Below are 230,686 nucleotides of genomic sequence, written 5' to 3'. Positions count from 1 at the left end.
AAGCCGAAGAAACCCGGCGCCCGGCTCGATGACGTTGCAGCGGCAGGATCTTTAGACATGCTCGATCAAAATGGCGCTGATCTCGTCGGTGACGTCCTCGAAGCTGTCGACCACCTTCTCCAGTCGGCTGTAGACCTCGCTGCCGATGATGTAGGCCATCGGGTTCGAGCTGCCGTAGGTGCGGTAAAGCTGGCGCAGGCCTTCCTCGTGGAGTTCGTCCGAGCGGCCTTCCAGGCGCGTGACTGCCTCGGCCAGCGTGCCGAGCCGGCCGGCGTGCGGCCCGAGCTTGCGCAGCAGCGGCACCGCCTCGGCGGTAAGCTCGGCGGCCTTGATGATGATGTCGCCCATCTCCCGCATCAGCGGATCGAACTCGCGCACCTCGAACAGCATGATGGTGCGGCCGGCCTGGTTCATCTGGTCGATGGCATCGTCCATCGACTGGATCAGGTCCTTGATGTCGCCGCGGTCGAACGGGGTGATGAAGCTGCGCCGCACCGCCAGCATCACCTCGCGCGTCACCTCGTCGGCGGCGGCCTCGCGGGCCGCGATCTCGCGGCAGTGGTGCGCGACCTGATCGCCGCCGTCGAGGACCGCGCGCATGGCGATCGCCCCGGCGACGAGTTCGCGGGAATGCTTCTCGAACAGCGGAAAGAACCGCTCTTCCTTGGGCATCATCGCCCGAAACCAACCGAGCATCGTCTCAACCTGCGGCGCCGGCCATGGCGCGCTGCTCTATACGCGACGGCGCCGGCCATGGTCCATATGTGACGCTGCGATGACGGACGGCGTCCCCCGGAACGTGCGCCGATACCGGCCGCGCTTGAACCGGCGGCGCGATTTGGTCACTGTTGCTGCGGGCGGACGATCGGGGGGCAAAGCCGATCGGGTGCCGCATGGCGTGTGGCGGACGGACGTGGATCCTCGCCGGTGTCGTTGCCGCCGGGCTGGCAGGCGTGCCGCCGTGCCTTGCGGGCGAGGGCGAGACCGTCGACCAGGCGGTGTGCCGGCTGATCGAGGCGGCGGCGCGCACCCACGCGGTGCCGGTGGGCTTCTTCGCCCGGCTGATCTGGAAGGAAAGCACGTTCCGCGCCGACGCAGTCAGCCACAAGGGTGCGCAGGGCATCGCCCAGTTCATGCCGGGCACCGCGGCCGAGCGCGGCCTGGCCGATCCGTTCGACCCCGAAACCGCGCTGCCGGCGGCGGCCCGCCTGATCGCCGACCACGCCCGCCGCTTCGGCAATCTCGGCCTGGCCGCGGCGGCCTATAATGCCGGCCCGGCGCGGGTCGACGCCTTCCTTGCCGGCCGCTCCCGGCTGCCGGCCGAGACGCGCGGGTACATCCTCGCCATCACCGGCCGCAGCGCCGACGATTGGGCCGCGGCCGGGGCTCGCGGCGGTGAGCCGCCGGCTTCGGCGGAGGAACCGTGCCTGACGGTGGTGGCCTCTCTGCGCCGGGGCAGGCCGGGGCCGGCGGCGGCGCCCGACGCCGGGTTCGCTGCCGAACTGTCGCCGTGGGGCATCCAGGTTGCCGGTGCACCCTCCAAGGCGGTGGCGCTCGCGGCCTATCGCCGCCAGCTCGCGCGGATCGCCGCGGTGTTCGGCGACGCCAACCCGATGATCGTCGGCACCCGCCTGGCCGGGCGCGGCCGGGCGGCGTTCTACCGGGTGCGGATGCCGGCGCAAACCCGCGAGGAGGCCAACGCCGGCTGCGCGCGGCTGCGCAAATCCGGCGGCGCCTGCATCGTGCTGGCCAATTGAACGCCATGCGATTTGAATCGGCCGCCGATCCGCGCTATGGCGCAACCAAAGCGACAGGCGGGCTCCCGTGCCAGGGGGCCGGTGCGCGAGCGCGGAGGCGACATGCCGATCTATCGTTACCAATGCCAGGCGTGCGGCGCCGATTTCGAGACGCTGGTGCGGTCGTCGGACACGCCGGCGTGCCCGTCGTGCGGCAGCGCCGAGCTTGAGCAGCAGCTGTCGCTGATCGCCTCGCCCGCCAAGGGCGGGGCGGACGATGCCAAGCTGCCGCCCTGCGCCGGCGGCACTGGAAGCTGCGCGCAGTGCTGCCCGGGCGCCTCAGGCTAGGGCTGAACAGAAACCAGCGCGCTGCGCGCACGGTGCCGTGGCGTCCGACGCCCATGGCCGGACGCGGCCGAGATCTCGCGCCGTCGTTCATCCAGTCACGACGTGACCCGCGAGAATACCGTTGGCGGTGCCCGCATTGGCGAGTCGCGGCGGCACCGCCATAACAGTAACGACGCCGTAATTGACAGCGGCAACGCTGCCGTTGAACCGTCGTCCGCCCGCCGGAGCCGCGGTTTCGACCACCGGGTCCCGGCGCCGCCAGAGCACTCCGGTCGCCATGGATCGTTGGCTCAGGCAACACCGGACGTTTCGCCGCAGCCCGTCAAGTCGCTTGGGTGTGATTCCCCGAATGTCGTTCGCTGCGGCGACGGCGCGGGTGCGAGCTTTGCTGCACCGCAGCAACGACATCCTGAAGCTGAATCGCGATGATTTTGCCGGCGGGTCAGTGCATCTGCCGCAGTGCACCCGCGATCATCGCCGTATTTGGACGGGCGCGGTCGCGAACACCCAGCCAAGATCGCCGTGGGTCGGCATTGACCTCGCCGGGCGGCGTATCCGTGCGCCTTATCCCAATGCCTCCATTGGCGTCGCTTGTGGGTTGCGTTAAGATAGCGTAAGCGATTGGGTATTGACGTAAACGTCAATGAAAATGGCAAAATTGCGCGCGGCCCAGAGTTGCGGACGCCCAAGGGAGAACACGATGAGCGACGCTGAAGACCGCCTGCGCGAGGCCTTGCCGCGTCTCGGCCGGCTGGGGGCGGTGGTGCGATTCGATCTCGGCAGCGACGGGATGTGGGTTGTCGACGCCCGCTCGTCCGCGCCGGTGCTGGCCCAGGTCGACGGCGACGACGACGCGGCCTGCACCATCAAAATTTCAGCGGATAATTTGATCCGCCTTATGGACGGCAGCCTCGACCCGATGCTCGGCTACACGCTGGGCAAGATCAAGGTCAGCGGCTCCAAGGGCGTTGCGATGAAGCTGGTCAGCGCAATCGCCTGAGGCAACCGCGGCCGATGTCCGGTCCGGGGCCCGCAGCCGTTGCGAGCCGTCGGTCGCGGGTTTCGTAACGCCGAACGGCACCGGCCACGTCCGGGATAACAAAAAGGGGAGGGGCAGCGCTAAGTTAACGTTCACGTCAACGTAATCACGTTGACGTTCATGGGGAGAATCCGTAGATTGGCCAAAAATCGACGATGAGCGGAACGCCTCGTCGGGGGGAGGAAACGAATGGTCGGTAGCGCGTATCGCAAGGCATGTCTGGGGGTGCCAGCGGCGCTGGTGCTGCTGGGTGGGGTGGAGCAGGCCCTGGCGGCGGGTTTCCAGTTGCGCGAGCAGAGTTCGGAAGGGCTGGGCAACGCCTTCGCCGGATCGGCGGCCAAGGCCTACAATCTGTCGACGATCTTCTACAATCCGGCCGGCATGACCCGCCTGCAGGGCAACCAGGTCGGCGGCTCAACCACCTGGATCGCGCCGGTGGCGAAGTTCAGCGGCCAGGCCACCAGAAACGGCGCCACGATCAGCGGCGGGATGGGCGGCGACGGCATCGACGATGCCGCGGTTGGCGCCACCTACATGTTCTGGGATTACGCCCAGGACCTGAAATTCGGGCTGGCGTTCACCGCGCCGTTCGGCCTCCGCTCCAACTATGATCATGACTGGGTGGGGCGCTACATCAACCGCAAGAGCTCCATCACCAATCTCAACCTGTCGCCGTCGGTCGCCTACCGCATCAATGACAAGCTGTCGATCGGCGGTGCCGTTCAGATCGGCTACGCCTCGGCCACGCTGTCGCAGGCGATCGACTTCAGTGGCATCCCCGCCTTCCTCGGCGGGCCGCGCTCCGATGGTCTGGGCACCGTCAACGGCAATGACTGGGGGATCGGCGGCGACATCGGCTTCCTCTACGAGCTGAGTCCGACCACCCGCATTGGCGTCAACTGGCGCTCGCAAATCAGCTACAAGCTGTCGGGCACCGCAAAATTCGAGGTGCCGAGCGGTCTTCCGGCGGTGTTGGCGGCCTCACCCAGTCTTCGCTTCGCCAACGCCTCGGCCGAGTTCACCTCGCCGGATACGGTGGCGATCGGGCTCTATCACGAGTTGACGCCGCAGTGGGCGTTTGTGGCGGACGTCGACTGGACCAACTGGTCGACCTTCAAGGAAATCCGCATCCAGTATGCCGACGGCCGCGCCGACAAGGTGACGCCGATGAACTGGCACGACACTTGGTTCTTCTCGGCTGGCCTGATCTACAAGGTGGACGACAGGCAAAGCATCCAGATCGGCGCCGCCTACGACCAGAGCGCGACCGACGACGAGGACCGCACTGCCGGTATTCCGGAAACCAGCCGCCTGTGGCTGGCGGGCGGTTATTCCTACAATCTGGGTCCCAACCAGAGCCTTAGTCTCGGCTATGCCCATCTATTCGCCGAAAAGGCGCCGATCGACCAGACCGTTGTCTCAGGCACGACGACCTATACGCTGACCGGCGAGTACGAAGGTCACGTCGATATCTTCAGCGCCAGCTTCGTGATGAAGTTCTGACGCAAACGCAATGGGCCGGAGGTCGCCGCGATCTCCGGGCCTGGCACGCACTGTCCGCGAGGGTCGGCCTCGCGGCCGCCACTGCGGCGGGCTGCTCGGCACCCGGCGCGGCCGCGGGCCGGCTGCCTTGGATACGGGCAAATCGGCCGGGACAACCTCGGCGACAGAAAGGCAACTCTGGCCCTTGAAAGAAAGGATGTCTGCCCAAGCTCAAATTCAAGCCTGTCGTTGGCCGGTCCTGACGACCGCAACGCCGCCGTGGGCGTAACCGCCCGCACCTGGTGCCGGCCCGGCACCGGCTGGCCGCCGGCGGCATGACATAAGGACCGATCGCCGGACCCGGCATTGCCGCCCGGCGTCGGCGGTGGTCCGCGCCGGTGGTGCGGGCGCCCTGACAACTGACGCTTCCCGGCCAGTGCTGCGGGCGGCGTCCACGACCAAGAACATTTTCGCCGGGCGAGAGCCCGCGCAAGAAAATGCGAAAAAGCCAGTAAGGAGCCGGCAGACCGCGCAGGTTTGTTCGGTTCTTCAAAACAACAAATGCTGGTCGGGAAGATACGCTATGGACACCTTAAGCAAACCGGCTTCCTCAATATGTCTGCGTCCGGTGGCTGACATCCTCGATCGGACGGTGGAGGGGCACCCTGGTCAGAATGCGGTCGATTTCCTGGGAAAACGCTACACGTACCAGGAGATTGGCGATCTGGTCGACCGCGCCGCCCGCGGCTTCCAGCAACTGGGTGTGCGCAAGGGTGTGCGGGTCGGAATTTGCCTCCCGAACACGCCATATTACATCATCTGTTACTACGCAATATTGAAAATTGGCGGCGTTGTCGTCAATTATAACCCGCTTTATGTCGAGCGGGAGCTGAAATACCAGATCCAGGATTCCGGCACCACCTTGATGGTGACGCTGGATCTGCGCCAAATCTACCCGAAGGTCGCAGCTCTGCTGGAGGAGACCTGCCTGGAGCGGATCGTCGTCTGTCCGATGAGCGACATCCTGCCCAAGATGATGGGGCTGTTGTTCTCGGTGTTCAAGCGCTCGGAGATGGCGGACATCCCCAGCGACCTGCGCCACGTCACCTTCGAGCGGCTGATCGCCAATGACGGCCACCCGCGCCATGTCGACATCGATCCCCATACCGACGTCGCGGTGCTGCAATACACCGGCGGCACCACCGGCGTGCCCAAGGGCGCCATGCTGACCCACGGCAACCTGACCGCCAACGTCGAGCAGTTGCGGCGGTGGGTGCCCGACGCCGACGAAGGGCACGAGCGCATGCTCGGGGTGCTGCCGTTCTTCCATGTCTTCGCGATGACGGTGGTGCTGAACCTCGGGGTGCGGCTCGGCTGCGAGCTGATCTTGGTGCCGCGGTTCGACCTCGACCAGGTGCTGAAGCTGATCGCCAAGAAGCGGCCGACGCTGTTCCCCGGCGTGCCGACCCTCTACACCGCCCTCAACGCCGCGGCGGCGAAAACCGGCGTCGACATGTCGTCGCTGAAGGTTTGCATCTCCGGCGGCGCGGCGCTGCCGATGGAGGTGCGAACCCGGTTTGAAACCGTTACCGGGTGCCGGCTGGTCGAAGGCTACGGCTTGTCGGAGGCCTCGCCGGTGGTGACCTGCAACCCGCTCAACGAGGCGCCGCGCGCCGGCTCGATCGGCGTGCCGTTGCCGGAAACGGTGGTCGAGATCCGCGACCCGGCCGACCCCTCGCGCCTGCTCGGCGTGGGCGAGAAAGGCGAGCTGTGCGTGCGCGGCCCGCAGGTGATGGCGGGCTACTGGCAGCGGCCGGGCGACACCACCGACGTTTTCGTCGGCGGCGCGCTGCGCACCGGCGACATCGGCTATCGCGACTCCGACGGCTATTTGTTCCTGGTCGACCGCATCAAGGACGTCATCCTGTGCGGCGGCTACAACGTCTACCCCCGCGTCATCGAGGAGGCGCTCTACCGCCATTCCTCGGTGGCCGAGGCGGTGGTGATCGGCGTTGCCGACCCCTATCGCGGCCAGGCCCCCAAGGCCTTCGTCACCTTGCGCGAGGGCGAAACCACCACGCCCGCCGACCTCCGCGCCTTCCTGGCCGGCGAGGTGTCGCGGATCGAGATGCCAAAGGCGATCGAAATCCGCGCCAGCCTGCCGAAGACCATGGTCGGCAAGCTGTCGAAGAAGGAACTGGTGGCGGAGGAGGAGGCCGCCACCGCCCCCACGGCGAGCTGAGCTGCCTTGAGCGCGCTGGCAGCGCGCGCAGTCTTTAAACCAACCGGAGTTTGCCAACGATGGCTAGGTCGGCGGCCCTGTCTTGTGGTATCAAACTTACGTTTAGGGAAGTTTTCTCTCGTAGACGTAAGTTTCAGCCCCGCAGGAAAAAGCTCTGTCATGGACAAGATTTACTCAATAACCGAGATGGCGAAGGAGCTGGAAATCACGCCCCGCACGATTCGGTTTTACGAGGACCAGGGTCTGATTTCGCCGCAGCGCGTGGGCAATACCCGCATCTACTCGCACCGCGACCGCGCCCGCATGATCCTGATCCTGCGAGGCAAGCGGCTTGGCTTTTCGCTGAAGGATATCAAGGAATTTCTCGATCTGTATGTCGTCGACACCACGCAGGTCGAGCAGCTCAAGGTGCTGGTCGGCAAGGTGCGCGAGCGCATCGCCCAGCTCGAGGAGCAACTGGACACCGTTCAGATCAGCCTGAAGGAATTGCGCGACATCGAGCGGGTCAGCATCGGTGTGCTGCAAAGCAAAGGCATAGACACCATCGCCGTTTAGGGCTCGGGGGCGCCGCCAGTTCGACGCTCCCGCTCTGGACGGCGGCATCCTAAGACATCCAATTGCTGGAGACGCGTCGATGAAGAAGGTCGTCATCGCGGGCTATCTGCGCTCGCCATTTACCCAGGCCAAGAAGGGCGACCTCGCTTTGGTCCGCTCCGACGATCTCGCCGCCCAGGTGGTGCGGGCGCTGGTCGAGACTACGGGCGTCAAGCCCGCGGACGTCGAGGACGTGCTGCTCGGCTGCGCCTTTCCGGAGGGCGAGCAGGGCCTCAACGTCGCGCGCCTCGTCGGCCTGATGTCCGGCCTGCCCCAGTCGACCGGTGCCGCCACCCTCAACCGCTTCTGCGGCTCGTCGATGACCTCGGTGCACGTCGCCGCCGGCGCGATCGCGCTCGGTGCCGGCGAGGCGTTCGTGTGCGCCGGCGTCGAGAGCATGAGCCGGGTGCCGATGATGGGTTTCAACCCGCTGCCGAACCCCGCCTTCGCCAAGGAGATGCCCTCGGCCTACATGAGCATGGGCGACACCGCCGAGGCGGTGGCGTCGCGCTGGTCGATTCCGCGCGATCAGCAGGAGGCGTTTGCGGTGGCCTCGCACCGCAAGGCCGCGAGCGCGCGCGACGCCGGCCGCTTCAAGGACGAAATCGCGCCGATCGCCGTGCGCAACCGGACCGTCGACGCCGATGGCTGCATCCGCGCCGAAACCACGGCGGAGGGGCTGGCCGGCCTCAAGCCCGCCTTCAGCGAGCACGGCACGGTGACGGCGGGCACCTCCTCGCCGCTCACCGACGGCGCCAGCGCGGTGCTGGTGTGCTCGGAGGACTACGCCAAGGCCCACGATCTGCCGATCCTGGCCGCCATCAAGGCGGTGGCGGTGTGCGGCTGCGACCCCGAGATCATGGGCATCGGCCCGGTCGGCGCCACCCGCAAGGCGTTGGCGCGCGCCGGCATCACGGTCGAGCAGCTCGACGTCGTCGAGCTCAACGAGGCGTTCGCCAGCCAGGCCATCGCCTGCATACGCGAGTTGAAGCTGTCGGAGGCGCAGGTCAATCCGGACGGCGGCGCCATTGCCCTCGGCCACCCCCTTGGCGCCACCGGCGCGCGCATCGTCGGCAAGGCGGCGAGCCTGCTGAAACGCGAGAACGGCCGTTACGCGCTGGCAACCCAATGCATCGGCGGCGGCCAGGGCATCGCCACCATCCTGGAGGCGGTGTGATGGCCGAGATCAACAAGGTCGTGGTGATCGGCGCCGGCGTGATGGGTGCCGGCATCGCCGCCCACGTTGCCAATGCCGGCTTGCCGGTGGCGCTGCTCGACATCGTGCCCTCCGATGCGAAAAGCCGCAGCGCGCTGGCCGAAGGCGCAATCGAGCGCATGCTCAAGGCGGAACCCGCGCCGTTCATGAGCAAGGCGGCGGCGAAGCTGGTCACCCCCGGCAACATCGAGGACCATTTCGCCGTGGTCGGCGACGCCGACTGGATCGTCGAGGCGGTGACGGAACGGCTCGACGTCAAGCAGGCGCTCTACGCCCGCATCGAGGCGACGCGCAAAGATGGCAGCGTGGTGTCGTCCAACACCTCGACGCTGCCGCTGGCTAAGCTCACCGAAGGGCTGCCGCCGCGCTTTGCCGCCGACTTCCTGATCACCCACTTCTTCAATCCGCCGCGCTACATGCGGCTGCTGGAGGTGGTAGCCGGCCCGCAGACCAAGCCCGCCGCGGTGGACGATGTCGTGCGCTTCGCCGATCTCCGCCTCGGCAAGAGCGTGGTGCGCTGCAAGGATCGCCCCGGCTTCATCGCCAACCGCCTCGGCGTCTACTGGCTACAGGCGGCGGTGGTGGAGGCATTCGACCGCGGCCTCGCGGTCGAGGATGTCGACGCCATCATCGGCAAGCCGATGGGCATTCCGAAAACCGGCGTGTTCGGCCTGCTCGATCTGGTCGGGCTCGACCTGATGCCGCACGTCAATGCCTCGCTCGCCGCGGCGCTGCCGAAGGACGATCCGTTCCACGGCTACAACCGGCCGCTGCCGGTGGTGGAGAAGCTGATCGCCACCGGCTACACCGGGCGCAAGGGCAAGGGCGGCTTCTACCGCATCAATCGCGAGGCGGGAAAGCGCAAGGAAGCGCTCGACCTTTTGAGCGGCGAATATCGGCTCGCGCGCAAGGCCGACGTTGCGGCGATCGCTGACGGCGGGCGCTCGCTCAATAAGCTCATCACCCACGACAGCGCACACGGCGCCTATGCGTGGCGAGTGCTGAGCGCGACTCTCGCTTATGCCGCCAGCCTCGTAGGCGACGCCGCCGACGACATCGAATCCATCGATGAAGCAATGCGGCTCGGCTACAATTGGAAATTCGGCCCGTTCGAGCTGATCGACCGGCTTGGCGCCGGCTGGTTCTCCGATCGCCTCAAAGCGGAGGGCCGGGCGGTGCCGGACGCGCTGGCGCGCGCGGTCGGCCACGGTTTCTACCGCGTCGAGAATGGCCGCCGGCAGGCGTTGGGCCAGGACGGCCTCTATCACGACATCGTCCGGCCGGCAGGCGTGTTGCTGCTGGAGGACATCAAGCTGAACAGCCAGCCGGTGCTGAACAACGGCTCCGCCGCGCTGTGGGACATCGGCGACGGCGTCGCCTGCTTCGAGTTCACCTCGAAAATGAACTCGCTCGACGCCGACGTGATGGAGATGCTGGCCAAATCCATCCGCCGGGTGAAGAAGGACTTCAAGGCGCTGGTGATCTACAACGAGGGCTCCAACTTCTCGGTCGGCGCCAATCTGGGGCTCGCGCTGTTCGCCGGCAACATCGCAGCGTGGAGCGAGATCGAGTCTTTGGTGTCGGCCGGGCAGGACACCTACCGCGCCATGAAGTACGCGCCGTTTCCGGTGGTGGGTGCGCCGTCCGGCATGGCGCTCGGCGGCGGCTGCGAGATTCTGCTGCACTGCGACGCCGTGCAAGCCCACGCCGAGACCTATATGGGGCTGGTCGAAGTCGGCGTCGGGCTGGTGCCGGCGTGGGGCGGCTGCAAGGAGATGCTGCACCGCTGGCAGGCCAATCCCAAGCTGCCGAAGGGTCCGATGCCGGCGATCGCGAAAGTGTTCGAGACCGTCAGCGTCGCCACCGTCGCCAAGTCGGCGGCCGACGCCAAGGAGTTGCTCTATCTGCGCCCCGGTGACGGCATCACCATGAACCGCAACCGCCTGCTGGCCGACGCCAAGGCCCGCGCCCTCGCAATGGTCGAGAATTATAAGCCGCCCGAGCCGCCGACCTTCGCGCTGCCGGGCCCGGCCGCGCGAGTCGCCATGGACATGGCGGTCGCGGGCTTCCGCCGGCTCGGCAAGGCGACGCCATACGACGAGGTGGTGTCCGGCGCGCTCGCCGAGGTGCTGTCGGGCGGCGACACCGACATCCTCAAGACGCTCGACGAGGACGCCCTGCTCGAACTCGAACGCACCTCTTTCATGCGGCTGGTGCGCCAGCCTGGCACGCTGGCGCGGGTCGAATCCATGCTGCTCACCGGCAAGCCGCTGCGCAATTGAGGCGGCGCCAGAAGGAAACGGGCGGCGTGCGCCACGTCGTCATGGCCGGGCTTGTCCCGGCCATCCACGACTTGACACGGAGTGAAGACGTGGATGCCCGCGCCAAGCGCGGGCATGACGAATGGATCGGAACGACGAGATCAGGAACGCAACGATGGTCGACTACCGGGCTCCCCTGCGCGACATGCGCTTCGTGCTCTACGAGCTGATGGACGGCGCCGAGCTTTCCAAGCTGCCGGGCTATGAGGACTTCACTCCCGACCTCATCGACCCGGTGCTGGAGGAAGCCGCGAAAGTCTGCGAAGGCGTGCTGCATCCGCTCAACCGCTCCGGCGACGAGGAAGGCTGCACCTTCGAGAACGGCGTGGTGCGCACGCCGAACGGCTTCATCGAGGCCTACCAGACCTTCCGCGAAGGCGGCTGGACCTCGATCGCCTGCGATCCCGCCTATGGTGGCCAAGGCCTGCCGAAAATGGTCAATGTGCTGGTCGAGGAGATGATCTGCTCGGCCAATTTGTCGTTCGGCATGTATCCCGGCCTCAGCCACGGCGCCTATGTCGCGCTGCACGGCCACGGCAGCGACGAGCTGAAGCAGACGTACCTGCCCAAGTTGGTCGATGGCACCTGGGCCGGCACCATGTGCCTCACCGAGCCGCATTGCGGCACCGACCTCGGCCTGCTGCGCACCAAGGCGGTGCCGCGCGGCGACGGCTCCTATGCGCTCTCCGGCACCAAGATCTTCATCTCCGCCGGCGAGCACGACCTCACCGAAAATATCATTCATCTCGTGCTGGCGCGCCTGCCGGATGCGCCGAAGGGCACCAAGGGCATCAGCCTGTTCGTGGTGCCGAAATTCCTGGTGAAGGACGACGGCACGCTTGGGCCGCGCAACGGCGTCAGCTGCGGCGCCATCGAGCACAAGATGGGCATCAAGGCGTCGGCAACCTGCGTGCTCAATTTCGACGACGCCACCGGCTGGCTGGTCGGCGAGCCGCACAAGGGCATGCGCGCGATGTTCGCGATGATGAATGCCGAGCGGCTGTCGGTCGGCATTCAGGGCCTCGGCCTTGCCGCGGCGTCCTATCAGGGCGCGGTGGCCTATGCCCGCGACCGGTTGCAGGGCAGGGCGCTGACCGGCGCCAAATATCCCGACAAATCGGCCGATCCGATCATCGTCCACCCCGACGTGCGGCGCATGCTGTTGACGCATCGTGCCTATGTCGAGGGCTGCCGGGCGCTGGCGGCGTGGACGGCCAACCAGCTCGACGTGCAGACCCATCACCCCGACCCTGTGGTGCGCGAGGAGGCCGAGGAGTTCGTGGCGCTGATGACGCCGATCGTCAAGGCGCTGTTCACCGACCTCGGCTTTGACGCCACCAATCTCGGCATGCAGGTGTTCGGCGGCCACGGCTACATTCGCGAGCACGGCATGGAGCAGTACGTGCGCGACTGCCGCATCGCCCAGATTTACGAGGGCACCAACGGCATCCAGGCGCTCGACCTGGTCGGCCGCAAGCTGCCGGCCAATGCCGGCCGCTCGCTGCGGCGGTTCTTCCACCCGGTCGCGGCCTATATCGAGGCCAAGATCGAGGACGAGACGCTGGGCGAGTTCGTGCAGCCGCTCGCAAAGGCGTTCGTGCGGCTGCAGCAGGCGACGGCTCAAGTGGCGCGCACCGGGCTTGCCAATCCCGACGAGGCGGGCGCGGCGGCGACCGACTATCTCCGCCTGTTCGGCCTCACCGCGCTTGGCTTCATGTGGGCGCGCATGGCCGAGGCGGCGCTGGCCAAGCAGGGCGAGGATTCCGACGGCTTCTACAAGGCCAAGATCGCCACCGCGCGCTTCTTCGCCGACCGCGTGCTGCCCGAAACCGGAGCGCGGTTCTCGGCCATCATGGCGGGCGGAAAATCGATGATGGCATTCGACGATGCCGCATTCTGACGCGAGGTTTGGGCGGCTTGTTTGCCGCTCACCCGCTCGCGTTGCTCGCGACCTCTCGGCTGCGTCGCGGAAAAGGAAGACAGGCCATGCTCTGGCTGCGAATGATCCGGGTGCTGGTCGCGGCCTGTTTCCGCTCCCGGCTGGCGTTGGTCGACCGGTCGGTGCTGCGCTTTCGCGTGCTGCCGACCGATCTCGACCTCAACGTCCACATGAACAACGCGCGCTACCTCGCGCTGATGGACCTCGGGCGGCTCGACCTCATCATCCGCACCGGGATGTGGCGGCAGGTGCTGCACCAGCGCTGGCAGCCGGTGCTGGGCGGCTGCATGGTGCGGTTCCGCCGCTCGCTCAAGCCGTTTCAGCCGTTCACGCTCACCAGCAGGCTGCTCGCCTGGGACGACAAGTGGCTCTACATCGAACACGCCATCGAGGTGGGCGGCGTCCTGGCCTGCCAGGCGGTGGTGCGCGGTGCCTTCGTCGCCAGCGACGGCGTCGTTGCGCCGGCCGAGATCGCCGCCGCGGCGGGCTTTGCCGGCGAGGTGCCGGCGCTGCCGGCCTGGGTGGCGGCCTCGGTGTCGTCCTGGCGCGAGATGGAGGCGCGGTGAGGCGTATCTTCAACGTTCGATGCGGTCGTTCCCGACAAGCGCCGCAGGCGCGCGATCGGGAACCCATGATCCGCGACGTCAAAGGACGCGGATCGTGGCGGGGGACTGCGGATCATGGGTCCTTGGGTTGCGGCGAATGCCGCGCCCAAGGACGACGCGTAGATGAGGCATCAAGGTCATGCGCAGCTTGAGTGGAAAGACCCTGTTCATCACCGGCGCCAGCCGCGGCATCGGCAAGGCGATCGCGCTGCGCGCGGCGCGCGACGGTGCCAATGTCGTGATCGCCGCCAAGACCGCCGAGCCGCATCCCAGGCTGCCCGGCACCATCTTCAGCGCTGCCGCCGAGATCGAGGCGGCGGGCGGCAAGGCGCTGCCTCTGGCGGTCGACATTCGCGACGAGGTGTCGGTTGCTGACGCGGTCGACCGCGTCGACGAGGTGTTCGGCGTCATCGACATCGTCGTCAACAACGCCAGCGCCATCAGCCTGACCGGCACGCCGGACACGCCGATGAAGCGGTTCGACCTGATGATGTCGGTGAACCTGCGCGGCACCTTTGCGGTGACGCAGGCCTGTCTGCCGCTGCTGCGCAGGGCTCAGAACCCGCACATCCTGACGCTGTCGCCGCCGCCCTCGCTTGATCCGGAGTGGTACGGCGGCCACGTCGCCTACACCATCGCCAAGATGAGCATGAGCCTGTGCGTGCTGGGCTGGGCGGAAGAGTTCCGCGACAGCGGCATCGCGGCGAATGCGCTGTGGCCGCGCACCGTCATCGACACCGCGGCGCTGGCCATGCTGGGCGGCCTGATCGAGCCGGGGCGCTGCCGCACCCCCGCCATCGTGGCCGACGCCGCCCACGCCATCCTCACCCGTCCGGCGCGCGAGTGCTCTGGAAACTTCTTCCTCGACGAAGGGGTGCTGGCGCAGGAGGGCGTCACCGACTTCTCCGCCTATGCGGTCGATCCCGCCCAGTCGCTGCTGCCGGACCTGTTCGTGCGCTGACCGGTGCCCGCGGCGCGGGCCGGCCGGACGCGGCATATCAACGGCCGGCCCCGCTGCCGTTGGTTCAGTTTCCGCGAGCGATGCCGCAAAGCGAGGGGCGATGCGGACAACGGCGAGCCTCGCGGATCATGGCTCCGATTGCGCGGCTTGCCCGCTTGTCCGGGACGACGGCGCCAGGTCTCCGCCGCGGCCGGCCGGCCTTGGACGTCGGTCGGCGCGGCGCCGTGGACCGCAGTGCGCACGGTTTCTGTTCAGGCGACCGCGTCCTCGACCTTCGTCGGATGGCGGTATCGTGACGCCGGCAAAAAGTTGACGTGGCAATCGAATATTCGATGATGTGCGGGCAGGCCCGACGCCGCGGCGTGAAAACCGCGCCATTTGGCGGCGATTGCGACGACACTGCGAGCGCGCGGCTGAGCCGACGCCAAGAACAGGAACCGGAGGAAGGACCATGGCACTCGCCACCATTGTGGTGCATCTCGACTCGAGCCCGCGGACGGCCGTCCGCCTCGCGCTGGCGGTTCGCCTGGCGACGCGGTTCGGGGCGCGGCTGACCGGCCTGTTCGCCGAGATGTCGGAAGCCTATCGCGTCGGCCTCGTCGCCACCTGGCCGAGCGCCGAGCACGTTGCCGCCACCGCGGCGGCGCGGACGGTGTTCGAGGCGGCCACCGCTGAACTCGGCGACCGCGCGACGTTTCTTGAGATCAATCGCGGCGGCGAGCAGGAGATCCTCGCCCGCATCACCGACATCGCCCGCACCTTCGACCTTGTGGTGCTTGGCCAGTCGGAACACGGGGTGCGGGTGCCGATCGATCTGCCGGAGCAGGTCATCCTGGAAAGTGGCCGGCCGGTGCTCATGGTGCCTTTCGCCGGCGTTTACGACGATGTCGGCCAGCGGCCGCTGTTTGCCTGGCACCATTCGCGCGGCGCCACCCGCGCGCTGCACGATGCGCTGCCGCTGATCGCCCATGGCGCGGTCGCGCTGGTGGTCGGGGCGCGGCGCCCCAACGAGCCGGTCGACGAGTTCGCCGACATGGTTCTCGCCCAGCTGTCCGCCCGCGGCGTCGCCGCCCGCTTCCAGAGCGTCGTCGTCGACGAGATCAGGCTGATGGACACGCTGCTCAACCAGGCCGCCGACCACGCCGCCGACCTGCTGGTGATCGGCGCGTTCGACAACACCGGCTTCTCGTTCACCGGCCGCGGCTCGGGCACCCGTTACGTGCTGCGCCACATGACGTTGCCGGTGCTGTTCTCGCACTGATCGGTGGCGCCGGCGGTTCCGTATGCCGGAGCCGCCGGCGTCATCGGAAATCTGGCCGCTCAGGCCGGAGTTTCGTATTCCGGCCGCCGCATCACGGCAGCTCTTCGAGTGCCGAAATGCCGAAATAGAGGTGGTAGAGCGTGCTGGCCGGCATGATCGTGCTGATCGGCCGGTCGTCGGCGTCGACGTGGTCGATCCAGCCGCCTTTGAGATCCGGCCGGCAATGGACCGTCATCAGCCGATGGCCGATCGGAGCGATCAACTGGCGGTGGAACAGGTTGCCGCGGCCTGCCTCGGCGGCCAGCGCCTTGAGCGCCTCGGTGTGCGGCCACGAGCGGCTGGAGCGGGCGCGGAGTTCGCCGCTCTCGCCGATCTCGTCGACGATGCGGCCGCGGCCGGCGTCGAGCCCGGCCCGGATCGCGAAGTCGAGCATCGCCGTCACCGGCGCGGTCTGGTCCTCACCGCTGGCGTGCTCGTAGCGGCGCAGCAGCCACGCCCACTCAAACAGGTGGCCCGGCTCGACGGCGCCCTGGCCGGGGGCGGGGTGCACCGTCCAGCGATCGTCGAACTGCTCGCGCAGCGCGCCGCGGTCGGGGTCGAGGAAGCGCCGCAGCGCCAGCTGCTGCAGGCGGCGGCAGCGTGCCAGCATGTCGTCGCGCTGCGTGGTCTGCCACAACGCCAGGAACGCCTCGAACAGGTGCATGTGCGGGTTCTGGCGGCGCAGCCGGTCCTGCCGCGGCAGGCAGTCCCAGTAGCCGCTGGCGGCAGGATCGGCGAAGGCGCCGTCGACGATGTCGAGCGTGGCCGCCAGCGCGTCGTCGAACGCGCGGTCGCGCTGGAGCCGCATCACCAATGCCAGCGCGAACAGGGCGAAGGCATGGGCGTAGAGGTCGCGGCGGCCGTCGACCACGCCGCCGTCGCGGTCGACCGAGAACACCCACCCCGGCCGGCCGTCGCTGGCGAGATGGGCGCGCACCCAGCGCTGCGCCGCCCGCAGTGCGAGGTTGGCGCCAGGAAAGCGGCCGGACAGCGCGGCGGCGGCGAACACCGCGATCTGGCGGGCCTGCACCATGGTCCGCCGCGGCACGCCCGCAACTGGCTCGCCGGTGAAATGAAGCTGTTCTTCGAATGCGTCGCGGTGGGGGTCGAAGCCGCGGCTGGCCCACAGCGGCAGCGCCGCTTCGCGCAGCCAGCGGCCCGCCTGCCGCGTTGCCGCGGCGAGGGCGGGATCGGCAGGGCGGTCGTTGCGGACCGGTTGCGTCAAGGCCATCGCTCAGCGCTCGCGGTTGAAGGGAATCTGCGGTGGCTGGCTGCTGCCGCCGATGCTATCAGGCCGCCCGCCGGCGCGCGAAGTGGCCGATGGCGCGCTGCGCGGCGTCGAGGAAATCAGGCGCGGCCCCCGGCCCGATGCGGATGCCCTCGATGCCGGCGGCAGCCGCCGCAGCCATGTCGCCGCAGCTGTCGCCGATCATCACTGCCTCGTCCGGCGCAAAGCCGAGGTCGCGCATCGCTGCGGTCAGTAGGCCCGGCGCCGGCTTTCGGCAGGCGCAGCCATCGTCCGGGCCGTGCGGGCAGTGGTAGACCGCGCCGAGGTGCAGTCCCTCGGCCGCCAGCAGGGCTTCGAGGCGGCGGTGGATCGCCGCCAGCGTCGCCTCGTCGAAATAGCCGCGGGCGATGCCGGATTGGTTGGTGACCAGCGCCAGCGTGAAGCCGGCGTCGCGCAAAAGGCGGAGGCCGGCCAGCGCTCCGGGGGCGAACGCGATGCCGGAAGGGTCGGCGAGGTAGCCGCGGTCGATGATGATGGTGCCGTCGCGGTCGAGCAGCGCGAGGCGCGGTTGGGCTGGCGCGGTCATGCCGCCGCCCCGACGTTGGCGCGGCTGATGATCGAGGTGGTGCTGTGGCCATCCTCCAGCGGCACCAGCAGCACCTGGCCGCCGTAGGTGCGGACGAAATCGGCGCCCACCACATTGTCGATGGTGTAGTCGGCGCCTTTGATCAGGCAGTCCGGCTTCAGGCTCTGGATCAGCTCCAGCGGGGTGTCCTCGTCGAACAGCGTGACGAGGTCGACGTGGTTGATCGCGGCCATCACCACCGAGCGCGCCCACTCGCGCTGGACCGGGCGGCTGCTGCCCTTGAGGCGGCGCACCGAGGCGTCGGTGTTGAGCGCGACCACCAGCCGGTCGCAAGCCGCGCGGGCGCGCCACAGCAACTCGATGTGGCCGGGGTGGATCAGGTCGAAGCAGCCATTGGTGAAGCCGACCCGCAGGCCGTGCGCCTTCCAGTCGGCGACGGTGACGGCGGCCTCCGTGTTCGACACGATCTTCAGATCGCTGCCGCTGATGCCCTTGAGCGCCTTGGCCAACTCGCGTGCGCGCACCACCGCGGTGCCGCGCTTGCCGACGGCGATGCCGGCCGCGACATTGGCGATGCTAGCGCTGTCGGTCACCGAGGCGCCGTTGGCGAGCGCCAGTGCCAGCGCGGCGACCACGGTATCGCCGGCGCCGGACACGTCGAACACCTCCGAGGCGGCGGTGGCGATGGTGGTCGGCCCGGCCGGCCGGTTGGCGGGGTCCCAGATCGTCATGCCCTGGGCGCCGCGGGTGACGACCACGGTCTCGACCGCGGCCAGTTCGCACAGCCGCCGGGCGGCAATGCCGGCACTGTCGTCCTGTCGGCAGTCGAGTCCGGTGATCATGGCGGCCTCGGCGGCGTTCGGCGTCAGCACCGTGGCGCCGGCATAGCGGTCGATGTCGCGCACCTTGGGGTCGACCACGATCGGAACGCCCCGGCTGCGCGCCAGGCCGACGATGCGGCGGATCACCTCGCGCGACAGCACGCCCTTGTCGTAGTCGGACAGCACCACCGCGTCGGCATCGCCGACCACGGCGGCGAACCGGGCGCAGATGTCGTCGGCCGTCGCGATATCGAGCGCCAGCCGGCGCTCGACGTCGAGCCGCATGATCTGGTGGATGCCGGAGACGTAGCGGGTCTTGAGCGTGGTGGGGTGGCCGGCGATGCGCACGAAGCTGCCGTCGATGCCCTCCTGCACCGTGAGCTTGTTGGCGATCAGGTCGCCGCCGTCGTCCTGGCCGAGTGCGCCGATCAGCACCGCGCGGCCGCCCAGCGCGACGACATTGCGCGCGACGTTGGCGGCGCCGCCGAGCATCGCCTTCTCGGACTGGAAATGGAGGATCGGGATCGGCGCCTCGGGCGAAATCCGTTCGACCTGACCGTAGATGAACCGGTCGAGCATGACATCGCCCACAACGACGACGCGCAGCCCCTGCCATTTCTCAACGAACGATGCGTCCATCTTCCGGCTCATCTTTCATGTCTGTCATCCGGCTTCCGGCGTGTTGCCGCGCCGCGGCCGCTTGCGGCGTAGCGCGACGGATCGTCAGGCGGCGGATGCGACCTCCATGCCTGCGGGCGCGTCGGGCGGCGCGTAACGGACGAATGGCGGCACCGCGCCTTGACGCGCCGCCGCGTGCAGCGCCGCGCCGGCCTTCGCCAGCACATCCGACCAGTCGCCCGCCGCATGCTGGCGGAACAGCCGAACGGTGGGGTACCACGGGCTGTCGGCGCGCTCGCGCAGCCAGCGCCAGTCGAGCGCGTAGGGCAGCAGCACCCAGGTCGGCCGTGCCAGCGCGCCGGCGAGGTGCGCGACCGCGCTGTCGACCGAGATCACCAGGTCGAGTGCGGACACCGCCGCGGCGGTGTCGGAGAAGTCGCCCAGCAGCGGCGCCAGGTCGGTGACAGGGCCGCCGAAGGCGGCGAGCGCCGCCTCGTCGCCGGGCCGGCAGTCCTTCTGCAGGCTGAACAGCGACACGCCCGCGCGCGGCAGGTGCGGCAGCAGCGCGGCGGCGGCCAGCGAGCGCTGGCGGTCGTGCTTGGTCTTCGCGTTTCCCGCCCACACCAGCCCGACCTTGAGGCCGTCGGCGCCGCTCAGCCGTGCCTGCCACGCCGCGCGCTTGGCCGGATCGACGGCGAGGTAGGGCACCTCGGCCGGAACGGTGTCGAGCGTGGTGCCGAACCGCCAGGCCAGGCTCATCAGCGGGAAGTGGCAGTCGAACGGCGGCAGCGGCTCGCCATTGGCGACGACGACGGCGGCCGGGAAGGCGGCCGCAACCAGCGAAACCAGCCCGGCGTGAACCTGCAGCACGATGCGCGCTCCCAGCGCTTCGACCATCGGCACGTAGCGGCAGAACTGGATGGTGTCGCCGAGCCCCTGCTCGGCGTAAAGCAGGATGGTGCGGCCGGCGAGCGCTTCGCCCTGCCATTCCTGCGTCGCGAAGCTCCGTTTGACGAAGGCCGGCTGGCCGCCGTTGCGCCGCCATTCGTACTCGGCAAAGCCGCGCGCGAGGTCGCCGTCGAGCATGATCAGCAGGGCGCGGTTGAAGCGCGCCAGCGCATGCTTGGGGTGGTCCGGACGGCAGGAAATCGCCCTGTCCAGCAGCGCGCGGGCGTCGTCGATCCGTCCGAGCCCCTGCATGACATTGGCGAGATTGCCGTAGCCTTCCATCCCGTCCGGCGCGAGTTCGATGGCGCGGTGCAGCACGGCCATCGCCTCTTCGGGCCGCCCGGCCTCGCGAAGCGCGGAGCCGAGGTTGGAATGGGCGATGACGTGGCAAGGATCGAGCTCGATTGCGCGACGGTAGCAGCGGATCGCCTCGTCGAGGCGCTCGTCCGCCCGGTAGACGAGGCCGAGATTGCAGTGCGCGTCGGGCCAGTCCGGGCGCAGCGCCAGCGCCTGTTCGATGGCGGCGGCGGCGGCCTGGAATTGGCCGCGGCTGCGCAGCACCAGCGCCATCTCGTGATTGGCCTCGGCGAGCCATTCCACGGCGCGGGCCGGGGCGAGTGTCGCGGCGGTTCCGTAGGTCGCGATCGCCTCGTCCAGCTCGCCGTTCTTCATCAGCGCAAGGCCGAGGCCGGCATAAAGCTGCGGCGCTTGCGGCATACGCTGGAGCGCCGACCGGAACACCGCGACGGCGTCGCGGGCGTGCTCCTGGTAGATCGCCGCCAAGCCGAGCGACACGAACAGGTTGGGGTTGTCAGGCCACAGTGTGGCCACCGTGCCGACGGTCGCCGCCGCGAGTTCCGGCGTTGCCGCAGCGGCAACGTGCGCGGCCATACTAGCGAACGCTGCGGCGTCGGCCGGGTTCGCCACGCAGGCACGGGCGAGGGCGGCGAGGTCCGCGCCCGAGGCGGCAGACGGCTGGGGGAGGGTGCCTGTGCGATCGTTGTTCGGTGTCATTCCCAGCCGCCATCCGCGATTGCGGGGCGTCCCCCGACTTCAGCCGCCGTCGCTTCGAGCATCGAGCACACAGGCCCCGATCGGCCGGCCGGCTGCGCAGCTCGATGACTCCTGCTTCGGCGCACGTTTCTGATACGGAGCACCGGGCCAGTTCAGGCGCCAAAACACCGCCTCGCCTGGGCGGCGCGGCCAGGACCGCGCCAGTTTGAGCGGCCGGGAACGGCCAGTTTGAAACGAATTTTCTATCAAACCGCCTGAACCTGACCGGTTTCACGTATAACTTCCGCACGAGCGAACCGACCGGCCGCCGCCGCCCGAGCGTCTGCGAGGCGGTTCCGGCCGCAGACCTTTCACCGCAACACCGTCGGTTGTGCATCATGTCGCCGTTCCCGCAGCGCCCGATCGCCTTCGTGGCCGTCTCCACCAATCACGGCACCATGCTGGTGAACCGACACGACTATCGGATCACCAACGCCGGTGGTTACGGCGTCGGCTTTCAACTGCTCAATCGCTCGGCGTTCGATCCCGACGAGGTCGACCTCGCGCTGCAGCTGCTGCGCACCCGCCGCGAGAATTTCGGCGATGGCGTGGTGGCCATCGACTGCGGTGCCAATGTCGGCGTCCACACCATCGAGTGGGCCCGCGCCATGTACGGCTGGGGCGAGGTGATCGCGTTCGAGGCCCAGGAGCGTGTGTTCTACGCGCTGGCGGGCAATATTGCCCTCAACAATTGCTTCAACGCCCGCGCGCTGTGGGCGGCGGTGGGCGAGAACATCGGCACGATCCGCGTGCCCAAGCCCAACTATCTGGTGGCCTCGAGCTTCGGCAGCCTGGAAATCCGCAAGACCGACACCAACGAGTTCATCGGCCAGAACATCGACTATTCCGACAGTGGCACGATCGAGACGCGGATGATGCCGATCGATGCGCTGGGATTGCAGCGGCTCGACTTCATCAAAATCGACATCGAGGGCATGGAACTGGAGGCGCTGAAGGGCGCCCGCAAATCCCTCGAGGCGTTCAAGCCTCAACTCATCATCGAGAAGATCAAGGCCAACGAGGGCGAGCTTGCCGCGTTCGTCAGCGAGTTTGGCTACAACGTCTACCCGCTTGGGATCAACCTGCTCGCGCTTCACGCCTCCGATCCGGCCACCAAGCTGATCAAGTAATGCCAACGGCGCCGGCCGAGGCGTCCGCCCTTGGGCCGCGGCACCGCGCCGTTATGCGTCCGACCGGTGTTCCGGCTGATCGCGTCCGCAAGGCGGATGGCCGGCCATCCCGTGTCGCTCGATTTCCGCGCGGTCCCGCGGCTTGCCGGACATTGACCGAAACTCCGGCCTGGGCGGCCGGATTTCAGATGACCTCCGAATCCGTCGTTTTGAACTATTGTAAGATGTCGCTTCCGGTGTCGGAGGCGACGCGCCGGTCTCCGCCGAAATTTCTGCCGGCGTGACAGACATTCGCCGCCGCGGTGAGGCGTGACAACGGGCGCTTGCGTGCCGGAACGTTCCACGCTTGGCTGGGGCCGCTCGATCTACATTTGAAATATTATACAAAGAAAGTGCGTTGGACGAAATTTACTCAGGTCGCCGCTTTTTTGAAATTGAAACGCAATCGCAACAGCAATAGGGTTAGCCCGCTGCGGTTTCACCTGGGACACGGGCGGGCCAACCTCCGAGCGAGTCTCTTTTTCCTCCTCATGGACGATTGAAAACCTCGACAGATGAGCGTGAACGTAATTTTCGGCTCCGATGGCGGAGCAACCAAGGCGGTCGCCTCGCGGATCGCAAAGCACACGCATGGCCGGGCGATCGACATCAAGTCGGCGACGGCCGCTGACTTCGAGAATTGCACCCTGCTCATCCTCGGCGCGCCGACTTACGGCGCCGGCGATCTGCAGGTGGATTGGGAAGCCAATATCGACAAGTTGGCCAAAGCGAGCCTCGCCGGCAAGAAGGTGGCGCTGTTCGGTACCGGCGACCAGATCGGCTACCCCGAGAGCTTCGTCGACGCCATGGGCATTCTCTATGAGCACGTCGTCGAGCGCGGTGCGATCGTGGTCGGCTTCACCGACACCGCCGGCTACGACTATACCGCCTCCAAGGCCGAACGCGATGGCCGTTTCGTCGGCCTTGCCCTCGACCAGGACACCCAGTCCTCCAAGACCGAGAAGAGGATCACCGAATGGGTCAGCCGGCTGGTCTGAGCAGCGCGGCGCTGCAGATCTTCAATCACCACCTCTATGAGCTCTCGAAGGGGCTGCGGCCGCTGGCGATGATGACCATGACCGCCGACGCGGCGGGGGCGGTGATCGCGCGCCTTGCCGCGGCGGGCATCGCCCATCACGTTCATGAGGCGTGCCCGGACCGGGTCAATGTGGTGTTCGGCTGCCAGCCGGCGGTGATGGCGGTGCGGCGCTTTATGGCCGGGCCGCTATGCCAGTTGTCGGCCGAGCACGATTTCATGCTCGGCGTCCTGCTCGGCTATGACCGCGAGAGGCAGTGCGTGCGTTATCTGGCGCGCGCCGAGAACACGGCCGCCGCCGCCGAGCCGATGGTGCTGGCAGACGCCGCGACGTCGGTCGTCATGCACTGATACGATTTCCGGGAGATCGAGCGAAATCCAGCCGATCATACGGTTTCCGGCTGATCGGCTCGGAATGGCCGTTGGTCGGGGGCGCGTCTTTTCCCTCTCCCCTTGCGGGAGAGGGTGGCGAGGATGAGCGAAGCGAAATCCGAGCCGGGTGAGGGGTATGTCAGCCTTCTGCGCGCAGGCCCCCTCACCCGCCTCGCGATCTTTACGATCGCTCGGCACCCTCTCCCGCAAGGGGAGAGGGAAGGAAGAGCCGAGCTGATCAAACGGAAATCGTATCAGGCCGGAGAACCGTATTCCAGTCGCCGAAAATCCCCTTCTTTGCAAAGGGATTTTCGCGAACTTGTTTCCGGGATCCCGAAGGGATCTCCCGGAAACCGGATCATAGGTCCCGGATCGCGCGGCTTCGCCGCTTGTCCGGGACGACGGCGCGAGGTCTCCGCCGCGGCCTGCCTGCCTTGGACGTCGGACGGCCCGGCGCCGTGGCGCGCTGCGCGCGCGGCTTCTGTTTAGAGCCGGGCAAGCTGCCTTGCATCAGGCACCACCTTGTCGAGAATTTTCGCCGAGGCGAGCACCGCTGGCAGACCTGCGCCGGGATGAGTGCCGGCTCCGACGAGATAGAGGCCGTCAATATCTTCGCTGCAATTGTGCGGCCTGAAATACACACTTTGCGTCAGCACCGGCTCGAGCCCGAAACCGGCGCCGTGCGGCGACAGCAAGGTGTCGCGGAAATGCAGCGGCGTCACCACGCGCGAGGTTACCACCGACCCTTTCAGCCCGGGCAGCAGCATGGTGTCGAGCTTGTCCTCGATGGCGCGACGGTAGGGCTCGGCGACTTTTGTCCAATCGGCGTCGCCCTGCAGATTGGGCACCGGCGACAGGACATAGAAGCTGTCGCATCCGGCGGGCGCCATCGAGGGGTCAGTGGCGGTGGGCCGATGGAGATAGAGGCTGAAGTCGGGCGCTAGCACCTTCTTCACGAAAATGTCCCGGATCAGCTCGCGATAGCGCGGCCCCATCAGGATCGTATGATGCGGCACCTCGGGCCATTGGCGGCTCGTTCCGAAATACCAGAGGAACACGCTCATCGAGTAGCGCGCGCGGTCGAGCTTCCTGGCGTTCCAGCGCCGGCAGGCGTGGGAGGGCAAGAGGCGGCCATAGGTGAAGGCGGAATCGGCGTTGGACACCACGACGTCGGCGGCGATGGTCTCGCCCGAGGCGAGTTTGACGCCGGTGGCACGCCGGCCGTCCAGCGTGATCTCCGTGACGTCCTCGCTAAAGCGCAGCACTCCGCCCTGGGCCCGGATCAGGGCGGCGAGACCGTCGGCGAGGCTGCTGGTGCCGCCAATGGCGAAATGCACGCCCCACTTTTTCTCCAGGTGGGTGATGAGGCTGTAGAACGCGCTGGCCGCGAACGGGTTGCCGCCGATGAACAGCTGATGAAACGACAACACTTGGCGCAGCCGCTCGTCCTTCACGAAGCGCGACACCAGACCGTAGACCGTGTGGTAGGCCTCGAGCCGGACGAGGCCCCCCAAGACGATGGACATATCCCAGATCGAGCGAAACGGGGTGTCGTGGACGCGCTGATAGACGTCGCGAAGACTGGCCTCGCCACGCGCCATATAGCGGTCCCAGCCGGCGAGGTCGGCAGGCGCGAGCTTGGCGATCTGGGCACGCACCTTCTCGGTGTGCTGGCTGGCCTCGAATGTCGATCCGTCGGAAAAGATGACGCGATAGAACGGGTCCATCGCCACCATAGCTACGTGGTCGGACATCTTCTTGCCGCACAGCTCCCACAGTTCCTCGAACATGTGGGGGGCGGTGACGAGGGTGGGGCCGGCGTCGAAGGTGTAGCCATCCTGCTGGAAGCCGCGGCCCCGTCCGCCCGGTCCGCCGAGCCGGTCGACCACCGTGACGCGGTAGCCGCGGGCGCCGAGCCGCACGGCGGCGCCGAGGCCGCCGAACCCGGCGCCGATGATCACTGCGTGAGGGCGGTGATCGGGCTCAACGGCGAGCAAATGAAAATTGGGGACGACGGTCACAAAACGTCTCCTTCTGCGGAGCAGATCCGTTAGCGCGGCGGGCGCGCCGCAGCGAGCTGCCTCTCAGCAAAGACGTAATCCGGGATCAGCCGAAGGCGACCGGCCCGCCTCATTATTTTGCAGCTATTCCGTGACCTCGGCGCTCTTGGAACCGTGTCATTCAAAATGTAGCGAACCGATGGTCCAATCTGGCGGCGGCCGCGGTTCTCGCGGTGCGGGTGTTTTCGCGGTCTCAAGCAACTGCGCTGCTTCATGTCACCCATCCCGGGGACGGTTTTGCAGCAATCCACGACGCCAAAGTCCGAACTGCATCTCTCCTTGCGCGTTTGGATTTTTCGGGAGGGTTCTCAAATTGGCGATGCTGGGCGAGATCGGCTGTGCCAACCGATCGCCGGCCGCGGACATGCGGCCAGGCTCATCCCGGCTTGGCGACCATGACCCAAATCGCCGCGACGAGGGGTAAACACGCGATGATGCCCCAGGTCAGCCACAGGCGGCTGTCGCGCCAGTAGGAGTCCGGGATGGAGCCGCCGGCTGCGAAACATCGGGCGGCCTTGCTCAGGCGGATCTGGGCCGGGATCAGGATGCCAACCCAAATCGCGCCCGAGACCACGAATAAGACCTGTCCCCACAGCAGCCAGCCGGGCGCGAACGGGTCGAGGCCGCCCGCCCACGCCGCGCCAAAGCCGCCGGCAAGAAATATAACGCCCCCGCTTCCGGTGAATACGAAATCAGTGATCGTAACCAAGCGCTGACCAAAGGCGATCACCGCCGGATCGCCAGTCCGGTCCGCAAATGCTTTCCAGAATGCGGTGATGGTAACGTTACCGAGTAGAAGCACGACACCAACAATATGCAGAGATTTCAGAGCATCATAAAGCATGCGTTGAGCGACCGCTTCTGATGGATTATTCTAGAAAAGACAATTCTCAGATCATCTTGAATGATACGATTGTCGGCACACGTTCGCAATGCCAATCCGGGTCTTGCTGGACCGAGTGCGTGCCGTTTGAACGAGCCTCGCATCGCGGTGGCTGTGACCCGCCCCGGGTTTGCCGGAGGCAAGATGTCCGACCAATGCGGCGTGATCTTGCTCGGTCGTCGCGATGCTGAGCAGCCAATCTAATCCGATCGCAGGGATGCAGCGTATCACCCAGGAAAGCACCAGCTAAAGGCAACAGGGAAATGACTCTTCCGACCGAAGCCGGGGGCCCTGTTGACGAACTCCTGGCCGATTACGCGGCAGGGAAGTTGCGCGGCCCGATGTCCAACCTGATCGAGGCGCACCTCGAACTGTCGCCCCGTAATCATGGCTATTTGCGTGATCTCGATACGATGGGAGGGATTATGCTCGCCGAGGCGCAGCCGATCGCGTTGACCGGCCGCGACACGTGGCTGGCCACCATCATGGCCAAGGACACGTTGCCGCCATCGCCGATCCGGCTCGAAACGCGCCAGCCGGCAGACCCGGTGTTGCCGGCGGCGATCCGCCGGCTGGTCGGACGGCCGCTTGCCGACGTCGCCTGGAAGACGGTGTTGCCGGGCCTCAAGGAATGCCACCTCGGCGGCACCGACGGCGAGGCCAGCCTGCTCTGGATCCGCGCCGGCCGGGCGATGCCCTCGCATTCCCACTCCGGGCTGGAGGCGACCTTGGTGCTGAAAGGCGGCTTCAAAGACGTCAGCGGCCATTATGAGCGCGGCGACATCGCGGTGGCCGACGAAACGGTCGACCACAAGCCGGTGGCAGACGATGATGAGGACTGCATCTGTTTCGTGGTCAGCGAGGGGCACGTCAAGCTGACCGGCCCGATCGGGCGGATATTCTCGCGATTGAGCGGTCGCGGATGAGCGCCCCCCGCGTTTGGATCACCGGCGCCAGTTCCGGCATCGGCTACGCGCTGGCGCTCGAACTTGCGCGCCGCGGCCGGCGGGTGGTGGCGACCGCGCGCCGTGCCGACGCGCTGGCCGGACTGGTCGCCGCCGCCTCGGGGCTCGACGGCTCCATCCGCGCCGAGCCTGCCGACGTCACCAATGCCGATGCGCTCGAGGCGCTGGTCGCGCGCATCGAGGCGGAGGAAGGCCCGATCGACGTGGCGGTGCTCAATGCCGGCCTCTATATGCCGGTGCGCGCCGAAGACTTCGACCGCGCACTGTTCGAGACCACGTTCGCGGTCAATCTCGGCGGCACCGTGAATGCGCTGGCCCCGATCCTGCCGCGCATGCTGGCGCGGTCGCGCGGGCGCATCGCCGTGGTCGCTTCGGTCGCGGGCTATGGCGGCCTGCCGACCTCGGCCGCCTATGGCGCCACCAAGGCGGCGCTGATCAACCTGGCTGAGAGCCTCAAGTTCGACTGCGACCGCCACGGCGTGATGGTGCAGGTGATCAATCCGGGCTTCGTCGACACCCCGGCGACCGCGGTCAATCCGTTTCCGATGCCGTTCCTGCTGACGGTCGAGGAGGCCGCCCGGCGCATCGCCGACGGGCTGGATACCGATCGCTTCGAGATCACCTTTCCGCGCCGTCTGGCCTGGATTCTGAAGGCGATCAATCTTCTGCCCTACCGGCTCTATTTTCCGCTGGTGGCGCGGGCGACCGGTTGGAACAAGCCCGCCGAATAGCTCAGCTTCTTCGCCGCGCTTCGATCACCGCCCGCAGCCGGGCCTGCTCGGCGGCATCAAGCGGAAAGCGCCACATCAGCGCGATGGCGGCGAGCTTCAGCGCCACCGGCACCGCCGCGTAAAGCACCGCCAGCGTCAAAAGCCCAGTTTCGCTGGCCTGTCCGCTGGCCGGCTCAAAGCCCGCCCATGACAGCACCGGAAAGGCGATGCCGACCGCGGCGGCGAGCGCCAGCTTGGTGGCGAGGCCCCAGGCGGCGAGATAGAGCCCGGAGCGCTGCTCGCCCGACGCCGCGGTGTCGACGTCGATGACGTCGGCCTGCAGCGAGCCCGGCAGCATGATGTCGGCGCCGAGCGTCAAGCCGGTGATCACGCACACCGCCAGGAAAATGCCGAGGTCGCCCGGCCCGAGCAACGCTGCAACCAGGAACGCGGCGCAGGCGATCAGCATCGCCACCGACCAGGCGCGATGCTTGGAGCTGCGCCGCGCCAGCGCCAGCCACAGCGGCACGCCGGCCACCCCGCACAGGAAATAGACCAGCAGCAGCGGCCCGGCGAGATCGGCGGCGCCGAGCCGGTCGCCGACGTAGAACAAAAACAGCGTCGCCGGAAAGCCGTTGGCGAGGCCGTTGAGGAAGAACGCCGCCAGCAGCCGTCGGAACGGACGGTTGGCGAGAAGTTGCGCGACGCCGTCGCGCGCGCCGAGACGCTGCGTCGAGCGATCGACCGGTTCGGGCGCGGCCGCGACCGCGAGCCAAGCGGTGGCCGGCAGCGCCAGCCCGACCAGCACCGCCAGGCCCGCCAGCGCGCTCGCCGGCCCGCCGCCCCACCACGCCGGAATGACCGCCTGCGCCAGCAACGCCACCACCGTGCCGACGACGGCCAGCGTCTCGCGGGCGGCCACCACCCGGTTGCGGCCGGCATAGGAGGTCGAGAGCTCCGCCCCCCAGGCATAATAGGGCACCGACAGCGCCGTCCAGGCCAGCGACATCAGCCCGGCCCACACCAGCAGGTGCAGCGCGCCGGCGCCGGCCGGCGGCAGGAACACCATCGCCGCCGCCCCGGCGGTGATGGGCGCGGCGATCAAAACCCAGATCCGCCGCCGGCCGAAACCGGCGCGGGTGCGGTCGGCCAGAAGCCCGATCAAGGGATCGGTGATGGCGTCGAAGATGCGGACCGCCAGCAGCACCGCGCCGACGGTGGCGATCGGCAGGCCGACGCTGCGGGCATAGAATTCCGGCACCACCACGTAAAACGGCAAGGCCAGCGCCGCCAGCGGCAGCGCCGGCGCGGCATAGGCCAGGATCGCGCGGCGGCTGGGCTCGCGCGGATCAGCCGGCACGGGCGAAGATCATCTGCCGCACATCGATGTTGCGGGCCCGGAAGCCAGCCTCGCAATAGGCAAGATAGTACTCCCACAGCCGCCGGAAGCGCTCGTCGAACCCCAGCGGCACCAGCGTCGGCCACGCCGCGCGGAAACGGTCGCGCCAATGCACCAGCGTGGTGGCGTAGTCGAGCCCGAACTCGCGCTCTCCCACCAGCGCAAGACCGGTGCGGTCGCCGAGCGTCTTGAGGATCGACGGCGTCGGCAGCATGCCGCCGGGGAAGACGTAGCCTCGGATGAAATCGAGGTTGCGGTGATAGGCGTCAAAAAAGCGATCCTGGATGGTGATGGTCTGGATGCCGGCCAGCCCGCCCGGCGCGAGGCGGTCGCGCAGCTGGCGGAAATAGGTCGGCCAGAACGATTCGCCGACCGCCTCGATCATCTCGATCGAGACGATGCGGTCGTACGAGCCGCGCTCGTCGCGATAGTCCTGCAGGCGGATGCTGACCTTGTCCGAAAGGCCGGCCGCCGCCATGCGCTGCGTTGCATAGTCGAACTGCTCGCGCGAGATCGTCAGGCCGACGACGCGGCAGCCGCGCTCGGCGGCGGCGTATTCGGCAAAGCCGCCCCAGCCGCAGCCGATCTCCAGCACGCTTTGGCCGGGCGAAAGCGCCAGCTCGTCGGCGATGTGGCGGTATTTGGCGCGCTGCGCGCACTCCAGGCTGTTGATGCCGCCTTCGAACAGCGCCGACGAGTACGTCATGGAGGCATCGAGCCACGCCGAATAGAATGCGTTGCCGAGGTCGTAGTGGGCCTCGATATTCCGCCTCGCCTGTCGCCGCGTGTTGCGGTTCAGCCAGTGCTGGCAGTTCTGCCACAGCCGCATCAGCGGACGGCCATCGAGCATGGTCTCGGTCAGTTCGGAATTGGCGCAGAACAGGTGGAGGAACTGCGTCAGGTTGGGGCTCTCCCATTCGCCGCGCAGATAGGCTTCAGCGATGCCGAGATCGCCCGAGGTGATCACCCGCCGGGCAAAGCCAAGATCCTTGATGATCATGATGGCGTGCGGCCCGGGCTCGGCGCCGCCGAACAGCAACGACCGGCCATCCGGCAATTGCACGGTGAGCGTGCCGCGCGTCAGCTTGGCGGCGAAGCCGAGCGCCAGGCGCGCCATGCGCGGCAGGTCGCGCACCACCTTATCGATCATCTCCGGCGAAACGGTCATCGGCGGGGTCATCATCATGCTCGGTCATTCCGGTCACGGTGGGGCAGGCTGCGGAGCGGCAGAAACGTGCCGTCGAGGCTGGCGGGGGGCGGGGGCGGCGACGGGCGGGACGACAGGCGGAGCGGGACGCCCTTCAGCCACAGCCGCAGCGCCTGCCAATAGATGCCGGCCAGCACCTTTGCCGTCATCAGCGGCATGGCCAGGAATGTGCGCAGCAATGTCGCGGTGTCGAGCGGCCGGTGGCGGCCAAGGAAAGTCGCTGCGAACAGCGGCCCGTGGTCGTCGGTCTGCAGGATGCGAACCGAGACGTCATCGCCGGGCGGCCGCATGCGGAACTGATAGCGCTGATCCAGGTCGTTGAACGGCGATACGAAGAAGCGCTTGTCGGCGGATTGGCGGATTTCGGCCGGCGAGGCCTGGCCGGGCCGCACCGGGCAGACATAGGCGTGGCGCTCGCCGAACGTATTGCGCACCGCATAGATGATGGCGCCAAGCTGGCCGGAGGCCGCGTAGCAATAGAACACCGACAGCGGATCGAACACCAGGCCGAGCACCCGCGGATAGCACAGCAGCAACACCCGCGCCGGCACCGGCGTTCCGGACGCAATGAGAAGATCGTCGATCCACGGCCTGAGCGGGGAGCCGTCGCCGGGGCCGTGGTCGGCTTCGGAAAAGCCCCACAGATTGAAGCGCCTCATTCCGTTTCCGGATGATCCCTTCGGGATCCCGGAAACGACTTCGCCGGAAAACCCTTGATCAGAAGGGGTTTTTCGGCGACCGGAAGACGGTTCTCCGGCCGGATTGGCCGGAAACTGTATGACCGAGAACAGTGGCGACTGGCGGTCCGCCTCGTTCAACCGGTCGAGATCGATCAGCAGGCTCACCACGCGGTAGGAGAAGCGGTGCCCGACCGGGCGCAGCCGCGCATGCCTCACCACGCCCGCGTACAACGACGCCGCCGCCGCGGGCGGCGGGCGCAGGCTGGCGAGCGGGCGGTCTGGCGAGGGGCACATGCGTCCTCACTCGGCAGCAGTGGCGAAGGCGCGCGGCACGGTGCGCCACGGGATGTCGCCGCCCAGCGCCTCGGCGACATGGAGCCCCGACACCAGCCCGTCTTCGTGGAAGCCGAAGCCGGTCCAGGCGCCGGCGAACCAGACGCGCTGGCGGCCCTGGATGGACTCCAGCCGAGCCTGCGCCGCGACCGAGCCGGCATCGTATTGGGGATGGTCGTAGCTGAAGGTGCGGAACACCAGGTCAGGATCGGGCTCGCGCACCGGGTTGAGGCTGACGAACAGCGGCCGCGCCGGGTCGATGCCCTGCAGACGGTTCATCCAATATGTGACGGCGACCTCGCGCGCGCCGTCGGCCGCGGAAGGAGTGCCGCCGGTGACGTTCCACGCCGCCCAAACCTTCCGGCGCGCCGGCATCAGGCTGGTGTCGCGATGCAGGAACACCCGGTTTGGCCGGTAGGGGAACGCCGAGAGGATGCCGCGCTCCGCATCGGAGGCGTCCGCGAGCAGAGCCAGCGTGTCCGGGGCGTGGGTCGCCAGCACCACCTGATCGAACCGTTCCACGTTTCCGGTGCGGTCGACCACCTCGACCCCGGCCTTGGCACGGCGAACGGTGGCGACCGGCGTGTCAAGCCTCAGCGTGCCGCGGAAGGCTTTGAGCAGCGCTTCGACATAGGATCGGCTGCCGCCGGACACGGTGCGCCACGAGATCTGTTCGAGATTCACCAGGCGGTGGTTCTCGAAAAAGCTGACGAAGCTGGCCGCCGGGAAATCGAGCAGCCGGTCGAGCGGGGTCGACCAGATCGCCGAGCCCATCGGCACGATGTAGTGGTGGATGAAGCGCTGGGAGAAGCGGCGGCGGCCAAGCCAGGCGCCCAGCGTCAGCCCGTCGAGCTTGCCTTTGCGCCGCGCTGCCGGCGCCTCGCGGTTGAAGCGCCAGATCTCCTTCAGCATCCACAGAAAGCCCGGCGTGACGAGATTGCTTCGCTGCGCGAACACGGTGTCGAGCGACTGGCCCGACCATTCCAGGCGGCCGCCGTCGAGCGACAGCGCGAAGCTCATGTCGCTGGGGTGGCTTGGCACGCCAAGATGGGCGAGCAGCGCGGTGAAGTTGGGATAGTTCGGTTCGTTGAAGACGATGAAGCCAGTGTCGACCGCAACACGCGTGCCGTCATAGTCGACCTCGACGGTGTGGCTGTGGCCGCCCGGCCGTGCCTCGTGCTCATAGAGCACCACCGCGTGGCGGGCACCGAGCGCCCACGCCGCTGAGTTGCCGGCGATGCCGGACCCGATCACGGCGATGCGCATGCACGTCTCCCACGAAGCCAAGAATGATGGTAATATGATAGCATAATTGCGTGCACTGCGCGCGATCCGTTTTCATCCAGGGCAACGACGCGCCCATCGGCGTCGTCGATGATGGAGATAGTTCGCGGAAGGCGGATCAAGACGATGGCCGATCAACTGAGTGCCGGAAGCACGAAGATCGCCAGCGTCAACACCCAGCCGGCGCCCCACACCAGCGAGCGCAGGGTCGCGGCGTCGGCCACGTAGCACGCGGTGTACGCAACACGGGCGAGCACCACGGCAGCGGCCAGCGCATTGACCGTCGTCATCGGCGCGCCCTGGGTCGCGGCCACCAGCACGGCGGCGGCGAACAGCGGGAACGCCTCGAAATGATTGAGGTGGGCGGCGTAGGCGCGACGGCGGTAGCCGTCGATCGACTGCGCCCAGTCGCGCGGGGCGTGATTGTCCAATCCCCGCCACTTCGCGATCGCCACCGTCGCCACCGGCATCACGCCCATGGCCAGCACACACCAGAATGCCAGTTGCATCCGTTCCTCCAACCCCGTCGAGATTTGGTACGTGCGGCAAAGCTGGCTGGATCGGCGCCGGATGATACGGCTTTCGGGTGATGCCCGCGGCCTTCGAGCGACGGCGAGCCTCGCGGATCACGGCGCCGCAGAGCGCAGCGCTGTCCGGGGTTCGACCGCTATGATGCCGTGAGGTGGCGCCGCCCTAATTTCCGAACGTCCGCAACGCGACGTAGCCCGCGACAGATGCGGTTGCGGTGACCACCACGCCCCATGCGAGGTCGACCACGCTGACCATCACCGGCCAGCCCTTGAGGGTCGCAAGGTTGGTGACGTCGTAGGTGCCATAGGCGACCAAGCCCAGCAGCGCACCGAGCCCGAGCGCCGTCAGCCAGGATTTCGCCGCGTAGGCCGGCATGACCGCAAACACCACCACCCCGACCACATAGAAGAGGTAAAACAGGGCCGCCACCGTCAAATTGGGCCGTTCCAACAGGAGGTCGCCGAGCTGTGGCCGGTAGAACGTTGAGGTGGTGGCGCTCAGCCAGATGAAGTCAAGAATCAGAAAGGCTGCCACCGAGGCGATATAGGCTATTCCAAACTGCATGGCGCTTCCCTTCCGGTACAGCCGAGCTGGATGCTGCCTGCTGACAGATTGTTCGAATAATTTGGACAATCGATAGCGCCGAGCGGAGTTCCAGCACCCGCGGAGAGGACGCGAAGATTCGCTGCGGGATGTCGAACGCGGCGCGATAGCGCGTTATACTGATGGCTGACGGCCGCCGGCTGATGACCCTCCGCCTTCGGCTCCGCGCCATCGGCCGATCGCGCATCCAGCGCAGGCAAAAGGCGTCCCTTGGACGCCGATCCAGGGTCCCGCGCGGTAGCCTCGGCGGGCCGGGCAACGGCCGACGCGGCCGACGCTCAGCGCCGGAGCGCGCGTTTGGGCTGGCAGAAGATGTCGTATAGGGCGGCGAGGATCACGCGCACATTATCGGTGGCGAGGCTGTAGTAGATCATCTGGCCCTCGCGCCGGGTCGCCACCAGGCCGTCGAGACGCAGCCGCGCGAGCTGCTGGGACACCGTGGCCTGGCGCTGCGACAGCAGCCCCTCAAGTTCGCTGACCGACTTCTCGCCCTCGGCGAGCAGGCACAGGATGACGAGCCGCGATTCATGGGCCAGCGCTTTGAGAAGCGCGGTGGCATCGCGGGCATTCGCCTGCATCATGTCCGGGTTGAGCGGGGGGACGATCGGCTTCAGCTTGGGCGATGCCATGGCATCCTCGGAAAACGTGGAAATCGTTGGCCGGTGTCGCGGCGCCGTCCGACCGTGCCGGCGCGAACGAAACATCAAAATATTCGAACGCGCAACGCAACGCCCGCCAACGTCGTTTCGATTTCGCGCGCCGGCCGCCGCGCCTATTCCGAAGCCGCGCGTTTCAACTTGCCGATCCCGAGGATGTCGAGCATAGCCTTCTCGTAGAACGGCTCGCTTTCGCCGCGCCGCATCTTGCGGATGAAGTATTTTTCGAACGCGATTTTGGCGTTGTGGACCCACGCGCCGGACGACGACCAGTTCACGTTGCGCGGCGGAATCTGCGGCTGTGCGACGAAGGCGACGCCGGAATCGCCGAAGTCGGCGAGGCAGACGGCGTTCCACGTGCCCTGGTGGGTCGGCTGCTCGCCGCGGAGGATCTGGCCGATGTTGCAGGCGGTCGCGCTCACCATCGATTCGATCATGAACCCGGTCTTCGGGATGCCGCAGGGCACCGGGGTCTGGCCGACCGGCGGAATGGCGACGCAGACGCCGACCGCGAACACGTTCGGATATTTCGGGTTGCGCTGGTGCTCGTCGATCAGCACGAACCCGCGCGGATTGACCAGGCCGTCGAGCCCGCGCAGCGCCGAGATGCCGCGGAAGGACGGCAGCATCATCGAGAACGCGAACGGCAGCTCGGTCTCGCGCTTGACCGAGCCGTCATCGGCGATCTCCTCGATCGTCATCTTGCCGGGCTCGACCTTTTTGACCCGCGAGTTGGTGACGAACTTGATGTGATGCTGGCGCATCTCGCCTTCGAGCAGGCCCTTGGTGTCGCCGACGCCGTCGAGGCCGAGGTGGCCGATATAGGGCTCGGCGGTCACGAACGTCATCGGCACCTTGTCGCGGATGCGGCGGCGGCGCAGCTCGGTGTCGAGGATGAAGGTGAACTCGTAGGCCGGGCCGAAACACGAGGCGCCCTGCACCGCGCCGGTGATGATCGGGCCGGGGCTCTTGCAGAACTCCTCGAACTTGGCCGCCGCGTCGGTGGCGTGGTCGACGTGACAGATCGACGTGGTGTAGCCGTCCGGGCCGAGCCCGTCGATCTCGTCGAACGCCAGCTCCGGGCCAGTGGCGATGACCAGAAAGTCGTACGAGACCGAGCTGCCGTCGGCGAGCTCGACGCGATTGTCGTCGGGGTGCACCCGGCTCGCCGGCACCGGCCGGAACTCGATGCCGCGCCTGGCGAACACCGGCGCGAGATCGACTTCGACCGACTCCCGCGTGCGCCATTTGACGGCGACCCACGGATTCGACGGAACGAAATGATAGACCGGATCCTTGGTGATGACGGTCAGGCTGTCGCCCTTCCGCATCTGATCCTTCATTTCGTAGGCCATGATGACGCCGCCGAGGCCGGCGCCGAGGATGACGATTTTTGCCACCGCGTTTCTCCCAGTCTTCCCTTTAGGCACCGGGTCGGCGTTGTCGCCTTGTGTTGTGATCCCGGTCCGCAACGCTCCGGCTGGAGCATGTGTTCGATTATGGCGTGCAACAACTCCTGCCTCAAGCCATCGGGTGGCGCGAGACCACCTCATGCGGTTTCCGGGTGATCACGGCGTGATCGGTGGAAACCGCCTCGCCGAAAAACTCCTGATCGGAAGGGAATTTTTTGGCGACAGAACGACGAAATTCCGGCTCGATCGGTCGGGATGTCGTGCCACCCAACGCGATCAATTGAACTCCCAAGCGGCACCGATGCGCCGCTTGGCCGTACGTGTCACGGGCGGCCGGCCGATGATGTCGGCACCCAAGACACTATATTATTCACACATTCATATTTGACTATTATGCGCAAGGCGAAGTTTCGCAAAGTTCGGAAAATGCGCCGGTTCGGGATGGTGCGCTGCAAGATTCCGCGACCGGAAGACTGTCGCGTCCTCCAAGATCGGCGCTCGGACGATTCCCGGCGCGGTCACCGCGGCCGACCGGCGGTCGCCGGATCGGGGTGCGCCGCAGCGACGGGACCCGCGGCGGCCTCGTGGCTGACGCCCTGGCGCTCCAGAATGGCGAGCACGGTGTCGTTCTCGATACGCAGATCGTCGGTGAAGCCGGCGGCGAGGCACTGCATCGGCACGTTCGACTTCAGGCACGACAGCTCGATGCGGCGTATGTCGCTGCGTCGCGCCTCGTCGATCATCGCGACCATCAGGCGGGAGCCGATGCCGTGGCGCCGCCAGCAGCCCTCGACGCTGAACGCGCCTTCGCCCGAGCGGGTGACCTCGTCGCTCAGCATCAGTTCGCAGGCGCCGCGAACCTCGTCGTCGACGACGTAGCCGATGACGATCCGGCCGTCCGCCAGCGCGGCGCCGGCGTGGAGGGCGACGTGGAAATCCGACACCTCGGCGAAGAAGCGGAGCTCGCGCGCCGCCTGGTCGAGGCGCAGCAGGTGCTCGCAATAGCGGTCGGCGTCGGATGCCCCGAGGCGGACGATCGAGCCGCTGACGTCGGCGGATGAAACCATAGCCGGGAACTCCCGTTGGAGCATTCTCCGCAAAAGCGGTTGCCGGTTCTGCGAAGGAGAATGCGATAACTCGAAGGCTTGGCGCGGCCGCACGGTTCAATCGGATCGGCGGACGCGCCAGGGCGGTTGTGCGTTGCAGCGAACGGTGACGAGAGCGGGGCGGGCCAGTATCGGCCACCATATCAAGAAAATGCAATATAGGAACGTTCGGATATGCTAGCGGCTCGAAACCGCCCGCTAGCAGCGGTGAGCGTCGCGGCGATGGCGGCGGGCCGCTGGGCGCGTGCCAAGGCGCCGTCGCCGCGCTACACTGCCACCATGGGCACATCGATCCTCATCCGCCCGATGGAGCGGCCCGAGCTCGACCTCGCCGTCGACTGGGCGGCCGCCGAGGGCTGGAATCCCGGCCTTGCGGACGCCGAGGCGTTCTATCCGGCCGATCCCGGCGGCTTCCTGCTCGCGCAATACGCCGGGACGCCGGTCGCCTGCATGTCGGCGGTCAGGTACGGCGACGGTTTCGGCTTTGTCGGCTTCTACATTGCCCATCCCGCGATGCGGGGGCGGGGCTTTGGCAAAGCGGTGTGGCAGGCCGGCATGGCGCGGCTCGCGGGCCGCACCGTTGGCCTTGATGGCGTGGTGGCGCAGCAGGACAGCTACCGCAAGTCCGGCTTTCGGCTGGCGTGGCGGAACGTGCGGTTCGAAGGCGTGCTGCCGCCGCTGCCGCGTGCAGCGGGTGTCGCGATCGCCGACGCCGCAACAGTGCCGTTCGAGCGCATCGCGGCGTTCGACCGCCGCTTTTTTCCCGCCGCGCGGCACGTCTTCCTGGCGCGCTGGCTGACGCTGCCGGGCCACCGTGCGAAGGTGGCGTTGCGCGCTGGCGCGCTGGCGGGCCTCGCGGTGGCACGGCCTTGCCGGCGCGGCACCAAGGTCGGCCCGCTTTATGCGGAGGATGCCGGCTGCGCCCTGGCGCTGCTGGCGGGTCTCAACGGCCCGCCGCTGCCGGAGCCGGTGATCCTCGACGTGCCACAGATCAATCCAGCGGCGGTGGCGCTGGTGGAAAGCCTCGGTTTCGAGCCGGCGTTCGAGACCGCGCGCATGTATGCCGGCCGTGCGCCGGACACCGACCTCGGCGGGCTGTTCGGAGTGACGACGTTCGAGCTCGGTTGAGCGCGAGGCGCGACGGCTGGTCTAAACAGAAACCGTGCACGCTGCGCGCCACGGCGCCGTGCCGTCCGACGTCCCGGACAAGCGGCGAAGCCGCGCGATCGGACCCATGATCCGCGAGGCTTGCCGTCGCCCGCATCGCCGCTAGCTGCGCGGCATCGCTCGCGCTGCCGCTGCCGGAAACGTCGCGGATCATGGTTCGGAGTCTCAGCTTCGCTTCGCCCGGAACGACCGGCGGTTTCATCCCCGGCGGGTCGGTTCTTCCGGTGGCCAACCGATACGACATCTCGCCGATCAGTCCGGAGTTTCGCCGTCCGTCGCCGGAAAATCCCGGTCCGATCAGGAATTTTCCGGCGAGGTTGTTTCCGGGATCGACGTGATCATCCGGAGGCCGGATCAGTCGACCGCCGCGTGCCTGATTTCGTCGTCGGTGAACCGCTGCTGCTCCTCCATCACCATCCGCGACAGTTCTCGCTTCAGCTCGTTGAAATCGCCGAGGCTGGTGTCGCGCGGCCTGGGCAGGGTGACCGGCACAATGGTCTTGATGGTGCCGGGCCGGTACGTCATCACCACGATGCGGTCGGCGAGATAGATCGACTCCTCGATCGAATGGGTGACGAAGATGACGGTCTTGCGGTCCTCCTGCCAGATCCGCAGCAGCTCGTCCTGCAAGGTGCGGCGGGTGAGGGCGTCGAGCGCGCCGAACGGCTCGTCCATCAGCAGGATCGGCGAGTCGAGCGCCAGGATGCGGGCGATCGCCACGCGCTGGCGCATTCCGCCGGAGAGGTCCTTGGGGTAGCGGTCGCGGAAATCCGACAGCGACAGCTTCTCCATCAACAGGGCGGTGCGCCGCTCGATGTCCGCCCTGTCGGCGCCCTTGATCTCCAGGCCGAAGGCGATGTTCTTCGCCACCGTCATCCACGGGAACAGCGCGTATTCCTGGAACACCATGCCGCGATCCGGCCCCGGTTCACGAACCGGCACGCCGTCGACGGTGATGCGCCCGGCGCTGGGCGGGCTGAAGCCGGCGATGGCATTGAGCAGGGTGGATTTGCCGCAGCCCGACGGCCCGAGCAGGCAGATGAACTCGCCGGTTCGGATCGACAGGTCGATGCCGCGCAGCGCCACCACCTCCTGGCCGGAGGTGCTGAAGCGCTTGTCGACGCCGTCGATGACGATCTGCGTGGTCGGGAACTTGATGGTGGGAGCGAGGGTGGCGTGGGTCGTGGTCATCTCGTTCCTCCCGTCAGTGTTCAAGGCCGCGGTGCCAGCGCAGCAGCCGCGCATTGAGCTGGCTCATGCCGGTATCGATCGCCAGCCCGAGCAGGCCGATGGTGAGCATTCCGGCGATGATCTTGTCGGACCAGAAGTACTCGCGCGCCTCCAGGATGCGAAAGCCGAGGCCGCTGTTGACCGCGATCATTTCGGCGACGATCACCACGATGAAGGCGGTGCCGATGCCGATGCGGGCGCCGGTGAGAATGTACGGCGTCGCCGCCGGCAGCATCACCCGCCAGAACAGGGTGAAAGGACCGGCGCCGAGGTTGCGCGCGGCGCGGACATAGATGCCGTCGACATTGCGCACGCCGGCGATGGTGTTCATGAGAACGGGGAAGAACGCGCCGATGGTGATCAGAAACACCGCCGGCGGATTGCCGAGGCCGAACCACAGGATCGCCACCGGAATGTAGGCGATGGGCGGGATCGGCCGCAGCATCTGCACCGTCGGGTTGACCAGCCGGTAGATGCGGTCGGACGCTCCCATCAGCATGCCGAGCGGCAGCGCCAGCGCGCAGCCGATCAGGAAGCCCAGCAGCACGCGGTAGAGGCTGGCGACGGCGTCGGAGAGCAGTTCGCCCGACACCGCCCACGCCAGCCAGCTCGACTGGGCTGGGTCGTAGGGTTCGGCCGGGGCGAGATAGGCCCACCATCGCACCACCACGTCTAGCGGGCCGGCGAGCAGGTTGTGGTTGACGAGGCCGCTGGCGGCGATGATCTGCCACAGGGTCACGCCGATCACCGGCACGATCGCGCCGGTGGCCATGGCCTTCAGCGAGTTGCGGGTCATCGCCGGCCTCACTTCTTCAACGACGCTTTGGCTTTTTCGAGCAGGTCGACTTTCACCCACTCGGCGGCGACCGGCGGCTTGGCCATGCGGCCGACCCCGGTCTCCTGCATCATGCGGGTGACGGTATCGACCTGATCCACCGTGAGGTCGTAGGTGAAGGCGGCATTGTTCATGGCGTCGCGGAAGTCCTCGGCGCTGATCTGCCCCTTGAACATCGAGGTGCGGACGTAGGTTTCCGCAAGCGCGGGATCGGCGATGAAGGCGCTGGTAGCCTCGACGAACGCCATCAGCGTGCGCAGCGCGACGTCGGGTTTCTCGGTGTAGAATTTTTCCGACATCACCAGCGCGCGCATCGGCTCGCCCATCGGGGTATCGTAGGGCTTGATTACTTCGGTCGCGAGATTTCGGTTGAGCAACTGCGAGGCGTAGGGCTCGGATTGGGAGATGACGTCGAGGTTCCCCGCTGCCAGCGCCTGGTTGAGGTCGGGATAGACCATGTAAAGGACCTGGACGTCCTTGCCGGGCTTGTCCGACCATGTGAGGCCGTGCTGGCGCAACTCGGCGATCAGCAGCAGCTCCTGCGGGCCGCCGCGGGTCACGCCCACCTTCTTGCCCTTGAGGTCCGCGATCGACGTGATGCCGAGGCCCGGTCGGGCGACGATGCGCGCGCCGCCGCGAGCGAAGCCGGCCACCGCAAAGATCGGCACGCCGCCGGCGCGCCCGGCGATGGCAGCCTCCAACGCGCTGGCGCCGATGTCGATCTCGCCGGCGATGATCGCCGGCTGGATGTCGAGCCCTTTCGCGAACACCCGCTCTTCGATCTTGAGGCCGTATTTCGGGCCGATCTCCTTCATGTACGACACCGCGCCGTAGTGGGCGAACTTCAGGTTGCCCAATCGCACGACGTCCTCGGCCTTGGCCGGCACGCTGGCGAGCAGGCCGAGCGCGACCAGGAACGCATGACGAAACAGCTTCATCGCAGTGGTCCTCCCTCAAGATCGCAAGGTCGGCCGCCGGAGTCGGCGGTCGCCGGGCGTATTGTTGGCCGCGCGCGATGCGCGTAGCGTTCGCAAAAAATCTAGCAAAGGGTGTGCCAAGACAGATAAGTATGGCAACTATCCGAAATCACATGCTTGGCCTTCGCCATGCGGTCGCATATCGGCGGAAACTTGCCGATGCCGGGCCGTCAGATCAGCGGTTTTCCGCCGATCGCTGGTGGCGGTGGCGGTCGATGGCGTAGCGGGCCATCTTCTCGTTGAGGGTGCGGCGCGGCAGGCCGAGCAGGCGCATCACCTCCGCGACCTCGCCCTTGGCCCGGACGAAGGCGGCCTCGATCACCGCCTTCTCGAACGCGGCGACCTGGGCCTGCAGGCTGGCGTCGACGCCGGCGGCGGGCGGGGCGGCCGCCAGCGAGACGCCGAGCCCGAGTGCGAAGCGCTCGGCGGCGTTGCGCAGCTCGCGCACATTGCCCGGCCAGTCGTGCGCCATCAGGTCGTGCAGTTGGACCTCGGCGAGCGAGCGCGGCTCGCGGCCGTGCGCCAGCGCGGCGCGGTGGGCGTAGCTCTCGAACAGCAGCGGGATGTCCTCCTTGCGCTCGCGCAGCGGCGGCAGGCGGATTTCCGCGACGTTCAGGCGGTAATAGAGGTCCTCGCGGAAGCCGCCGTCGCGGGCGGCGTCGCGCAGATCGAGCTTGGCGGCGGTTACGGTGCGGACGTCGACCGGCACCACCCGGTTGGCGCCGAGCGGCTCGACGCAGCGCTCCTGCAGCGCGCGCAGCACCTTGGCCTGCAGGTGCAGCGCCATGCTCTCGATCTCGTCGAGGAACAGGGTGCCGCCATCGGCGAATTCGAACTTGCCGACCCGGCGCTGGATCGCGCCGGTGAAGGCGCCGGCCTCGTGCCCGAAGAACTCCGCCTCGAACATCGCCTCCGGAATGGCGGCGCAGTTGACGGCGACGAAGCGCTTCTCGCTGCGGCCGCTGACGTCGTGCAGGCAGCGCGCCACCAGCTCCTTGCCGCTGCCGGTTTCCCCGACGATCACCACGTTGAGGCCGGTGCCGGCGAGGTCGACGATGTCGGCGCGAATCTTCTCCATCGCCGCCGAGGTGCCGATCAGCCGCGTCGCCAGATCGTGGCGCGAGGAGGTGCGCAGGCGGCGGTTCTCGCCGACCAGACGGCGCTTCTCGCAGGCGCGGGCGACGCTTTCGGCCAGCCGCTCCGGCACGAACGGCTTTTCGAGGAAATCGTAGGCGCCAAGTCGCATCGCCTCGACCGCCAGCGGCACGTCGCCATGGCCGGTGACCAGGATCACCGGCAGGTCGGGGTCGCGCTGCGTCACCACGCCGAGCAGATCGAGCCCGTCGCGGCCGGGCATCTTGACGTCGGAGATGACGACGCCGTCGAACTCGCGGCTGATCTTCGCCAGCACCGCCTCGACGCTGGCGAACGTGCTCACCTGAAAGCCGGCGAGCGTCAGCCACTGGCTCACCGCCAGCCGCATCGCCCCCTCGTCGTCGACGAACAGCACCCGGCCGCGTTCGGTCATGTCGCCTCGCCCGGTTGGCCGGCGAGCGGCAGGCGGATGATGAAGGCCGCCCCGCCGCCGGCTGCGATGTTCTCGGCGTGGATCGTCCCGCCCATGTCGCGGATGATACCGTAGGAGAGCGACAGGCCGAGGCCCAGCCCTTCGCCGACCGACTTGGTGGTGAAGAACGGCTCGAACAGGCGGTCCATCACCGCCGGGTCGATGCCCGGCCCGGAATCGGCGATGCGGGTCACGCACCAGCCCGCCTCGGCGGCGAGGTGGATTGCCAGCCGGCGGCGCGGCGAGCCCTGCATGGCGTCGAGGGCGTTGCGGATCAGATTGACGAAGACCTGCTCCAGACGCAGCAGATCCCCAGCCAGCGGCGCCGGATCCAGCGCCAGCTCGACGTCGACCCCGGCCGCCCGGATCTGGCCGTCGAGCAGGAACAGGGCGCGCTGGAGCGCCTGGGAGAGATCGACCGTCTGGAACAGGATCGGGCTCTTGCGGGCGAACACCTTGAGATGCTGGGTGATTTTGGCGATCCGCTCCGCCAGTTCGTTCATCATGCAAAAATTGGCCGACAGGCTGGCCTGGTCGCCGCGCTCGGCGAAGATGCGGGTGCTCGCCAAAAAAGTGCGCAGCGCCGTCAGCGGCTGATTGATTTCGTGCGCCATGGCCGCCGACATCTGGCCGAGCGCCGCCATCTTGCCGGCGTGAATCAGCTCGTCCTGGGTGGCGCGCAGATGGCGCTCGGTCTTCTCGCGTTCGGCCACCTCTGCGCGCAGCGCGGCGGTGCGGATCTCGACCGTGCGCTCGAGATCGTCGCGGGCCTGCCGCAGCGCCGCTTCGACCGCGGCCTGGGCATCGGCACGTGCGCGGATGCCGAGCCGACGCTGGCGCAGATAGAGCAGGAACAGCACGGCCACCGCCCATCCAGACCCGGCCATTGCGGTGGTGGCGCGCGCCTTGTCGGAAATGGTGTCCCAGCCGGTGAGGTAATGGATCTGCCAGTTCTCGCCCGGCACCGGCTGGCGTTGGGCGAGGAAGGCGCGTTCGCCGAGCATGAGGCGCCGCGCCCCCTCGCCGAGCGCGCCGAGGTCGACGAGGCTCATTTCGCGGATCTGCCGGACACCGTAGCGCCGGGCGATCGCCAGCCGTGCCGCCGTGGCGTCGTCGATTCTTGCCTCGATAGTGTACTGCCACGCCGGCACGCTGGCGAGGATGGCGACGCCGTTGTGGTCGGTGACATAGACGTGTTCGCCGGCCAGCGCCCAATCGTGCTCCAGCCCTTCGAGGTCGACCTTGACCACCGCAGCGCCGAGGAAGGTGCCGGCGCCGTCGCGGATCGCTGCAGCTAGGAAATAGCCGGGCTGGCGGGTGGTCAGCCCCACCCCGAAGAAGCGACCGGCGCCGAGCGCGCGGGCGTCGGTGAAATAGGGGCGGAACCCGTAGTTCTGCCCGACATAGGACAGCGGCGAGTTCCAGTTGCTGGCGGCAATGGTCTCGCCGTCGGGCGCCATGACGTAAAGGTTCGCCGACCGGGCGGCGACGTTGATCTTCTCCAGCCGGACATTGGCGGTCGCAACCGCCTCGGGCGAGCGGTGGCTCAACACCCGGCGAAATTCCGGGTCCATCGCCAGGATGGTGGGCAGGTAGGAATAGCGGTCAATCGCGGTGCGGATGGTGGCAGAGTAGAGCCGGAGGCGTTGGGCGCCGCGGGTGCGGGCGTCCTCGATCGCTGCGGTGCGAGCCCAATCATAGGCGAACACCATCACCGCCACCCCGGCCAGGGCGCCAAGGCTGGCCCACAGCCAGGTCCGGCGCAGCGACGCGGGCAGAAGGGGACGACGCGGGGCAACCATGATCGCAGCCAGCCTTACACCCAGCGCCCGTCGCAGGTGTGGCGGGCGACGAGGTCGAGCAGGAGGTCGTTGACCGCTCGGGCGGCAATGGATAGCGGTCGGCTGGCGGCGTGCGCCAGCGAGATGGTGCGCTCGACGCTGGGGCGCACCACTGGCACGATGGCAAGCCGAGTGACGATTGCGCCGTGGCCGGCGTAGCGTGGCGACAACAGGGTGTAGCCGACGCCGTCGGCGACCAGCGTCTTGATCTGGTCGAGCGAGTCGAGCTCGACGATGACGTTGGGCGGGCGGCGGCGGCGCATGGCGACCCGCTCGACCTCCGCCCGCACCCCGTGCGGCAGGCCCGGCAGGATCAGCGGCAGGTCGAGTACACCGTCGAGGTCGATTTCGGTCCGGCCGCGCGTCAGTGCGTCGTCGCACGGGCCGACCAGGCACAGGCTTTCGCGGGCGAGGAACCGCACGCTGAGCCCGGGCGGCGGCGCCTCGCCAAACACTACCGCGAGATCGAGTTCCCCGCTCAGCACCCAGTCCTGCATATGGCCCGACAGTGCCTCGACCACCCGCAGCCGCACCTCGGGACAGCGCTCGCGCACCAGCTTGACCAGCGGCACGGTGAGGATTGGCCCGAGCGACGTCGGCACCCCGATCACTGCCGGGCCGGTCGGCACCGCCTCCAGCCCGCGCACCTCGTCAGCAAGGCGGTGGATGGTCTCCAGCACCTCCTGGGCACGCTGGGCGAGGCGCTGGCCGCTCTCGGTCGGCACCACGCCGCGGCTGGTCCGCAGCACCAGCTGGCAGCCGAACTCCTCCTCCATCCGCTTGAGATGGAGGCTGAGCGCTGGCTGGGCGACGTGCAGTGTCTCGGCGGCGCGCGACAGCGAGCCCTGCTCCACAATGCTGATGAAATAGCGCAGCTGGCGGGTGTCGACCATCGGGCCTCGGAATGTGCGATGCCGCGATATAAGGGAACGTTATCGCGCATATACACAAGATATTTTTTGCATGAGGGCCCGGCTCAGGCACTGTGCGCGAACACCCGCCGGCGGCGGGGCAACAATATCCGGGAGGCGACGCCGTGCAGACGTTCCGCTGGGACGATCCTTTCCTTCTCGACGAGCAACTGACCGAGGACGAGCGGCTGATCGCCGCCTCGGCGCGAGCCTATTGCCAGGACAAGCTGCAGCCGCGGGTGCTGACCGCCTATCGCGAGGAGCGGTTCGACCGCGAGATCATGTCTGAAATGGGTGCGCTCGGCATGCTGGGGCCGACCCTGCCGGAGGCCTATGGCGGCGCCGGGGTCAGCCACGTTGCCTATGGCCTGATCGCCCGCGAGGTCGAGCGGGTGGATTCCGGCTACCGCTCGGCGATGAGCGTGCAGTCCTCGCTGGTGATGCATCCGATCTATGCCTATGGCAGCGAGGAGCAGAAAATCCGCTGGCTGCCGCGGCTGGCGAAGGGCGAGATCGTCGGCTGTTTCGGCCTCACTGAGCCCGACTCCGGTTCCGATCCCGGCAGCATGCGCACCGTTGCGCGCAAGGTCGACGGCGGCTACCAGCTGAGCGGCCAGAAGATGTGGATCACCAACAGCCCGATAGCCGACATTGCTGTGGTCTGGGCCAAGTCGGAGGCCCACGACGGCAAGATCAAGGGCTTCGTGGTCGAGCGCGGCACGCGCGGTTTCTCCACCCCGAAGATCGAGGGCAAGCTCAGCCTGCGCGCTTCGGTCACCGGCGAGGTGGTGCTCGACGAGGCGTTCGTGCCCGAGGAAAATCTGCTGCCGGGCGCGACGGGGCTCGGCGGGCCGTTCGGCTGCCTCAACAAGGCGCGATTCGGCATTGCCTGGGGCGTGGTCGGCGCCGCCGAATTCTGCTGGCACGCCGCGCGCCAGTACACCCTCGACCGCAAGCAGTTCGGCCGGCCGCTGGCGGCGACACAACTGATCCAGCTGAAACTCGCCAACATGCAGACCGAGATCACGCTGGCGCTGCAGGCGGCGCTGCGGGTGGGCCGAATGATGGACGAAGGCACCTGGGCGCCGGAGGGGGTATCGCTGATCAAACGCAACAACTGCGTCAAGGCGCTCGATATTGCCCGCGTCGCCCGCGACATGCACGGCGGCAACGGCATCGCCGACGAGTTCCACGTCATCCGCCACATGGTCAATCTGGAGACGGTCAACACCTACGAGGGCACCCAGGACGTCCACGCCCTGATCCTCGGCCGGGCCCAGACCGGGCTACAGGCGTTCTCGGCATAAAGCGGAGGCGGGGATGACCGGGGCGCTGTCGCATCTTCGTGTTCTCGACCTCAGCCGGGTGCTGGCCGGTCCCTGGGCAAGCCAAATGCTGGCCGACCTCGGGGCCGAGGTCATCAAAATCGAGAGACCGGGCGAGGGCGACGACACCCGCCACTGGGGGCCACCGTTCCTGTGCGATGCCGCAGGCAACGACACCGGCGAGAGCGCCTATTTCATCGCCGCCAACCGCGGCAAGCAGTCGCTTGCCGTCGACTTCACCCATCCCGAGGGGCAGGCGCTGATCCGCAGGCTGGCGGCGCAGTGCGACGTGGTGCTGGAGAACTTCAAGGTCGGTGGCCTTGCCAAATATGGCCTCGACTATCCGTCCTTGCGCGCGGTGCGGCCGAACCTGGTCTATTGCTCGATCACTGGCTTCGGTCAGGACGGCCCGCTGGCGAGCCGTGCCGGCTACGACTTCCTGGTCCAGGGCATGGGCGGGCTGATGAGCCTGACCGGGGACGCCGACGGCGAACCGATGAAGGTGGGGGTGGCGCTCGCCGATGTGTTCACCGGGCTCTACGCCACGGTGGCGGTGCTGGCCGCGCTGGCCCATCGCGATCGCACCGGCCAGGGCCAGCACATCGACCTTGCGTTGCTCGACGTCCAGATCGCGGTGCTGGCCAACCAGGCCAGTAGCTATCTGGTGGGCGGCGTTGTGCCGAAGCGCATGGGCAATGCCCATCCCAGCATCGTACCCTACCAGGCGTTTGCCACCCGCGATGGCCATGTCATCCTCGCCGTCGGCAATGACGGCCAGTTCCGACGCTTCTGCGCCACCGCCGGCTGCATGGAACTCGCCGACGACTCGCGCTTCGCGACCAATGTCGAGCGGGTGCGCAACCGCGACGACCTGGTCGCGCGGCTGCGATTGGTGATGGCCACCCGCACCACCCCGGATTGGATCGCCGCGCTGGAAGCGGCCGGCGTACCGTGCGGCCCGATCAACCGCCTCGACCAGGTGTTCGAGAACGAGCAGGTGCGCCATCGCGGCCTTGCCGCCACCATCCCGCATCCGCTGGCGGGCGAGGTCAAGGTCGTGGCCAATCCCATCCGGCTGTCGGAAACGCCGGTGTCCTATCGCCGGTCGCCGCCGCTGCTCGGCGCCGACACTGAGGCGCTGTTGAGCGGACTGCTTGGTCTCGGCCCCGACGAGATCGCCGATCTCAAGGCCCGTGGCGTCATCGACGGCACAGTGTGCTCGGCAACGCCGGCGCGCTGACGCGCGGCTGACGGTGAAGGGCGGCTGACAGTGAAGGTGCGTGGGGCGATGCTCTCTCTTTTTCGCCGCCTTGAAGAATGAAATGGCTGCGCTGCGCCAGCTGGAAGCACGAGTCTCCCTCTGCGCACCAAAGCCCTCCGCGGCTACCGCCAAATGAGCCGTGGCGCAATGTCTTCCGAAATGGGCGGCACGGTCGTGACGTCTCGAATGTCTAGACTGCGCAATCTCGGCGACGCTGTGGACGCTGCTGAAGGTTGGCGACCATGTCGTCATCGACAAGGTGCGCTACGGCAACTCGCACAAGCTGTTCGCCGCCGGCCTCAGCCGCTTCGGCGTTGTCGCGCTGGGCTCTTTCTTCGCAGGCACGGTGCCGACGGCGTTGATCGCGGTGCTGGTGTCGCCGGAGAAGATCGGCCTCGGCCTCACCGTGTTCGTGTCGATCGAGAGCGGCGACCACTCCAAGGAATGGCTGGAGACCTTTGCCAGTGCCATCGTCGCGATCCCGGAGGTGATGGACGTCTACCGCATGGCCGGCGACGTCGATTACATGCTGCGGGTGGTGGTGGCGGACATGGCGGCCTATGACGAGTTCTACAAGCGCCTGATCAGCGTCGTGCCGCTGAAGAACGTCACCTCGCGGTTTGCGATGGAGCGCATCAAGGCCACCACCGCATTGCCGGTGCCGCCGGCGACGAAGAACCCACGCGACAGGAGCGCTCCCTGACATTTCGAAGCCATGCCTCGGCAGCGCTGCGGAGAGCGCGCTCGGCAGTGCCGGCGCGGCGAGGCGCCGCAGCGATCGTGGCGTCTGACGGCCGGAGAATTTCGTATCTGTGACTGCGACGTCCGGTAGAACGGAAACCTAAGCAGGCGCAGCAAAATGGCATGGCGTTTTCTTGACGAAACCAGTGCGCTGCGGCTCGATGGTGCAGTATTGCGGCCCGATCAGGTTCGCAACCGGAGTCTGCTTGCCGAACATCCCCGTTTCGAGCGAGGATTTTCGACAACGTCGTTTCCGGGAATTTGATGCGATTTTCCGCAAAGCGTGTGTACGAACTCGTTGCCGTGGGAGCGGTGTGATGCAAATGACGCCGAGACCGTTCGTCGCGACGGTGCGATCCTTGCCGACGGGCGACGATGTGCTGTGGCCCGCGGTACGGGAGGAAGCCGAAGCGGTGCTGCGTGCCTCGCCGGAGCTTGGCGGGCTGGTCGTTCCGACGGTCTTTCACGCCACCTCGGTCGAGGATGCGGCGGCGCGGCGGGTGTCGGGGCGGCTCGCCGGACCGTCCTTGCCCGATCGGCTGCTCTATGACGCCTTCAGCGAGGCGTTTGCTGCCGATCCGGCGATCGGTCAGGCGGTGCGCGCCGACCTCAGGGCCGTTTTGGATCGCGACCCGGCGACGACGCGGGCGATCGAGCCGCTGCTCTATTTCAAGGGCTTTCACGCCATCCAGACCCACCGTCTGGCGCATTGGCTGTGGCGTAGCGGCCGGCGCGACTTTGCGCTTTATCTGCAGAGCCGGTCGTCCGAGGTGTTCCAGACCGACATCCACCCGGCGGTGCCGATGGGCGAGGGCATCTTTCTCGACCACGCCACTGGCCTTGTGGTCGGCGCCACCGCGGTGATCGAGGATCACGTTTCGATTCTGCAGGGCGTCACGCTCGGCGGTACCGGTAAGCAGACCGGCGACCGCCACCCCAAGATCCGACGCGGCGTCTTGATCGGAGCCGGCGCCAAAATCCTCGGCAATATCGAGATCGGCCGCTGCGCCCGCGTCGCCGCCGGCTCGGTGGTGCTGCGCCCGGTGCCGGCCAACACCACGGTGGCGGGCGTGCCGGCGCGGCCGGTGGGGCCGGCTGGGTGTCCCGATCCGGCGTCGGCCATGGACCAGACCCTCGACCGCGACGCCTACGACGCCTTCGATTACGTGATTTAGAGCACCTTCCGCAAAGGCGAGCCGATTTTTCGGTCGATAATCTCGGCAGCGTAGGAGCTTACGGCTCCCACTCGGCTTTGCCGGATTGGCGGATGCCCGAGCCGGGCGCCGACATGGTAGTGCCCGTTCCGGCTGCAGGATGGTTGACTTGGGCTCGCGGCGGGGGGCACATTCCCGGCGTCGTGGTTCTGCGAGCCTGATGGCCCGGAGCTAAGAGGGAATCCGGCGCGCCGAATCTCCGGAAGGAATCGGCAAATCCGGGGCTGCCCCCGCAACTGTGAGCGGCGAGCCGACGTCCACGTCGAGTCACTGGGGTAACGAACCCTGGGAAGACCGGACGAAGGCTGAGACCCGCGAGCCAGGAGACCTGCCGCGACATCATATCGTCCCTGGGCGGGGTGTCCCGGTGGTGCGCTTGCGAGTCCCGCGCGTTCCGCCGGTGGTTTCTCCTGCATGCGCCCGCTCGGCCCAGTCCTGAATTCGAGGGGTTGCGCCGAAAATGACAGCTCGCGTTGCCCGATATCGGCTGGCCGGGAACGAATCGCGCCCAGCGCGCGGTGCTCCCGGTGAAGCGTGCGCATCGGCGCGGGTTCCGCGTGGCGGGCTTTCCGCCGATGGCGGCGGCGACAGCCGGCGCTGGTGCCCGAACCGGCCGTTCGGGCCGGCACGGCTCAGATCCCAACGCAGGAACTCAAGCGCTCCGTGGACGGGGCCGGGCACGGCCATTCGCGGCGCAGCGTGCGGCCGGCGGCCTGCGATCCGGCGGCCGCCGTAAAACGAGCGAAGGTTACGCGGCTGTTTTTTTGCTGTTTCCGTTCGGTACGTCCGTATTCAGGGCCGGCGGCACGTTGATCTGCGCCGCTGGGGTGTTGTTTTATTTTAATGTAGTTTGCCGGCGCGCTGAAAGGCGCGCTGAAAATTGTGGCGGCGCTGTCGACATCCTCGAGTTTATTGGCTACGTTGAGATGTGGTTCCCGCTCCGGCGACTCCGGACGGGATGAAAAGGGAACGCGGTGCGTCGCGCTTGCGCGGCAAATCCGAGGCTGCCCCCGCAACTGTAAGCGGTGAAGATCGCCGAGAACGACCACTGGCCCGGACGGGCTGGGAAGGTTCGGCGACCTGATGACCCGTGAGCCAGGAGACCTGCCACACCCGCTCATACGCGAGCGGACTGTCGTCGGACGCCGGGGTGAGCGTCGTGCAGCACCACGGGCGCTGATCGTCCGTGTGCGCCGCTGATCTCCCAAGCGTCTCCTTTCGGTGCAAGGGCCGCGACGCGGCCCGCGTTGGGGGACTTTTATCGTGAAGGTTTTGAAAGCCGCATTGGCGGCGACTGCGCTGGCGACATGCGCCGCGACTCCCGCCAAGGCCCATTTTCAGCTCGTCTATACGCCGGAGGTCAATCTCGAGAAGGCCGGCGAGATTCCGCTGCTGCTGGCATTCTGGCATCCGTTCGCCAACGGTCACGCCATGGACATGGGCAAGCCGCTGGAGTTCTTCGTCATCCACAAGGGTGAGAAGACGGACCTTCTTGCCAAGCTCTCCCCGATCAGCTTTCGCGGCGCCGAAAATGCTGCGGCTGGCTTCGAGGCCAAGGTGCCGGTGCGGCGGCTCGGCGACTACATCTTCGTGCTGGTGCCGGCGCCCTACCTGGAAAAGAGCGAAGGCAAGTTCATCCAGCAGATCACCAAATCGTTCGTGAACCAGGGCGGTGTGCCGGGCGGTTGGAACGAGCCGGTCGGACTCGCCACCGAAATCGTGCCGCTCAACAAGCCGACCAATATCCTCGCCGGCTCCACGTTTTCCGGCGTGGTGTTGTCAGAGGGCAAGCCGGTCGCCGGCGCGGAAATCGAGATCGAATACCTCGCGGCCGAGCCCGACATCGCCGCCCGCAAACCGGGCAAGGCGAAGGCATCGCCGCCCCCCGGCGGCGCGGTGGTCGCCATTACCGACGCCAACGGCGTGTTCACCTTCGGCCTCCCGAAGGCCGGCTTCTGGGGCTTCGCCGCGCTCGGCAGCGGCTCGGCCAAGCAGCACGACGGCAAGCCGCTGTCGCAAGACGCGGTGCTGTGGGTGCGTGCCTACGACGTGAAATGAGGCGGAGCGGGATGGCGCGGTCGGCCCCTGCCATCCCGCACGACTTAAAACGCTGACACGGTTTTCGCGCCGCCACGGGTGGGCGAGGCTCGATATTACGGCCTGAGAGGGTGGTCACATGCATATCGTCGATGGCGCATTGTCGATGCCCGTCGTGGCAGCCGGCACCGCGCTCGCAGTGGTCGGAGTAGGGATCGGTTTGCGGCAGATGCCGACCGACAAGATTCCGGCTGCCGGGGTGCTCAGCGCGACGTTCTTCGTCGCCTCGCTCGTCCACGTTCCGATCGGGCCATCGAGCGTCCACCTCATCCTCAACGGCCTTGCCGGGCTGGTGCTGGGCTGGGCGGCCTTTCCGGCTTTGTTCGTCGGGCTGTTGCTGCAGGCGGTGTTCTTCGGCTTCGGCGGTCTGACCGTGCTCGGCGTCAACACCCTCAACATCGCGCTGCCGGCGGTGCTGGTGTTCTACCTTTGCCGGCCGGGCATTGTCGCCGGCTCGCCGGCCGTGGCGGCGATCTGGGGCGCGGTCGGTGGCGCGCTGGCGATCGCGTTCACCACGCTCGCCGTCGGCATCGCGCTCGCCGCCTCTGGCGACGAGTTCATCCCGGCCGCCAAGCTCGTGTTCTTTGCGCACCTTCCGGTGATGGCCATCGAGGCGTTGCTGACCGGCGCGGCGGTGCTGCTGGCGCGGCGGGTCAAGCCGGAACTGTTCTCATCCCCGGCGACCGTCCGATAGGATCGCGATCATGCACAACATTGCAGCAACCCTCGTTCTGGCGCTGTCGCTGGCGCTCAGCAGCCACGCGCCGGCGCTGGCGCACAAGGTGGTGGCCGGCGTCTATGCCAGCGGCGAGCGCATCGAAGGCGAGATCGGCTTCTCCGATGGCGAGCCAGCCAGGAATGTGCTGGTCGAGGTGTTCGGCGAGGACGGCGCCAAGCTCGGCGAGGTTCGCACCAAGCAGGACGGCACGTTCGTGTTCGAGCCGCAGGCTGCGGTCACTCACATCTTCCGCGCCGACCTCGGCGCCGGCCATGTCGCCGAGATCCGGCTTGAGAAGGCCGAGTTGCCGGCGTCGCTGGCGAAGGGCGGAAGTCGCATATCCGAACCGACAGGCTCGCCGGCGGCTGTCGAAGCTCAGAATGCTGCGATCTCGAGCGCGGTCACGCCGGCGACGGCCGATGCTGCGGCGTTGAGCGAAGTCGAGCGCAGCGAGCTTGCCGAGTTGATCCGTAACGAAATCCGTCCGCTGCGGCGCGAACTCATCGCCTACAAGGAAAAGAACGATCTCCAGACCATTCTCGGCGGCATCGGCTACATCGTCGGGCTGTTCGGGCTATGGTTCTTCGTTGCGGCCCGCCGCCGCCCACGAGCGCCGTGATGGGGCGCGTCGTGAGGTCCGCCGCCACCGTGGGCTTGCTCGATCCTGCGATCGGCCATGGGCCGATCGCGCGTCGTGATGCGCGGCTGCGCATTGTCGCGGTGGCGGCGTTCGCCATCGTGGTTGTGGTGCTGGCGCGTCTTGACGTGCTGGCGCTCGCTCTGGCCGGCGCGGTCGTGGCGATGCTGCTGGCGCGGTTGCCGGTCGGTCGCACCCTTCGCCGTGTGGTGGCGATGGATAGCTTCATCGTGGTGATGATCGCGATGCTGCCGTTTACCGTGCCCGGCACGCCGGCGTTCGAGCTGGTCGGCTTTGCCGCATCATGGGAGGGTCTGGGCCGGGCTGCCACCATCGCGCTCAAGGCCAATGCCGTGGTGATGATGGCGATGGCGCTGTTGTCGACGTTGGAGCCGACCGTGCTGGCGCGTGCGCTGCGTGGCCTCAACATGCCGGAACGGCTGGTGCACCTGCTGTTGTTCACCGTGCGCTATGTCGATGTGCTCGATCAGGAGTACCAAAGGCTGCGCACCGCCATGCGCGCGCGCGGCTTTCGGCCGACCAATTCGCGGCACACCTATGTCAGCTTCGGCTATCTGATCGGCATGATGCTGGTGCGGGCGCTGGAGCGCTCCGAGCGGATCTTGAATGCCATGCGCTGCCGCGGCTTTTCCGGCCGGCTGTCGCTCGAAACGGGCGGGAATTTGACGGCGGGCGACGTTGCGTTCGCGGCCGTGTTTTCCGGTCTGACACTCGGTCTCATCGTGCTGGAGGCTTGCGGTGGCGTTGTTGCTTGAGGCGCGGAACCTCTCGTTCGCCTATCCCGGCCAGCCGGAGGTGCTGAGCGGCGCCGATCTTGCGCTCGCCACCGGTGAGCGTTTGTGCCTGGAAGGCGCCAATGGCGCCGGCAAGAGCACGCTGCTGCAGATCCTGGTCGGCCTCCTGCTGCCGCAGGTCGGAACCGTGGTCGCGTTCGGGCGCGAGCGCCGTGCCGAACGCGATTTCCACGAGGTTCGCTGCCGCGCCGGGCTGGTGTTTCAGGACCCCGACGACCAGTTGTTCTGTCCCACCGTGGCCGAGGACGTCGCCTTCGGTCCGCTGAACACTGGCCACAGCCGGGGTGAGGCCGCCGCCATCGTCGCGCGTGTCCTCGACGAGTTGCGGCTGTCACACCTTCGCGACCGTGTCACCCATAAGCTGTCCGGCGGCGAGAAGCGGCTGGTCACGCTTGCGGCAGTGCTCGCGATGGAGCCACAGGTGCTGCTGCTCGACGAGCCGACCAACGCCCTCGACGAGCCGACCCGCGAGCGCCTGATTGGCATCCTCCATGGGCTGCCGCAGGCCATGATCATCGTTTCCCATGACCCGCTGTTTCGCCGCAGCGTGGCAACCCGCAGCGTCCGCCTGATAGAGGGGCGCGTCCAGGCCGTCGATGACGGCCAAAGAGATATCGCGCACGGTCCGCGTATCGCCCGGCAAAGCTAGGAGCCCCCATGTCGATCGAGAAGATCCCCGTCACCATCATCACCGGCTTTCTCGGATCCGGAAAGACCAGCCTGATCCGCCATCTCATCACAGCGCCTCACGGGCGGCGGCTCGCCATCCTGGTCAACGAGTTCGGCGACGTAGGCGTCGACGGCGAGATCCTGAAGGGCTGCTCGGACGCCAACTGCCCCGAGGATGCCATCGTCGAGCTGACCAATGGCTGCCTGTGCTGCACGGTCGCCGACGAATTCGTGCCGACCATTTCGGCGCTGCTGGCGCGCCCGGAGCCGCCGCAGCACATCCTGATCGAAACCTCCGGCCTCGCGCTGCCCAAGCCGCTGCTCAAGGCGTTCGACTGGCCGGATTTGCGCACCCGCATCACCGTTGACGGCGTCATCGCCGTCACTGATGCGGAGGCGGTCGCCGACGGCCGATTTGCCCCCGATCTCAAGGCGGTCGAGGCGCAACGCCGGGCCGATGCCAGCGTCGACCACGACACCCCGCTCGGGGAGGTGTTCGAGGACCAGGTCGCCTGTGCGGACCTCGTCATCCTCAACAAGGTCGACCTCGTCGAGAGCAAGGCGCTGGCCAGGGCCCACCACATCATTCAGGCGGAGAGCCCGCGCCGCATCCCGGTGATCGAGGCAACCGAAGGCCGGGTCGACCCGCGCATCGTTCTCGGCATCAACGCTGCGGCGGAACAGGACCTCGACGCCCGCCCGAGCCACCACGAGCACCACGACGCCCACGACCACGACGATTTCGAGACCATCGACGTGACGCTGCCCGCGCATTCGAGCGTCGAGGCCGTCGTCGCCAAGGTCGAGGCCGTTGCCCGCGACCACGGCGTGCTGCGCGCGAAGGGCTATGTGGCGGTGGCGGGAAAGCCGATGCGGCTGCTGGTGCAAGGCGTCGGCACGCGGGTGCGGGCGCAGTTCGACCGCGCCTGGGCGCCGCACGAGGCTCGCGCCTCGCGCCTCGTCGTGATCGGCGAGAAGGGCTTCGACCACGCTGCGGTGACAAGGGTGCTGCAGGAGGCCTGATGCACATCCTGCTGCGCGAGACGCACGGGCTGGAAGAGGCGGCGGTTGCCGAGGACTTGAGGCAATCGCCGGCCGATCTTGTCGTGCTGTCGTTCGCCGACAGTGACCTCTGCGCCTTTGCCGCCGGCTGGCAGGCCGGCCGTGCGCGAGCTATTTCCGCAAAAGTGGATACCGGTTTTGCGAGAGAAAATGCGATAGAACAGACGCGTGGAGCATCCGACCCGCCCGATCAGGTGGGCGGATGCTCCACGCTGCCCTCGCTGAGGCTCGCCAATCTTGCTCGCCTCGCGCATCCGCTGTCGGTTGATCTCTATGTTGAGAACACGCTTGTTCACGCCCGCGCAATCCTGATCCGCCTGCTCGGCGGGCTCGATTACTGGCGCTATGGCGTCGAGCAGGTGCGGGCAGTGGCGGACGCCCGCGGCATCAAGCTCGCGATCGTGCCAGGCGACGGCCGCGCCGATCCTCGGCTGGACGACGCCTCCAACCTGCCCGTCGCGGTGCTGCGGCGGCTTCAGGCGCTGTGCGACATCGGCGGCGCGCGGGCGGCGGAGGCCGCACTCGCCGAACTGTCACGCGCCGCGGGCTTTTCCGCTGCGCCACTGCCGGCGGTGGCGGCGCTGCCGGCCCATGGCTATTTCCCCGGCGATCCTGATGCGCGTCCCGTCAAGCCGCCGGTGCCCGGCGAGGCGCCCCGCGCGCTTGTGGTGTTCTACCGCGCCTTCGTCCTTGCCGACGACCTTGAACCGGTCGATCGGCTGATGACGGAGTTCGCTGCGCGCGGCGTCCGGCCGGTCGGGGTGTTCGTCGACAGCCTCAAGGCGGCGGCCACCGACCGCTGGCTGCGTCGGGAGCTTCAGCACATCCGGCCGGAGGTGATCGTCAACGCCACCGCATTCTCGGCACGTGACGCCGATGGCTCGCCGTTCGAGGCGGTCGATGCCATTGTGCTGCAGGTGGCATTGGCGGGGTCCTCGCGCGCCGCCTGGGAGGGGTCGGAGCGTGGCCTGTCGCCGCCCGATCTCGCCATTCATGTTGTGCTGCCGGAAATCGACGGCCGGGTGTTCGCGGGCGTGGTCTCGTTCAAAGAGCCGCAGCCGCTCGATCCCGAGCTCGGCTTCGCCCGCGTCCGCCACGCCGCTCATGCCGAGCGGGTCACGGCGGTTGTCGCGCGTGCGCTTGCAGTCATCCGGCTGCGGCGCAAACTCGCCGCCGAGCGTGCGCTGGCGCTGGTGCTGTCGGCCTATCCGGGGCGGGACGATCAGATCGCCCACGCGGTCGGCCTCGACGCACCGGAAAGCGCCGTCGAGATTCTGCGGCTGCTGGCGGAGACAGGCTATCGGATTGGCGACCTGCCGCCCGACCACGGCACGCTGATCGACCGGCTCACCGCCGCGACGATGCACTGGCCGCTGGCCGAGTATCGCGCCGCGCTCGATTGCATCGATCCGGCGTTGGCGGCCGAGCTGGCTTCGCAATGGGGGCCGCCGGAGTCTGACCCCATTGTTGAGAATGGTGTCTTCCGGTTTCGCGCCACGCGGTGCGGCAACGCGATTGTCGCCGTGCAGCCCGATCGCGGCGCGCGGGCCGACCGCGCGGCCGAGTATCACGATCCGCGCCGATCGCCGCGTCATTCGTTCGTCGCGTTCTATCTGTGGCTTCGCCACATCGCCGCCATCGACGCGCTGGTCCACATCGGCGCCCACGGCACGCTGGAATGGCTGCCGGGCAAATCGGTGGCGCTGTCGGGGGGGTGTTGGCCGGACGTGCTGGTTGGCCCAACGCCGGTGATCTATCCGTTCATCGTCAACGATCCCGGCGAGGCCGCCACCGCCAAGCGTCGGCTCGGCGCGGTGACGATCGGCCACATGACGCCGCCGCAGCGGCGCGGCCCGCTGCCGCCGGGCCTCAGAACCGTCGAGCGCCTGCTTGACGAATACTCCAACGCCGACGGGCTCGACCCGCGGCGGCGCGAACGGCTGGCCGGTGACATCCTCAAGGCGGCGCAGGACACCGGGCTCGACCGCGATAGCGGCCTGAACGCCGATATGGCACCGCGCGAGGCGGTGGTGAAGCTCGACGCCTTCGTCTGCGACGTCAAGAATTCGCTGTTTCCCGACGGCCTTCACGTGTTCGGCCGCGTCCCGGCGCTGCCGGAGGACGACGACAGCTTCAACAGGCCGCTCGCGGCCATGCCGTTCGCGGCCTGTGCCGCAGGCGAGCGCACCGGGCTTCTCGCTGCGCTGGCGGGCAGGGCGGTGCCGCCCGGGCCGGCCGGCTCGCCGTGGCGCGGCCGGCATGACGTGTTGCCGACTGGCCGCAACCTCTTCACCAGCGACCCGCGCGCGGTGCCGAGCAGAGCCGCGGCGCTGCAGGGGGAGTGCCTCGCCACGGCGCTGCTGACGCGCCACCTGCAGGACCATGGCGAGCATCCCCGCAACGTTGTGGTCGATCTGTGGGGTTCAGCCACCATGCGCACCGCGGGCGAGGAATTTGCCATGGCGCTCAGCCTGATCGGGGTGGTGCCGGTTTGGGATTTTGCCTCCGACCGGGTGTCGGGCTTCGAGGTGCTGACGCTGGCCCAGATCGGGCGCCCGCGCGTCGACGTGACGTTGCGCATCTCCGGCCTGTTCCGCGACGTGTTTGCCAATCTGCCGGTGCTGTTCGAGCAGGCGGTGGCGGCGCTGGCGCGGCGCGAGGAACCGTCCTCCGAAAACCCGTTTCGGGATCGCGCCGGGCCGAGGGTGTTCGGCCCGGCGCCGGGCCGCTACGGTGTCGGGGTGGCGGAAACGCTCGAGGAACTGACGCCGGCCACCGCGGCCGCGGCTGCGGATGCTTGGCTGGCAGGCAGCGCCTACGCGTACGGCGGCAGCACTGATGGCGCCGCCGCTCGTGCTGCGCTGGAAGAGCGCGCCGCCAACGCCGACGCGTTCGTCCATACCCAGGACCTGCCGGAGACCGACCTGCTGATGGCGCCCGACTACGCCGCCCACGAGGCCGGCTTTGCCGCGGCGGCGCGCATGCTCGGCGGGGCGCCCGCGCTCTACCACGCCGATTCGGCGCGTGCCGAGGCACCGCGGATGCGCACCCTGCCGGAGGAGATCGCTCGCGAGATGCGCGCGCGCGCCACCAATCCACGCTGGATCGCAGGGCAGATGCGCCACGGTTTCCGCGGCGCCGCCGAAATCGCCTGGACGCTCGACCAGATGGCGCTGTTCGCCCATCTCGCCGATGTCGTCGAGAGCCATCACTTCGACGGATATTTTGAGGCGACGCTTGGAAACGAGGCGGTGCGGAATTTCCTGGAAACCGCCAATCCCGTTGCTGCCGAGGCGATGCGGCGGCGCTTCCGCCAGCTCATCGCGGCGGGCCACTGGGACATGCGGCGGAACAGCACCATCGATGCGCTTGCCTCGCCGAGCGATGGCGAGCCGCCGGTGGACGGTTCGCAGAATTGATTTTCCGCCCCGGCTTGACTCGATGTCGTGCCGGGGACCACAGTCCGCCCCGTCGTGGTTCTCTGGACCCCATCGGTCCGGAGCTAAGAGGGAATTCGGTGCGCCGCAGCTCATCTGAGCCGGCAAGACCGAAGCTGCCCCCGCAACTGTGAGCGGCGAGCCGACGTCCATGTGAAGTCACTGGAACTTGACTGTTCCGGGAAGACGGACGAAGGCGACGACCCGTGAGCCAGGAGACCTGCCGCGACAACATAACGTCCCTGGGCGGGGTGTCCCGGTGGTGCGCTTGCGAATCCGCGGCGGCCTGCCGGTGGATCGTCCGCATGCGACCGCTCGACCTTTGCCCCCAACATTTTGGGGTTCGAGCCAATGTCTGTTCTCTCTCTTCCTGTCGCCACGCTGGGTGTGCCGCGGATCGGTCCGCGCCGCGAGTTGAAATCGGCGCTGGAGCGCTATTGGTCCGGCAAGATCGACGCCACCGCTCTCCAGGAGGCGGCCACCGGGCTGCGCGCCGCCAGCTGGGCATGCCAGGCTGCTCGCGGTGTCAGCGTCATCCCGTCGAACGACTTCTCACTTTATGACCACGTGCTCGACACCGCGGTGATGGTCGGCGCGGTGCCGGCGATCTATGGCTGGTCGGGCGGCGCGGTGCCGCTCGATAGCTATTTCGCCATGGCGCGTGGCAGCCAGGGCGCCGAGACCAGCTGCAGCTGCGGGCACGACGCATCCGGCGTTCCGGCGCTCGAAATGACCAAATGGTTCGACACCAACTATCATTACATGGTGCCGGAGTTTCAGCCTGGGCAGAGCTTTTCGCTGGCCTCGACCAAGCCGATCGACGAATACCGCGAGGCGGCAGCGCTGGGCTTTGCCACGCGCCCGGTGCTGCTCGGGCCGGTGAGCTTCCTCAAGCTTGGCAAGAGTCACGACGCCAGCTTCGATCGCCTGACGCTGCTCGCCGGCCTGATGCCGACCTATATCGAGGTGCTGCGTCGGCTGGCCGCCAATGGTGCGGAATGGGTGCAGCTCGATGAGCCGTGCCTGGTGCTCGACCTCTCCGACGCCGAGCGGCGGGCGCTGCGCGAAGCCTATGGCATGATCGCCTACGCGCTGCCCAAGCTGAAGATTATGCTGACCTCCTATTTCGGCGGGCTCGGCGGCAATCTGGAAACCGCGCTGGCGCTGCCGGTGGCCGGGCTGCATCTCGATCTGGTGCGGGCGCCGGAGCAGTTGGGCGATGTGCTGGCCAAGGCGCCGCGCGGGTTGGTGCTGTCGCTTGGTGTGATCGACGGCCGTAATATTTGGCGCGCCGATCTCGACGCCATCCTGACGCGGCTGGAGCCGGTGGTCGGCCGCCGCGGTGCCGATCACCTGGAACTCGCACCGTCGTGCTCGCTGCTGCACGTGCCGGTCGATCTCGAACTTGAGACCGACATCGACCCCGACCTCAAGCGCTGGCTGGCATTCGCGCTGCAGAAGATGGGCGAGCTTTCCGTGCTCGGCAAGGCGCTGGCCCAGGGCCGCGGCGCGGTGCGTGGCGAGCTCGACGACGCGGCGGCGGCGATCGCCTCGCGGAGGTCTTCGACCAAGGTGCACGATGCGGCGGTGGCGGCGCGCACCGCGGCGGTCGAGCCGTGGATGTCGTGGCGGGCGAACCCTTACCCGGAGCGGCAAACGGTGCAGCGGGAGGCGCTGAAGCTGCCGCAGTTTCCGACCACCACCATCGGCTCGTTCCCGCAGACCGCGGAGGTGCGCAAGGCACGCGCGGCGTTCGCCAAGGGCGAGCTGGGCGAGGACGACTACAACGCCTTCCTGCGTCGGGAGACCGAGGCGGCAGTCAAATGGCAGGAGGACATCGGCATCGACGTGCTGGTCCATGGCGAGTTCGAGCGCAACGACATGGTGCAGTATTTCGGCGAGCAGCTCGCCGGCTACGCCTTCACCAAGCACGGCTGGGTGCAGAGCTATGGCTCGCGCTACGTGCGCCCGCCGATCATCTTCGGCGACGTCTCCCGTCCGGCACCGATGACGGTGGCGTGGTCGAGCTTTGCCCAATCGCTGACGTCGCGGCCGATGAAGGGCATGCTCACCGGCCCAGTGACCATGCTGCAATGGTCGTTTGTGCGTGACGACCTGCCGCGCGCCGAGGTCTGCCGGCAGATCGCGCTCGCGTTGCGCGACGAGGTGACCGACCTCGAGGCGGCGGGTCTTAAGGTCATCCAGATCGACGAGCCGGCGCTGCGCGAAGGGTTGCCGCTGCGCCGCGCCGAGTGGCGTGCCTATCTCGATTGGGCGGTGGATTGCTTCCGGCTTGCCGCGGCGGGCGTGCGCGACGGCACCCAGATCCACACCCACATGTGCTACGCCGAGTTCAACGACATCATCGACTCGATCGGGGCACTGGACGCCGACGTCATCTCGATCGAAACCTCGCGTTCGAAGATGGAACTGCTCGAGGCGTTCGCGCTCTACCACTATCCCAACGAGATCGGTCCCGGCGTCTACGACATCCATTCGCCCCGCGTGCCGACCACCGCCGAGATGATAGAACTGTTGACGAAGGCTGCGCGCCGGTTGTCGCCGGATCAGATCTGGGTCAATCCGGACTGCGGATTGAAGACGCGGCGCTGGGAGGAAGTTCGCCCGGCGTTGGTCAACATGATGGAGGCTGCGCGGCAGATGCGCGCCAACAGGGCGGAGGCAGCTGAATGAGGGGGCAGGTGGTGCGGGCCACGCGGCTGGTCGATATCGTCTTTCCCGGCGACACCAACCACCACGGCACGCTGTTCGGCGGCATTGGCCTCGCCCACATGGACAAGGTGGCGTTCATCACCGCGACGCGCCACGCTCCGGTCGATTTCGTCACCGCATCGTGCGACGGCATCGACTTCAAGGCGCCCGGCCGGCTCGGCGATATCATCGAGCTGACCGGACGGGTGGTCAAAGTCGGCCGCCGTTCGCTGGCGGCAGAGGTCGAGATGGTGGCGGAGGCGCCGCTGACCGGCGAGCGCCGCCGCTGCGGCGGTGGCGTGTTCAACATGGTCGCGGTCGGCGAACTCGCTGGCCTCGGCGGCCAATTGCCACAGCTCAAGCCGGCGCCGATGGTGGAGCCGGACGCTGAACTGCGCTCGGTGGAGCTGGTGTTTCCCGAGCACACCAGCCATTACGGCAGCCTCTATGGCGGCAACGCGCTTGCCGCCATGGGCAAGGCGGCATTCGTGGTGGCGACGCGCTATTGCCGCCGCTCGGTGGTGTTGGCCGCGGCAAAACGAGTCGATTTCACCGCCCACGTCCACGAAGGCGAGATCGTCGAATTGGTGTCGCGGGTCAGCGCGGTCGGCAACACGTCGATGACGGTTACGGTGGAGATGTGGGCCGAAACGCTGGGCACCGGTGCGCGGCGTTTATGCGGCCATGGCCAGTTCGTGATGGTGGCGGTCGATGATCGCCACCATCCGATCCCGGCTCGGCCGGTCGTGGCGGTGGATACCGCCGGCTGACGCCGTTCACAGCCGGCGGGGGACGCGTTCTTGACTCGACTCAGGCGACAAAGCTACAGCATATAGTGCCTCGGTCCCCGCGATGATCAACATCTGGGGCTAAGAGGGAAGCCGGTGCAAGTCCGGCGCTGCCCCCGCAACTGTGAGCGGCGAGCCGACGTCCATGTGAAGTCACTGGGGCTTGAGGGTTCCGGGAAGACGGACGAAGGCAACGACCCGCGAGCCAGGAGACCTGCCGCAGCACGGTACGAAGCCGGCCTGTTTGGGCCGGCGTTTCGTATTCCGATCGCCAACAGCCCTCGCTCGAGCAGGGGTTTTGGCGAAAGGACGAACTGGGATCGCCATGCGATTTCGGTTCCCGCATCGACGTCCTCGGGCGGGGTGTCCCGGCGGAGCGCGGACCGGCGCCTGCGGCTGTCGCCGCCTGCCGGCCACGGCCTCCGGTGTCCTCCGCCCGTTCTGCCGAGGAAACTCCGTGCCGAGGAGCGCCATGTCCCCCGCCGATCCCGTCGTTCTGCCGTCCAACGTCATCAAGCGAACCGGGCAGCCGGTGGTGTTCGACGGCGACAAGATCCGCGTCGCCATCGAGCGCGCCGGCAAGGCAACCGGCGAGTTCGACCGGCCGGACAGCGCCCGGCTGGCCGAGCAGGCGATCAAGGTGCTCGCCCACCGCTTCCAGGGTCAGGCACCGCACATCGAGCAGATCCAGGACGTGGTCGAGCAGGTGCTGATCTCGGCCGACCATTTTGCCACGGCGCGCGCGTACATCGTCTATCGCGAGCAGCGCGCCCGCCTGCGCCGCGACGCCAGGACGGCGGTCGACGTCGAAACCTCGGTCAATGAATATCTCGACCGGGCGGACTGGCGGGTGAGCGCCAACGCCAACCAGGGATATTCGCTGGGCGGGCTGATCCTCAACGTTTCCGGCAAGGTGGTGGCCAATTATTGGCTGTCGCACGTCTACCCGCCCGAGGTCGGCCGCGCCCACCGCGAGGGCGATCTTCATATCCACGACCTCGACATGCTGGCCGGCTATTGCGCCGGCTGGTCGCTGCGCACGCTGCTGATGGAGGGCCTGAACGGCGTGCCGGGCAAGGTCGAGGCGGCGCCGCCGAAGCACCTCTCCAGCGCGGTCGGCCAGATCGTCAACTTCCTCGGCACGCTGCAGAACGAGTGGGCCGGCGCCCAGGCATTTTCCTCGTTCGACACCTATCTCGCGCCGTTCGTGCGCAAGGACCAACTGTCCTACGCCGAGGTGCGCCAGTGCATTCAGGAACTGGTCTATAACCTCAACGTGCCCTCGCGCTGGGGCACCCAGACGCCGTTCACCAATCTCACCTTCGACTGGACCTGCCCCGACGACCTGCGCGACCAAGTTCCGGTGATTGCCGGCGAGGAGATGGATTTCACCTACGGCGATCTCCAGGTCGAGATGGACGGCATCAACCGCGCCTATATCGAGGTGATGACCAAAGGTGACGCCAAGGGCCGCGTCTTCACCTTCCCGATCCCGACCTACAACATCACCCCCGATTTTCCGTGGGAGAGTGAGAACGCCGGGCTTCTGTTCGAGATGACGGCGAAATACGGGCTGCCGTACTTCCAGAACTTCGTCAATTCCGAGCTGAAGCCGCACATGGTGCGCTCGATGTGCTGCCGGCTTCAACTCGACTTGCGCGAACTTCTCAAGCGCGGCAACGGCCTGTTCGGCTCCGCCGAGCAGACCGGGTCGGTCGGCGTCGTCACGCTCAACTGCGCCCGGCTCGGCTACACCAGCCGCGGTGACGACGCCAAGCTGTTCGCGCGCCTCGATGCGCTGTTGGAGATCGCGCGCACCAGCCTCGAGATCAAGCGCAAGGTGATCCAGCGCCACATCGACGCCGGGCTGTTTCCCTACACGCGGCGCTATCTCGGCACGCTGCGCAACCACTTCGCCACCATCGGCGTCAACGGCATCAACGAGATGATCCGCAACTTCACTGCGGACGCCGAGGACATCACCACGGAGTTCGGCCACGCCTTCGCGGTGCGGGTGCTCGACCATCTGCGCGCGCGCATCACCGCGTTCCAGGAGGAGACCGGCCACCTCTATAACCTTGAGGCGACGCCGGCCGAGGGCACCACCTACCGCTTCGCGCGGGAGGACAGGAAGCGCTTCCCCGGCATCCTGCAGGCCGGCACGCCCGACCAGCCCTACTACACCAATTCCAGCCAGCTGCCGGTCGGGTTCACCGACGATCCGTTCGAGGCCCTGGCGCGGCAGGACGAACTACAGCGCAAGTACACCGGCGGCACCGTGCTGCATCTCTATATGGGGGAGCGCATTTCCTCCGCCGCGGCGTGCAAGACACTGGTGCGGCGGGCGCTGGAAAACTTCCGACTGCCTTATCTCACCGTAACGCCGACGTTCTCGATCTGCCCCAAACACGGCTACATTAAAGGTGAGCACGCTTTCTGCCCGAAATGCGACGCCGAGCTGATCGCTCGCAAGCAGCACGCCGCAGCCCATTAACTGAACTGGAGCCCGCCATGACCCATATGCCGTCTCCCGCCGACCTCAAGCCCGTCATTGAGCTGAAGGATAGCGAACGCCAGCCTTGCGAAATCTGGACGCGGGTGATGGGCTATCACCGCCCGGTGGCGTCGTTCAATCGCGGCAAGCAAGGCGAGTTCGCCGAGCGGCGCTGCTTCAGCGAGGGGCGGGTGAAGCTTGAGACCGAGCTTGGCTGAGTTGCGCATCGGCGGGCTGGCGCGGCTGTCGTGCTGCGATTGGCCGGGCCAACTCGTCGCCACGGTGTTCTTGCAGGGTTGCCCGTGGCGTTGCCGCTACTGCCACAATCCGCATCTGCTGCCGCCGCGCGGCGCCGAGCAGGTCGCGTGGCCTGATGTGCTGGCGTTCCTTACGGCCCGCCGCGGCCTTCTCGACGGCGTGGTGTTCTCCGGCGGCGAGCCATCGGTTCAGGCGGCGCTGACGGAGGCGGCCGGGGAGGTGCGGGCGCTGGGGTTTCGCGTCGGCCTGCACACCGGCGGCCCGGCGCCGGAGCGGCTTGCCGCGCTGCTGCCGCTCGTCGACTGGGTCGGCTTCGATATCAAGGCGCCGTTCGACGACTACGCCCGCATCACCGGCGTCGCCGGCAGCGGCGAGGCGGCGCGCGCCAGCCTGAAGCTCCTGCTTGCCAGCGGCGTCGCCTGCGACCTGCGCACCACCGTCCACCCGGCACTGCTCGACGAGGTCGCGCTGGCGCGGCTCTGCAGCGAGCTCGCGGCGCTGGGCGTGACCTCCCGGCTGCAGCCGTTCCGCGTCGCCGGCTGCGCCGACGCGGAGCTGGTGGGGCAGGCGAGCACGGTGGCGTCGTCCTAAGCGTCTGATTCAACGACAAGAATTCCCGCGCGCTGGCGCCGCGCTCGGTGACGGCGCGCGTCGGCCGGCGCGCCCGGTCGCCATTGACGCGACCATCTGGCGCCATCTCCTTGATCAAAAACACAATTCCGATCCCGCCGCGCCCGCCGGCGCCTTGGCTGGCGTCAAATCGACGTCGGCAGACTTGTTTTCGATGGCGATTAGATGTATCGAAATCTCATCGAAACGTACGAGGATATATCATGCAGATCGAAATGGGGCGCCGCCGGCGACACCGCCACGGCGGCGGACACCAGCGAAACCGGGCGGGAGGCTGCGGTTCCGCGGGCCTTGCCGCCCTGCTGAGAGGGCTGGCGAGGGCGCTGGGGGAGGGCCGGGCCGACGCCCCGCCGGCGGCAGGCCGGCACAGGCGGCACGCGGCGGCCGGCGCCGAACGCCGCTCATCGGCGTCGGAAAGCGGGTCCGAGGCCGGGGCAGTGATCGCGGTCTGTGCCGGATCCGACTGCCGCTGTCGTTGGAACGACCGCTCTTTGGTCGACGACCTCAAGCGCGAGGTGGCGGCCAGCGGTCGAACCGACATCGAGGTGCGGCCGTGCGGCTGCATCGACCGTTGTGCGGAGGGACCGATCGTCGTGGTCCGGCAATCCGGCGATGTGTCCGGCGTGCCGGTCCGCGACACCACCCACGTTCGCGTCCAGGCCGGCGACGTTCGAGACATCGTCGCGGCGATCGGCCGCGGCGCCACCAACCAGGACTGACGGAGGATAAAATGTTCAAATCCCGATTCGACGGATTGGGCGGCGGCCATGGCCGCATGCGGCGCGGTTTCGCCGACGATCATGCGACATTGGGCGAGCCCGGCCACGGTCGCGGCCGCGGCGGCCGGCTGGGCCGGCTGTTCGCCCACGGCGATCTTCATCTCGTCGTGCTGCATCTGATCGCCGAGCGGCCGCGGCACGGCTACGAGCTGATCAAGTCGATCGAGGCCGCGGTCAACGGCGCCTACAGCCCGAGCCCCGGCACCATCTATCCCGCCCTGACGCTGCTTGAGGAGCAGGGCTTCGTCGATGTCGGCCACAGCGACGGCAGCAAGAAGCTCTACACCGTCACCGATGCCGGGCGAGCCTATCTCAACGCCAACCGCGCGACGGTGGAGGCGATGCTGGTCCGCATGGCCGAGGTCGGTGCGAGCCGGGCCGAAGTGCCGGCGCCGGTGATCCGCGCCATGGAGAATCTGAAGCTCGCGCTCCGGATGCGGATGGAGCGGGTGCCGCTCACCGACGAGGCGGCGCGCGCCATCGCCGACGCGCTCGATCGCGCGGTCGCCGACATCGAGCGGACCTGACGCCATGACGGGATGGGTCCGCGACCAGCTGCGAACCCTGGCCCGCGCCGGCCGGCTCGGCCGCCGCGCCAGCGCGGCGCCGGTGGTGGTGCCGCACCTTGGCAAGCGCGCCGGGACCGCGGGACCTGCGGCCGCCGGCGCGCCGCCACCTGCGCCCGCCGAGGCGGCCGCCCCGGCGCGCGCAAGGCCCGATCACTCCGCGGCGGCGGCGCCCGGCAGCACCGTCGACACGATCGAGGCGTCGAGCGCCTCGAACGCGGCGAGGCCGATCAGGTCGTAGAGCTCGGCGCGGGTCTGCATCTCGCCGAGCATCGCCTTGGTGCTGCCGTTGCGGGCGAGGGTGGCGTAGAGCTTCTCCTGCGCCTTGGCCGCGACCCGTAGCGAGGACACCGGCCAGATCACCATGCGATATCCCATCGCCTCGAACTCCGCCGCGGTGAAGGTCGGCGTGCGGCCGAACTCGGTCATGTTGGCGAGCAGCGGCACGCCGGGCAGGCGGGCGGCGAAGGCGCGGAACGTTTCGGCGTCGCCGAGCGCTTCGGGGAAGATGGCGTCGGCGCCGGCCTCGACATAGAGCTTCGCCCGCGCCACCGCGCCGTCGAGTCCTTCGGTTGCGGCGGCGTCGGTGCGGGCGATCAAATAGAGCTGACGCCGCGCCTTGGCGGCGGCGGCGACCTTGGCCGCCATGTCGCGGGCGTCGGCCAGCTTCTTGCCGTTGAGGTGGCCGCACTTCTTCGGCAGGATCTGGTCCTCGATATGGACCGCACCGGCACCGGCGTCTTCGAAGGTGCGCACCATGTGCATGACATTGAGCGCTTCGCCATAGCCGGTGTCGCCGTCGACCAGCACCGGCAACGCGCTGGCGCGGGCGATCTGGCGGACGAAGCCGGCGACCTCGTCGACGGTGATGATGCCGAGGTCGGGCAGGCCCATCGATGCCGTCATCGCGGCGCCGGACAGGTACAGCGCCTCGAAGCCGGCAGCCCGCGCCTGCAGCGCCGCCATGCCGTTGTGGGCGCCGGGAAGGCGGAGGATGCCGCCGCGCTCGACGAGGGCGCGAAAGCGTGCCCCCGCCGTCTCGTTCGGATAGTCAGATGCGATCAGATAGGGCACGGCGACCTCACGCGGCCCGGATCGAGGACACCGTGCGCCCCCGCGCTTCCAATGGCACGAAGGTGCGGCCTTCCGGTCCGACGTAATTGGCGGACGGCCGGATGATCTTGTTGTCGACCCGCTGCTCGATAACGTGCGCGCTCCAGCCGGAGGTGCGGCCGATCACGAACAGCGGCGTGAACAGCGCGGTCGGCACGCCGAGCATGTGGTAGGACACGGCGCTGAACCAATCGAGATTGGGAAACATGTTCTTGGTCTCGTGCATCACGGTTTCGATGCGCTCGGCGATCTGGAACATCCGCGTCGAATCCGCCTCGACGCAGAGATGGCGCGCCACCTCCTTGATGACGCGGCTGCGCGGGTCGGAGATGGTGTAGACCGGATGGCCGAAGCCGATCACCACCTCTTTCGCTTTGATGCGCCGGCGGATGTCGGCCTCCGCCTCGTCGGCGTCGACATAGCGCTTCTGGATCTCGAACGCAGCCTCGTTGGCGCCGCCGTGCTTGGGCCCCCGTAGCGCGCCGATGGCGCCGGCGATGGCGGAATAGAAGTCGGCGCCGGTGCCGGCGATCGAGCGTGCGGTGAAGGTCGAGGCGTTGAACTCGTGCTCGGCGTAGAGGATCAACGACGTGTGCATCGCCCGCACGTGTGAAAGCGCCGGCGGGCGGCCGTGCAGCAGGTGGAGGAAGTGCGCCGCGATGCTGTCGTCGTCGGTCTCGACCTCGATGCGCCGGCCGTTCTGGGCGAAGTGGTACCAGTAGAGCAGCATCGAGCCGAGCGAGGCGAGCAACCGGTCGGCGATGTCGCGCGTGCCGGGAAGGTTGTGGTCCTCCGGCTCAGGCAGCACGCACCCCAGCGCCGACACGCCCGAGCGCATCACGTCCATCGGGTTGGCGCTGGCGGGCAGCTCCTCCAGAATGCGCCGCACCGCCGAGGGCAGGCCGCGCAGGCGCTGCAGCTTGGTCTTGTACAGCGCAAGCTCCGCGGCGGTCGGCAGGGTGCCGTGCACCAGGAGAAAGGCGATCTCCTCGAACGTGCAGATCTCGGCGATGTCGAGAATGTCGTAGCCGCGATAATGCAGGTCGTTGCCGCTGCGCCCGACGCTGCACAGCGCGGTGTTGCCGGCGACGACGCCCGACAGCGCGACCGATTTCTTGGCCGGCCGGCCGGGCGCTGCGGTCGCATTCGACGGGTCGGTGGTCGATAGAGTCTGCGTCATGACAGTCCTCATCAAGCGGAGACGGCGGAAAGCGGGGCAGCGGCCGGCGCGGCATCAGTTGCGCGCCAGTCGAAGATGCCGGTGGTGTCGCTGGGGGCGAGCAGCGTCGGATCGGCGGCGACGGTGAGGCCGGACATGTGGTCGGCGCTCAGCGTCGGCAGCCGTTCGACCGTCGCCAGGAAGCGATCCTGCTCGCTGGGGGTGATGATGCCCTCGGCGAGGGTGCGGAACTTGGCGATGTAGTGCGCGCGCTCGAACGGCCGGGCGCCGAGCGGGTGGGCGTCGGCGACGGCGATGGAGTCCTCGATCACCCGGCCGTCGTTGAGTCTCACCACCACGCGGCCGCCGAACGCCTTCTCCTTGGGATTGTGGCTGTGGTAGCGCCGCGTCCACTCGGAGTCTTCGACCGTCGAGATCTTGTGCCACAGCGCCACGGTGGCGGGGCGCGCTGCCCGCTCCGGCGCGTAGGAGCGCTCGTGGTGCCAGCCGCCGTCCTCCAGCGCCACCGCGAAGATGTACATGATCGAGTGGTCGAGCGTTTCCCGGCTTGCCTTGGGGTCCATCTTCTGCGGATCGCCGGCGCCGGTGCCGATCACGTAATGGGTGTGGTGGCTGGTGTGGATGACGATGCTCTTCACCCGCGACAGATCGCCGATGCGCGGCCCCATGCGGCGGGCAAGGTCGATCAGCGCCTGGCTTTGGTATTCGGCCGAGTGCTCCTTGGTGTAGGTCTCCAGGATCGCGCGCTTGGGCTCGCCCTTCTCGGGCAGGCGCACCAGGTAGGACACCTCCGGGCCGCCCAGCATCCAGGCGATGAAGCCGTCCTCGCCCTCCCAGGCCGGGGAGGGCGCGCCTTCGCCGCGCATCACCCGGTCGACCGCCTCCACCGCCATCTTGCCGGCGAAGGCGGGGGCGTAGGCCTTCCAGCTCGAAATCTCGCCCTTGCGCGATTGGCGGGTGGTGGTGGTGACGTGCAGCGCCTGTTGCACCGCCTGATAGACCATTTCGGTCGGAAGCCCGAGCGCGGCGCCGATGCCGGCGGCGGCCGACGGGCCGAGATGGGCGATGTGGTCGATCTTGTGCTCGTGCAGGCAGATGCCTTTCACCAGATCGACCTGGATCTGGTAGGCGGCGGCAAGGCCGCGCACCAGCGCCGCGCCGTCGAGCCCGCAATGCTGCACCACCGCCAGCACCGGCGGAATGTTGTCGCCGGGGTGGGAATAATCGGCGGCAAGGAAGGTGTCGTGAAAGTCGAGTTCGCGCACCGCGACGCCGTTGGCCCACGCCGCCCATTCCGGCGACACCCGCCGGTGCAACGACATGCCGAACACGGTCGCGCCGGGGCGGAACGGATGGGCATTGGCCTGGAACCGCGCATTCACCACCGGTCGGCGGGTCAGCGAGGCGGCGGCCACCGCGGCGTTGTCGATGATGCGGTTGCCGATCATCAAGGCGACGTCGGGCTCGACCGCCACCGGGTCGGTCGCCACCTCGGCGATCTTCCAGGCGAATTGCTCGGCACGCGGCAGGTTGTCGGCGGATTTGTGGGTGCGGACGCAATGAAGCTTCACGGTCGAATATCCTTGAGTGAAAGCGGGCCTTGGCGTGCCGCCCGCGGACGGCAACCGCGCGGTTGGCACTTGCCTCGGCCGGTCATCTCGCAATATTCACAATCGGGGTTCGCCGGGTAACTCCTGAATTGGCAAACATATTCGCCGAATTTGCCGGCGCTTTGCGAAGTTTGCGAAGACGAGGTGACGATGAAGAAGGCGTTCGTCGGTGGACGGCTGAAGCGGCTGCGCGAAGAGCGCGGCCTCACCCAGATCGCGCTGGCGCAGGCGCTCGGGCTGTCGCCGAGCTACGTCAATCAGCTCGAAAAGAACCAGCGGCCGCTCACGGTGCCGGTGCTGCTGAAGGTCAACGCCGTGTTCGGCGTCGACGTGCAGCTGTTCTCCGAGGGCGACGAGGCGCGGCTGGTCGCCGACCTGCGCGAGGTGTTCGCCGATCCGGCCAATGGCGCGGTGGTGAGTCTTGGCGAGGTGAAGCAGCTCGCCGCCGAGATGCCGACGCTCGGCCGCGCGGTGGTGGCGCTGCATCGGCGCTATCGCACCGCGCTGGAGCGGGCCGACGCCATGGCCAATCAGCTGGGGCTCGGCTCGGGCGGCGTCGCCACGCTCACCGCGCCGATGCCCTACGAGCAGGTGCGCGATTTCTTCTACGCCCACCACAATCATTTCGCGGCGCTGGACGCCGCGGCGGAGCGGCTGGCCGGCGAGATTCGGCCGCTGGCGCCGACGCTGGCGGCCGGGCTTGCGCGCTATCTCGATCAGCGCCACGGTGTGCGCGTCAGCGTCGAGCGCTCGGATGACGCCGGCCAGCGCCGCTTCGACCCCGCTGCGCGGCTGCTCGGCGTTGCCGCCCGCCTCGACGACGGCCAGCGCGCCTTTCAGCTCGCCACCCAGCTCGCCTTCCTCGAAATGGACGAGGCGATTGCGCAGCTCGCCGCCGAGGCCGCGCGCGGCGCGGCCGAAACCCACGCGCTCGCCCGCATCGGCCTTGCCAATTATTTCGCGGCGGCGCTGCTGATGCCGTACGCCGGATTTCTCGCCGCGGCCGAGGCGCTGCGCTACGACATCGATCTATTGGGCCGGCGCTTCGGCGTCGGCTTCGAGACGGTGTGCCAGCGCCTCAGCTCGCTGCAGCGGCCGGGCGCGGCGGGGGTACCGTTCTTCTTCGTGCGGGTGGATCGCGCCGGCAACATCTCAAAGCGGCAGTCGGCGACCGACTTCCACTTCTCACGCTCCGGCGGCACCTGCCCGCTGTGGAACGTGTATGAGGCGTTCGCGCAGCCCGGCCGCATCGTCACCCAGGTCGCGCGCATGCCGGACGAGCGCACCTATCTGTGGATCGCCCGCACCGTGCACGACGCGCTCGGCGGCTATGGCGAGCCGGGCAAGACCTTCGCCATCGGGCTCGGCTGCGACATCCGCCACGCCGGCCGGCTGGTCTATTCAAAAGGGCTCGACCTCGACGATCCGGCGGCGCCGACCCCGATCGGCGCCGGCTGCAAGGTGTGCGAACGCCCGGCCTGCCCGCAGCGGGCGTTTCCGCTGATCGGCCGGGCGCTGTCGGTCGACGAGAACCGCAGCGCCTTCACGCCTTACGCCGCGCGGTGAGGCCCCGGTCAGGCCCCGGTCAGGTGCTCGGCCAGGATCATCACGCCGAGGCCGCACAGCACGACGCCGGCGATCAACTCCGCCGCCTTGCCGAAACGCTCGCCGATGGCGAAGCCGAGCAGCATGCCGCCGGACGACATCACGAACGTCGACACGCCGATGGCGATGGCGATGACGACGATGTCGACCTGGAGCAGCGCCAGCGAGACGCCGACCGCCATGGCGTCGAGGCTGGTGCCGATGGCGGTCGCGATCAGCGCGGTCAGCGAACTGCCGCGCGGCGCGTCGGCGTCCGACGTCCGGATCGCGGTGTAGAGCATGTGAACGCCGACGCCCGCCAGCAGCGCGAAGGCGATCCAGTGGTCGATGGCCTCGACGAACTGGCTGGCCGCCACGCCGGCGATCCACCCGATCACCGGCGCCAGCGCCTCGACCACGCCGAACACGATGCCGGTCCGCAGCGCTTCGCTGACCCGCGGCCGGCCGATGGCGGCGCCGCGCCCGACCGAGACAGCGAACGAATCGACGGACATGGTGATGGCGAGCAGCGCGATGGCGAGCGGGGACATCCGTTTGGTTCCGACGGACACAGACCGGGCGCCATCACCCCGTCCGTCCGTATGGAACAGGTGGCGCCACGGTCTTGTCGGGCCGACGAACCGGCTGGCCGCGCCATGCGCCATTGCGCAAGCATGTTGACGCGGCCCCGCTGACCAGCGGTGACTACTCCCCGATGGCCGCGGCGTAGGCGAAGCACCGGCAAAAGTCAAAAGACGGGCAATATTTGATCGCCTCTGACAATCATTTGCAGATGCCGCGCATCAACGTCGGCGTTGGCTTGGGTTCCGCAAGGCAGGGCGGCGGCGGTGCCTGGAAAACCCGCCGGCTCCGGCGAATCCGGGCCGGCCGGATTCGGAGAGGGGCGGGCGGCAGGCGAGGGGCCGCCGCCGCCGCGGCCCGGCCGCTGTCCACAGGCCGGCCGGATCAGCGGTACCGCGCGGCACGGCGTTGAAAACGCGCCGGAAAACAGCGCTCGGCCGTACCAGGTGGCGGCGTGGCCGGCGGTGCGCCGCCACCGCGCCACGGCGCTCGATGACAATCTTTCAACAGCGACGCACAAGAGTTGCTCGATCCCCCTTGCGTCCGGGGGGAAGCATTCGCTATATGCAGGCCATCGGCGCCGGGGACACCGCGGCGCCCTGGATGCGGGTGTAGCTCAGGGGTAGAGCACAACCTTGCCAAGGTTGGGGTCGAGGGTTCGAATCCCTTCGCCCGCTCCAAAATCTCTCAAGAAATTCAAACGGTTGCAGATGGCCCTTCGGGGCCGTTTTTGCTTAGAATTGGCCCGACCTGGACCATTCTGAGCGAAATCTAAGCATCCGGACGAAAGGCACCGGATGCCATGGCGAATTCTGGCGAGCGGTGTTTGAGCGCTCTTAAGGCGGCGGATGAGGCACTTCGTCCAGCAGCGCGAGCAGCTCCTTGAGCGCAGCGTCGAGGCGGGCCGGGTCGGCGCCGGCGCGGACCATCACCTGAAAGCCCGGAAAGGCCACGACGAGGAGCCGGGCGACGGCACGCCCGCCCGCTGGCCGGCATCGACTTCGGTCTTCCGGATCTACTCGTTCAGGGTCTGCGGCGTGCAGCCTATCTTGGTGGCGACCGACACCACCGCCGCCCACCGCGAGGGGTGCTCACGCTCGTGATCCAGCACCATCCGCACCGCCCGCTCGCGGACTTCAGGCGAAAATTTGTTCGTCGTCTTGCTCGTGCAGGCTCCACCTTCTCAGGAGTTGGAGCCTCCGGCAAACCCGGGGCGGTTCAACCCGATCCCACCGGAGACATTACCGACTGCCATGTAGCCCGCTCGCTTCGGCACCACCCAAGGGCGCGTTCGCGGGGGCTCGGACGGCGTCAAGCTACACCACCACAAGGAGCGCGATCGCTAACCCATTGAAAAACATATAAAAACGGCCATCGCCCAAAGGCTGGCGGAGTATGACACACCATTGTAAAGGATCCCGGGCACGATTAGACGACATTTTTCAAACGGGACATTGTTCATTGCTTGAATGCAGCGGCCCAGCCGAGGCTTTCTCTCGAGGGATGGCGGTTCAGATCAGCCGGGCAATCTGCCTCGCCTTAGCTGCCGTTCCACTCATCGCTCCGGCGATCGCCGCATCCGACGACATCGTCTTTGACATCCCCCCTCAGTCTCTGGATACCGCGTTGGAGTTCTACAGCGTCGCGGCCGGTCGGGAGGTGGTTTACGATGGCAGACTTGCGACCGGGCGCCAGTCCAGGAGTTTGAAAGGTGCCTACTCGGCAGAGGCCGCGCTGAGGGTGTTGCTTGAGGGAACGGGAATTTCGCCGCGCTTTATGAGCACCGATGCCTTTGTACTGGTTCCCGATGTCGCGATAAGCAAGCCAAGCCCTTCCGAGGACATGGTGCCGCCTGTCGCCATCTCGCGCTACTATGGCGACATCCAGGCCGCTCTCAAACGTGCCCTGTGTGGTAATGACTTGACGCAACCTGGGAATTATCGGGTTGTAGTGAGTTTTTGGATCGGGACGGGCGGCACGGTCTCCCGCGTTGAGTTGCTCGGCTCGTCCGACGATCGCTATCGAGACGGTGTCATTATCCAGACGATACGCGCTCTCAGCATAAACCGGCCGCCGCCCCCAGGATTTGCGCAGCCGGTTACTTTGATGGTTGTGCCGCGACTCCAGGGTGCCGCAATCGATTGTCCGGCCGCGGCATTGCAGCCGGTCAAGATGCAGCCATGACTGACACAAGCTTGCTTGCACTGCGGCGCTTGCTGTTGGCTCATTATGATCAGTTCATGGCGCGTTTGACGCGACGTCTGGGTTCCGCCGAACTCGCTGGCGAGGCGCTCCAGGATACGTGGATACGGCTGCAGACCGGCGATGGCATTGCGGCAGTCCGAAACCATGATGCCTACCTGTTTCGCATCGCCGTCAACATCGCACGCGATAGCCAACGCGCGGAAAACCGTCGTCTGACCACCGCGGAAGTCAAAACCCTGCTCAATGTCGCGGACAACGCGCCGGACCCGGCTCGGGTCGCCGAGGCCCGCTCGGACCTGGCAGCGCTTCGGGCGGTGATGGCGGAGCTTCCGCCCCGGCAGCGCGCCATCCTGCTGGCGGCGCGGCTTGACGAACTGCCGCGACGCGAGATCGCAAGGCGCTATCAAATTTCGCTGCGTCTCGTTCAACGGGAATTGCAGGAGGCGCAGGACTATTGCGCCGCACGGCTCAAGCGCTCGACGTCCGTATTGTTCACATCGCCCGCGCGAGAAGCGTCTCTTGGTGACGACCCTGTCGGAGCGGAGCGCGTCGAACGCTCGATGTCGGGTACTGAGGAATGACCACACGGAAAAGAAGCGAGCAGGCGGGCCCGCTGGACCGCGAGGCCCACGGCTGGGTGACGCAGCTCGTCTCGGGCGAGGCAACAGCGGCGGACGCCGATGCGCTCAAGCATTGGTGTAACCAGAGCCCCGCGCATCAGGCGGCCTTTGCCGCTGCGGCGCGGCGCTGGAAGGACTTTGGGCCTGCTGGTCGCGATCTGCTGGAACAAGGTCATTTGCCTGTTTGGATGCCGTCGCCGATCAGCCGTCGGGCCGCCCTTGGCGGAGCGGCTGCGTTCGCCGCGGGCGTGGCGGGATATGCTGTCGTTCAGCCGCCGCTTGGTCTGTGGCCCTCTCTTCATGAGTTGACGGCGGATTACCGCACCGCGACCGGCGAGCAGCGGCGCATCACTGTGTCGAATACTGTGTCGGTGCGGATGAACACTCAGACCAGCATCGTCATCGCGGCTCCGCCGGCTGTCGCCAGCAGCGATGAAGTCAAGCTGGTCAGCGGCGAGGCGTCGTTCGCCCTTGCGACGGATTCGCACAATTACTTGGTGGTCCATGCCGGCGAAGGCCGGACTGTCGCGAGCCGCGCTCGGTTCGACGTGCGCCACCTTGGTTCGACAGTGTGCGTCACGTGCTTCGAGGGTGCGGTTCGCGTCGAGCGAGGAGCCCACGTCGCGATGGTCGGCGCAACGCAGCAGGTTCGCTACGATGACCGCGGTTTTCATCCGGTCGTCTCGGTCGATCCGGTTGAAGCAGCCGCTTGGCAGGACGGTGTGTTGATCTTCCGCCTCACGCCGCTGTCCGATGTGGTGGCCGAAATCAATCGATATCGGCCCGGTAAAGTCATCCTGATCAATACCGATCTGTGGATGAGACCGGTCAATGGACGGTTTCGCATCCAGCGCATCGACGAGGTTTTGACGTGGATCGAGCTGGCGTTCGGCGCCACCCTGCGATCCCTGCCAGGCGGGATTCGTTTGTTGAGTTGAAGCGCACGGCCGTGACATGAAAATTTCACAAAGAATCTTGTTCACGTCTGACCTTGGAGCGTCGTCTCCCTGTGAACGTGCCATCAGGTCCGTGGCCGGCCCTGATCGATCCCAGGGTGACGTCATATTTTCCGGGAAGACGCTCCATGCCCGTCGATACTACAGCACTTTGGCTGCCTCGATCGCGCCGCAACGCTAGACATGCAGCTCTGCTTGCAGGGGTCAGCATCGCTGCGCTTTTCGCGTTCCAGCCACCGGCATGTGCGCGCAACCTTGGGCGAAACGTCGCTGGCGTGTCGGCGGCAACTTCGGCGGCGGACGCCGCCCTGATTGGCGCGCAACAGGCGGCGGCGTTGGCGAAGCAGAGCCAGGCCTCGCTGGCACGGACGACCCAGGCGCTACGGGCCATGCAGGCGGCTCAGGCCGCGGCGCGCAGTGCGGCGGCGGCAAGTTCAAGCACGGTGCCGAACGGCCTTGCCGGCCTGGTGCAGGATCCGCGGATCGCTGCGGGCACGGCGAATTTGTGGGTCAATGCCAGCAATCCGGTCGAGACGACGAACGGCACCCAGAGCACGGTGACGATCAGTCAGACCGCCTCGCGCGCGGTGCTCACCTGGCAAAGGTTCGACGTTGGCGCGCAGACCACGCTGGTCTTCGATCAGCAGGGCAATCGCGACTGGGTCGTGCTCAACCGAATCGACGCGACCGGCACGCCGAGCCGGATCGCCGGCCAGATCAAGGCCGACGGCACGGTACTGATCATCAATCCGAACGGCATCATCTTCACAGGCACCAGCCAGATCAATGTCAACACGCTGATCGCCACCACCCATGACATCCGGTCGAGCTCGGTGGCGAGCGTGTTCAATGACAGCAGCCCCAATTATATTCAGGCAAGCGGTCAGATCTTCTATGTTCCGCCGAAGGAGAGCAGCAGCAACACATATTTCCTGGAAAACGGTCTGTTCACGCTGCAGGGCACGGGCGCTTCGGCCGTGTTCGGCATGGGCGACCAGACTCTTGGTTCCAGCGGCGGCGGCGCGATCACGGTGCAGGCCGGCGCGATCCTGAATGCCAATGTGAGCGGGTCGACTGACGGCGGCTATGTCGCACTGATGGCGCCCAGCGTCAGCAATGCCGGCACCATCACCACCCGGAACGGTTCGATCCATCTGCTGGCCGGCAATACCGGTATCCTGACCGAGCCGTTGACAACCGACACCGGCGTTAAGGCAAACATCACCGGGCTGATCTCCCTGCCGACGACGCTTTCGCCGCAGACCATCAATTCGGCTGCGGTTTCCGGCGTCGTGACAAATGCCGAGAACGCGCTGCTGGTGTCGTACAGCGGCGCCGTCAACATGATCGGCGAGACGCTGATCCAGAACGGCGGCATCTCAGTCACCACCGGCGTCAGCCGTCCGGGATCGATCAGCCTGTATGGCGGCGGGGGCCCGAACGCCATCAGCGCTACCGGCGCCTGGAGTCTGGCCATCGGCGCCAACAGCGTGCTGGCGATCCTGCCGGAGGAGGATGGTTCCACGGTTCCGGCCGGCACGGTCACCAACAGCTATTTCAAGAGCAATCTGCAGCCCCAAATCACCATCGCATCGCCATCGGTCACCATTCCCGCCGGTGCCCTGATCAAGGCACCCGGCGCGGCGCTGTCCCTCTATGGCAATGGGTTCGGCATTCAAGATACCACGTCGGGCAATATCGTGCTGGAGCCGGGCAGCGTCATCGACCTGTCCGGCCTGACGGGCGTGACGCTGCCGATGTCGCTCAATCTGCTCAGCATCCTGGTGACACCCAACGAAATCGCCGACTATCCGTTGGCCAGCGCCCTGATCGGCAAAACCGTCATCGTCGATGCGCGGTTGCACGGAACGCGCGCCGACGGCACGGCCTGGGTCGGTTCGCCGATCGTCAACGCGGCCGGCTATGCCGATGCGATTCCGATGTCGATCGACCAGGTGCTGACGGCGGCGGGCAGCTTCAGCGCGAGCGGCTGGACGGTGATCCAGAAGCCGGGCTCGCTGGTCAATGTTTCCGGCGGCTATGTGACCTACCGCGGCGGCACCATCAACACCAGCCGCCTGCTCGGCTCGGACGGTCGCCTCTACGACATCGGCAGCGCCAACACCTCGCTCGCCTATGTCCTCGCCGACGGATCCATCGTGAATCATGCCCATTGGGACATTGTGGAGGTCTACACCAGCCCGTTGAGGACTGGCGGCTACTATGAGCCGGGCTACATCGCGGGCCGCAGCGCCGGCGCGCTCAGCGTCAATGCGGTCAACCCGATCGTCGAGGGCACGGTGATCGGCGGCATCGTCAGCGGCCAGCGCCAGCGCGCGTTGGCGCAAGGCGGCGGCACCGCCGTCCAGACCACGCTCGACCAGTTGCCGAGCGGCGCGGCGCTCAGCATCGTGTTCGCGTCGGATCGCGGCAATGGCTCGGGGCAGATCGTCAATTTGCAGGCATCGGCGAGCACCGCCGACCCCTATGATCTCGCCAGCTTCAGCACCAGAACCGAGCAATGGAAGCCCGGTCTCAGCAATGGCCTCTTCCCGATCTTCACCGATCAGCTCAATGCCACCGGCTATGGCTCGATCTCGATCACCGGGGCTTTTGATCTCAGCATGGCCACCGGCACCGACCTCACGGTGCGGCCCGGCGGCAGCATCAAGCTGACCAATGTCTCGACCATCGATGGTGAGCTGCATGCCCCCGGCGGCAGCATCACTTTGGCCGGTTATGTTCCTCTGCCGGATTACAGTAATAGCGGTTATCCTAGTGGGCTTCAGCCGCTGTCGCCGGCGGTGGTGATCGGGCCGAACGCGGTGCTCGACGTGCGCGGCCTGTGGGTCAACGACAGCGGGCAGTCCGGTGACGATTTTCAGGGCGCTGCCTTCATCGACGGCGGCTCGGTCAGCATCACCACCACCAAGCTCAGTCAAGTGATTGGAGGGCGCGCCGTCATTCAGGGCCGGCCCGACCAATTGATCCTCGTCGCCATAGACGTCACCCAGGGCATCGTGCTGGCGCCGGGCAGCGTGATCGATGCATCGAGCGGTGGCTATGTCACGTCCAGCGGCAAGCTCAAGACCTTGTCCAGCGGTCTGCCCGCCGGCAAGGGCGGCAGCGTCGCCCTGAATACTTATAGCGGTGGATCTTCTGGCACCGATGCATGGGGAACCAAGGCAGATGGCGGCGGGACGACGACGTCCAGCAGCGATCTGCTCGTGACCAACAATGATGGAACGATTGTCTACGGCACCATCGCCGCCAATACACTCTATAGCTATATGAGCAGCGCTTCTTCACCAGTATCATTTACCGATGAAGTCCATTGGGTTCCGACCTCGGCGCTCGGCTCGGATTATCTGGCCGACCATGGCAATGTGGTGCTCGGCGGCAGCATCTATGCCGCGGGCTTTGCCGGCGGCGGCACGTTCTCGCTGCAGGCGCCGACCATCGTGTTCCAGGACGGCGCGACGCAGGTCACCAGCTACACCGGAGCTGCGGCCAGCAGTTCGCTGGCCAGCGTGGTCGCGGGCCAGCTCGGCATCTCCGCCGCCACGGTGAGCGGCTGGCTCGGCGCGGCGGCGGGCGCGGCCGGCTCGGCCACCGCTCCCGGCACCGTGGTGGTGCCGTCATCCTTGCTGTCGAACAATGTGTTCTCGTCCTATTCCTTCACCGCCACCTATGGCGGATTGACGGTGACCTCCGGCACCACGCTGGCACCGACGCAGGCGACCTATCTGACCAGCGGTCTGGATGCGTTGCCGGCGACCGGCACGCCGGTGCGCTCCTTCGCGAGCATCGGCCTGCAGCCGGTCGGGCTGCGCCCGGCGGCCAACCTGTCGCTTGGCGTGCAGACCTATCTCTACGATGCGCTGCCAAATTCGGTGTCTTCCTCGTCCCACGGCCTGCTGGTCGATGCCGGCGCCCGCATCGTCACCGAGGCGCTGGGAAGCGTCACCCTCCTGAACAACGGGGGGCTGGCGCGGATTCTCGGCGACGTCGTCGCGCCGGCCGGCACCATCACGGTCGCAGGGATACTGGGCTCAACGGATTCCACTGGCGCAGGCGCGATCTGGATCGGATCCGGCGCGCTGCTCGACGTCAGCGGCGCCTTCGTGCCCGATCCGCGGGTGACTTCCTATGAATCCGGCACCGTCTACGATGCCGGCACCATCACGCTCTCGTCCAATGAGACGGTGGTGCAGGCCGGCGCCCGGCTGCGCCTGAAGGGCGCGGCGGTGTCGCTGCTGCAGCCAAATGCGAATGCCGACGGGCCCGGGCGCAGTCTGGTGGCGCAGGACTATTGGAGCAATGGCGGCAGCCTGCGCCTGGGCGGTAGTTTCTTTTTCGCCGGCCTCGTGGATGCCAGCGGCGGCACGGCGCAGGCGGCGGGCGGCACCCTGACCGTCGGCAATTTCTATCTGTCGGCCAACGACATCAACACACAGGCTGGCTCGGCGATCCTGATCGAGGCGGCCGGCGTCGACATCACCGCCGGCTTCGGCGCCACCGCGCCGGCCAGCATCGCCGCACTGACGGCCATCACGCCGCGCAATCCGGGCGAGAGCTCGCCGATGTCGGGCCTGGCGATCATCGGCGCCGGCACGCTGAGCCACAGCGGCTTCGATTCGGTGTCCATGACGACCGGCGGCGCGGGCCTCAGGGGCGGCGCTATCTCCTTCGTCGGCTCGGTCGATATCACGCTGCCGGGCACGCTGACGCTGTCGCCGAGCAATGGCAGCATCATGCTGCTGCCGGCGACGCTGGCCGGCCAGTTGCTGCGGGCCGGTGACTGGTCGGGCGCCGCCAGCATCGGCGGCTCGGTGGTCAATATCGATGCCGGCTATGTCCGGCTGGCCGGCTGGTATAACGCGTCAGGCACGACGACAGGCGTGGCGGTGCCGGCGCCGTTGCTCTCGGACGGAACCCTCAACGTGTCGGCGCAATGGATCGACCTGCAGGGCGCGCTGGCCATCGGCAACGCCGCCGCGGTCAATCTTACCAGCGCCAGCGCGATCCGGGCGCTGCCGGATCTTTACGGGCGGGAAAACCTCAACATCTATTACCCAGTCTCATCGTTCGGCGGCGCGTTGTATGTGCCGGGCAATCTGACGCTCGCCGCGGCGGAAATCTTCCCCGCCACCAACACCCAGTTCCTGATCGAATCCACCGGCACCACGGCGGGCTTCAACACCATCACCATCGGCCAGACCGGCAGCGCCACCGCGCCGCTGTCGGCTGGCGGCGGACTCTATCTCGACGCGGTCAATATCGTGCAGGGCGGCACGTTGTGGGCGCCGCTCGGCAACGTCGTGCTTGGCTTGACCGATGCCAGCCAGATTCCTGCGGTCATCACCAATTTAACGTCCAACCGGGTCGTGACGCCCACCAGCAGTGTGGTCCTGGCGCCGGGCAGCGTCACCTCGGTGTCGGCCGCCGGGCTCACCATTCCCTATGGCGAGACCGTCGACGGAACCGACTGGTACACCGGCACCTATATGAGCGTCGCCTCCGGCGCCAGCGCCAACGTCGCGATCACCCAGCCGTCGGCCAAGGTGATCGGCTTCAACACCGCCAATCTAACCCAGCAGGCCGGTGCGGTGGTCGATATCAGCGGCGGCGGCGAGATCTACGGCACCGAATTCGTCAAGGGCACCGGCGGTTCGCGCAACGTGCTGACCACCTACCAGGCCACGCCCGCCCTGATCAGTTACACCATCAGCACGCAATATGCCGACGGGCGCCAAGTCTACGCGCTGGTGCCGAGCTATCTGGCCGCCGTCGCAGCCTATGACTCGACCTTTGCCGGCTATCCCTATTTTTCCGGCGGCACGCGGACTGGCACCAAAATCGTATCCGGCATCGCGGCCGGCAGCTCCGTCACGCTCGACGGCAGCAGCGGCATTCCGGCCGGCACCTATACGCTGCTGCCCGGCATGTATGCGACGCTGCCCGGCGCCTATCGGGTGGTGGCGGTCGGCAGCTATCAAGGCGCGAGGACCGTGAACTCGACCACGGCGGACGGCTCGATGCTGGTCTCCGGCCATCTGTCCAATGCCATCACCGGCGCGCGGTCGTCCACCACCACCGTGTTCCAGCTACAGTCGAGCGAGGTCTGGAGCAGATATTCCGAGATCGTCATCACCACGGGCTCGACCTATTTCAGCAAACTTGCCGCGACCAACGGCGCGGTGGTGCCGCGGCTGCCGGGCGATGGCGGGCTGGCGTCGTTCGCCGCCTTGGCGAGCCTGGTGCTGCAGGGCAGCTTCCTGGCGGCGCCGGCGGACGGGGGACGTGGCGGCGTGATCGCCATCGCTGCCGACAATATCCTGGTCAAGAGCGCTGATCGCGCCGCGCCGGCCAGCGCCACCGGCTATCTGCAGCTCGATGCCGACCAGCTCAGCAATTCCGGCGCCGGCCAGATCGTGATCGGCGGCGGTGTCAGCTATTCCAGCGCCGGCGAAGTGATCAACGCGCTGGCGACGCATGTGGAAATCCTCACCGACGAGGCGCATCCGCTGTCCGGTTCGTCGCTGGTGCTGGCGACCCGCTCCGGCGGGCTCGGCATTACGGTGGACTCCGGGAGCGTGATCAGGAGCCTCGGCGGCGTGCTGGATGACACGACGACGCCGATCGTGGCGATCGCGACGGCGACCGGCAATCTCGGCTCGCTGCTGCGCGTCTCCAACAACGCGATGGTCGATGTCACACGCAGCTACAGCGTGGCGGCCGATCCGGCGGCGACGCCGGGCGCGATCACGCTCGGCACCGATCCGGGCACCGCAACGCCCTCCGCTGGTGCTGCGGCGGTGATCGAGGCCGTCGCGCTGACCCTCGACACTTCGGGCAGCCTCGAACTCGGCAATGCCATTCTGCGGGCGCAGGACTACGCCATCTCCGGGCCGGTGGTACGGCTCGGCAATGTCGGCGGCCTGAGCGGCGGGGTGCGGCTGTCTTCGGCTGATTTCGCCCGTTTCGGCGGTGTCCGCTCGCTGCAACTGCGCAGTGCGACCGTGTTCAACCTGTATGATGCCGGCGGCAGCGTCCTCGGCGATACGCTGGCACGGATCGGCAAGCTGACCTTCGACGGTGCCGGCTTTGCAAGTGCGGGCGGCCGCACCACCTTCAATGCCACGGACATCGTGCTGACCAACAGCCGCGGCGCCACCAGCACCAGCGGCGCGCTCGGCGGCAGCGACGGCACGGTAGACTTTGACGCCAGCGGTGTGTTCACGGTGGGCACCGGCACCAGCAGCTTCGCCGGCTTCGGCGAGGTCGATCTCACCGGCGCCGGCGGCATGGTGTTCACCGGCACCGGCAGCGTCGATGCCGGCGCCGCCATTGTGGCGCTGACGGCGCCGACCTTGCTGGTGGGCGGCAGCGCCGATCAGTCGGTCACCACCGCCGGGGTACTTGCCGTCAATCCGCTCGGCGGCAGCGGCGTCGCCGCTGCCGCCACCGACTTCGGCGGCACGTTGTCACTCACTGGCGCCAGCATCATTGATGGCGGCGCGATCGTGGCGCGCAGCGGCACGGTGACGCTGACCGCGACCGCCGGCGACATCAGCCTGACCGGCAATGCGCTGATCGACGCCACCGGCGCGACCGTCGCCATTCTGAACGAGACGAGCTACGCGCCGGCCGGCACGGTCAATCTGGTGGCCGATGCCGGCAGCGTCAGCATCGGCAGCGGCGCCACGGTTGACGTCTCCGCCGCCGGCTACGGCTATGCCGGCGTGCTCAACATCACCACTGCGGACAGCGGCACCGCGGCGCTTTACGGCACGCTGAACGGCGCCGCCAAATTCAACGATCTTGGCGGCGCGCTGTCGGTCAATGCCGGCTATCTCGCCGGCGACCTGCCATGGTCGGCCTTCACCGGCAGCTTCGCGGTGACGCTGGGCCATGGAGACCTGCAGGTGCGCAGCGGCGTCACCCTGACATCGAGCATCGTCGAACTCACCGCTAATGACGGCAGCGTCATCGTCGACGGCACCATCGACGCCAGCGGCCCGAGCGGCGGCATCATCTCGCTGTTCGGCGCCGGCGTTGCCGAAGCAGGGGGCAGCCGCAGCGGCGGCGTCAGCATCAATGCTGGCGCAAAACTCTACGCCCGCTACCGGGCCGACGATCCCGCCAATCCGCGCTATAAGAGCACCTCGACGCAAATCCCGAACGGCGGCACCATCACGCTGGGCACCACCGGCACGCCCAACGGCACCTACAACAGCTTCTATGGCAACGAGAATGTCGACCGCGCCGGCTCCGGCCGGATCTATGTCGATGCCGGCGCCGAGCTCGATCTGTCGCCGGGGGCCGGCGGCTCCGCCGGCACCGTTCACGTGCGCGCCCCGGTGCTCGCAGACAACACCGTCAATGTCAGCTTCAACGGCAAGGTCACCAACGCGTCTGCCGTGGTGCTCGACGCCTATGCCAACTGGAACACCACGGACACCACCACCGGCAGCAAGCACTTCGACGGCGTCATCGATCCCGCCGGCTGGTACGGCGCCAACGGGAACATGGTCGACGGCACCTGGACCAATTTGGTGGGCGTCAGCACCGGCACCATCAGTGGCCTCACCGGCAAATATATCACCGCGCCGACCTTGATCCTCACCGGCGGTGGCGGCACCGGCGCGACGGCGACCACCACCATGAAGGTGGATTCCGTCGTGATCCAGAGCAGCGGCGTTTATACCGATATCTATCGCTACAACTCGGGTGCGAGCACGTTCAATGCCACCAACCGGCCGACCGTCACTTTCACCGGGGGCACGCAGCTTGCGGGAGGCACCGCCGCCAAGGGCTTTGCGATATTCGGCATCAACAGCATCACCATCACCAATGCCGGATCAGGCTACGATCCCAACAATCCGCCGACGCTCACCATCACCGCGTTTGACCCCGCTGCAGCGACCAAAGTGACCGCCACCGGAAAAGGGGTCATCTCCACTGACGGACAAGGTCGTCTGATCGACGTGATCTGGTCGAATGTCGGAAGTGGAATTGTCACCAAGGAAAGGCCTAATTCGACCACCAACCTTGCCGTGACCATCGCGGCTCCGCCGACTGGCAGCGATGGAACCAGGGCAGTGGCTTATGTCAAGGATGTGAAGGTCGTTGGGGTGAGTGTCATGAGCACCGGTGGCGTCGGCGGAAATGCGGGCAGCGGCTACACCACCGCGCCCACCGTGACGTTCGGCAAGGTCGGCAGCGTCGGGACCAACGGCAACCTGATCAGCGGCTCGGTTCCCATTGGGACCACCTATGGCGCCGTCTCCGGCCTTTCCATCACCTCGGGCGGCTCCGACTACACCTCCGCGCCCACCGGCGCGCAGGTTGTCGGTGGCGCTTCCGGGGCGACCGCGAGCTTCCCGCTGGTGTACAACCTCAGCGCCAGCCAGGTCGGCGGCGTGCTGACCCCGGCCAGCGCGTCCATCATATTGCTCAACACCGGCGCGTTCACGGCGACAGCCGTCAACGCCGACCACAAAGACTTCTATCAGACCACGCTGGTCAACTACGTCCAGAACCTGTTCGGCGACGCCCAGGCGAGCGATTTGATCAAGCGTTCGATCTTCGCGTCGGTCGACCCGACGCTGGTGCATCTGCGGCCGGAGATCGATCTGGTGAATTCGAGCAGCAGTGTCAACGGCGGCAACATCACCGTGGCCAGTAACTGGAATCTGGGCGCCGGCACGGTGACCGGCGGCACGGCCGCGCTGTTCTATCGCACCACCGCCAATGGAGCGAACGAGGCCGGCACGCTGGCGCTGCGCGCCGTCAACAATATCCAGCTCAAGGCCACCATCAGCGACGGCTTCTTCGCCACCGCGTCCGATGGCAAGACCCTGGTCGCGGGCCTTGCCGCCAACGCCATCGCCAACAACATCACCGCGACCGAGATCGCTGGCTACACCAACACCACCGCGGCGGCCAATCTGATGCCGGCGAGCATCGCCAGCTCCGGCTCGTTCTCCTACGATTTCATCGCCGGGGCGGCGCTGCCCGGCGATGCCACGACCGCTGCGTCGGCCAATCCGGATGTGGTCAAGCGTGGCGCCAACGCCGATATCACCATCGACGGCCACACGGCCTATCGCGGCACTTCAACCACCATCCCGCTGGTCAATGTTCCGACGCTGCTGCGCACCGGCACCGGCTCGATCCGGCTGACCGCCGCCCGCGATGTCAAATGGATCGACACGGTCGCGGCGGGCGCGGTCTATACCGCCGGCCGGGTGACGGCGCTGCCGAGCAATTTCACCGCGCCGGTGCTGACGCTGGGCGGCTTTGTCACCGCGCCGGTGTGGGGCAGCGATGGCGGATCGGTGTCGATCGAGGCTGGCGATTCCATCGTCGGCATCGAGACGCTGGCGTCGAGGTTCTCCGCGGGCAGTTGGAGCGACTGGTACCTCGCTTACGGGGCCTCCAACGGCAGCAGCACGCCGTTCGTCGGCAAGATCCAGACCGCAGCCTTCGTGAATTACGGCCATTTCTTTCAGGGCGTCGGCGCGCTCGGCGGCGGCGACATTTCGCTGTCCGCCGGCGGCGATGTCACCGACGTCTCGGCCGCGATCCCGGAGAGCATCCTGGTCAGCGGCGGCGGCAGCGGCACCAATGCCGGCGCGCTGGCGATCCATTATTACGGCGGCGGCGATCTCACCGTACGCGCCGCCGGCGACCTCAACAGCGGCGCCTTCCTGGTCGGCCGCGGCAATGGCGACATCCGGGTCGGCGGCGCGGCGCAGGTCACCGCCAGCAATCCGGTCACCGGACTGCGGACCATCCTGAGCACCTATACCACCGAAACATACACGGGCGTCTCAACGATAACCGGTGCGACAGACCTGGGGTTGCAACTGGCGGTGCAGGACGGCTTCATCGATCTTGTCGCCGGCGGCGCGGTCACGTTGACCGGCATCTACGATCCGGCCTCCTATGCCGCTCCAACATTTGAGCAGTGGTATTATACCGGCCGGGTCAACTTCACCAGCTATGGCGTCGATCTACCGGTGCCGGGCCTGCCGAAAAGCGGCAGCGGCGTGTCGCTGACCAGCATCACCGGGGACATCACCAACACAGCGGGAACGACCAATGTCCCGTCGACCCTGACCGGCGCCGGATTGCTGCTGCCGGCGGGACTGGCTTTCTCGGCGCTGAGCGGCAACGTCACGCTGAACCTCAACACGTACGGCAGCGCTTCGGCGCTGGTGCCGTCGGCGTCGGGCGAACTTGCGATCCTCGCGGCGGGGTCGTTCCAGCTCACCGGCTCGCTCACCATGAAGGACCTGCTTACGACATCGGCGCAATTCCTCAACAATTCGGGAGGCGGATATAATCTCCTCGTCAAGCTCGGCGATTATATCAGCCCGCTCGGCGTGCCGCTGTCGAACCTGACCGCCGGTCTGCATGCCGCCGATACCGAGCCGTCGCGCATCGTCGCCGGCGGCGACATCACCGCCAACGCCAGGGCGGGGGTCAATATGGGTCCCGGCAGCCTTACCCTGATCGAGGCGGCGCTGATCGAGGCCGGCGGCAACATCAGCAATCTCAGCGTGACCGGCCAGAACAACAGCGACACCGACATCACCAGCGTGATTGCGGGCCAGGATCTCACCGGCGGCGCCTACACCATCTACGGCCCCGGCGCCCTGCTGCTGTCCGCAGGTCGCAACATGGGACCGTTCTTGCAGAGCACCCGGACGCAAGACTACCAGGGTGAACACACGACCTACGCCGGCGTGTTCGCGGTCGGCGATGGCAGCAATGACCCGCGCAATACAGCAACGATAACAACAACAGCGATCAAGCGTTACCTGCCGCGCCAGAGCGCCGACATCCACATGCTGTTCGGCGTCGGCAAGGGAATTAATTATGCCGGCGTCATCAGCCAGTATGTCGATCCCGTCCATGCCGGCAGTGGCGGCATCGACCTGCTGGGCGGCATCGCCAGTCTGCTCGGCCAGCCGCGCGAGCAGGCCTGGGCCACGTTCCAGATGCTTCCGGCGGCGCGCCAGCATCTCTTGCTGCAGAAAGCGTTCTCCGACTTCCTCACCGAGGTCGCCCACGATTATTATAACAGCGCGAGCCCCTATTTCGGCCAGTACCAGCGCGCCTACGACGCCATCGCCACCATGTTCCCGGCCGCCTGGGGCTATCCGAGCGACCGTGGCGGCGGCGCCATCACCACCGGCAAGCTGAACATCGTGCAGTCGCTGGTGCAGACCCAGCTCGGCAGCGACATCACCATTCTCGGCCCTGGCGGCGGCATCAAGCTCGGCAGCACCGGCCGCGACATCCTCAAGCAGAACCAGCAGGGCATCGTCACCACCTCCGGCGGCGCGATCCGGATCGTCACCAATGACGACATCCTGATCAACCAGAGCCGCATCGTCACCGCCCAGGGCGGCGACATCGACGTCTTCGTCGCCAATGGCGACATCGATGCCGGGTCGGGACCAAAGACCCTGATCACCAGCCCGGTGCTGTCGCTGATCTGCACCGTCAACGGGTTCTGCTACGTCAATCCGAACGGGCTGGTGACCGGCGCCGGCGTCGCCGCGCTGGTGACGCTGCCGGGCCAGGACAAGAACAAGAGCAACGTCACGCTGACCGCGCCGCGCGGCATCATCGACCTCGGCGCCGCAGGCCTGCGCGCGGCTGGCAATGTCACTCTCGGCGCCCTGCAGATCCTCAACGCCTACAACGTCCAGGTCGGCGGCATTACGCTCGGCCTGCCGACCGCGGTTACCGTGAACACCAGCGCGCTCACCGCAGCGTCCAACGCCACCGTCGCCACCCAGCAGGCGACTGCGCCGACCGCGAACACCAACGACCATCCGTCGATCATCATCGTCGAGGTGCTCGGCTATGGCGGCGGTGAGGGTAACTCGCCCGATAGCAGGGAAAAAGAAGGTCGTCCGAGAAGCGACAACCAGCAGATTTACGATCCGAACAGCGCGTTCCGCCTGCTTGGCAATGGTGCCTTGACGCAAGAACAGCAAAAATATCTGACCGATGAGGAAAGAAGCAAACTCAAGCAGATAGAACATCGCAGCAGCCTTTGAGGCGTACTGCTGGCCAAAGCGTACCTGCCGTGAACTGATGGGCGGATGCCCCTTCCGGCGGGCACGTATGGCGCCTGAGCAGCGCCCGTGGCGGCGCTTTCAGGGGAAGAGCACATGCCAGAGGTTCATGTCCTCGCGATCGACCTGGCCAAGCGGAGCTTTCAGGTCTCCGAATCGGGGCGGTTCTATTCAACCGGACTGAGTCCCGCACGAAGCTGATCCAGCTGTTAAATGCGCAGCGGCCCTGTATCGTGGCGATGGAGGCCTGCGCAACAAGCCTTTTCGGGCCGGGTTGCTCAAGGCCTTGGACACGACGTGCGGCAGGTGCCGCCGATTTACGTGAAGCCGTTTGGTGCGTCCCGACGGCGCGCGTTGCCAGTGGAGGAAGGATCCAGCGAGAGAGTTGTCGATTGATCTGGTAGCTGACGAGGCGGTTCGGACGAGCAATCGGACGGACCGAAGCCTCGTCACAAAGGCCGCTTTGGGCGGCCGAGCAATCCCGCGGGCCTCTCTCTTCGAGACGAGATCCTCACACAGGCCCGCCAATCAGGCTTCCACATCTCCCGCTTCGATTTGCGCGAACTTGTCGTAGAGCGGCATTTCTGAGCTGCACAAAATACGGGAACTGCGTGCGAGCGTCATGCTCTCGACATCAAAATCGCACTAACGTGTCATACGGTTTCCGGTTGATCAGCTCGGGCTGGCGGGGCTTGGCCACCAATTGAAGTTGGTGGTGCTGGCGATGGTGGCTGGATCGTCGGCGAGGGCACAGCAGCGGGCGGCGATGATGGCCTCGAGGTCCTTGAGGCTGGCGATGTGGCGGTTGACGATCGACTCATCGACCAGCTGCCACAGGTGTTCGGCGGGTTGGAGCTCCGGCGTATATGGCGGCTGGTAGACCAGCCGGACGCCGTCCGGGACGGGCAGATTTTCCGGGGTGTGCCAGCCGGCATTGTCGATCTGGAGCACGATGATGCGGTTGCGGCCGGCGCCGACGTCGCGCGCGAAGGCTTGGAGCAGCGCGGCAAAGAACGGCTTTGACAGGCCGTTGGAGAGGAACCACACCACTTCGCCGCTCACCGGAGCCACGAAGGCGGTGACGTAGAGCCACTCGAAGCGATGGTGGCCCAGCGCAATCGGGCGCTCACCGGCCGGCGCCCACACTCTCCGGCGGATCGGCTTCAGGCCGAGCCGGTGCTCGTCGCTCGCCCACACCTCGACCGGGATGCCGGGGTGGGCGGAAACCTCGTCAGCGACGATCTGCGCCAGTTTTTTTATATGCCGCCTGGTCCGCCGCGCTCGCCGCGTTGGGGTTGCTGGGCCGCGGGGCCTGGACGGACCAGCCGATCGCCCGCAGCGCGTCCCAGCCGCGTTGGACCGCAACCTTCTCACGGCCGAGTTCGCTCGCCATCCAGGCCGCCACCTTGCCGCTGCTCCACACCCCGCCGTTCGGCGGCGGCTCGCGCAAGCGCACCTGCAGACGGTCGAGAAGGTCGGGCGTCAACAGCCTTCGCGGCGCCCCGTTGTGGCGGCGCAGATCGCCCAACGCCACCTCGCCCAGAAGGTTGTAGCGCGCCAGAAGCTCCTCGATCCAGCGCGGCACAAAACTCGTCAGCGCCCGAGGCCTCGATCACCGTATGGCCCCGCGCCAAAAGCCAGATCAACTGGTCGTGCCGCGCCGTGCAGCCGTCCGCGCAGTCCCGATAGCGCTGCTCCAGCTCTGCAACGCTCAAATGATCCACAACGTGCGCCATGACCGCCTCCCGCGATTCATAGCTCACCAGCTTACCCGCACCCCATAACGCCAGGAATCCCCGAGTCATTCATCCGGAAATCGTATCACTCGTCACGCCCTCCGGCCGATGCAGCAACGCCTGGATCTGGGCTTGTTTCGTGCCGGCGCGTATGTTGGGCGCAGACGATGGCGAACCGTGATCAGGAGCGCGGTTCACGCCCTCGCTGAGGGCCGACGGCGGGCACGCGGGTTCGTGAGGCAGCTCATGGGAGGGAGCAGGCAATGTGCGGCCCTGCGCCTTCGTGGATGCAGCCTCGCGCTGATCACCCCCGTCCGGTCGAGCCGTCATCGTGGCAGGCCGCATCTTGGTCGCCGGCCGGCGCGCCGGTGCTGGCGTCTTTGTCTTCGGCTTTGGCTCATTCTCGCTCGCCGAGATGATCTGCAGGCCGCGCTTGGTGATGCACAGCGCCATCGCGCGACCATCATCATTGCGCCGCCACACCGGCATCTCGCCGCGGGCACGGATCTCCTCGACGAGGCCGAGGCCGATCAACTTTTCGGCGGTCTTCTGCGCGGCGTTTCCCTTGAAGCGTTCCGCCAGCACCAGTGCGCGATCGGCGCGCTGGGCGGCGGCGGCGAGCAACGCGAGCTGAGCGTCGGTCAGCGGCTTGGTCGAGATGTTGGCGGACATGATGGGTGTCTCCGGTTCGTGCGGCGCAAGGCGCGCCGTCACTGCCGGAGCCCCGCTCCTGGCCATCGGCCGGCGGGGCATCGGTCCCGGGCGTCGCCACCGCCCGGGACGCGGACAGGAATGCTCTGTTCCGACGGGAAAGCCAGTCCAAACTTGAGCCCTCGGAGCAGAGCGGGACTTCAACTCTTGATCACCACTTTCGGCTGTGCTTCCCTCCTGTTCACGCTCCGGACGTTCGCAGTCCGTGTTTCCTCGGGGGGGGCGATGCCAGCCGCATTCCGCTCGAATCAGGGTACAGAACCCGACGCGCAGTTTTTCGGGAGGCGCCTTCAGCGCTTCCGGTTTTTTTGCGTGTAATGATCTTATGACCGGCTTCGCCGATCTCTTCGCGCTGGTCACCGGACGTCCGGAGCCGTTCCCGTGGCAGGCAGCCCTGTACGAGCGGCTGCGGGCCCGCGACATCCCGGCGGCGCTCGACATTCCCACGGGGCTCGGCAAGACGTCGGTGATCGCGATCTGGCTGATCGCCCGAGCGTTGGGTGCGCCCGTCCCGAGACGGCTGGTCTATGTCGTCGATCGTCGCGCCGTGGTCGATCAGGCGTCGGCGGAGGCGGAGGCCATTGCTGGGCGGATCGGTGGGGATGGCGAGCCGAGCGCGGTGGGCGATGACGTCCGGGCTGACTTGGGACTATCGCGAGGCGAGGCGCTTCGGATCGCCACGCTGCGCGGCCAGTTCGCGGCCAACCGGCTGTGGTTCACCGATCCCGGCGCGGCCGCGATCGTCGTTGGCACGGTCGATATGATCGGCTCGCGGCTGTTGTTCGGGGGCTACGGCGTCTCGCGGAAGATGCGCCCGGTCCACGCCGGGCTGCTGGCGTGCGACACGCTCGTGGTGCTCGACGAGGCCCATCTGTGCGCGCCGTTCCTCGCGCTGCTGGACGAGGCCGGGGCCACCGCCGCGGCGGCTGCCGTCCCGGTGCCGACGCTGCGGGTGATGGCGCTGACGGCGACCGGCCGCGGCAGGCCCGGACCGTCGGCGCCGCTTTCGCTCGCAGATGCCGATTTTGCGCATCCCATGGTGCGGGCGCGGCTCGATGCGCAAAAGCCGCTGCGGATCGACGATGGCGGCGACGGCGCGCTGCACGAGGGTCTGGCACGCCACGCCTGGGAGGCGAGACAGGCGCCCGACGGCACGGCCCGGCGCGTGCTGGTGTACTGCGACAGCCGGAAGGCGGCACAGCAGGTGCGCGACCTGCTCGTGAAGCAGGAACGCAAGGACGGACGCGTCCGCCTGCTGACCGGGCAGCGCCGCGTTTTGGAGCGCGAACGCCTCGTGCGGGAGGACGTTTATCGCTGGTTCCTGGAGGGCACGCCGCCGGACGGCGAGCCGGCGCCGGCCTTCCTGGTCGCCACCTCGGCCGGTGAGGTTGGCGTCGATCTCGATGCCGACGCGCTGGTGTGCGATCTCGTGGCGTTCGAGCGCATGGTGCAGCGCCTCGGCCGGGTCAACCGGCGCGGCGGCGTGGCGCCGGCACCGGTGGTGGTGGTCGCGCCGCCGCCGGCCAAGGCCAAACCTGAGGACGCTGCCCGGCGCCGCGCGGTGGAAGCCCTGCCGGTGCTGCCCGATGGTGCGCTGGATGCCAGCGTCGGCGCGGTGCATGCGCTGAAAGCCCGTGCGGCGGCGGATCCGGCACTCGACGCGATCCTCGATGCCGCCACCACGTCCGATCCACTGCGCCCCGCGCTGACGCTGCCGTTGGTCGAGGCGTGGTCGATGACCGCGCTCGACGCCCACACCGGGCGTCCCGAGGTCGAGCCGTGGCTGCGCGGCTGGATCGAGGAGGACGAGCCCGATGTCGAGGTCGTTTGGCGGCGTCTGCTGCCGTGGCGCGCCGACGACAAGGAGGACGACGACAAGGAGCCCGTGCCGGACGAGATCAACCGGTTTTTCGAGCGGGCGCCGATCCACCGCTCGGAAGTCCTGGAGGCGCCGGTTTCGACCGTGCTCGACGTGCTCAAGAAGCGGGTCGAGGCGATGAGCAAGGCCGGTGCGATGGCGCCTTCGAACGGCCTTGCGACCGCCGTCATCCTGCTGCTCGATCAGAAAAACGAGTTCGTTGCGGCGTGGACGTCCGAGGCGTTCGGCAAGGAACTGGAAAAGACGCGGACGCGCGACATCCTGGCACGCAAGCTCACCGGCAAGCGCCTCGTCCTGCAGGCCGATCTCGGCGGCCTCGATGCCGACGGGCTGCTCGATGCCCGCGCCGATGGGCCGAAACGAACGCTCGACGACGAGCCGGAGCCTGTGTGCGGCTGGACCGAGGCCGAGATCGCGGCCATCGGCTGGCGGGTGCGGCGGATCGAGGGCGACGCGCTGCTGGAGGATGGCTGGGCGCGCACCTTCGCGCTGCCGCTCGGCAGCGGCGACGAGCAAGACCCGGCCCAGCTTGTTGTCGAGAACCGGCTTGCCGCGGAGCCGCCCGGAGTCGAGCGCGGCACCGGCCGTACCCCCGAAACCATTGCCGAGCACCACGGCCGCGTCGAAGCCGCGGCTCATCGGCTCGCCGATCGCCTGAACCTCTCCGCCGAGCTTCGCGCGGTGCTGGCGGCGGCGGCGCGGCTGCACGACCATGGCAAGCGGCGTCCGCTGTGGCAGGACGCGATGGGCGCGCCGAAAGACGGCCGACCCTTCGCCAAGACCGCCGGCAAAGGCGGCAACCCGGCGCTGCTCGCCGGCTACCGCCACGAGTTCGGCTCGCTGGTGGCGGCGCTGCGTGATCCCCGCCTCGCGCCGGAACTCGCGGGGCTGTCGGACGATCTGCGCGACCTCGCACTGCATCTGGTCGCCGCCCATCACGGCTTGGCGCGGCCGGTGATGCCACCGATCCTGCCACCGGCGCCGGGCGCGCCCGACGACCTGCCGCCCTCGGCCGCAGAGACGATTGCGCGCGAGGCCGCGCTGCGCTTCGCCCGCCTTCAGACGATCTGGGGGCCGTGGGGTTTGGCGTGGTGGGAGGCGGTGTTCCGCGCCGCCGACTGGCATGCCTCGGCGCCGGATGCTGCGAGCGGGAAACCTGGAGACGGCCGATGAGCGAGGTCTCGATCCCGGTTGATCTGTTCAATCCCGGCCAAGTGTTCGCCTGCCTCGGCCTGATCGAGGCCGCGGACGTGCTGCTCGGCGGTGCCGAGGGCGGCTTTCAGTGGGATACCGGCGAGCGCGATGTGTTCGTCCTCAGCGCCGACGGCGCGGGCGATCCGGTCGAAGCGGTGCTGGCGTTCCTGGCCGAAGCGGAGGCCGTCGCGGTCGTCCCGCATGACGGCGGGCTTGCGACCGACAAATGGGGCGTCCGGTCCGTTCCGTCCGACCGCGACGTGTTCCCGTGCCCGCGCCCGGACACGCCGAGCGCGCTGCCCTGCCGGCTCGTCGCAGGCCAGCGGTCGATCTTCGTGTCGCATTGGGTCGACCGCTCGTCGGCCGGGATCGACAACGTCAAGTTCTGGGCCGGCATGGCGGGCTATCCGGGGCCGGCGCTGGTGCGCGATCTGCTGGCGCAAATTCGCACTTGGTCCGCGAACCAACGGGCGGCGGCGGCCGCCGATCCGTTCGGCAATCTCGACCCGTCGAGCGCGAGCGCGGTGCAGTCGAGCAATCTGCGGTTCGACTATCGCGCCGGCACCATCCCGTTCGATGCGGGCTTCTCGACCAACGCGCACAGCGACGTGGCGATGATCGGCTTTCCGCTCGTCGACGTTCTGGCGGCGATCGGCCTCGAACACGCGCGGCCACACCGCATCGACAAGCTCACCTACAGATACGCCGCCTGGAGCGGTCTTCTCGTGCCGCCGCTCGCTCGCGCGGTGATGGGTACCGCCGACCTCGGCTTCAGAACGCGCACGTTCCGCATCGATCTCGGCTGGCCCGGTCAGGAGAACCAGGCCCGCGCCATCAAGCTTGCCCGAGAGGACACCGCATCATGACCGCGCCGCTCGCCTTGACCTCCGAACTCCTCTCCACCTGGGCCGAGGACCCGCGCGGCCCGGTGGCGCTGGTGCTTCGGCAGAAACTCGTGCCTGTGGAAGGCGAGGGCGGCGTGGTGTTCCCGCCGACCTATGCCGACATCGGCTATTCGATCGACACGCTGTCCGACGGCACCAAGGTCGCGACCATCGACTCGGTGGGGTCCCAGGCCAACCGCATCGAGCCGATCTTCAAGCGGGCGGCGCCGGGCCGCCCGGAGAACCCGTTGGCGACACTGGTGCCGCAGATCGACATCGCCATCGGCAATGACAAGACGGTCTCGATCCTCGATGCCGGCCACCGGCTCGGCGACGCGTTGATCCGCTCGTCCGATCTGGCGGACGAGGCGCGCGCCGCGTTCAAGCTCTATCAGGACAACGGCGACGCCAGCGCGCTCGCCAAGCTTGCCCCGACGTCGCTGGTGTTCGGCGCGTGGGACTCGCGCGACACCCAGGCCAAGCTGCCACGCATCGTGCAATCGACCATCCGGGCGTGGGACGTCGATGTGCTGCACCGCGCGGCGCAGTATATTCCGCCGATCGATTACGTCGCCGAGGGCGCGCTGGAGGAGACCGGCGACAAGGGCGAGAACGACGTGCGCTCCCAGCTCGGGTTCCGCCACGCCCCGGCGGTGTGGCGCGACGACGGCCGCAAGGAGAAGGTGCTGGGCGGGGTGGTGGTGCGCGGCGAGATCCGGCGCGACGTGACGATCAATCTCGTCGCACTGCGCCAGCTCGGCGGCGAGAACGGCGCGGCACTGCGGCGCTACGTGCTCGGCCTCGCGCTGGTGGCGGCGGCCGAGCCGCCGGACGCCTTCCTGCGCCAGGGCTGCCTGCTCACACCGGCGCCGAACGGCGCGTCCGACTGGGCGATGGTGGCGCGCACCGGCGAGCGGACGCCGCTCGCGCTCGATGCCGGCCGTGCCTTGAAGATCGCGCGCGAGGCGAAGGCGGCATTCGGCGTCGCGCCGGACCGGTCCGTGAAGTTCGATCCCGGCCGCGCCCGCGCGAGCCTCGACGAGAAGAAGGACGGCAAGGCCAAGAAGGCGAAGGGCTGACAACGGCCATGGCCGCGCACGCGCTGCTGATCGAGGTCCGGCTGCTGGACGGCCGCTATCACGGCCTCGGCGACTGGCCGCCGTCGCCGTTCCGGCTGTTCTCGGCGCTCATCGCCGGCGCCTATGGCGGGCGTTGGGTGACTGAGCCACGCCAGGACAAGGACGCCGCCTTCCGCTGGCTCGAAGGGCTGCGCCAGCCGGACATCGTTGTGCCGCGCGCGCGGCGTACCCGTGCCACCACGATCTATGTGCCGAACAACGATCTCGATTCCGTCGGCGGCGATCCGGCGCGGATCGGCGAGATCCGCGGCTCGACCAAGCAGTTCATTCCGTGGCTGTTCGATCCCGACGCGCCGCTGGTCTATGCGTGGCGGTTCGAGGGCGGCGCCGACCATGCCCATCGCCTCGCCGCGCTGGCCGAGCGCCTGTTCGCGCTCGGGCGCGGCATCGATGCGGCGTTCGCCCGCGCCGCGGTCGTCGCGGCGGGCGAGGCCGAGGCGCAACTGCTCGATCATGGCGGGCCGCTGTTCGTGCCGGGCGGGACCGGGGAGGGCGAGCGGCTCGCCTGCCCGACGCGCGGCAGTTTCCTGTCGCTGGCCCTGCGCCACGCCGCCGAGACGGCGCGCTTTGCCACCTATCGCGAAGGACGCACGACGCGCACCAGCTTCCGCAAGGCGCCGAACGCGCGCGCCGTGCAGGTGGCGTACGCGCGCCCCTCGACATTCCTGCTGTTCGAGTTGCGCGGCGCCGATGGGGGCTTCCAGCCGCGGCCCGCCGAGCGCGCGCTGGCGCTGACGCTCGCGGTGCGCGACCGCCTCCTCGCACGCCTTCTCGCTGCGCTGCCGGAACGCGCGGCCGAAATCGCGAGCATCGTCAAGGGTGACCGGGATGCCACCGACGCCGACAAGGCGCTGCGGCTGCGCGTCCTCGCGCTGCCGTCGATCGGCCACGCTCATGCCGGCCTCGCGCTGCGCCGGCTCGCGGTCGAGATCCCGTCGGGCTGCCCGCTTCGGGTCGAGGATGTGACGTGGGGTCTCTCGGGCCTCGACCTCTCCGAGATCGACGGCGAGACTGGCGAAATCCGCGACGGGCCGATGCTGGTGCCGGCGAGCGACCGCCGGATGCTCGACCGCTACGCCGCCGTGTCGGCGCGCCGTTGGCGGACGGTGACGCCGGTGGCGCTGCCAGTTGCTGCGCGCACCGGGCGCCGGGGCGATGAGCGCCTGCAGGCCGAAACGCTCGCTGCCGGCCGGCTCGCCGACGCCCTGCGCCACGCCGGGCGCGATCCGCGCGGCACCGTGCTCGCGGTGCGCCGCGAGCCGTTCCACGCCGACGGCGTGCCGGCCGATCGCTTCGCCGGCGACCGCTTTACGGCCGATCGGCTCGCCCATGCCGAGATCGTGTTCCCGCAGCCGATCTCAGGCCCGCTGGTGCTGGGCGACGGCCGCTTCCTCGGCCTCGGCCTGTTCGCGCCGGTGGACGAGGTGCCGGGTATCCTCGCCTTCGGGCTCGACGGCGGCGCGGTGCCGCCGGCGCTGGCGCCCCGAATCGCCGCCGCCGCCCGGCGGGCGGTGATGGCGCGGGTGCGCGACGCGCTGAAGCTGCGCCCCGACGCCGGCCTGCCGGCGTTCTTTTGCGGCCATGCGGCTGACGGCGCGCCGGCCCGCAGCGGCACCCACGACCATCTGTTCGTTACGGTCGCGCCCGGCGCTGCGCCGCGCCTTCTGGTGATTGCCCCCCACCGCGCCGGCCGGCGCGCCGCCACGCGCGAGGAGCGCGGGCATCTCGCCACGCTGGAGCGGGCGCTCGCCGGCTTCGAGCGGCTGGTCGCCGGCCGCGACGGCGCCTTCGGCCTCGTGTCGCTCGTCGAGCCGGGGCCAGGCGACCGGCTGGTCGGGCCGGCACCGGCCTGGGTCTCGGCGACGATGTACCGGCCGACCCGCCATCCCAAGCGGAACGAGGACCCTGCCGCCTTCCTCGCCGCCGACGTCGCGGACGAATGCCGCGCCCGCGGCCTGCCGGCGCCGGCCGGGATCGAGATCACCGCGCTGCAGGAGGGCCGGTGCGGCGGCCTTGCAGCCTCTGTGTACCTGAGGTTCGCGGTGGCTGTGGAAGGCCCGGTGCTGCTCGGCCGCGACGCCCACCAGGGCGGCGGGCTGTTCGTGGCGGGGTGAGGCGGGACGTCATCCGGAATGCCAGGAGGTGGGCATGTCTTCGTCTGATACACGGTCCGATCCGCCGGCCGGGTCTGCGCCCGGCCAAGACGCTCTTGGTCAGAACCTGAGCGACCAAGGCGCCGCCGCTCCGGCCCGCCCCGCCGCGCGCCAGGGCGAATTGGCGCTGTTCGCGCCGCCCGCGGCGGCCGACGAGATGCTCGCCCCGGCGCGGATGATCAACGAGTGGGTCTATTGCCCGCGCCTCGCCGTGCTGGAATGGGGCCGCGGCGAATGGGCCGGCAACGCCGACACCGCCGCCGGCCGCAGAGCCCACAAGGCCACCGAGACCGGCGCCGCGCCGGCGCTGCCCGAGCCGGACGCGCTGCCCGACGACCGCGCCCTCAAGACCCGCCGCCTCTTGCTCGCCTCCGAGCGGCTCGGCCTCACCGCCGAACTCGATGTCATCGAGGCCGACGACGGCCGCGTCGTGCCGGTCGACATCAAGACCGGCAAGCGGCCCCATGTCGCCGAGGGCGCGTATCTGCCCGAGCGGGTGCAGGTGTGCGTGCAGGCGCTGCTGCTGCGTGAGGCCGGCTACACCTGCGAGGAGGCCGCGCTGTGGTTCGCCGACAGCCGCGAGCGGGTGCGCGTCGAACTGACCGACGAGTTGATCGCCACCGCGCTCGGTGCCGCCTCCGACCTGCGGCTGACCGTGGCGGCGGGCCGGCTGCCGCCACCGCTCGACCACTCGCAAAAATGCGTGCGCTGCTCGCTGCTGCCGATCTGCCTGCCCGACGAGGTCAACTGGTTCCGCAAGGGGGCGATCGCGCGCACCCCGCCGCCGGCCGCGACGCCGGCTTTGCCGCTCTACGTCCAGACGCCGGGCGCGCGGGTGACCAAGAAGGACTTCACCCTCGTCGTGCAGGTCGAGGGCGAGGCGGACCGCGCCGTTGCGCTCGACGAGGTGTCGGAACTCGTGCTGGCCGGTCCCGTCTCGCTCACCACGCCGGCCGTCCACGAGCTGCTGCGCCGCGACGTGCCGGTGGCGTGGATGTCGTCGGGCTTCTGGTATCTCGGCTCGACCGGCGGCCAGGGGCCAAGGAGCGCAACGGTGCGCACCGCGCAGTACGCGCTCGCCGCCGACGAGCCGCGCCGCCTCGCCTTCGCGCGCGAGCTGGTGGCCGCCAAGATTCGCAATTCGCGCACCATTTTGCGACGCAACTGGCGCGGCGAGGATGGCGAGCGCGGCCCGCTGCTCGACCGCCTCGCGCTGCTCGCCGACCGCACCGCGCGCGCGGAGACCGCAGCCGCGCTGCTCGGCCTGGAGGGCGAGGCGGCGGCGCTCTATTTTCGCGCTTTGCCGAAGCTGTTCACCGATGCCGTCGCCGCGCTGCCGGCCTTTGCCTTCGAGCGCCGCAACCGCCGCCCGCCCGCCGATCCGGTCAACGCCTGCCTGTCGCTGATCTACGCGGTGCTGACGCGCACGTTCTCGTCGGCAATCTCGGTCGCCGGGCTCGATCCCTGGAAGGGCGTCTATCACGCCGAGCGGCCGGGACGGCCGGCGCTGGCGCTCGACCTGATCGAGCCGTTCCGGCCGGTGCTGGCAGATTCCGCCGTGCTGATGGCGCTCAACAATGGCGAGCTGGCGCCGGACGACTTCGTCTCCGCCGCCGGCGGCTGCAACTTGAAGCCCAAGGCGCGGCGCGCGCTGATCGCGGCCTATGAGCGCCGGCTCGACCAGGAGACCACGCACCCGGCGTTCGGCTATCAGGTGTCAATGCGCCGGCTGATCCAGATCCAGGCCCGGCTGTTTGCGCGCTTCGTGTGCGGCGAGATTCCGCGCTATCCGCATTACGTGCCCAGGTAGAGCATTCTCCGCAAAAGTGGATGCCGGTTTTGCGAAAGAGAATGCGCCAAGCCAACATCTTAAAGCTTGCGATCTGACCCGGTCAGACCGCAAGCTTTGACGGAGAACGCGATGGCCCGCCGCTCAAATGCCGAGCACGCTTACGTGGTCGCCTACGACATCTCCGACCCCAAGCGCTGGCGGCGGGTGTTCAAGACCATGAAGGGCTATGGCCGCTGGCTGCAGCTCTCGGTGTTCCACTGCCGGCTCGACGGTGGCCGCCGGGCCGAGATGGCCTCCGCGCTGGAGGACCTGATCGACCGCGACGCCGACCACGTCATCATCCTCGATCTCGGCCCGGCCGAGGATGTTGAGTTCGCGGTCGAGAGCCTGGGCAAGAGCTTCCAGCCGATCGAGCGGCGCGCGGTGGTGATCTGATCCGGTTTTGCGGCTGGTCAGTTCGGTCTCTTCTTCCTTTTCCCTCTCCCCTTGCGGGAGAGGTCGGCGAGGATGAGCGAAGCGAAATCCGCGCCGGGTGAGCTTTTCAAGCCGGCTCGGTTTTACCCGCCTCACGATCTTCGATTGCTCGGCATCCTCTCCCACAACAGCCTGCGCCCGGACGCAGGCAAGCCTGGCCGGGTGGGAAAGCGGAAAAAAGGGGCCGAGCGGATCATCCGAAAACCGCATGACCGCGCGGCCCGACCCGCCGGCAGGGCGATGATCGCGTCCTGGCGATGGCCTGGCCTGGACGCGAGCGCTGCGGCGAGGCAGATTTGTGCGGCAGCGCTCGCATCGGCGCAAGTCGCGGTAGCCACGACGCTATTTGACATCGTAAAGACGTTCGAACATGCTTCGTCGCGGTCCGGCCAACGCGACCGGCAGCACCGCTCGCATCCCGCACGGCAAGCCCCGGAACGATCTTCGGAAATGGCGGGGGCGGGCCTTTCCCGAGCAGCACGCTCGGGCCTCATTGAAGCGCCTCCATCAGCTTCAAGCCGCTCACTCGCGTCGAGACGGGCCTTTCCCGAGCAGCACGCTCGGGCCTCATTGAAGCCTCGTCATCGGTCAGATGAGCCGTCGCCATCTCGATGGCCTTTCCCGAGCAGCACGCTCGGGCCTCATTGAAGCCGCTTCCTGGTGGGCACCGACGCCTACCCCGGCCGCGGGCCTTTCCCGAGCAGCACGCTCGGGCCTCATTGAAGCACGGCACTGCGCGCCGCGGCAATCCGCGTCGCCCGGCAGGGCCTTTCCCGAGCAGCACGCTCGGGCCTCATTGAAGCGTCCACCACCAGCAGGGAGGCGTCACGCAGCGGGCTTGGCCTTTCCCGAGCAGCACGCTCGGGCCTCATTGAAGCTGGAGCGCGCGCCGCGTCGTGACGCCGGTGTCCACCGCGGCCTTTCCCGAGCAGCACGCTCGGGCCTCATTGAAGCGTGGCCATCGGCACCCAGCTCGGGTCCGACATCCTGGGCCTTTCCCGAGCAGCACGCTCGGGCCTCATTGAAGCGACCACTGGCTGTTTGGTGCCCCCGTTAAATGGGTGGGCCTTTCCCGAGCAGCACGCTCGGGCCTCATTGAAGCCCGGGAACAAGGTATACACCGGGGCCTACATGATCCGGGGCCTTTCCCGAGCAGCACGCTCGGGCCTCATTGAAGCGCCCAGGTGGTCTCGATGGTCTCCGACAGCCGCACCGCCTTTCCCGAGCAGCACGCTCGGGCCTCATTGAAGCCCAATATGCGCGATGACAGCGTGACGACTGATCGGGAGGCCTTTCCCGAGCAGCACGCTCGGGCCTCATTGAAGCAGCTGAGGCGTCGTCTTGTCCTTGCGCGGCTTGATCGCCTTTCCCGAGCAGCACGCTCGGGCCTCATTGAAGCTCTGCGTACTCGTGAGCCGCCGCGACCGGGACGGGCGGCCTTTCCCGAGCAGCACGCTCGGGCCTCATTGAAGGGTACCACTGCCCCATGGTCGCGCGGGTTGGCAGCGCAAGCCTTTCCCGAGCAGCACGCTCGGGCCTCATTGAAGGGCCATGGTCAGCCCTCCTGCATGACGTGGGCGACCGCCGCCTTTCCCGAGCAGCACGCTCGGGCCTCATTGAAGGCGCGTGATGGCCCGGATGTCGTTGCGGTCGGCCATCTCGTTGCCTTTCCCGAGCAGCACGCTCGGGCCTCATTGAAGGGCCGATATCGGCGAGGTGCTGGCGCATTACCTGGAGCGCCTTTCCCGAGCAGCACGCTCGGGCCTCATTGAAGCTTGTTCGGCGCCGATTGGGGCTTCAGCGTCGATCCGGCCTTTCCCGAGCAGCACGCTCGGGCCTCATTGAAGCACCTATCCAGGATCGGCACGGGAGAGGGCGCGCAGGGCCTTTCCCGAGCAGCACGCTCGGGCCTCATTGAAGCTGTGGGGATGCGGCTTCTGCACGCCGCAACCGACAAGCCTTTCCCGAGCAGCACGGAGCTATGGCCGGAACTGGGTGATGACGGTGTGAGAGAGGCGGCGTATCGGGGCGGGTAACCAGCCTGCCCAACCCCTCCAGAGGAGAGCGATACGCCATGAGTGAAACTATCACCGTCGTCCGGCTGCGTCAGCCCGGCGAGATCGACGATCCCCTGACCGAGGTGCTGCGCGCGGGTGCGCGGCAGCTTTTGGCCCAGGCGATCGAGGCTGAGGTTGCGGCCTTCCTGGGCGACCTGAAGACCGAGAAGCTGGCCGACGGCCGTGACCGCATGGTGCGGCACGGGCACGGCCCGGAGCGGCTGATCCAGACCGGCATCGGGCCGGTGGCGGTTCAGCGTGCGAAAGTTCGTGACCGCTTGGACGTGCCGGCGGCGCAGAAAATCCGGTTCAGCTCGGCGCTGCTGCCGAAATGGGCGCGCCGGACGCGCAGCCTGGCCGACGACGCAGCATCAGCGCTGCTGGGTGCACAAGACCGCGAACGTGCTGAACAAGGTGGTGCAATCGGTGCAGCCCTCGATGAAGGCGGACCTTTCCGAGATCTGGCGCTCGCCGAACCGGGCTGCCGCCGAGACGGCGATCGACGTGTTCGCCGAGAAGTACGGCGCCAAGTACTCAAATGCGGTGGAGTGCGTGATCAAGGATCGCGAGCAGCTCCTGGCGTTCTACGATTTTCCCGCCGAGCACTGGGACCATTTGCGGACGACCAACCCGATTGAAAGCGTTTTTGCCACGGTTCGCCACAGAACGGTGCGCACCAAGGGCGCGCTGTCGCCGACGACGGCGAAGACGATGGTGTTCAAGCTGGTGCAGACGGCCTCGAAAACCTGGCGCTGCCTGAAAGGCCAGAATCAGTTGCCCAAGCTGGTCGAGGGTGTCAGATTCGCCGACGGGTACGAGGTCACCGACACGTCGTCCACAAGCGCCGCCTGATCGCCCGTCACCCAGTTTCCAGCATAGCTCTTGCCACGGTGACTATGCCTGAATTGGCCGGTCACGGCTGCGGCACTCCCTGGTCCCTTCGGGCCGTTTCCGCTTGAGGGCGCACCCATCCGGATCCGGCCCGGCGCCACTTTGGCCCAGGCCGGCGCCCGCCGGGGCGATGGTGCGTGTCGGCAGCCGTGTTTGCGCAGCGGCGGCCCAGCGCTGCCGGCAGTCCACCACCGGCCGGGGCGAGGCTCGCCCCGGCGTCACGCCGGCTGGCCGCCGGGGCCGAGCTGGATGCGCCTCAGCGCCGCCACCAGCGCGTCGACGTCCTCGCAGGTGTTGTAGAAGGCGAGTGAGGCCCGCACCGTGCTTTCCAGGCCGAAGCGGCGCAGGATCGGCTGGGCGCAGTGGTGGCCGGCGCGCACGGCGATGCCCTCGCGGTCGAGCGCCTTGCCGACCTCCTCGGCGCTGTGCCCCGCCAGCACGAACGACAGCACGCTGGCCTTCTCCCGCGCGGTGCCGATCAGCTTGAGGCCGGGCACGGTGGCAAGGCCCAGCGTGGCGTAGTCGAGCAGGCCGTGCTCGTAATGCTGGATGGTCGGCATGCCGATGCGTTCGAGATAGTCGACCGCGGCGCCGAGTCCGACCGCGTCGGCGATGTTGCCGGTGCCGGCCTCGAACCGCTCCGGCGCGCCGTGATAGAGCGTGCGCTCGAACGTGACGTCGGCGATCATGTTGCCGCCGCCCTGCCACGGCGGCATCGCCTCCAGGATCGCGCGGCGGCCGTACAGCACGCCGATGCCGGTGGGGCCGAACATCTTGTGGCCCGACAGCACGAAGAAGTCGCAGCCGATCGCCTGCACGTCGGTCGGCATGTGCGACACCGATTGCGCGCCGTCGACCAGAACGCAGGCGCCGAAGCGATGCGCGGCCGCGGTCATCTCGGTGACCGGCGTGATGGTGCCGAGCGCGTTGGCCACTGCTGTGATGGCGACCAGCTTGGTGCGCGGGCCGAGCAGCCGCTCGAACTCCGAAAGAATGATTTGGCCGGTGTCGTCGACCGGCGCGACGCGCAGCTTGGCGCCGGTGACGGCGCACAGCTGCTGCCACGGCACAATGTTGGCGTGGTGCTCCAGCCAGGTGATCACGATCTCGTCGCCGGCCGCGATATTGGCGCGGCCCCACGATTGCGCGACGAGGTTGATGCCTTCGGTGGTGCCGCGCACGAACACGATCTCGTGCGGGTCGCCGGCGCCGATGAAGCGCTGCAGCTTGGCGCGGGCGTCCTCATAGGCGTCGGTCGATCGCGCGGCGAGGGTGTGGGCGCCGCGGTGGACGTTCGAGTTCTCGGTCCTATAGAACTGCGACAGCCGGTCGATCACCGCGTTGGGCTTCTGGGTGGTGGCGCCGTTGTCGAGCCACACCAGCGGCCGGCCGTGAATGGTCTGCTGCAGGATCGGGAAATCCCGCCGCACCGCGCGCGGGTCAAACGGCCGAAGCCCGAGATCCGGCACGTGGCCGGTCGGCAGCTGCTGCACCGTTGGGGCGTAGGCGAGGTCCGCGCGCGGAACGCCGACGGCGGGCGCATCGACCTTCGGCACGGGCGCATCTGGCGCACGCGCACTCGGCACGGGCGCGGATGGGACCGCGGCCGACGCACGCTCGCCGAGGAAATAGAACGCGGCGTCGGGTGCCGGCTCGGGCATCCCCGCCAGGCTCGTCACCGGTGCCGCGAACGAGATCACCGACATCGCGCCGCCGAGCGAGTGCGGCAACGCGGCGTAGTCGACCGCATTGGCAAGCGCCGGCGGCGTTGCGACCGTCGGCGCCGGCACGTCGGCCGGCGTCCGCGACAGCAGCGGCACCGATGGCAGCGCCGCGCCGAATGCGGGCAGGCCGGTCGGTGCTCCGACGGCGGCCGCGCCCGGCGCCGTGGCCGCAGCGGGGGCGGGGGGAAGGCCGGGGCTGGCCAACGCCGCCGGCAGCACCGGCACGCCGCGTGGCATCGACGCCGACGGCAATGCCGCGCCGGGGCCGGCGGGCGGAACGCTTGAGCCGGGCAACGCGGCGAACACCGCGTTGGCAAGCTCGGCGATGAAGTTGGGGTCGAGGGCGCCGGCGCCCGCCGGGTTACTTATAGTCATGGTAGCGATCGACGGTGACGTTTTCGAGCACGGCCAGCGCGTCGTGGGTCAGCACCGCGACCGAGCAATAGAGCGAGATCAGATAGGAGGCGATCGCCTTGCGGTTGATGCCCATGAAGCGGACCGACAGGCTCGGCGCCACTTCGCCGGGCACCCCCGGCTGGAACAGCCCGACCACGCCCTGCTTCTTCTCGCCGGTGCGCAGCAGCAGGATGCTGGTCTTGTCGCCGTCGACATAGAGCTTGTCGCACGGCACCAGCGGCAACCCGCGCCAGGTGAGGAACGGCGAGCCGAACAGCGTGACGGTGGGCGGCGGCACGCCGCGTCGGGTGCATTCGCGCCCGAACGCCGCGATCGCCCGTGGGTGGGCGAGAAAGAACGCCGGCTCCTTCCACACCTTGGTGATCAGCTCGTCGAGGTCGTCGGGGGTCGGCGGCCCGCTGCGCGTGCCGATGCGCTGGGACGGCGCGGCGTTGTTGAGCAGGCCATACTCGGCATTGTTGATGAGCTCAGCCTCCTGGCGCTCCTTGACCTTCTCGATCAGGAGCCGCAGCTGCTCCTGGATCTGGTCGTAGGGGTGATTGTAGAGGTCTGACACCCGGGTCTGGACGTCGAGCACGGTGGTGATGGCATTGAGCGAATACTCGCGGGGGGCCTCTTCGTAATCGACAAAAGTCTCCGGCAAATCGGGGTCGTGGTCGCGGCGCGGGCTGCACTGCACGTCGGCCGCCTGGCCTTCCGCTTCCCGAACGCGGTTGAGGCGATAGATGCCGGCCTCCACCGGCGTCCACGGCAGGAAGTTGACCAGCCAGCGCGGCGAAATGCCGGACCATTGTGCGCGGGTCTTGGTCGCATTGGCGAGTTGTCGCGCGGCGCCTTCGGAAAGCGTCCTGCGGACTTCGGTGTCTTCGGCCATCAATGGTGCCCTTTGTTCAGCTCACCCACGCGATGACAGAGCACCGGCGCCGCATGAAGGCACGCGGTGCCGGTGTTGAAAGGTCCTGCGGATCGTCCGGTTTGTTGCGGTCCGACGCGCCATCGTCGCCTGGATTTGACAGGGTCACGTTAGGTCGACCGATCAAGCTGGCAAGGAAAACTCGCCGCCTTGATGCGGTTTCCTTCGCTATATTGGCGTTCCGTCTGCATCAGCGGAGGCAGGCGGTGCAATCGCCAGGAGAAACCACCGTTCCACTGGAATGCCGCCCAGGAGCGGCGGCGTGCCTGCGCGGTCCCGCCGGCGGGCCGGGTTTTCGCCACAACCGGGCAGCCGACGGTCACGGCACCGGCGGAACGGACACCGGCGTGATCGGGCCGGCCCCATCCAGCGCCTGGGCAAGGTCGGCGATGATGTCGCCCGCATCCTCGATGCCGACCGAAAGCGTAACGGCCCGGTTCAGCCGTGCCGCTCAGGCTGCGCCCACCCCAGTGCAGCTACGCCAGCATCTCGATGAACGCCTTCACCCGCATGATCTGCTCTTCCGTCGGCGGCTCCTTGTGGACGTCCGTCTCCAGCGTGATGAGAGGGATGCCGGCGTGCTTGAAATGGTCGCGCTCGAGCTGCTGCATCAGGCTCGCATAGGGGCATCCCGTAATCGACGACGAGATGATGCCGCGCGCGCCGGTCTTGCGTACCTCCTCCTCGACCAGGATGCGGCGATAGGCCACCGATGCCCCGACCGCCTCGCCGAGATCGCCGCGGCTCTGGGCGTCGAGCACATAATGCGCAAGAGATTCGAGCGGCGGCAGATCCTCGCGATAGGTATCGGCGCCATGATAGACCCAGCCAACAATGGCGCCGTTGGACTCTTCGATTGCCTGGAATATTTGCACGTTCCCGACCGAGCCGGCGAGCACCACCGGAATGTAAGTGGGCGCCTCGGGCTCGTCGTCGAGGTCTTCCAGTTCGGCGATCAGCGTATCGAGCACCGCGCCGAACGCCTCCAAATCGCCGAAGCCGTGCATCGCCCCCATGAAGATCTGTCTGGTCTGGATGCCAGGAACGTCGAGCGGGTGTCGCGCGCGCAATTCGAGCAGCCGTGCAACCTTGCGCAGAACGCGGTTCTTGCGCCGGATCTCGACAGCGAGCCGCTCCTCGTCGACCGGCTTGCCGGTGAGCCAGTGCGACAGTCGCCGCAGCTCCTCGACCAGGAAGGCAATGCTCGCCGCGTTCTTGTCCTTCGAGCGGAACGCGGTGACGGTGTCGAGCGTGAAGATGTCGTAGCCGTCCTGCTTGGCCAGTTCGAGCACCGAATGGATCGGCTCGCAGCCAGAGCCAAAATGCAGGATGCGCTTGATCGGCGTGTCGCGGTCGATGTGAAGGCGCCCGAGCATCGCCTTGATCATCGAGCAGAACTCTGGCGGGACCTGGAAGTGATCCTCGGCGATCGCTTCGGAGGCCCGGCTCTCCTCCGCCCAGAGCTGGTCGTAGCTCACCGGAATGGTGTCGCTGGCATAGACCAGCGGAGATTCCCAGCTCCAGCCGCCCCAGATCACCGACTGGCCGGCCTCCGCGGCACGAGTGATCGAGCGAAACGAATAGCTGCGTGCCAGCGCATCGAGCGCCGCCAGCCCCTTGGACGCTCCGGGACCACGATGACGGCGGCGGGCGGCGGGGCGCGCCTCAATGTCAAGTGACAGCACATGGCTCATTGGAGTTGCTCCTCCGTTCGGGGCGAGTCGCCGTGTCTCGACGCAAGGGCGGTCCCTGCCGCGGCCTCGCTGCGCAGATCGGTGAGGATTTCGATGAAGGCTTCAATGCGCGTCTTCAGCTGCCCGTGATCGCTGTGCGAATAGTCGCTGGAGAGTTCGAGCACCGGAATGCCGAGCTGCTGAAAATGACCGACGAACGCCGAGCGGGTGATGCCGTAGCAGGCGCAGAATTTCAGATAGACGTAGACGAGTCCGTCCGCGCCGTACTCTTCCGCCAGCGCGGCGGGAAGTTCGAGGCTGTCCTCAAGCGGCTTCATGCGGGCGCAGGGCGCCTGATCGAGATAGCCATCCGCCAGCGCCTGGAAGGGATCGCCACCCTCTGGCACGGTATGGACGAAGGGTCTGAGCCCGGTGCAATGATCCTCGACGACGACCCGGGCACCGATCTCCTGCTCGATCAAGGCGACGAGCCGGCGATCGCCTTCGGCCATGATGCTACCAGAAATCATCAGGCGAACCGGCCGCGCGCCGGTATCGCGGAGGCGGCTCAACTTTCTGTGGAGTTTGCCGTAGACGTCGATCAGCGTCTCGGGCGGAAGGTAGTAATAGCCGCGAACCAATTCGAGAAAATCCAGCCCCGACAGCGGCGGGTTGGGTCGCTTGCGGAGTTCGGAGAGATTCTTCAGCAGCCGTCGCGCCTTGTTGTACCGCACAATCTGCGCCCGCACGTCGTCTTCGGTAATGGCCCGGCCGGCGAGTGCCGCGACATCATCGCGAAAGCGGATAATCTCGTCCCGGAAATAGCGGCGGGAGGCCGCCTCGCTGCGCAGTCGCGGCAGGTTGAACAGCGTCGTCGGCACGAACTGCTCGATCACCTCCGAGGCTCGCTTCATCGACGCACACGTGTGAAAATTGTAGAGCTTGTCGACGGCTCGGTAGAACGGGTCGCCGCTGCCTGGCTCGAACGCACCTATGCAGCTTTTGCTGAAATCACAGAATACGCTTTGGGTATAGCGCTCACCCTGCGAAACGGTCCGCGGGTCGCCAGCCTTGAACAGCCGTGCGTGCCGGAGTCCGGCGGCGTTGAGCAGTTCCGGCGGGGTATAGGCACAGAAATAACCGGCGCGTTTGATGTCATCCGGCGCCTCGACGAACGCCTTGCGCTCCGCCTCGATCAGCGCCCGGATCGGCACGAGGTCCGCCCCAAGCTGAGGAGCATCGTCGTTTTGCAGGCGGCCGTCGCCGGCCGGTATATTCGGCATGATCGTCTCTCCGCTGTCACTCGTAGGCACGCGCGGCAAGCCGGCGCGATCGCGCCACCGTTGCTGTCGAGATTTCGAAGTCAGCGGCGGCAGGGGTGTCGTGCCGGCGGTGACTCGTCCTCGCATCCGGGGCCAAGCCATTGGCCTCCCCCGGTGAAGTGCTGGCGGACTCACCATTCTGACGAACCAGCGCCGGTGTGTCGCCTGCGCTCGCACTCGCGGCGAACCGTCCGGCATGCACGGCAGCGCCGAGCGCGCCGGCAAAGATCATGTCGATCGGGTCCGCGGCGAACTTGGAGCCAATCAGTTCCTCCAGGGCCCGCCGCATGCCGACATTGTTGGCGACACCGCCAGTGAACACGAGTTCCGGTTCGGTGCCGACGCGGCCCAGCAAGGTCTTGACGCGCCGCGCCGAGGCGGCGTGAATGCCGGCCGCAATGTTGGCGCGCGCCTGCCCATCGCCATGGCGCTCGCCGCGCGCGCGCAGCGACACCATCTCCGATTCCGCGAACACCACGCATTGGCTTGAGATCTGCGCCGGCTCGGTCGCCGCCAGCGCAACCGGGCCAAGTTCGTCAAGGTCGAGCCCGAGCAGCACGGCGGCCTTTTCCAGGAAGCGGCCGGTGCCGGCGGCGCATTTGTCGTTCATGACGAACTGCACCACCTTGCCGGTCGCGGGGTCAATCCGGATGGCCTTGGAATCCTGGCCGCCGATGTCGATGATCGTCTGTGTGTGCGGGTTCAACGCGTGCGCGCCCATGGCGTGGCAGGTGATCTCGGTGACGACCTGATAGGGGATGTCCTCGTAGCGCAGAGAAATTCGGCCGTATCCGGTCCCGACGATGAACCTCACCTCGCGGCGCTCAAATCCGGCCTGTTGGAGCAAACGCGCGAGCAACTCGTCGGCAGTCTCCTGCATGTAGAGGCCGGTCGCGACGAACGTCGTGTGAATTTCGCTGGGCGTCAGCAGCACCCCCTTCGATCCGCGCGAGCCAATGTCGAGGCCGACGACAGGATGCCTCGGCGCGTGGCGCCACGGCGTCGCTCCGGCGATGTCGCTGATCTTCATGCACGGTCCCTCATGAACTGTTGCCTTTTATCGCTGCTCGGCATCGATCGTCCGCGCGCAGCCGGCGCACAAATCGATGGTCGAGCCGTCCATCAGATCAAGGGTAAGGCATCGCTCCGGGTGAGGCAATAAATAAAATACCATTCCAGTAGACTATAGCAGACTGCGTGCTACCTTGGCAGTCCTGCCGACCTCGGCGGCCGTTGCGGACGATGTGCTCATCGCCGATGTGCTCATCGCCATTGTCATGGAGGGTCTCGTGTCTGCGCCGGATCACGACAAGATGCAGAAGCGAGACGTTACATCGCGCGCGGCGCCTTCGTGCGTCGCCTCTCGCCGCGTCGGGTTGGCGGTCGGCGGGGCCGTCGGAGCGACCGTCCTGCGCCGTGATTTGATGGGTGAAACACTTCCGGCACGCACCGTGGCTCGACGCGCTGCCTTGCTGTCGGGGCTGCCTCTGTCGACAGGCGTGGGACGTTGCTTTGCGAGGGAGATCGCAATCACCGATCGGGCTGGAACGTTCAAGACAGTTTCCTTGATCGAGCTGGCAACGCGCAGCGCCGATCCTGTCAAGCTCGCGAAACGGATCCAAGACGGCGTCCTGATCTGAACCCCATTGTCTTGAACGGAGGCCCCATGACCAACTCGACCTTTGAGGATGTCGCGACCGTAACCTCTGTCGCCGACGCGACGCCAAGGCCGGACCGTGACACGTTCGCCGAGATCGCGCGATGCTGGATCGGCGGCCTGCTTGCGAGTTCTGCCTGGCTCGCCACCGCCGGCGTCAGCTCCTTTTGGCCGGACATCGCCGACAGCACATGGGAACGGACGCACGAGTTCGCGCTTCTGCTCGGGGCGGTGGCGGGAACAATCGCAGTGTTGACCCTCGCGAGCCGTTGGATTGGGCCGCTGAGGCGCATCCGCCGGGCGGCGCCATGGCTCACTGCGCTGGCAGCGTTGACGCTGGTCTGGGAGATCGCAACTGCAAAAGCGGCGCTGCTGCCGATGCCGTTCTTCCCTCCCCCCCAAGCAATTTTCGAAGTGCTGGTCGACGACAACTCACGCCTGATCGACTGCGTTCTCGCGTCAGGCCGTTTGCTCGCCGGCGGCTACGTGATCGGCGCCGTCTTCGGTTTCGTTGCCGGCGTTTCGATTGGATGGTCGCAGAAGGCCGGGTATTGGATCCATCCCATCCTGCGTTTCATTGGACCGCTGCCAGCAACCGCGTGGCTGCCGCTCGCCTTCTTTGTCTTTCCATCGAGCATGAGCGCCAGCACGTTCCTGATCGCGCTCGCGACCGGGTTTCCGGTGACCGTGCTAACCTGGTCCGGCATCGCCGGCGTCAATAGCACCTATTACGACGTCGGCCGTACCCTCGGGGCCAGCCAGCGTTTCCTGGTGCTCAAGGTCGCGATTCCCGCGGCCATGCCCTACGTGTTCGTCGGCCTGTTCATGGGGCTCGGAAGCTCGTTCGCGGTGCTGGTCGTCGCTGAGATGCTCGGCGTGAAGTCGGGCCTCGGCTGGTACCTGCAGTGGGCCCAGGGCTGGGCCGCCTACGCCAACATGTACACCGCGCTGTTCATCATGGCGCTGGCGTGCTCCGGGTTGATCACACTGTTGTTCCGCGCCCGCGACCATCTGTTGTCCTGGCAGAAGGGGCTGGTGCAATGGTGACCGCCAACGTTCAGACGAAGGAGCCGGAAACCCAACCGGAGAGCACAGGCACGACGCTCGAAGTCCTCGACGTCAGCCACCGGTTCAACCTTGGCGGCGAGCCTCTGCCGGTACTCGACCACATCGACCTCGCGGTTGCGCCCGGCGAGTTCGTTGCCCTGCTCGGCCCAAGCGGCTGCGGCAAGTCGACTCTGCTGCGGCTGGTTGCTGGCCTCGATCTGCCGAGCGAAGGCACGCTGCGGGTCGACGGCCGGCAAATCGAAGGGCCGGATCCCTCCCGCGTGGTGGTGTTTCAGGATCCGACGCTCTTTCCATGGCGCACGGTGTGGCAGAATGCTGCGCTCGGCCCAGAGGCACGCGGCCAGCTCCGCCAGCGTCGCTCCCGCATCGACGACGTGCTTCGTCTCGTCGGACTCTCGGCGTTTGCCAACGCCTATCCGCACCAGCTTTCCGGCGGCATGGCGCAGCGTGCGGCACTGGCACGGGCGTTGGTCAACGAGCCAAGCCTGCTGATTCTCGATGAGCCGCTCGGCAAACTCGACTCGCTCACCCGAATCGTCATGCAGGCCGAGTTGGTCGCACTCTGGCAGCGTTCTGGTTTCACGGCGTTGCTGGTCACCCACGATGTGGAAGAAGCGCTGTTCTTGGCGCAGCGCGTGATCGTGCTGAGTGACCGTCCGGCCCGCATCAAGGCCGAGATCGCCAATGACCGGCCCTACCCCCGCCGGCGCGGCGATCCGCATCTGACGAACCTACGTCATCGGGTGCTGGCCGAGCTTGGACTCGACGCAACTTGGTGAGGTGAAGCCGCCGTGCTGGCCTCGTGGACGAAACCCTCAATGCGCCTGATTTGATGGAGTCAGATCGGCGCTTGAGGAATCGTCAGGTCGGGTGGTCTCATGCTGAATCGGTTCCCGCGCTGCAGGCGATGCTCCCGGCGTCGAATGCCGGCTCCACAACAGCGGTCCGCGGTTCACGCTCCTAAATATGATAGATGATCGCAGGCTGCTTGACCTTGCCGATCGTGAGCATATCAGCAACCGTCATGCGGTCGAGCACCTCCGAGATCGCATCTCGCACGCGAACCATCGTGAGACGTACGGCACAGTCGGTCACGTCGTCACAATCCTGGCACGGGTGAAAGGCGGTCCGGCTCGCGCAGAGAATAGGGGCGAGCGGCCCGTCGAGCATGCGCACCGCGTCTCCGACTTTAATTTCACTGGCGGGCCGCGCCAGCATGTAGCCGCCGCCTGGACCTTTCTTGGCGAGAACAATACCCGCGTTGCGCAGATCGCCGAGGATCGCGTCCAGGAATTTTTTCGGGATATTGTTGGCCGTTGCGATCTCGACTGCCTGGGTGGTCTCGCCGCGTTCCAAGGTGGCCAAATGTACGAGGGCCTTGAGACCGTATTTTCCTTTTGCTGTCAGCACCGCGCGAATCCGCTATTTGGCGTGGGACGAAATGAATGAGCAATTCCGTCTACCATTAATGTATGCTATAGAAAATATCTAGCGTAAATTGGCGAGGTTGGGGTCCACTCCTGTCGTGATGAAGCGCGACGCTGATCACTGCGAAACCGGCCCATGGCTCGCGCCCTCCGGCGGATTCGGCGCAGGTTCTTCCGCTGTCGGAGGCGACGGCGGCGGCACTCCGTTCAAAATGACGCGCGTGATTTTCTGTCGCTGATCGGAAGGGCAACCAGCGTGAGCCGGAGTCCGGCCGATCAAGCCGGGACCCGTTTTTTGAGGGTTGCCTCAGACCGTGATGAGGTTCGAGATTTTTGGGATGAGCCCGACGTGGCTTCCCAGAACCTGCACAAGCGGCGCTCTATTTGTGTGTCATGCTTCAGCGCGACAGCATTTCCACGAAGGCGCGGACGCGGGTCAATAATTGGCCGGTGGGCGGGCCGACCTGGAACGAGCCTTCCAGGAAAATCCCCTGGATGCCGCGACGGCGAAAATATTCGGCCTGTATCTCCCGATGCACGCTGCCGAACGAGCACCCGATATACCCATAAAACAGGATGCCCTGCGCGCCGAACTCCGGCAGGTATTCCTCGATCCGCTGAAGCTGGCGTACCGGAGAGCCGAGCGTGCGCGCTGTCACGATATAGTCGGCATAGGCTTCCAGTGGAGGCAGGTCCTCGCGGTAATCGCGCGTCCAGTCGTCAGCATTGTGCCACGCGGTGATGGTGCCGCCGGCATCGTCGATGGTCTTGTAGACGCCGAATTCCTGGCCGCGTCCGCCGACCCAGGCCAGCCGCACCAGCTTGTCGGCAGGGCGCGGCGCGGCCGCAGAGGCTTCAAGCTCCTCGATCAGCGTGTCGAGCACGTCCTCGTATTGCTCGGGCTTGCCAAAATAATGCGTCATGCCCATCAGCACATACATCGTCGCCAAGCTGCGGATATAGAGTGGGTCACGGACCCGCAGTCGTAGAATGCGGCGCAGCTTTGCCAGGATGCGGTTGGCGCGGCGGATCTCGCCGGCCAACCGGGTTTCGTCGAGCGGCCCTCCCGTCAGCCAGCGCACCAGATCGACCAGTTCGTCGGCCAAGAACGCTTGAAGCTGCGCCACCCGCTCGGCGTCGTCGGCGACATTCGGGCGATTGACCGCCTCGACCCGGAACACCTCAAAGCCCTCGTCCTTGAGCAGCTCCCAGGCGAGGTTCAGCGGCTCGCACTGGGCGTTGTAGACCACCAGGCGACGCGGCGTCTGCGCGGCACGCAGATAAAATTCGCCCAGAATCGCGCCAACCATGGCACAGGATTCCTTGGGCAACTGAAAATAGTCTTCGGCGGCCGCCAACGAGTCGCTGGAGCCGAGCCGCCCGAGTTCGCTGATCGGGATCGGCAGTGTGTCGCTGGCATAGAACAGCGGCGCAAGAAATGGCACGCTGGTCCACGCCACGCCGCGACCGTTACGCGCCGCACCCTCGGCATCGTCGATGAAATCGAGCACAAGATCGAACAGGCGCGCTACCGCTGGGGAGTAGCCGTGGTCGCGCCGCGTCTCCTCCATATAGGCGAGCTGGCTGTCGAGCGCTTCGGTGGTGCGGAGCTTCTCTGTCTGCGTGCCGCTACGCACCCGTGTCAGGTCGAGAAGGTTCAATCCCTGGCCGGCAGCCGCAATTCCGGTCGATGCCATCTCATGCCTCCGCTTTCTCGGTCAGAACTTCCACGAACGCCTCAAGCCGTGTCTTGATCTGACCGTCGTCGCCTTGAGAATAATCGTTGGCCAGTTCCAGCACCGGAAAGCCCGCCTCCTGAAAGGCGTTGAGGAATTTTCCCTTGGTCAGCCCGTAGCAGGGACAGAACTTGAGGTAGGTGAACAGCACGCCGTCGACGTCGTATTCGCGCGCGAGGTTCACCGCGAACTCCACCCGACGATCAAGCGGAACCTGACGGGCGCACGGCGCACGGTCCAGATAGGCCTCGGCGAGCGCGCGCCACGGATCGCCGGCGGCGTTGGTGTCTTGATAGAATGGGCTGAGACCGGTGCAGTGATCCTCGACCACGATGGCGGCGCCGATCTCGTCCTCGACAAGATCGAGGATCTTGCGATCACCGTCGGCGATGATGCCGCCGCACATCATCAGCCTAAGCCGCCGCGCCCCCTGGTCCGGCACGCGGGTGAGTCGTTCACGCACCTCTTCCAGCAACGGGATCAGCTCTTCGGCCTCCAATGTCGCCGCCGCGCGTGCGATTTCAAGAAAGGCGCGCCCATCCAGCGGCGGGTTTCGCCGTTTGCGCAGGGCCGAGATATCGCGCACGATGGCGCGGACGCGGTTGAACAGGCCGATCTGCGCCTGCACGTCCTCATCATGGATTTCGCGACCGGTGAGCTGTTCGAGGTCACCTCGGAAGCTCAGGATTTCGGAGCGGAAGAAGGCGCGCGAGCCCTCGCGATCGGCATTGCGCGGGACGATGTAGCCGCGCGCCGGGCGGTAGAAATTGTCGATCGCCTGCGATGTCGCCCGCATCGCGTCGCAGGTGTAAAAGGTGAATACTTGGTCGACCGCCTCGTTCACAGGTGTTTTGGTTTCGAACTGGCCGAGCACCGCTTTGGTGAAGTCGCAGAATACGCTCTTGGTGATGCGCTCTCCGCGCGAGACATCCTCGGAGCTGCCGCATTTCAGCAGGCGAATGAACGCCGCCCCCGACGCACCGAGCAACTCGACCGGGGTGTAGTTGCACAGATACGCCGCCTTCTTGACATCGGTGCGGGCGACGAACCGGGCTTCGGCCAGGGCGATGCGCGCGGTCACGTCGGAGACGTCACATCCAGTGCTGGTCTGGCGCGCCAAGGTGCGGCGCCGCTCCGTCAGGAATTGTTGGGCATAGATCGCCGCTCCAAGCGCGCCGGCATAAATGGCATCGATCCGAGTCGGCTTGATCGGAAAGCCGATCAGCACCTCCAGCGCGTGCTTCATGCCGGCATTGTTCGAGACCCCGCCGGTGAAAACGAGATCCTCTTGCAGCGGAACCTTGCTGACCAGATTGCGCACGCGCCGGGCTGAAGCAAAGTGGATGCCGGCGGCGATATCCTGCCGCGGCACGCCGCGGGCCCGCAGCGAAATGATCTCCGATTCGGCGAACACCGTGCATTGGCTGCTGATCTGCGGATGCGAACTGGCTTCAAGCGAGGCCGGGCCGACCTCCTTGACGGTATAGTCGAGCAGAGCCGCGGCCTTCTCCAGGAAACGCCCGGTTCCGGCTGCGCACTTGTCGTTCATGATGAACTTGGCAACTTTTCCGGTGTCGGGATCAACCTGGATCGCCTTGGAATCCTGCCCGCCGATGTCGACGATCGTCCGGGTTGCTGCATTGAGAAAATGCGCCCCCATGGCATGGCAGGCAATCTCGGTGATGATTTCGCTGGGGATGTTGTCAAAGCGCAGCGCCACCCGGCCATAGCCGGTGCCGACGGCATAATCGATATCAGCCTCGCTCAGATTTGCCAGACCGAGCAGGTCGGCAAGCAGTTCGTCGGCGGTGACCTGCATGTTCACGCCGGTCCAGACCTTGGCAACGAACGCCTCTCCATCGTGGAGCAGCACGCCCTTCGCCGCCCGCGAGCCGATGTCCAGGCCGAGCACCGTGGCCTCGGAAACGCGCTCGACAAGCACCGGATCGATGACGTCCTGAATCGACAGCATTGGGGCCTCGTTGTCCTGTCCGGAGTGTTTGGCTATGTCAGGCGTGTCCGGCCTGATAGTGCCGCTGCGCGATGACGGCTGCGCCGATCGCGCCGGCATAGACCATGTCGAGCTTTGGCGTGGTGATCGGGTGGCCGATCAGATCCTCCAGCGCCCGCTTCATGCCGAGATTGTTGGAGACGCCGCCAGAGAACACCAGTTCCGGATCAAGCCCCACCCGGTTGACCAGATTGCGCACCCGCCGCGCCGAGGCGTAGTGGATCGCCGCGGCGATATCCTCCGGATGCTCGCCCTTGGCCTTCAGCGAGATCACCTCGGATTCGGCGAACACCACGCACTGGCTGCTGATCTCGATCTTCTTTTTCGCCTGCAGCGACTTCTCACCAAGCTCGTCCAGCCGATAGCCGAGCAGTTCGGCGATGCGCTCAAGAAACCGTCCGGTGCCGGCGGCGCATTTGTCGTTGAGGACGAATTCGACCACGCGCCCGTTGTCGGGGTCGACCCGGATTGCCTTGGCGTCCTGGCCACCGATGTCGATAATGGTTCGTGTTCCGCGATTGAGCGCGTGCGCACCCATGGCGTGGCACGAAATCTCGGTGACGATCGTGGTCGGCACATCGTCGTAGCTGAGCGCGATCCGGCCATATCCGGTGCCGACCACGAAGGCGACGTCATTGCGGACGATGCCGGCATCGCGCAGCAGCCGGCCGATCAACCGGTCGGCGGTTTCCTGGGAATCGACGCCGCTCGACGTAATGGCGGTGTAGACCGATCCGTTGCCGATCAGCGCGGCCTTGGCTTGGCGCGATCCGATATCGATGCCGATGGCGGGCACCGTCGGCAGATCCGAGACCAGGACATCGCCGAACAGCTCTTGGGCTTTCACGCGATCCCCTCCGGCCAATTACCCGTGCCTTCAACCGGTTCGATCGTGAGACATGTCGTTTTTGCGATCATGGCGATTTCTCATTTGCACCAAAGCCAAGCGCGGAACAGGACGGCGTCGCAAATGGCGCAGCGGCAGAACTCAGACAGGGTATCGTCATCACGACGAGACGCGCAAGAATAATTGACAAAAACGATATACTAATTATCGTCTTCCTATTGGCACAATCCCGCGTTCGCCCTGCGTTCTGCGGTGCAGACGTGAACAAGACACTGGGTCAGAATCCATCGCCTACCCCCCGCTGCGGTTGGGCATCAACGAACGCACCCGAAGGACCGCACGAATGGCACACCCGCTGCAAACCGCCACTGACCGGAAGACCGCACCCGACGGCGCCAGCAGCGAGGTGCCGCAACCGACACGGTTGAGCCGGCGTGCGCTGCTGCAGACGGCGGGCGCGACCGCATCGCTTTCGCTTCTCGCTGGGAGCGCATTGGCTCAACCCGCAGCGAGCGCACCGGCGGCGCCGGCCGTGATCCAGCCTTCGACCAAGATCACGATCATCTGGAACCCGTCGTCGCTGTGCCTCGTCGTAGTCGGCCTCGCCCAGCAGCGCGGCATCTTCGAAAAGCATGGTCTGGAAGTCGATACTCTCAATGTCGGCTCCGACACCAACGCGATTCTCGAGGCGGTCGCGCTCGGCAAGGCTGACGCGACGTCCAACAACATTCTTCGGTTCATCAAGCCGCTCGAGGCCGGCTTCGACGTCAAGCTGACCGCAGGCGTGCATGCCGGCTGTTCTTACCTGATCGCGTCCCGGGCCGCCGGTATCACGTCGATCGCCGATCTGCGCGGCAAGCGCATCGGCATGGCTGATCTCGCCAGCCCCAACAAGTTCCTCTACGCCTCGGTGCTGAAAAAGGCCGGCATCGATCCCGACAATGACATCACCTGGCGGCAGTTCCCGGCCGACGTGTTCTCGCTCGCGGTCGACAAGGGCGAGATCGACGCCTTCGTCGACAATCATCCCAACGCCTATTTCGTGGTCAAGCGCAGCCAGGGAAAATTGTTCGAGCTTGCCTCCAACGGCACCGGCGAACTGGGCATGCGAACGTGCTGCGTGCTGGCGATCCGCGGCTCGCTCATCCGTGAGAACCGGCCGGCGGCGGCCGGGCTGACCCGCGCCTTCGTGGAAGCGGCACTGCTGGTCGACGGCGACAATTCGCTCGCGGTCACTGCCGCCCGGCACTTCGCGCCGCATAAGGCCAGCGATGAGGAAATTGGCGAGATGATCGCAAGCTATCCCTACGACGCACAGCGCGGCTGCCCGACCGGCGAGGAGTTCCGCCAGCAGGTGCTGTCCTATGCCCGCGACCTCAAGGAGGTCGGCGTCCTCAAGCCGGGCACGGACCCGGTTCGATTCACCAACCGGGTGTTCGTCGATCTGCTCAAGGCCTGATGCCGCAATGACCAGGCACGACGGCTCTCATGCAGCCCGGCTTGGCAGGGCGATGCGGACGCCGCTGCTGGCAGCGCTGGCCCTGCTCATCACACTCTTCGCCAGCCCGGCCGCGCCGGCTTGGCTCGTCGCAGCCTACATCCAGGGTTATGTGTTCGTGCCGTCCGCCGAAACGCCGGCCATCTCCGTCATCGACACCGACACCGACCGCATTGTCGGCACGCTGCACATCGACATTGTCCCGCGCCAGGTGGAGGTGAGCCGGGAGCTTGCCAAGCTGGTCGCCACCGACGGCCGGGCGGCGCTCTCCGTGCTGAACGTGTCCGGCGGCGCGCTCAAAGAGATCGTGCTGCCCAACCTTGCCCAGCGGCTTGTGCTCGGCAGCCGCGGGCGCATCCTTGCCGCCATCGACCTCGCCGCGGGCGCAATCGCGCTGGTCGATCTTGATACCGACCGGGTCAGGACGAAGATCGCCGGGTTGCCGCCGCTTCGCGACGTGATGTTCGCCAACCAGGACACGCTGATCTTCTACGCGGCCGAGGGCCTCGCAGGCATCGGCATGATCGATGTGATGAGCGGCGAGCATGTCGGCGAGATCGTCCTCGGAGCGATCGGGACGGAGATCGCGACGCTGACGCGGACTCCCAGCGACCGCCAGGCGCTGGCGCAGCCGCAGGGCGGCGGCACGATCGCCGTGCTCGATCTGGAGCGGCGTCAGGCGATCGATCATATCGAGGCGGGCCCAGGTGCCGGGCCAGCCGTTCCATCGGGGACCGGCAGGGTTCTGCTGATTCCAGAGCCATCGCGTCAGGCGCTCGTCGTCCGAAGCGAGCGACTCGTTCAGCCGGTGAGACTGCGCGGCGCGTCCGTCGTGACCGGCATCTACACCGCGTGGCTCGACAGCGTCGGTTTCGTTGCCAGCGCGGCGCTGCACCGGCTGCTGGTGTACGATCTCGATCGCCCGAGCCTGTCGGGCGAGATCACATTGCCGGGCACGCCGCTTCGCGGCGCGGTGACGTCCGACAGCCGCAAGCTCTATCTGCCGCTGATGGACCCGCCCAAGCTGATGGTGGTCGACGGCCAATCCCAACGCGTGGTCGCGACCATCGCGTTGCCGAGCACGCCACTGGCCGCAATTGTGGCGGGCGGGTGGGGCGTCTGCCATTGAGTTCCGGCGTGAACCGGGACTGCGAAGGCATGGCCGTTCGTGCCCAGCTGCGGGCAGCGCGCGTGGTGATCAGAGGCTTGGCAACGCGCTTGGCAAGGTACTGGCAAGAAGCTTCATCGCGCCCGCTCCGGGCGGGGTGGTCATCTACAGAGTCACAGAAAAAGGCAAACGAATACCATCGCATCCGTGCTTAGCTTTCGGCGCGGAACATGGGCGGCGGGTGGTCCGGCCGCAACGGGGGCGACACATGATTGATCCGGATGCATCGGCCGAAACCGGCGCGAAGCGAGGGGCGATGTCGCGCCGTGCGATCTTGACGGCAGCGGCCGGGGCAGCGATTGCGGCCCCGTTCGGTTTCGTTTGCCGCGCACGCGCGCAGGAGGCCAAGCGCTTGAAGCTGGCCTGGATGCCGACCGCACTCTGTCATATTGCCGTTCCGGTGGCGCTGCATCGCGGGTTCTTCGAGAAATACCAGCTCAACGTCGAGTCCATCAACTGGGCGGGTTCGACCGATCTGCTGCTGCAGTCGGTGTCCTCCGGCACGGCTGACCTTGCTCTCGGCATGGCGCTGCGCTGGATCAAGCCGCTGGAAGCCGGCTTCGACGTCAAGCTGACCGGGGCGACCCACGGCGGCTGCATGAATATCCTCGCCGCCCGGAACTCGGGATTGACCAATCTTCAATCGCTGCGCGGCAAGCGGATCGGCGTCGGCGACATCGCCGGCGTCGACCGCAACTTTTTCGCCATTGCGCTGTCGAAGCGCGGCATCGACCCGGTCAACGAAATCGATTGGCGGCAGTTTCCGCCGGACCTGCTCGGCGTCGCGGTCGAGAAGGGTGAGGTCGACGCCATCAGCACCAGCGACCCGCTGGCTTACAAGCTGAAGCAAAGCCATAACCTGGTCGAGGTTGCGACCAACCTGGTCGACGAATATGCCGACCGCGCCTGCTGTGTCATCGGCGTGCGCGGCAGCCTCTATCGTGCCGACAGGCCAACCGCGGTCGCCGCTTCCAAGGCGCTGATTGAGGCGGCGCAATGGTCGCACGAAAATCCCGACGATGCAGCCGCCGCCTACGCTCCCTATGCCCCGAAGGAGAACCCGGCCGATCTTGGCCGCATGCTGCGGACGCTGACCAACCACCGCCATCCGATCGGCGAGGATTTCAAGACCGAGATCATCACCTACGCCGAAGAGCTGAAGGTGGTGGAAGTCCTCAAGCGCACGACCGACACCAAGAAATTCGCCGATCGCGTCGTCGTGGACATCAATTGATGCGGGGTGACGTCCCTTCGTGATCACGCCTCGCCAGGTCGCCGAGATCCGCGTTGGAAAGGCGGATTTTCGGCGAACGGAACGAAGCCTCGTTTTCGGCTTGATCGGCCGTCTATCGTATCAACCACTTGCCCCGGCGACAGCCGGACGCCGGGCGGTGGCGAAAATCAGATAGCGTTCGAGCCGAAGGCCATCAGGCGTACGAAAGGGTTCGAGACGCTGCGCCAAGACGTCGCGAAGTTGCGTTTGCTGGATGTTGCTCAGCGAGGCCAGGGAGTTTCCGAACGAGCTGCTGCGGGACCAGGCGATGAGGCTGTCCACGTCCGGATGAAAGTCGACCAGGGTGTGATGCCGGGTTTCGACGTGAACGAAGCCGGCCGCCGAAAGCAAAGCTTGAAGTTCCTGCTGGTCAACGGGAATTGTCGCGTTCGCAGGGGCGTCAATGCCCTGCTCGTTGAAGATTTCGGCGACATGTCGCCGGAACTGGTGCAGGCGATGCGGGTCGGCCGAGTTGAGGCCGAGCCGACCGCCTGGCTTGAGCACACGGAAAATCTCGCGAAGCGCGCGTGGCTTGTCCGCAATCCAGTGGAACACGCTGTTGAGGTAGACGACGTCGAACTCATCTGACGCAAATTGCGACAGATCCTCGGCCCGTCCCACCCTCGCCTCCAGATTGGGCTTGGCTTTGGCTTGCGCAATATCGACGCGTAGAGGAAGCGGATCGATCGCGATCACCTGCCCCGCCGGGCCGACGAGTTCGGCGACGTACGCGCCAAGGCGGCCGGTGCCGGCACCAAGATCAAGAACCTGCTCGCCCGGTCCAATGTTCAGCGCCTTGACGAGGATCTGGCCGTGCTTGAATTGGGGATCGCTGGTGCGCTCATAGGCCAGGGCCAGATCGGGGGAATCGAGCGCAAGGCTCACAACGGGTTGAGGTGCAGATGCCGCCTGATTTTGCATCAGTCGAACACATTCTCGACAATGCGCGCAGCGAACTTGTTCGGATCGGTGCTCTGTCTGAGGACGGAGGCACGTTTCAAATCGGTGATGATCCGAACCAGTTCCTTGCGCAGTTCATCGCCCGCCGGATGATGATCGTGGGTGTGACTGCGCAGCATGGCGGCGAGTTCGCCGACCGGAACTTTCGGAGTGTATGGTGCAAACACCGCCGCGGCGTCGTCTGGATTGGCGGCAACGTGTGCGGCGGCCTCCAGACTGGCCGCGGTCAATGCCGCGGCGACTGCACGGTCCTCCCGCAGCAGGGATGCGCGGATACCCAACACACAACAGGTGAGATTGGCGTAATCGCCGGACAGGTTCGAGGCGATCTCCACCAACTCGCCGTTGCTGCGCAGGCGTGCCAGCCACACGGCGGGATCGGAGTCGGCCAGCGCATTCACCTCGCCGCGCTGCAACGCCACCGGCAGTAGATCAGCCGGGAATTCCCGCCACTCGACATCTTTGTCAGGATTGAGCCCCTTGTCCGCCAGCATCACCGAGAAAAAGTGCCGCGGCGTGCCGGCGAGGTTGCTGACCCCGATGCTTCTGCCGCGCAACTGGGCAATATCGGTGATTCCGGAATCGCGATGCACGAGCAGTCGCGTGCAGCCGCCATGCATCCCGGTGGTCAGCTTGACGTCGAAGCCACCTTCCAGTGGCTTGAGCCAGTTGAGCGCCATGCTGACGCCGGCGTCGGCCTTGTCGGTGGCCAGCGCCTGCAACATCTGATCGATCGAGCCGGCGAGCTGAACAAATTCGACATCCAGATTATGCCGGGTGAAATAGCCTCGGTGAAGCGCAACCGGCACCGCCGCGGTGCAGATGCCCGTGCCGTTGTAGGCAAACCGGATCTTGCGCGGCGGCCCTTTCGGATCGGGGACATCGATCCGTGTCGAGGCGCGGCAGATCGGAAAGTCGCGAAACTCGGGCGGCAGATCCGGCAGTCTGACGCCAACCCCATAGGCTTCCCCGATCTTTGCTCCCGCAGCGATGGCGAGCCCGAATGTCACGGCAGCACTGCTCAGCACCGAACGGCGATTGAGGAGGCCCTGACCAGCCGACCCCCTGACAGGAGGAGCAAAGTCCGCGCCGTCTTTTGCTTGCTCGGTCATCCCAATTTCCTCCTTGGTGCTGCGTCCTTGGTGCAGCGTCGACCGTTCGAATCTCCCGAGCGGACCGGACACCGATATTGATTCATGGCGCTATCGCCGATGCCATTGAACGAACCGTCCGAAAAGTGCGGTTCCCAATGACCCGCCGTATCAAGCCGAAGCGTCGCCGTGCACTCGCCCAAATGCTGGTTTCTCACACCAGTTTTCCGCGGTCCTGGGACCGGAACCGCGGAGTGACTTTCTCTGTCTTTCACGTCTGCGAGCGCCCGCGGTCGCTGTCGCGGTTGCTGCATGGCGTGATCGCCGGAAAAGATTAGGTTGGCGGTGAAGCTCCCGCAAGCCGCAAATCTATTCCTTGGCGGACGAAGCCAGCGGCGTAAGCAGAGGCAAGATTTGCGAAATCGACAACGATTTGCCATCCGTGGCGTTTGGTGCGAACGGCTTCATCTCCCGACCACGTGGGAATGAGACGAGTTTCGTTATTTGCGCATCCGGTGGCGACGACGCTTTGAACGCGCGGTGTCCTATGGTTCGCTGGCGCAAATGAACAGTGCGTGGCGATCGTCGTGTCGGTTGATCTGATCCGCTCTCAATTTCTGTCCGCCCGGCCATTTGTCGTCGGCGTTGCGGCCGTTGCGGCGATTGGCGGGTTCGCCGTGAGCGCGGCGACCGGTTGGCGCCTGGGCGCGCTGTGGCTGGTGGGCATTGCGCTCGGCTTTGCGCTTCACCGCGCCGGCTTCGGCTTCAGCGCCGGCTTTCGTGTTTTGCTGCGCGAGGGAAAGAGCGCCCAGGTGCGCGCGCAGATTCTGATGCTTGGAGCGGCGGTGGTGCTGTTCTTTCCCGCGCTGGCGTTCGGCACGGTGCTGGGTGCGCCGGTGCGCGGCTTCGTGATGCCGGCCGGGGTGGGCGTGGCGCTGGGCGCCTTATTGTTCGGCGTCGGCATGCAGCTCAGCGGCGGCTGCATTTCGGGCACGCTCTACACCGTGGGCGGGGGCTCGACGCGCATGATGGTGACACTGGCATTCGCGGTGGTCGGCGCCACCCTGGCGGCGTTCTACGCCGAGCTGTGGAGCGATCTGCCGGCATTGCCGCCGCTCTCGCTGCTGTCGGAACTCGGCCTCGCGCCGGCGCTGGCGCTCCATCTTGCGGTGTTCGTGCTGGCGTGGGTGGCGCTGGCGGCGATCGAGCGGCGCCGCCATGGCGCCGTCCAGGCGGTGTGGCGGCGGTCCGGCTCGTCGCTGCTGCAGGGCGTCTGGCCCTATGCCTGGGCGGCGTTGGCGTTGGCGCTACTCAACTTCGCAACGCTGCTTCTCGCCGGCCGGCCGTGGGGAATTTCCCAGGCGTTCGCATTGTGGGGCTCGCAGGCGCTCGACCGTCTCGGCCTCGCCGACCCGGTGTTCTGGCCCTTCTGGGAGGACCCCACGCGCGCCGAGGCCGTTCATCGCGCGCTGTGGCGCGACACCACCACGGTGATGACTGTGGGCATCGTGGTCGGCGGCGCACTCGCGGCCGGCGTTGCGGGCTCGTTCGCGACGACGCTGCATGTTCCACTTCGCCATCTTGTGGCCTCGGCAATCGGCGGCGTTCTGCTCGGCGCCGGCGCCATCGTCGCCACCGGCTGCAACATCAGCGCTTTCTTTTCCGGCATCGCCTCCGGCAGCCTTCATGGCTGGCTGTGGATCGCCGCCGCACTGCCGGGCAACTGGCTCGGCGTGCAGTTGCGCGGGCTATTCGCGCTCGACGGGCCGGCCGCCGCCGCCCGCGCCCACCATTCCCCCATCACGTCACGGATCTAACGGAGCCGCCATGTCGAACAAACGCCTGTTTGGTGCCATCGTCGCCGCTGTGGCGACCATGGTCGCGACGTCAGCAATGGCCGACACCAAGTCATCGAAGGCAGCGGCCCGCACGCCGGCGCCGCTGCTCGCCCAGGCCTGCGCCGGCTGCCATGGCCAGAACGGCGAGGGCCAGAACGGCACGCCCATTCTCGCCGGCTACGACCGCAACGCGCTGGTGCAAGTGTGGGGCGAGTTCCGCAACAACCAGCGCCCAGCCGCCACCATCATGGCGCGGATCGCCCGCGGCTATTCCGACCAGGAGGTCGCGACGCTGGCTGACTATTTCGCCGCGGTCAAACGCTGAAGAGGCCCGCCATGACCCAGGTTTCCCGTCGTGACTTCGCCCGGCTCGCCCTCGCCGGTGCCGCCACGCTCGCCGCGCCCGCGGTAGTCCAGGCCAAGGCCAAGGGCCGTATCGTCATCATCGGCGGCGGCTTCGGCGGCGCATCCGCCGCGCGCTACATCCGCATCAACCATCCTCACATCGCCGTCACCATCATCGAGCCGCGCAAGCAGGTCGTCACCTGTCCGTATGGCAACCTGCTGCTCGAAGGACGCAAGACGCTGGCCGAAATCACCCAGTCCTACGTCGGGCTAAGCCGCCGCGGCGTGAAGTTCGTGCACGACTGGGCGGATTCCGTCGATGTCATCGCCAAGAAGGTGAAGGTGCGCGGCGGCGCCACCATTGCCTACGACAAGCTGATCGTGTCGCCCGGCATCGCCATCAAGTGGGACGCACTGGCGGGATACGGCAAGGGCGCCGAGGAGGTGTTCCCGCACGCCTGGGTGCCGGAGAACGGCGAGCAGGTGGTGCTGCTGCGCCGGCAACTGGAGGCGCTGCCGGACGGCGGTGTGGTTGGCTTCGCCATTCCCGGCAATCCCTTCCGATGCCCGCCCGGCCCCTATGAGCGCATCAGCCTGGTCGCGAGCTATCTCAAGAAGCACAAGCCGCGGTCGAAGATTCTAGCGCTGGACGGCAAGGATGCGTTCTCCAAGCAGGGCCTGTTCCAGGACGCCTGGAACGAACTTTATCCTGGCCTGATCGAGTGGATCCCGGCCGCCAAGGACGGTAGGGTGGTGCGCGTCGACGTGAAGGAGAAGATCTTCGAGACCGAGTTCGGGACCCGCCACAAGGTCGACGTCGGCAACGTCATCCCGCCGCAGTCGGCCGCAAAGATCGCGTTCGACATCGGCCTCGTCAACGAGACCGGCTGGGTGCCGGTCAACCCCTACACGTTCGAGGCCACCGCGGTGAAGGACGTCCACGTCATCGGCGATGCCACCATCGGCGGTCCGATGCCGAAGTCCGGCTTCATCGCCAATTCGACGTCGAAGCAGGCCGCGGCCTCGGCGGTGGCGCTGCTCGAAGGTCGCGAGGTGCCGAAGGACCCGATCTACTTCAACACCTGCTACAGCCACGTCGGCGACGACTACGGCATCTCGGTGGTCGGCGTGTTCCGGCCCGGCGAGAAGGGCTTCGTTGAGACGCCCAACTCCGGCGGCGTGTCGCCTCGGGGTCCGCTGGAGCAGCAGCGCGAGCAGCGCAAGCTCGAATCGCACTACGCCGACTCCTGGTATGCCGCCATCACCAAGGATGCGTTCAGCTGATGCGCGGCGGGCCGGGCATGCTGCGTTCCGTCGACCGCCGCGCCGTTCTGCGCGGCGGCGGCGGGCTCGTCGTTCTGGCGATGGTGTCACCGGCGGCGGCAAGCCCGCCGGACGACGTCGCTGCCGCAATCCGCGATCTGGTCGGCGATGCGGTTCTGCATGATGGCTGCATCCGGCTGCAGGTGCCGGCCACCGCGGAGAATGGCGCGGTGGTGCCCGTCACGGTCGCGGTCGAAAGCCCGATGACGGCCGACGCCTACGTTCGCGCCATCCATATCGTCGCGACCGGGAACCCGACGCCCGGCGTCGCCAGCTATCGCTTCACCCCGGCCAGCGGCCGGGCGGAGGTGTCGGCGCGGATGCGGCTGGCGCAGAAGCAGACGGTGATCGTGCTGGCCGAACTGAGCGACGGCACGGTGCGGCGCGCGACGGCCGAGATCAGCGTCAGCGTCGGAGGGTGTCTGACATGACGGCGCCGCTCGGCCGGCCGCGCGTCCGCATTCCGTCGTCGGCCCGCGCCGGCGAGGTGATCGAGATCCGCACCCTGATCGATCACCCGATGGAGACCGGCCTGCGCAAGGACGCCGACGGCAAGCTGGTGCCGCGCGACATTCTCGCCGGCTTCGTCGCGCGCGCGAATGGTGCCGAGGTGTTCTCGGCGGTGTTCCGCAATGCCACCTCGGCGCACCCCTATCTGGTGTTCTATGCCCGCGTCACGGCGTCGACCGAGTTCGAGTTCGTCTGGACTCACGAGGACGGCCGCACCGCGCGGACGGCGGCCTCGGTGACGATCGGCTGAACGGCGGCGCTCGGCGGGTTGGCACCGCGCCGCGATCGTCGGGCACCGCGCGCCGCGCGCCGCCCGGAGTCGAGGCGGCGCGCGTTCGCCAGTGGGCTAGAACGTCACGGTGAGGCGGGTGTTGAACGACCTCCCCGGGCCGGCGAGCGCATAACCCCATTGGGAACGGTTGTTCAGCCGATAGTCCACCAGGTCGGCGCCGCCGAGTGGCAAGTAATAGTATTGGTCGAGCAGGTTATCGATGCCGAGATCGAGCCTGGCGTTGCGCCATTCGTACCCGGTGCGCAAGTTGATCAGCGCGTAGGCCGGCGTCGCCAACTCGTTTCGCACCGCGCTGACGTCGTCCTTGGCGCTGACCATCTGCACCTCGATGCCGTTCCGCCAGCCGCCCTTGGCGTGCTCCAGCGCGAGGCGGGCATTGATCGGCAGCATGTGGTAAAGGTTGTCGCCGGTATCGAGGTTTTCGCCGTGCACCCAGCCGAGCGTGCCCTTGATCACGCCGCGGCCGTATTCGGGCGAGTTCCACGCCTCGATATGGCCGGACAGGTTGGCGCCGTAGAGCTCGGCGTCGTGGTTGGCGAACGTCAGATAGACGAAGCCGGTGGTTGCGGTACGGTTGGCCGCGGTGCAGGCGGCCATCATCGCGGTGTTGACCGAGCAGCGATCGACGTCGATGAAGTTCTCGACGTAGGAATAATAGGGCGTGAGCTTGATTTCCCAGGCGGACTGGCCATCGGCGCGAACCGCATCGCGCCAGCGCAGCGTTGCGCTGACGGTGTGGGCGATCTCGGGATCGAGGTCGAGATTGCCGACGTAGCCGTTGCCGTCGCCGAACCAGCCGATCATGCTCATCGCCATCGAGCCCTGGCCCCAGGCGTAGCGCTCATAGAGATTGGGCGAGCGGGTCTTGCGAGCGTAGCCGAGCTCGATCGCGGTTCGCGCATCGTGCTCGTAGCGCACCAGCGCGGTGGCGTCGAAGTTCACGTCGGTGCGGGCACGGTCGGCGGCGTTGAAGGCGGCGGCCGCCTTGACGTCGGCGTTCATCGCGCTGGTGCCGTAGGCCTGCACATCGCCGGTGTCCATCCATACCGTGTCGTTGCGCACCCCGACCAGCGTGGTCCATTGCGGCGTCCACTTCGCTTCCCACTCGGCGAAGGTGCCAAGACGGGTGCGCTCGCCGCCATTGATGTTCCAGTAGGTGTTGGGCGACATCATCGACGAGCCGGCGACCGGGGGCCACCAATCGTCGAGCGTGGTGTGCTGAAGTTCGTTGCCGATGCGGATCACGTCGCGCGTCGAGGTCGGGATCGTCGCCTTGACCGACCAGCCGGTGTCCGCGCCATCGGTGCTCATCGGCATGGCGCCGCTTTTGTCAGGATGGATCTTATCCATGTCGTGGCGGATCTGGCTCGCATAGAGCCGCGCGTCGAGCTGGCCCCACGACAGATCGCCCTCATAGCGCGCGTTGACGCTGAGCCCGGTGTTCTCGACCATGTCCATGTATTGGTTCGGGAACGCCTGGTAGGGGATGAACTGGCCGGCGACCTTGAGCGTGACCTGCTGGCCGTCGCCGCGGCCCGCCAGTTCGAGCGCGTGGTTTTGCGTTTCGTAGGCGGTGGACTTGATGGTGCGGTCGCCGCCGGCCTTGTAGTTGCCGCCACGCTCCCAACCGCCCAGATAGCTGAGGCTGAGATTGGCGGTTGCAACAGTTGCGCTGCCGGCGACGCCGATGGCGTTGTTAACGCTGCGATAGAAGGTCGAGACGCTCGCTGTCTTGAACAGCGCCTCGTTCGCTGCGGCGAACCTCGGCGGCGCCGATTCGACGACGACGGTGCCGGCGATGGCGTCGCCGCCGGCGCTGACCGGCGAGACCCCGCCTTGCACCGTGATCTTCGCCACCGTCGACGGGTCGACGTAGGACAGGATCGGGTTCATGTGGTTGCCGCACGCCGACGTCAGTGGCGCGCCGCCGACGGTGATGCCGACGCGGTCGTCGGCGAGGCCGTTGACCACCGGCAGGCTCGACACCCCGCCGGCGGAATAGACGCTGACCCCGGCGACGTCGGTGAGCAGCGTGGCGGTGTCGCCGGTGCTGAGGCGCAGCGCCGCGAGGTCGTCATCCGACAGCGTGGTGGAGGCGAGCGTGGTGGCGTCGGCCGTGCCGGACGACGACGTCTGCGCCGTGGACGGATGGACGACGATGGCGGGCAGGCTTGCCGATTGCGACCACGCGGCCGACGGCAGGGCGATGGCGGAGACAATGGGGACAAGCGCCGTGGTGGCGCAGAGTGCGCGTCGCAAGATGGGACGATTGGACATGACGGGTCTCGTTGGCGCGCGGCACCGCACCTCGCCCGAAACGGCAAGGCAGGCGGCCCGCTTCAGCCTGCGGGATGACGGCAAACGGTGATGGAGGAAGCTCCGGTCAAGCCGGCGTTCTCAAGCCGCCGGCGGTGGCGCGCGCGGCGGCGGTTGCCGGTGCGGCCATTGCGGTGCAATCGCTGGCGCGATGGTCGCCGTCCAGGTTTGAAACGGAACGGCGATGGCGCGCACTTCCGGCACCGCGATGATCGGGGCCGGAAGTGCGCCGACCGGAAGAACGCACGCCTGGCACTTGCCGGCGGCGGGCAGTGCGGGATCGGGCGGTGCGTCGCCGGAAGCGTGTCTGCCCGCTTCATCGCCTCCGCGGCAGATGAGAAACTCGAACGCGATGGCACCGGCGGTCTCGTCGGGAGTCTGCGCGTGCGGGAAGCCCGCCGCCGGAAGCAGCAGCCCGCAGATCGCAAAGATTGCGACCACCCGGCGGGCCCACTCGCCAGTGTGCTGCGACAGCCGCGTCATCATGCCGTGTCGACCTTCACAGTGTCTGGCCGCGTCATCCGCCGAACCCTCTCGCGGCCGCGGCCATATCGGCCGAGCGACAGCTCAAGCGGGGCAGTCCCTGTAACGAGTTATACCGCGCGTCGGACCGCCGGCAACACATTGTTAACAACGAGATGAGTTTGAAAAAAGATTTGAACTATTCAAATCTGGCGAAGCTGGAGGCCGCGATAATAAATCGGGCCGATCATGCCGAAATCGCGTAGTCCGGTTGACGACAAAACCCATTCAGATCAAGGATTTTTCGGCAATTTTGTTTCCAGTGGCACGAATATATCTTTTGAATGTGTGCGATTTTGGAGATGAAATACATCCATTGGCGCGCTTGAAATAGAAAAAATCTCCATAAAATTCTTTTCTAGGTCGCCGGCCGAATTCAGATTTTTTGCCCGTTTCCGCTGGGATGAGCGGGTCGTCCGGCGGTCGTGGCTGCGCTGGGCCGGTACCGGTGGCGCTGCCGCGAAAGTGGCTGTGGCAGGCAAAGTGGCCGCAGCAGATAAAGTAGCCGCAGCAGATTCTGCGCGTTTTCGCGGAGCGGGCGAAAGGACGTCATCTTTCCGGGAGCATAAGGAGAGTTTCGTTTCACGGGCGGCGCGAATTTTGGAAGGCGCTTTCGTTGACCGCGCCGAGGCCACCGACGATGATGGCGTCATCGGCCCCCTGCTGATCGCGGGATTTGACGGAGCAGCTTGCGCCGCGACATCAAACGCTAAAGCGCCACGAAGAATTTCGTGGGTCTCCGAATTGAAGAAGGAGAAGTCCCATGAAACGGACACCTCTCGACGGATGTTAATGCCGTAGCCGCCCGGCTCGATGGAGCCGGCGAGGTTCGGCGCGTCGGTGCGGCGCAGGCGTGTGCGGCGCCGATCATCGGCTCGATTCATCCGTCATGTGGCGGTGGCCAAAAAGCGCGGTCGCCACAAGCGCAAAAAATACCAACGGTGGATTTGGCGCAGGTTTCACGTCAGCGGTGAGGTCGCGGGATCCGCCTCATCCCAACCGTCGGCTTCGCGTTGATGCGTTCGGTCGGGGCGTCGCTAGCGGGATTTGCGGCGCGCGCTGCCACTGCGAGCTGACCGACACCAGACCGCTGCAGGGAGAGGTTTTCGCTCATGAATGCGTTGTCGCCCGCGTCTTCGCAGTCGCATCGGTCCTGGCCGGGCCCGTTCGCCCCGCACGCCATCGCGGCGCATGACGCCATCGACGCTGCCGAGGCGGTGTTGCGCGAGCGGGGCAACGCCGATCGGCTGGGCACGGTCGACGTCCGCGCCGAGGGCATCAGCAAGCGCTTCGCCGACACCGCGGCGCTTGCGGACGTCACGTTGAACGCGCGGGCGGGAGAGCTGGTGGCGTTGCTGGGGCCGTCGGGCTCCGGCAAGACCACGCTGCTGCGCATTGTCGCCGGCCTCGAACAGGCCAGCGCCGGCCGCATCCTGCTCGGCGGCGAGGATGCGACGCAGGTGCCGGTGCAGGACCGCGGCGTCGGCTTCATGTTCCAAAGCTACGCGCTGTTCCGCCACCTCACCGTGGCCGACAACATCGCCTATGGGCTCAAGGTGCGGCCGCGCGCCGCGCGCCCCTCCGCCGCGATCATTCGCGCTCGGGTGACGGAACTGCTCGAGCTGGTGCAGCTGCCGGGCATCGAGAAGCGGTATCCCTCGCAGCTCTCCGGCGGCCAGCGCCAACGGGTCGCGCTTGCCCGCGCGCTGGCGGTCGATCCCAAGGTGCTGCTGCTCGACGAGCCGTTCGGCGCGCTCGACGCCAAGGTGCGGCGGGATTTGCGGCGTTGGCTGCGCGATATCCACGAGAGGACCGGTCACACCACGCTGTTCGTGACCCACGACCAGGACGAGGCGCTGGAGATCGCCGACCGCGTCGCCATCCTCAACCAGGGTCGGCTGGAGCAGATCGGCACGCCCGACGAGATTTACGAGCACCCGGCGACGGCGTTCGTCGCCGGCTTCATCGGCGAGTCGGCCCGGCTCCCGGTCGAGGCCGCCGGCGGCGGGGTCCGCATCGGTGCGCACACGCTGCCGATGAACGGCCGCAGGGTGCCGGACGGCCCGGCCGCGCTGTTCGTGCGCCCGCGCGATCTGGTGATGGCGCGAAGCGATGGTGGCGCGACTGCGCCGCAGACGCTTCCGGCGCACGTTGCGGCGGTGCGGCGGGCGGGCGCGACGCGGCGGGCGGAACTGCGGTTTGGCGACAGCCTGCCGCCGGTCGAGATGGAGGTGCCGGTCGAGGTTGTGCTCGCCAAGGGCGACAATATCCGCGTCGCATTCACCCACGTCCGCGTCTTCAGCGCCTGATCCGGCATCCGTAATGCGAGTTGCACCAGCCATAGCGCGCTTTCGTTTCCTTCCGGTGTCCTACGCCGTCGCCGGCCGCCGCGTACTGGTGGCCGGGGAGGGCGAGGCCGCGTTGCAGAAGCTGCGCCTGCTGGTGCGGACCGAGGCGATGCTGACGCTGGTGGCGGCGGCGCCGTCGCCGGATCTTGCGGCGTTCGCCGACGCTCATGGCGTCGAGCGCACCGCGGCGCTGACGCCTCATCGCCTCGCGGAGGCGGTGCTGGCCTTCATCGCACTCGGCGATGAGAAGGCGGACGCCCGCCTTGCCGAACGGCTGCGCAGCGCCGGCATCGCGGTGAATGTGGTCGACCGCCCGCACCTGTCCGACTTCGCCACCCCCTCGATCGTCGATCGCGCCCCGATCTCGATCGCCATCGCCACCGACGGCCACGCCCCGGTACTTGCGGTGAAGCTGCGGGGGATGATCGAGGCGCTGCTGCCGCCGGCGTTCGGTCGGCTCGGCGAACTCGCCGCGCGGGTGCGCGAACGCGCGATCGACCGGCTGCCCGATGCGCTCGCACGCCGCCGGGTCTGGTCCGCCCTGTTCGAGGGCCGCCCGGCCGCGCTCGCGCTCGCCGGCGATATCGATGCCGCGGCGGACCTTGCCGTGACCGCGATCGATCGTGCGGCAGTGGCCGCGCCGACCGGCAAGGTGTGGTTCGTCGGCGCCGGGTCGGGCGTGGCCGACCTTCTCACCTTGCGCGCCCACCGGCTTCTGCTCACGGCCGACGTCGTCGTCCACGATGGCGAGGTGCCGGAAGCCATTCTCGCCATGGGGCGGCGCGACGTCACGCGCGTTCGGCTGGATCGCCGCTCGCGCGCGGAGGCGGGTGCGCTATTGGTGCGGCTCGGCGGCGAAGGCAAGGCGGTGGTGCGCCTCGTCACCGGGGCGGCCGACGCCACGGACGTCGACCGTGACACCGCGGCGCTAAGCACCGCCGGTATCGAATTCGAGATCGTGCCGGGCGTTGCCACGCCGCGCGGCGCACCGGCGCGCACCGCGCGCGTGGCCGCCCGCCGGGCGGCATAACAAGTGTACCGGAGAGTCCAGATGGCGAAAGCTCCGAAGCCGTTTCAGCCCTCGGTTGCGATTTCCAACGACCTCGGCACCGGGGTGGTGGTGTTCCGCAGCGCGGAGGGCGCCTGGGTGTCCGACCTTGCAGGGGCGGAAATCGCCGAGACCCGCGCAGCGGCGGACGCGCTGCTGACGCGCGCCCGCGCCGACCACGATGCCGGCAAGGTGATCGAGCCGACGCTGATCGCGGTCGTCCGCGAAAAGGGCTTCGTCCGGCCGCTCGAACTGCGCGAGTTGATCCGCGCCACCGGTCCGACCATCCCGCTGCCCGGCAGCGCACGGTAACGGAGAGTGCCGATGTACCGTTACGACGAGTTCGACGCCGCCTTCGTCCGCGAACGTGTTGCGGAGTTCGCCGACCAGGTCGAGCGTCGGCTGTCCGGCGAGCTGACCGAGGACCAGTTCAAGCCGCTGCGGCTGATGAACGGGGTCTATCTGCAACTCCACGCCTACATGCTGCGCATCGCCATTCCCTACGGCACGCTGTCGTCGCGCCAGCTGCGCAAGCTTGCGCACATCGGCCGGGTCTACGACCGCGGCTACGGCCATTTCACCACCCGCCAGAACCTCCAGTTCAACTGGATTGCGCTGAAGGATGTGCCGGCGATTCTCGATCAGCTGGCCGAGGTTGAGATGCACGCCATCCAGACCTCGGGAAACTGCATTCGCAACGTCACGGCCGATCACTTCGCCGGTGCCGCCGCCGACGAGGTCGCCGATCCGCGGCCCTACGCCGAAATTCTGCGGCAATGGTCGTCGCTCCACCCCGAGTTCAGTTTCCTGCCGCGCAAGTTCAAGCTCGCGGTGACCGGCGCGCCGCACGACCGCGCCGCGATCCAGGTCCATGATATCGGGCTCGAAGTGAAGCGCGATGCGGCGGGCGCGATCGGCTTTGCCGTGTTCGGCGGCGGCGGGCAGGGTCGCACGCCGATGATCGCCAAGAAGCTGCGCGATTTTCTGCCGGAGGCCGACCTGCTCGCCTATGTCGAGGCGGTGCTGCGTATCTATAATCTCGAAGGGCGCCGCGACAACAAATACAAGGCCCGCATCAAGATCCTGGTTCATGAGACCGGGGTCGAGCAGCTCAAGGCGGCGATCGAGGCGGAGTTCGCCGAGCTTCGCGGCCGCACCCTGACGGTGCCGAACGAAGAGGTCGAGCGCATCCGCGCCTATTTCGCGCCGCCTGCGTTCGCCACGTTGCCGGAGCGCTCGGAGATCTTCGAAGCGGCCAGGCGCAACGACCCTGCCTTCGCCCACTTCGCCCGGCGCAATGTCGCCGCCCACCGGCAGCCGGGCTACGGCATCGTGACGGTTTCGCTGAAGCCGTTCGGCGGCATTCCGGGCGATGCCACCGCCGAGCAGATGGAGGCGGTGGCCGACATCGCCGAGCATTATGCCTTCGGCGAAATCCGGGTGTCGCACGAGCAGAATCTGGTGCTGCCGCACGTCCGGCTCGACGACGTGCCGGCGGTGCATGGCGCGCTGGCGGCGGCCGGGCTCGCGACGCCGAATGCCGGCCTCATCACCGACATCATCGCATGCCCCGGGCTCGACTATTGCTCGCTGGCCAATGCCCGCTCGATCCCGATTGCGCAGCGGCTGTCGGACCGCTTCGCCGATCTGGACCGGCAGCACGACATCGGCGAGCTGAAGCTCAAGATCTCCGGCTGCATCAATGCCTGCGGCCACCACCACGTCGGCCACATCGGCATCCTCGGCGTCGACCGCAAGGGCGAGGAATTCTACCAGATTACGCTCGGGGGTTCGGCCGACGAATCGAGCTCGATCGGCGAAATCGTCGGCCGCGGGTTCTCGTCGGCCGATGTGGTCGATGCCGTCGAGATCATTATCGAGGCCTATCTGCGCCTTCGGTCCTCGCCGGCGGAGAGCTTCCTGTCCACCTATCGCCGGGTCGGCGAGACACCGTTCTTTGAGGCGCTCTATGCCGACGCTGGATGACGTTGCCGCTCTTGAGTCGCGTTTCGGTCGCGCCGACGCCGCATCGGTACTCGCCGCCGCGCTGGCGCGCTTCAAGGGCGAGGTCGCGGTGGTGTCGTCGTTCGGGGCGGAGTCGGCGGTGCTGCTCCACCTGGTGGCGGAGATCGATCCGGCGACCCCGGTACTGTTCGTCGACACTGGCCGGCATTTCCCTGAAACGCTGGCCTACCGCGATGCGCTGACGAGTCGGCTCGGCCTCAAGGATGTGCGCAGCGTGGCGCCGGCGGCCGAGGAGGTGGCGCAGCGCGATCCCGAAGGAACTCGCGCGGTCTGGGACCCTGACGGCTGCTGCGCCTTTCGCAAGGTGGCGCCGCTCGAGCGGGCGCTGTCGCCCTTCGCCGCCTGGATCACCGGCCGCAAGCGCTATCAGGCGGAGACGCGGACGGTGCTGCCGACGTTCGAGCTCGACGACGGCCGCATCAAGGTCAATCCGCTCGCGACATGGCGTCCGGAACACCTTGCTGCCTACGCCGGCGAGCACCGCCTGCCGCAGCATCCGCTGGTCGCGCGCGGCTATCCCTCGATCGGCTGCGCCCCCTGCACCCGCCCGGCCTCGCACGATGCGCCCCGCGCCGGCCGCTGGGCCGGATTCGACAAGACCGAATGCGGCATCCATGGCCGGACCGTTCTTCCCGCAACTTCGGACACCTGACCACTTGGACACCTCGACCATGGCGCTCTATCGCAACGGCTCGTTCGGCGACGACGACTGGCAGTTTCCAGCCGATGGCGATCCGCTGCCGGCCGGCAAGATTGCCGTCGGCAAGGCGCGGCTGCTGGCGGAGTGGCCGGCGCTTCGGCAGCGCAACGCGGGCGTCGGCCTCGTGCTTGGCGTTGGCGAAAAGCTCGACGGGCTGGAGGACGTGATCGGGCAGCTCGCGCTCGTCGTGCTGAACGTTGCGAAATATTCCGATGGCCGCCACTTCTCGGTGGCGCGCCTGCTGCGCGATCGCTTTGGCTTTCGCGGCGAGCTGCGTGCCACCGGCGACGTACTGCGCGATCAGATCGTGTTCCTGGCCCGCGCCGGCTTCGACGCCCTCGACATCAATGATGCCGGCACCGCCGCGGCGCTGCGCGAGGGCCGGCTCAAGGCGGTGCGGCATCATTACCAGCCGGCCTCGAACGAAGCGGCGGAGGCCCGGCCCGGTCCGCGCCCGTGGCTGCGCATTTCGGAGAAAGTGTGATGTCCGATATCCTGGTTTCCGACGTCCTGCCGCAGGAGCCGCCGGTGCGCGGCCGGGAGGTGCCGGGCGATCGGCTCTCGCCGCACCTGAGGCGGCTGGAGGACGAGGCGATCTTCATCCTGCGCGAGGTGGTCGCGGAATTCCGCAACCCGGTGATGCTGTATTCGGTCGGCAAGGATTCCAGCGTGATGCTGCACCTTGCCCGCAAGGCGTTCTTCCCGGCGCGGCCGCCGTTTCCGTTCCTCCACATCGCATCGGGATGGGATTTCCGCGACCTGCTCGACCACCGCGACCGCGCCGCGCGCGAACTCGGGCTCGATCTGATCGTGCGCTCCAACGAGCGCGCGGCGCGGGCTGGTGTGAACCCCTTCGACACCGAAACCGGCGAGTACACCCGCCTGGTTCTGACCGAGGCGCTGAAGGCCGCGCTCGACGAGTTCGGCTTCGACGCGGCGTTCGGCGGCGGCCGCCGCGACGAGGAGAAGGCAAGGGCGAAGGAGCGCATGTTCTCGCACCGCGCCAGCGGCCACATCTGGGAGCCGCGCAACCAGCGACCGGAGCTGTGGCGCCTGTTCAACACCCGCCTCGCACCCGGCGAGACCATGCGGGTGTTTCCGCTGTCGAATTGGACCGAGCTCGACGTGTGGGACTACATCCGCGCCGAGGACATTTCGATCGTACCGCTCTATCTTGCCGCGGAGCGGCCGGTGGTCGAGCGGAACGGCGCCTTGATCGTGGTCGACGACGAGCGCATGCGGTTCAATCCCGGCGAGCGGGTCACTGCGCGGCGCGTGCGCTTTCGTACGTTGGGATGCTGGCCGCTGTCGGCGGCGACGGTGTCGGACGCCGCGACGCTCGATGACATTTTCGCCGAGGTGGTGGCGTCGGAATCGTCGGAGCGGCAGGGCCGGCTGATCGACGGTGCCGTCCACGCCTCCATGGAGCGCAAGAAGCGCGAGGGATATTTCTGATGCCGACTGCAGCCGCGCGTGCCGTTATCGCCGATGCTCCCGCACCGCTTCCGCACCACAAGCGCAGCGAACTTCGCTTCATCACCTGCGGATCGGTCGACGATGGCAAGTCGACCCTGATCGGCCGTCTGCTGTTCGAGGCCAACGGGCTGTTCCAGGATCAGATCGCGACGCTGGAGCGCGACTCGCGCCGGTTCGGCACTACCGGCGGCGAGATCGATTTCGCGCTGCTGCTGGACGGCCTGGAAGCCGAGCGCGAGCAGGGCATCACCATCGATGTCGCCTACCGCTTCTTCTCCACGGCGCGGCGCGCCTTCATCGTCGCCGATACGCCGGGCCACAAGCAGTACACCCGGAACATGGCGACCGGCGCCTCGAATGCCGACTTCGCGGTGCTGCTGGTCGACGCGCGGCGAGGGCTGCTCGAGCAGACCCGCCGCCACGCCGCCATCGTCTCGCTGCTCGGCATTCGCCACGTCGCGCTCGCCATCAACAAGATCGACCTCGTCGGATTTTCCCAGGAGGTGTTCGACGAGATCACGGTGGCGTTCAAGCTGTTTGCGGCGCCGCTCGGGTTCGCGCTGATCACCGCGATTCCGCTGTCGGCCCGGTTCGGCGACAATGTCGCCGCGCCGAGCACGCGGACGCCGTGGTACGCCGGGCCGACGCTGCTGGATCTGCTGGAGTCCGTCGACGTCGAGCCCGATCGCGGCAGCCAGCCGTTCCGCTTGCCGGTGCAGTGGGTCAACCGGCCCTCGCAGAATTTCCGCGGCTTCGCCGGCACCATCGCCTCGGGCGAGGTCAATGTCGGCGATGTTGTGATCGGCGCCGCCTCCGGTCACAGCTCGCGCGTTGCGCGCATCGTCACCTTCGACGGCGATCTCCGGCGCGCTGTCGCCGGGCAGGCGGTGACGCTGACGCTGGAGGACGAACTCGACATCGCCCGTGGCGACGTTTTGGCGGCACCGCGGGCACGCCCGACGGTGTCGCGGTTTCTCGCTGCCGACGTGGTATGGATGGACGAGGAGCCGGGCGTCGAGCGCGCCGCCTATCTGCTGAAGGCCGGCACCGCGACCGTGCCGGCGGTGATTTCCAGGATCGCCAGCCGGCTGGCGGTCGAGACACTGGAGCGGGAGGAGGCGGATTCGCTGCCGCTCAACGGCATCGGCCGCATCCATGTCGAGACCACCATTCCGATTGCAATCGACCCCTATGACGACAACCGCACCACCGGCTCGTTCATCCTGATCGATCGGACCACCCACCGCACCGTTGCGGCGGGCTTGATCCGCGAGAGCCTCGGCGTCGCGCAGGAGATTCACGCCCACGGCCAGGATGTCACGCCGGCAACGCGTGCGTTCGTCAAGACGCAGACGCCGCTGGTAGTGTGGCTCACCGGGCTGTCCGGCTCCGGCAAGTCGACCATCGCCAATCTGGTCGAGCGGCGGCTGGTGGCGCAGGGCTTCCATACCATGCTGCTCGACGGCGACAATCTGCGCCAGGGCCTCAATTCCGACCTCGGCTTCGATGCGCTGTCGCGCACCGAAAACGTGCGGCGGGTCGGCGAGGTGGCGCGCCTGTTGCACGACGCCGGGTTGATCGTGGTGGCGGCGCTGGTGTCGCCGTTCCGCGCCGACCGCGCCCGCGTTGCGGCGCTGCTGCCGGAAGGACGGTTCCTGGAGGTGTTCGTCGACGCACCGCTTGAGGTTTGCCGCGAGCGTGACCCCAAGGGCCTTTATGCCAAGGCGGAAGCCGGGCGGATCAAGCACTTCACCGGCCGCGACCAGACTTATGAGGCGCCGGTGGCACCGGCGCTGGTGCTGCGCACCGACATTGAAAGTGCGCAGATCGCGGCGGAACAGGTGGTCAGGCTGGTGATCGCCCACGCGCGCGGCGCCGTGCCGGGCGGCGACGGCGCCCAGCTTTGAGCCATGTCCTGGGATCGCGGCGCGTTTTCAGGAAGGCGGGTTTTTCGGCGGTCGGCACGATGGCTTGATCGACCGGAGGGCGTCGTGGCGCCGTTCCGCATTGCCTGGACCGCCGGCACGGTGTGTTCGGCGCCGGTCGCGACGCCATCGTGTTTGACCGCGAGGCATTGCGGCCAGGCGGCCGCGACCGCCACGGAATTTTCGACGGCGCCAACACCTCCGCGCTGCGGCGGAGGTGTTGGCGCCGATGGCAGCGCCTGGAGATTATTATTCTATGAAGCGGCGCAACTTTGGTGTTTCATAGAAAATACATGCCTTATAGTGCGACGAAGAGACGCAAACCTTTCCTATTTCGGATTTCCCCCGCATGGATGCCACCGACAGAAAAATCCTCACTCTGCTGCAGGTCGACGCCAGCCTGTCGATCGCCGAAATCGCCGACCGCGTGCACCTGTCGCAGACGCCGTGCTGGAAGCGCATCCAGAAGCTGGAGGCGCAAGGCATCATCACCGGCCGCGTGGTGCTGGTGTCGCCGGAGAAGATCGGCCTCGGCCTCACCGTGTTCGTGTCGATCGAGAGCGGCGACCACTCCAAGGAATGGCTGGAGACCTTTGCCAGTGCCATCGTCGCGATCCCGGAGGTGATGGATGTCTACCGCATGGCCGGCGACGTCGATTACATGCTGCGGGTGGTGGTGGCGGACATGGCGGCCTATGACGAGTTCTACAAGCGCCTGATCAGCGTCGTGCCATTGAAGAACGTCACCTCGCGGTTTGCGATGGAGCGCATCAAGGCCACCACCGCATTGCCGGTGCCGCCGGCGACGAAGAACCCACGCGACAGGAGCGCCGCATGACGGTTCGCGCTGGCCTGATCGAGGCGATCGGATCGACCCCGCTGATCGAACTCAAGACGCTGTCGGCCGCCACCGGCTGCCGCATCCTTGGCAAGGCGGAGTTCTTGAATCCCGGCGGATCGATCAAGGATCGCGCGGCGCTGTTCATCGTTCGCGACGCGCTCGATCGCGGCCTCATCCAGCCGGGCGGCGTCGTTGTCGAGGGCACCGCCGGCAACACCGGCATCGGCTTGGCGGTGGTCGGCAACGCGCTGGGATTTCGCACGGTGATCGTGATTCCGGAGACCCAAAGCCAGGAGAAGAAGGACACGCTGCGATTGGTCGGCGCCGAGCTGGTCGAGGTTCCGGCGGTGCCTTACGCCAATCCCAACAACTATGTGAAGGTATCCGGGCGCATCGCCGCCAAGCTCGCTTCGAGCGAGCCGAACGGCGCGATCTGGGCCAACCAGTTCGACAACGTCGCCAACCGCCGCGCCCATGTCGAGACCACCGGCCCGGAGATCTGGGAGCAGACCGGCGGCGCGGTCGACGGCTTCGTCGCCGCGGTCGGCACCGGCGGCACGCTGGCCGGCGTCGCCGAGGCTCTGCGCGCGCGCCGGCCCGACGTCGTCATCGCGCTGGCCGATCCGCTCGGTGCGGCGCTCCACAGCTACTACACCACCGGGGAGCTCAAGGCGCACGGCTCCTCGATCACCGAGGGCATCGGCCAGGGCCGCGTCACCGCCAACCTCGACGGCTTCAGGCCGGACGTGTCGTTCCAGATCGCCGACGATGAGGCGATTGCGCTGCTGTTCGACGTGCTGGAGCACGAGGGGCTGTGCCTCGGCGGTTCGTCCGCCATCAATCTGGCCGGCGCGGTGCGGCTGGCGCGCCAGCTCGGCCCCGGCCACACCATCGTGACGGTGCTGGCCGACTCCGGCACGCGCTACCAGTCGAAGCTGTTCAACCCCGACTTTCTGCGCTCAAAGAACCTGCCGGTGCCGGCGTGGCTGGAGCGCCGGTCCACGGTCGATCGTTGCCTCGAATAACGGGGCGGTGCGGCGCGACGGCTTCCCAGCGGATCATACGAAATCCGGCCGATCAGGCCGGAAACCGCATCAAGCCGGAAAGCCGCCTTTCGTTCACGCCTCGCGGTCGGTCGGTGCGGCCGCCGGGCCCGCGGGTGCGGCGCTGGAGCCGGCCGCGCGCTGGCGCCCTCGCCAGTCGCTGAGGAACAGCAGGATCGGCGCGGCGATGAACACCGACGAACTCGCCGCCACCGCGATGCCGAACACCATCGGCACGGCAAAGCTCTCGACCGCCGAGCCACCGAAGATCGCCATCGGCAGCATGGCCAGAAATGCCGTGACCGAGGTGTAGAGGCTGCGTGCCAGCGTCTCGTTGATCGACTTGTCGATCATGTCGCGCAGGCTCATCGTCTTGTAGAGCCGCATGTTCTCGCGCATGCGGTCGTACACCACCACCTTGTCGTTGACCGAGTAGCCGATCAGCGTCAACAGCGCGGCGATGGCGGTCAGGTTGAAGTCGAGCCCGGTGAGCGCGAAGAAGCCGACCGTCTTGGTGACGTCGAGCATCAGCGTCGCGATGGCGCCGATTGCGAACGGCCACTCGAACCGCAGCCAGATGTAGGCCATCATCGCCAGGCTCGCGAACACCACCGACAGGATGCCGGCGGTCGCGAGCTCGCCGCTCACCTTCGGCCCGACCACCTCGGTGCGCTCGATCTTGGCTCCGGGCGCGATCTCGGCGATCTTGGCACGGATCGTCTGCACCGCGACGGTCTGGGCCTCCTCCGAGCCCGGCTGGCGCTCGGCGCGCACCAGGACGTTCGAGGGTCCGCCGAACTGCTGGAGCGTGATCTCGCCGAGGCCGAGGTTGTCGAGCTCGGTGCGCAGCTTGCCGAAGTCCGCCGGGCCGTCGGTGGCGAGCTCCATCTGGATGCCGCCCTTGAAGTCGACGCCGTAGTTGAGGCCGGGATAGATGAACAGCCCGATCGAGGCCAGCGACAGCACCGCCGACACCGCAATGCCGGCGAACCGCGCCCGCATGAACGGGATCGCGGTGCCGTCGGGGATCAGCTTGATGCCGAACGGCGGCTCGATCGCCAGCGTCTTCAGCCGGAAGTGCCGCACGATTGCGGTCATCACCACCCGCACGATCGACACCGCGGTGAACATCGAGATCGCGATGCCGAGCCCCATGGTCACGGCAAAGCCGCGCACCGGGCCGGAGCCGAACGCGAACAGGAGACAGGTCGCGATCAGCGCGGTGACGTTGGAGTCGATGATGGTGGCGTAGGCGCGCCTGAAGCCGGTGTCGAGCGCCGCCATCGCGCCGAGGCCCTTGCGCGTCTCCTCGCGGATACGCTCGTTGACCAGCACGTTGGCGTCGACCGCGAGCCCGATGCCGAGCACGATTCCGGCAATGCCGGGTAGCGTGAGGGTGGCGCCGAGCAGCGTCAGTGCCGCGAAAGTGAGGATCACGTTGAGCGCCAGCGCCAGGTTGGCGAGGAGGCCCCAGCGGCCGTAGAGCGCCACCATGAAGGCGAACACCAGCCCGAAGCCGACCAGGCCGGAGGACAGGCCGCTGGCGATGGCGTCGCCGCCGAGGTCGGCGCCGACGGTGCGCTCCTCCACCACGGTGAGCGGCGCCGGCAGCGCGCCGGCGCGGAGCAGGGCGGCGAGGTCGGTGGCCTCGGCGACCGAGAACCGGCCGCTGATCTGGCCCGAGCCGCCCGGTATCGGCTCGCGGATCACCGGGGCGCTCAGCACCTTGCCGTCGAGCACGATGGCAAACGGCCGTCCGACATTGGCACGGGTGATGTCGGCGAACACCTTGGCGCCGGCCGCGTCGAGGCGGAACGAGACGATTGGCTCCTGAGTGTGGGAATCGAAGCTGGCGCGGGCGTCGGCCAGCCGGTCGCCGGCCAGCGCGGCCCGCTCCTCGATGGTGTAGCGCTCGCCGGCGGTGCGCCCGGGCAGGGTCAGCAGGCCGCTGCCCGTTGCGGCGATGTCCGAGGGGACCACCATGTGAAAGCTCAGCTTGGCGGTGCTGCCGAGCAATTGGCGGATCCGGCTGGGGTCCTGCACGCCGGGAAGCTGCACCAGGATGCGGTCGGCCCCGACACGCTGGATGGTGGGCTCGGCGACGCCGACCTGATCGATGCGCTGGCGGATGATCTCCAGGCTCTGCTCGACGGCGGCATTGCCGCGGTCGCGAACGCCCTCGGCCGTCAGCGCGATGCGCACGCTGTCGTCGCCGTCCGGCGTCACCGCGAGGTCGTGGCCGCCCGAGAAGCCCGGTCCGCTGAGGGGCATGGCAAGGGCGCGCAGCGCGGCGATGGCGTCGGCGCGCCGGGCGGAATCGGCCAGCGTCACGATCACGGCGTCCTGCTGACGGCGGATCGAGGCGGCGCCGATCTCGGCGCGGCGCAACTCGGTGCGGGCATCGCGCACCAGGTTCTGCAGGCGCTCCTGCGCCAGCGCGCGGGAATCGACCTCGAGCACGAGGTGCGATCCGCCGCGTAGGTCAAGGCCGAGCGTGACCTGCTGATGCGGCATCCAGGACGGCAACGCCCCGAGCTGATTGGGGGTAAGGATGTTGGGGAGTGCGACGACGATGCCGACGAAAATGACGAGGGCATAGATTGCCAGCACCCAGCGAGGCGTTCGCATGGGAGTGATCCGAATAGCTCGCGCGAGGACGCGCGCAGACAGACCGTCCGCGCCATCACGTGAGAAATTGAAGGAAAGTGTTCTGCCGAGCGGCGCGATCAGCCCGCCGCGGGTGGTGCCCGTGCGTCGAACACCGTTGCGCTGGCCGCCGACACGATCGCGAACAGCGTCTGGAACGTCGTGGTGCGCGCGGGGCCGAACGCAGGCAGCGGACGGCTGTCGAACGCCAGCGCCGCGGGCGTTCCCCCGAGCGGGCTTGCGAGGTCGGCGCACATCGCCGCCCAGCGGATCTCCGTTGCCGTAATCCGCACGCCATCGCGTGTGGGCAGCGTCGGCTGCGTGAGCCGATCGCTGGCGGCAACGCTGTCGATTGGGCCGGACAGGACCCCGCCGCTGCCTTGCAGCGTACCGGTGGCGGTCAGCACCAGGACACCCGCAAACAGGCACACCAAGGCGCTCAAACGGGCAAAGCCGCCGAGCCAAAGTCTCGGTTGCCAATCCCAGGATGTCGTCATTCGGTCCGGTGCATCACTGTCAAGGTCTGCAAAACCCCATCGATCCGCCAAGCGTCAATCCGCACGAAGATAAGCGGCCTGGCGCCCAAATCCAGTGAGCCGGCAGCGCCTGAGCCATCTGTCGGCTTGAGTGATGGAGATGGAGGTCGGTGCGCTCACCGGCGCCGGCTACGGCGAGAAGAGCGCCGAGCGGCTGGTCCAGCGCAACGGCTACCGTGAGCGGGACTGGGAGACGCGAGCCGGAACGGTCAAGCTCCGGATCCCGCGGCTTCGAAAGGGGAGCTACTTCCCCGGCTTTCTGGAGCCGCGGCGGATGGCGGAGAAGGCGCTCACCGCCGTCATTCAAGAGGCCTACATCCAGGGTATCTCCACCCGCTCCGTGGACGACCTGGTGAAGTCGCTCGGTATGGGCGGCATCTCGAAGAGCCAGGTGTCGCGGCTGTGCGAGGAGATCGGCGAGCGCGTGAAGGCGTTCCTGGACCGCCCGATCGAGGGGGATTGGCCCTATCTCTGGGTCGACGCGACATACGTCAAGGTGCGCCAGGCCGGGCGGATCGTCTCGGTCGCCGTGATCGTCGCCGTCGGCGTGAACACGGACGGCCGGCGCGAGGTGCTCGGCATGGACATCGGCCCGTCCGAGGCCGAGACCTTCTGGACGGCCTTTCTGAGGAAGCTCGCCCGCCGCGGTCTGCGGGGCGTCAAGCTCGTGATCTCGGACAGCCACGAGGGCATCAAGGCCGCCGCCTCCAAGGTGTTGACGGCCACGTGGCAACGCTGCCGCATGAGGAACGTACTCGCCCACGCCGGCCGCCAGGGGCGCCGCGTTGTGTCCGCCTTCATCGCCACCGCCTTTGCCCAGAACGACGCCGACAGCGCCCGCCAGCAGTGGCGCCGCGTCGCCGATCAACTCCGGCCGAAGGTCCCCAAGCTCGCCGCCCTCTTGGACGACGCCGAACCGGACGTGCTGGCCTACATGAGCTTCCCCGCCCAGCACCGCGCCAAGTTGCACTCGACGAATCCCCTCGAGCGCCTCAACGGCGAGATCAAACGTCGGACGGAGGTGGTCGGAATCTTCCCCAACGAGGCGGTCATCACCAGGCTCGTGGGTGCCATCCTCCTTGAGCAGAACGACGAATGGGCCGTGCAGCGAGCCCGCAACATGACCCTTGAGACGATCACCGCCCTCGGCGATGATCACCTCGTCGGCCTGCCGGACATGGCAGCCTGACGAGCGTCCCGGCCAAGCCGGCGACCAATGGTGACTGCTCCGGCAGATACACCACGTTCAGGGACACGATCCGGCTCCGCGCGCGGCCTTAAGGGAAACCGGGGTCCGACCACCACAAAAATATATCGGATCGCACCTGCTGTGGCACAGCCTCGCGACCGGCTTGCTGCGCAAGGGCGCCTCGCTCGACGAGATCGGCGACGTGCTGCGGCACCGCTCACGCGCAACCACGGCCTTCTACGCCCAGCGTGCCCTCCCGCAAATGCTTGCGGGCGAGCGCCACCTCGACCGCCGGCTGGCGCTCGCTGATCCAGTCGAGCGCGGCATAGTTCGCCCTCGTCGACCGAGCCGAGACCGATAACCTCGCCGAGGCTGGAGGCGGCGTTGCGCGGATCGAGCATGCGGGCGGTGGCGAGCTTGGAGGTCGCGGCGGTCAGCCGCCAGGACCATCGCGACGACGAAATCGCGATAGCGGCTGCAGGGCGACTCTGGTGAAGACGCATCGCGTTCGAGAGGGCATGCAACCGCGAGCCGTGCAATCCCGCTCTTAAGGGGATGGCATCCTGGTCCGGTTCCGGATCTTCCACGATCAACCCGCGAGGGGTCGGCGACGCAAGCGTGCCGCCGCTCTCGGCTTCGCCGCCGCGGTGATCGCGACCGGCCCCGGCCATTTGAGGGAGCCATCGAGCGGGAAGTGGCCCGCTCTCGGATGGAGCCTTCACGATGTCGAACGACCTTTCCCTCGCCCAGCACCACGCCTTCGAGCTCGCCTGCACGCTGGTGGTCCTGGTCACCGTCTTCAAGGCCGGCGGTGCATACGGCGTGCTCCCGAGCGATGAGCTCGACGACGACGACGATCTTCACATCATCCACGAGTTCGATCCCCATGATCGCGAGCCGGCTCATTGAGCCGGCCTGCCCTTCGGGGGTGCCGCTTGCGAGCGGTCCCCCGCAAGGGAAGCTACGCCGCGCTCGACGCCGGTCATTTTTTCGTCAGTTGCAATCCCGCGCCCTTGCGGGCTCCGCTCTTCGCGGCCGGGCGTGGTGGTCCCGCAATGTGTGCGGGAGAGAACCACGCATGAAAGGCTGGATGCGGCGGCACCCGGGGAGAAAACATGGCGACGAGCGAGGTCGAAAATCTGAAGACGCGGGTGTCGTGCGCTACGGTGCTGGAGAGGGCCGGATTTGCGATTGATCTGAAGGAGAACACCCGCCGTGCAGTCAAGCACCGTAGGGGCGACGACATCGTCATCATGATCCATGAAGGGAAGGGCTGGTTCGACCCTCGCTCGGAGGCAAAGGGTGATGTGCTCTCGCTCATCCGCCACCTGGATGGCGTCGCGTTCACTGACGCACTCGTCCGCGCCGCAGAACTCGTGGGCTTCGTCCCAGCGGAGCCGCGCTGGAGGCGCGCGCCGCGGGATCGGGAGTCACCTGCTCCTCTTTCCAAACGATGGCGCGCCCGCCGGACGCCCTGGCCGGGATCGGCGACCTGGCACTATTTGCATAACGAACGGTGTCTTCCGGAAATGATCCTCCGTGCGGCGATCCGGCAGGACCAGCTCCGCGAAGGCCCGCACGGCAGCATGTGGGCGGCCCATGTCGATGACGGTGGCGCTGTCACCAGATGGGAGGAGCGCGGTCCGAACTGGCGAGGATTCTCAACCGGCGGATCCAAGGTGCTGTTTCGCCTCGGGACGCTCGAGGCTTTGCGCATCTGCGTGACCGAAGCCGCGATCGACGCGATGAGCTTGGCCGCATTGGAGGGCCCGCGGGACGAAAGCCTCTATTTCAGCACCGGTGGCGGCTGGTCGCCTGCAACCGAAGCCGGGCTGCGGACGCTCGCGGCGCGTCCCGGAGCCCAGCTCATCGCTGCGACGGACGCCAACAGCCAGGGCGCGGCTTTCGCTAGCCGTCTGAGGGAGATCGCGGAAGCCGCCGGGGCCGACTGGTTCCGCCTGACGCCGACGGCCGAGGACTGGAATGAAGCCCTGAAGGAGAAGGTGTGGGCAGAAAGGCGGGAAAGGGAGGAGAGAGAGGACCTGCCGCATGCCCACCCGGCGCGTCAAGGGTGACGCTTCGCCCGGCTGCGCCGGCCCTTGACCCGCCGGGACTTCGATGCGGCCGCGGGGGAGGGGTCAGGACGGGGTGAAGATGATGGCGACATCGAGGGGATGCGCCGCGCTCCCGCCCGACGAGGCCGAAGGAGCTCGCCATGAACCTCTCCACCAATCCGATCCGTAAAGTCTATCAGGGCGTCGCCGACCGCCGGCAGATGTTCCGGCTGTTCGACCGTCACGCACAGCGCCCGAACCGGTGGCAGGCCGATGACAGCACCCTCTACCACGGCGAATGGTTCGAGATCGGCAAGGGCGAATGCACCTATATGCTCGACATCCTGCCGCCTCTGTGGATCCGGAGCGACATGTTCGCACTGTGCGAGTTCCTGACCGGCTCTATCACCAGCGTCTTCTTCACGCTGACGATCGACGGTTGCGTTAGGCAGTTTCACGCTTATTGCGATCTTGCCGACAGGACGTCGTGCGAGCGCACGCGTGAGGCGATCATGGTGCGGGAATCACGGCCGCTGAAGGCGATGACGCGCGAAGAGTGCCTTGAGCATATATGGAGCATCACCCACGATGACTATCGCGGCTATGCCTGCGAGGACTTCGCCGAGCCTCTGCGCGGCGAGCGTTTCGTTCTTTGCTATGGCCGGCGCCCCGGCGCCACGCGAAAGATCCTCGACCAGCTCACGGATGTCGAGATCTCGGCGAAGCTGCCGGTGAACTTGCGCGATCTCGCCGCGCGGCAGGTGGCCTGAGCGAGGACGCGACGAGACGCTCGCATTTCGGCGGTGGCGATGTTGTCCACGTCGATGCAACCGCGAACGAGACGTGCGTTGCCGCGTCGCTGCCGGCCACGCACGTGACGATCATGACGGGCGCCACATCCCTGTCGCCGCCCTCGATCCCGCGCTGATTCCTTCGGCGGCACCGCCGCCTTCCCCAACACGCCCGCAACCTTCGGCCCGCCGGCTTGGCCTGCGGGCCGATGGCGCGCGCCTTTACGCCAGGAGACCAACACGATGGCGAAGACCGATCCCTTCACCCTCGATCTGTTCGGTGGCACTGCTCTCTCATCCGGCCTCGGTCTCGACGCCACCGCGGTTGCCGGCGGTTTTGCCACCGACGCCGATGATGGCGAGTGCGATCCGACCATAACGGCGCCGGCCATGCTGGCGCGCGCGGCGACGCCCCGCGCAAAGCCAGCGGTTGCGCACGGCAGAAATTTTCATCTTGAGGGCGACCGCGGACTTCACCGGGGCTGGAAGGCGCGAGCCCGCGACAACGTCGCCGCCATCCGCCTCGCCGCGGACCTCGAAGCCGCCCAGCGTCCGGCGACCGCTGATGAGCAGGCACAGTTGATCCGCTTCATTGGCTTTGGCGCATCCGACCTCGCGGGCGGCATCTTTCGCCGGCCAGGCGAGGCCACTTTCCGGCCAGGTTGGGAGGAGATTGGGGCCGAGCTGTAGGAGGCCGTTTCGGAGGCAGACTGTCAATCAGCGTCGGAATGGGACCCCGGATCGGCATCCAATAGGGACCCCTTTGGCTCGCGCAGGATGCGCCGTTGGGTGACGGCGCGGAGCCGGGGGCGGAGCGTCGGCACCCAACGGCGATCGCGGCCTGTTCAGACGCGGTTCTTGAAGCGCCAGCTCTCGTTGCCTGTCTCGATGATGTCGCAGTGATGCGTCAGGCGATCGAGCAGCGCCGTGGTCATCTTGGCGTCGCCGAACACGCTCGGCGATTCACCGAAGGCAAGGTTGGTGGTGACCAGGATCGAGGTCCGTTCGTACAGCCGGCTGATCAGGTGGAACAGCAGTTGTCCGCCGGACTGGGCGAACGGCAGGTAGCCGAGTTCGTCGAGCACGATGAAGTCGAGCCGGGACAGGTAGTCCGCCATGCGCCCGGCACGACCGGCGCGCGCCTCCGTCTCCAGGCGGTTCACCAGGTCGACGACGTTGAAGAACCGGCCGCGGGCGCCATCACGGATGCAGGCCCGCGCGACGGCGATGGCCAGATGGGTCTTGCCTGTTCCCGTGCCGCCAACCAGGACGACGTTGCGCTGGTGGGCAAGGAAGCCGCCGCCGGCGAGGTCGCGGACCAAGGTCTCGTTGATCGGCGTCGCGTCGAAGGTGAAGTCGCCGATGTCCTTGGCCAGTGGCAGTTTGGCCAGCGTGATCTGGTACTTGATCGAACGGGCCTGCTTCTCGGCGATCTCGGCGGCGAGAAGATCGCCGACCACGCGCTGCGGCTCATGCGTCCGCTTGATCGCCGTGGTGATGATCTCATCGTAGGCGGCCTTCATGCCGTAGAGCTTCAGGTCGGCCATGGTGGCCAGGATCTCGGAGCGTTCCATCACAGAGCCCTCCTCAGGCTGTCGTAGCGGGCACAATCGGCAACGGGGGCATGGCGCAGTCGCAGGGCGTCCGGGGTCAGGATCGTGATCGGTGCCGCGTGCGCGCGGCGCCGGGCAAGGATGTTCAGGACGATATCGGCGGAGTGGACGCCCTCGCGTAGCGCCTCGGCACATGCCGCCTCGACCGCGACGAGCCCATCGCTCAGCACGGCGGTGAGGATGCTCACCATCTGCCGATCGCCGTCATTCGATCCGGCGAGCTTGCGGCGGATCCGCTCAAGCGCGACCGGCAACACCCAGTCCTTGAACGGTGCGCCGTTGCGCAGGGCGCCGGGTTTACGGGCCAGAACAGGGACGTAGTGCCAAGGGTCGTAGACGGTCTGATCGCGGCCGAAGCAGCGCGGATGCGTGCCGACGACGCGGCCGTCCTGGCGCAGCTCAATGCGGTCGGCATAGGCGCGGACCTCGGCCGGGCGGCCGACGGCGCTCGCCATCACGGAGTACCTGTTGTTGTCGAACCGCACCAGGCAGGTCTTGGACACCGATGCCGGAACGGCGTGGAAGCCGTCGAAGCGCCCGGCATAGGGAACCAGGCTCGGGCGCTCGGCCTCGAACGCCTCCCACACGGTGCGCTCGCAGAACTCGGGATGGCGGTGCGCCTTGGCGTGGGCGACGCACTGATCCGTAAGCCAGTCGTTCAGTTCGGCTAGGCTCTTCACCCGGACGCGCGGCGTGAAGAACCGTTCGCGGACCAGGCCGACCTGGTTCTCGACCTGGCCCTTCTCCCAGCCCGACGCAGGCGTACAGGCAACGGGATCAACCAGATAATGGCCGCACATCTGCAGGAAGCGGCGGTTATAGGCGCGCTCCTTGCCGACGAAGATCGTGTCGACCGCGGTCCTCATGTTGTCGTAGATGCCGCGAGTGCACGTCCCCTTGAAGAAGGCGAACGCCCGATCATGGGCGTCGAATACCATCTCCTGCGTCTCGCGCGGATAGGCCCGCACGAACAGCATCCGGCTGTGGCAGAGCCGAACATGCGCCACCTTCACCGTCGTCGTCGTGCCGTTGATCAGCACGATCTCGTGGCTCCAGTCGAACTGATAGGCTTCGCCCGGCGCGAACGACAGCGGCACAAAGGCTGCCGCCACGCTGGCGACGCGCTCCTGCTTCCAGGCGCCGGCATATCGACGGACGGCGTCATAGCCGCCCTCATAGCCACGGCAGCGAAGCTCCTCGAACACCCGGATCAGCGTCAGGCGCTCGCGTGACGGCTTGGCGTCGTTTGCTGCCAGCAGGTCGTCCAGCACGGCCTTGAACGGCCCGATCTTCGGCATCGGCTGAACGGACCGGTCGTACTCGAAAGACGTTGCGCCGGAGCGGATGACCTTGCGCACCACCTTGCGAGACACGCCCAGATCCCGGCAGATCGCCTTGATCGGCTTGCCCTGAACAAAGTGCGCACGGCGGATCTTGGCAGTCGTCTCCACAACCAGCATCCCAAAACGCCTCCGAGCCAACCGGAGGCACAGTGAACCCCAAAACACGGGGGTCCCGTTTGGACGCCGATCACCCCGAAAACGGGGGCCTTATTCCACGCCTAATCACATGCTGGGGCTGTCCGAGCGTCGGTTTCGGCCGCTGCGGGGACGGGCCATCGGGTTCGTTCCGCAGGACCCCGGCAACTCGCTCAACCCGGTGCGGACGATCGGCGCGCAAGCGATGGAGGCGGCCGCGCTGCTCGATGAGCCCGACAAGGCGGTTCGCCAGGAACTGGTCTTGGAGACGTTCGCCCAGGTCGGGCTCGACAATCCCAGGCGTGCCTATGACTCCTACCCGCACCAACTGTCCGGCGGCATGCTGCAGCGTGTGCTGATCGGCCTGGCAGTGCTGCCAAGGCCGCTGCTGCTGGTCGCGGACGAGCCGACATCCTCGCTCGACGTCACGATCCAGAAGCGGATTCTCGACCTGCTGTCGCGATTGCAGCACGAATTGGATATCAGCCTGCTCCTCATCACCCACGACCTGGCTATCGCCGCCGAGCGGGCGGACTTGCTGGTGGTGCTCAAGGACGGCGTCATCCAGGAGGCCGGCCGCACCGCTTCTGTCTTCTCGTCGCCGGCGTCGGCATATTCAAAGAAGCTGTACGCCGACGTCCCGGCCCTCAACCCCGACCGCTACGCCGAACGGCGCGACCCCGGTTTTCGTCACCTCCAAACCCGCGCCGGCGCGGCACCGAAGATCGAGGTCAGCGCCGTCACCAAGACCTTCACGGTCGACGGCAAGGCGCTGACGGCCGTCGACGACGTGTCGTTCACCGTCCCGGCCGGCACCACGCACGCGCTGGTCGGCGAGTCAGGCTCGGGCAAGACCACGACGATCCGGCTGCTGCTCGGATTGGAAGAACCCGACAGGGGCAACATTACGGTCGCCGGCAATCCGCTCACCGGTCGCGCGCAGGGTTCGCTGCGCGCGGCCTGGCGCCAGCTTCAACTCGTCTACCAGAACCCGTTCACCTCGCTCGATCCGACCTGGACGGTCGAGCAGTTGGTGCGCGAGCCGCTCGATCGGTTCAAGATCGGAACCCGCAAGGAGCGGACCGATCGAGTTTGCGAGGCGCTGGCCAACGTTGGGCTCGGCGAGCACCTGCTCTCCCGCAAGCCGGCAGCGCTGTCTGGCGGCCAGCGCCAGCGCGTCGCCATCGCCCGGTCACTGGTTCTCAAGCCGGACGTGATCGTGCTCGACGAGCCCACCTCTGCGCTCGACGTGACCGTCCAGGCCGACATCATCGAGGCGCTGCTCTCGCTGCAGGCCGAGTTGGGCCTGACCTATGTGTTCGTCTCCCACGACCTGGCCTTGGTGCGCCAACTCGCCCACACCATCTCGGTGATGCACCGCGGGCGCATTGTCGAACACGGGACCGTCGCCGACATCTTCGACAATCCCCGGCAGCCCTATACAAGGTCGCTGCTGGCGTCGATCCCGTCAGGTGTCGCCGGCGTCGCCCACGTGGTGCAATCTCGCCCCCGGCCGGTCGTCCCTGCCGATTGATCGAAGCAGCACGTGATGCGATTTCCGATGATACGCGCGGCCCTCGGCGATAAACAGCCATCGTCATGGCTGGGCTTGTCCCGGCCATCCACGTCTTTGATTTCAAACGCGTTTAAGACGTGGATGCCCGCAACACATGCGGGCATGACGAGTCGAGGTTCATCCGAAAAAGGTGTCTCAGCGTCTGGAATGCGGCTCTGCGGCCTGGTCCGCCGGAAACCTTATGACCATGATGCGCGTCGCGGTCACCTCACGCTCGCACGATCGAGATTGGCGCCGCGCGCAGGTACGCCCGTCGCCTCGAAGCACAGCTGCGCCAGCCGCGCAACGCCCTCGCGGATCTCCTGCTCGCTGTTGAACGCAAAGCAAAGACGGATGCGGCTTTTGCCGGCATCGGGCTCGGCTGTCCATTCGTTGCCGGGATTGTATGTGATGCCGGCGGCGGTCGCCGCTGTCTGAAACGCCCGAGAATCCGTTCCATCCGGCAGGCGAATCCAGATGAAGATGCCACCCTCCGGCTCGACGAACTCGGCGGCGGTGCCGAACTCCTCGCGTACGGCCGCGGCCATGACGTGCATCTTGCGTTCGAGGGCCGGAATCAGCCGCGCGAGATGGGCGTCGAATTCCCTCGCGAGGTATTCCGCGGCGACAATCTGGTCGAGCGCCCCCGTTCCCCCGTCGCGCTTCGACTGGGCGATCTGCTGCAGCACGTCCGCGCCCGAGACGACGTAGCCGACGCGGAGCGCCGGCGCGAGCGTCTTCGAAAGCGTGCCGACATAAACGACGCGGTCGGGGCGTAGCGCATAGAGTGCTGCAGTCCGCGTCTCGCCCCATCTGAGATCGGCATAGCAATCGTCTTCGACGATCATCAAGTCGAATTGGTCGGCAACCGCCAGCACCGCTTGTCGCCGCTCCGGCGACAGGATCGTGCCGGTCGGGTTCTGCACAGTCGGGATGGTGTAGAGAAACTTCGGCTGCACGCCGCGGGCTACGAGGTCCGTCAGCACCTGGGCCAGCGCTTCTGGCTGCAGGCCATGCTCGTCGACGGCGACGCGGGCGAGTTTCGCCTCGGCTCGGCGGAACCGGCTGATCGCCCCGTGGAACGTGAACTCCTCGACGAGCACGGTATCGCCGGGGGCAACGAACGTGGCGTTGACGAGATCGAGGCCCTGGCCGGAGCCGGAGGTCACGAGAACGTTGTCGGCGCTCGTCGCGATGTCGCGGTAGCGCGCGAGAATGTCGGCCAGCACGTGGCGCAGCGGGAGAAACCCGAGCGGTCCGTGCCCGAGCTGATACCGCGCCAGCAGTGCGCCGTGGGCACGGATCGCATGGTCGGCGGCCCGCGCCAGCGCGTCGGAGGGCACGAGCTCCGGCGCGTTGTGACCGCCATCAAACAAAAACCGCGGCCCCACCGGTGGGCTCGGGGAAACGGCTGGCAGTCCACCGACATAGCGGGACGCGAAGACCGGTGCCGGGACGGCACCGTCGGCGTTGTTGGTAACGACGCTCACCGAATTCACCCTCATGATCGCGCGCGGTCGACCCGCCTCGTGCGGTGCGCAAGCCGCAGCCTTGCAGCTACTTCCTACAAGCATGCGATTGCGTTTGTCTATAACGCTAGTAGACTAAATGAGCGCGAGGCAACTGCGGGGTTTGGCGACGCGATCAGCGAGAGCTGCCTTCCCTGGAATACGCAAAACGCCAGCCCCGCCCGCCGACCGCGGTCGACCGCACTGGGCGAACCTTGGAGAGAGACATCATGGCTCAGTCGCTGCCATCCTTGCCCGCGGCGGGCTCGATCGACAATCGGGGACGCCGGCCATGCCCTTGACGGGAGCGGCCACCGCGGACCGGAGGCGGGTCGACGGGTTGATCGAGGAGGTCGTCCGTGTTGTCGGAGCGCGCCATGTTCTTGTCGGCGAAGACCTCGTTCCGTTCCTTACCGACCAGACCGGAATGCTCCGCGGCCGAGCTGTTGCATGTGTGCGCCCGGGCAGAACCGGCGAGGTCGCGGACGTCGTCCGTCTGGCCACCCGACACTCCGTTCCCATCGTGCCGCAGGGCGGCAACACCGGCCTGTGCGGCGGTGCAACGCCGGATGGCGGCGGGCGGGCGCTCGTCCTGTCGCTGCAGCGCCTGAACCGCATACGCAGCATCGACCGCGAAAACGACAGCATCGTCGTCGAGGCGGGCTGCCGACAGGAGACGGTGCATGAGGCGGTGCGCGCAGCCGGCAGGCTGTTCCCCTTGAGCCTGCCCTCGCGCGGCACCTGCACGATCGGCGGCAACCTCGCGACGAACGCCGGCGGCGTTCAGGTGCTGCGCTATGGAACGGCCCGTCAACTCACCCTCGGCATCGAGGTGGTGACCGCGGACGGCGAGATTTGGGACGGGCTCAGGGACCTGCGGAAGGACAACACCGGTTACGACTTGCGCGACCTCTACATCGGCAGTGAAGGTACGCTCGGGATCATCACGGCGGCGAGCCTGCGCCTCTTCCCGCTTCCCCGCCAGGAGGAGACCGCCTTCGCGGCGCTGCCGTCGATCGAGGCGGCGCTCGCGTTCTTAGGTCTCGCCCGTGCACGGCTCGGCGAACTGCTGACGAGCTTCGAGCTGATCGCCGCCACGAGCCTCGCGCTCGTCGCACGGCACCTGCCCGAGATGCCCTTGCCATATGGAGCGGCGAGCTTCACCGCGCCTTGGCACGTCCTGGTGCAGGCCTCCGGTGATGCGAACGTTGCTGAGCGGCTGGAGGCGACCCTCGCCGAGGGCCTTCAGGCCGGCCACCTCATCGACGCCGTCGTCGCAAGGAGCCTCGCCCAGGCCCGCGAGCTGTGGACCGTCCGCGAAGGCGGTCTCGGCGAGGCCATGCGTCGAGCAGGCGGCGCCATCGGCCACGACGTTTCGATCACCGTGTCGCGGATTCCGAAATTCCTGAGCGATGCCGAGGCGCGGCTGCGGGAGCAATGGCCGGACGTGCTGATCGCCGTGCACGGCCATCTCGGCGATGGCAATCTCCACTACAATGTGCTGCTGCCTCCGCAGCAGCGCACCGCGGACGCGGCGCAGCGGGTCCATCGGATGGTCTATGACAGTGTCGCCGAACTCGCTGGATCGTTTTCCGCCGAGCACGGCATCGGCCAGATCAAGACGGACGAGCTTCGTCGCTACAAGAGTTCGGTCGAGTTGGGGCTGATGCGTGCGATCAAGATGGCCCTGGATCCCAAGGGCCTGATGAACCCTGGCAAGGTGTTGATATAACGGATGACTTCGCAAATTTATGTCGAGCTGGGGTCCAATCTTGACCCTTGCTGCGGGGCGGGGGCCACGAGCGCGCCTTGCCGGGGCACCGCAGCGGGCGGCTTGCGAGGGTCAGCGCGGTAGCTGAAGTGGCAGCATCGAGCACGTGTTTCTTTTGCAGCAAGCTGCAACTTTGGTTTGGCGTTTCATTGCGCGCGAGGAACGCGTCTCTATGATCTGACGATCAACCGTCCTAACCGCGCCTCCCTCGGAGGAGGACCAAGTGGTCATCTCGAGCCATTGAGGATCGTTTGAAATGAAACGTCTGCTATCCCTTGTTCTCGGAATTGCCCTCTTCGCGGCACCGGCCTCTGCCGATCAGAGGATCAAGGTTGGGATTTCCGGCGGTGACGCCGAGATCGTGTGGTCGAAGGTCAAGGAGATCGCCGCCAAGGACGGACTCGATGTGACCGTGGTGGTCTTCAATGACTATCTTCTGCCGAATGCCGCGCTCGATGCCGGGGACCTCGACGCCAACGCCTTCCAGCACAAGCCGTTTCTCGACAACCAGATCAAGATGAGGGGCTACAAGATCGTTCCCGTTGCGGAGACGATCGTCTCTCCGATCGGGCTCTATTCCATTCGGGCGAAATCGCTCGGCGAGATCCGGGATGGGGCTTCGATCGGCATCCCGAATGACCCCTCCAATGGGGGGCGGGCGCTCCTGCTCCTGCAGGCCGAGAAGCTGATCAAGATCAAGGACGGTGTGGGCCTCTTGCCGAGCGTGCTGGACGTCATCGACAATCCTAAGAAACTACAATTTCGCGAGATCGACGCAGCCCAACTTCCGCGGAGTCTCGAGGATCTGGATGCCGCGGTGATCAACACCAACTACGCGCTCCCGGCGGGATTGATTCCGGGCAGAGATTCCATTGCAATCGAATCCTCCATCAACAATCCCTACAACAATTTCATCGCCGTCCGCGAGCGCGACAAGGATGCCAGCTGGGTTCCCAAGTTGGTGCGCGCATTTCAGAATGAGAGCATCCGCCAACTCATCAAGGAAAAGTTGCCGGGTCAGCTTCCGGCTTTTTGAGCAGGACAGAGGGCAGCTGTTCGATGGCGTGATGAGAGAAAATTCGCGTGACGCAAAATAGTCGGGCAAAAGGCGCCGTTCGCGCGAACGATCGCGGTGAACCCGTGATTAGGTCAATCTGACTCTAGCGTCCGGCCCAAAAAGAGGACCGGACCGTGACGCGATCGAGGTTCACGGAAGAACAGATCATGCCGCGGCGCGCCGATCAAAGATCGCCGTTTATGTTCGCACGGATGACTCAGCTCGACGGGCACCCGGACCAAAGTGGGTTTGGTCGGAGAAGAGGTCCTCAGATCACGTCGGGGTCGAGGAAGATCGGCGAGCCGTCCGAGAAGCGGGTGAGGCGGAACGGGGCTGGGTCGACCACCGGATCCGTGTCGCGCACCATGTCGGCGGCGAGCCGCCCGGCTCCCGGCCCGATGCCGAAGCCGTGGCCGCTGAAGCCGGTGGCGATAGTCAGGCCGGCGAGGCTGTCAGCCTTGGCGATCACCGGCACGATGTCCGGTGTGGTGTCGATGCGGCCGGCCCACGCCTCGGCCACCTCGACGCCAGCGAAGTCCGGACGAATGCGCTTCAGTCGCGCGATGGCGGTGTCGACGATGGCGGTGTCGGGCGCGGGGTCGTAAATGCGGGTCTCCTCGAACGGCGACACGTTGTCGAGCGGACGCGGCCACTGGCGCCACAGGTCGGCGAAGAACGTCCAGCCGAAGCGCAGCTTGGTCGAGCCGAACTCGCGCCGCAGGACCGGGATGAACTTCGGCAGGAAGCGGACGCCGTCGAGCACGATGTCGAACGCCTCGCCGCTGCGCAGCGTCAGGGTGTAGCCGCCATCGAGCCGGCGCCTGAGGCACAGATCCTGCGACATCAGCGTGCCAGGAATGGCCTCGGGCGCGCGGGTGGTGCGGATCACCGTCGAGCGCACGTTGAGCTGCGGCAGCGAGATGCCGTGGCGGCGCAGGAACAGCGACGACCATGCTCCCGCGGCGACAAGTACGGCGCGGGTGGCGATGCGGCCGCGCTCGGTCACCACGGCGGTGATGGCGCTGCCCTTGGTCTCAAGGCCGCGCGCGGCGGTGTTCTGGTGGAAGGTGGCGCCCGCCGCGCGCGCCAGCTCGGCGATGGCGGGAACCGCAACAGACGGCTCGGCGCGGCCGTCGGTCGGGGTGTGGATGCCGCCGATCCATGGCGCGCTGCCGCTGGGTGCCGCGGAATTGGCGTCGTCGGCGGTGAGCTCCACCACCTCGATGCCGGCGGCCCGGCCGCGCACCGCCCAGCGCCGCCAGCGGTCGAGCTCGGCTTCGGTGCGGGTGACGCTGATCAGGCCGGTACGGCGGAAGCCGAGGTCGATGTTAAGGTCGGCCTTCGCTTGCGCCTGCAGGCGGTCCCAGTTAGCGAGGCTCTCGACGATCAGCGGCAGCTCGCGGCGGTCGCGGCCCTGCTGGCGCACCCAGCCCCAGTTGCGGCTCGACTGCTCGGCGGCGACGCGGCCCTTCTCGACTACGGCGACCTTGAGACCGGCGCGCGCCAGCTCCAGCGCGGCGGTGACGCCGATGATTCCGGCGCCGATGATGACCACGTCGGCGGAGGCGGGCGGTGTGTCGTCGGAGGTGAAAGGAGCGAGGGGATGCGGCATGGTGCGGGTCCGGTGTCGGGTGTTGGGATGACGTATCAGACTTGTACGGGGATCGGCTCCAGCCACAGCCGGGCCTTGATCCCGCCGAAGCCGCCGACGGCAGGACCGGGGTCGGTGCATTGCGCGCCGGAAAGGGTGAGGGCGATCTCGCCGTCGCGGGCAAAGCGATCGAAGGCGACGGCGACGCGCTGCACCAGCATGCTGACCAGGAAGATGCACAACGGGCCGGTGGTCTGCGCCGGGTCGATGCGCGCGCCCTGGATGACGTAGCGCTCGCCAACCTCGACCCCCGCCATGCAGCGCGAGACCTCCACGATCTCCGCCACCACCTGATAGCGGGCGCAGTTGTCGAAGAAGGTCTTTGAGCCGGCGAGCAGGGTCTCGACCTCGGCATTGTCGGCGGCCGGGGTGTCGGCGCGGAAGCGGACAGGGATGGTTTCGCCGAAGAAGCGTTCGGCCTCGTCGCGGGTCATCGCCACACCTCGCCGAACAGTCGTAGCCAGTTGTCGCCCAGCACGCGGCGGATGCGGGTCTCCGTCCAGCCGCGCCGCTCCATCGCCGCCGTGAGGTTGGGGTACTGCTCGATGCGGCCGAACTCCTTGGGGTTGACCACATTGCCGATCTCCAGCAGTGCGTGGCCGGTGCCCTTGTAGCGGGTGAAATAGCGCAGGCCCTCTTCGTCGATGTCCTGGGTGAAGTCGGTGCCGATCGCCACCTGCTCCTCGCCGGCAAGGCCGATGACGTGCTCGATGGCGTCGAGATAATCGTCGAGCGTGGAGTCATTGCCGCGCGGCATGAACGGCGGAAACATGGTGACGCCGATGACGCCGCCGCGCTCGGCGATGGCACGCAAATCCTCGTCGGTCTTGTTGCGCGGGTGGTCGCGCAACGCCTTCGGCGCGCAATGGGTGTAGGCCACCGGCTGCTTCGAGACGCGAATGGCGTCGCGCGCGGTGCGCGAGCCGACGTGGCTGAGGTCGATCAGGATGCCGGCGCGGTTGAGCTCGGCGACTAACTCGTGGCCCCAGCTCGACAGCCCGGCATCAAAGGCTTCCAGGCAGCCGGAACCCGCGGCATTGGCGGTGTGATAGGTGAGTTGCACCACCCGCAGGCCCAGTTCGTGGAACACCGGCACGAAGCTTGGCTCCTCGTCGAAGCCGGCCGAATTCTGCCAGCCGAGAATGACGCCGACCCGGCCCTCACGCTTGGCCCGCGCGATGTCGTCCAAGCTGTAAACCTGCAGCAGGAGATCATCGTTCTTGGTGAGCCAGCGCTTCCAGGTGGCGAGGTGGCGGAACGCGCCGTCGAAGCCCTCCCACACCGCGCAGGTGCAATTGGCGGCGGTGAGGCCGCCGGCGTGCATCGCCTCGAACAGCGACCGGCTCCATTTGGAGACGATAAGCCCATCAATCACGGTGGCTTGGCGGTGCAGGCGCGCGGGCATCGAACTCTCCAAAACGCATGTCGATTGGATTTGACAATGTCTATCGATTTTATAGTCTAGTGGCAATCGCCTCATTTTCGGAATATCCAGCGCCTTCAACCAAGGGTTATTGCGCGCGCAAATGGAAGTATCCAAAGACTAGAATGGTCCTTCAACAAACCATTAACGGCCTAATTACCGGCTCAACCTACGCGCTATTTGCGCTGGGGTTCACGCTGGTGTTCGGCGTGTTGCGAATTCTCAACCTGGCCCACGGCGCGGTGTTCATGGCCGGCGCCTTCGTCGGCCTCTATGCCGTCACCTGGGCGGGGTTGCCGCTGCCTCTAGCGTTCGGCGTCGCGGTTCTGGTCGGCGGTTTGATCGGTGTGGTCGTCGACTGGGTGGCGTTCCGGCCGCTGCGCCGCCAGAACGCCGCGGAGTTCATCGCCATCGTCTCCAGCCTCGGCGTCGCCCAGATGCTGATGAGCGTGGCGCAGGGCGTCTCCAACACTCTGATCCTGCGCTACCCGTTCGGCACCTTCCCGGTGGTGTTCTTTGAGGTGTTCGGCCTGCGCATCTCGCTGCTGCAGATCACCATCGTGGCGCTGGTGGCGCTGCTGGTGACGAGCCTCCTGGCGTTTCTCTACGCTACCCCGTTCGGCCGGCAGATTCGCGCGGTGGCGGTGTCGGCGCGCACCGCCTCGCTGCTCGGGGTGCGGCCCGACGTGGTCTATGCCCAGACCTTCTTTCTGTCCGGAGCATTGGCGGCGGCCACCGGCGTCATCATCGGCATCGCCTTCAACTCCGTCCACTTCCTGATGGGCGAGCCGTTCCTGCTGAAGGCGTTCGTGGTGGTGGTGCTGGGCGGGCTCGGCAGCGTCAGCGGCGCGGTGGTCGCGGCGCTGCTGCTCGGCCTCGTGCAATCGCTCACCGTGGCCTACCTGTCGTCGGCGCTGTCGGACGCCATCATCTACAGCCTGCTGTTCGCCGCCCTGCTGGTCCGCCCCGGCGGCCTGTTCGGCACCTCCAGCGCCGAGATGCGGGTGGTGCGGCAATGAGCGGGATGCTCGCCGGCTATGCCGGCCTCCTGGCGCTGGTGCTGGTCAATGCCGTCCTGGCTTACAGCCAATATCTGGTGCTGCGCGCCGGCGTGTTCTCGCTGGCGACGGCGGGGATCGCCTCGCTCGGCGCGTATGCCGCCGCCATCCTGGCGGTGCGCTGGCAGGTGCCGGGTGCGCTGGCCTTGATCGCCGCGGGCGGCGTCGGGCTGATTGCCGGCGTCGTGCTGTCGCTGCCGCTGGCGCGGCTGCGCGGGGTGTTTCAGGCGATTGCCACGCTGGCCTTCGTGCAGATCGTGCTGTCGCTGGCGCTCTATGCCGAGCCGCTCACCGGCGGCGCCATGGGCTTCAACGCCATTCCGCGACTGGTCGATCTGCCCGGCGTGGCAGCGACGTTCGCCATTGTGCTGTTTGTCGTGATCGCGGTGTCGCGCTCGCGCATCGGCCGCGCCTTCGACACCATCCGCCAGGACGAGACGGTGGCAGTGTCGCTCGGCATCGCGGTGGTCGAGTGGCACCGGCTGGCGTTCGCGCTGTCGGGGCTGATCGCCGGTCTCGGCGGCGGCTTGATGGCCTGCCGCAACTATTCCCTGGTGCCGGAGGATTTCGGCTTCCCGCTGCTGATGGCGGTGCTGACCCAGGTAGTGCTGGGCGGGCGCATCGCCGTTGCCGGCCCGCTAGTCGGCGCGGCGGTGCTGACGCTGCTGCCGGAGGTAGCGCGTCCGCTCGCCGACTACCGCATGGCGGTGAACGGCGCGTTATTGGTGCTGGTGGCGGTGTGTTGGCCGCACGGCATCGTCGACACCGTGGCGTTTCATCTGCGCGACCGCGCCCTCAGGGTCCGGGAGGCCGTGCGGCCATGAGCCTGCTTGTTCTCGATGGCGTCTCCAAATCGTTCGGCGGGCTCAAGGCCGTCGACGAGGTGTCGTTCGGCGTCGAAGCCGGCCGCATCACCGGGCTGATCGGCCCCAACGGCGCCGGCAAGACCACGCTGGTCAATCTGATCAGCGGCCTCGCTTTGCCAAGCGCCGGGCGCATCACTTTTGATGGCCGCGACATCACCACCATCGAGCCGCATCGGGTGGCGCGCGCCGGCATCGCCCGCACCTTCCAGACCATTCGCCTGCTGCCGGAGGCCAGCGTGCTGGCCAATGTGGCGATCGGCTTCCACCGCCACGAGCAAAGCTCGCTCGTTGCCTCGCTGCTGCTGGCGCCATCGGCATGGCGCGAGACTGCAAGGTTCGAGGCGGCGGCACTGGCGCTGCTCGACCGCTTCGGCATGCGCCGCTTCGCCGACCTGCCCGCCGGCCGGCTGTCCTACGGCCACCAGCGCCGGGTCGAGATGATGCGCGCGCTCGCCACCGCGCCGCGCCTGTTGCTGCTGGATGAGCCGGTGGCCGGCATGAACGACGCTGAGGCGGAAAGCCTGGGCGAGATGTTCCGCGGCCTCGCCGACGATGGTCGGGCGATCCTGCTCATCGAGCACAACATCGGATTTGTGCTGTCGCTCTCCGACGAACTGCATGCGCTCGACGCCGGCAAGCTGATCGCCTCCGGCGCACCTTGCGCGGTGCGCAGCCATCCCGCGGTGGTCGCCGCCTATCTCGGAGCGTGACGCATGCTGCGAATTGAAGGTGTCGTCACCTCCTACGGCCACATCGAGGCGGTGCGCGGCGTCGATCTCGCGGTGCCACCTGGCGGCGTGGTGGCGCTGATCGGCCCCAACGGTGCCGGCAAGAGCACACTGCTCAACACCGTGTCCGGCCTGCTGCGGCCGCGCTCAGGCCGCATCATCTTCGAGGGGCGGGACATCACCGGCTGGCCGGCGGCGCGCATCGCGCGCTCAGGGCTCCTCCAGGTGCCGGAGGGTCGCCAGGTGCTGGGGCCGCTGTCGGTGGAGGAAAACCTCTTGCTGGGCGGGCTCGCCGCCACCGGGCGCGCCGCACCGCCGAAGCTGGAGGAGATATTCGCGCTGTTCCCGGTGCTGGCCGAGCGCCGCCGCCAGACCGCCGGCTCGCTGTCCGGCGGCCAGCAGCAGATGCTGGCGATTGGCCGCGCGCTGATGGGACGGCCGCGCCTCTTGGTGCTCGACGAGCCGAGCCTGGGGCTGGCGCCGATCATCGTCTCGCACGTGTTCCAGGTGTTGCGTCGCCTCAATGCAGACGGCCTCACCATCCTCCTGGTCGAGCAGAACGCGCGCCTCGCCCTCGCCATCGGCGATGTCGCCTATGTCCTCGAACAGGGCCGCATCGTCCGCTTTGGTGCGGGCGCCGAGCTCGCCGCCGACCCCGACATCATCGAGCACTATCTGCCGCGCTTCGCGGACGACGTCCGTCGCCGCGCCCCTACTGGAAAGGAAACCACATGAAGCGGATCCTCGTCTCCGGCGCCGTCGCCCTTGCGGCGCTCGCCACCTCGGCTGCTCATGCGCAGGAGGTCACCGTTGGCGTGCCGATCGCGGTGACCGGGCAGTTCTCGTTCGCCGGCTCATCCGGCCGCAACGGCATCGAGATCGCCCGCGAGGAGCTGGAGAAGACCGGCGGCTTCGGTCCGGTGAAACTTAAGCTCTTGATCGAGGATACCGCCAGCGACAAGAACCAGGCGGTGACGCTGGTCGACCGCTTCATCAAGGCTGACAAGGCGGCGCTGATCCTCGGCACCACCTCCAGCGTCGAGGCGTTCGCCGCGCTGCCGATCGCCCAGGAGAACAAGGTCCCGGTGCTGAGCATCGCCTCTGCCGACGTCACCAAGGTCGGCGACTGGGTGTTCAAGGCCACCACCACGCCGACCAAGATCATGGAGGCGCTGGCGCAGCAGTATCTGGAGCGCTTCAAGCCCAAGCGCGTGGTCTACGTCTTCAACCGCGACAACGACGCCTATATCGCCCAAAAGAACGGCATCAAGGATTATCTTGCGGCCAACGGCGTCGCCACCGTGGCGGAGGAGACCATCGTCGGCTCCGATACCGACTTCACCACGCTGGCGACCAAGATCGTCAACCAGGACATCGATACGCTGGTGATCTCGACTACAGCGGAATTGAGCGCCAACATCATCATCCAGGCGAGGCAGGCGGGGCTCTCCGACAAGGTGCGCATCGTCGGCACGCCGTCGTTCGCCTCGCCGCAGTTCCTGAAGGTTGGCGGCGCCGCGGTGGAGGGCGCCCTGTTCGTCTCCGACTATTTCACCGAAGGCACCAGCGAGCTGAACCAGCGCTTCGTTGCCGCCTACAAGGCCAAGTTCGGCGTGGCGCCCGACATCTTCGCGGCGATGGGCTACACCCAGCTCCACGTTGCCGTCACCGCACTCAAGGCCGCCGCGCCCAACCTCGACCCGGCCTCGATCCGCACCGCCATCACCAAGGTGAAGGATCTGCCGACCGTGCTCGGCAACGGCACGCTGTCGCAGACAGAGACCCGCACGCCGATCTATGGCGGCTTCGTGCTGACGGTGAAGAACGGCAAGTTCGTGCAGCTGTGAGGGACCGCGGCGGGGTCGTGCCCCACCGCCGCTCAACCATGTCCGATCATCACTCAGAGCCGCGCCGGGGCGAACGCGCCGGCCCGGCCTTCACCATCTGTTTCGGCGAGCGCGAGGTGCCGGCGTGGCCGGGCGAGTCCGTCGCCGGGGCGCTGCTCGCCGCCGGCATCCGCCACTGGCGCAACGCCGAGGACGGCTCGCCGCGCGGCCTGTTCTGCGGCATCGGCACCTGCTGGGAATGCCGGCTGGTGATCGACGGCAAGCCCGGCCAGCGCGCCTGCCGCACCCCGGCGCGCCCCGGCCAAGTGGTGCGCCGGCAGGAGGGGCTGGAATGACATTGCCCGACGTTGTGGTGATCGGCGCAGGCCCGGCGGGGCTTGCCGCGGCGATCGAGGCGAGCGGGCAGGGTGCCCGCGTCCTGCTGGTCGACGAGGGTGCACGCCCCGGTGGCCAGATCTTCCGCCAGTCAACGCCGGGGATCGGCGGGCCGCCGGTGCTAACTGCGGGCGAGGCGGCGCGGCGGCGCCGGCTGCTCGCCCGCTATGACGCCGCGCGCGGCGCGATTGATGAGCGGTTCGGCACCGCGGTCACCGCGAACTTTGACGGGCTCCAGGTGCTGGTCGCCGACGACACCTCGAGCCGCCTTGTGCAGCCGAAGGCGGTGGTGCTGGCGACGGGTTTGAGCGAGCTGACCGTGCCGTTTCCGGGCTGGACGCTGCCCGGCGTGGTCACCGCCGGGGCGCTGCAAACGTTGCTCAAGGCCGATGCCATCCGCGCCGGCAACCGCATCGCTCTCGCCGGCACCGGGCCGCTGCTGTTGGCGGTGGCGGCGCAATTGGTGACTGCGGGCGCGGATGTGCGCGCGGTGGCGCTGCTCAACTCGCCGTGGACGGCGCTGCGCCATCCCTTCGCGATGTGGGGCGCCCGCGCGGTGGTGCGCGATGGCTTGAGCTATCTCGCCACGCTGCGCCGTGCCGGCGTGCCGGTGCTGGTCGGCTGGGGGCCGCTGGCGGCGGAGGGTGGCACGGCGGTTGAGCGGCTGGCGCTGGCGCCGCACGGCGGCGACGGCCGCCTCAAGGCCGAGCACCGCAAGGTGTTCGAGGTCGACACCGTCGGCGTCAATTTCGGCTTCACCGCCAACAGCGAATTGGCGCGCATGGCCGGCGTGCCGGTGCGGTTCGACGCCCGCCGCGGCGGCTGGCTGCCGGAGCGCCAGGACGACGGCGCCACCCAAGTGCCAGGCCTCTATGTAGCCGGCGACGGCGCCGGGCTCGGCGGCGCGCTCGCCGCCGAGAGCGACGGCCGCATCGCCGGGGCGGCCGCGGCCGCCTTCGCCGGCTATCCCGCCAAAGGCTCGCTCGCCGAGGCTTATCGCGCCCGCGCTCGCCACTGGCGGTTCCAGGCGGCGATCGCGCCGCAGTTCGAGCTGCCGCCGGCGGTTTGGGACTGGGCGACGGACGACACCGTGATCTGCCGCTGCGAGGGCGTGCGCCGCGCCCGCATCGAGCGCACCATCGCGGACGGCCACGTCACCCTCAACGCCATCAAGCGCAATTCCCGTTCCGGCATGGGGCTGTGCGGCGGCCGGGTCTGCCTGCGCAGCGTGCTAGCGCTGTCCGGCCACGCCGACGACGCGGCTGCGGCGCCGATGGCGGCGCGGCCGGGCTTAAAGCCGGTGACGCTGGCGGCGCTCGCCAACCGCATCGAGGAGGCGTGACATGGGCTGGACCACCGATATCGCCGTGGTCGGCGGCGGTGCCTATGGCCTGTCGATTGCTCACGCGCTGCGCCAGCGCCGGCCGGACCTCTTTGTCACCTTGCTCGACCTTGGCGATTTTGCCAGCGGCGAGACCGGGCGCTGCGGTGCCGGCATCCGCGTGCAGTGGGGCGCCACCGGCAACATCCTGCTCAGCCTGCGCTCGCTTGAAATCTTCGAGCGCTTCGCCGAACTCTACGATTATCCCGACGGCATCGAGTTCAAGCAGACCGGCTACGTCATGCTGGCCTACACCGAAAGCCAGCTTGAGCTGTTTAAGACCAACCTGGTGATCCAGGCCAGATACGGCATCTTTCCCGACATCATCACGCAGCAAGAGGTGACGCGGCTGGCGCCGAGCCTCAATGTGGCGGGCGTGCTGGGCGCGGTGTTCTTCGATCGTGACGCGTCGCTGTCGCCGTTCCGCGTGCTCGACGGCTATGCCCGCGCTGCAAAGCGTCTCGGCGCAGACCTCCGCTGGGGTGTCGAGGTGCTCGATCTCGCGCGCGAGGGCGACGGCTTCGCGCTGGCAACGTCGGCCGGATCACTGGCGGCTGGCCGGGTGATCCTCGCCAACGACACCCGCATTCCGCAGCTGCTCGCGCCGTTGGCGCTTGATTTGCCGGTCAAGCCGCTGCCCAACCAGGCCTTCGTCACCGAGCCGCTGGCGCCGCTGCTAGACCCGTGCGTGATGTCGTTCGGCCACGAGATGTTCGTCAATCAGACGGTGCGCGGCTCGTTCGTGGTGGTGTGCTCGGACAAGGGCCGCAGCTTCGGCTTCGATTCCAAGCCGCGCGCCGACCTCTTTCCGCGTTCGGCCGAGCGCGCCATCTCGCTGGTGCCGGCGCTCGCGGGGGCGCGCTTCCTGCGCAGTTGGGGCGGGCTCTATTCGGTGACGCCGGACATGCAGCCGGTGCTGGGCGCGACCGCGGTGCCGGGCCTGTTCGTGGCGCTCTCCAGTGCCAAGGGCTTCATGACCTCGCCGGCCGCCGGCCGCATCATCGCCGAGTTGGTGGACGGCCTGTCACCGCCGGACTGGGTCGCGGCGCTCGGCCCCGACCGCTTCGACGGCCGCCCGCTGGAGAAGGAGCCGGCGGTGGTGTGATAGGGTTTCTGGCCGCTCAGGCCGGAGAACCGTATTCCTGTCGCTGAAAATCCCTCCCTCATCAGGGATTTTCAGCGAGGGGGTTGCCGGGAACCCGAAGGGATCTCCCGGAAACCGTGGAGTGCTGGCGACCCTCGCGCTTCAATCGGCGGGCGAGGGCGCTCGCGCTAAGCGACAGGCCCTCGCACAGCACGAAATAGACCAGGGTCAGGAACAAGAAGATCTCGACCGGATAGACCTGCTCGCGGCTGTTGACCTGCCCCGCGACGGTGGTCAGCTCCGGCACGTTGATGATGAAGGCGAGCGAGGTGTCCTTGATCAGCGACACCAGCAGCCCGACATAGGACGGCACCAGATTGCGCAGCGCCTGCGGCACCAGGATGAACCGCAACGTCTGGGCCTCGGAGAAGCCGGCGGCGCGCGCCGCCTCAAGCTGGCCGGCGGGCAGCGCCTCGATGGCGGCGAGCGTCGAGTACATCACCGCCGCCGAGGTGAACCACGCCAATGCGAGGATCACGGTGAGGGCGGAGGGTAGGTCGCCGCCGAGCAGCACCGGCAGCAGGAAATAGAGCCAGAAGATCACCAGGATCAGCGGAATACCGCGGATCAGGTCCGCCCACAGGAACAGAAGCCGCCGCGTCCAGCCCGAAAAGCGCCACGCCACCAAAGCGAGCATGATCCCCGCCGCCAAGGCCAGCACCGCCGCGGTGATCGCCATCACCAGCGTCAGCGTGAGACCGCCGAGCACGCGGTCGGCGGTCTGGCCGAGCAGCAGATAGTCGAGGTTGCGGCCGATCACCGAGAAATCGAGCATCACAGCGCACCTCCGCCGGTAGCGGCGAGTCGGGCCTCGGCGCTGGAACGGCGCAGGCTGCCCGGCCGGTGCGGCCCGAGCCACACCAGGATGCGGCTCATGATGAGCCCGATCGCGAGATAGAGCAGGGTGCCGGCGGCGAACGCCTCGACGGAGTGGGCATTGTAGCTCTCGATGGTGCGTGCTTGATAGGTGATCTCGGCAAGGCCGATCGAGCTTGCCAGCGATGACAGCTTCATCAGGTTGAGCAATTGGCCGACCATCGGCTGCCAGGCGTTGGCCACCGCCTGCGGCAAGAGGATGAAGCGCAGCACGTCGAGCCGGCCGAGACCCTGCGCCCGCGCCGCCTCGATCTGTCCGGCCGGCACCGCGGCGAGCCCGGTGCGCAGCTCTTCCGCCAAGAACACCGCGGTGAACAGCGCGAGCCCCCACGTCGCCACCAGGAATTCCGGCGCGATCAGCGGCACGCCCGGCGGCACCACCGCCCAGGCATGGTCGGCGGCGATCCACATCTTCCAGCCGCGCGGCAGCAGCGCGAACGCGGCGAAGTACCAGAACAGCAACTGCACCAGCAGCGGGGTGTTGCGGAACAGCTCGATGATGGCGATCGCCAGCCAGCGCGGCGGGCCCCGCTCGAGCCGCAACGTCGTGATGACGATTCCCAGCACCACGGCAAGCGGCGCGGCAACCAGCGTGACGGCGAGCGTGGTGACAACGCCTGCGGTCAGCCAGCCGAGCGCCGGCTCGCGCAGCAGCGCCGCCCAGTCGAAGCTGAAGATCACTCGACCTCCGCAAGATGAAGCGGCGAGTGGATCTGGCTGAGGAATCGCCGCGCGCGGGGATGAGAGGGGGCGAGGAAGAACCGTTCCGGCGACGCCTCCTCCAGGATCTCCCCCTCGTCGAGGAACAGGACGCGGTCGGCGAGTTGGCGTGCGAACCCCATCTCGTGGGTCACCACCACCATGGTGATACCGCTTCTCGCAACTTCGCGCATCACGATCAGCACCTCGCCGATCATCTCCGGGTCGAGCGCTGAGGTCGGCTCGTCGAACAACACGATGTCGGGATCGAGCGCCAGGGCGCGGGCGATGGCGACCCGCTGCTGCTGGCCGCCCGACAATTGATGCGGGAACGCGTCGGTCTTGTCGGAAAGCCCGACGCGTTCGAGCAGGGCCAGCGCGCACTGGCGCGCTGCCGCCTTGGTGAGGCCGCCGATGCGGCGCGGCGCGAGCGAGACGTTTTCCTCGGCGGTGAGGTGAGCGTAGAGGTTGAATTGCTGGAACACGAAGCCGATACGGCTGCGGAGCGCCTGCAGCGCGCGGCCCCGGAGGAGGGACACCGCGATGCCGTCAACCAGCACCTCGCCTTCTGAAATCGTCTCGAGGCCGTTGATGAGGCGGATCAGTGTCGACTTGCCCGATCCCGAGGGGCCGCAGATCACCACCACCTCGCCGGCGCGCACGGTGGTGCTGACGCCCTGTATGACGTGTAGCGCGCCGTGGTGCTTGTGCACATGGCGGAACTCGATCTTGGGTTTGATCTCGGATAGGGCAGTTTCGGGCGCCATGATGGATGCACGATGGGAGGCAGAACGCGTCATGCGGCACCTCCGAGTGGGAGGTGCCGCATGACGGGGGTGATCAAGGCCGCAAGGTCAGAGGCCGGCACTAATCTTGAAGTCGCGGTGCTGCGGGGCCGCGGTGCTTGGGCCGAACCAAGCGTCGAAGATCTTCTCCGCCTCGCCGCTCTTTTCGAGTTCGATCAGCGTCTCGTTGACCAGCGCAAGCACCGCGGCCTCGCCCTTCTTCACGCCGATGCCGATTTCCTCCCGCGTGAGCAGGTCGGGCAGGATCTTGAACTTTTGCTTGTCGGGAGCCTTCGCCAGCACGCCAGCCAGGATTGAGCTGTCCTGGGTCAGGGCGTCGGCGCTGCCATTGCGCAGCGCGGTGAAGGCGAGCGGGATGTCGTCGTAGGCCAGCACCTTGGCATTGGGATAGGTGGCGTGGATGAACTGCTCCTCGGTGGTGCCCTTCACCGCCGCGAACCGCGCGTTAGCAAAATCGGCGACCTTGTCGGACGCTTCAACTGGCACCAGGAACTGCTGGCCGGACACGAAATAGGGGATCGAAAAATCGACCACCTGCTTGCGCTCGGGTGTGATGGTGGCGTCGGCGACGATCAGGTCGGCCTTGCCCGACTGCAGCAGCGGAATGCGGTTGGCAGGATTGGTCGGCACCAACTCCAGCTTGACGCCGATCTTCTTGGCGATCGCCTTGGCGAAGTCGATGTCGTAGCCGACGATTTCATGCGTCTTGGCATCGACCAGACCGAACGGCGGGTTGGCGTCGAACACCGCAGCGCGCAGAACGCCGGCCTTGCGGATGTCGTCCAGTTGATCGGCGGACGCTCCGCCAGCGACGGATACTACCGCCAGCAAGGCCAAAGAGGCGAGTCGCGACAAGTGCATTGAAATTCTCCGTCAGAGAAATGCGAGGGCGCAACGCCGCTGTGCCGAATTTCAGTTCGACGACACCGGCAGATGAACGAACTATAGCGGTGACGGGATGGAGCGGGCTTTCGAAGTTGCGCGCGGCAAAAGAAGCGAATGCCAAGGCGGGAGACAAATGGAGAAGGAACCCATTCGATGCCAGATGTCCCAACAGAAATTCCCAAGCCCATTCGAGGCGAAAGCACCGGAAATGGAGCCGCGCGGTCCTGACGAGGGCCTGGCTCACGCGACCGCCTGGAGCGCCAGGGCAAGCTCGCCTCGGTAGGCTTCACGCAAGGTGTGCACGGCGTGGCGGAGGCGGAGCGTTGCTGCTCATGGCCGTCGGAGGCATGCGCCGAGGCGAACAAGCGGAAGACGTCGTCCCCGTCCGGCACCGCAAGTCAGTTGTTTGGCGGAACGCGCTATTCCCGCGCCAGGCGCTGGTGGTGATCGCGAAGGCGGCTGGGGATAGTTCGCGCGCAAGGCGTCCGAGAATGCGCTGGCGTGATCGTCCACGCACGGTGATCGAGACCGAACCGGGTCACGGGCTCTCCAAAGAGCGAATGCGCCGGGATTGGCGAGCCATACCAGGAATGCGGCGCCCACAGCGCGTGCTCCTATTGGCGGGACAAATCGGCGAGCTCGCCTCGCAGGCGCGATCGACGACCGCATGACACTCCAGGGCTGAGCCTCGGCGTCCTGCCGCGCACCATCAGTCCATATCGGCCGAGAGCTGCAATCGTTGTGTCTCGCGATGCCGCCGTTGCTGGTGCGCACGTCGCCGGGGCCAACAATGCGAACGTCCTCCGGACGCGACACCAACAAGGAGACATTTCTCGTCAGCGGCCAATATTCACAATAGTCCAACATATGATCTATCCGACAAATCGATATTATAGAACTATCGGGCAGCTGCTCGCTTAAGCTCACCAACGATGGTGGACGAACATGGACGAGCGCGTTCCGCAACCGCGACGGCGGGTCGTCGAGTGTGGCGCCGCGCGCGGGCCACGGGGACTCCTGCCCCGTTTACCTCGCACGAACGGGGTCGCTGACGACGGAGCGAAGGAGATCGCGGACGTCGGCCGCTCCCGTGCCGAGGCTCCACCCGGTGCGGCCAAGGCCACTGACCTTTCCCACTTGGAGATCGTTCCGGCCCGGCACCCGGGCCGGACCATCGGCTCGATCTTCGCCGCGATGGTGATCGTCGCGGTGCTTCATTCGACGTTCACCAACCCGCGGTGGGGCTGGGGCATCTTTCTCGAATGGTTCTTTTCCGAGCCGGTTCTGGTCGGCCTCGGCCGCACGCTGCTCCTAACCTTGCTCGGCGCGCTGTTCGGCTTCACGCTCGGCACTGGGCTCGCGCTCGCGCGGGTATCAAAGTCGCCGGTTCTTGTCGCGTTGTCGTGGACCTTCATCTGGATCTTCCGGTCGATCCCACTGATCGTCCTCCTCTTGATCCTCAACAACCTCGGCTATCTCTACGCAACGGTGACGCTCGGCATCCCCTTCACCGGGATTGACTTCGCGACCTGGAACACGACGCAGCTCATCACGCCGTTCGCTGCGGCCGTGCTGGGGCTCACGCTCAACCAGGCAGCGTTCAGCGCCGAGATCATTCGCGGCGGCATCCTGTCGGTCGACCAGGGGCAGCTCGAAGCGGCCGCTGCGCTCGGCCTGTCGCGCCGGCGCCAGGCGTTCCGTATCGTTCTGCCGCAGGCGATGCGCTCGATATTGCCGGCCGCATTCAACGACATCATCGGCCTCGCGAAGGGGACATCCAACGTCTACATCTTGGCGCTGCCGGAGCTGTTCTACACCATCCAAGTGATCTACCGCCGAAACCTCGAAGTGATCCCGCTGTTGATGGTGGCGACGGTGTGGTACCTCGTCATCTTGACGGTGCTCTCGGTGGTGCAACGCGGCGTCGAGCAGCACTTTGCGCGCGGCGCGTTGCGTGACCCACCGCCGTCGGCAATCGACATCTTGTTACGTCGGTTCGGAACCCCTCGCCGTTCGCTTGTGCGCGCCGTCGCTGCTGTGGCGAGCTCACCCGCCGCAGGCGCGTCTTTCGAGGTCCATGGCGGCGCGGTCGAGATCCATAACGTCACGAAGCGCTTCGGCACGCTCAGAGTGCTCGATGATGTCTCGCTGACGCTTGCTCCGGGGAGCGTCACGGCGTTGATCGGACCATCGGGTTCGGGCAAGTCGACGCTGTTGCGGTCGATCAACCATCTGGAGCGGGTCGACGCCGGATTCATAGCGATCGACGGTGAGCCGGTCGGCTATCGCCGCGTCGGCGATAAGCTGTTCGAACTCCGGAAATCGGAGATTCTGAAGCGCCGTGTCGACGTCGGGATGGTGTTCCAGACCTTCAACCTGTTTCCGCACCTGACTGCACTCGAGAACGTGGTGGAGGCGCCGATCGAGGTGCGCGGCCGGCCGCGGGCCGAGGCGGAGGCCGAAGCGCTCGAACTGCTCGCCCGGGTCGGGCTTTCCGACAAGACCGACGCCTTTCCTCGCCAGCTGTCCGGCGGCCAGCAGCAGCGCGTCGCCATCGCGCGGGCGCTCGCGCTGAAGCCGAAGGTTCTGCTATTCGACGAGCCCACCTCGGCGCTCGATCCAGAACTCGTCAACGAGGTCCTCGATGTCATCGAGGAGCTCGCCCGCTCCGGTGTGACCCTCGTCATCGTCACGCACGAGATCGGTTTCGCCCGCCGCGTCGCCGATACCGTGGTGTTCCTCGAAGGTGGCCGCATCGTCGAGGTCGGCCCCCCCGAGCGGGTGCTCGAGCAGCCCGATCACGAGCGCACCGTCCGGTTCCTCTCCAAGGTCCTCTGACATCGAAAAGGAGTCCTCATGCCTGCCCACGCGTCCCGCCGCGGCGTCCTCGCCGGCGCCGTCGCCGCCTTCCTCGCGCTCGCCGTGCCCGCATTTGCCACGGACGAGATCGACTTTGGGCCCGCCCAGGCGGGGCGGGTGCGGGCAACCAAGGTCGATGCCGCCGCGAAGTTGATCCCGACCGACTACAAGTTCGTCACGCCCGGCAAGTTTACCGTCGCCGCGATTCCGAACAGGCTGCCGTTCTCGGTGCTGGCGACCGACAACAAGACGCCGATCGGATCGGAGCCAGACATCGCGCAGCTCGTCGCCGACGTGCTCGGCCTCGACCTCGTGCTGGTGCCAATTGCCTGGGCCGACTGGCCGCTCGGGCTCGCCTCGGGCAAGTTCGACGCGGTGATCCATAACGTTACGGTGACCGAGGAGCGCAAGGAGAAGTTCGATTTCTCGACCTACCGCAAGGACCTCCTCGGCTTCTACGTCTCGCAGACGAGCAAGATCGAGAGCATCTCCAACCCGGAGGACATCACCGGACTGAAGATCATCGTCGGCGCCGGGACCAACCAGGAACAGATCCTGCTTCGCTGGATTGAGGCCAACAAGGCCAAGGCGCTCGCGCCGACCGAGCTGCAATACTACGACGACGAGGTGGTGCTCGACCTCGCTGTGCAGTCGGGTCGCGCCGACGCCTATTTCGGGCCCAACGCCGTCTCGGCCTTCAAGGCGACCCGCCAGAACAACCTCAAGCTAGTCGGCACTTTTTCCGGAGGCTGGCCGGTCACCGCCGAGATCGCGGTGGCGACGCGCAAGGGCTCCGGTCTCGCCGACGCGGTTACCGCGGCGCTCAACGCCCAGATCGCCAACGGCAACTATGCCAGGCTGCTCGCGCGCTGGAACCTCACGGCCGAGGCAATCCAGGCGTCGCAGACCAATCCGCCCGGCCTGCCGAGGAAGTAAGCCGCGGCTTAAGTGGTCCCGGGTTGTGCGAGGGATGGGCGAGACCCGAAAGGAGAGGCTGTTGCGGAGACAGGGCCATGACGCCGACGTCGTTCACACTGGCGAGATTTCTCCCTCTCCCGCCGGTCCGGAGGAACCTTCCGGCAAGCGGCGAGGAATCCGCCTCGCGCTCGCCGGCGCGCTGCTGACAATGGTTCTGGCGGCCCTCGACCAGAACATCGTCAACACCGCACTGCCACGCATCGTCGGTGATCTCGGCGGCATGGCGCATCTATCGTGGGTCGTCACCGCCTTCATGCTGACGGCGACGGTCACGACTGCGCTCTACGGCAAACTCTCCGATCTGTACGGGCGCCGCATGTTGATCTTCGTTGCCGTCGGCCTGTTTCTTCTCGGCTCGTTGGCCTGCGGCTCGGCGAGGTCAATGGGCGCGCTCATCGTTTTTCGCGGCCTCCAGGGCTTGGGGGCGGGCGGCCTGCTCGTGCTCGCCCAGTCGGTAATCGGCGATCTGATCGCGCCGCGCGACCGGCCGCGCTTCCAGGGCCTGTTCACCGGCACCTTCGCGCTCGCCTCGGTGGCCGGCCCGGTGCTCGGCGGCGTCATCACGCAGATGATCTCGTGGCGCTGGGTGTTCTGGATCAATCTGCCGATCGGCTTCGTCGCGGTGGCGATGATCGCCCTCGCTTTGCCCAAATCGCCCGAACGCGAAGTCGCGCACCTCGACTGGATCGGCGCGGCCCTGCTCACCGGCACCACGACAGCGTTCCTCTTGCTGCTCGCCTCGGGCGGCGCCGAGTTCCCATGGATCTCGGCCGAAGGCGCCGGACTGGCGGCTGCGACGGTGATCCTGGCCGCGCTGTTCATCCGCCAGGAGAGCCGGGCGGCGGACCCGATGATTCGGCTCGCGCTGTTCCACAATGCGGTGTTCACGCGCGGCGTGGCGGTGGGCGGCATGATGGTGTTTGCGATGATGGGCTCGACCGTGTACCTGCCGCTCTATTTCCAGCTTGTGCTGGGCATGATGCCGGCCACCGCCGGAGCGATGCTGCTGCCGCAGGTCGTCGGCATGGTGGCCACCTCCATCGTCGGCGGCCGCATCGTGGCGCGGCGCGGCCGCAACCGGCCCTTCCTGCTCGTCGGCATCGGGCTGGAAGCGGTGGCGCTCGCAAGCCTCGCGGTGTTCGCCTGGATCGGCGCCTCGCCGCTGGTGTTCCTGGTATCAATGGCCTTGCTCGGACTCGGCATGGGCATGCCCAACATCACGGTGGCGGTGCAGAATGCGGTAGCGCACCGCGAACTCGGCGCCGCCACGGGCGCCATGACCTTCGTGCGCTCCCTCGGCGGTGCGCTCGGGGTTGCGACCTCCGGCGCCATCATGGCGCAGCGCCTTGGTGGCGCGTTCGATCATATCGCGGGCATCGACATCGCCGACCTGATGGCCCACGGCGTCCAGGCCCTGGAGCATGTCGCGCCGGCGCAGCAGCTGATGGTCGCGGACATCTATCGTTCGGCGTTGACCGGCTGCTTCCTGCTCAGCGCCGTGGTGATGGCCGTCGCCTTCATCCTGGTCATCGGCCTGCCCGACGTCGTGCTGCGCGACGAAATCGGCGCCGATTGAGACGCCGTCGGGCCGGTCAGGTCGGAGTGGTGAAGGTCATTCCGTTGACAAAAACAGCAATGATTGTCAGAATAAGTGGAAGAGTCGATGGTAAAAGCTAGTCAGCGCAGGGGAGTGGTATGTTTTATTTCAGTGTACACACTTTTTTAGAATGCCATACTATTACATTGATTTGGCGGGATGAATTTTCCCAGGGCCTGCGGTGGCAAACTATCGGCCGCTAGAGGTGATATCTGTCGTGTTTTGACGTCAATGACGGTTCGGTTCGGGAACGGTGCAAAATTGCGTCGTTGTCTGCAGCAATCCCGCCCGAGCTGAGACCGATCGATCCGGCGATGTCGTGGCCTCGCCGAGCCGTCCACATTCCGCCGAGGGCTCTGCATGGCGGGAGCGCCGCAACCCCTGAGAAGAGCTGGGCGGATCGGGTGAGCGGACAGTTGACTTGGTGCTACGAGGGCAAACGGGCGGCGCAACCTAAGAGGAGGACCATGTGGCGATCAATCTGAAAGTGGCGTCGGTCGAGAGCCGCGAGCAGCGTCTTGGCACAATCATCAATTGGGACGGCAAGGCGAGCGATCTCGCCGACCAGTCCGGATTCTCGCGTGACGGCTGTGGCGCGCGGTGCGGAATTTCCGGCGGAAAGGTTCCGCGAATTTGCGAGCTGGAAAGCCCCTTCACGCAAGGCACGGGGTGTAGTGAGCAGATCGTCGAAAACCAGGCCAGTCACATACGCGATGCGGTGCTGATCCACCACGCGCCGATTGGATGCAGCGCGCTGCACGCCAGCACGAGCGCATCATATCGAAAGGGCCTCGCCGCACGTGACATGCCGGTTGCCGACGCGATCAGCATCTCCACAAATCTCGGTGACTCCGACATGGTCTATGGCGGCGTCGAAAAACTGCGGGACGCCATTCACAAGGCCTGGGAACGACACCATCCCAAGGCGATCTTCATCGCCACATCATGCGCGACGGGGATCATCGGCGATGACGTCGAGAGCGTCACCAAGGCGTGCGAAGAAGAGCTCGGGATCCCGGTCGTTCCGGTATTTTGCGAGGGCTTCAAGTCAAATCACTGGAGTTCCGGCTTCGACGCGATCCAGCATGGCATCCTCCGCCATATCGTCCGCAAGGCCCCGCGTCGGAAGCAGGATGATCTCATCAATCTGTTCGTGCTGTCGGGCGCGGACGTCTACACCGACATGCTGGGGCAGTTGGGCCTCAGGGCAAATTTCGTGGTCAATCTGGCGACTGTCGAAGGTCTCGAACAGATGTCGGAAGCGGCGGCATCGACCAGCTTCTGCTATACGTTTGCGACCTACCTTGGTGCTGCGCTGGAGCGGGAATTCGGCGTGCCCCAGATAAAGGCGCCACAGCCGTTTGGCTTCGCCGGCACCGATGGCTGGCTTCGTGCGATCGGACAGGCGCTGAACAGGCAGGAGCAAGTCGAGCAGTATATTCAACGCGAGCACGAGCGAATCGGGCCGCGTGTCGAAAAATTGCGCACCGAGCTCCGTGGTCTCAAGGGCTTTGTCGTGATGGGGCCGGGCTATGCCCACGGCATCATCGGCATCCTCCGCGAACTTGGAATAACGGTGGAGGGATCGGTCGCCTATCACCACGACCCGATCTACGACAGCCCGGACACCGAGCGCGATACGCTGGGGTTCATGCTCGATAGCTACGGAGATATCGAACACCTCAGCATCTCCAACGGACAGTCGTACCGGTTTTTCAACATGCTGAAACGGGTCAACCCCGATTTCATAATCTTCCGCCACAGCGCGCTTGGATCTGTGATCAACCGCCTTGGTCTGCCAGTGATTCCGCTTGAGGCGGATGCGAGTTTTCCCGTTGGCTACCAGGGCCTTGTCAATATCGGGGAGGAAATACTGGCCGTTCTTGCGCAAAGGAAATTCCACGAGGATCTCGCCGCCCACACAACGCTTCCCTACAAGGCGTCATGGCTCGCAGAGCAGGACCCGTTCGCGCTGGCGCGCCGAGTTGGAGCCTGACCGGCCATGGTTCTCGTCCCCCTGAAGAAGCGAGCAGAAACGAAACCGGGCCGGTCGGATCTCGCTGGCCCGATCGAGCAGGCGCGCTATGTGTGCTCGCTCGGAGCTATGCAATCCGCCGCTGCGATTCCCGGTGTGATTCCCATCACCCATTGCGGGCCTGGCTGCGTCAGCAAGCAATATCGGAGCCTCGTCTACGCCAACGGCTATCAGGGCGGCGGCCGGAGCGGCGCCGGCGTGGCACCGAGCACCAATGCGTCGCAACGGGAGGTGATCTTTGGAGGTGGCGATCGGCTTCGCGAACTGATCGAAGCGACGCTTGATATTCTCGACGCCGATTTGTTCGTCGTCGTCACCGGGTGCATCTCCGATCTGGTCGGAGACGATGTTGGCTCGGTCGTTCGCGACTTCCAAAAGCGCGACGTGCCGATCGTCTACGCCGAGACCGGCGGCTTTCGCGGCAACAACTTCATCGGCCACGACGTGGTGACACGCGCGATCATTGATCAATTGGGCGGCGAGCCCGACCACGCCACCCAGCGCGGGCTCGTCAATCTGTGGTCGCTGCTTCCCTACCAGAACACGTTCTGGCGCGGCGATCTGGCCGAGATCAAACGTGTGCTGGAGGGCATCGGGCTTAAGGTGAATGTGCTGTTTGGGCCTTCCTCGCACGGCCTTGCGGAGTGGAGAACCATCCCGCAGGCACAGTTCAACCTCGTTCTGTCGCCGTGGCTCGGGCTTTCCACGGCTCGTCACCTCGAAGCCAAATACGGCCAGCCATTCCTGCACGTTCCGGTCATCCCGATCGGCGCCAAACAAACCGGCGAGTTTCTCCGCGAAGTGGGCGCCTTCGCCGGACTGCCGGGCGCTGACGTTGAAAAATTCATCAAGGCCGAAGAAAAAGAATATTACGATTATCTTCTGTCATTTTCAGAGTTCTACTCCGAGAGACGCTCGGCCATGCCGACGCGGGCTGCCGTCATCGGCGATGCGGCTTATGTTCTCGCGTTGACCAAGTTCCTGGTGCGCCAACTCGGTTTCATCCCGGCTCGACAGATCATAACCGACAACACGCCCGGGGAGCACCGCGACGCAATTCGAGATGCGTTTCGCGCCATCGATCATGATGTTTCAACTGAAGTCGACTTCATCGAAGACGGCTACAATGTTCATACGCTGCTTCGCCAAACCGATTTCGGCCACAAGCCACCGATCTTGTTTGGAACAAGCTGGGAGCGCACGATCACGAAAGAGCTCGATGGATTTCTTGTCGAAGTCGGCTTTCCGGTTTCGCACGAGGTCGTGATCTCGCGCTCCAATGTCGGCTATCGCGGCGCGTTGACGTTGATCGAACGAATATACAGCACGATCGTGAGCCGAAGTGGCTGAATGCACACGGTCGAGACCCATAAGTGATGGGTGGAACGGCTGCGCAGCAGCATGTGAGTTTCGTTGAGAGATCTGCGACTTCGGCGCAGCGAAACCGGCGGGCAGGACTGCCTAGGAGTTGCCGTCCGATTTGGCTTCCGGTATCGCGGCGGAGCCAAAAATGACCGCCGTCATTCCCTCGGCCGCGCACAGGCGGGGCAGGGCGGTCGCGGCGTTGCCGGTGCTTGCGGGGGTGACGACGCTGGCGCCGGCGGCCCGCGCCACGGCAAGCGCGCTGACGCGATCCTTCAAGGCGCCGGTGGGTTGGCGCCCCTCGTTAACATGACGCAGTTACCTGCCGATGATTATCGACGTGTTGCCTATTTGGAACGGGCGCCAGTCGGCTCATTGAGCCGGCTGTGCCCGTCGGGGCGGCGCTGAGTTGTGCCGCATTCGACACCATCCATCCCTTATCCCGCACCCTTGCGGGGCTTTTGATCCTCACGGTTGGGCATGGTGACCCGCGGCGGTGGGCGGCAGGAATGGCCAGGCCGCTGGCCCAAGCGCTGGCGTGCCTGCGCCGCGGCGTTGCGGGCGTCCGCTAATCATCGCCACTAGGAGCCTGTCCGAGAAGTCATGGCTTTTCGGCGACGGATCTGATTCAATCGCCTGCATGAGCAGGCATTTTCGGCCGTGGAAGATCGACCAGACGCAGCTTTTCCCGCCGGCGATCACGGACTATGTGCCGAAAGATCACCTCTCGCAGTTCGTGATCGCCTTGGTGCGCGATGGCCTTGATCTGGATGAGATCTTTGCCAGCTACAAAGGCGAGCTGGGTCAGCCGCCGTACGACCCTCGGATGATGGTCGCTCTGCTGCTCCACGCCTACTGCACCGGACTGTACTCGTCACGGCGAATTGCCAAAGCCTGCACCGAGCGGGTCGACTTCATGATGATCGTCGCGCACGATGCGCCCGATTTCCGCACCATCGCCGACTTCCGCAAACGCCATCTGGCGGCGCTCGCCAACCTGTTTGTCCAGGTGCTGAAGCTGGCCGAGGCGGCTGGGCTGGTGAAGCTCGGGCACGTCGCGCTCGACGGCACCAAGATCAAGGCCAACGCCTCCAAGCACAAGGCGATGAGCTACGGGCGCATGCAGGAGCGTGAGGCGGAGTTGCAGGCGGAGGTCGACCGCTGGCTGACGAGCGCGGAGGCCGCCGACGCGCAGGACGACGCGCAGCACGGCACGAGACGCCGCGGCGAGGAGATGCCCGACTGGGTGGCCGACAAGACCAAGCGCCTGGCCAAGATCCGGGAAGCCAAGGCCGCGCTCGAGCAGGAAGCCGCCGCGGCTGCGGCCGCCAAAGCCGAAGCCGAACGCCAAGCGGAGGAGGCGCGCCGCGCCGAGGGACGCAAGCGGCCGGGGCCGCCTCTGAAACCCCGCTCGGACGCGCCGGCCCCCAAGACGCAGCGCAACTTCACCGATCCCGACAGCCAGGTGCTGCTGACCAAGGACGGCTACGTCCAGGGCTACAATGCTCAGGCGGCGGTCGACGGCGCGGCGCAGATCATCGTGGCCCACGGGCTGACCAAGAGCATGAGCGACTGCCCGCAGTTGGTGCCGCTGGTCGAGGGCATCGAGGCTCATCTCGGCCGCAGGCCGAAGGAGGTCTCGGCGGACGCGGGCTACTGCAGTGAGGCAAACCTCGCCGCGCTCGCCGCCCGCGACATTCGTGCCTATGTCGCCATCGGTCGGGCCAAGCGGCCGGCCGAGGCTTCGCGGAAGCTGGGCGGGCCGCTCACCCAGCGCATGCGCCTGACGCTGAAGCGGGCCGGCCACCGCAGCCGATATCGCCTGCGCAAGCAGATCGTCGAGCCGGTGTTCGGCCAGATCAAGCAGGCGCGCGGGTTCCGACAGTTCCTGCTGCGCGGTCTGGCAGCGGTTCAGGCGGAATGGGCGTTGATCTGCCTCGCCCACAACATCACCAAGCTCGCGAGAGCCGGGTGAGCGAGACACGCCACGCTCGGACACCGTGCCAACGGATTATCTGGACAGGCTCCTAGCTAATGGGACCGGGACCTGTGTGCGGCGGTCGACGATACCGACGTGAAAGCGGCAATGGTCACGATCGCTGAGGTTCTGAGCGGTTCCGAGACTTCGGTCGCGAGCAAGTTATCGCGAAGCCGCCGGCTGTTCGTTGGTGACGGCGGAAGACATGGGAGAGATGTTGTAGGAGGTTGAGGTAGGAATCCAACTCGTGTGTGGCAAGGTCGACTATGACCACCGTCTTGCACCGAGACGTCGCGGCCCGGGTCCGTTCCGTCCCAGCTCGTCGCCAGGATTGCGCAGCGGGCATTCCTCCAGCGAAAGGCAGCCGCAGCCGATGCAACTGGTGATCTGGTCGCGCAGCTGGGTGAGGCTGACGATGCGCTGCTCCAGCATCTCCTTCCACGCCTTGGCGAATCGCACCCAGTCGTCCTTGGTCGGGACGCGATCGTGGGGCAGATCCACCAGCGCGTCACGGATGGTTGCCAGCGGAACACCGGCGAGCAACGCCACGCGGATGATGGCGATGCGGCGGAGCACCGAGCGGTGATAGCGTCGCTGGTTGCCGTCGGTGCGCCAGCCCACAATCAGTCCCCTTGCCTCATAAAAATGTACCGTGGACACCGCGACGCCGCTCCGCTTCGCGACCTCGCCGACGGTGAGGGCGGTTTTGAGGGAATTGTCGCTCACGGCCGAACCTCACCTTTGGTCGGGGAATAACGCCGCGGCGTGGCGCCGGCCGAGCTATCCGCGGGGGCTTGCGGATGCACTCGGTGAGGTAACCATGTCGGCTGAGACAAGCGTGCGGTCCTGCTCGCTCATGCCTTGGCGGTGGTCGCGCGCGATCAGGGTGTAAAAGGTTGGCAGCACGAACAGCGTGAACAGCGTGCCGACCAGCATGCCCATCACCACCACGATGCCGATGGCGAAGCGGCTGGCGGCGCCGGCTCCCCCCGCGAACAGCAGCGGCACCAGCCCGGCGACCATTGCCGCGGTGGTCATCAGCACCGGCCGCATGCGCACCTTGGCCGAGGTCACGATCGCCGCGCGGCGGTCAAGGCCTTCGCCCAGTTGAATCTGGTTGGCGAACGCTACCATCAGGATGCCATGTTTCGAAATCAACCCGATCAGGGTGACGAGCCCGATCTGGGTGTAGATGTTGAGGGTGGTGAAGCCGAGATAGAGTGGCACCAGCGCGCCGCACACCGCCAGCGGCACTGTCACTAGAATCACCACTGGGTCACGAAAGCTCTCGTACTGCGCGGCCAGCACCAGGAAGATGACGACCAAGGCAAGGCCGAACAGCACGGTTAAACGATTGCCCTCCTGCACGTATTGCCGGCTGTCGCCGAGCCAGTCGATGGTGACGCCGGGGGCACGCGGCAGCGCGGCCATGAACGTCACCGCCTGGCCCATCGTCACGCCGGGCCTGAGCACTGCCGAGAGGGTCGTGGCGTTCATCTGGTTGAACTGCGGCAACCGGTTGGCCTGCGGCACCACGTCGACCTTGATGAGGGTCGAGAGCGGCAGCATCGCACCCGATTTGGCGCGGACGTAGAACCGGCCGAGCGTCTCCGGCGTAAGCCGGTCGTTCTGGCGCACCTGCGGGATCACGTCGTAGGAGCGGCCATAATAGTTGAAGCGGTTGACGTAGTTCTCGCCGACCAGCACCGCCAGCGTGTCGGCGATTGCCTGCATGGTGACGCCGACCTCGCCGGCCTTGGCGGTGTCGATGCGAATCCGTGCGGTCGGGCTGTCGAAGGCGAGGTCGCTGTCGACGAACACAAACAGCCCGCTGTTGCGGGCCGCCGCCTTCAGCGCTTCCATCTCCTGGTGGATGATGTTGAAGCCGGCGGGCGAGCGCAGCACGATCTGGAACGGCAGTCCGCCAGTCGAGGCCGGCAGCGCCATCGGTTGGAACGGCGTGACCGAGGCATCGTGCACGGAGCCGGCCGCCCGGTAGAGCTGGGCCTGGATGGCGTCAGATGAATACTGCCGCTCGCTCCAGTCCTTGAGGATGATGCCGCCGAACGCATTGTTCAGCCCATCGGTGCCGACCACGAAGAAGTTGGCCGAATAGTCCGGGAAGGACCGGAAGATGCTTTGGACCCGCGCCGCCGCTGCCGCTGTGTAGTCGAGATTGGCGTATTGCGGCGCCCGCACCGCAGTGAACACATAGCCCTGGTCCTCCTGCGGGGCGAGCTCGCTCTTGGTGCCGAGAAACAGCACGACGATGGCCGCGAGCATCGCGCAGGCGACCAGAAGCACCACCGGCCGCATCGACAAGGTGCGGTCCAGCAATCGCCCATAACCGGCAGCAAGCGCGCCGAAGCGCTGCTCGACCACCGTGGCAAAGCGGCTTTCGGCGACCTTTCTGCTGAGCAGCCGCGAGCTCATCATTGGCGACAGCGTCAGCGCGATCACGCCCGACACCACCACCGCGCCCGCCAGCGTAAAAGCGAACTCACGGAACAGGCTGCCGGTCAGGCCGCCCATCAGCCCGATCGGCGCATAGACCGCGGCGAGCGTGATGGTCATCGCGATCACCGGGCCGACGATCTCACGGGCGCCGACGACGGCGGCGTCAATCGGCGACCGGCCCTCCTCGATGTGGCGATGGATGTTCTCGACCACCACGATGGCGTCGTCGACCACCAGCCCGATCGCCAGCACCATCGCCAGCAGCGTCAGGAGGTTGAGCGAGAAGCCGAACGCCAGCATCACCGCCGCGGTGCCCACCAGCGACAGCGGGATGGTGACAACGGGGATGATGACCGCGCGTCCTGAGCCGAGGAACAGGAAGATCACCACCACCACGATGACCACTGCCTCCATCAGCGTGTGCCGCACCTCCTCGATCGAAGCGTGGACGAAATGGGCGACGTCGAACTGGTTCTCCACCGTGAGCTCCGGTGGCGCGACGGCCTGCATGCTCGGGATCAGCGCCTTGACCGCCGCCACGATCTCCAGCGGGTTGCCGTCGGGGGTCGGCGCGATCTTCAGATAGACGGCGCGCCGGGCGCTGGCCCAGCCGAGGGTCTTGCGGTTCTGGCTGCCGATTTCGACCTCGGCGATATCGGAGAGCCGCACCAGGCCGGCCGCGCCGGTCTTGACCACCATGCTGCGAAAGTCCTCAACCGTGGTGGCGTCGGTCGCCGCGGTGATGTTGGTGACGGTGCGCTCGCCTTCGAGCTGGCCCGGCGCCGCCTGCACGTTGTTGGCACGCAATGCCGCCGCGACGTCGCCGGCCGTCAAATTGCGGGCGGCAAGCTTCACCGGATCGAGCCACACCCGCATGGCAAGCGCCTGTGCGCCGGCGAAATCGGCCGAGGCGACGCCCTTGACCGAGGTGACCAGCGGCTGGCCAACGCGCGTCACGAAGTCGGTGATCTGCGGGATCGTCAGGGTTTCGCTGATGAAGGCGACGTACTGCACGGCGGAGGCGCCGTCGGTGATCTTGGTCACCACCGGGTCGAAGGCGCCCTGCGGCAGGCGGTACTTGACCTGCTGAACCTTGGACAGCACCTCCGTCATGGTGCGGTCGGAGTCGGCATTGAGCACCAGCTTGGCCTTGACCTGACTCTGGCCCATGGTCGAGGTCGAGGTCAGATACTCGATGCCGCTCGCGGTGGCGATCGCCTGGGCGATCGGCGTGGTAACGAAGCCCTGCATCACGTCCTGGGTGGCGCCCGGGAAGCTGGTGTCGACGATGATCGTCGCGCTCTGCAAATTGGGATATTGCCGCACCGGCAACGAGGCAAATGCGCTCGCGCCCGCCAGCAAGATGAGCAGGCTGACGACCACGGACAGGATCGGCCGGCGGATGAACAGATCGGTGAAATGCATGGCGATCCACTCAGCCCGGAGAACCTGATGCGATCTTGGGCGGGGCGACCCGAACGGTCGCGCCCGGCTGCACACGGAGCTGGCCGCTGGTGATGACTCTGTCGCCGGGGCTGAGCCCCGCCTCGACCACGACGCGGTCGCCACGACGCTGGCCGGTGACGACCGGCACCGGCTCGGCCCTGTCGCTCCTCACGACAAACACGCTGTCGCCCGACGGGCCGGTCTGGATGGCGGTGGCCGGCACCAGGATCGCGGAAGGCCGCATCGGCTGGGCAACGCTCACCGTGACATAGAGCCCGGGGCGCAACATCTGGCCGGGATTGGCGAGCGTCGCCTGAACGCGAATGTTGCGGGTGTCCTGCTCGACCATTGGCTCGATGGCGTTGATGCGAGCCGGGAACGCCCAATCCGGAAAGGCGTCGGTACGCACCGTGGTCTCGCTGCCAAGCCGCAGCCTCGCCAAATCCTGCTGCGGCACTGTAAAATTGACATAGAGCTGGTCGAGCGCGGCGAGCGTTGCCAAGGCATCGCCGGCATTGACGTACTGGCCGAGATCGACCCGCCGGATGCCGATCAGGCCGGCGAAGGGTGCCCGGATGGTCTTTTGCGACAGGCGCGCGTCGATGCGCTGGACCGCGGCGTCGGCCTGCTCCAGCTCCGCCTCGCGCTGCTCCAGCAGCTGTTTCGAGATGGTGTCGGATGGGGCGAGCCGGCGCGAGCGCTCGTCCTGCCGCCGTGCAAACTGCGCGCGGGAGAGGGCATCCGCGCGCTCGGCACGCTCTGGTGCGTCGTAGAGTTCGACCAGCGGCGTTCCGGCGTCGACCCTCGATCCGGCCTCGAAACGGATCGCCACCACCCGGCCGGCCACCTCGGGCGCCAGCGTCACCGCATGCACCGATTGCAGCGACCCGGTTGCTTCGAGCGACTGCGGCAGCGCTTCCAGCTCGACCGTCTGGGCGGAGACCTCGACCGGCGGCCGTGCCCGGCCGGCGGCGGAGGGCGAAAGCCGCGCGTCTCGCCAGAGATAGATCCCGATGAAAACGATGAGAAGGATCAGGAGCGCGACCGCAAACGGCGCACGGTGACGTAGACGTTCAGGCAAGCGAGGACAGGTGTCGACCATCTTGGCTCCAGACCGGGTTTTGCGCGCGCGCCAAGCCCCTGACTCGTGACGTGGCCACGAGTCAGGGGCTTGGCGAACAGGCCGACACCATCGCTACAACCTCAATAATAGTTGAGGTCAAGGTCTGTCGTCGGTCAATGCTGGGAGTGGCGATTCGCAACCATTCGCCTGACTGGCGTGCAGACGACGGCGCCCCGCGTGCATCTTCGGCGGGGAGGCCCAGTGTCGCGCAGACGGCGGGCTTTCAGCAGGCTGCCATGTTTCCGGCGTGATGCGATTTTCAGCCGAAAGGCCGGAAATCGCATCAGATGCTCAAACAGCGCGTCAGGCCCCCTCACCGGGAGCGCGAGCCGGGGTGGCCGCAGATGCACGCGGGGCGCTGGCGCCCTCGCCAGTCGCTGAGGAACAGCAGGATCGGGGCGGCGATGAACACCGACGAGCTTGCCGCCACCGCGATGCCGAACACCATCGGCACGGCAAAGCTCTCGACCGCCGAGCCACCGAAGATCGCCATCGGCAGCATGGCCAGAAAGGCCGTGATCGAGGTGTAGAGGCTGCGTGCCAGCGTCTCGTTGATCGACTTGTCGATCATGTCGCGCAGGCTCATCGTCTTGTAGAGCCGCATGTTCTCGCGCATGCGGTCGTAGACCACCACCTTGTCGTTGACCGAGTAGCCGATCAGCGTCAACAGCGCGGCGATGGCAGTCAGGTTGAAGTCGAGCCCGGTGAGCGCGAAGAAGCCGACCGTCTTGGTGACGTCGAGCATCAGCGTCGCGATGGCGCCAATTGCGAACGGCCACTCGAACCGCAGCCAGATGTAGGCCATCATCGCCAGGCTCGCGAACACCACCGACAGGATGCCGGCGGTCGCGAACTCGCCGCTCACCTTCGGCCCGACCACCTCGGTGCGCTCGATCTTGGCTCCGGGCGCGATCTCGGCGATCTTGGCACGGATCGTCTGCACCGCGACGGTCTGGGCCTCCTCCGAGCCCGGCTGGCGCTCGGCGCGCACCAGGACGTTCGAGGGTCCGCCGAACTGCTGGAGCGTGATCTCGCCGAGGCCGAGGTTGTCGAGCTCGGCGCGCAGCTTGCCGAAGTCCGCCGGGCCGTCGGTGGCGAGCTCCATCTGGATGCCGCCCTTGAAGTCGACGCCGTAGTTGAGGCCGGGATAGATGAACAGCCCGATCGAGGCCAGCGACAGCACCGCCGACACCGCAATGCCGGCGAACCGCGCCCGCATGAACGGGATCGCGGTGCCGTCGGGGATCAGCTTGATGCCGAACGGCGGCTCGATCGCCAGCGTCTTCAGCCGGAAGTGCCGCACGATTGCGGTCATCACCACCCGCACGATCGACACCGCGGTGAACATCGAGATCGCGATGCCGAGCCCCATGGTCACGGCAAAGCCGCGCACCGGGCCGGAGCCGAACGCGAACAGGAGGCAGGTCGCGATCAGCGCGGTGACGTTGGAGTCGATGATGGTGGCGTAGGCGCGCCGGAAGCCGGTGTCGAGCGCCGCCATCGCGCCGAGGCCCTTGCGCGTCTCCTCGCGGATACGCTCGTTGACCAGCACGTTGGCGTCGACCGCGAGCCCGATGCCGAGCACGATTCCGGCAATGCCGGGTAGCGTGAGGGTGGCGCCGAGCAGCGTCAGTGCCGCGAAAGTGAGGATCACGTTGAGCGCCAGCGCCAGGTTGGCGATGAGGCCCCAGCGGCCGTAGAGCGCCACCATGAAGGCGAACACCAGCCCGAAGCCGACCAGGCCGGAGGACAGGCCGCTGGCGATGGCGTCGCCGCCGAGGTCGGCGCCGACGGTGCGCTCCTCCACCACGGTGAGCGGCGCCGGCAGCGCGCCGGCGCGGAGCAGGGCGGCGAGGTCGGTGGCCTCGGCGACCGAGAACCGGCCGCTGATCTGGCCCGAGCCGCCCGGTATCGGCTCGCGGATCACCGGGGCGCTCAGCACCTTGCCGTCGAGCACGATGGCAAACGGCCGTCCGACATTGGCACGGGTGATGTCGGCGAACACCTTGGCGCCGGCCGCGTCGAGGCGGAACGAGACGATTGGCTCCTGAGTGTGGGAATCGAAGCTGGCGCGGGCGTCGGCCAGCCGGTCGCCGGCCAGCGCGGCCCGCTCCTCGATGGTGTAGCGCTCGCCGGCGGTGCGCCCGGGCAGGGTCAGCAGGCCGCTGCCCGTTGCGGCGATGTCCGAGGGGACCACCATGTGAAAGCTCAGCTTGGCGGTGCTGCCGAGCAATTGGCGGATCCGGCTGGGGTCCTGCACGCCGGGAAGCTGCACCAGGATGCGGTCGGCCCCGACACGCTGGATGGTGGGCTCGGCGACGCCGACCTGATCGATGCGCTGGTGGATGATCTCCAGGCTCTGCTCGACGGCGGCATTGCCGCGGTCGCGAACGCCCTCGGCCGTCAGCGCGATGCGCACGCTGTCGTCGCCGTCCGGCGTCACCGCGAGGTCGTGGCCGCCCGAGAAGCCCGGTCCGCTGAGGGGCATGGCAAGGGCGCGCAGCGCGGCGATGGCGTCGGCGCGCCGGGCGGAATCGGCCAGCGTCACGATCACGGCGTCCTGCTGACGGCGGATCGAGGCGGCGCCGATCTCGGCGCGGCGCAACTCGGTGCGGGCATCGCGCACCAGGTTCTGCAGGCGCTCCTGCGCCAGCGCGCGGGAATCGACCTCGAGCACGAGGTGCGATCCGCCGCGTAGGTCAAGGCCGAGCGTGACCTGCTGATGCGGCATCCAGGACGGCAACGCCCCGAGCTGATTGGGGGTGAGCATGTTGGGGAGTGCGACGACGATGCCGACGAAAATGACGAGGGCATAGATTGCCAGCACCCAGCGAGGCGTTCGCATGGGAGGGATCCGAATAGCTCGCGCGAGGATGCGCGCAGACCAACCGTCCGCGCCATCACGTGCGAAATTGAAGGAAAGTGTTCTGCCGAGCGGCGCGATCAGCCCGCCGCGGGTGGTGCCCGTGCGTCGAACACCGTTGCGCTGGCCGCCGACACGATCGCGAACAGCGTCTGGAACGTCGTGGTGCGCGCGGGGCCGAACGCAGGCAGCGGACGGCTGTCGAACGCCAGCGCCGCCGGCATGTCGCCGAACAGGTCAGCAAGGTCGCCACGCGTCAGCGCGCGGCGGACTTCGCCGGTTGCAGCGCGCGCACTGTCGCGCTCGGGCAATGCCGGTTGGCTGCGCGGCTCGCCGGCGGCGAGCCCGCCGACCGCGATCCGTGCCAGCGGTCCGCCGATGCTGGGGAAGGCGGCGCCGTGAAGGATCAGCGCGCCGGCGACCAGGCACAGCACCGCACCCAGACGCGCAACGGCGTCGAGCCCGATCCTGTGTTGCCAGCTACGCGGTGAGGTCATTCGGTGGTGTTCGCCAACGCTGAAATTTGCCGGCTTCGCTCGATCCGGCGCCAAAATGGGTGGGCAAGGATAGCGGCCACGGTCGTCAAAATCCAGCGCCGGCGCTTGGCTCCATCATCACGGCGACGGTGGTGGCGCCGCCGCTTAAGTCACATCGACCGGCACCGACATTTCGCCGCGCTTGCGGCGGTCCGGGGCGGGATGCCGGAAGTCGCGCGGGCGTGGCGTTGCCGGTCATCGCCCGGCACGATCGTCGCGTGCGCGCCGGACGCCGACCGATCGGCCGGCATCCGGCCGGTGCTGCTGCAAGGCGCGCGGCGCCTGAACCGTATGCCGATCCCGCCTTGCTCGGTCGCGACGCAGCCGCTATCAGCCAGCCATGCCGCTCGCACCCGACGATCTGTTCGCGCTGCTCGACCGATTCGGAATTCCGTCCTCCACCGTCCGCCACCGCGCCGTGTTCACGGTCGCCGAGTCGCAGGATGTCTGCGCCGGCATTCCCGGCGCCCATACCAAGAATTTGTTCCTGAAGGACAAGCGGGGCCGGCTGTTCCTCGTCACCGCCGGGCAGGGGGCGGTGCTCGACTTGAAGCACCTCCACCACGACCTCGGCGCCTCCGGCCGGCTGTCGTTCGGCGCGGCCGAGCTGCTTTGGGAGGTGCTGGGCGTCACGCCGGGCTCGGTGACGACGCTGGCCGCCGCCAACGACGAGGCCGGGCGGGTGACGGTGGTGCTGGAAGCCGGGCTGATGGCGGCCGAGGAGATATCGCTTCACCCGCTGGTCAACACCATGACCACCACCTTGAGGCGCGACGACCTCGTCCGCTTCCTGGAGGCGGTCGGCCACCCGCCGCTGGTCTTGAAGCTCGATCGCGGCGAGGACGGCTGAGCCGTCGGACGCGGATTCCCGCCGCCGGGCGGGGTTTGCCGCCGCTCGCGCGTTGCAATCTGTCGCATCCTGTCCCATCTGGATCGGGACAAACTGCGCTACACTGCACGGGAAGACGAGGGCACAGATGTTTACATTCGGTGGACCGAAAAAGGCCGGGCCGGCGGCCTCCGGCGCGGCCGACGGTCTGGTCAGCGACGTCACCACCCAGAGCTTCGTCAAGGACGTCATCGAGGAGTCGAAGACCCAGCCGGTGCTGGTCGACTTCTGGGCGGCATGGTGCGGCCCCTGCAAGCAGCTGACGCCGGTATTGGAGAAGGTGGTTCGCGCCGGCCGCGGCAAGGTCAAGCTGGCCAAGATGAACATCGACGAGCACCCGGCGGTGGCCAGCCAGCTCGGCATCCAGTCGATCCCGGCGGTGATCGCCTTCGTCGACGGCCGTGCGGTTGACGGCTTCATGGGCGCGCTGCCGGAGGGCCAGGTGGTGGCCTTCATCGATCGCATCACCGCCGGCAAGGTCGACGGCGGCACCAAGGAGCTGCTGGAGGCCGCCGACGCCGCCCTGATCGGCGGCGACGCGGTGACGGCCGCCGACGCCTTCGCCGCCGTGCTCGGCGAGGAGCCGGACAACGTCCACGCCCTGGCCGGGCTGGCGCGCTGCCACCTCGAACTCGGCGACCTGGAGCAGGCCAAGCAGACGCTGGCGCTGGTGCCGGCGGCGAAGGCCGGCGAGGCGCCGGTGGCGGCGGTGCGGGCGGCAATCGAGGTCGCCGAGCAGGCCGCCGCGCTGGGCGATCTCGCCGAGCTGGAGGCGGCGGTGGCCGCCGACCCCAGCAATCACCAGGCCCGGTTCGACCTTGCGGTTGCGCTCAACGCCCGCAACCGCCGCGCCGAAGTGCTCGCCCACCTGCTCGAGATCGTCAAGCACGACCGCGCCTGGAACGACGACGGTGCCCGCAAGCAACTGGTGACGTTCTTCGAGGCGTGGGGGCCGGCCGATCCCCATACCATCGACGGTCGCCGCCGGCTGTCCTCCATCCTGTTTGCATGAAGGGTGGCTGCGATGGGCAGCAACGTCACCTACCGCGGCCCGAACGACCTCCCGAGCGTGATTCCGGTGTTCCCGCTGGCAGACGCGCTGTTGCTGCCGCGCGGCAGCATGCCGCTCAACATCTTCGAGCCGCGCTACCTGGCGCTGATCGACGACGCGTTGAAGGGGGGGCGGCTGGTCGGCATGATTCAGCCCGATCCCTCGCGCAGCGGCTCGCCGACCCGGCCGGCGCTCTATTCGGTCGGCTGCGTGGGACGAATCACCCAGCTCTCGGAGACCGGCGATGGCCGCTACCTGATCTCGCTCACCGGGGTGGCGCGCTTTCGCCTGCTTGAGGAGATTGCGGTCGTCACCCCCTACCGCCAGTGCCGGGTGGAGTATCCCTTTCCCTGCGACTTCGTTGCTGGGCAGGGCGCCGACGCGGTCGACCGCGACGCCGTGCTGGAAACCCTGGCCGATTTCCTCAGCGCCAACGACCTCAAGGCCGATTGGCAAGACATCGACAAGGCGCCGACCGAGCTTCTGGTCAACGCGCTGTGCATGATGTCGCCGTTCGATGCCGCCGAAAAGCAGGCCATGCTGGAGGCGCCCGACCTGCCGGGGCGCGCCGAGGTGCTGGTCGCCGCCACCCGTTTTGCCATTGCCGACAACGATGATGACGGCGATACGCCGCTTCAATAGGATGCGATCATGACCGAGCAATCCGCAGCGCCTGATACCGCCGCCGACGCCTCCGAGCGCCGGGCTGGCGGCGTCGACCCCAAGCTCCTGGAGATTCTGGTGTGCCCGGTGACCAAGGGTCCGCTGGAATACGACGCCGGCAGCCAGGAACTGATCAGCCGCGCCGCCCGTCTTGCCTATCCGATCCGCGACGGCATCCCGATCATGCTCGCCGAGGAGGCGCGCAAGCTGGAGGGCTGAGCGCGGGCGGCGTGCATCGCGGCCTTTCTTGACCCTCTCGAAGGCGGTCGATACGGTCCCGCGCCGTTTCCCACCTTTTCAAGAGTGTCGATCCCGCGATGGATATGCCGGCCCACATGCGCCCCGACCGTTCGTTCCAGGGGCTGATCCTGACCCTCCAGAACTTCTGGGCGGACAAGGGCTGCGTCATCCTGCAGCCTTACGACATGGAGGTCGGCGCCGGCACCTTCCATCCGGCGACGACGCTTCGCGCGCTGGGGCCGCGGCGGTGGAATGCCGCCTACGTCCAGCCCTCGCGCCGGCCCAAGGACGGCCGCTATGGCGAGAACCCCAACCGGCTGCAGCACTATTACCAGTTCCAGGCGATCCTGAAGCCCTCGCCGCCGGACATCCAGGACCTCTATTTGCAGAGCCTCAAGGCCATCGGCATCGACACCGCGCTGCACGACGTGCGCTTTGTCGAGGACGATTGGGAGAGCCCGACCCTCGGCGCCTGGGGGCTGGGCTGGGAGTGCTGGTGCGACGGCATGGAGGTGAGCCAGTTCACCTACTTCCAGCAGGTCGCCGGGTTCGAGTGCGCGCCGGTGGCGGGCGAGCTGACCTACGGCCTTGAGCGCCTCGCCATGTACGTGCAGGGCGTCGAGAACGTCTACGACCTTAATTTCAACGGCCGCGACGGCGCCGAGAAAGTGACCTACGGCGATGTGTTCCTGCAGGCCGAGCAGGAATACTCCCGGCACAATTTCGAGCACGCCGACACCGACATGCTGTTCAAGCAGTTCGAGTTTGCCGAAAGCGCCTGCCGCAAGTACCTCGAAGCCGGCGAGGATGGCGAGCACCACAAGATGGCGCTGCCGGCCTACGACCAGTGCATCAAGGCCAGCCACGTCTTCAACCTGCTCGACGCCCGCGGCGTGATCTCGGTCACCGAGCGCCAAAGCTACATCCTGCGCGTTCGCGAGCTGGCGAAAGCCTGCGGCGCGGCGTGGCTGAAGACCGCGGGAGGGCGGGCATGACCCCGGCATGCCGCACCGCGCCTGCGCAGCCGGTTGCCGCCGCGCCGATGCCGGCGCAGGCCGACGGCCTAACCAACCTCTACCAACGCGGAGCCGAAGGCGAATGACCGCTCCCCGCACCCTGCGCGAGATGGCTGGCGCGCCCGCGACGCCGCCGCGGCTGACCGACGCCGTGGTGGTGCTGATCGACGCCCAGCGCGAGTATGTCGATGGCAAGTTGCCGCTGGCCGGCGTCAACGAGGCGCTGGACCACATCGCCGACGTTCTCGCGCGGGCGCGGGCGGCCGGTGCGCCGGTCATCCACATCCAGCACCGCGGCGGCGCCGGCGGCGCGTTCGATCCCGCCGGGGCCGGGTTCAAATTCGCCGGCGCGGCGGCGCCGATCACCGGCGAGCGGGTGATCGAGAAGCCGCAGCCCAACGCCTTCGCCGACACCGAGCTGGCCGAGGCCATCGCCGAAACCGGCAGCCGCCAGCTCGTTCTGGCCGGCTTCATGACCCACATGTGCGTCTCCACCACCGCGCGCGCCGCGCTCGACCACGGCCTTGCCGTGACCGTGGTCGCCGACGCCTGCGCCACCCGCGATCTGCCCGATCCCACCGGCGGCGCGCCGATCCCGGCCGCCGAGCTTCACCGCGTCGCACTGGCCGAGCTGGCCGACCGCTTCGCCATCATCTGCCGCGCCGCCGACCTCAAACGCTGAGTCATGCCCGATCTTCTGTTCGAACTGTTTTCCGAGGAAATCCCCGCCCGCATGCAGCCGCGGGCGGCCGAGGACCTCAAGTCGCTGGTCACCAACGCGCTGGTCGAACGCGGCCTGACCTACGAGGGCGCCAAGGCGATCGCGACGCCCCGGCGCCTTGCCCTCACCGTTCACGGCCTGCCGGCCCGCCAGCCCGACGTCGTCGAGGAGAAGAAGGGCCCGCGCGTCGGCGCCCCCGACGGCGCCATCCAGGGCTTCCTGAAGTCCGCCGGCCTGGCCGACATCAGCCAGGCCAGGATGGTGAACGACCCGAAGAAGGGCGAGTTCTACGTCGCGGTGATCGAGAAGCCCGGCCGGCCCACCCTCGAACTGCTGGCCGAGGTGCTGCCGGCCATCGTGCGGTCGTTCCCGTGGCCGAAGTCGATGCGCTGGGGCTCGGGCTCGCTCCGCTGGGTGCGGCCGCTGCATTCCATCGTCGCCACCTTCGGCCCGGAGACCGAGGAGCCGGAGGTGGTGCCGTTCGCGGTCGACGGCATCGAGGCCGGCAACGTCACCCACGGCCACCGTTTCCTCGCACCCGGCCCGATCACCGTCAGGCGCTGGGACGATTATCTGACCAAGCTGGAGGCCGCCAAGGTGGTGGCCGACCCCGAGCGGCGCAAGGCGATGATCCTGCAGGACGCCCGCAATCTGGCGTTCGCGCAGGGCTTCGAGCTGATCGAGGATGCCGGGCTGCTCGACGAGGTGTCCGGCTTGGTCGAATGGCCGGTGGCGCTGATGGGGTCGTTCGACGCGGCGTTCCTGTCGATTCCCCCCGAGGTGATCCGCGCCACCATCCGCGCCAACCAGAAGTGCTTCGTGCTCAAGAACGGGGAGGGCGGGCTCGCCAACCGCTTCATCCTGGTGTCGAACCTCCTCGCCTCGGACGGTGGCGCCGCCATCATTGCCGGCAATGAGCGGGTGATCCGGGCGCGGCTGTCGGACGCCAAGTTCTTCTACGAGAGCGACCTTGGAAAGACGCTTGAGGACCGGCTGCCGAAGCTGAATGAGATCGTGTTCCACGCCAAGCTGGGCACGCAAGGCGAGCGCATCGCGCGCATTGAGCGGCTGGCGGCGGAGATCGCGCCGCTGGTCGGCGCCGACGTCGAGAAGGCGCGCCGCGCCGCACGGCTGTGCAAGCTCGACCTCGTCACCGAGGTGGTCGGCGAATTCCCCGAGCTGCAGGGCCTGATGGGCAGGTACTACGCGCTGGCCCAGGGCGAGGACGCCTCCGTCGCCGCCGCCTGCGAGGAGCATTACAAGCCGGTCGGCCCGTCCGACTGCGTGCCGACCGACCCGGTATCGATCGCGGTGGCGCTGGCCGACAAGCTCGACACCCTGGTGGGGTTCTGGGCGATCGACGAGAAGCCGACCGGGAGCAAGGACCCCTATGCGCTGCGCCGCGCGGCGCTGGGGGTGATCAGGCTGGTGCTGGAGAACTCAAAACGGCTAGATCTGACGAATATATTAATTCGACACTCTGATTTATTCTCGGGTCATGACTGGGCATCTACTGTATTTGGTCTTCTTGAGTTTGTTGGGGATCGCTTAAAGGTACAGTTGAGGGAGCAGGGTTCCCGACACGACCTTGTCGATGCAGTGTTCCGGCAGGGAATCCAAGCCGATCAACATATGCCGGGAATGGAAAATGTCCGCGACCTCGTGCTGATCGTGGCGCGCATCAATGCGCTGGCGGCCTTCCTCGACACCGACGACGGCAGGAACCTCTTGGCCGGCACCAAGCGCGCCGCCAACATCCTGCGCATCGAGGAGAAGAAGGACGGCCGCGCCTATGGCGGCGCGCCGGACGCCGCGCTGTTCGCCCAGGACGAGGAGCGGGCGCTCGCCAGCGCCATCGATACCGCCAAGGCCGACGCCGCCGAGGCGGTGGCGCGCGAGGATTTCGCCGGCGCCATGGCGGCGCTGGCCAGGCTGCGTGGCGCGGTCGACACTTTCTTCGCCAAGGTAACCGTTAACGCGGACGATCCCGCGGTGCGCGAGAACCGCCTGAAGCTCTTGAACGAAATCCGCGCCGCCACCCGCACCGTCGCCGACTTCAGCCGCATCGAGGGCTGACCGCGCAGCGGCTGTCACCGCGAATCCCGCGGCCGCAACGCTGCGACCCTGGCGCGGTCGCCGGTGATGTCTGCCGGTCATCCCGCGCAAGCGCGGCCTGCCGTTACGGTGAGTAACCCAACGATCGAGCGAGCGCCGTACCGGTTCTCCGCGACCGCCGGCGCTGGTGGCGGCATCGCCGGCCGGGTGGGGCGGCGTGCCGCGCCTTGCGCAACCTCGACAGTTTCATCTGTTACAGTTTACGATTGCGCGTGGCCCAATGCCGCGGCGCGGGCGGGGAGCGTCAGCTCAACCCGACGAGGGGATAGCTTGCCCGTTCTTTGGCGATGTTGCACAAAGACCGCGCAGCGCCGGCCTGGGCGACCTGAATCGGATCGGACGTTCTAAGTTTTTGGTATGTCGCATTTTCTTTCGCAAAACCGGAACGGCCTTTTGCGGAAAATGCTCTAGCTTTCGGCCCGACCTCCGCGGCCGCAGCGGCCGGTCGGAGGGACGACGCCGACGGGGTCTTCACACTGAACGCGGGCGAACGCGAGGGGAAGTCGATATGGCCAAATGGGTGTACAGCTTCGGCGACGGTGTGGCCGAAGGCAGGTCTGACATGAAGAACCTGCTCGGCGGCAAGGGCGCGAACCTCGCCGAGATGGCCAATCTCGGCCTGCCGGTGCCGCCCGGCTTCACCATCACCACCGAAGTCTGCACTTATTACTATAAGAATGGCCGCCAATACCCGCCCGAGCTGAAGGATCAGGTCGAGGCTGCGCTGCTCCGCGTTGGCCAGATCACCGGCCGCAGCTTTTCGTCCATCGAGAACCCGCTGCTGGTGTCGGTACGCTCCGGCGCCCGCGCCTCGATGCCGGGCATGATGGACACCGTGCTCAATCTCGGCCTCAACGACGTCACCGTCGAGGCTTTGGCGAAGTCGTCGGGCGACCGCCGGTTTGCCTTCGACAGCTACCGCCGCTTCATCACCATGTATTCCAACGTCGTGCTCGGCATCGATCACGATGTGTTCGAGGAAATCCTCGACCACTACAAGCACTCCAAGGGCTACGTCCAGGACACCGACCTCGACGCCGCCGACTGGGAGGAGATCGTCGCTCGCTACAAGACCCGCATCGGCGAGGAGCTGAAGGCGCCGTTCCCGCAGGATCCGTTCGACCAGTTGTGGGGCGCCATCGGCGCGGTGTTCGGCAGCTGGATGAACCAGCGCGCCATCACCTACCGCCGCCTGCACAGCATTCCGGAAAGCTGGGGCACCGCCGTCAACGTCCAGGCCATGGTGTTCGGCAACATGGGCGAGACCTCGGCCACCGGCGTCGCCTTCACCCGCAATCCCTCCACCGGCGAGAACAAGCTTTACGGCGAGTTCCTGATCAACGCCCAGGGCGAGGACGTCGTCGCCGGCATCCGCACTCCGCAGGAGATCACCGAGGAGGCGCGCATCGCTGCCGGCTCCGACAAGCCGTCGATGGAAACCGCGCTGCCGGAGGTGTTCCTGCGCTTCAAGACGGTCGCCGAGACCCTGGAGCGCCACTACCGCGACATGCAGGACATGGAGTTCACGGTCGAGCGCGGCCGGCTGTGGATGCTGCAGACCCGCAACGGCAAGCGCACCGCGCGCGCCGCGCTGCGCGTCGCGGTCGAGATGGCGCAGGCCGGCGATATCACCAAGGACGAGGCGGTGCTGCGGGTCGATCCGTCCTCGCTCGACCAGTTGCTGCACCCCACCATCGACCCCAAGGCGCCGCGCACCGTGCTCGGCACCGGCCTGCCGGCATCGCCCGGCGCCGCCGCCGGCGAGATCGTGTTCACCTCCGATGAGGCCGCCGCGCTCAAGGCCGAGGGCAGGAAGGTCATCTTGGTCCGCGTTGAGACCTCGCCCGAGGACATCCACGGCATGCACGCCGCCGAAGGCATCCTCACCACCCGCGGCGGCATGACCTCGCACGCCGCCGTGGTGGCGCGCGGCATGGGCAAGCCGTGCGTCTCCGGCGCCGGCGCCATCCGGGTCGATTACGCCGCGGGCACCCTCACCGCCGGCGGCAAGGTGCTGAACAAGGGCGACCATGTCACCATCGACGGCGGCACCGGCCAGGTGCTGCTCGGCCTGGCGCCGATGATCGAGCCGGAGTTGTCGGGCGAGTTCACCACCCTGATGGAGTGGGCCGACGCCCGCCGCCGGCTGAAGGTGCGCACCAACGCCGAGACCCCGGCCGACGCCCGCACCGCCCGCACCTTCGGCGCCGAAGGCATCGGGCTGTGCCGCACCGAGCACATGTTCTTCAATGAGGATCGCATCGTCGCGGTGCGCGAGATGATCCTCGCCGACGACGAGGCCGGCCGCAAAGCCGCATTGGCGAAACTGCTGCCGATGCAGCGCGACGACTTCGTCGAGCTGTTCGAGATCATGAAGGGGCTGCCGGTCACCATCCGCCTGCTTGACCCGCCGCTGCACGAGTTCCTGCCGCACGGCGACGAGGAGATCGCCGCCGTCGCCAAGCAGATCGGCGCCGACCCCAAGAAGCTCGAGCAGCGCGCCGCCCAGCTGAAAGAGTTCAACCCGATGCTGGGCTTCCGCGGCTGCCGCCTCGCGGTGGTCTATCCCGAGATCGCCGAGATGCAGGCCAGGGCCATCTTCGAGGCGGCGGTGATCGCCGCCAGGAAGACCGGCCAGCCGGTGGTGCCGGAGGTGATGGTGCCGCTGGTGTCGACCAAGGCCGAACTCGACCTCGTCAAGAGCCACATCGTCGAGATGGCCAAGCTGGTCGAGCAGGAGTCGGGCACCAAGCTCGACTATCACATCGGCACCATGATCGAACTGCCGCGGGCGGCGCTGCGCGCCGGCGACATCGCCGCCAGCGCCGAGTTCTTCTCGTTCGGCACCAACGATCTCACCCAGACCACCTTCGGCATTTCGCGCGACGACGCCGCGCTGTTCCTCGACAGCTACACCGCCAAGAACATCTTCCCGTGCGACCCGTTCGTGTCGATCGACCAGGACGGCGTCGGCGAGCTGATCGAGATCGCCGCCGAGCGTGGCCGAAAGACCCGCCCCGACATCAAGCTCGGCATCTGCGGCGAGCACGGCGGCGACCCGGCCTCGGTGACGTTCTGCGCCAAGACGGGGCTCGACTACGTGTCGTGCTCGCCGTTCCGCGTGCCGATCGCGCGGCTGGCGGCGGCGCAGGCCGCCATCGGCGCCGGCGGCTCCGGCACGGCGTGAGGACAGTCGTCGCGCACGACGCCTCTCCACCCTCTCCCCTTGCGGGAGAGGGTGGAGAGGCTGAGCGAAGCGAGGTCGAGCCGGGTGAGGGGGGAATGCGGGCGAACGCCTAAATATTCACCCCATCCGCCTCGCGATCGCTCGCCACCCTTTCCCGCAAGAGGAGAGGGTGGCGTCGCCTCCGTCATCGACAACGCAGATCACCCCATTCCAACGATGCGCTGGCTTCCCACCAAACCGGTCTATCCGCCGCCGAAGTTCCGGGCCCCCGAACCGCCGCGGCCGCCGCCCTCGCCACGGCTTCTGACGTGGTGGTTCGGGGGCCTGGCGATCGTCGGTGTCGTGTTTGGCCTCAATGCCGGCGCGGCGACCGAAGGCTTCGACCCTGACCGGCTCTACGAGCTGTTTGGCTTTGGCTGCCTGGCGCTGGTGGCGCTGCGGCTCGCCGTGCGCCGGCCGCTGACCGAGGTGATCAGTGGCAAGATGATCGCGATCGGTTGCCTCCTCGGTGTGGTAGCCTTTCTCGGCGCGCAATGGGTCACGCTCAATCTCGCCGCCATGCCGACGCCATAGCCCCCCAGAACGATGCCGGTGCCGATGACGATGCCGATGACGACTTCGATGACGCCGCCGCCGTTGGCATCTCTCGCCGCCATTGCCGGCGGCGGCAAACGAGCGCTGGCCCAGGCGCTTGCTGCCATCGAGACCCACGCCGGCGAACCGGCGCTTGCGGCGCTGTTGGACGAGGCGTGCCGGGCCGCGCGCGGCCACGTGCTCGGCCTCACCGGGCCGCCCGGCGTCGGCAAGTCGACCCTGACCAACGCGCTGCTGAGACAGTGGCGTGGCAATGGCGAGACGGTGGGGGTGATCGCGGTCGACCCGTCGTCGAAGCGCACCGGCGGCGCGTTGCTCGGCGATCGCGCCCGCATCATCACCGACCCCGACGACAAGGGCGTGTTCGTGCGCTCGATGGCGGCGCGGGACCGATTGGGCGGCCTGTCCGACCAGACCGTCGCCGCCATGGTGATGATGCGCGCGATCTACGACCGCGTGCTGGTCGAGAGCGTCGGCATCGGCCAGTCGGAGACCGACATCGCATTCGCCGTCGACACCGTGGTGCTGTGCATCCAGCCCGGCTCCGGCGATGCGCTGCAGTTCATGAAGGCCGGCGCCATGGAGGTGCCGGACATCGTCGCCGTCACCAAGGCCGACATGGGCCTGCCGGCCCAGCGCGCTGCCAACGACGTCAAAGGCGCGCTGACGCTGTTCGCCGGCCAGGAGGATTGGCCGGCGCCGGTGGTGCTGGTGGCGGCCAGCCGCGGCGATGGCCTCGATGAGCTGAAGGATGCGATCGAACGCCACCGCGCCCATCTCGGTACGGCCGGCCGGCTGGCGAAGCGCCGCGCCGCCCAGGAGGCGGCCTGGGTCGAGGAGGGCACCCGCGCCCATTTCGGCTCGGTCGGGCTTGCCGCGGCGGCGGCCATCGCGACCGGTGCGGCGCAGGGGCCGTTCGGCCGCGAGCTTGCCATCGCGCAGGCGCTGAAGGCCCGCCTCGGCGACGGCCGGTGACACGAAACCCGGCCGATCAGGTCGGTGTTTGGTCGTGCTGTCGCCGAAAAAGCGCTTTTCGATCAGGATTTTTCGGCAAGGTGGTTTCCGGGATCACGACATGATCATCCGGAAACCGCATCAGTTTGCCGCCGGAATTCCGACCCGCCGAACATGAAACCGCCGGTCGTTCCGGGCGAAGCGAAGCTGAGACCCGGAACCCATGATCCGCGACGTTTCCGGCAACGGCAGCGCAAGCGATGTCGCGCAGCTAGGGGCGATGCGGACGACGGCGAGAGTCGCGGATCATGGGTCCCGGATCGCGCGGCTTTGCCGCTTGTCCGGGACGACGGCGCCAGGTCTCCGCCGCGGCCGGGCGGCATCGGATGCCACGGCGCCGTGGAGCGCAGCGCGAACAGTTTCTGTTTAGTCCGCTTTGGCCGGCTCGTCTGTCGCCGGTGCGTCCCCTGCCGGCTGGTCGTCGGTCGGCTCGGCGCCGCCCGGCGCAGCGCGCAGGCGGCGAACCGGCGGCAAGGTCTGCTCGTGGCCATCCCAGATCACCGGTCGCTCCAGCCATTTCTGGATGAAGTTCCACGATCGAAGATAGCCGTTATGGGGCAGGATGCAGTCCGAGCAATCCTTGCGCTTCAGCCCGTTCTTGTCGGTGAACACCTTGTAGGGTCCGGGGCACTCGTAGGCGATCAGCGGGCAGTAGCAGAACAGGCAATTGAACTCGGTCTCCACCCCCTTGTGGCAGGGGTAGAACGGGCAGGCGGTGTTGGTGAAGCCCTTGAAGGCTTCGTTCTGGGTGGTGTCCTTGGGCTGCATCGCACCTCTTGTCGGCCGGAACCGGCCAATCGGCAATCGACCTTTCGGACGACGTGCGGACGACTGGTCTGAGACATGGTGCAGGACGCGGCGCGATCAATCCACCGGGGCAATTTGGCCCGCTGGCGCAGCCGCGGCAGTTGTCGCCGTTTGCCGATGCGGGCGCCGGCCGCCGGTGCATCTGGCCAGCCAGGATGACCAAGTCGCCGAACGCGATCTGGTGGCTGGCGTGAGCCGACGGCCGCCGCGGCAACGTCGCCGGGCGGCCGTCCTGTCTGCTTCGGGTCGGATCGCGCGTCAGCTCGGGGCGCGGTAGGACACCACCCGCCCGGCGGAATAAGAGCTGATCGAAACCATCCGGTTGCCGCGGGTGCCGCCGGAATTGCCGGAAATGACGATCGGGTTGCCGGCGCGGTCGAAGTCCTTGACCACGCCGACGTGGTAGCCGCCCTTGCGGGACAGCACGACGACGTCGCCGGGCCTGCCCGCCGACGGCCGGCCCCAATTGGCCCACGACTTGGCGAGGCGCGAGCCGGTGCCGGAACCGGCGGCAACGAGGTTCATGAAGTCGGAGCACCACAGCGTGCGCTGGTTGGTGGGGTTGGAGCCGAGGTAGCGCTCGGCGCGGGCGACGAGGTCGCCCGTTGTCCAGCCGCGGCCAGCCATGCCACCCGATGTCCAGCTGCGGGCGGCCATGCCACCCGACGCCCAGCCGCCGGCGACGGACGATACGTGGCGGCGCGCCGGCTTGGCATTGGCGCGGCGGCCGGCGCCCGGTCCGTAGTAGTAGCGACCGTGTTTGTAGTGATTGTCGACGTAGGTGTGAGAGGAGTGAGCGTTTCGGCTTGTCTTGTAGGGTTTGGCGTTAGCTGGGGCAATTAGAGAGCAGAACGTAATAACCCCAAGTGCCAGACTAATGCCTTTTACCATCCGGGACAACTCCTTTACTCGTTATGTCCGGGCATGGTGACTAACGACCGAAGAGGACAGAGCTGTGTCCCGTAATCGATCATCATGTGATCGAATCAAGGCGAATGATGTCATTCGCAATTTTTAGGGTTTTGCAACCGCTCCAACGAAACTATGAGGGGTAATTTGTTGACTTTGCGGAATGATGCTGACGCCGATTTATAGATCAGCTTGTGCTAGATCCAATATGATTTTAAATGAAACTTGTTTGTGTCGGGGTTTGCCTGCGACTTTGTCGGTCAGGCCGCATGGTGCCGGCAGTGGCGACACGAAAAACGGCCGCTCCGGCCGCCGTTTCATTGTCCGGCCTTCGGGAAATCTCGTTCCGAGCAAGGGCTTTTGGCGCGGCGGTCCAGCAATACGACGCGATCAGCCGGAATCCGTGTGAGCTATACCAACGGCCCCGGATGCCGATGGCGGGAGGCCGCGGTGTCCGCTCTTGCGGGGAACGCGCTTGCGCCGTGCGCTGGCGCTACCGCGCCAGCTTGAGCAGGGCGTCGAGGTCGAGATTGGCCTCGACATGGTCGGCCAGTGCGTCCAGCGCCGCCTCGGTGCGGGCCTCGAAGTCGAGCGCGGAGGCATTCGCCCCCACCGTGGTCAGCCAATGGGCGCGGAAGGCGTCCGAGCCGAACAGGCCGTGGACATAGGCGCCGCTCACGCGGCCGTCGGCCGAAACCGCGCCTTCCGGCCGGGCGCCCGAGCCGTCGTCCAGCATCAGCCACGGCCGCGCCAAGCCCGGCCCCGTGGTGCGGCCCATGTGCATCTCGTAGCCGGTGACGCGCTGGCCGGAGACGCGGTCGGTGACGTCGAGGTCGATCAGGCGCTTGTCGGTGGTGATCTCGGTCTCGATGTCGAGCAGGCCGAGCCCCGCGGTCTCTCCGGCCGGACCTTCGAGACCGAGCGGGTCGCGCACCACCTTGCCCAGCATCTGGAAGCCGGCGCACAGCCCGACCACCCGGCCGCCGTGGCGGACATGGGCAAGGATGTCGATGTCCCAGCCCTCCTTGCGCAGCACCGCGAGGTCGGTGCGGGTGGCTTTCGAGCCCGGCAGCACCACGACGTCGGTGTCGGCCGGGATCGGGTTGCCCGGCTGCACCCAGCGCACCGCCACCCCCGGCTCGGCGGCGAGCGGGTCGAGGTCGTCGAAATTGGCGACGCGGGAGAGGCGGGGCACCGCGACGTTGAGGCCGCGGCCGCCGAACTCGGCCGGGCGCTCCAACGCGAGCGAATCCTCGGCCGGCAGGCGGTCGGCGCGGTCGAACCAGCGGATCACGCCGAGGAACGGCCAGCCGGTATGCTCGGTGATGGTGACGCAGCCCGGCTCGAACAGCGAAAAATCGCCGCGGAACTTGTTGACGATGTAGCCCGCCACCCGCGCCCGGTCGGCCTCGCTGAGCAGGGCATGGCTGCCGACAATGGCGGCCATGGTGCCGCCGCGGTCGATGTCCGACAGGATCACCACCGGCAGCTCGGCCGACTCGGCCAGCCGCATGTTGGTGATGTCGCTTGAGCGCAGGTAAACCTCGGCGCCGGAGCCGGCACCCTCGACGATGACGAGGTCGGCTTCGGCCTGCAGCCGCCGCAGACTGTCGAGCACCGCCGGCATCAAGGCGTGGCGCATCTTGTGATAGATCCGCGCCGGACAATTGCCGAGCACCCGGCCGCGCAGCACCACTTGCGAACCGATGTCGGTCTGCGGCTTCAGCAGCACCGGGTTCATGTGGATCGAGGGCGGCGCCTTGCAGGCGCGGGCCTGCAGCGCCTGGGCCCGCCCGATCTCGCCGCGGACGATCTCGCCGTCCGGCCCCGGCGGCAGGTCGCTGTCGACGGCCACCGCGGCGTTGTTGCTCATGTTCTGCGCCTTGTAGGGCAGCACCTTGAGGCCGCGGCGGGTGTAGGCGCGGCACAGCGCCGCCACCACCATGCTTTTGCCGACGTCTGAGGCCGTGCCCTGGATCATCAAGGTCCGGGCGCGCTTGGGCAGGTCGGCGGGGGCGGGGGTGAAGACGACGTCGGCGAGGGACTGGGTCACGCGGCGAACTCGGCTGAAAAGGTGTGGTGCTTGCTACGAAACCGGGCCGGCCGGGGCAAGCTTGGTGAGGATATGGACGCTGCCGGGCGGCGCCTCGACCGTGAACGCCTCGGCCAGGGCAAGGCCGCGGTCGCGTGCCACCAAGGCGCGGATGACGCCGCCATGGGTGACGGCAACCACCACGTTGTTGGCATGACGTAAGGTTATTTCGGTGGCGAAGGCGTTGGCGCGGGCGGCCAGCGCGGTGAGGGATTCGCCGCCGGGCGGCGAGCCGGTCACGAAGTCGGCGCCCCAGGCGTCGAGGTCGGCGCGGGAAATCTCGTCCCAGCGCTTGCCCTCCCACCGGCCGAAGTCGAGCTCGTGCAGGCGCGGGTCGATGATCGCGCCATGGCCGAGCCGGTTCGCCAACGCGCGGCAGCGCTCGGCCGGGCTGGTATAGACAGCGTCGATCGCCGGCAGTGCCGCGCGCACCGCCTCCGCTTCGTCAGCGAAGCTCGCGGCCAATTCGACCTCGTGGCGGCCGTAGCACAGGCCGTTGGCCCCGGCGACGTGGGTATGGCGCACCAGGATCAGCATCACACCGCGGCCAGCACCGAAAGCAGGATCGCCAGCTCGCAAAGCTGCTGGGTGGCGCCCAGGCAATCGCCGGTATAGCCGTCGAGGCGGCTGCGGAATGAGGCGACGCACGCCGTCCACATCGCCGCCCCGGCCATCGCCGCTGGCAGGATCGCCGCCCCTGGCAGCAGCACCAGCGGCACGATGCCGAGCGCGATCACCAGCCCCAGCCGGTCGCCGCCGAGGTCGCTCACCATCGGCTTGGCGCGGCTCTCGTCGGTGCGGGCATAGCTCAGCACCGCCATCACCGCGGCGCCGAGGGTGCGGCTGAAGGCGTGGCCGGCGACGAGCGCAAACGGCACCACCTCGAACGGCATCGCTGCCAGGGCCTGCCACTTCAACCCGAGCATCAGCACGATGCCGATGGCGCCGAACGCGCCGATGCGCGAGTCGCGCATGATCTCCAGCATCCGCTCCTTGGTGGCGGCGCCCAGACCATCGCAGACGTCGATGAAGCCGTCCTCGTGCTGGGCGCCGGTGAGGATGACGCCCGCGGCCAGGGCCAAGCCGGCGCAAACCGGCGCCGGCAGGCCCAGCGACGCCAGAACATAGACCGCCGCCGTCACGATGCCGACGCCGAGCCCGATCAGCGGCCAGTAGGTGGTGGCGCGCTGCCAGTCCTCGGCCGCGAGCGCGGGCAGCCGGGGCAGGGGGATGCGGGTGAAATAGATCACCGCCGCCAGGACGGCGCGGCGCTCGCGGGCGATGAGCCCAGGAGACGGAAACGAACCGGACTCACGCAGCATGATGACGGACGCGCTCCTTTCCGACGGAGAGGGCGGCGAGGATTGAACGACGCGAAATCCGGGCCGGGTGAGAGGTGATGCAAACACGCCCGAGCAAAGCGCGGGCGCCAGCTCCCGCAAGGGGAGAGGGCATGGGCGGCCGGCGGCGTAACGACAGGACGTGCATCATTTCAGCTTAACCGGGCAGCCGGCCACGATCAGCCACGCCTCATCGGCGGCGGCGGCGGCGCGCTGGCCGAGAATGCCGACCAGATCGCGAAAGCGGCGCAGCGACGCGTCCATCGGCACCGGGCTCCAGCCGATTTCGTCGCCGACCAGGACCGAGGGGAACGGCGCCGCCTTCAGCCCCGCCAGCTCGGCCTCCCACGCCGCGACGATCTCCGCGTCTGGCCGCTCGAACCGCGTCGCCGTCCACAGCACCACGCTGTCGATCAGGGCGCCGGCCGGGGCGGGGTCGAGCGCGCAAAGGGCGTCGGCGACGCGCTCGGGCGCTTCCAGCGTGCGCCACGACGGCGGCCGCTCGGCCTGATGGCGGCGCACCCGCTCGACCATCTCGGCATCGCCGGGGTCGACCGGATAGGTCGCGACGAAGGCGACGTCATCGCCCCAGCCGCCGGCAATCTCGACGGCTCGCCGGCTCTTGCCGCTGCGGGTGGGGCCGGTGAGGAACGTCAGGTGACCCATCGTTCGCCTTGCTCGTTGACGGTCGCGTGGCGGGTGGCCGCGTCGCGACCCCGCCTTTGGCCCAGAATTCCTGGCGGGAAAAGGCATTTCTGCCGGGCACTCGGCAAGGGGGCGGCCCGGACGGGCGCGCTGACGGGCGCAGGCGGTGACGGTACCCGGCCAGCGGCGCCGCTCAAGCGACCAATTGTCCATCCGACGTGACACGGATGCGGCGGCAGCTATGGAAAGCGATGTTGACACCCGTTTGCCGCGCACATACCAACGCCCGGTCAAAAAGCACTCCCGCCCCAGCGCCGAAATGGCCGGGGGCCGGTATGGGGTATCGCCCCCGCGGAGGCTCGCATGCGGATCGTGCTCGTCCATCCCAACTATCACTCCGGCGGCGCCGAGATTGCCGGCAAATGGTCGCCGGCGTGGGTCGCCTATCTCGCCGGATACCTGAAGGCCGGCGGCTACAGCGACATCCGCTTCATCGACGCGATGACCGACGATCTGTCGGAGGACGAGCTGCGCGCCGAGCTCGCCAAGGAGAAGCCGGATATCGTCGGCACCACCGCGATCACCCCCGCCATCTACAAGGCCGAGCGGGTGCTGCAGATCGCCAAGGAAGTGCATCCCAACGTCGTCACCGTGCTCGGCGGCATCCACGGCACCTTCATGTACCAGCAGGTGCTGTTCGAGGCGCCCTGGATCGACGCGGTGGTGCGCGGCGAGGGTGAGGCGGTGATGCTGAACCTCGCCCGCGCGGTCGACGAAAAGCGCTGGCCCGATTGCCGCGGCCAGGTCGCCGGCATCGCCTATTCCGAGGGTTCCAAGGTCATCGCGACCCAGGCCGAGCCGCCGATCCGCGACGTCGATTCCATCGTCGCCGACTGGGGCATTCTGGACTGGGAAAAATACATCTACATCCCGACCGGCACCCGCGTCGCCACCCCCAACCTCGCCCGCGGCTGCCCGTTCACCTGCAGCTTCTGCTCGCAGTGGAAATTCTGGCGCGATTATCGCGTCCGCGACCCCAAGAAGGTGGTCGACGAGATCGAGGAGCTGGTCACCAAGTACAAGGTCGGCTTCTTCATCCTGGCGGACGAAGAACCCACCATCAATCGCAAGAAGTTCATTGAGTTCTGCGAGGAGATGATCCGGCGCAACCTGCCGGTCCAGTGGGGCATCAACACCCGCGTCACCGACGTCATGCGCGACGAGGAGTTGCTGCCGTTCTATCGCAAGGCCGGCCTCGTCCACATCTCGCTCGGCACCGAAGCCGCCGCCCAGCTCAATCTCGACATCTTCAACAAGGAAACCACGGTCGGCCAGAACAAGCGGGCGATCGATCTGCTGCGCAATGCCGGCATCGTCACCGAGGCCCAGTTCATCGTCGGGCTGGAGAACGAGACGGCCGAGACGCTGGAGGAGACCTACCGCATGGTTCGGGACTGGAACCCGGACCTTGCCAACTGGTCAATGTACACGCCCTGGCCGTTCTCCGATCTGTTCAAGGAGATGGGCGACAAGGTCGAGGTGTTCGACTTCGAGAAGTACAACTTCGTCACGCCGATCATGCGGTCGAAGGCGCTGGACCGTGCCGAACTGCTCGATCTGGTGATGAAGAACTACCGCCGGTTCTACATGAACAAGGCGCTGTTCGGCTACATGTGGGAGCGCGACCCGCTGCGTCGCAGCTATCTGGTCGGCTGCCTCAAGGCGTTCCTCAAGAGCGCGTTCGAGCGCAAGTTCTACGACCTCGGCAAGCGCGGCTATTGGGGCCCGCTGTCCAAGAAGTTCCTCAAGTTCGACTTCGACAAGTCGCGCAAGCTGGCGGACGCGCCGATCGCCCAGCAGTCGGCCGACTGGAAGAGCGCGCCCAAGCGCAAGCAGGACCAGGCGAGCTCCACCACCGCGGCTGCGGTGGCCGAGATGCGCGCCTGCGGTGGCTCGACCGAGCAGATGGAAGACATCGCGGTGCCGCCGGCCGAAAAGATCATGGCCTGCGGCGGTGGCACCCAGCAGCTGCCGGAGAACGAGCCGCTGGTGAAGGCGCACTGACGGGCGTCACGCGATCGCAATCTCGTCATGGCCGGGCATCGTCCCGGCCATTGGCGTTTTTACGGCGGTCGAACCGGTGTGTTGGCGGTCTCTGATCCCCGCGGCCTTTGAGCTTGAGCTTCCACCAACGCCAGCTCGCCTCATCCCGCGGGAACCGCGACAGCGAGCGCACAACCGGAACCCACTTGTGCGGAAAATGCTCTGAGGCCGCTGGGATCAAACGCTGGCGCGGAGCCGGAAGATCGCACTCTTCGGCGCGACGTTGCGCCAGGCCATCTTCAGCGCTTCCTGCAGCGCCGCCTCGTCGGCACCGGCGAGCGACAGCGAGGTCCAGCCGAGTTGGCCAAAGCCGCCGGTGGCCGGCGCGAAGCGGGCGGGGTCGATGCGCACCAGCCGCTCCTGCTGGGCATGGTGCAGCCTCAGCACCACCCGCTGCTCGTCGGGCAGCGTGGCGAAGGTTTTGCCGCCGGAGCGGAATTCAGGGCGGCCCAGATGCTGGCTCTCGATCGCTTCCGGTAGGGCGAGGGCGATGCGGCGGACATCTTGTGGTGTCACGGCGGCCTCCGATGTCACCAGCGCCAGTCGAAGATATCCCAGCTTTCCGCCGCTCGCGGTCTGGCGCGGCGCGGGGCGTCCCACGGACAGGACTTGAAATAGGCTTCGGTGACTTGCGTTTTCCAGGCGGCAAAGCAGGCCGGCCGGGTACCGGGCGCCAGCCCGCCGCGCTCCTGCATCACCAGCAGGTAACGGTCGCGGATTTCCTCTTCCTCGGCCAGGCAGGCCGTTCCACCCAGCACCAGCACTGCCGCCGCCACCATGATCGTTCGCATCGACAACTCTCCCGGACCTGGTCTCCCAGACCTGAGCCAAGCCTACATCCATGCCGAGAGCGCTGTCAGCAGCTTCCGAACGGAATAGCGACGGTGCGGGGCAAGCGGGCGTCGATTTGCCGTTACCGCAGCATGGTCGCCCGCACCCACCAGCCGGGATGGGCGCGGCGCAGCGCGGTTGCCGCCTTGAGCGCGTCGCGCGGCGTGGCGTAGAGCCCGAACACGGTGGCGCCCGAGCCCGACATTCGCACCAATCTGGCGCCGGCGGTGGCGGCCAGCGCCGCGATCACGGCGTCGATCTCGGGCGCCATCGCCCGCGCCGGCGGCTCGAGATCGTTGCGAAGGTCGGCCAGTTGCGCGATCAGCGCCTCGCGCTCGGTCGGGATGCGGTCGTCGGCCGGGTGGCTCGAGGCGATGTCGGTGCCCGGCGCGATGGCGAGCGCCTTGAACACCGCCACCGTCGGCACCGGCACCCGCGGGTTGACCAGCACTGCCGGCAGCGCCGGCAGCCCGAGCAGCGGCCCGAGCTCGTGGCCGGTGCCGCGCATCATCCGCGACCGCGAGGCGAGGCAGACCGGAACATCGGCGCCGGTCGCGCACGCCGCTTCATAGAGGCGAGCATCGTCCGGGGGGAGGCCGTTGGCCCGCGCCAGCAGGCGCAGCGCCGCTGCGGCGTCGGCCGAGCCGCCGCCGAGGCCGGCCGCCACCGGCAGCCGCTTCACCAGCACGAACCGGCCCAGGATCAGGCCCGGCACCCGCGCGGCGAGGGCGCGGGCGGCCTTCGCCACCAGATTGTCGTCGTCGGGTCCGGCGGCGGCGGCAGTCGGTCCCGCGACCGTCAGCGCCAGCGCGGGGCCGGGGTCCAGCGTCAGCGCGTCGGCGGCGCCGGCGAACACCACGAGGCTTTCGAGCCGGTGCCAACCGTCCACCCGGCGGCCGGTGACGTGCAACGTCAGATTGATTTTGGCTGAAGCGCGGTCAATGTGCGGCATGGAGGCGGCCGATCAACCGCATCTTTGCGGCGGGCGCAAGAGGCAATTTGCGGTGCGGTCCGTCGTCCTTGCCCGCGCCACGGAAAGCGTCCATTCTCGCTTGGATATGGCCGGCCTCAGCCGGCGGAACAGAGGATTCCTCCTTGACGATCAGAGGCCGTTCGCTGGTGGCCGCGCTCGCCATCTCATCCGTCGTGGCCGGGCCCGCGATCGCGCGCTCGGACGCATCCGGCGAGGATTACGGGCGGCTGTCGCTCTCCGGCAGCTATCTTGCCGGTCGCCTGGCCGGCTCGTTGCGCGACAATGCCTCCGCAACCACCTTTTTCAAGGCGGCGCTGCGCGTCGATTCGAAAAACACCGAGGTGATGGAGCGCGCCTTCCTGGTGATGCTGGCGCAGGGCGACATCGACGATGCTGCCGCGCTCGGCGAGCGGCTGGTGCAGCTCGACCGCCAGCACCGCATCGCCCGCCTCGCCATCGCAGTCCGCGCCATCAAGGCCCGGCAGTACCAGACGGCGCGGACCCAGCTCGCCCAGTCGGTGCGCGCGCCGATCGCCGATCTCACCGCGACCCTGCTCGCCGCCTGGACCGCCTATGGCGCCGGCGACACCAAGAGCGCGATCGAGCTGCTCGACAAGCTGCAGGGGCCGGATTGGTACGCCACCTTCCGCGACATGCACGCCGGCATGATTCTCGATCTCGCCGGCCAGAAGAAAGAGGCGGGCAAGCGGCTTGAGCGCGCCTACAAGGCCGATCAGACCGCGCTGCGGGTGGTGGAGTCCTACGCCCGCTGGCTGTCGCGCAACGGCCAGCGCGAGGAGGCGCTCCGCGTCTACGCCACCTTCGACAAGGCGATGCCGCAGCACCCGCTGGTGGTCGACGCCGTCGAGACGCTGGAGAAGGACCAGAGCCTGCCGCCTTTGGTGCGCTCGGCCCAGGATGGCGCCGCCGAGGTGCTGTACGGCCTCGGCTCCGCGCTCGGCCGCCAGGGCGGCGAAGACCTCGGCCTGATCTATCTGCAGTTCGCGCTGTTCCTGGCACCGACCCATCCGCTGGCGCTGTTGTCGCTGGCCGACCTGTACGAGACGCTGAAGAAGCCGGAACTGGCGATCGAGGTCTATGAGCGCATTCCCGACAAGTCGCCGCTGAAGCGCAACGCCGAAATCCAGCTTGGCCTCAACCTCGACCTGCTCGACCGCACCGACGAGGCGCGCGCACACCTCGAAGCGTTGGTGAAGGCCGACCCCGACGATCTGGAGGCGGTGCTCGCGCTCGGCAACGTGTTGCGCGGCCGTAAGAATTTCGAGGATGCGGCGAAGGTATACACCACCGGAATTGACAGCATCGACCAGCCGGAACGCCGGAACTGGATGATCTATTACTTCCGCGGCATCTGCCTTGAGCGCTCCAAGGAGTGGTCGAGGGCCGAGGTCGATTTCAAGAAGGCGCTGGAGCTGTTTCCGGACCAGCCGCACGTGCTGAACTATCTCGGCTATTCCTGGATCGATCAGGGCATCAACCTTGAGCCGGGAATCGAGATGATCCGCCGCGCCGTCCAGCTTCGGCCGGATGACGGCTATATCGTCGACAGCCTGGGCTGGGCGCATTTCAAGCTCGGCCGCGTCGATGAGGCGGTGGCGGAGCTTGAGCGCGCCATCGAGCTGAAGCCCGACGATCCGGTGATCAACGACCATCTCGGCGACGCTTATTGGAAGGTGGGGCGCAGGCTCGAAGCGGTGTTCCAGTGGAGCCACGCCCGCGACCTCAAGCCCGAGCCGGATGATCTGGCGAAGATCGAAACCAAGCTGAAGCACGGTCTCGCCGATGAGCCCAAATCCAAGGCCGAGAACGCCAAGGTCGGCGAGGGCGGCTGAGCCGAGGCGCCGCGGCGCAACGGGCGGCGCGCCGGGACGGCCGGCACCACGCCGCCCCGCTTCGCGCGCGGCCGGAGATGCCGGGCATCGCCCGTTCTTCGGGACGCCGTGCTTCATGGCGGCAGCAGGACGTCCGCTCCGATGACCGCGTTGCCCGACCCGTTGCTCGATCGCCTCGCCGCCGTGGTCGGCGCGCGCCACGTCCTGACCGGCTCCGCCGACAGCGCGCCCTACCTCAATGAGCCGCGCGGGCTGTTCGCCGGTGTGGCGCGGGCGGTGGTCCGGCCGGGCTCGACCGATGAGGTGGCGGCGGTGGTGCGGCTGTGCGGCGAAACCGCGACGCCGATCGTGCCGCAGGGCGGCAATACCGGCCTGGTCGGCGGCCAGATTCCCGACCGCAGCGGCCGCGAACTGGTGCTCTCCACCGCCCGGCTCGACCGCATCCGCGAAGTCGACCTCGACACCCAGACCATGATTTGCGAGGCCGGCGTCACCCTGAAGCGGGCCCAGGATGCCGCCGCCGCGGTCGGCCGGCTGTTCCCGCTGTCGCTCGCCGCCGAGGGCACCGCCACCATCGGCGGCAACCTCGCCACCAACGCCGGCGGCACCCAGGTGATCGCCTACGGCACCGCCCGTGACCTCGTGCTCGGGCTGGAGGTGGTGCTGGCCGACGGCCGCATCTGGCGCGGCCTGCGCAAGTTGCGCAAGGACAATACCGGCTACGACCTGCGCCATCTGTTCATCGGCGCCGAAGGCACCCTCGGCATCATCACCGCCGCGGTGCTGAAGCTGTTCCCGGCGCCGCGCTCGATCGAGACCGCGCTGGTCGGCGTCGCCTCGCCGCAGGCGGCATTGGCGCTGCTCGGCCTCGTCCGCGCCCATGCCGGCGCCGCCGTCACCACCTTCGAGGTGATGGCCCGTATCTGCCTCGATTTCGTGCTCGCCCATATTCCGGGCAGTCGCGATCCCCTGGCCGGGACGCATTCCTGGTATGTGCTGCTGGAGGTCTCCTCGCCCGACCCCGGCGGCCTGCGCGACGTGCTCGAGCACCTTTTGGCCGAGGCTCATGGCGGCAGCCTGATCGAGGACGCCGTGATCGCCGACAGCCTGGCCGCCCGCGCCGCGCTGTGGCGGCTGCGCGAGACCGTTCCGGAGGCGCAGAAGCCGGAAGGCGCCTCGATCAAGCACGACGTTTCGGTGCCCCTGACGGCGGCGCCGGCCTTCATCGCCGAGGCGTCGGCGGCGGTGGAGGCGGTCGTCCCCGGCTCGCGCGTGGTGCCGTTCGGCCACCTCGGCGACGGCAACATCCATTTCAACGTCAGCCAGCCGGTTGGTGCCGATACGGCGGCGTTCCTCGCCCGCTGGGAGGAGATGAACGCCGCGGTGCACGCCGTCGTCGCCCGCCACAAAGGCTCGATCTCGGCCGAGCACGGCATCGGCCGGCTGAAGCGGGCGCTGCTGCCCGGCGTCAAGGACGCCGTCGAACTCGACCTGATGCACGCCGTCAAACGCGCGCTCGATCCGGGCGGCCTGTTCAACCCCGGCAAGGTGCTGTGATGCTGTGATGCCAAATCCGGCCGATCAGCCCAGTCGCCGAACCCTGTCCGATTCGGACCTTGCGGCGGGCGTTTCCGCGAACGGTCGCCCGGAACCGCGTGGCGCACGCGACGACGATTGGTGCATCTCGTTCGGAAAATTGTGTGCGTCAATTTCATCTCCGGCGCTTCATTTAATCAATAACTAACGCCGTCTCCGTTACGCGGCCGGATGAGAGCCAGCGTGGAACAGCCACGGTCTCGGCTCCACGCTCCCGGAGGGAGACATGACGACAATCAAAGCCCGACTGCTCGCGGTGTTGACCGCGTTGACGATTGCCCTTGGCTTGTTGGGCGTTTCGACCTTTCACGTGGCGGACGTCGCCGAGCACGGCCTGCAGTCGGTCTATGCCGACCGCGTGAAGCCGATGGATCTGCTCAAGCACGTCAGCGACGCCTATGCCGTGTCCGTTGTCGACAACGCCCACAAGGTTCGCGCCGGCATCGCGCCGTTCGAGGTTGGCCGCCGTCAGATGGACGAGGCGCTTGCGCTCGCGGCCCGCACCTTCGGCGCCTACGCCGCCGCCATCGGGATCGACGACGAGGAGGCGCGGCTGGTGCGCGATGCCAAGCGGCTGATGTCGGCGGCCGAGCCGGCGCTGGCGGAGCTGCGCGACATCATGGCCCGCCAGGATCGCCTCGCGCTCGACCGTTTCGTGACCGAACGGCTCTACGCGGCGGTTGACCCCATCACCTCGGTGCTCGAAAAGCTGGTCGATCTGCAGACCGAGCGGGCCCACAGCGCGTTCCAGGCCGCGAAGGGCTCCAACGACAACGCCCGCATGCTGGTGGCCGCGCTGTCGCTGGCGAGCCTTGGCGTCGTCGGCTTCGGCTTCTGGACGGTGCTCGGCGCGGTGGTGCGGCCGTTGCGCAGCATCACCGCGACCATGGCGGCGCTGGCGCGCGGCGACCTCACCGTCGAGGTTCCGGTTTACGATCGGCGCTCCGAGGTCGGCGAGATGGTCGCCGCGGTCGAGGTGTTCAAGAGCCACGCCCTGGAGCGAGAGCGGCTGGAGGCCGCCCACGCCGGCGAGGAGGCCGCCCGCCACGCCCACGCCGAGAAGATCGAGAACCTGGTCCACCAGTTCGACCGCGTCACCAGCGCCATCATCGACACCGTGTCGGCGGCCGCCACCGAGCTGCGCGCCTCGGCCCAGACCCTGACCGCGACCGCGGAGGAAACCTCGCATCAGTCGGTTGCGGTGTCGGCGGCGTCTGAGGAAGCCTCGACCAACGTTCACAGCGTCGCGGCTGCGGCCGAGGAACTGGTGGCCTCGGTGCAGGAGATCTCCCGCCAGGTCGAGGAATCCGCCCGCATCGCCGCCGGCGCCGCCAACGATGCCCGCGCCACCGTCAACCAGGTGAAGAGCCTGTCGGCCGGAGCCGAGCGCATCGGCGAGATCGTCGATCTGATCGGCAACGTCGCCGGCCAGACCAACCTGCTGGCGCTCAACGCCACCATCGAGGCGGCGCGGGCCGGCGAGGCCGGGCGCGGCTTCGCCGTGGTGGCGAGCGAGGTCAAGACACTGGCCGACCAGACCGCCAAGGCCTCGGCGCAGATCGCCAGCCAAATCGCCGAGATCCAGGGCGCCACCGGCAGCGCCGTCGATGCGATCGGCGCGATCTCGGCGGTCATCGAGCGCATGAACGGCATCTCCGCCGCCATCGCCGCCGCGGTCGAGCAGCAGGGCATGACGACGCGGGAGATTGCCCGCAGCGTGCAGCAGGCCTCCAACGGCACCGCCGAGGTCAACGCCAACATCGCCGGGGTGACGCGCTCGACCGAGGAGACCAGTTCAGCGGCCAACCAGGTGCTCGGCGCCGCCAACGAACTCGCCAGCCAGGCCGAACTGCTGAAGCGCGAGGTCGGCCAGTTCCTTGCCGAGGTGCGGGCGGCATGACGCTGCAACATGCCGACGCCCGGCCGGTTCGGCCGGGCAGGGCGCGCCGGGTGGCACCGTAAGGCTCCTGTTCAGGCCGGCTGCGCCATCAAGGCGGACCGGCCGCCTTGTCGAGCAGGCCCTCGGCACGGGCGTTGATCAGAAGCGCAAACGCTGACGGGTCCTTGACCCAGGCCGGCAGGAAGCCCCAGCGCACCAGTGCCAATCGGCGCACGCTGTCTTCAGCCGGACGATCGGGATCGGCTGGGTCGGCGCCACGTTGTAGCGCGGCGGTCCGAGCGGTGCCGGGCCGACCATGCCGAAGCACTCCCGTAGCCGCGACTCCGGAGACGAGATGACGAAGCGTCCACACATAACCTATGGTAAGATCGGCGTTATCCGGATGTTTAACCGTTGGCCGGATAATCGGCCGGATTTTCTACCACGACCGGCCGACCGATGACCTTGGCTGACGCGAACCATACCAGATCCCACGGACCGCGGATTGATCCGGAGCGACTGAAGGCGGCGAACCTGCACCCGGAGACGGGGCTGGCGACCGACTATCTGAACCGCTTCAACGAGGCGATCATGCTGCTCGAGATTGTCAACGACGATCCGAGCTGCGTCGAGGAACTGCAGGCGTGGGAACCGGCGGATTATGTCGAGCACTTCTCGCGCTCGACCTTCAAGGCGCGCGACCTCGCCATCGAAGCCTACCATCAGGCGCCGCTGGTGCTGCGCCGCCGACTCGACGAACTGGGGGGCACCATGACCAGCATCATCGTCGCGGCCCGCGAGGCGCTGACGATCGGGATGTCGGAGGAGGAATCCCGCGCCGTGGTCGAGATGACACTCGCCAGCCTCAAGGAACACCTGTCGGAAGCCAGCGCGGTGATTCACGGCAAGCCGCTGCAAGATGTCGAATCGGCCAGCGAGACCCAGGACGAGGTCGACGCGCTGTTTGCCGACTGACCGGCCGAAGCGAGTCGGCAAAGCGATCCGGTCAAGACGATCTGGCCAAAGCGAACTGGTCAGGACCCTGAGGCGGCCATGGACCCGGTTTCCCGCCATTACCCCGCCGCACCGGTGCTCGGCGCCAGCGCCGCCATCTTTCACGGCGGCCGCCTGCTGGTCGCCCGCCGCGGCTTCCAGCCGATGGCTGGGCTGTGGAGCCTTCCCGGCGGCGGGGTCGAGCTTGGCGAAACGCTGATGGAGGCGCTGTGCCGCGAGGTGCGCGAGGAAGTCGGCTGCGAGGTGCGGCCGGCGGCCTTCATCGGCCATGCCGAGATCATCCACCGCGACGACGATGGCCGAGTCGCGCGCCACATGGTGGTCGCCTGCTTCGCGGCCGAGTGGCTGGCCGGAGAGCCGGCGCCGAGCGCGGAAGCGCCCGACGTCGCCTGGGTCGACCGTGCCGCGCTGGCCGCCCGCCCCACCACCGACCGCCTGCCGGAACTCGCCGCGGCGGCGGCCGCCAGCCTCGGCATTGCCTGGTAGCGCGGCGCCGTCCGATCCGGTAATTTTGGCGCCAGCGGTCGGGCGCGACTTGTCCGCGCCGGCGGAGCGCGTCATATCTGATGGCGATGTGGCGACATCTCGCACTGCTCTTGGTCCTGCTCGCGGCTTCTCCCGCCGAGGCGCAACTGCGTCCGCCGGGCAGTGTCGGCGGGCCGCCGGGGCCGCCGCCGCCGCCGCGCGGTTGGTTCTTCTTCGATCTGTTTGCGCCGCGCCGTCCGCCGCCGCCGCCCCAGATGCTGCAGCCCAGCCAGCCGACCCAGCCCCGCCATTCCAGCGGCGGCCGCAGTGGGCAGGGCGCGCCGGGTCCGAAGCCGCCGGCCGAGGACGCCAAGCCGGCGGTCGCGCTGCCGTTGGCGCCGCCGCCGCCCTATGAGGGCGACCTGATGCGGATCGCCGAGATCATGGGTGCGCTGCACTATCTGCGGCCGCTGTGCGGCGCGCCGGAGGGCCAGCGCTGGCGCAACGAGATGCAGGCGCTGATCGAGGCGGAGGCGCAGAGCGAGGACCGCAAGGACAAGCTCACGCGCGGCTTCAACAGCGGCTATGTCGCGTTCGAACGGACCTACCGCAGTTGCACCCCGGCGGCGACGCTTGCGGTCGAGCGCTACCTGAGCGAGGGCTCCAAGCTCGCCCACGACGTCGTCGCCCGCTACAGCAACTGACCGGCCGAATCCGACTCTCGCTCAAGCCGTTGCCGCGACAAGCGGAATCAAAGTCTCAGCCGGTGGGCGGCGCGGATTCGGTAAAATGAGACCATGGGCGTTAACCGTTTCTCAAATAATCATTAACCCGCTGTCGACGATTTGAGGGGGCGGCGTGCTAGGTTCGCAGCGAATTTGGGCGGCCCCCGCCCGAGGATGCTGCGGAGAGGCGTGCCGTGTCTGACTTCCATCACTGCTCGACGACCCAGGCCGATGCCGCTGCGGATGCGGAGCAGCGCCGGGTCGCCCTCGGCTATCTCGGCGAGGCGTGGGATGAGGCGGCGGTCGACGGTCTCGATCCCGACTGCCTGGCCCAGGCGGCGATTTTCCTGGCGTTTCAGGAGCTTGTTGCGACCTATGGCGAGGAGCCCGCGGCCGTTTTTGCCGAGGCGCTGGCCGAGCGCATCCGCGCCGGCGAGTACACCGTCCAGCGCACCCATCAGTGATCGGCTGGCGCACGTCCGACAAGTGCGGGACGCCGTGTTTCGCAGGAATGTGCGATAAATCAAAATCTTAACGCCATAGGCTTGTTTGGTCGGCCAATCGGACACGGTGGCCTGACGAAATCCGCAGTTGCAGCATCGGCTTGCAGGCGGGCGCGGAATCGGTTTGGCAGATTGCGGCGGGCTGGCACAACGCCTCGCTCCCGTCGTCAACCGACGTTAGGATCGCCGCATGTCTGCTTCGCGCCTCCTGCTTGCCATGCTCGCCGCGGTTGCCTCTCTGGCGCCGGCCTCACAGCCGGCGATTGCCGAGACCAAGGTCCGCACCGAGACCATCCAGGTTCCGCCGGCGGGGGCCAAACCCGCCGACCCGAAATCATCCGACGCCAAGCGTCCGCCCTCGCCGGCCGGCGAGGGCGCCCATGCCGTGCGCCCCGACGACGCCAAGAGCAAGGATGCGGACCAGACGCCGCCCGCGGTCATCAGCGACCTCAGCCTGCTGCCGGCCCCGGTCGCGCGCATGCGCAGCCGTATCGTGGAGGCGGCGAAAAGCGGCAGCCTCGAAAGGCTGGTCACCGCGATGCAGTCGAACGAGATGATGCCGGTGTTCTCGTTCGGCGACGAGTCCGACCCGATCGCGCTGTGGCAGAAGACCTTTCCCGATTCCAAGGGCGTCGAGCTGCTCGGCATCCTGGTCGACCTTATGGATGCGCCCTTCGTCCACGTCGACCAGGGCACGCCGCAGGAAATGTTCATCTGGCCGTATTTCGCGCGGTACCCAATCCGCCAGCTCGACCCCGAGCAGATGGTCGAGCTGTTCCGGATCGTCACCGGGTCGGATTTTCGCGAGATGCAGGAGTTCGGGGCCTATATCTTCTACCGCGTCGGCATCGCGCCGGACGGGGTGTGGCATTACTTCGTCGCTGGCGAATGATGCGGGATCCGGCCGGGCGGGCCGGCGTTTCGTCCGACGCAGCGCCGCGGACGCAGGAACGGGAGAGCCGATGTTTGCCACCCTCCTCACCAACCGCACGGTGATCGCCGTCGGCGGCGCGGACGCGCGCAGCTTTCTCGACCGGTTGCTCACCGGCAGTCTTGGCCCGGTGTCGCCGGCGCGGGCCAGCCACGCCGCGCTGCTGACGCCGCAGGGCAAGATGGTGGCCGAGGCCGTTATCACCGAGATTGCGGCCGAGGAAGGCGGCAGCTTCCTGCTCGACGTCGCGCGGCCGCAGGCTGGCGACCTCGCCGCCAAGCTCGCCTTCTACCGGCTGCGGGCCGACGTCACCATTGCCGAGGTCGGCGATGAGGCGGCGGTGGTGGCGCTGTGGGGGGAGGGCGCCCCCGGCGGCCTCGACCACGCCGTGCCGGACCCGCGGCTGGCGGCACTGGGCTTTCGCGCCATGCTGGACCGCGAGGGCGCCGAAGATGCCCTGATCGGCGCCGGTGCCACATTGGTGGATGAGCGCGACTACCACCGCCACCGCATCGCGCTGGCGGTGCCCGAGCCCGGCCTCGACTACGTGTTGGCCGAGACCTTTCCCCACGAGGCCGATATGGACCAGCTCGGCGGCATCGACTTCAAGAAGGGCTGCTTCATCGGCCAGGAAGTGGTGGCGCGGATGCAATACCGCGGCACCGCCCGCACCCGTGTGGTGCCGGTGGTGGCGGCGGACGGCGACGTGCTCGCCGAGGGCGGCCTGCCGGTGCTGGCCGGCGACAAGGTGGTCGGCACCATGGGCTCCTCGGTGGAGGGGCGGGGGCTGGCGCTGCTGCGGCTCGACAAGGTTGCCGATGCCCTGGCCGAAGGGCTGACGCTCACCGCCGGCGGCATCGCCCTAAAGCCGGTCAAGCCGGCCTGGGCGACGTTCGCCTTTCCCGGGGACGGGTGAGCCAGTTCATTCGCCGGGCGGCGGCGCAGGCGTGAGCAACGGTCCGGGCAGCCGGCCTCCGGCGTGACCGGCGCCACGCCCATTCTGCGCGTGTTCGGCGAGACCAAGACTCTGCCGTACCGAGCCGCGTGCATGATGCCGCTGCCGGAGATTGCGCTGCCGGCAAAGGCGGCGGCGATCTTCTTTCGGTCGACGTCTGGTAATGAAAACCGTGGGCCCGTATTGTCGGGCGTGCTGAGTGAAGCGGAAACGCCACGTGATCCAATTCTGCGGCTTCAATTAAATCCTGCGATATATCAGCCGCTTGCGCGACATCTGGGAACCCTTGGCCCCGTATGCACAACACGGCAAGAGGGCACTGCGGAGGCCACGACCCGGCTTTGTCGCAAGAGGCGATGGCATCGGCCGCCGCTGAATGAGGTGACATGAGTTCCGAAACCGCGATCTGCGTCCGTGATATGAGAAAGGTCTTCGATATCACGCGAAGCCGTTCCTTGACCTTGCGTGATGTGGTGTCGGTTCTGGCGAAAATTGCCGGATTCAACGTCTCTTCTGCGCGCAACGGTCGGGTGAAGGGCGTGACAGGTCAACCGGTCACGGCGCTGGAGGCCATCGATCTTGAAATCCGGCGCGGCAGCGTCGTCTTTCTCACCGGGCCATCGCGCTCCGGAAAAAGCACCCTGCTGCGCATCCTGGCCGGCGCCACGTTACCGACCAGCGGGCGCGTGGTGATTTTCGGCCGGATTGCCGCGCTTCTGGGGCGACGCGAAAATCTCGATCGAGGATCGGTGAACGAGGTTATCCGGCAGCAGTTCGCGTTGGACGCCGCGCGGCGGCAAACCAGGGGGGAGAACTGCGCGCAATGGATCATCGACTTCGCCGAGTTATCCGGGTTCGAACATGCCGCGGCCGATAAGCTATCGTCCGGCATGCAACTGCGGCTAAATTTCGCGTTGGCGCTGCATGGATCCCCGGACATCGTGCTGATCGACGATCTGCTGGGCGTCGGCGATATTGCCTTTCAGCGGAAGTGCATCAAACGGCTGCGCGAATTGCGCGACCTTGGCAGCACGATGGTGATCGCATCCGAAGACAGCGCGCTGATCGGCGCGCTCGCCACGCGCGTGCTGGTGATGGACGGCGGGCGCATCGTCGCCGATCTGCCGCCCGACCAGTTCGGCGTGACCGCAGCAGATGGCCCGCCGCTGCAGTGGAACGTTCGCCAGATGTCACTTGGCAACGGTGTTGTCACGGTCGAGGACGTCGGCGTCGTCGACCGCGGCGAAGCGGGAGCGCCGGACCTCGAATTTCAGATGACATGCGTGATCGAAGCTCCCCAGCGGTTTCGGCCCCTCATCGACATTGTCAAAGGCGGTGCGACCCTCATGCGCCTGTTGTCGCCCCGTTTCGAAGATGCGACCGAAGGCCGATACCGCTGCGAGGTCAGTCTTCCTTGCCGACACCTCGCCGGTGGCGATTATTGGATCGAACCGGCGGTGGTCTCGCACGTCGAAGATGAGGTTTTCGTCCTCAAGATGCCGAGCGCGGTTCGTTTGCAGGTCAACAACGCGGCCGCGAACAGCGATGCTCCGCTCGTTGCCTCGCTGGTTTGGGACGCCGAAATCGTTGAGCCGGAGACGACAGCGTGACCGTCGCTCCGGTGATCTCGGTTCGAGACCTCTCGAAGGAATTCAAGCTCGCTCGCCAAGGCGGGCGGTCCGGAATCGGCAGCCGCGGCGTCGCCCTGGAAACGATGCTGCGCGAGCTGTTTCCGCTCCGCTCGCATCGGTCCTCGACGCCGACCACGGACACCGTGTTGCGGGCGGTTGATGGGGTCTCGTTTGACGTCGAACGCGGCGAGGTTCTCGGCATCATCGGCCGCAACGGCGCTGGAAAGAGCACGCTGCTGAAAATCCTCGGCCAGGTTCTCCGTCCCACGGCGGGCCATGTCGAGGTTCGCGGACGGGTCGTTCCTTTGCTCGAGCTTGGGGTCGGTTTTGCGCCGGACCTGTCAGCGTCGGAGAATATCCAGTTCTTTGCACACAGCCTGAAAGTTCCCAGATCGCAGATAGAAGCGCTGGAAGACGACATCCTGCGAAAGGCCGATTTGCTGGAGTTCAGGGATGTCCCGCTCGAAGATTGCCCGAGCGGGAGCTTCATTCAGCTGGTGTTCGCGGCGATGCTGACGTTCCCGACCGAGGTATTGCTCGCGGACGAGGTGCTGGCTGTCGGCGATGCGGCGTTCCGGCAGAGGTGCGAGCAGCGGATCGCCGAAATTGCCGCGGCCGGTGGGGCCGTGCTTCTGGTGTCGCATGACATGGGCGTGATCCGCCGGTGTTGTTCCCGTCTGCTGTGGCTTGACCAGGGCCGTATCCGCCTGTCGGGCGATCCTGATACGGTGATCGGGGCCTATCGCTCCGAACTGCTCTCGGTGTCGGCGGAATCCGAGATCGAGGGCGAAATCTGTGAGATCAAAGACGTGCGTCTGCTCAATGCCGATTGCGGCGAGGTCGGCGCGTTTCAGATGTCCGAGAGCGGTTTCATTGAGGCGCTGATCCAGGCGCGTTGCGCCTGCTCGTTCGACGTCGTGTTGAAGCTGCTGCAGGCGGACGTCCACGTACTGACGGATCGTCATGGCCCGGTGACGCTCGCGGCCGGGCAATCGGTGCGGGTGAGGGCGGCCATTCCGGCTGACCTGCTGAATGAAGGTCAGTACGATGCGAGGTGCGTTCTGGCCGACCTCAGTGGCAGCGACCGGTCGGCTGTTGCCGGCGAGGCAACGCTGGCTCGTGCGGAGATCGTCGTTCGGGTGTTCAATTCCAGTCCCGAACTCTCTGTCTGGGCGGATTGGCGGTGGGGCCGGCCCGGCTTAATCAGCCCGCGAGCCGGGTGGAACGTCGAGCGCATCCGGAGTCGCAGCGAATGACGAAGGCAACTGTCACGGTCCTGGAAGGCGGCCCGATCACGTTCAGGAAGGAGCTCGCCGCTATCTGGCAATACCGGCATTTCTACACCTTCCTGTTCCATGAAATCAGCATGAAACGTTACAAGCGCACCCTGCTGGGCGCTTGGTGGCTGGTCATTCGCCCGCTGATTCCCGCCATTTTTTCGGTCGTCGTGTTCACCTCGGTCGTTCCGATGGATACCAACGGAACGCCGTACCCGGTTTTCTTTTTTTCGAGCTACGCCAGCTGGGTTTTGTTTCAGGCAACGCTGATTTTGATGCCGCGCGCCATCCTCTGGCTGCGCAGCCTGATGCGGCGGACCTATTTTCCGAAGCTATTGATCCCGCTTGCGTCGATTGGCCCACCGCTGCTCGAATGGTTGGTCTCGATGACCTGCTTCGCGCTGGTAGTCCTGTTCTATCGCGCGACCTTGGGGAGTTGGCCGATCGATCTCGGGTGGGGGGTTGCCATGCTCCCGGTGGCGACCCTGATGGCTTTGTTGTTTGCCATCGCTATCGGAATTGTCCTCAGTGTGGTTGCTGTATTTGTCAAGGACGTCGTCTATACCGCGCCATATTTCGTCCAGATTTTGATGCTTTTGACGCCAATTCTATATCCAATTCATTTCATATCAGAAGGATTTCGGTGGGTTGTCTACGTTTTAAATCCAATGGCAAGTATCGTGGAAATGACACGGTGGTCCCTGACAGGAGTAGGTGAGCCGCCATGGTTCTATTTTTGCGTGTCATCGACAATTATATTGGTATCACTTATTATGGCGATATGGTTCTTCGTCAGGGCTGAGCCTTATATCTCAGATGAATCCTGATAAATTCTCGCGGATGAAACTGTAATGACGTCGTTCCGTACAAGAATAATTTACAAGTTAAAAAATCGTAACTTGCCAACTAAAGCTCGGCTGGCATTATAAATCATAATATCTCTAAGACTGGGATGAAGGTTGAGAAAATACGAGCGTGGCTTGAAGGCGAGAGCAGGTAAGCAGTGTATCAAATGGATTTTGGGACATTCACCGCCCGACTGATGGCCCCCGTCGTTAAGTTGGTCGCGTCGCCCGCGGTCATGCGCACTCTAGTGTATACCGACAGGAGTCGGGCGCTGGTGCCGTTGATCAAGTCGCTGGGAGGGTTTGCCAAGCGACTCGACAAGAACCTGAGTAACGACCGGATCGGCTACCACGTCGTCCGCGATCATTATGGCGCGTCCGCCCGCAAGCTGCTGCCGCTTCCCGATTTGCCGGAGTTTGGCGCCTTGGCCAACGACGCTTTGCGCACCGGCCGTTGCCTGCTCTACTACGACCGCCTGTTCACGCTCTACAACGCCTTGAAGAACGTCAAGCGACGCTCTCGAGAGAAAGTTGGAATCGTCGAGGTCGGCGTCTTCAAGGGAGGCACCAGCTATTTTCTTGCACGCGCGATCAGCGAGCTCGCTCTGGAGGCAACCCTTCACGCTTGCGACACCTTCAAGGGGCACGACAAGGTTGACGTAAGGAGCGATTACGATCGCCACCTCCCATCTTGGTTCGCGGACGCCTCGGCAGATGCCGTCAAGCAGTTGCTTGCGCCATTCCCGTATGCCAACGTGCACGTTGGGCGTGTCCAGGAGACGTTTGATCAGCTTCCCAAACGCATCGGGCTGGTTCATCTCGACGTGGATCTTTACGAGCCGACGCTATTTTGTCTGCGCCATTTTATGCCGAACATGGTACCGGGCGGCCTGATTGTCGTGGACGACTACGGTGCGAAGTCCTGCCCAGGCGTCGTTCGCGCCATAAATGATTTCCTTGATGAGTTCGAACGCGTAAACGTCGTGCCTCTCGACACTGGACAATGCGTCCTCGTTTTCGGGTGACATGTGAGATATCTCGTCGTTCTTCGTCATCCCTTCTTTCTGAAGAATTTTGCCGCCGGGTTCGGCAGGCTGATCGAGCGTGGACATCACGTTCGCGTCGTGTTCAGCGAGCCTCCAAGCGGTCGCGTCGGCGAGGAGTTGATTGCCCAAACGGCAGCGATGCTCCCCGAGCTTGAGATCGGCTATGCGCCGGCTGTGAAGTGCGCTCGGTCGGGGGCTTCGCAGGTCGTCAGCACTGCGCTCGACGTGCTTCGT

At 67.2% G+C, this 230,686-nt stretch carries 184 protein-coding genes, 1 tRNA gene, 6 pseudogenes, 1 CRISPR repeat array and 5 riboswitches (1 of these 197 only partly in view); of the genes and pseudogenes, 120 read left to right on the top strand and 71 right to left on the bottom strand.

Translation table 11 applies throughout. The features are described 5' to 3' along the window. Nucleotides 1–51 precede the first annotated feature (51 nt). Nucleotides 52–696, bottom strand: coding sequence for a DUF47 domain-containing protein (locus BVIR_RS10520; protein ID WP_055037623.1), 645 nt, complete (start codon nt 694–696; stop codon nt 52–54). 197 nt (nt 697–893) lie between these two features. Here BVIR_RS10520 and BVIR_RS10515 point away from each other — a divergent pair, with 197 nt between their 5' ends. The 13 genes from BVIR_RS10515 (at nt 894) to BVIR_RS10460 (ending at nt 15,744) form a co-directional block, all read left to right on the top strand. Further along, nucleotides 894–1,757 (top strand): lytic transglycosylase domain-containing protein, encoded by an 864-nt coding sequence (locus tag BVIR_RS10515; protein WP_082416987.1) that lies wholly within the window; start codon nt 894–896, stop codon nt 1,755–1,757. 102 nt (nt 1,758–1,859) lie between these two features. Further along, entirely contained in the window at nt 1,860–2,084 is a 225-nt protein-coding gene (locus BVIR_RS10510) for an FmdB family zinc ribbon protein (RefSeq protein WP_055038822.1), read from the top strand. 349 nt (nt 2,085–2,433) lie between these two features. Next, entirely contained in the window at nt 2,434–2,691 is a 258-nt protein-coding gene (locus BVIR_RS16875) for a hypothetical protein (RefSeq protein WP_145911995.1), read from the top strand. Nucleotides 2,692–2,784: 93 nt separating this feature from the next. Further along, the gene (locus BVIR_RS10505) at nt 2,785–3,084 is read left to right on the top strand and encodes an SCP2 sterol-binding domain-containing protein (protein WP_055037622.1); all 300 of its coding nucleotides are present in this window, start codon (nt 2,785–2,787) and stop codon (nt 3,082–3,084) included. Nucleotides 3,085–3,312: 228 nt separating this feature from the next. Continuing rightward, nucleotides 3,313–4,626 carry an OmpP1/FadL family transporter gene (locus tag BVIR_RS10500; RefSeq protein WP_055037621.1) on the top strand — a complete coding sequence of 438 codons (1,314 nt, stop codon included), beginning with the start codon at nt 3,313–3,315 and terminating at the stop codon, nt 4,624–4,626. 607 nt (nt 4,627–5,233) lie between these two features. Then, nucleotides 5,234–6,847 (top strand): long-chain-fatty-acid--CoA ligase, encoded by a 1,614-nt coding sequence (locus BVIR_RS10495; RefSeq protein WP_335338115.1) that lies wholly within the window; start codon nt 5,234–5,236, stop codon nt 6,845–6,847. Nucleotides 6,848–7,006: 159 nt separating this feature from the next. Then, nucleotides 7,007–7,402: a MerR family transcriptional regulator gene (locus BVIR_RS10490; protein WP_055037619.1), complete on the top strand. Its 396-nt coding sequence runs from the start codon at nt 7,007–7,009 to the stop codon at nt 7,400–7,402. Between the two features lie 79 nt (nt 7,403–7,481). Next, nucleotides 7,482–8,618 (top strand): thiolase family protein, encoded by a 1,137-nt coding sequence (locus BVIR_RS10485; protein ID WP_055037618.1) that lies wholly within the window; start codon nt 7,482–7,484, stop codon nt 8,616–8,618. Then, nucleotides 8,618–10,939, top strand: coding sequence for a 3-hydroxyacyl-CoA dehydrogenase/enoyl-CoA hydratase family protein (locus BVIR_RS10480; protein ID WP_055037617.1), 2,322 nt, complete (start codon nt 8,618–8,620; stop codon nt 10,937–10,939). Before BVIR_RS10485 ends, BVIR_RS10480 begins: the two co-directional genes overlap by 1 nt. 154 nt (nt 10,940–11,093) lie before the next feature. Next, nucleotides 11,094–12,878, top strand: coding sequence for an acyl-CoA dehydrogenase C-terminal domain-containing protein (locus tag BVIR_RS10475; protein ID WP_055037616.1), 1,785 nt, complete (start codon nt 11,094–11,096; stop codon nt 12,876–12,878). Between the two features lie 86 nt (nt 12,879–12,964). Beyond that, nucleotides 12,965–13,483, top strand: coding sequence for a thioesterase family protein (locus BVIR_RS10470; RefSeq protein WP_055037615.1), 519 nt, complete (start codon nt 12,965–12,967; stop codon nt 13,481–13,483). A 178-nt stretch (nt 13,484–13,661) separates the two neighbouring features. Then, the gene (locus BVIR_RS10465) at nt 13,662–14,483 is read left to right on the top strand and encodes an SDR family oxidoreductase (RefSeq protein WP_055037614.1); all 822 of its coding nucleotides are present in this window, start codon (nt 13,662–13,664) and stop codon (nt 14,481–14,483) included. A 451-nt stretch (nt 14,484–14,934) separates the two neighbouring features. Further along, the gene (locus BVIR_RS10460; RefSeq protein WP_055037613.1) at nt 14,935–15,744 is read left to right on the top strand and encodes a universal stress protein; all 810 of its coding nucleotides are present in this window, start codon (nt 14,935–14,937) and stop codon (nt 15,742–15,744) included. Between the two features lie 91 nt (nt 15,745–15,835). Here BVIR_RS10460 and BVIR_RS10455 read toward each other — a convergent pair whose 3' ends face one another. The 4 genes from BVIR_RS10455 to BVIR_RS10440 form a co-directional block, all read right to left on the bottom strand. Beyond that, on the bottom strand, nt 15,836–17,014 hold the full coding sequence (locus tag BVIR_RS10455) for an AGE family epimerase/isomerase (protein ID WP_060832989.1): 1,179 nt from the start codon (nt 17,012–17,014) through the stop codon (nt 15,836–15,838). Nucleotides 17,015–17,072: 58 nt separating this feature from the next. After that, the gene (locus BVIR_RS10450) at nt 17,073–17,597 is read right to left on the bottom strand and encodes a D-glycero-alpha-D-manno-heptose-1,7-bisphosphate 7-phosphatase (protein ID WP_055037612.1); all 525 of its coding nucleotides are present in this window, start codon (nt 17,595–17,597) and stop codon (nt 17,073–17,075) included. Then, nucleotides 17,594–19,057, bottom strand: a complete 1,464-nt coding sequence (gene rfaE1, locus BVIR_RS10445; RefSeq protein WP_055037611.1) for a D-glycero-beta-D-manno-heptose-7-phosphate kinase — start codon at nt 19,055–19,057, stop codon at nt 17,594–17,596. The genes BVIR_RS10450 and rfaE1 overlap by 4 nt, the downstream gene beginning before the upstream one ends. Nucleotides 19,058–19,141: 84 nt before the next feature. Then, the gene (locus BVIR_RS10440; protein WP_082416985.1) at nt 19,142–20,998 is read right to left on the bottom strand and encodes a tetratricopeptide repeat protein; all 1,857 of its coding nucleotides are present in this window, start codon (nt 20,996–20,998) and stop codon (nt 19,142–19,144) included. 377 nt (nt 20,999–21,375) lie between these two features. Between BVIR_RS10440 and BVIR_RS10435 the strand changes: the two genes are divergently transcribed. From BVIR_RS10435 to BVIR_RS10425, 3 genes are all read left to right on the top strand, one after another. Then, entirely contained in the window at nt 21,376–22,167 is a 792-nt protein-coding gene (locus BVIR_RS10435; RefSeq protein ID WP_055037609.1) for an FkbM family methyltransferase, read from the top strand. A 554-nt stretch (nt 22,168–22,721) separates the two neighbouring features. Continuing rightward, nucleotides 22,722–23,204, top strand: a complete 483-nt coding sequence (fldA, locus tag BVIR_RS10430) for a flavodoxin FldA (RefSeq protein ID WP_055037608.1) — start codon at nt 22,722–22,724, stop codon at nt 23,202–23,204. After that, nucleotides 23,183–23,593: a DUF2023 family protein gene (locus BVIR_RS10425; RefSeq protein ID WP_055037607.1), complete on the top strand. Its 411-nt coding sequence runs from the start codon at nt 23,183–23,185 to the stop codon at nt 23,591–23,593. Before fldA ends, BVIR_RS10425 begins: the two co-directional genes overlap by 22 nt. Nucleotides 23,594–24,099: 506 nt before the next feature. Here the strand turns inward: BVIR_RS10425 and crtI are convergent. Together crtI and BVIR_RS10415 are read right to left on the bottom strand one after the other, a co-directional pair. Next, complete coding sequence (gene crtI / locus BVIR_RS10420; RefSeq protein WP_055037606.1) at nt 24,100–25,635, bottom strand: phytoene desaturase family protein; 1,536 nt, start codon at nt 25,633–25,635, stop codon at nt 24,100–24,102. A 415-nt stretch (nt 25,636–26,050) separates the two neighbouring features. Next, the gene (locus tag BVIR_RS10415; RefSeq protein ID WP_055037605.1) at nt 26,051–26,518 is read right to left on the bottom strand and encodes a DUF2269 family protein; all 468 of its coding nucleotides are present in this window, start codon (nt 26,516–26,518) and stop codon (nt 26,051–26,053) included. A 302-nt stretch (nt 26,519–26,820) separates the two neighbouring features. Between BVIR_RS10415 and BVIR_RS10410 the strand changes: the two genes are divergently transcribed. Both BVIR_RS10410 and BVIR_RS10405 read left to right on the top strand, forming a co-directional pair. Beyond that, nucleotides 26,821–27,483 (top strand): ChrR family anti-sigma-E factor, encoded by a 663-nt coding sequence (locus tag BVIR_RS10410; protein WP_055037604.1) that lies wholly within the window; start codon nt 26,821–26,823, stop codon nt 27,481–27,483. Continuing rightward, nucleotides 27,480–28,253 carry an SDR family NAD(P)-dependent oxidoreductase gene (locus BVIR_RS10405; protein WP_055037603.1) on the top strand — a complete coding sequence of 258 codons (774 nt, stop codon included), beginning with the start codon at nt 27,480–27,482 and terminating at the stop codon, nt 28,251–28,253. The genes BVIR_RS10410 and BVIR_RS10405 overlap by 4 nt, the downstream gene beginning before the upstream one ends. Before the next feature lies 1 nt (nt 28,254). Here BVIR_RS10405 and BVIR_RS10400 read toward each other — a convergent pair whose 3' ends face one another. The 10 genes from BVIR_RS10400 to BVIR_RS10360 form a co-directional block, all read right to left on the bottom strand. After that, complete coding sequence (locus BVIR_RS10400; protein ID WP_055037602.1) at nt 28,255–29,592, bottom strand: MFS transporter; 1,338 nt, start codon at nt 29,590–29,592, stop codon at nt 28,255–28,257. After that, nucleotides 29,582–30,811, bottom strand: a complete 1,230-nt coding sequence (locus BVIR_RS10395; protein WP_055038820.1) for an SAM-dependent methyltransferase — start codon at nt 30,809–30,811, stop codon at nt 29,582–29,584. Before BVIR_RS10395 ends, BVIR_RS10400 begins: the two co-directional genes overlap by 11 nt. 2 nt (nt 30,812–30,813) lie before the next feature. Then, complete coding sequence (locus tag BVIR_RS10390) at nt 30,814–31,812, bottom strand: DUF1365 domain-containing protein (RefSeq protein ID WP_082416983.1); 999 nt, start codon at nt 31,810–31,812, stop codon at nt 30,814–30,816. A gap of 6 nt (nt 31,813–31,818) precedes the next feature. Then, nucleotides 31,819–33,117, bottom strand: a complete 1,299-nt coding sequence (locus tag BVIR_RS10385) for an NAD(P)/FAD-dependent oxidoreductase (RefSeq protein ID WP_055037600.1) — start codon at nt 33,115–33,117, stop codon at nt 31,819–31,821. Between the two features lie 152 nt (nt 33,118–33,269). After that, nucleotides 33,270–33,644, bottom strand: coding sequence for an MAPEG family protein (locus BVIR_RS10380; RefSeq protein WP_055037599.1), 375 nt, complete (start codon nt 33,642–33,644; stop codon nt 33,270–33,272). Between the two features lie 184 nt (nt 33,645–33,828). Beyond that, a complete protein-coding gene (locus tag BVIR_RS10375; protein WP_055037598.1) occupies nt 33,829–34,230 on the bottom strand; it encodes a DUF2177 family protein in 402 nt (133 codons plus the stop codon). 317 nt (nt 34,231–34,547) lie between these two features. Beyond that, nucleotides 34,548–34,898, bottom strand: coding sequence for an ArsR/SmtB family transcription factor (locus tag BVIR_RS10370; protein ID WP_055037597.1), 351 nt, complete (start codon nt 34,896–34,898; stop codon nt 34,548–34,550). A gap of 143 nt (nt 34,899–35,041) precedes the next feature. Further along, on the bottom strand, nt 35,042–36,325 hold the full coding sequence (locus BVIR_RS10365) for an NAD(P)/FAD-dependent oxidoreductase (RefSeq protein ID WP_055037596.1): 1,284 nt from the start codon (nt 36,323–36,325) through the stop codon (nt 35,042–35,044). Nucleotides 36,326–36,446: 121 nt separating this feature from the next. Next, a complete protein-coding gene (locus BVIR_RS16870) occupies nt 36,447–36,617 on the bottom strand; it encodes a hypothetical protein (RefSeq protein ID WP_156331039.1) in 171 nt (56 codons plus the stop codon). Nucleotides 36,618–36,855: 238 nt separating this feature from the next. Next, nucleotides 36,856–37,404 (bottom strand): GNAT family N-acetyltransferase, encoded by a 549-nt coding sequence (locus BVIR_RS10360; RefSeq protein WP_082416982.1) that lies wholly within the window; start codon nt 37,402–37,404, stop codon nt 36,856–36,858. Between the two features lie 213 nt (nt 37,405–37,617). On the opposite strand from BVIR_RS10360, the gene BVIR_RS10355 reads away from it, so the two are divergent. Then, nucleotides 37,618–38,571, top strand: coding sequence for a GNAT family N-acetyltransferase (locus BVIR_RS10355; RefSeq protein WP_236823592.1), 954 nt, complete (start codon nt 37,618–37,620; stop codon nt 38,569–38,571). 393 nt (nt 38,572–38,964) lie between these two features. On the opposite strand, the gene BVIR_RS10350 is transcribed toward BVIR_RS10355, so the two are convergent. The 6 genes from BVIR_RS10350 to BVIR_RS10325 all read right to left on the bottom strand — a co-directional run bounded on the left by BVIR_RS10350 (nt 38,965) and on the right by BVIR_RS10325 (nt 45,953). After that, entirely contained in the window at nt 38,965–39,801 is an 837-nt protein-coding gene (locus BVIR_RS10350) for an ABC transporter ATP-binding protein (protein ID WP_055037595.1), read from the bottom strand. 13 nt (nt 39,802–39,814) lie between these two features. Beyond that, nucleotides 39,815–40,636: an ABC transporter permease gene (locus BVIR_RS10345; RefSeq protein WP_055037594.1), complete on the bottom strand. Its 822-nt coding sequence runs from the start codon at nt 40,634–40,636 to the stop codon at nt 39,815–39,817. An 8-nt stretch (nt 40,637–40,644) separates the two neighbouring features. Then, complete coding sequence (locus BVIR_RS10340; protein WP_055037593.1) at nt 40,645–41,613, bottom strand: ABC transporter substrate-binding protein; 969 nt, start codon at nt 41,611–41,613, stop codon at nt 40,645–40,647. Nucleotides 41,614–41,827: 214 nt separating this feature from the next. Beyond that, nucleotides 41,828–43,180, bottom strand: a complete 1,353-nt coding sequence (locus tag BVIR_RS10335) for a sigma-54-dependent transcriptional regulator (protein ID WP_055037592.1) — start codon at nt 43,178–43,180, stop codon at nt 41,828–41,830. Further along, complete coding sequence (locus BVIR_RS10330) at nt 43,177–45,021, bottom strand: sensor histidine kinase (RefSeq protein ID WP_055037591.1); 1,845 nt, start codon at nt 45,019–45,021, stop codon at nt 43,177–43,179. Before BVIR_RS10330 ends, BVIR_RS10335 begins: the two co-directional genes overlap by 4 nt. 14 nt (nt 45,022–45,035) lie before the next feature. Beyond that, nucleotides 45,036–45,953: a LysR family transcriptional regulator gene (locus tag BVIR_RS10325; RefSeq protein WP_055037590.1), complete on the bottom strand. Its 918-nt coding sequence runs from the start codon at nt 45,951–45,953 to the stop codon at nt 45,036–45,038. 143 nt (nt 45,954–46,096) lie between these two features. Here BVIR_RS10325 and BVIR_RS10320 point away from each other — a divergent pair, with 143 nt between their 5' ends. The 18 genes from BVIR_RS10320 (at nt 46,097) to BVIR_RS10235 (ending at nt 68,135) form a co-directional block, all read left to right on the top strand. Then, nucleotides 46,097–47,278 (top strand): acyl-CoA dehydrogenase, encoded by a 1,182-nt coding sequence (locus tag BVIR_RS10320; protein WP_055038818.1) that lies wholly within the window; start codon nt 46,097–46,099, stop codon nt 47,276–47,278. Between the two features lie 13 nt (nt 47,279–47,291). Next, a complete protein-coding gene (locus BVIR_RS10315; RefSeq protein ID WP_055037589.1) occupies nt 47,292–48,536 on the top strand; it encodes a CaiB/BaiF CoA transferase family protein in 1,245 nt (414 codons plus the stop codon). 280 nt (nt 48,537–48,816) lie between these two features. Then, the gene (locus BVIR_RS10310) at nt 48,817–49,260 is read left to right on the top strand and encodes an Lrp/AsnC family transcriptional regulator (RefSeq protein WP_236823591.1); all 444 of its coding nucleotides are present in this window, start codon (nt 48,817–48,819) and stop codon (nt 49,258–49,260) included. Between the two features lie 355 nt (nt 49,261–49,615). Next, on the top strand, nt 49,616–50,473 hold the full coding sequence (cysE, locus tag BVIR_RS10305; RefSeq protein WP_055037588.1) for a serine O-acetyltransferase: 858 nt from the start codon (nt 49,616–49,618) through the stop codon (nt 50,471–50,473). Between the two features lie 166 nt (nt 50,474–50,639). Beyond that, nucleotides 50,640–50,862, top strand: a riboswitch (cobalamin riboswitch). Nucleotides 50,863–51,424: 562 nt separating this feature from the next. Next, a riboswitch (cobalamin riboswitch) is annotated at nt 51,425–51,638 on the top strand. A 137-nt stretch (nt 51,639–51,775) separates the two neighbouring features. Next, nucleotides 51,776–52,570, top strand: coding sequence for a DUF4198 domain-containing protein (locus tag BVIR_RS10300; RefSeq protein WP_055037587.1), 795 nt, complete (start codon nt 51,776–51,778; stop codon nt 52,568–52,570). Nucleotides 52,571–52,688: 118 nt separating this feature from the next. Next, nucleotides 52,689–53,303: a cobalt transporter CbiM gene (cbiM, locus tag BVIR_RS10295; protein ID WP_055037586.1), complete on the top strand. Its 615-nt coding sequence runs from the start codon at nt 52,689–52,691 to the stop codon at nt 53,301–53,303. A 10-nt stretch (nt 53,304–53,313) separates the two neighbouring features. Continuing rightward, nucleotides 53,314–53,946, top strand: a complete 633-nt coding sequence (locus tag BVIR_RS10290) for a hypothetical protein (protein WP_055037585.1) — start codon at nt 53,314–53,316, stop codon at nt 53,944–53,946. Continuing rightward, the gene (gene cbiQ, locus BVIR_RS10285; protein WP_055037584.1) at nt 53,946–54,740 is read left to right on the top strand and encodes a cobalt ECF transporter T component CbiQ; all 795 of its coding nucleotides are present in this window, start codon (nt 53,946–53,948) and stop codon (nt 54,738–54,740) included. Before BVIR_RS10290 ends, cbiQ begins: the two co-directional genes overlap by 1 nt. After that, nucleotides 54,724–55,428, top strand: a complete 705-nt coding sequence (locus BVIR_RS10280; protein ID WP_055037583.1) for an energy-coupling factor ABC transporter ATP-binding protein — start codon at nt 54,724–54,726, stop codon at nt 55,426–55,428. The genes cbiQ and BVIR_RS10280 overlap by 17 nt, the downstream gene beginning before the upstream one ends. Nucleotides 55,429–55,436: 8 nt before the next feature. Further along, nucleotides 55,437–56,471, top strand: coding sequence for a cobalamin biosynthesis protein CobW (cobW, locus tag BVIR_RS10275; RefSeq protein WP_055037582.1), 1,035 nt, complete (start codon nt 55,437–55,439; stop codon nt 56,469–56,471). Next, nucleotides 56,471–59,929, top strand: coding sequence for a cobaltochelatase subunit CobN (gene cobN / locus BVIR_RS10270; RefSeq protein ID WP_055037581.1), 3,459 nt, complete (start codon nt 56,471–56,473; stop codon nt 59,927–59,929). The genes cobW and cobN overlap by 1 nt, the downstream gene beginning before the upstream one ends. Nucleotides 59,930–59,967: 38 nt before the next feature. Continuing rightward, a riboswitch (cobalamin riboswitch) is annotated at nt 59,968–60,189 on the top strand. A 109-nt stretch (nt 60,190–60,298) separates the two neighbouring features. Then, nucleotides 60,299–62,641 (top strand): 5-methyltetrahydropteroyltriglutamate--homocysteine S-methyltransferase, encoded by a 2,343-nt coding sequence (gene metE / locus BVIR_RS10265; RefSeq protein ID WP_055037580.1) that lies wholly within the window; start codon nt 60,299–60,301, stop codon nt 62,639–62,641. Further along, on the top strand, nt 62,638–63,429 hold the full coding sequence (locus BVIR_RS10260) for an acyl-CoA thioesterase (protein ID WP_055037579.1): 792 nt from the start codon (nt 62,638–62,640) through the stop codon (nt 63,427–63,429). Before metE ends, BVIR_RS10260 begins: the two co-directional genes overlap by 4 nt. 54 nt (nt 63,430–63,483) lie before the next feature. After that, nucleotides 63,484–63,683: riboswitch (cobalamin riboswitch) on the top strand. A 236-nt stretch (nt 63,684–63,919) separates the two neighbouring features. Further along, nucleotides 63,920–65,941, top strand: coding sequence for a ribonucleoside triphosphate reductase (locus tag BVIR_RS10255; protein ID WP_055037578.1), 2,022 nt, complete (start codon nt 63,920–63,922; stop codon nt 65,939–65,941). Nucleotides 65,942–65,958: 17 nt separating this feature from the next. Further along, the gene (gene nrdD / locus BVIR_RS17295) at nt 65,959–66,159 is read left to right on the top strand and encodes an anaerobic ribonucleoside-triphosphate reductase (RefSeq protein ID WP_055037577.1); all 201 of its coding nucleotides are present in this window, start codon (nt 65,959–65,961) and stop codon (nt 66,157–66,159) included. Then, complete coding sequence (locus tag BVIR_RS10245) at nt 66,152–66,790, top strand: anaerobic ribonucleoside-triphosphate reductase activating protein (protein ID WP_055037576.1); 639 nt, start codon at nt 66,152–66,154, stop codon at nt 66,788–66,790. The genes nrdD and BVIR_RS10245 overlap by 8 nt, the downstream gene beginning before the upstream one ends. A 530-nt stretch (nt 66,791–67,320) precedes the next feature. After that, the gene (locus BVIR_RS10240; protein ID WP_055037575.1) at nt 67,321–67,548 is read left to right on the top strand and encodes a (2Fe-2S) ferredoxin domain-containing protein; all 228 of its coding nucleotides are present in this window, start codon (nt 67,321–67,323) and stop codon (nt 67,546–67,548) included. A gap of 11 nt (nt 67,549–67,559) precedes the next feature. Then, nucleotides 67,560–68,135 (top strand): PadR family transcriptional regulator, encoded by a 576-nt coding sequence (locus BVIR_RS10235; protein ID WP_082416978.1) that lies wholly within the window; start codon nt 67,560–67,562, stop codon nt 68,133–68,135. Nucleotides 68,136–68,327: 192 nt separating this feature from the next. On the opposite strand, the gene prpB is transcribed toward BVIR_RS10235, so the two are convergent. Genes prpB through BVIR_RS10220 form a run of 3 tightly spaced genes read right to left on the bottom strand, consistent with a single transcriptional unit; the run spans nt 68,328 to nt 72,038 of the window. Then, nucleotides 68,328–69,248, bottom strand: a complete 921-nt coding sequence (gene prpB, locus BVIR_RS10230) for a methylisocitrate lyase (protein ID WP_055037574.1) — start codon at nt 69,246–69,248, stop codon at nt 68,328–68,330. Between the two features lie 7 nt (nt 69,249–69,255). Then, complete coding sequence (gene prpC, locus BVIR_RS10225; RefSeq protein WP_055037573.1) at nt 69,256–70,467, bottom strand: bifunctional 2-methylcitrate synthase/citrate synthase; 1,212 nt, start codon at nt 70,465–70,467, stop codon at nt 69,256–69,258. Nucleotides 70,468–70,478: 11 nt separating this feature from the next. Then, nucleotides 70,479–72,038 carry an MmgE/PrpD family protein gene (locus BVIR_RS10220; RefSeq protein WP_055037572.1) on the bottom strand — a complete coding sequence of 520 codons (1,560 nt, stop codon included), beginning with the start codon at nt 72,036–72,038 and terminating at the stop codon, nt 70,479–70,481. A 189-nt stretch (nt 72,039–72,227) separates the two neighbouring features. Between BVIR_RS10220 and BVIR_RS10215 the strand changes: the two genes are divergently transcribed. After that, nucleotides 72,228–73,643, top strand: coding sequence for a short-chain fatty acyl-CoA regulator family protein (locus BVIR_RS10215; protein WP_055037571.1), 1,416 nt, complete (start codon nt 72,228–72,230; stop codon nt 73,641–73,643). A gap of 8 nt (nt 73,644–73,651) precedes the next feature. On the opposite strand, the gene BVIR_RS10210 is transcribed toward BVIR_RS10215, so the two are convergent. Beyond that, the gene (locus BVIR_RS10210) at nt 73,652–74,212 is read right to left on the bottom strand and encodes a manganese efflux pump MntP (RefSeq protein WP_055037570.1); all 561 of its coding nucleotides are present in this window, start codon (nt 74,210–74,212) and stop codon (nt 73,652–73,654) included. 7 nt (nt 74,213–74,219) lie between these two features. Further along, nucleotides 74,220–74,392: riboswitch (yybP-ykoY riboswitch) on the bottom strand. Nucleotides 74,393–74,848: 456 nt separating this feature from the next. Between BVIR_RS10210 and BVIR_RS10205 the strand changes: the two genes are divergently transcribed. The 6 genes from BVIR_RS10205 (at nt 74,849) to BVIR_RS10180 (ending at nt 91,106) form a co-directional block, all read left to right on the top strand. Beyond that, nucleotides 74,849–74,923: transfer RNA gene (locus BVIR_RS10205), tRNA-Gly, on the top strand. A 168-nt stretch (nt 74,924–75,091) separates the two neighbouring features. After that, nucleotides 75,092–75,346, top strand: a complete 255-nt coding sequence (locus tag BVIR_RS17055; RefSeq protein ID WP_055037569.1) for a hypothetical protein — start codon at nt 75,092–75,094, stop codon at nt 75,344–75,346. Nucleotides 75,347–75,746: 400 nt separating this feature from the next. Further along, nucleotides 75,747–76,427 (top strand): TonB family protein, encoded by a 681-nt coding sequence (locus BVIR_RS10195; RefSeq protein WP_055037568.1) that lies wholly within the window; start codon nt 75,747–75,749, stop codon nt 76,425–76,427. Continuing rightward, nucleotides 76,424–77,029, top strand: a complete 606-nt coding sequence (locus BVIR_RS10190) for an RNA polymerase sigma factor (RefSeq protein WP_055037567.1) — start codon at nt 76,424–76,426, stop codon at nt 77,027–77,029. Before BVIR_RS10195 ends, BVIR_RS10190 begins: the two co-directional genes overlap by 4 nt. Continuing rightward, nucleotides 77,026–78,006 (top strand): FecR family protein, encoded by a 981-nt coding sequence (locus BVIR_RS10185; protein ID WP_055037566.1) that lies wholly within the window; start codon nt 77,026–77,028, stop codon nt 78,004–78,006. The genes BVIR_RS10190 and BVIR_RS10185 overlap by 4 nt, the downstream gene beginning before the upstream one ends. A 146-nt stretch (nt 78,007–78,152) precedes the next feature. Continuing rightward, nucleotides 78,153–91,106: a filamentous haemagglutinin family protein gene (locus BVIR_RS10180; protein WP_082416970.1), complete on the top strand. Its 12,954-nt coding sequence runs from the start codon at nt 78,153–78,155 to the stop codon at nt 91,104–91,106. 690 nt (nt 91,107–91,796) lie between these two features. On the opposite strand, the gene BVIR_RS10175 is transcribed toward BVIR_RS10180, so the two are convergent. The 3 genes from BVIR_RS10175 to BVIR_RS10165 form a co-directional block, all read right to left on the bottom strand. After that, on the bottom strand, nt 91,797–92,366 hold the full coding sequence (locus BVIR_RS10175; RefSeq protein WP_236823756.1) for an IS630 family transposase: 570 nt from the start codon (nt 92,364–92,366) through the stop codon (nt 91,797–91,799). After that, a complete protein-coding gene (locus BVIR_RS17230; protein ID WP_055037563.1) occupies nt 92,356–92,709 on the bottom strand; it encodes a winged helix-turn-helix domain-containing protein in 354 nt (117 codons plus the stop codon). Before BVIR_RS17230 ends, BVIR_RS10175 begins: the two co-directional genes overlap by 11 nt. A gap of 220 nt (nt 92,710–92,929) precedes the next feature. Continuing rightward, a complete protein-coding gene (locus BVIR_RS10165; RefSeq protein ID WP_061349900.1) occupies nt 92,930–93,532 on the bottom strand; it encodes a hypothetical protein in 603 nt (200 codons plus the stop codon). A 364-nt stretch (nt 93,533–93,896) separates the two neighbouring features. On the opposite strand from BVIR_RS10165, the gene cas3g reads away from it, so the two are divergent. The 7 genes and pseudogenes from cas3g (at nt 93,897) to BVIR_RS16435 (ending at nt 105,995) form a co-directional block, all read left to right on the top strand. After that, nucleotides 93,897–96,623 carry a type I-G CRISPR-associated helicase/endonuclease Cas3g gene (cas3g, locus tag BVIR_RS10160; protein ID WP_055037561.1) on the top strand — a complete coding sequence of 909 codons (2,727 nt, stop codon included), beginning with the start codon at nt 93,897–93,899 and terminating at the stop codon, nt 96,621–96,623. Further along, nucleotides 96,620–97,510: a type I-G CRISPR-associated protein Cas8g2 gene (gene cas8g2 / locus BVIR_RS10155; RefSeq protein WP_055037560.1), complete on the top strand. Its 891-nt coding sequence runs from the start codon at nt 96,620–96,622 to the stop codon at nt 97,508–97,510. Before cas3g ends, cas8g2 begins: the two co-directional genes overlap by 4 nt. Further along, the gene (cas7g, locus tag BVIR_RS10150; protein WP_055037559.1) at nt 97,507–98,607 is read left to right on the top strand and encodes a type I-G CRISPR-associated RAMP protein Csb1/Cas7g; all 1,101 of its coding nucleotides are present in this window, start codon (nt 97,507–97,509) and stop codon (nt 98,605–98,607) included. The genes cas8g2 and cas7g overlap by 4 nt, the downstream gene beginning before the upstream one ends. A gap of 8 nt (nt 98,608–98,615) precedes the next feature. Beyond that, nucleotides 98,616–100,781: a type I-G CRISPR-associated protein Csb2 gene (gene csb2, locus BVIR_RS16440; RefSeq protein WP_082416966.1), complete on the top strand. Its 2,166-nt coding sequence runs from the start codon at nt 98,616–98,618 to the stop codon at nt 100,779–100,781. 34 nt (nt 100,782–100,815) lie between these two features. Next, nucleotides 100,816–102,630: a CRISPR-associated endonuclease Cas4/Cas1 gene (locus BVIR_RS10140; RefSeq protein WP_082416964.1), complete on the top strand. Its 1,815-nt coding sequence runs from the start codon at nt 100,816–100,818 to the stop codon at nt 102,628–102,630. 111 nt (nt 102,631–102,741) lie between these two features. After that, nucleotides 102,742–103,047 carry a CRISPR-associated endonuclease Cas2 gene (gene cas2 / locus BVIR_RS10135; RefSeq protein WP_055038758.1) on the top strand — a complete coding sequence of 102 codons (306 nt, stop codon included), beginning with the start codon at nt 102,742–102,744 and terminating at the stop codon, nt 103,045–103,047. Between the two features lie 502 nt (nt 103,048–103,549). Next, nucleotides 103,550–105,007: a CRISPR direct-repeat array (repeat unit 37 nt; unit sequence GCCTTTCCCGAGCAGCACGCTCGGGCCTCATTGAAGC). 153 nt (nt 105,008–105,160) lie between these two features. Then, nucleotides 105,161–105,995: pseudogene (locus BVIR_RS16435) on the top strand (transposase). 257 nt (nt 105,996–106,252) lie between these two features. On the opposite strand, the gene BVIR_RS10125 reads toward BVIR_RS16435, so the two are convergent. The 5 genes from BVIR_RS10125 to BVIR_RS10105 all read right to left on the bottom strand — a co-directional run bounded on the left by BVIR_RS10125 (nt 106,253) and on the right by BVIR_RS10105 (nt 113,113). Beyond that, nucleotides 106,253–108,133, bottom strand: coding sequence for a family 2A encapsulin nanocompartment cargo protein cysteine desulfurase (locus tag BVIR_RS10125; RefSeq protein ID WP_055037557.1), 1,881 nt, complete (start codon nt 108,131–108,133; stop codon nt 106,253–106,255). After that, nucleotides 108,120–109,049 (bottom strand): family 2A encapsulin nanocompartment shell protein, encoded by a 930-nt coding sequence (locus BVIR_RS10120; protein ID WP_055037556.1) that lies wholly within the window; start codon nt 109,047–109,049, stop codon nt 108,120–108,122. The genes BVIR_RS10125 and BVIR_RS10120 overlap by 14 nt, the downstream gene beginning before the upstream one ends. Nucleotides 109,050–109,564: 515 nt before the next feature. Then, nucleotides 109,565–110,782 carry a 2-hydroxyacyl-CoA dehydratase family protein gene (locus tag BVIR_RS10115; protein WP_055037555.1) on the bottom strand — a complete coding sequence of 406 codons (1,218 nt, stop codon included), beginning with the start codon at nt 110,780–110,782 and terminating at the stop codon, nt 109,565–109,567. After that, a complete protein-coding gene (locus BVIR_RS10110) occupies nt 110,779–112,044 on the bottom strand; it encodes a 2-hydroxyacyl-CoA dehydratase subunit D (RefSeq protein WP_082416962.1) in 1,266 nt (421 codons plus the stop codon). Before BVIR_RS10110 ends, BVIR_RS10115 begins: the two co-directional genes overlap by 4 nt. 16 nt (nt 112,045–112,060) lie before the next feature. Further along, complete coding sequence (locus BVIR_RS10105) at nt 112,061–113,113, bottom strand: acyl-CoA dehydratase activase (protein ID WP_082416960.1); 1,053 nt, start codon at nt 113,111–113,113, stop codon at nt 112,061–112,063. Nucleotides 113,114–113,288: 175 nt separating this feature from the next. Here BVIR_RS10105 and BVIR_RS10100 point away from each other — a divergent pair, with 175 nt between their 5' ends. Genes BVIR_RS10100 through BVIR_RS10090 form a run of 3 tightly spaced genes read left to right on the top strand, consistent with a single transcriptional unit; the run spans nt 113,289 to nt 115,587 of the window. After that, the gene (locus BVIR_RS10100; protein ID WP_055037554.1) at nt 113,289–113,723 is read left to right on the top strand and encodes a hypothetical protein; all 435 of its coding nucleotides are present in this window, start codon (nt 113,289–113,291) and stop codon (nt 113,721–113,723) included. 26 nt (nt 113,724–113,749) lie between these two features. Next, nucleotides 113,750–114,787 carry an ABC transporter permease gene (locus BVIR_RS10095; protein WP_055037553.1) on the top strand — a complete coding sequence of 346 codons (1,038 nt, stop codon included), beginning with the start codon at nt 113,750–113,752 and terminating at the stop codon, nt 114,785–114,787. After that, nucleotides 114,781–115,587 (top strand): ABC transporter ATP-binding protein, encoded by an 807-nt coding sequence (locus BVIR_RS10090; RefSeq protein WP_055037552.1) that lies wholly within the window; start codon nt 114,781–114,783, stop codon nt 115,585–115,587. Before BVIR_RS10095 ends, BVIR_RS10090 begins: the two co-directional genes overlap by 7 nt. Before the next feature lie 181 nt (nt 115,588–115,768). Here the strand turns inward: BVIR_RS10090 and BVIR_RS10085 are convergent, their stop codons facing one another. The 4 genes from BVIR_RS10085 to BVIR_RS10070 form a co-directional block, all read right to left on the bottom strand. Continuing rightward, nucleotides 115,769–116,218: an RrF2 family transcriptional regulator gene (locus BVIR_RS10085; protein WP_055037551.1), complete on the bottom strand. Its 450-nt coding sequence runs from the start codon at nt 116,216–116,218 to the stop codon at nt 115,769–115,771. A 415-nt stretch (nt 116,219–116,633) separates the two neighbouring features. Then, nucleotides 116,634–117,932, bottom strand: a complete 1,299-nt coding sequence (locus tag BVIR_RS10080; protein ID WP_055037550.1) for a 2-hydroxyacyl-CoA dehydratase family protein — start codon at nt 117,930–117,932, stop codon at nt 116,634–116,636. A gap of 1 nt (nt 117,933) precedes the next feature. After that, nucleotides 117,934–120,042 carry a 2-hydroxyacyl-CoA dehydratase gene (locus BVIR_RS10075; protein ID WP_197604436.1) on the bottom strand — a complete coding sequence of 703 codons (2,109 nt, stop codon included), beginning with the start codon at nt 120,040–120,042 and terminating at the stop codon, nt 117,934–117,936. Next, a complete protein-coding gene (locus BVIR_RS10070) occupies nt 119,981–120,829 on the bottom strand; it encodes an acyl-CoA dehydratase activase (protein WP_055037548.1) in 849 nt (282 codons plus the stop codon). The genes BVIR_RS10075 and BVIR_RS10070 overlap by 62 nt, the downstream gene beginning before the upstream one ends. Nucleotides 120,830–121,136: 307 nt before the next feature. Here BVIR_RS10070 and BVIR_RS10065 point away from each other — a divergent pair, with 307 nt between their 5' ends. The 3 genes from BVIR_RS10065 to BVIR_RS10055 are packed head-to-tail and all read left to right on the top strand — an operon-like array spanning nt 121,137 to nt 124,729. Further along, nucleotides 121,137–122,288, top strand: coding sequence for an ABC transporter substrate-binding protein (locus BVIR_RS10065; RefSeq protein ID WP_145912000.1), 1,152 nt, complete (start codon nt 121,137–121,139; stop codon nt 122,286–122,288). A 7-nt stretch (nt 122,289–122,295) separates the two neighbouring features. Continuing rightward, a complete protein-coding gene (locus tag BVIR_RS10060; RefSeq protein WP_061349901.1) occupies nt 122,296–123,456 on the top strand; it encodes a YncE family protein in 1,161 nt (386 codons plus the stop codon). Further along, nucleotides 123,425–124,729: an ABC transporter substrate-binding protein gene (locus BVIR_RS10055; RefSeq protein ID WP_236823590.1), complete on the top strand. Its 1,305-nt coding sequence runs from the start codon at nt 123,425–123,427 to the stop codon at nt 124,727–124,729. The genes BVIR_RS10060 and BVIR_RS10055 overlap by 32 nt, the downstream gene beginning before the upstream one ends. Nucleotides 124,730–124,849: 120 nt before the next feature. On the opposite strand, the gene BVIR_RS10050 is transcribed toward BVIR_RS10055, so the two are convergent. Together BVIR_RS10050 and BVIR_RS10045 are read right to left on the bottom strand one after the other, a co-directional pair. Continuing rightward, nucleotides 124,850–125,689, bottom strand: coding sequence for a class I SAM-dependent methyltransferase (locus BVIR_RS10050; RefSeq protein ID WP_055037544.1), 840 nt, complete (start codon nt 125,687–125,689; stop codon nt 124,850–124,852). Beyond that, the gene (locus tag BVIR_RS10045; RefSeq protein ID WP_082416958.1) at nt 125,689–126,840 is read right to left on the bottom strand and encodes an ABC transporter substrate-binding protein; all 1,152 of its coding nucleotides are present in this window, start codon (nt 126,838–126,840) and stop codon (nt 125,689–125,691) included. Before BVIR_RS10045 ends, BVIR_RS10050 begins: the two co-directional genes overlap by 1 nt. Before the next feature lie 656 nt (nt 126,841–127,496). Here BVIR_RS10045 and BVIR_RS10040 point away from each other — a divergent pair. The 5 genes from BVIR_RS10040 to soxZ are packed head-to-tail and all read left to right on the top strand — an operon-like array spanning nt 127,497 to nt 131,085. After that, entirely contained in the window at nt 127,497–128,636 is a 1,140-nt protein-coding gene (locus tag BVIR_RS10040) for a YeeE/YedE family protein (RefSeq protein WP_236823589.1), read from the top strand. A 10-nt stretch (nt 128,637–128,646) separates the two neighbouring features. Beyond that, a complete protein-coding gene (locus BVIR_RS10035; RefSeq protein WP_055037542.1) occupies nt 128,647–128,982 on the top strand; it encodes a c-type cytochrome in 336 nt (111 codons plus the stop codon). 11 nt (nt 128,983–128,993) lie between these two features. After that, nucleotides 128,994–130,286, top strand: coding sequence for an NAD(P)/FAD-dependent oxidoreductase (locus BVIR_RS10030; protein WP_055037541.1), 1,293 nt, complete (start codon nt 128,994–128,996; stop codon nt 130,284–130,286). A 17-nt stretch (nt 130,287–130,303) separates the two neighbouring features. Next, the gene (locus BVIR_RS10025) at nt 130,304–130,756 is read left to right on the top strand and encodes a thiosulfate oxidation carrier protein SoxY (protein ID WP_055038814.1); all 453 of its coding nucleotides are present in this window, start codon (nt 130,304–130,306) and stop codon (nt 130,754–130,756) included. Continuing rightward, on the top strand, nt 130,753–131,085 hold the full coding sequence (soxZ, locus tag BVIR_RS10020; RefSeq protein WP_055037540.1) for a thiosulfate oxidation carrier complex protein SoxZ: 333 nt from the start codon (nt 130,753–130,755) through the stop codon (nt 131,083–131,085). The genes BVIR_RS10025 and soxZ overlap by 4 nt, the downstream gene beginning before the upstream one ends. A gap of 96 nt (nt 131,086–131,181) precedes the next feature. Here soxZ and BVIR_RS10015 read toward each other — a convergent pair whose 3' ends face one another. The 3 genes from BVIR_RS10015 to BVIR_RS16860 all read right to left on the bottom strand — a co-directional run bounded on the left by BVIR_RS10015 (nt 131,182) and on the right by BVIR_RS16860 (nt 134,849). Beyond that, nucleotides 131,182–133,404 carry a TonB-dependent receptor gene (locus BVIR_RS10015; RefSeq protein ID WP_055037539.1) on the bottom strand — a complete coding sequence of 741 codons (2,223 nt, stop codon included), beginning with the start codon at nt 133,402–133,404 and terminating at the stop codon, nt 131,182–131,184. Nucleotides 133,405–133,524: 120 nt separating this feature from the next. Beyond that, nucleotides 133,525–133,929: a hypothetical protein gene (locus BVIR_RS10010; protein WP_055037538.1), complete on the bottom strand. Its 405-nt coding sequence runs from the start codon at nt 133,927–133,929 to the stop codon at nt 133,525–133,527. 269 nt (nt 133,930–134,198) lie between these two features. Then, nucleotides 134,199–134,849 (bottom strand): hypothetical protein, encoded by a 651-nt coding sequence (locus tag BVIR_RS16860; protein WP_145912001.1) that lies wholly within the window; start codon nt 134,847–134,849, stop codon nt 134,199–134,201. Nucleotides 134,850–135,077: 228 nt separating this feature from the next. On the opposite strand from BVIR_RS16860, the gene BVIR_RS10005 reads away from it, so the two are divergent. The 10 genes from BVIR_RS10005 (at nt 135,078) to BVIR_RS09960 (ending at nt 145,353) form a co-directional block, all read left to right on the top strand. Then, the gene (locus tag BVIR_RS10005; protein WP_082416945.1) at nt 135,078–136,274 is read left to right on the top strand and encodes a sulfate/molybdate ABC transporter ATP-binding protein; all 1,197 of its coding nucleotides are present in this window, start codon (nt 135,078–135,080) and stop codon (nt 136,272–136,274) included. Nucleotides 136,275–136,329: 55 nt separating this feature from the next. After that, entirely contained in the window at nt 136,330–137,343 is a 1,014-nt protein-coding gene (locus tag BVIR_RS10000) for an NAD(P)-dependent oxidoreductase (RefSeq protein ID WP_055037537.1), read from the top strand. Between the two features lie 21 nt (nt 137,344–137,364). Next, nucleotides 137,365–137,673: a DUF2849 domain-containing protein gene (locus tag BVIR_RS09995; RefSeq protein ID WP_055037536.1), complete on the top strand. Its 309-nt coding sequence runs from the start codon at nt 137,365–137,367 to the stop codon at nt 137,671–137,673. A 12-nt stretch (nt 137,674–137,685) separates the two neighbouring features. Beyond that, nucleotides 137,686–139,347, top strand: coding sequence for a nitrite/sulfite reductase (locus tag BVIR_RS09990; RefSeq protein ID WP_055037535.1), 1,662 nt, complete (start codon nt 137,686–137,688; stop codon nt 139,345–139,347). After that, the gene (locus tag BVIR_RS09985; protein ID WP_055037534.1) at nt 139,331–140,038 is read left to right on the top strand and encodes a phosphoadenylyl-sulfate reductase; all 708 of its coding nucleotides are present in this window, start codon (nt 139,331–139,333) and stop codon (nt 140,036–140,038) included. The genes BVIR_RS09990 and BVIR_RS09985 overlap by 17 nt, the downstream gene beginning before the upstream one ends. Before the next feature lie 4 nt (nt 140,039–140,042). Further along, complete coding sequence (locus BVIR_RS09980) at nt 140,043–140,570, top strand: DUF934 domain-containing protein (RefSeq protein WP_236823588.1); 528 nt, start codon at nt 140,043–140,045, stop codon at nt 140,568–140,570. Next, nucleotides 140,570–141,541 carry a sulfate adenylyltransferase subunit CysD gene (gene cysD, locus BVIR_RS09975; RefSeq protein WP_082416941.1) on the top strand — a complete coding sequence of 324 codons (972 nt, stop codon included), beginning with the start codon at nt 140,570–140,572 and terminating at the stop codon, nt 141,539–141,541. The genes BVIR_RS09980 and cysD overlap by 1 nt, the downstream gene beginning before the upstream one ends. Continuing rightward, complete coding sequence (gene cysN / locus BVIR_RS09970; protein ID WP_055037533.1) at nt 141,541–143,469, top strand: sulfate adenylyltransferase subunit CysN; 1,929 nt, start codon at nt 141,541–141,543, stop codon at nt 143,467–143,469. Before cysD ends, cysN begins: the two co-directional genes overlap by 1 nt. Nucleotides 143,470–143,836: 367 nt before the next feature. Beyond that, complete coding sequence (locus tag BVIR_RS09965) at nt 143,837–144,325, top strand: Lrp/AsnC family transcriptional regulator (RefSeq protein ID WP_055037532.1); 489 nt, start codon at nt 143,837–143,839, stop codon at nt 144,323–144,325. Then, nucleotides 144,322–145,353, top strand: coding sequence for a cysteine synthase A (locus tag BVIR_RS09960; RefSeq protein WP_055037531.1), 1,032 nt, complete (start codon nt 144,322–144,324; stop codon nt 145,351–145,353). The genes BVIR_RS09965 and BVIR_RS09960 overlap by 4 nt, the downstream gene beginning before the upstream one ends. A 93-nt stretch (nt 145,354–145,446) precedes the next feature. Here the strand turns inward: BVIR_RS09960 and secD (BVIR_RS09955) are convergent, their stop codons facing one another. Continuing rightward, on the bottom strand, nt 145,447–147,999 hold the full coding sequence (secD, locus tag BVIR_RS09955) for a protein translocase subunit SecD (RefSeq protein ID WP_055037530.1): 2,553 nt from the start codon (nt 147,997–147,999) through the stop codon (nt 145,447–145,449). 98 nt (nt 148,000–148,097) lie between these two features. Beyond that, entirely contained in the window at nt 148,098–148,514 is a 417-nt protein-coding gene (locus tag BVIR_RS09950) for a hypothetical protein (protein ID WP_145912002.1), read from the bottom strand. Between the two features lie 130 nt (nt 148,515–148,644). Here BVIR_RS09950 and BVIR_RS09945 point away from each other — a divergent pair. From BVIR_RS09945 to BVIR_RS09925, 6 genes and pseudogenes are all read left to right on the top strand, one after another. Then, a pseudogene (locus BVIR_RS09945) lies at nt 148,645–149,742 on the top strand (IS256 family transposase); the annotation flags it as partial. 34 nt (nt 149,743–149,776) lie between these two features. Then, entirely contained in the window at nt 149,777–150,103 is a 327-nt protein-coding gene (locus tag BVIR_RS16430) for a tyrosine-type recombinase/integrase (protein WP_082416939.1), read from the top strand. Nucleotides 150,104–150,465: 362 nt separating this feature from the next. After that, nucleotides 150,466–150,651, top strand: a complete 186-nt coding sequence (locus tag BVIR_RS09940) for a hypothetical protein (protein ID WP_055037528.1) — start codon at nt 150,466–150,468, stop codon at nt 150,649–150,651. 206 nt (nt 150,652–150,857) lie between these two features. Continuing rightward, the gene (locus tag BVIR_RS09935; protein WP_055037527.1) at nt 150,858–151,817 is read left to right on the top strand and encodes a DUF3991 and toprim domain-containing protein; all 960 of its coding nucleotides are present in this window, start codon (nt 150,858–150,860) and stop codon (nt 151,815–151,817) included. Between the two features lie 140 nt (nt 151,818–151,957). Next, complete coding sequence (locus BVIR_RS09930; RefSeq protein WP_055037526.1) at nt 151,958–152,566, top strand: DUF1419 domain-containing protein; 609 nt, start codon at nt 151,958–151,960, stop codon at nt 152,564–152,566. 264 nt (nt 152,567–152,830) lie between these two features. After that, a pseudogene (locus BVIR_RS09925) lies at nt 152,831–153,274 on the top strand (class I SAM-dependent methyltransferase); the annotation flags it as partial. A 158-nt stretch (nt 153,275–153,432) separates the two neighbouring features. Here BVIR_RS09925 and istB read toward each other — a convergent pair. Together istB and istA are read right to left on the bottom strand one after the other, a co-directional pair. Beyond that, complete coding sequence (gene istB, locus BVIR_RS09920; protein ID WP_055037524.1) at nt 153,433–154,161, bottom strand: IS21-like element helper ATPase IstB; 729 nt, start codon at nt 154,159–154,161, stop codon at nt 153,433–153,435. After that, nucleotides 154,091–155,660: pseudogene (istA, locus tag BVIR_RS09915) on the bottom strand (IS21 family transposase). The gene istB and the pseudogene istA overlap by 71 nt, the downstream one beginning before the upstream one ends. A 109-nt stretch (nt 155,661–155,769) precedes the next feature. Here istA and BVIR_RS09910 point away from each other — a divergent pair. Continuing rightward, nucleotides 155,770–157,212: pseudogene (locus tag BVIR_RS09910) on the top strand (ATP-binding cassette domain-containing protein); the annotation flags it as partial. A 245-nt stretch (nt 157,213–157,457) separates the two neighbouring features. Here BVIR_RS09910 and BVIR_RS09905 read toward each other — a convergent pair. Further along, a complete protein-coding gene (locus BVIR_RS09905; protein WP_169788600.1) occupies nt 157,458–158,723 on the bottom strand; it encodes an aminotransferase-like domain-containing protein in 1,266 nt (421 codons plus the stop codon). A gap of 310 nt (nt 158,724–159,033) precedes the next feature. Here BVIR_RS09905 and BVIR_RS09900 point away from each other — a divergent pair, with 310 nt between their 5' ends. Next, nucleotides 159,034–160,473, top strand: coding sequence for an FAD-binding oxidoreductase (locus tag BVIR_RS09900; RefSeq protein ID WP_055037521.1), 1,440 nt, complete (start codon nt 159,034–159,036; stop codon nt 160,471–160,473). 295 nt (nt 160,474–160,768) lie between these two features. Then, nucleotides 160,769–161,548, top strand: coding sequence for a MetQ/NlpA family ABC transporter substrate-binding protein (locus tag BVIR_RS09895; RefSeq protein WP_055037520.1), 780 nt, complete (start codon nt 160,769–160,771; stop codon nt 161,546–161,548). Between the two features lie 289 nt (nt 161,549–161,837). Here the strand turns inward: BVIR_RS09895 and BVIR_RS09890 are convergent, their stop codons facing one another. From BVIR_RS09890 to BVIR_RS09880, 3 genes are read right to left on the bottom strand one after another with little or no spacing between them, the layout of a single operon-like run. Next, entirely contained in the window at nt 161,838–163,181 is a 1,344-nt protein-coding gene (locus BVIR_RS09890; RefSeq protein ID WP_055037519.1) for an NAD(P)/FAD-dependent oxidoreductase, read from the bottom strand. A 35-nt stretch (nt 163,182–163,216) separates the two neighbouring features. Next, nucleotides 163,217–163,654 (bottom strand): hypothetical protein, encoded by a 438-nt coding sequence (locus BVIR_RS09885; protein ID WP_055037518.1) that lies wholly within the window; start codon nt 163,652–163,654, stop codon nt 163,217–163,219. Next, complete coding sequence (locus BVIR_RS09880; RefSeq protein ID WP_055037517.1) at nt 163,651–164,625, bottom strand: dipeptidase; 975 nt, start codon at nt 164,623–164,625, stop codon at nt 163,651–163,653. Before BVIR_RS09880 ends, BVIR_RS09885 begins: the two co-directional genes overlap by 4 nt. A gap of 143 nt (nt 164,626–164,768) precedes the next feature. On the opposite strand from BVIR_RS09880, the gene BVIR_RS09875 reads away from it, so the two are divergent. From BVIR_RS09875 to BVIR_RS09840, 8 genes are read left to right on the top strand one after another with little or no spacing between them, the layout of a single operon-like run. Then, the gene (locus BVIR_RS09875) at nt 164,769–165,662 is read left to right on the top strand and encodes a branched-chain amino acid ABC transporter permease (protein WP_055037516.1); all 894 of its coding nucleotides are present in this window, start codon (nt 164,769–164,771) and stop codon (nt 165,660–165,662) included. Beyond that, a complete protein-coding gene (locus tag BVIR_RS09870) occupies nt 165,659–166,525 on the top strand; it encodes a branched-chain amino acid ABC transporter permease (protein ID WP_055037515.1) in 867 nt (288 codons plus the stop codon). Before BVIR_RS09875 ends, BVIR_RS09870 begins: the two co-directional genes overlap by 4 nt. Continuing rightward, nucleotides 166,522–167,277 carry an ABC transporter ATP-binding protein gene (locus BVIR_RS09865; protein WP_055037514.1) on the top strand — a complete coding sequence of 252 codons (756 nt, stop codon included), beginning with the start codon at nt 166,522–166,524 and terminating at the stop codon, nt 167,275–167,277. The genes BVIR_RS09870 and BVIR_RS09865 overlap by 4 nt, the downstream gene beginning before the upstream one ends. A 3-nt stretch (nt 167,278–167,280) precedes the next feature. Then, nucleotides 167,281–168,030, top strand: coding sequence for an ABC transporter ATP-binding protein (locus BVIR_RS09860; RefSeq protein WP_055037513.1), 750 nt, complete (start codon nt 167,281–167,283; stop codon nt 168,028–168,030). Continuing rightward, complete coding sequence (locus tag BVIR_RS09855) at nt 168,027–169,142, top strand: ABC transporter substrate-binding protein (protein WP_055037512.1); 1,116 nt, start codon at nt 168,027–168,029, stop codon at nt 169,140–169,142. Before BVIR_RS09860 ends, BVIR_RS09855 begins: the two co-directional genes overlap by 4 nt. A 38-nt stretch (nt 169,143–169,180) precedes the next feature. Next, nucleotides 169,181–169,477 (top strand): (2Fe-2S)-binding protein, encoded by a 297-nt coding sequence (locus BVIR_RS09850; RefSeq protein WP_055037511.1) that lies wholly within the window; start codon nt 169,181–169,183, stop codon nt 169,475–169,477. Beyond that, a complete protein-coding gene (locus BVIR_RS09845) occupies nt 169,474–170,859 on the top strand; it encodes an FAD/NAD(P)-dependent oxidoreductase (protein ID WP_169788599.1) in 1,386 nt (461 codons plus the stop codon). The genes BVIR_RS09850 and BVIR_RS09845 overlap by 4 nt, the downstream gene beginning before the upstream one ends. Nucleotide 170,860: 1 nt before the next feature. Beyond that, nucleotides 170,861–172,003, top strand: coding sequence for an NAD(P)/FAD-dependent oxidoreductase (locus BVIR_RS09840; protein ID WP_055037509.1), 1,143 nt, complete (start codon nt 170,861–170,863; stop codon nt 172,001–172,003). 61 nt (nt 172,004–172,064) lie between these two features. Here the strand turns inward: BVIR_RS09840 and BVIR_RS09835 are convergent, their stop codons facing one another. The 4 genes from BVIR_RS09835 to BVIR_RS09820 form a co-directional block, all read right to left on the bottom strand. Further along, on the bottom strand, nt 172,065–172,817 hold the full coding sequence (locus tag BVIR_RS09835) for an amino acid ABC transporter permease (protein ID WP_055037508.1): 753 nt from the start codon (nt 172,815–172,817) through the stop codon (nt 172,065–172,067). Then, a complete protein-coding gene (locus BVIR_RS09830) occupies nt 172,817–173,599 on the bottom strand; it encodes an amino acid ABC transporter permease (protein WP_055037507.1) in 783 nt (260 codons plus the stop codon). The genes BVIR_RS09835 and BVIR_RS09830 overlap by 1 nt, the downstream gene beginning before the upstream one ends. Next, complete coding sequence (locus tag BVIR_RS09825; RefSeq protein ID WP_055037506.1) at nt 173,596–174,384, bottom strand: amino acid ABC transporter ATP-binding protein; 789 nt, start codon at nt 174,382–174,384, stop codon at nt 173,596–173,598. Before BVIR_RS09825 ends, BVIR_RS09830 begins: the two co-directional genes overlap by 4 nt. A gap of 87 nt (nt 174,385–174,471) precedes the next feature. Beyond that, nucleotides 174,472–175,284 carry an ABC transporter substrate-binding protein gene (locus BVIR_RS09820; RefSeq protein WP_055037505.1) on the bottom strand — a complete coding sequence of 271 codons (813 nt, stop codon included), beginning with the start codon at nt 175,282–175,284 and terminating at the stop codon, nt 174,472–174,474. A gap of 969 nt (nt 175,285–176,253) precedes the next feature. Here BVIR_RS09820 and BVIR_RS17365 point away from each other — a divergent pair. The 6 genes from BVIR_RS17365 (at nt 176,254) to BVIR_RS09780 (ending at nt 186,114) form a co-directional block, all read left to right on the top strand. Further along, nucleotides 176,254–178,146: an amino acid ABC transporter permease/ATP-binding protein gene (locus BVIR_RS17365; protein ID WP_082416927.1), complete on the top strand. Its 1,893-nt coding sequence runs from the start codon at nt 176,254–176,256 to the stop codon at nt 178,144–178,146. 18 nt (nt 178,147–178,164) lie between these two features. Further along, complete coding sequence (locus BVIR_RS09805) at nt 178,165–179,103, top strand: ABC transporter substrate-binding protein (RefSeq protein ID WP_055037504.1); 939 nt, start codon at nt 178,165–178,167, stop codon at nt 179,101–179,103. After that, complete coding sequence (locus tag BVIR_RS09800) at nt 179,018–180,721, top strand: MDR family MFS transporter (protein WP_197604434.1); 1,704 nt, start codon at nt 179,018–179,020, stop codon at nt 180,719–180,721. The genes BVIR_RS09805 and BVIR_RS09800 overlap by 86 nt, the downstream gene beginning before the upstream one ends. Nucleotides 180,722–181,211: 490 nt before the next feature. Then, nucleotides 181,212–182,738 (top strand): nitrogenase component 1, encoded by a 1,527-nt coding sequence (locus tag BVIR_RS09795; RefSeq protein ID WP_055037502.1) that lies wholly within the window; start codon nt 181,212–181,214, stop codon nt 182,736–182,738. A 6-nt stretch (nt 182,739–182,744) separates the two neighbouring features. Continuing rightward, nucleotides 182,745–184,127, top strand: a complete 1,383-nt coding sequence (locus tag BVIR_RS09790; protein ID WP_055037501.1) for a nitrogenase component 1 — start codon at nt 182,745–182,747, stop codon at nt 184,125–184,127. A gap of 652 nt (nt 184,128–184,779) precedes the next feature. Further along, nucleotides 184,780–186,114, top strand: coding sequence for an IS1182 family transposase (locus BVIR_RS09780; protein WP_055036131.1), 1,335 nt, complete (start codon nt 184,780–184,782; stop codon nt 186,112–186,114). 267 nt (nt 186,115–186,381) lie between these two features. Here the strand turns inward: BVIR_RS09780 and soxR are convergent, their stop codons facing one another. The 5 genes from soxR to BVIR_RS09755 form a co-directional block, all read right to left on the bottom strand. Next, a complete protein-coding gene (gene soxR, locus BVIR_RS09775; protein ID WP_055037499.1) occupies nt 186,382–186,843 on the bottom strand; it encodes a redox-sensitive transcriptional activator SoxR in 462 nt (153 codons plus the stop codon). 54 nt (nt 186,844–186,897) lie between these two features. Then, nucleotides 186,898–189,999 (bottom strand): efflux RND transporter permease subunit, encoded by a 3,102-nt coding sequence (locus tag BVIR_RS09770; protein ID WP_055037498.1) that lies wholly within the window; start codon nt 189,997–189,999, stop codon nt 186,898–186,900. A 10-nt stretch (nt 190,000–190,009) separates the two neighbouring features. Continuing rightward, nucleotides 190,010–191,101, bottom strand: a complete 1,092-nt coding sequence (locus tag BVIR_RS09765) for an efflux RND transporter periplasmic adaptor subunit (RefSeq protein WP_236823587.1) — start codon at nt 191,099–191,101, stop codon at nt 190,010–190,012. Nucleotides 191,102–191,456: 355 nt separating this feature from the next. After that, a complete protein-coding gene (gene secD, locus BVIR_RS09760; protein WP_055037496.1) occupies nt 191,457–193,988 on the bottom strand; it encodes a protein translocase subunit SecD in 2,532 nt (843 codons plus the stop codon). 98 nt (nt 193,989–194,086) lie between these two features. After that, nucleotides 194,087–194,503, bottom strand: a complete 417-nt coding sequence (locus BVIR_RS09755; protein WP_145912004.1) for a hypothetical protein — start codon at nt 194,501–194,503, stop codon at nt 194,087–194,089. A 379-nt stretch (nt 194,504–194,882) separates the two neighbouring features. Here BVIR_RS09755 and BVIR_RS09750 point away from each other — a divergent pair, with 379 nt between their 5' ends. The 10 genes from BVIR_RS09750 to BVIR_RS09705 all read left to right on the top strand — a co-directional run bounded on the left by BVIR_RS09750 (nt 194,883) and on the right by BVIR_RS09705 (nt 205,993). Beyond that, nucleotides 194,883–195,392: a prolyl-tRNA synthetase associated domain-containing protein gene (locus BVIR_RS09750; protein WP_055037494.1), complete on the top strand. Its 510-nt coding sequence runs from the start codon at nt 194,883–194,885 to the stop codon at nt 195,390–195,392. 127 nt (nt 195,393–195,519) lie between these two features. Further along, entirely contained in the window at nt 195,520–196,443 is a 924-nt protein-coding gene (trxA, locus tag BVIR_RS09745; protein WP_055037493.1) for a thioredoxin, read from the top strand. Nucleotides 196,444–196,455: 12 nt separating this feature from the next. Beyond that, nucleotides 196,456–197,124 carry an LON peptidase substrate-binding domain-containing protein gene (locus tag BVIR_RS09740; protein WP_055037492.1) on the top strand — a complete coding sequence of 223 codons (669 nt, stop codon included), beginning with the start codon at nt 196,456–196,458 and terminating at the stop codon, nt 197,122–197,124. Between the two features lie 9 nt (nt 197,125–197,133). Further along, the gene (locus BVIR_RS09735; protein ID WP_055037491.1) at nt 197,134–197,364 is read left to right on the top strand and encodes a Trm112 family protein; all 231 of its coding nucleotides are present in this window, start codon (nt 197,134–197,136) and stop codon (nt 197,362–197,364) included. Between the two features lie 98 nt (nt 197,365–197,462). Then, nucleotides 197,463–198,380 carry a glycine--tRNA ligase subunit alpha gene (locus BVIR_RS09730; RefSeq protein WP_055037490.1) on the top strand — a complete coding sequence of 306 codons (918 nt, stop codon included), beginning with the start codon at nt 197,463–197,465 and terminating at the stop codon, nt 198,378–198,380. 103 nt (nt 198,381–198,483) lie between these two features. Beyond that, complete coding sequence (locus BVIR_RS09725; RefSeq protein ID WP_055037489.1) at nt 198,484–199,083, top strand: cysteine hydrolase family protein; 600 nt, start codon at nt 198,484–198,486, stop codon at nt 199,081–199,083. A gap of 3 nt (nt 199,084–199,086) precedes the next feature. Beyond that, nucleotides 199,087–201,198: a glycine--tRNA ligase subunit beta gene (gene glyS, locus BVIR_RS09720; protein ID WP_055037488.1), complete on the top strand. Its 2,112-nt coding sequence runs from the start codon at nt 199,087–199,089 to the stop codon at nt 201,196–201,198. Between the two features lie 547 nt (nt 201,199–201,745). Further along, entirely contained in the window at nt 201,746–204,424 is a 2,679-nt protein-coding gene (gene ppdK / locus BVIR_RS09715; RefSeq protein WP_055037487.1) for a pyruvate, phosphate dikinase, read from the top strand. A 216-nt stretch (nt 204,425–204,640) separates the two neighbouring features. Continuing rightward, nucleotides 204,641–204,997 carry a hypothetical protein gene (locus BVIR_RS09710; RefSeq protein WP_055037486.1) on the top strand — a complete coding sequence of 119 codons (357 nt, stop codon included), beginning with the start codon at nt 204,641–204,643 and terminating at the stop codon, nt 204,995–204,997. Nucleotides 204,998–205,033: 36 nt separating this feature from the next. After that, nucleotides 205,034–205,993, top strand: a complete 960-nt coding sequence (locus tag BVIR_RS09705) for an ArgK/MeaB family GTPase (RefSeq protein ID WP_236823586.1) — start codon at nt 205,034–205,036, stop codon at nt 205,991–205,993. Between the two features lie 405 nt (nt 205,994–206,398). Here BVIR_RS09705 and BVIR_RS09700 read toward each other — a convergent pair whose 3' ends face one another. The 6 genes from BVIR_RS09700 to BVIR_RS09675 all read right to left on the bottom strand — a co-directional run bounded on the left by BVIR_RS09700 (nt 206,399) and on the right by BVIR_RS09675 (nt 211,846). After that, nucleotides 206,399–206,800 carry a cysteine-rich small domain-containing protein gene (locus BVIR_RS09700; RefSeq protein WP_082416921.1) on the bottom strand — a complete coding sequence of 134 codons (402 nt, stop codon included), beginning with the start codon at nt 206,798–206,800 and terminating at the stop codon, nt 206,399–206,401. Nucleotides 206,801–207,097: 297 nt separating this feature from the next. Next, entirely contained in the window at nt 207,098–207,730 is a 633-nt protein-coding gene (locus BVIR_RS16855; protein WP_145912005.1) for a TIGR02594 family protein, read from the bottom strand. A gap of 511 nt (nt 207,731–208,241) precedes the next feature. After that, a complete protein-coding gene (locus BVIR_RS09690; protein WP_145912099.1) occupies nt 208,242–209,729 on the bottom strand; it encodes a cobyric acid synthase in 1,488 nt (495 codons plus the stop codon). A 105-nt stretch (nt 209,730–209,834) separates the two neighbouring features. Continuing rightward, a complete protein-coding gene (gene cobC, locus BVIR_RS09685) occupies nt 209,835–210,377 on the bottom strand; it encodes an alpha-ribazole phosphatase (RefSeq protein ID WP_055037483.1) in 543 nt (180 codons plus the stop codon). Further along, on the bottom strand, nt 210,377–211,162 hold the full coding sequence (gene cobS / locus BVIR_RS09680; protein WP_082416919.1) for an adenosylcobinamide-GDP ribazoletransferase: 786 nt from the start codon (nt 211,160–211,162) through the stop codon (nt 210,377–210,379). Before cobS ends, cobC begins: the two co-directional genes overlap by 1 nt. Before the next feature lie 165 nt (nt 211,163–211,327). Continuing rightward, on the bottom strand, nt 211,328–211,846 hold the full coding sequence (locus BVIR_RS09675; protein WP_055037482.1) for a bifunctional adenosylcobinamide kinase/adenosylcobinamide-phosphate guanylyltransferase: 519 nt from the start codon (nt 211,844–211,846) through the stop codon (nt 211,328–211,330). A gap of 342 nt (nt 211,847–212,188) precedes the next feature. Between BVIR_RS09675 and bchE the strand changes: the two genes are divergently transcribed. Beyond that, entirely contained in the window at nt 212,189–213,889 is a 1,701-nt protein-coding gene (bchE, locus tag BVIR_RS09670) for a magnesium-protoporphyrin IX monomethyl ester anaerobic oxidative cyclase (RefSeq protein WP_055037481.1), read from the top strand. A gap of 216 nt (nt 213,890–214,105) precedes the next feature. Here bchE and BVIR_RS09665 read toward each other — a convergent pair whose 3' ends face one another. The 3 genes from BVIR_RS09665 to BVIR_RS09655 form a co-directional block, all read right to left on the bottom strand. Then, nucleotides 214,106–214,444, bottom strand: a complete 339-nt coding sequence (locus BVIR_RS09665) for an MmcQ/YjbR family DNA-binding protein (RefSeq protein WP_055038807.1) — start codon at nt 214,442–214,444, stop codon at nt 214,106–214,108. Between the two features lie 14 nt (nt 214,445–214,458). Continuing rightward, on the bottom strand, nt 214,459–214,719 hold the full coding sequence (locus BVIR_RS09660; protein WP_055037480.1) for a hypothetical protein: 261 nt from the start codon (nt 214,717–214,719) through the stop codon (nt 214,459–214,461). A 122-nt stretch (nt 214,720–214,841) separates the two neighbouring features. After that, entirely contained in the window at nt 214,842–215,711 is an 870-nt protein-coding gene (locus tag BVIR_RS09655; RefSeq protein WP_055037479.1) for a 4-(cytidine 5'-diphospho)-2-C-methyl-D-erythritol kinase, read from the bottom strand. A gap of 143 nt (nt 215,712–215,854) precedes the next feature. On the opposite strand from BVIR_RS09655, the gene BVIR_RS09650 reads away from it, so the two are divergent. From BVIR_RS09650 to BVIR_RS09640, 3 genes are all read left to right on the top strand, one after another. Then, on the top strand, nt 215,855–217,585 hold the full coding sequence (locus tag BVIR_RS09650; RefSeq protein WP_244495144.1) for a tetratricopeptide repeat protein: 1,731 nt from the start codon (nt 215,855–215,857) through the stop codon (nt 217,583–217,585). A 141-nt stretch (nt 217,586–217,726) separates the two neighbouring features. Next, complete coding sequence (locus tag BVIR_RS09645) at nt 217,727–219,142, top strand: FAD-binding oxidoreductase (RefSeq protein WP_055037478.1); 1,416 nt, start codon at nt 217,727–217,729, stop codon at nt 219,140–219,142. Between the two features lie 265 nt (nt 219,143–219,407). Further along, entirely contained in the window at nt 219,408–221,081 is a 1,674-nt protein-coding gene (locus BVIR_RS09640; protein ID WP_055037477.1) for a methyl-accepting chemotaxis protein, read from the top strand. 100 nt (nt 221,082–221,181) lie between these two features. On the opposite strand, the pseudogene BVIR_RS17050 reads toward BVIR_RS09640, so the two are convergent. After that, nucleotides 221,182–221,435: pseudogene (locus tag BVIR_RS17050) on the bottom strand (SOS response-associated peptidase family protein); the annotation flags it as partial. 84 nt (nt 221,436–221,519) lie between these two features. Here BVIR_RS17050 and BVIR_RS09635 point away from each other — a divergent pair. The 11 genes from BVIR_RS09635 to BVIR_RS09585 form a co-directional block, all read left to right on the top strand. Then, nucleotides 221,520–222,035: a hypothetical protein gene (locus tag BVIR_RS09635; RefSeq protein WP_055037476.1), complete on the top strand. Its 516-nt coding sequence runs from the start codon at nt 221,520–221,522 to the stop codon at nt 222,033–222,035. A gap of 78 nt (nt 222,036–222,113) precedes the next feature. After that, nucleotides 222,114–222,560, top strand: a complete 447-nt coding sequence (locus tag BVIR_RS09630) for an NUDIX hydrolase (protein WP_055037475.1) — start codon at nt 222,114–222,116, stop codon at nt 222,558–222,560. A gap of 80 nt (nt 222,561–222,640) precedes the next feature. After that, nucleotides 222,641–223,243: a TIGR02301 family protein gene (locus BVIR_RS09625; RefSeq protein WP_055037474.1), complete on the top strand. Its 603-nt coding sequence runs from the start codon at nt 222,641–222,643 to the stop codon at nt 223,241–223,243. A 215-nt stretch (nt 223,244–223,458) separates the two neighbouring features. Continuing rightward, the gene (locus tag BVIR_RS09620) at nt 223,459–223,728 is read left to right on the top strand and encodes a hypothetical protein (protein WP_055037473.1); all 270 of its coding nucleotides are present in this window, start codon (nt 223,459–223,461) and stop codon (nt 223,726–223,728) included. A gap of 229 nt (nt 223,729–223,957) precedes the next feature. Next, the gene (locus BVIR_RS09615) at nt 223,958–224,659 is read left to right on the top strand and encodes a dihydrolipoyllysine-residue succinyltransferase component of 2-oxoglutarate dehydrogenase complex (protein WP_060832995.1); all 702 of its coding nucleotides are present in this window, start codon (nt 223,958–223,960) and stop codon (nt 224,657–224,659) included. A gap of 70 nt (nt 224,660–224,729) precedes the next feature. Further along, nucleotides 224,730–225,614 (top strand): CAF17-like 4Fe-4S cluster assembly/insertion protein YgfZ, encoded by an 885-nt coding sequence (gene ygfZ / locus BVIR_RS09610; protein WP_055037471.1) that lies wholly within the window; start codon nt 224,730–224,732, stop codon nt 225,612–225,614. A gap of 425 nt (nt 225,615–226,039) precedes the next feature. Further along, nucleotides 226,040–227,263: an ABC transporter ATP-binding protein gene (locus BVIR_RS09605; RefSeq protein ID WP_082416917.1), complete on the top strand. Its 1,224-nt coding sequence runs from the start codon at nt 226,040–226,042 to the stop codon at nt 227,261–227,263. Continuing rightward, a complete protein-coding gene (locus BVIR_RS09600) occupies nt 227,260–228,540 on the top strand; it encodes an ABC transporter ATP-binding protein (RefSeq protein ID WP_055037469.1) in 1,281 nt (426 codons plus the stop codon). The genes BVIR_RS09605 and BVIR_RS09600 overlap by 4 nt, the downstream gene beginning before the upstream one ends. Beyond that, nucleotides 228,537–229,388 (top strand): ABC transporter permease, encoded by an 852-nt coding sequence (locus BVIR_RS09595; RefSeq protein ID WP_055037468.1) that lies wholly within the window; start codon nt 228,537–228,539, stop codon nt 229,386–229,388. Before BVIR_RS09600 ends, BVIR_RS09595 begins: the two co-directional genes overlap by 4 nt. Before the next feature lie 293 nt (nt 229,389–229,681). After that, on the top strand, nt 229,682–230,431 hold the full coding sequence (locus BVIR_RS09590) for a TylF/MycF/NovP-related O-methyltransferase (RefSeq protein WP_169788598.1): 750 nt from the start codon (nt 229,682–229,684) through the stop codon (nt 230,429–230,431). Between the two features lie 3 nt (nt 230,432–230,434). Then, nucleotides 230,435–230,686, top strand: partial view of a hypothetical protein gene (locus BVIR_RS09585; RefSeq protein WP_145912007.1) — the 5' portion only. Its footprint extends 2,445 nt past the window's final position; the window shows 252 of its 2,697 coding nt (coding positions 1–252); it begins with the start codon at nt 230,435–230,437; its stop codon lies beyond the right edge, outside the window.

Source organism: Blastochloris viridis (assembly GCF_001402875.1).
Classification (GTDB): Bacteria; Pseudomonadota; Alphaproteobacteria; order Rhizobiales; family Xanthobacteraceae; genus Blastochloris; species Blastochloris viridis.
The sequence above is the reverse complement of the archived record's forward strand: the minus strand, read 5'-3'. Positions and strand labels throughout refer to the sequence as shown.

Excerpts from the sequence above, each read along its gene's own strand:
- BVIR_RS10360 (WP_082416982.1), bottom strand. The coding sequence starts at position 37,404 with ATGGTTTCATCCGCCGACGTCAGCGGCTCGATCGTCCGCCTCGGGGCA.
- BVIR_RS10515 (WP_082416987.1), top strand. The coding sequence starts at position 894 with ATGGCGTGTGGCGGACGGACGTGGATCCTCGCCGGTGTCGTTGCCGCC.
- cbiM (WP_055037586.1), top strand. The coding sequence starts at position 52,689 with ATGCATATCGTCGATGGCGCATTGTCGATGCCCGTCGTGGCAGCCGGC.
- cobW (WP_055037582.1), top strand. The coding sequence starts at position 55,437 with ATGTCGATCGAGAAGATCCCCGTCACCATCATCACCGGCTTTCTCGGA.
- BVIR_RS10465 (WP_055037614.1), top strand. The coding sequence starts at position 13,662 with ATGCGCAGCTTGAGTGGAAAGACCCTGTTCATCACCGGCGCCAGCCGC.
- BVIR_RS10330 (WP_055037591.1), bottom strand. The coding sequence starts at position 45,021 with ATGGTTGCCCCGCGTCGTCCCCTTCTGCCCGCGTCGCTGCGCCGGACC.
- BVIR_RS09735 (WP_055037491.1), top strand. The coding sequence starts at position 197,134 with ATGACCGAGCAATCCGCAGCGCCTGATACCGCCGCCGACGCCTCCGAG.
- BVIR_RS10415 (WP_055037605.1), bottom strand. The coding sequence starts at position 26,518 with ATGCTTTATGATGCTCTGAAATCTCTGCATATTGTTGGTGTCGTGCTT.
- BVIR_RS10425 (WP_055037607.1), top strand. The coding sequence starts at position 23,183 with ATGGGTCAGCCGGCTGGTCTGAGCAGCGCGGCGCTGCAGATCTTCAAT.
- glyS (WP_055037488.1), top strand. The coding sequence starts at position 199,087 with ATGCCCGATCTTCTGTTCGAACTGTTTTCCGAGGAAATCCCCGCCCGC.
- soxZ (WP_055037540.1), top strand. The coding sequence starts at position 130,753 with ATGACGGCGCCGCTCGGCCGGCCGCGCGTCCGCATTCCGTCGTCGGCC.
- BVIR_RS09660 (WP_055037480.1), bottom strand. The coding sequence starts at position 214,719 with ATGCGAACGATCATGGTGGCGGCGGCAGTGCTGGTGCTGGGTGGAACG.
- BVIR_RS09855 (WP_055037512.1), top strand. The coding sequence starts at position 168,027 with ATGAAGCGGATCCTCGTCTCCGGCGCCGTCGCCCTTGCGGCGCTCGCC.
- cbiQ (WP_055037584.1), top strand. The coding sequence starts at position 53,946 with ATGGGGCGCGTCGTGAGGTCCGCCGCCACCGTGGGCTTGCTCGATCCT.
- BVIR_RS09935 (WP_055037527.1), top strand. The coding sequence starts at position 150,858 with ATGGCGACGAGCGAGGTCGAAAATCTGAAGACGCGGGTGTCGTGCGCT.
- ygfZ (WP_055037471.1), top strand. The coding sequence starts at position 224,730 with ATGTTTGCCACCCTCCTCACCAACCGCACGGTGATCGCCGTCGGCGGC.
- cas8g2 (WP_055037560.1), top strand. The coding sequence starts at position 96,620 with ATGAGCGAGGTCTCGATCCCGGTTGATCTGTTCAATCCCGGCCAAGTG.
- istB (WP_055037524.1), bottom strand. The coding sequence starts at position 154,161 with ATGGAACGCTCCGAGATCCTGGCCACCATGGCCGACCTGAAGCTCTAC.
- BVIR_RS10195 (WP_055037568.1), top strand. The coding sequence starts at position 75,747 with ATGGCGGTTCAGATCAGCCGGGCAATCTGCCTCGCCTTAGCTGCCGTT.
- BVIR_RS09880 (WP_055037517.1), bottom strand. The coding sequence starts at position 164,625 with ATGCCCGCGCGCCTGCACCGCCAAGCCACCGTGATTGATGGGCTTATC.
- BVIR_RS10025 (WP_055038814.1), top strand. The coding sequence starts at position 130,304 with ATGCTGCGTTCCGTCGACCGCCGCGCCGTTCTGCGCGGCGGCGGCGGG.
- BVIR_RS10510 (WP_055038822.1), top strand. The coding sequence starts at position 1,860 with ATGCCGATCTATCGTTACCAATGCCAGGCGTGCGGCGCCGATTTCGAG.
- BVIR_RS10010 (WP_055037538.1), bottom strand. The coding sequence starts at position 133,929 with ATGATGACGCGGCTGTCGCAGCACACTGGCGAGTGGGCCCGCCGGGTG.
- BVIR_RS10035 (WP_055037542.1), top strand. The coding sequence starts at position 128,647 with ATGTCGAACAAACGCCTGTTTGGTGCCATCGTCGCCGCTGTGGCGACC.
- BVIR_RS09900 (WP_055037521.1), top strand. The coding sequence starts at position 159,034 with ATGCCCTTGACGGGAGCGGCCACCGCGGACCGGAGGCGGGTCGACGGG.
- BVIR_RS10095 (WP_055037553.1), top strand. The coding sequence starts at position 113,750 with ATGACCAACTCGACCTTTGAGGATGTCGCGACCGTAACCTCTGTCGCC.
- BVIR_RS09625 (WP_055037474.1), top strand. The coding sequence starts at position 222,641 with ATGGCGATGTGGCGACATCTCGCACTGCTCTTGGTCCTGCTCGCGGCT.
- BVIR_RS10390 (WP_082416983.1), bottom strand. The coding sequence starts at position 31,812 with ATGTGCCCCTCGCCAGACCGCCCGCTCGCCAGCCTGCGCCCGCCGCCC.
- BVIR_RS10015 (WP_055037539.1), bottom strand. The coding sequence starts at position 133,404 with ATGTCCAATCGTCCCATCTTGCGACGCGCACTCTGCGCCACCACGGCG.
- BVIR_RS09845 (WP_169788599.1), top strand. The coding sequence starts at position 169,474 with ATGACATTGCCCGACGTTGTGGTGATCGGCGCAGGCCCGGCGGGGCTT.
- BVIR_RS10235 (WP_082416978.1), top strand. The coding sequence starts at position 67,560 with ATGTTCAAATCCCGATTCGACGGATTGGGCGGCGGCCATGGCCGCATG.
- BVIR_RS09940 (WP_055037528.1), top strand. The coding sequence starts at position 150,466 with ATGTCGAACGACCTTTCCCTCGCCCAGCACCACGCCTTCGAGCTCGCC.
- BVIR_RS09930 (WP_055037526.1), top strand. The coding sequence starts at position 151,958 with ATGAACCTCTCCACCAATCCGATCCGTAAAGTCTATCAGGGCGTCGCC.
- BVIR_RS09725 (WP_055037489.1), top strand. The coding sequence starts at position 198,484 with ATGACCGCTCCCCGCACCCTGCGCGAGATGGCTGGCGCGCCCGCGACG.
- BVIR_RS10350 (WP_055037595.1), bottom strand. The coding sequence starts at position 39,801 with ATGACCACGACCCACGCCACCCTCGCTCCCACCATCAAGTTCCCGACC.
- BVIR_RS09885 (WP_055037518.1), bottom strand. The coding sequence starts at position 163,654 with ATGACCCGCGACGAGGCCGAACGCTTCTTCGGCGAAACCATCCCTGTC.
- BVIR_RS10140 (WP_082416964.1), top strand. The coding sequence starts at position 100,816 with ATGTCTTCGTCTGATACACGGTCCGATCCGCCGGCCGGGTCTGCGCCC.
- BVIR_RS16855 (WP_145912005.1), bottom strand. The coding sequence starts at position 207,730 with ATGGTAAAAGGCATTAGTCTGGCACTTGGGGTTATTACGTTCTGCTCT.
- BVIR_RS16860 (WP_145912001.1), bottom strand. The coding sequence starts at position 134,849 with ATGAATCGAGCCGATGATCGGCGCCGCACACGCCTGCGCCGCACCGAC.
- BVIR_RS17055 (WP_055037569.1), top strand. The coding sequence starts at position 75,092 with ATGAGGCACTTCGTCCAGCAGCGCGAGCAGCTCCTTGAGCGCAGCGTC.
- BVIR_RS10185 (WP_055037566.1), top strand. The coding sequence starts at position 77,026 with ATGACCACACGGAAAAGAAGCGAGCAGGCGGGCCCGCTGGACCGCGAG.
- BVIR_RS10090 (WP_055037552.1), top strand. The coding sequence starts at position 114,781 with ATGGTGACCGCCAACGTTCAGACGAAGGAGCCGGAAACCCAACCGGAG.
- BVIR_RS09995 (WP_055037536.1), top strand. The coding sequence starts at position 137,365 with ATGGCGAAAGCTCCGAAGCCGTTTCAGCCCTCGGTTGCGATTTCCAAC.
- BVIR_RS10075 (WP_197604436.1), bottom strand. The coding sequence starts at position 120,042 with ATGCCGGCGCGATCGGCGCAGCCGTCATCGCGCAGCGGCACTATCAGG.
- BVIR_RS10355 (WP_236823592.1), top strand. The coding sequence starts at position 37,618 with ATGCTAGCGGCTCGAAACCGCCCGCTAGCAGCGGTGAGCGTCGCGGCG.
- BVIR_RS10045 (WP_082416958.1), bottom strand. The coding sequence starts at position 126,840 with ATGACCGAGCAAGCAAAAGACGGCGCGGACTTTGCTCCTCCTGTCAGG.
- cobN (WP_055037581.1), top strand. The coding sequence starts at position 56,471 with ATGCACATCCTGCTGCGCGAGACGCACGGGCTGGAAGAGGCGGCGGTT.
- BVIR_RS09840 (WP_055037509.1), top strand. The coding sequence starts at position 170,861 with ATGGGCTGGACCACCGATATCGCCGTGGTCGGCGGCGGTGCCTATGGC.
- BVIR_RS09595 (WP_055037468.1), top strand. The coding sequence starts at position 228,537 with ATGACGAAGGCAACTGTCACGGTCCTGGAAGGCGGCCCGATCACGTTC.
- BVIR_RS09710 (WP_055037486.1), top strand. The coding sequence starts at position 204,641 with ATGCGCTGGCTTCCCACCAAACCGGTCTATCCGCCGCCGAAGTTCCGG.
- BVIR_RS10500 (WP_055037621.1), top strand. The coding sequence starts at position 3,313 with ATGGTCGGTAGCGCGTATCGCAAGGCATGTCTGGGGGTGCCAGCGGCG.
- secD (WP_055037496.1), bottom strand. The coding sequence starts at position 193,988 with ATGCGAACGCCTCGCTGGGTGCTGGCAATCTATGCCCTCGTCATTTTC.
- BVIR_RS10490 (WP_055037619.1), top strand. The coding sequence starts at position 7,007 with ATGGACAAGATTTACTCAATAACCGAGATGGCGAAGGAGCTGGAAATC.
- BVIR_RS09990 (WP_055037535.1), top strand. The coding sequence starts at position 137,686 with ATGTACCGTTACGACGAGTTCGACGCCGCCTTCGTCCGCGAACGTGTT.
- BVIR_RS10260 (WP_055037579.1), top strand. The coding sequence starts at position 62,638 with ATGAGGGGGCAGGTGGTGCGGGCCACGCGGCTGGTCGATATCGTCTTT.
- BVIR_RS09755 (WP_145912004.1), bottom strand. The coding sequence starts at position 194,503 with ATGACCTCACCGCGTAGCTGGCAACACAGGATCGGGCTCGACGCCGTT.
- BVIR_RS10105 (WP_082416960.1), bottom strand. The coding sequence starts at position 113,113 with ATGAAGATCAGCGACATCGCCGGAGCGACGCCGTGGCGCCACGCGCCG.
- BVIR_RS10180 (WP_082416970.1), top strand. The coding sequence starts at position 78,153 with ATGCCCGTCGATACTACAGCACTTTGGCTGCCTCGATCGCGCCGCAAC.
- bchE (WP_055037481.1), top strand. The coding sequence starts at position 212,189 with ATGCGGATCGTGCTCGTCCATCCCAACTATCACTCCGGCGGCGCCGAG.
- cas2 (WP_055038758.1), top strand. The coding sequence starts at position 102,742 with ATGGCCCGCCGCTCAAATGCCGAGCACGCTTACGTGGTCGCCTACGAC.
- BVIR_RS10455 (WP_060832989.1), bottom strand. The coding sequence starts at position 17,014 with ATGGCCTTGACGCAACCGGTCCGCAACGACCGCCCTGCCGATCCCGCC.
- trxA (WP_055037493.1), top strand. The coding sequence starts at position 195,520 with ATGTTTACATTCGGTGGACCGAAAAAGGCCGGGCCGGCGGCCTCCGGC.
- BVIR_RS09790 (WP_055037501.1), top strand. The coding sequence starts at position 182,745 with ATGGTTCTCGTCCCCCTGAAGAAGCGAGCAGAAACGAAACCGGGCCGG.
- BVIR_RS09615 (WP_060832995.1), top strand. The coding sequence starts at position 223,958 with ATGTCTGCTTCGCGCCTCCTGCTTGCCATGCTCGCCGCGGTTGCCTCT.
- rfaE1 (WP_055037611.1), bottom strand. The coding sequence starts at position 19,057 with ATGGACGCATCGTTCGTTGAGAAATGGCAGGGGCTGCGCGTCGTCGTT.
- BVIR_RS10255 (WP_055037578.1), top strand. The coding sequence starts at position 63,920 with ATGTCCCCCGCCGATCCCGTCGTTCTGCCGTCCAACGTCATCAAGCGA.
- BVIR_RS10190 (WP_055037567.1), top strand. The coding sequence starts at position 76,424 with ATGACTGACACAAGCTTGCTTGCACTGCGGCGCTTGCTGTTGGCTCAT.
- BVIR_RS09805 (WP_055037504.1), top strand. The coding sequence starts at position 178,165 with ATGCCTGCCCACGCGTCCCGCCGCGGCGTCCTCGCCGGCGCCGTCGCC.
- BVIR_RS09825 (WP_055037506.1), bottom strand. The coding sequence starts at position 174,384 with ATGGCGCCCGAAACTGCCCTATCCGAGATCAAACCCAAGATCGAGTTC.
- BVIR_RS16875 (WP_145911995.1), top strand. The coding sequence starts at position 2,434 with ATGTCGTTCGCTGCGGCGACGGCGCGGGTGCGAGCTTTGCTGCACCGC.
- BVIR_RS09635 (WP_055037476.1), top strand. The coding sequence starts at position 221,520 with ATGACCTTGGCTGACGCGAACCATACCAGATCCCACGGACCGCGGATT.
- BVIR_RS09645 (WP_055037478.1), top strand. The coding sequence starts at position 217,727 with ATGACCGCGTTGCCCGACCCGTTGCTCGATCGCCTCGCCGCCGTGGTC.
- BVIR_RS09860 (WP_055037513.1), top strand. The coding sequence starts at position 167,281 with ATGCTGCGAATTGAAGGTGTCGTCACCTCCTACGGCCACATCGAGGCG.
- BVIR_RS10475 (WP_055037616.1), top strand. The coding sequence starts at position 11,094 with ATGGTCGACTACCGGGCTCCCCTGCGCGACATGCGCTTCGTGCTCTAC.
- BVIR_RS10005 (WP_082416945.1), top strand. The coding sequence starts at position 135,078 with ATGAATGCGTTGTCGCCCGCGTCTTCGCAGTCGCATCGGTCCTGGCCG.
- cobC (WP_055037483.1), bottom strand. The coding sequence starts at position 210,377 with ATGCTGATCCTGGTGCGCCATACCCACGTCGCCGGGGCCAACGGCCTG.
- BVIR_RS09780 (WP_055036131.1), top strand. The coding sequence starts at position 184,780 with ATGAGCAGGCATTTTCGGCCGTGGAAGATCGACCAGACGCAGCTTTTC.
- BVIR_RS10215 (WP_055037571.1), top strand. The coding sequence starts at position 72,228 with ATGAAGAAGGCGTTCGTCGGTGGACGGCTGAAGCGGCTGCGCGAAGAG.
- BVIR_RS09820 (WP_055037505.1), bottom strand. The coding sequence starts at position 175,284 with ATGCACTTGTCGCGACTCGCCTCTTTGGCCTTGCTGGCGGTAGTATCC.
- cysE (WP_055037588.1), top strand. The coding sequence starts at position 49,616 with ATGCAAATGACGCCGAGACCGTTCGTCGCGACGGTGCGATCCTTGCCG.
- cysD (WP_082416941.1), top strand. The coding sequence starts at position 140,570 with ATGTCCGATATCCTGGTTTCCGACGTCCTGCCGCAGGAGCCGCCGGTG.
- BVIR_RS10030 (WP_055037541.1), top strand. The coding sequence starts at position 128,994 with ATGACCCAGGTTTCCCGTCGTGACTTCGCCCGGCTCGCCCTCGCCGGT.
- BVIR_RS10405 (WP_055037603.1), top strand. The coding sequence starts at position 27,480 with ATGAGCGCCCCCCGCGTTTGGATCACCGGCGCCAGTTCCGGCATCGGC.
- cas7g (WP_055037559.1), top strand. The coding sequence starts at position 97,507 with ATGACCGCGCCGCTCGCCTTGACCTCCGAACTCCTCTCCACCTGGGCC.
- BVIR_RS10110 (WP_082416962.1), bottom strand. The coding sequence starts at position 112,044 with ATGCCGAATATACCGGCCGGCGACGGCCGCCTGCAAAACGACGATGCT.
- BVIR_RS10450 (WP_055037612.1), bottom strand. The coding sequence starts at position 17,597 with ATGACCGCGCCAGCCCAACCGCGCCTCGCGCTGCTCGACCGCGACGGC.
- BVIR_RS09950 (WP_145912002.1), bottom strand. The coding sequence starts at position 148,514 with ATGACGACATCCTGGGATTGGCAACCGAGACTTTGGCTCGGCGGCTTT.
- BVIR_RS10080 (WP_055037550.1), bottom strand. The coding sequence starts at position 117,932 with ATGGCATCGACCGGAATTGCGGCTGCCGGCCAGGGATTGAACCTTCTC.
- BVIR_RS10120 (WP_055037556.1), bottom strand. The coding sequence starts at position 109,049 with ATGGCCGAAGACACCGAAGTCCGCAGGACGCTTTCCGAAGGCGCCGCG.
- BVIR_RS10340 (WP_055037593.1), bottom strand. The coding sequence starts at position 41,613 with ATGAAGCTGTTTCGTCATGCGTTCCTGGTCGCGCTCGGCCTGCTCGCC.
- BVIR_RS09640 (WP_055037477.1), top strand. The coding sequence starts at position 219,408 with ATGACGACAATCAAAGCCCGACTGCTCGCGGTGTTGACCGCGTTGACG.
- BVIR_RS09630 (WP_055037475.1), top strand. The coding sequence starts at position 222,114 with ATGGACCCGGTTTCCCGCCATTACCCCGCCGCACCGGTGCTCGGCGCC.
- BVIR_RS10370 (WP_055037597.1), bottom strand. The coding sequence starts at position 34,898 with ATGGCATCGCCCAAGCTGAAGCCGATCGTCCCCCCGCTCAACCCGGAC.
- BVIR_RS10115 (WP_055037555.1), bottom strand. The coding sequence starts at position 110,782 with ATGAGCCATGTGCTGTCACTTGACATTGAGGCGCGCCCCGCCGCCCGC.
- BVIR_RS10505 (WP_055037622.1), top strand. The coding sequence starts at position 2,785 with ATGAGCGACGCTGAAGACCGCCTGCGCGAGGCCTTGCCGCGTCTCGGC.
- BVIR_RS17365 (WP_082416927.1), top strand. The coding sequence starts at position 176,254 with ATGGACGAGCGCGTTCCGCAACCGCGACGGCGGGTCGTCGAGTGTGGC.
- BVIR_RS10290 (WP_055037585.1), top strand. The coding sequence starts at position 53,314 with ATGCACAACATTGCAGCAACCCTCGTTCTGGCGCTGTCGCTGGCGCTC.
- BVIR_RS10520 (WP_055037623.1), bottom strand. The coding sequence starts at position 696 with ATGCTCGGTTGGTTTCGGGCGATGATGCCCAAGGAAGAGCGGTTCTTT.
- BVIR_RS09770 (WP_055037498.1), bottom strand. The coding sequence starts at position 189,999 with ATGCATTTCACCGATCTGTTCATCCGCCGGCCGATCCTGTCCGTGGTC.
- BVIR_RS09800 (WP_197604434.1), top strand. The coding sequence starts at position 179,018 with ATGCCAGGCTGCTCGCGCGCTGGAACCTCACGGCCGAGGCAATCCAGG.
- prpC (WP_055037573.1), bottom strand. The coding sequence starts at position 70,467 with ATGACGCAGACTCTATCGACCACCGACCCGTCGAATGCGACCGCAGCG.
- BVIR_RS09690 (WP_145912099.1), bottom strand. The coding sequence starts at position 209,729 with ATGATCCAGGGCACGGCCTCAGACGTCGGCAAAAGCATGGTGGTGGCG.
- BVIR_RS10480 (WP_055037617.1), top strand. The coding sequence starts at position 8,618 with ATGGCCGAGATCAACAAGGTCGTGGTGATCGGCGCCGGCGTGATGGGT.
- BVIR_RS09705 (WP_236823586.1), top strand. The coding sequence starts at position 205,034 with ATGACGACTTCGATGACGCCGCCGCCGTTGGCATCTCTCGCCGCCATT.
- BVIR_RS10325 (WP_055037590.1), bottom strand. The coding sequence starts at position 45,953 with ATGGTCGACACCCGCCAGCTGCGCTATTTCATCAGCATTGTGGAGCAG.
- BVIR_RS09960 (WP_055037531.1), top strand. The coding sequence starts at position 144,322 with ATGACGGTTCGCGCTGGCCTGATCGAGGCGATCGGATCGACCCCGCTG.
- BVIR_RS09870 (WP_055037515.1), top strand. The coding sequence starts at position 165,659 with ATGAGCGGGATGCTCGCCGGCTATGCCGGCCTCCTGGCGCTGGTGCTG.
- BVIR_RS10375 (WP_055037598.1), bottom strand. The coding sequence starts at position 34,230 with ATGCAGTTTGGAATAGCCTATATCGCCTCGGTGGCAGCCTTTCTGATT.
- BVIR_RS09700 (WP_082416921.1), bottom strand. The coding sequence starts at position 206,800 with ATGCAGCCCAAGGACACCACCCAGAACGAAGCCTTCAAGGGCTTCACC.
- BVIR_RS10435 (WP_055037609.1), top strand. The coding sequence starts at position 21,376 with ATGTCGCCGTTCCCGCAGCGCCCGATCGCCTTCGTGGCCGTCTCCACC.
- BVIR_RS10385 (WP_055037600.1), bottom strand. The coding sequence starts at position 33,117 with ATGCGCATCGCCGTGATCGGGTCCGGCATCGCCGGCAACTCAGCGGCG.
- BVIR_RS09850 (WP_055037511.1), top strand. The coding sequence starts at position 169,181 with ATGTCCGATCATCACTCAGAGCCGCGCCGGGGCGAACGCGCCGGCCCG.
- BVIR_RS10165 (WP_061349900.1), bottom strand. The coding sequence starts at position 93,532 with ATGTCCGCCAACATCTCGACCAAGCCGCTGACCGACGCTCAGCTCGCG.
- BVIR_RS10395 (WP_055038820.1), bottom strand. The coding sequence starts at position 30,811 with ATGACCCCGCCGATGACCGTTTCGCCGGAGATGATCGATAAGGTGGTG.
- BVIR_RS10345 (WP_055037594.1), bottom strand. The coding sequence starts at position 40,636 with ATGACCCGCAACTCGCTGAAGGCCATGGCCACCGGCGCGATCGTGCCG.
- BVIR_RS10380 (WP_055037599.1), bottom strand. The coding sequence starts at position 33,644 with ATGCAACTGGCATTCTGGTGTGTGCTGGCCATGGGCGTGATGCCGGTG.
- BVIR_RS10315 (WP_055037589.1), top strand. The coding sequence starts at position 47,292 with ATGACCGGGGCGCTGTCGCATCTTCGTGTTCTCGACCTCAGCCGGGTG.
- cas3g (WP_055037561.1), top strand. The coding sequence starts at position 93,897 with ATGACCGGCTTCGCCGATCTCTTCGCGCTGGTCACCGGACGTCCGGAG.
- fldA (WP_055037608.1), top strand. The coding sequence starts at position 22,722 with ATGAGCGTGAACGTAATTTTCGGCTCCGATGGCGGAGCAACCAAGGCG.
- BVIR_RS10050 (WP_055037544.1), bottom strand. The coding sequence starts at position 125,689 with ATGCAAAATCAGGCGGCATCTGCACCTCAACCCGTTGTGAGCCTTGCG.
- BVIR_RS10210 (WP_055037570.1), bottom strand. The coding sequence starts at position 74,212 with ATGTCCCCGCTCGCCATCGCGCTGCTCGCCATCACCATGTCCGTCGAT.
- BVIR_RS09605 (WP_082416917.1), top strand. The coding sequence starts at position 226,040 with ATGAGTTCCGAAACCGCGATCTGCGTCCGTGATATGAGAAAGGTCTTC.
- BVIR_RS10335 (WP_055037592.1), bottom strand. The coding sequence starts at position 43,180 with ATGACCGAACGCGGCCGGGTGCTGTTCGTCGACGACGAGGGGGCGATG.
- BVIR_RS09895 (WP_055037520.1), top strand. The coding sequence starts at position 160,769 with ATGAAACGTCTGCTATCCCTTGTTCTCGGAATTGCCCTCTTCGCGGCA.
- cysN (WP_055037533.1), top strand. The coding sequence starts at position 141,541 with ATGCCGACTGCAGCCGCGCGTGCCGTTATCGCCGATGCTCCCGCACCG.
- BVIR_RS10470 (WP_055037615.1), top strand. The coding sequence starts at position 12,965 with ATGCTCTGGCTGCGAATGATCCGGGTGCTGGTCGCGGCCTGTTTCCGC.
- BVIR_RS10410 (WP_055037604.1), top strand. The coding sequence starts at position 26,821 with ATGACTCTTCCGACCGAAGCCGGGGGCCCTGTTGACGAACTCCTGGCC.
- BVIR_RS10485 (WP_055037618.1), top strand. The coding sequence starts at position 7,482 with ATGAAGAAGGTCGTCATCGCGGGCTATCTGCGCTCGCCATTTACCCAG.
- BVIR_RS09875 (WP_055037516.1), top strand. The coding sequence starts at position 164,769 with ATGGTCCTTCAACAAACCATTAACGGCCTAATTACCGGCTCAACCTAC.
- BVIR_RS10125 (WP_055037557.1), bottom strand. The coding sequence starts at position 108,133 with ATGACTATAAGTAACCCGGCGGGCGCCGGCGCCCTCGACCCCAACTTC.
- BVIR_RS09835 (WP_055037508.1), bottom strand. The coding sequence starts at position 172,817 with ATGCTCGATTTCTCGGTGATCGGCCGCAACCTCGACTATCTGCTGCTC.
- BVIR_RS09890 (WP_055037519.1), bottom strand. The coding sequence starts at position 163,181 with ATGCCGCATCCCCTCGCTCCTTTCACCTCCGACGACACACCGCCCGCC.
- secD (WP_055037530.1), bottom strand. The coding sequence starts at position 147,999 with ATGCGAACGCCTCGCTGGGTGCTGGCAATCTATGCCCTCGTCATTTTC.
- BVIR_RS09750 (WP_055037494.1), top strand. The coding sequence starts at position 194,883 with ATGCCGCTCGCACCCGACGATCTGTTCGCGCTGCTCGACCGATTCGGA.
- csb2 (WP_082416966.1), top strand. The coding sequence starts at position 98,616 with ATGGCCGCGCACGCGCTGCTGATCGAGGTCCGGCTGCTGGACGGCCGC.
- BVIR_RS10460 (WP_055037613.1), top strand. The coding sequence starts at position 14,935 with ATGGCACTCGCCACCATTGTGGTGCATCTCGACTCGAGCCCGCGGACG.
- BVIR_RS09730 (WP_055037490.1), top strand. The coding sequence starts at position 197,463 with ATGGATATGCCGGCCCACATGCGCCCCGACCGTTCGTTCCAGGGGCTG.
- BVIR_RS10060 (WP_061349901.1), top strand. The coding sequence starts at position 122,296 with ATGACCAGGCACGACGGCTCTCATGCAGCCCGGCTTGGCAGGGCGATG.
- BVIR_RS09965 (WP_055037532.1), top strand. The coding sequence starts at position 143,837 with ATGGATGCCACCGACAGAAAAATCCTCACTCTGCTGCAGGTCGACGCC.
- nrdD (WP_055037577.1), top strand. The coding sequence starts at position 65,959 with ATGACCCATATGCCGTCTCCCGCCGACCTCAAGCCCGTCATTGAGCTG.
- BVIR_RS09865 (WP_055037514.1), top strand. The coding sequence starts at position 166,522 with ATGAGCCTGCTTGTTCTCGATGGCGTCTCCAAATCGTTCGGCGGGCTC.
- BVIR_RS09740 (WP_055037492.1), top strand. The coding sequence starts at position 196,456 with ATGGGCAGCAACGTCACCTACCGCGGCCCGAACGACCTCCCGAGCGTG.
- ppdK (WP_055037487.1), top strand. The coding sequence starts at position 201,746 with ATGGCCAAATGGGTGTACAGCTTCGGCGACGGTGTGGCCGAAGGCAGG.
- BVIR_RS09985 (WP_055037534.1), top strand. The coding sequence starts at position 139,331 with ATGCCGACGCTGGATGACGTTGCCGCTCTTGAGTCGCGTTTCGGTCGC.
- BVIR_RS10440 (WP_082416985.1), bottom strand. The coding sequence starts at position 20,998 with ATGACACCGAACAACGATCGCACAGGCACCCTCCCCCAGCCGTCTGCC.
- metE (WP_055037580.1), top strand. The coding sequence starts at position 60,299 with ATGTCTGTTCTCTCTCTTCCTGTCGCCACGCTGGGTGTGCCGCGGATC.
- BVIR_RS09655 (WP_055037479.1), bottom strand. The coding sequence starts at position 215,711 with ATGCCGCACATTGACCGCGCTTCAGCCAAAATCAATCTGACGTTGCAC.
- BVIR_RS09675 (WP_055037482.1), bottom strand. The coding sequence starts at position 211,846 with ATGGGTCACCTGACGTTCCTCACCGGCCCCACCCGCAGCGGCAAGAGC.
- cobS (WP_082416919.1), bottom strand. The coding sequence starts at position 211,162 with ATGCTGCGTGAGTCCGGTTCGTTTCCGTCTCCTGGGCTCATCGCCCGC.